Source organism: Amycolatopsis sp. MEPSY49 (genome assembly GCF_051337345.1).
Classification (GTDB): domain Bacteria; phylum Actinomycetota; class Actinomycetes; order Mycobacteriales; family Pseudonocardiaceae; genus Amycolatopsis.
Genome location: NZ_JBDLYJ010000002.1, coordinates 144,730 through 365,172, shown reverse-complemented (window position 1 = coordinate 365,172; position 220,443 = coordinate 144,730). Strand labels below are relative to the sequence as shown.

Below are 220,443 nucleotides of genomic sequence, written 5' to 3'. Positions count from 1 at the left end.
CTTCATACTCCACGGCCGCGCCTACCGCTTCCGGCCGAGGGTGGCCAGCGCCGCACGCAGCACGCTCGCCGTCGTGTGGCCGTCACCGTCGGCGAGGACCTTGTCCACCGCCTGTTCGGCCTGCTTGGCCGGGAACCCGAGGCCGGCCAGCGCCTCGACGACCTCCGAGCGCACCGCGCCGGGCGCGGTGACCGCCGGCGCGTCGCCGGAGCCGAGCGCGGTGACCTTGTCGCGCAGTTCGAGGGTGAGCCGCTCGGCGCCCTTGCGGCCGATGCCGGGCACCGAGGTCAGCACGGTGATGTTGCCTTCGACCAGCGCGGCGCGCAGCTTGTCGGGGTCCAGCACGGCGAGGGTGGCCAGCGCGAGCCGCGGCCCGATCCCGGACACCGTCTGCAGCAGCCCGAACAGCTCGCGCGCGTCGGCGTCGGCGAAGCCGAACAGCGTCAGCGAGTCCTCGCGCACGACCAGGGCGGTGTGCAGGCGGGCCTCTTCGCCGCGGCGGAGGGTGGCCAGCGTCGCCGGGGTGGCCTGCACGGCGAAGCCGACCCCGCCGACCTCGACCACGACGTGGTCGAGACCGACCGACAGGACTTCTCCGCGTACCGACGAGATCATCGCGCTGCTCCAGGGTTCTTGGCTTGTTTCGCGGCCGCGGCGAGGCGGGCTTTGTGCGTGCGGGCCATTTCGGCCGCCCGGGCTTCGGCTTCGGCGAGCCGGGCCCGCATCGGCTCGCGCCAGAGGTGGCAGATGGCCAGGGCGAGGGCGTCCGCGGCGTCGGCGGGCTTCGGCGCGACTTCGAGGTTCAGCAGGCGCATCACCATGGCGGTGACCTGCGCCTTGTCCGCCCGGCCGGAGCCGCTGACCGCGGCCTTCACCTCGCTCGGCGTGTGGAAGACGACCGGCAGGCCCCGGCGCGCGGCGGCCAGGGCGACGACGCCGCCGGCCTGCGCGGTGCCCATCGCGGTCCGGACGTTGTGCTGGGCGAAGACGCGCTCGACGGCGACCGCGGCCGGCTTGTACTTGTCCATCCACCGCTCGACCTCGTCCGAGATGCCGAGCAGGCGGTGGGCCAGGTCGGCGTCGGCCGGCGTCCGCACGACGTCGACGGCGACGCACCGGACGGCCCGGCCCTTGCCGCCGTCGACCACCCCCAGGCCGCACCTGGTCAGACCGGGGTCGACCCCGAGCACCCGCACCCGTTTCTTCCTTCCCGCCGCGAACACCAGTTCGAGCTACGAGGCTACTGGGCGCGCCTGCGGCAGGATGGCAGACATGCCGGAGCCGTCGGATTTCGTCACCCACCTGGGGCTGACGCCCTTGCCGGTCGAGGGCGGGCGGTGGGCGCAGAGCTGGCGCTCGGCCGCCGGGTCCGCGATCTACTACCTGCTCGCCGCGCCGGAGCGCTCGGCCCCGCACCGGCTGGACCGCACCGAGGTCTGGGTGCACCACGCGGGGGCGCCGGCCGCGATGCTGCTGCTGCACCCGGACGGTTCGGTCGAGCGGCCGGTGCTGGGCACCGACGTCGCCGCCGGCGAGCGGCCGCAGGTCGTCGTGCCGGCCGGGACGTGGCAGGCCGCGGTCTCGCGCGGTCCGTGGAGCTTGCTGGGCACGGTCGTGGTGCCGCCGTATACGGACGACTGCGTGGAGTTCGCGCTGCCTTCCGAGCTTGCCGAGCGGTACCCGGACGCGGCCGCCGACCTGCGGGAGTTCTAGGGGCCGTCGACGCCGGGGGTCCAGCTCTCGGGGTCGCCGCTCTCGGTCAGCACCGGCTGCCAATGCGCGAAGCCCTCGGGGGCGTCCGGGTGCCAGGGGAACTTGCCCTCCGGCGTCGCGACGATCAGCTGCAGCGCCGGGAAGTCGCCGTCCGGGTAGATCAGGAAGGCCGTGCCGAAGTACTCGGGGTAGTGGCCCTTGTTGACGCGCTCGAGGACGACCGGGACGCCTTCGAAGAAGTCGTCGTAGCGGCGGCCGACCTCGAAGATCTCGCCGTTGGCCGCGCGGTCGACGTAGGCGTCGAGCAGCACCTGGCCCATCTGGTCGGGCAGCCCGACGACGACGGCTTCCGGCACGTGGTGCAGGGCCCACGCGCAGGCGGTGAAGCAGTAGCCGGCGCCCTCGTCGTCCCCGGCGACCGTGATGACCGCGTTGCCGCGTTCCTTCGCCTGCGTCTCGATCCATTCGATGAGGCGCAGGTCTTCGGCGGACAGTTCGGCGGTGATGTCGGCGGAGGCGGGGGTCGTCGAGGTCACGGCGCACATTCTGCCTGACGAGCCGGAAAGAGCACAGGGCCCGGGCCGGAAAGTTTCCGGCCCGGGCCCTGATTCCTTGCGGTGAAAGGGAAAACTCAGCCGACTTCGGCGAGCACCTCGTCCGAAACGTCGAAGTTCGCGTAGACGTTCTGGACGTCGTCGCAGTCTTCGAGCGCGTCGATCAGCTTGAAAACCTTCTTCGCGCCGTCGGCGTCCAGCGGGACGCTGACGGTCGGGAGGAACGTCAGCTCCGCCGACTCGTACTCGAAGCCGGCCTCCTGCAGGGCCTTGCGCACCGGCACCAGGTCGCCGCCCTCGGAGACGATTTCGAAGCTCTCGTCCAGGTCGTTGACCTCTTCGGCGCCCGCGTCGAGGACCGCCATGAGGACGTCGTCCTCGGTGGCACCGGCCTTCGGCATGAGCACGACGCCCTTGCGGTTGAACATGTAGGCGACCGAGCCCGGGTCGGCGAGGGAGCCGCCGTTGCGGGTGAGCGCGGTGCGGACCTCCATCGCGGCGCGGTTCTTGTTGTCGGTGAGGCACTCGATCAGCACGGCCACGCCGTTGGGGCCGTAGCCCTCGTACGTGATGTTCTGCCAGTCGGCGCCGCCGGCCTCTTCACCGGCGCCGCGCTTGCGGGCGCGCTCGATGTTGTCCTGCGGGACCGAGTTCTTCTTGGCCTTCTGGATGGCGTCGTAGAGCGTCGGGTTGCCATCCGGGTCGCCACCACCGGTGCCCGTGCGGGCGGCCACCTCGATGTTCTTGATCAACCGCGCGAAGAGCTTGCCGCGCTTCGCGTCGAGGTTGGCCTTCTTGTGCTTCGTGGTGGCCCACTTGGAGTGGCCGCTCATCTCTCCTCCATCTGTTCCGTACCCCGGCCGGGCACCGCGTCTCAGGCTGCCTTCCGCGCGAGGTCGACGAACAGCCGGTGCACCCGCACGTCGGGCGTCAGCTCCGGGTGGAACGCGGTCGCCAGCACCGCCCCCTGCCGGACCGCGACGATCCTAGCGGTGTCGCCGTCCACGCCGGGCACGCCGGGCACGCCGCTGACGGTGGCCAGCACCTCGACGCCGTCACCGGCCTTCTCGACCCACGGGGCCCGGATGAAGACGGCGTGCACGTCGCCGTCGACCCCGGCGAAGTCGAGGTCCGCCTCGAAGGAGTCGACCTGCCTGCCGAAGGCGTTCCGCCGCACGACGACGTCGAGGCCGCCGAGCTGCTGCTGGTCGGGCCGCCCGTCGAGGGTCTGCCGGGCCAGCAGGATCATCCCGGCGCACGAGCCGAAGGCGGGCATGCCCTCGGCGATCCGCGCTTTGAGCGGTTCCAGCAGCTCGAAGCTCTCCAGCAGCCGCGACATGGTGGTCGACTCGCCACCGGGCAGCACCAGACCGTCCACTTCGGACAGCTCCCCGGCCCGCCGCACCGGCACGGCGCGCGCACCGGCTTCTTCCAGCATGGCGACGTGCTCCCGCACGGCGCCTTGCATGGCGAGCACACCGATGACCGGTTCCGACGACACCCGACCTCCCGAAAGACCTTCCCACCAGCCTAGACGCTCTCACGTGACCAGTCCCCGGCAGGTCAGCCCCGGTCCCGCCGGGCAGCCGGCCGGCCCGCACCCGCCGCCGCAGACGTCATGAAAGAGTCGTTCACCGCGCCCAACGCCAGGGCTCCGGCAAAGTCAGGTCAGCGCGGCCGATCCGGTCGCCCGCACGCCATGAACGGGTCGTTCACCTCGTCAGACGACATGAACGACCCTTTCATGACATTCGCCGCGACGCCGGGCAGACCGCGCGGCCACGACTTTGCCGGAGCCCTGTCGCCCAACGCCCTGAAAGAGTCGTTCATGACAGCCGGCTCCACCCCGCCGCCAATGGCTCAGGGCACGCCCGCCAACCGCAACAGCGCCGCCGTCGCCGCCGCGGCCACCACCACCAGTACGAACGGCGCCTTCCGCCACGCCAGCACCCCCGCCACCAGCACCCCCACCGGCCGGGCGAAGCCGGCGAACCCGTGCCCCTCCGTCAACGCGCTCACCGCGACCAGCGCCGCCAGCAGCACCACCGCCGCCAGCGCCATCAACCTCTCCGCCCGCGGCGACAGCTTCACGCGGCTGCGCAGCACCGGCCCGGCGAACCGGAACGCGAACGTCCCCAGCGCCAGCACCGCCGTGCCGACCAGCAGCTCCACCCCGTCCATCAGCCCACCTCCTGCAGTTCCGGCTCCTTCGCCAAGGCCCCCACGACGACGCCCGCCAGCGCGAGCAGCACCGGCAGCCCGGCCGGCAGGAACGGCGTCGCGGCCAGCGCCACCACCACCCCGACCAGCACCGGCAACCGCGCCGCCCGGTCGCGCAGGGACGGCAGCACCAGGGCCAGCAGCACCGCCGGGAACGCCGCGTCCAGGCCGAACACGTCCGTGTCGCTGATCGCCGTCCCCGCGAACGCGCCGGCGACCACGCCGAGGTTCCAGCAGACGAACAGGCCGGTCCCGCACGCCCAGTACGCCGCCCGCCGCCGGCCGGCCTCGCGCTGGGCCAGGGCGAACGCCACCGACTCGTCGATCATCAGGTGGCTGCCCGCCAGCCGGGCGGCCCACCGCTCGCCCAGCACGTCGCCGATCGCGAAACCGAACGGCAGGTGCCGCGCGTTCGCCAGCAGTCCCGCGAGCACCGCGGCGAACGGGTTGCCGCCCGCGGCCACGATCCCGATGAACATGAACTGCGACGCGCCGGCGAAGACCAGCAGCGACATCAGCATCGGCAGCCACAGCGGGAAGCCCGAACTCACCGCGATGGCCCCGTAGGACACCCCCACGAGACAATCGGCCAAGCAGACCAAGCCGATGTCGCGGGCCAGGCCCCGGTCGAGTGTTCGCCAGATCGAACGCATGTGTTCTATGGTGAACACAGGGACCCGTGTTCGTCAAGGCGAACAGAACGACCGATGGAGCGAACAGCAATGTCGCAGGAAACGACGGGCGCGCCGCTGGAGATCATCGCGGCGTCCCTGCGTCGCGAACGGACCCGCGCGGGCTTGTCCCTGACGGAGGTCGCGCGCCGCGCCGGGCTGGCCAAGTCGACGCTGTCCCAGCTCGAGTCCGGCACCGGCAACCCCAGCGTCGAGACGCTCTGGGCGCTCGGCGTCGCCCTCGACGTCCCGTTCTCGCGGCTGGTCGAACCCGAACGGCCGAAGGTCCGCGTCATCCGGGCGGGCAAGGGCCCGACGGTGTTCGCCGAACACGCCGACTACGCGTGCACGCTGCTGTCGGCCTGTCCCCCGTCCGCGCGGCGGGACATGTACCTCATCCGGGCCGAACCCGGGACGCCGCGGCGGTCCGACCCGCACATGACCGGCGTGATGGAGCACATCGTGCTGTGCGCGGGCCGCGCCCGGGTGGGCGTGCTGGAGGCGCCGGAGGAGCTGAACCCCGGCGACTACATCTCCTACCCGGGCGACGTCCCGCACATCTTCGAAGCCCTCGAGCCGGGCACTTACGGCGTCGAGATCTCCGAGTACGTCTGAACCGTCACCAGCCGCGCTCGGCGAGGCGGTGCGGCTCCGGGAGCTCCTCGACGTTGATGCCGACCATGGCCTCGCCCAGGCCGCGCGAGACCTTGGCGAGCACGTCCGGGTCGTCGTAGAACGTCGTCGCCTTGACGATCGCCTCGGCGCGCTGGGCCGGGTTGCCGGACTTGAAGATGCCCGAGCCGACGAACACGCCCTCCGCGCCGAGCTGCATCATCATCGCCGCGTCGGCCGGGGTGGCGATGCCGCCCGCGGTGAACAGCACGACCGGCAGCTTGCCGGCCTGCGCGACCTCGCGAACCAGCTCGTACGGCGCCTGCAGCTCCTTGGCCGCGACGAACAGCTCGTCCTCGGGCAGGTTCTGAAGGCGGCGGATCTCCTGGCGGATCTTGCGCATGTGCGTGGTCGCGTTGGAGACGTCGCCGGTGCCGGCCTCGCCCTTGGAGCGGATCATCGCCGCGCCTTCGGTGATCCGGCGCAGGGCCTCGCCCAGGTTGGTCGCACCGCAGACGAAGGGGACGGTGAACGCCCACTTGTCGATGTGGTTGGCGTAGTCGGCCGGGGTGAGCACCTCGGACTCGTCGATGTAGTCGACGCCGAGGGACTGCAGCACCTGCGCCTCGACGAAGTGGCCGATGCGGGCCTTCGCCATCACCGGGATCGAGACGGTCTCGATGATGCCGTCGATCAGGTCGGGGTCGCTCATCCGCGCGACGCCGCCTTGGGCGCGGATGTCGGCGGGGACGCGCTCCAGCGCCATGACCGCGACCGCGCCGGCGTCTTCGGCGATCTTGGCCTGCTCGGCGGTGACCACGTCCATGATCACGCCGCCCTTGAGCATCTCGGCCATGCCGCGCTTCACCTTGGCGGTGCCGGTGACGGACTGGACGGTGCCACTGGTGGCGGTGGTCTGCTGCTCGGACACGACGAGGCCTTTCGACGCGAAATCGGGGGGTACGCGTCCGAGGGTAGGTCCGTGGTGGCCCCTTCAAGCAGGCCAGTACGCGGGTATCTCAGGAGTCCACTTCCAGCACCCCCGCCACCAGGACTTCCGCGGCCCGCGTGCGTGCGTAGAGCACGTGACGTCCGGCACGGTGCCCGCTGACCAGGCCCGCGGCCTTCAGGACGCCCAGGTGCTGCGACACCGCCCCGGCGCTGAGCCGGGTCCGGCGGGCGAGCTCGGCGGTGGACGCCGGCGCGGTCAGCTCGGTCAGCAGCATGGCCCGGCCGCGCCCGATCACCGCGGCCAGCGCGCCGGGCGCGGCGGCGGTGCCGGTCTCCCACAGCGTGGCGATCCCGCGCGGCGGGTAGCGCAGCACCGGCTGCCACCGCGGGTCGGTCTTCGAGAACACCCGCGGCCAGACGAACGCCGAGGGCACGAGCACCAGGCCGCGCCCGTCGAGCGGCACGGCCGCGTGCAGGTGGCGGTGGGCGACCGTGAGCGTCCCGGCCTGCCAGCGGACCAGCGGCGTCAGGTCGTTGAACAGCTCCGCGGCCCCGCCCTGGGCCAGCATCCGCGACCGGTGCAGCACGTCGGCCTCGAGCAGCGCGCGGATCCGCGGCCAGTCGGGGGCGAGCACGAGGTCCCAGTACCGCTCCATCAGCGTCGCGAGCCGGTCGAGCCCCGCCTCGGGCTCGCGGTGGAAGCGGTTCAGCGCGGGCGTGCGCGGCCCGGCCATCGCGTCCAGCTCGCGCCGGACGACGCGGGGCGGCACGTCGCGCAGGTCCGCGAGCTCGTCGGCGAGCTCGGGCAGCGGCGTCGACGGCGTGGCGGCCAGGAAACCGGGCAGGTGCCGCAGCGGGACGAGGTCGCGCAGCAGCCCGATGTCCAGCCCGGCCCCGGCGAGCGCGGCGGTGGCGCGCTTGACCCACGGCAGGTGCAGCGCGTGCTCCCCCGGCTGGTTCAGGACGCGGACGCTCGCCACGACCTCCCACGCCGGGGAGAACGCGAACCGGGTGTGCGCCAGGTCCTCTGTGGAGAATGCCAGGTCGAGCACGCGCTGCCTCTCTGCCGGAAAGTTCGCGCAGTCTAAGTCTCTCCGATGTGGACAGTCGAGCGGGGCGCCGAAAGCCCTTGCGGGAAAGCGAAAATTCCTCGCGGGTCATACTTCCGGGCGACCGCGAGCAGCCGCGGCAGGTTGACCCCGTAGTACGCCTCCGCCCAGTGCGGCATCTCCGGATCGAGGTAGTTGACGTAGCCGGTGCGGCCGAACTCCGGCCCGAGCCCGTCGCGCACGGCGGCGAGCGACCGCCGCGCGCCGGCCTCGCCGCCTTCCCCGGGCGCCGCGCCGTGCAGGAACTGGAGACTGGCGAGCGCGCTCCGGTACGGAAACGCCGTTTCCCGGGCGCCGACGCGCGCGATGGCGCCGCCCGCCGAGTCCACGATCGTGCGGACACCCGGGTCGCGCGTCAGCACGCCGACGACCGCGCCCGGGTCGGCGAGCGGCCGGGTCAGCATCCGCGAGGTGCCGATGTACGTCCCCCGGTCCGCGGCCGCCGACGGCCGGGACTCCTGGTCGTCGAACGACCGCATGGCCGTCAGGTGGTCCTCGACGGTCTCGTCCCACTTGGTCGGCGCCGTGCCGACGCGGCGGACGAGGTCTTCCAGCAGCGCGTGCATCCGGGCCCGGGGCCCGAGGAACGTGCCGCCGAGCGAAGCTTCGTTCCAGGCCAGCCCCATCCCCGACCACAGCTCGTCCGGCGCCGCCGGCTGCCACTCCTGCCAGGCCGCGAGCAGCGCGGCCCCGGCGGCGGGCGGGAACTGGAGGGCGAAGGTGGCGACGTCGGCGACCGGCACCGTCCGGAAGGTGAAGCCGGTGACGATCCCGAAGTTCCCGCCACCGCCACCGCGCAGCGCCCAGAACAGGTCCGGTTCGGCGGTCGCCGACACCGTCCGCACCCGCCCGTCGGCCGTGACGATCCGCACCGCTTCGAGGTGGTCGCACGTCAGCCCGTACTTGCGGTCGAGCACGCCGACCCCGCCGCCGAGGGCGAGCCCGGCGATGCCGACCGTGCCGCAGCTGCCCGCCGGCAGGACCCGGCCGGCCGCGGCGAGCGTCGTCGAAATCGGGCCCAGCCGGGCCCCGGCGCCGATCACCGCGCGGCCGTCCGCGCGCACCTCGATCCCGGAAAACCGGCTCAGGTCCACGACGATCCCGCCGTCCACTGTGGAATAGCCCGGGTAGCTGTGCCCGCCGCTGCGGGCGGCCACCGGCAGCCGGTGCCGCGCGGCGAAGCCGACGGCCTCCTGGACGTCCTCGACGCGCGCGGCGCCGACGACGGCGGCCGGCATCCGGTCGTCGTACATCGTGAAGAAACCCTGCTTGGCCTCGGGGTAGCCGGGGTCGCCCGGCCGGAAGAGCGGCCCCGAGAGCCGCCTCCGGAGCCGCTCCCAGTCGTCGGGCGGCGGCCACCCCGCCAGGCCCGCCACCGGCACCGCTCCGGAAACCCGCAAAAAGGTCCGCCTGTCCACGTCACTCCCCCTGCCCCGTGTCCCCCGGGCATTCGGCTGGTCCCGGGGGCCCTGCCTTGCCGTGACCAGGGTAGCGGGTGTGTGATCGAGGACACATCCCGTACACCAGCCGTTCGCCGAGGAGTCGTCATGGCAGACAAACAAGCCAAGAACGCCGACACCGGGGCCGCCGTCGCTGTGGACGACCCCGCCAAGGTCCGCAACGTCGTGCTCGTCGGCCCGTCCGGCTCGGGGAAGACGACCCTCACGGAGGCCTTGCTCGCGGCGTCCGGCACCGTCCCGCGCGCGGGCTCGGTGGTCGAGGGGACGACGGTGTGCGACCACGACCCGGCGGCGGTGCGCCAGCAGCGGTCGGTCGGCCTCTCGGTCGCGCCGGTGCTGCACCAGGGCCACAAGATCAACCTGATCGACACGCCCGGGTACGCCGATTTCGTCGGGGAACTGCGGGCCGGGCTGCGCGCGGCCGACGCGGCGCTGTTCGTCGTCTGCGCCGCCGAAGGCGTCGACGCGGCGACGGTCGCGGTGTGGGAAGAGTGCGCGGCGGTCGGGATGCCGCGCGCGGTCGTCGTCTCCCGGCTCGACCACCACCGGGCCGACGCGATGGCCGAGATCGCCGCCTGCCGGGCCGCGTTCGGCGACGGCGTGCTGCCGCTGTACCTGCCCGCCGGCGACGGCCTGGTCGGGCTGATCACCCAGCGGTACTTCGACTACTCCGGCGGGCACCCGCCGAAGCTCGGCGAGCCGGACCCGGCCGACCTCGAGCGGATGGCCGAGGCCCGCAACGAGCTGATCGAAGGGATCATCGCCGAGAGCGAGGACGAGTCCCTGATGGACCGCTACCTCGCCGGCGAGGAGATCGCCGAGGAGACCCTCATCGCCGACCTCGAAACCGCCGTCGCGCGCGGGTCGTTCCACCCGGTGATCCCGGTGTGCGCGACCAGCGGGATCGGCCTGGCCGAGGTGCTCGACGGGATCGTCCGCGCGTTCCCCTCGCCCCTGGAGCACAAGCCGCCCGACGTCACCACGCCGGACGGCGCGGAGCACGCCGCCATCACCGCCGACCCCGCGGGCCCCCTCGCCGCGGAGGTCGTCCGGACGGCCGTGGACTCCTACGTCGGCCGGGTGTCCCTCGTCCGGGTGTTCTCCGGGACGCTGCGGCCCGAGCGGCCGGTGCACGTGTCCGGGCACGGCCTCGCCGAACGCGGCCACGAGGACCACGACGCCGACGAGCGCGTCGCGCACCTCTACTCCCCGCTCGGCGCGAACCTGCGCGAAGTGCCCTACTGCGTCGCGGGCGACCTCTGCGCGCTGACGAAGGTCGGCTCGGCCGAGACCGGTGACACCGTCTCCTCGCCCGACGAGCCGCTGCTGATGGAACCGTGGGCCATGCCGGAGCCGCTGCTGCCGGTCGCGGTGGTCGCGAAGACCCGCAGCGACGAGGACACCTTGGCGCGCAACCTTTCCCGTCTGGTCGCCGGCGACCCGACGCTGCGGCTGGACCGCAACGCCGAGACCGGCCAGCTGGTGCTGTGGTGCATGGGCGAGGCCCACGCCGACGTCGTCCTCTCGCGGCTGCGGGCCGGCGGCGCGGACGTCGAGACCGAACCGGTGAAGGTCAGCCTGCGCTCGACGTTCACCAAGCCGGCCAAGGGACACGGGCGGCACGTGAAGCAGTCCGGCGGGCACGGCCAGTTCGCCGTCTGCGACATCGAGGTCGAGCCGCTGCCGCGCGGCGGCGGGTTCCAGTTCGTCGACAAGGTCGTCGGCGGCTCGGTGCCCCACCAGTTCATCCCGAGCGTCGAGAAGGGCGTGCGGGCCCAGCTGCAGAAGGGACTGGCCGACGGCCACCCGGTGGTCGACGTGAAGGTGACGCTGGTCGACGGGAAGGCCCACAGCGTCGACTCCTCCGACGCGGCGTTCCAGACCGCGGGTGCGCTCGCGCTGCGCGAAGCCGCGGCGACCGGGCACATCACGATGCTGGAGCCCCTGGAGGAAGTGGCGATCCGGTTGCCGGACGAGCACCTCGGCACGGTGCTGGGCGACCTGTCCTCGCGCCGGGGCCGGGTGCTGGGCACCGAGGCGGGCGACGGCGGCCGGACGGTGATCCGGGCGGAGGTCCCGGCGACGGAACTGGTGCGCTACCTGATCGACCTGCGCTCGATGACGTCGGGCACGGCGACGTTCACCCGCCGCCACGCGCGCTTCGAGCCGATGCCGGAAGGGATGGCGGTCCGCTGAACGTCAGAAGTCGAAGCCGCCCGGGCGGCCGTTGCGGTCGGCCAGGAGGCCGGCCAAGGTCGCGATCGCGATCTCCGCCGGCGTGCGCGAGCCGATGTTGAGGCCGACCGGCCGGTGTACGCGGGCGATGTCGTCGTCGGTCACCCCCAGGCCCCGCAGCGCGGCCACGTGCGGGCCGGGGTGACGCGGGTTGCCGAGCACGCCGATCCAGCGCGGGTTGCCGCCGAGCGCCGCCTTCAGCACCTCGCCGAGCTCGGGGCGGTGGTGGTCGGTGACGACGACGTCCGCCGACGCGTCCAGCGGCGGCAGCGTCGTGGCCGCCTCGATGCCGTCGGGGACGTCGGTGGCGCGCGCGGCGTCCGGCTCGAACAGCGCCACGTGGTAGCCGAGGTCGCGGGCGAACTTCAGCAGGTACCGCGAAACCGGCGACGCGAACACCGCCACCAGGGTCCGCACACCGGGGTCCGCCTCGGCCGTGCCGTGGGCGACGTCGCAGGTCTCGCTCATGCCGCCCAGTCTGTCAGCCGCCGCCCTGTTCGCCCACCGTCACGCGGAACTGCCACAGGTCCGTCTTGCCCTTCACCAGCACCAGGTACCCGTCGCTGACGCGCAGCACGACCCGGCTCTGCGGCGACGACGGCCGCGGCGGCCGGTGCTGCTTGGCGAGCAGGTACGCCTCCCCGAACGCGGTGTCGCGGTCCGCGTACGCCGCCGCGTCGGCGACGCCCCAGCCCCGGCCGTCACCCAGGCCGCCCTGCTCTTCGATGACCACCCACCACGTACTCATGCCGCTCCGACGCGGGCGGGCCGTCGCGGGTTTCAGATCTCTTCGAGCACGCTCAGCCGGAAGTGGAACGTCGAGGTCCGGCCCTCGACGATCACCAGGTACCCGCCGGGACCGCGCAGGACCTTCCGCGACTTCGGCGACCACGGGTAGGCCGGCTCGTACTCGCGGGCCAGCCGCAGCGCCTCGGTCTCGGCGGTCTCCCGGTCGGCGAACGAAAACTGCTCGGACAGCGACCAGTTCCGCTCGGAGCCGCGCTGCTCCTCGACGACCACCCACCAGCTCATTCCGGTGCCGTCACGGTCTCGCCGAGCGTCACGCGGAAGTGGAACGTCTGGGTGCGCCCGGTCGCGATCACCAGGTAACCGTCACCGACGCGCAGGACCTTGCGCTCCTTGACCCCCGACGGGTGGACGGGTTCGTGCTCGAACGCGAGCCGCCGCGCCACCTCGTCGGCGTGGGCGCGGTCGCCGCCCGCCGGCTTCGTCTTCGTGACGTTCCAGGCGCGCGCGTCCCCGCCGCCGCGCTGCTCTTCGACGACCACCCACCACATGTCAGACCTCCGGTTCCGCGAACTCGAAGTACTCCGGCAGCGGCGCCGTCCCCGCCAGCCGGAAGTACCGCACCTTCCGCCGTCGCCGCAGGCGCAGCGTGTCGCGGACGGCGTCGTTGTGGACGCGGCGGGCGATCACCACCCGGTGCTCGGCGTCGGTCAGCTCCTCGGCCAGCTCGGCGGGCAGGCCGGTCCGGTCGACGCGGCTCAGCTGCAGCGTCAGGTCGCCCTCTTCGGCCTCGCGGTCCGCGCGCGGCGCGGCTTCCGCGCGTTCGGCCGACGTCCGCAGCTCGGTGTCGCCCAGCACCACCGCGACCGCGCGGGCGACCACCGCCCGGCGGGCCAGCGCCGCGTCGAGCGCGGCCCAGCCCGCGTCCATCCGGACGTGCAGCCGGTCGAGCCGGTTCGCCGTCGCCACCAGGAAGAGCCCGCCCAGCACGACGACCAGCGCCAGCACGGGAAGCAGCCAGCCGAGCACGCTCACCGGGCCGGCTCCCGCTCCGGCGCCGCGACGCGACGCGGGTCGGCGGCCACGGCCGTCTCGTAGACCCGCAGCACCTGCGTCGCCACCACCGACCAGTCGAACATCGTCACCCGCTCCCCCGCCGCCGCGGCCAGCGACGCCCGGCGCGCCGGGTCGCCGAGCAGCTCGCGCAGCCCGTCCGCGAGGGCCGCGGGGTCACCGGTTTCGACGAGCATCCCGGCGTGGCCGTCGTCGAGGACGCGGCGGAAGGAGTCGAGGCCGCTGGCCAGCACCGGGGTCCCGGCCGCCATCGCCTCGGTGAGGATCATCCCGAAGCTCTCGCCGCCGGTGTTGGGTGCGCAGTAGACGTCGACGCTGCGCAGCGCCTGGGCCTTCACGACGTCGTCGGCCTGCCCGAGCAGTTCCAGGTGCGGCGCCAGCTCGGGGCCGGCGTCGCGGCGCAGCTGGTCTTCGTCGCCGCGGCCGACCACCACGAGCCGCAGGTCCTCGAACTCCGGCAGGATCCGCCGCAGCGCCTCCAGCAGCACGCCCATGCCCTTGCGCGGTTCCCCGAACCGGCCGACGAACCCGACCGTGCCGCCGGCCCGGGGATAGCCCGGCAGCGGCGTCGCCGAGGAGAAGAACTCGACGTCGACGCCGTTGGGGATCTCCACGGCGTCACCGCCCGCGTGCTCCACCTGGACCCGGCGGGCCAGCGCCGACACCGCTATCCGCGCCGTGATCTTCTCCAGCAGGGGCCGCAGCACCGGCTGGAACGCCGACAGCGTGCGCGAGCGCGTGGTCGCGGTGTGGAACGTCGCCACGATCGGGCCGTCGGCGATGAGCAGCGCCAGCAGCGAAAGGCTCGGCGCGGCGGGCTCGTGCAGGTGCAGGACGTCGAAGTCGCCGTCGCGGATCCAGCGCCGCACGCGCGCGTAGGACACCGGGCCGAACTGCAGCCGCGCGACCGAGCCGTTGTACGGGATGCCGAGCGCCTTCCCGGCCGGGTGCACGAACTCCGGGAGCTCGGCGTCTTCGTCGGCGGGCGCCAGCACGGACACCCGGTGGCCGCGGGCGAGCAGCGCCTTCGTCAGGTCGATCACGTGCCCCTGGACCCCGCCGGGCACGTCGAACGAGTAGGGGCAGACGATCCCGATCCGCATCGGGCGCGCGGCCACGCCTCAGCTCGCTTCTTCGAGGCTGACCCGCTCGCCGGCCTCGAGGTCGGCGGGCCAGAACTTCTGCAGCATGTGCCAGTCGGCCGGGTGCGCGGCGATGTCGCCGGCGAAGATGTCGGCCAGCGCCTGGGTGGCGGCCGCGACCTCGGCGCGCGCGGTGACGCGGATGCGCGGGTGCAGCCGGATCTGCCAGCCGTCCTCGGTGAACCAGCAGCCGGCCGGGATCAGCGCGGCGCCGGTCGTGGCGGCCAGCCGGGCCGGGCCGCCGGGGAAGCGGGCCGGTTCGCCGAAGAACTTCACCGGGATCCCGCTGTTGGTCAGGTCGCGGTCGCCGACCAGGCAGACGGCCTTGTTCTCGCGCAGCCGCTTCAGCAGCACGCGCATCGCCGAGCTGTCGCCGGTCAGCGGCACGATCTCGAAGCCGAGCGACTCGCGGTACTCGACGAACCGGCGGTAGAGCGACTCGGGCTTCAACCGCTCGGCGACCGTCGTGAACCCGCCGAGGTAGTCGGCCAGCCACACGCCGGCGATGTCCCAGTTCCCGCTGTGCGGCAGCGCCATCACCGCGCCGTTGCCCTCGGCGAGCGCGGCGTCGAGGTTCTCCACGCCGGTGATCGACCCCGCGACCTTGGCGCTGACCTCCTTGTGGTCCATCGACGGCAGCCGGAACGTCTCGTGCCAGTAGCGGGCGTACGAGCGCATCGCGCGGCGGGTCAGCTCGTCCATCTCGACCGGGTCGGCCTGCGGCACGACGCGGGCGAGGTTGGCCCGCAGCTGCCGCACGCCGCCGCCGTCCCGCCGGACGGCGAGGTCGGCGCCGAGCGAGAACACCGTGCCGCCGAACCCGGGCGGCAGCCAGCCGGCGAGCCGCCACCCGGCCGCGTAGCCGAAGGCGCTCAACCGCTCGGACAGCGCACTCATGCGGGCTGCTCCCCCGCGGCGGCCTCACGGGCCGCCTTGGCCACGGCGGCGAAGCGCTGCAGCAGGGTGATGACGGACAGCACGGCGAGCAGCCAGAGCGTCACGTCCACGGTGTACGGGACGCCGAAGCCGTGCAGGCCGGTGCCGACGAGGGCGATGATCAGCCGCTCGGCGCGTTCGACGAGCCCGCCGTCCACCGGCAGGCCGGAGGCGTCGGCGCGGGCCTTGACGTAGGAGATGACCTGGGCGAGCACCAGGCACAGCAGCGCCGCGGCGGCGGCCGGGTGGTTGTCGTCGACGACGAAGCACCACCAGGCGATCGCCGCGAACAGCGCACCGTCGACCAGCCGGTCGCACGTCGCGTCGAGCACCGCGCCGAACGGGGTGCCGTAGCCGCGGGCGCGGGCCATCGCGCCGTCGAGGAGGTCGAGCATGGCGAAGCCCCACACCGTGAAGGTGCCCCAGAGCAGGTAGCCGTTCGGGAAGAAGGCCAGGGCGCAGGCGACGGCGCCGGCGGTGCCGAGCACGGTCATCGCGTTCGGGGTCAGCCCGGCGCGGACCAGCGCCTGGCCGATCGGGTCGGTGACGCGGGAAACGGAGGCACGCGCGAAGATATTGAGCATCGGTTCGTCTGAGGCACCTGGCTACGAGGGTCGGGTGGGCGAATGCAGCCTATCCACCCGCTCCGGTGAACCCGACGCGCCGCCCCGGCTCAGCCCGATTTCGTGAGCTGGCCCTCGTGCTCGCGCGCCTCTTCGGCGGCCTGCGCGGCGGCGCACTTCGGCGACAGGCGCTGCCGGATCGCGGCGCTGATTTCCCCGAGCGCGGTGACCTGCTCGGGCGTCAAGGGGTCGAAGAGGCTCTCGCGGACGGCCTCGACGTGCCCGGGCGCGGCCGCTTCGAGCGCGGCGAAGCCTTCGTTGGTGAGGACAGCCCAGGCCCCGCGCTTGTCGGTCGGACAGGCTTCACGACGCACCCAGCCGTTGGCTTCCAGCCGCGCGACGGCGTGCGAGAGCCGGCTTCGGGACGCCTGGCGGGCGTCGGCGAGCTCGCTCATCCGCAGCCGGCGGCCTTCGGCCTCGGAGAGCGCGACGAGGACTTCGTAGTAGGTGTGCGGCATGCCCGAGTCGTGCTGCAGCTGGCCTTCGAGGTGCGCGCTGAGCATGCGGGTGGCCGCGTTGAACTCACGCCAGACGCGCTGCTCGTCGTCGCTGAGCCATCGGGTTTCGGACATACCCCCATCATACCCTCGGTTGAACACTCAATAAGGGTTTTCCGGGTGCGCCGAATTGGTGCTCACCAGGCGTCGGCCAGCAGGTCCCGCGTTTCGCCCAGCAATTGCGGCAGCACCTTCGTCTGCCCGATGATCGGCATGAAGTTCGCGTCGCCGCCCCACCGCGGCACCAGGTGCTGGTGCAGGTGCGCCGCGATGCCCGCGCCCGCGATCACGCCCTGGTTCAGGCCGATGTTGAACCCGTGCGCGCCCGACACCGCGCGGATCACCTTCATCGCGTGCTGGGTGAACTCCGCGACCTCGCGCGTCTCCTCGACCGTCAGCTCGGTGTAGTCCGCGACGTGCCGGTACGGGACCACCATCAGGTGCCCCGGGTTGTACGGGTACAGGTTCAGCACCGCGTACACCGTTTCGCCGCGCGCGACGATCAGGCCCGTCTTGTCGTCCAGCGACGGGATGCGGCAGAACGGGCAGCCGGTGTCCTCGTCGTTCTCCGGCTTGTCCTGGCCCTTGATGTAGGCCATCCGGTGCGGGGTCCAGAGGCGCTGGAACGCGTCCTGGACCCCGACTCCCTGCTGCTCGACGAGCTCGGGACCCCCACCGCTTTCGGGGGGTCCAGGGGGGCTTGCCCCCCGGCCGGGGTCTGGGGCTTGGCCCCGGATAACACCGCTCACCGAACGACCGTCTCCAGCGCGTCGGCCGACGGCGACGCGTTTTCGCGGCGCTCGACCCACTCCGCGATCGCCTCGACCGCCTTCGCCACCGGCACGCCGTTGATCTGGCCGCCNGCCCCCCCCCCCCGGGGTCTGGGGCTTGGCCCCGGATAACACCGCTCACCGAACGACCGTCTCCAGCGCGTCGGCCGACGGCGACGCGTTTTCGCGGCGCTCGACCCACTCCGCGATCGCCTCGACCGCCTTCGCCACCGGCACGCCGTTGATCTGGCCGCCGTCGCGGAAGCGGAACGACACCGCGCCCGCCTCGACGTCCTTCGCGCCGGCCAGCAGCATGAACGGCACCTTCTGCGTGGTGTGCGTCCGGATCTTCTTCTGCATCCGGTCGTCGCTCGCGTCGACCTCGGCGCGGATCCCCTTGGCGCGCAACGCCTTCTCGACGTCCTGCAGGTACTCGACCTGGTCGGCGGTGATCGGGATGCCGACCACCTGCACCGGCGAGAGCCACGCCGGGAACGCACCCGCGTAGTGCTCGGTCAGCACGCCGAAGAACCGTTCGATCGAGCCGAACAGCGCGCGGTGGATCATCACCGGGCGCTGGCGCGAGCCGTCCGGCGCGGTGTACTCGAGCTCGAACCGCTTGTTCTGGTTGAAGTCCAGCTGGATGGTCGACATCTGCCAGGTGCGGCCGATCGCGTCCTTGGCCTGCACCGAGATCTTCGGGCCGTAGAAGGCCGCGCCGCCCGGGTCCGGGACCAGCTCGAGCCCGGAGTCGACGGCGGCCTGCCGCAGCGTTTCGGTGGCCTCCTCCCACTCCCAGTCCTCGCCGATGAACTTGTCGGAGTCGCCGCGGGTGGACAGCTCGAGGTAGAAGTCGGAGAGGCCGTAGTCCGCCAGCAGGTCGAGGACGAACTTGAGCAGCGACCGCAGCTCGCCCGGCATCTGCTCCTTGGTGCAGTAGATGTGCGAGTCGTCCATCGTCAGCCCGCGCACGCGGGTGAGGCCGTGCACCACACCCGACTTCTCGTAGCGGTAGACGGTGCCGAACTCGAACAGCCGCAGCGGCAGCTCGCGGTAGGACCGCCCGCGCGAGCGGAAGATCAGGTTGTGCATCGGGCAGTTCATGGCCTTGAGGTAGTAGTTCTCCTCGTCGAACTGCACCGGCGGGAACATGGTGTCCGCGTAGTACGGCAGGTGGCCGGACGTGTGGAACAGCTCGCCCTTGCTGATGTGCGGCGTGTTCACGAACTCGTAGCCGGCCTCTTCGTGGCGGCGGCGCGAGTAGTTCTCCAGCTCGCGGCGGATGATGCCGCCCTTGGGGTGGAACACCGGCAGGCCGGAGCCGATCTCCTCGGGGAAGGAGAACAGGTCGAGCTCGGCGCCGAGCTTGCGGTGGTCGCGGCGCTCGGCCTCGGCGATGCGCTCGAGGTGGGCGTCCTGCGCCTCGGCGGATTCCCACGCCGTGCCGTAGATGCGCTGCAGCTGCGGGTTCTTCTCGCTCCCCCGCCAGTACGCGGCGGCGACGCGGGTCAGCTTGAACGCCGGGATGAACTTCGTGGTCGGCACGTGCGGGCCGCGGCAGAGGTCGCTCCAGACCCGTTCCTTGGTGCGCGGGTCGAGGTTGTCGTAGATGGTGAGCTCGCCCTCGCCCACCTCCATCACCTCGGCGGTGTCCACTTCGGACTTGAGGTCGACGAGCTCGAGCTTGAACGGCTCGTCCGCCAGTTCCTTCTTCGCCTCGTCCACGGAGTCGAAAACGCGCCGCGAGAACTGCTGGGCGCCCTTCACGATCTGCTTCATGCGCTTTTCGAGCGCCTGCAGGTCTTCCGGGGTGAACGGCTTGTCGACGGCGAAGTCGTAGTAGAAACCGTCCTTCACCGGCGGGCCGATGCCGAGCTTGGCGTCCGGGAACTGCTGCTGCACGGCCTGGGCGAGCACGTGCGCCGCCGAATGCCGAATGACGCTGCGGCCGTCCTCGGTGTTCGCGGCGACCGGCTCGACCTCGGCGTCGGCCTCGGGAGCCCAGGCGAGGTCGCGCAGCTTCCCGTCGGCGTCGCGCACGACGACGATCGTGTCCGCGCCCTTGGTCGGCAGGCCGGCTTCGCGGACCGCCGCGCCCGCCGTAGTGCCCGCCGGTACCACCACACGGGAGGCGGCCACGGGGGAAACGGGGGGCGACTGGGACACGATCGGCTCCTCAAGCTGGAGTGACAAAGACGACGCCGTCGATGCTAGTCGGCGGCGTCTTCGCGCCTCACGCGCGTGGCGCGAACGCCGGACGGGCCGCCTCCGGCTCCGGAGACGGCCCGTCCGATCGCGGTCAGAGGGTCTCGACGACCTGGTCGAAGTCGAGCCGCGGCAGGCGGTCGAACCAGGGGTTCTCGCCCGGCTTGCCGACGTTGACGACGACGAGCGAGCGCCACTTCTTGTCCGCGAAGAACTCGTCGTCGACGCCCTGGGCGTCGAAGCCGGTCATCGGGCCGGCGGCCAGCCCGGCGGCGCGGACGCCGATGATGAAGTAGCCGACCTGCAGCAGCGAGTTCAGCTTGGCGAACTCGACGCGGCCCTGTTCGTCGGAGAAGTTGTCCTTCACCTGCGGGGCGTGCGGGAACACCTGCGGGATGTTCTCGTGGAAGTCGACGTCCGCGGCGAGCACGACGGTCAGCGGCGCGGTTTCGGTCTTGTCCCGGTTGCCCGGAGCCATGTGCGGGAGCAGGCGGGCCTTCGCCTCGGCGGTCCGGAGCACCAGCGCCCGCAGGGGCTGGGTGTTCATCGACGTCGGGGCCCACTTGACGAGGTCGTAGATCGCGCGGACCTGCTCCTCGGTCACCGGCTCGGAGCTGAAACTGTTGGCCGTGCGGGCCTCGCGGAACAGCAGGTTCTGGACGTCCGCGGGGACCTGGAGGGCTTCGGTCTGCTCGGCAAAGGCGGTCATGGGGCTGTGCTTCCTTCCGTTGGGTCGGTACCCCGTGCAACCAGGTTGAGCGTTGAACTATTTCGGGTTCAACCAAGCCGGACCGGTGAAGTGGATCACAACGGTGACGTGGCGATCACAGCCTGCGAGCAGCGCCAGCCGATGGGGGCGGACAACCGCAGCGAACGGCGTACCGCCGGCGGCGCGGCGGGCCCAGGGGCCACGCGGCGAACAGCGGCGCCCAGGCGGCCGGGCGGGGACCGCGGTGGCGAACCCTCGGGACAGCCGGTCGCGCTTCGCACCCGTTCGGACGCGCTCCCGGGCGGCCGGGAACACGAACACGGCCGCCGACCCCCTCGGCGGGGATCGGCGGCCGTGGTGCGCGATGCGCGGCCGTGACGGGTCAGTAGGCGCCCTGCCCGCCCATCACCGCGCGGAACGTCTTCCACAGGATCACCAGGTCGAGCGCCAGCGACCAGTCCTCCACGTACCGCAGGTCGAGCCGGATGCTTTCGGCCCACGTCAGGTCGCTGCGGCCGCTCACCTGCCAGAGCCCGGTCAGGCCCGGCTTGACCAGCAGCCGGCGGCGGGCGTCGGGGGCGTACTGCGCCGTTTCCTCCGGGAGCGGGGGCCGCGGGCCGACGAGCGACATCCTCCCGGACACCACGTTGAACAGCTGGGGCACCTCGTCGAGCGAATACCGACGCAGGAAACCACCCACACGGGTGATCCGCGGGTCGCGCTTCATCTTGAACAGCGGGCCCGCGCCCTCGTTGTCCGCCTCGAGGGTTTTCCGGATTTCGTCGGCGTTCGTGACCATCGTGCGGAACTTGAGCATGGTGAACGTCGCGCCGTCGCGGCCGACGCGGCGCTGGCGGTAGATCACCGGGCCGCGGTCGTCGAGCTTGATCGCCAGCGCGATCACGAGCAGCAGCGGGGAAAGCAGCGTCAGCAGGAACGCCGATCCGGCGCGGTCCACGATCTCCTTCACCACGCGGCGGCCGCCGGTGAACATCGGGGCCGTGACGCGCAGCAGGGGCATCCCGAGCACGCCGGTGACGTTGAGGCGGGGCCCCGCGACCTCCATCAGCACGGGGGCCACGACCATCTCCGCGCCGGTGCCCTCCATGTCCCAGGCCAGGCGCTGCAGGCGTTTCGGCGTCCAGTACTGGTCCGCGGTGATCGCGACGACGCGGTAGCCACCGCGCCGCACGTAGCGGGACAGTTCCTCGAGCCGGCCGACGACCGGGACGCCGTCGATTTCGCCGCTGTCGCGGTCGGCGCCGTGGCCCGTGAACGTGCACGCCGCCTCGACGCGCCAGCCGACGTGGACCTCGGACTTGGTGCGCGCGATGAGGTCGGCGACGGTTTCCGGGCTGCCCGCGGCCATCACCGGCAGCAGGCAGAGTCCCTTGGCGCGCTTGCGGTGCAGCACCTGGCGCAGCAGGTACCGCTGTGGGAAGGCGACAAGCGCGATCGCCGGGACGACGACGAAGACCCAGACCTGGACCTCGAGCGCGCCGAACAGCAGGCCGCCGAGGGCGACCAGGACGGCCGCGGTGATGAAGCCGCGGCCCAGCGTGCGGTATTCCTCGGCGCCTTCGCCGAGCACGCGGGAGCTCCAGGCCCGGCTGGCGGGCAGGGAGACGAAGACGGCGAGGATGGTTCCGAAGGCGTGCATGTCGTGCGGGGCAAGGCGATCGATGACGAACGCGCTGATCGCGATCACCAGCAGCGTGATGAAGACGTCGCTGCCGATGACCCAGGCTCTGTATCTCGCCTCCCAGGCCGCCGGGAGTGCTTTGGGGGACGGCGTGGCGGCCGGTTCGGCCGGCCGGTCGTCCCGCTGGGCGGGGCGGGGAATGGCCTGGAGGTCGATGTGCGGCGGTGGCTGGCTCACCGTGTACGACGGCCGCACCGACTCTTCCATCTGACCTCCCGGGACCAGGGATCGGGTTGGGTCCGCACGCACGCTGCGTCACCGGAAGTGATTTCGTACAGTCACCACTACTGGATCTCGCGCTGTGCCCACGGAGGGCTTCACACGGCAAGGTATCGGCGACCCTCTCAGCATCGTTACAAGGATTTCCAGCCACATGCAGCGCGTCTTTCCCGCCAGAAAATGGCCGCATGATAACAAGATGATGACGATGCGTAATAGAGCGTATCCCCGCAAAAACTACGGAACGTAGTCAAGGAGACGATGCCCGCACCCGGGTGGACCCACGCTCTTCCAAACGGCCGAACGAGCCCCGCGGCTCTACTGTGGACACTGCGCTCGCCCACCCGTCCACAGTGGACCACTCGGCCACCGCGTGACGATTGCCGCCGAACCGTCACACGCGCGATTCGTTCGACAGAAGACCGCCGCGGCGACAGTTCTTGGAGGTAGTTCCACAGAGCCCGCGCGGCCGCCTCGAAACCCCTCTCGTGAACAGATACGGAGGATCCGAACGGATCGTTCACTCCGCTTGAGGGTGGCAGACACCACGGCCGTGGCGAACCTCACAGACGCAACCACGGCGGGGTCCGGGGGCGTGCCCCCGCCGGGGGCGTGGGGCTCGGCCCCCACAAAGCAGAGAGCCCCTGTTCGCGATATCTGCGAATAGGGGCTCTCTCTGCGAACTCGTGGGCGATACTGGGATCGAACCAGTGACCTCTTCGGTGTGAACGAAGCGCTCTCCCGCTGAGCTAATCGCCCGCTCGCGGTGTTGAAGGAAACACTAGCGTACGACTTACGGGCGCCTGCAAACGGGTGGTCCTGGACGACCACACTCCGCTTACCGGCGAGTACGGAACGAACAACCCCGAGCTAGCCGGGGTTGTGGCCGGTGGGGGCCGCCCGACACGACGTTCGACATCCGTGCGACGGTGCTATCGCCCGGCGACTAAACCGCGCAGTATGGAGGAGTGGGCTCACACGGGGCGCGCCGGTCGATCGCGCGCCGTGGGGTGAACACGGGCGCGAACGGGGGCTGATGGGCCCGTACGGGTGATGTGCTGCGCACCTGCGACGGAATCGGCCTCCCGATGCGTCCCAGTGGTGACGCCCTCGGCCGGGCCGGGCCGGGAAGGGAGACGAAGGGGAGGACGATGCGCAACGATCACGTGACGCTCCGCTCGACGGCGGTCTTCGACCTGCTGGCGCCGCGGACGCCCGCGGTTCCGGTGAAGGTGGAGCTGCGCTACGACACACGCGACCCGTACGCGGTCGTCGCCGCCTTCCGCACCGGCCGCGCCGGCTGGGTCGAGTGGGTGTACGCGCGCGACCTCCTCGCGGACGGCCTGCTGGCCGACGCGGGTGACGGGGACGTCCGCATCCGCCCTTCGGTCGAAGACCCCGAGTCCGTGCTGATCGAGCTGAACTCGCCGTCCGGGCACGCCATGTTCGAGGCGTCCGCCCAGGAGCTGGCCGACTTCCTCGACCGGACGTACGACGTGGTGCTGCCGGGCAACGAGCACCTGTGGGTCGACGTCGACGACGCGCTCACGCACCTGATCCCGCACGATCTGGCCTGATGACGGGCTTGCAACGGCTCAGTGACACCCCGGTGTCGGAGCCGTTTCCGGGGTCCGATATGGTTTTCCCACACCACGGCGACGGGGTGAGCGACAGGGCCACGGCCCCGGAGCTCCCGAACCGCAGCCGGGAAGTGCGGATGTAGCGCAGCTGGTAGCGCATCACCTTGCCAAGGTGAGGGTCGCGGGTTCGAATCCCGTCATCCGCTCGGAAGGGCTCTCGGGCCTGTCACGGTGGAGTGGCCGAGAGGCGAGGCAACGGCCTGCAAAGCCGTGTACACGGGTTCGAATCCCGTCTCCACCTCGCGCGATTAGCTCAGCGGGAGAGCGCTTCCCTGACACGGAAGAGGTCACTGGTTCAATCCCAGTATCGCGCACCACCTGAAACCGCAGGCAAGAAGCCCTGTCCCTCCCCGGAGGGGCAGGGCTTCAGCCGTCAGATGGCGATGAAATGGCGATGGGCCCCGACCCGGGTTCCAGACCGCGTCGGCCGCTACGGAGCACGTTGGCCACCGCTTCCCGGACGACGGCGCCGAACACCCTCGCGCCACGCAAGGCCTGCCGGGCACCGGAAAGCTCGGTGGCCGGTGACATCTCCCGGTAGCCCGTGCCCTTCAGACCCCGGTGGACCGCCACCGAGAAATCGGTCCATTCCTCCGGTCGCTCAGGAGCCGGTGAGACCGACGTGGTCGTCCAGGAAGTCGAAGAACCGCTGGGCGGCGAGCGACCGGGCCATCGGCTCGCAGTGCCCGGGGCCCTCGGCTTCGGTGAAGCGGAGGTGCACCTTCTCGCCGGGGATCAGGTCGTACAAGCGCTGGGGCTGGCCGGCGAAATACCCTTCTTGGTCGGGATCGGCGCTGAGGACCGGCGTCGTGATCCGCGCCGCCGGCTCCGGCGTGATCTCGTAGCGAGCGGCAGCCGGCCGCTAGGGCAGGAACCCGCAGATCAGCAGCCCGATCACGAGCAGGTCCGGGCCGCGCGCCAACTGCCGCACGAGGCCGGTCGGGACGAGGACGCCCTCGTACAGCACGAGGTTCATCGCGCCGAAGTCGACTGGGCCGCGGGTCACGGAACGGACCACCGCGTACGCGGCCACCGGCACCGCGACCAGCGACCCGAGCGACACCGGCACGCCCAGCAGAACCACCGCCGAAGTCCAGAAGACCGCGATGACCACCAGCACCAACGCCGTCGTCAGCCGCAGCCGGGGTTCGGACGTCGTCAGCCAGCGGCGCAGCGCCGGCACGCGGTGGAGCTGCGCGATCGGCGCCGCGAAGGGCAGCAGGGCCAGGTAGCCGCCGAGTCCGAGCAGCCAGACGGACGACAGCGCGGGGAACGTCGCGTGCGCGGCGGTCACGGCGAGGGCCAGGAACACCGGCAACCCCAGCGCATGGCGGCGCGCGAGGGTCCCCGCCACGACATAACGCACCGCGGGGAAACGGCCCGACAGGCGGACCCACGGGACGGGCCGGCCGGCGGGCAGCAGGGCCCAGACGTCGAGGAACGCCGTGGCGGTGCGCTCAGCCATCCGCTCGCCAAAAGCCCGGACCAGCTCCGGCCGTGACACCGTCACAGCGGCAGACGGTGCGAACGCGGCCACCACCGCGGCAGCAAGAGCCACCACCGCCAAAATCCACAGTGGACCGATCGGGAACGTCCCCAGCACCGCCGGCACGAGCGGGAGCGCGGCCTCACCGCGGATCGCGGGCCGCCGAGCCATCACCAGCGCCAGGGCCGCGACGGCGGCGTACAGGAAAACCGCCTGACCCGGCGGAAACCCGATGAGCACCCCGGCGACCACGAAGAGGTACCCCACCGCGGCGAACCGCACGGCCCAGGCGCCCAGCAGGCGCCGCGTCAGCACCCGTGGCCGGCGGCCGTCGAAGTCCGCCCAGGTCAGTGTGGCCGGGTCGGCACGCAGGTGGCCGCGTCGCAGCGTCGCGCGCCACGCGAGGGCCAGCCCGGCGCACAGCACGGCCACGCTGCCGGACGGCCCCACCGGCGCGTCGCCGATGAGCTGCGAACGCACCAGAGCCGTGTTGTACACCGGCGACAGAACTACGCCCGCCACGATGAACCAGCAGAGCACCAAATCAGGGCGCTTCACGAACCGACGCCCCAGCACGCCTCCCCCACAAAGGGTGACGATAACTCAACTCGGCGGCGAAGCGAGCCCATTCTTGTGAGTTCGATCGTCCGGGCCGCGAACCTCAGCGGTGGCGCGTAGCGTCGTTGATCAGGTCGTCGCAGAAGGCGGCGACGTCGGGGCCGATCAGCTCCAACACCCCCTTACCCGTAGCGGCTCCCTCCGCGAAGAATTCGACGATCCCCATGAGCAACCGGCCGTCGGACAAGTCGAGCGGGCTTACCTTGAACAAGTACTTCTGCATTTCCTGGTACACGATCCGGTAGTCCGGTGGGAGCGCCTTGACGCGAGCCGTGTGCGCCCGCCACTGCTTCTTGCCCTCGATGATCTCCTGGATGCCCACGTCAGCCTCCCAGCCGGGACAGTTTCCTCGCGACCGTCCGGTTCAGCTGCTCTCGCCACCGGTCGCGATGACTTCGAGCCCCTTCCCCGCCGGCCAGCGCCGCGCAAAAGCCCGCGATGTCGTCGCCCAGTACCGCTTCGACGCGCTGCCCGTCCGCCGCCGTCTCTTCGAGCAGGCCCAAGGCTCCGTCGAGGATCGGCATCAGGTTGCGGCCCGTGAAGCTCCCGTAGGCGAACAGGTGGCTGGTGACCTGGCCCCACGCCTCCCGGAAGTCGGGCGGCAACGCCTCCGCCCGGGCCTCGAACGCCTTCCACTCCCGGGTCAGATCGCTGCCGGTCAGGGTCTCCCAGGGGTTCATCTCCCGCCCTCCTTGAGCTTCTCGATGCGCGACGACAGGTAGTCCCACTTCGCCCAAAACCGCCCGAGCTCGTTACGGCCCGCGTCGTTGAGCGCGTAGAACTTGCGCGGCGGCCCCAGCCCGGACGGCCGCTTCGTCACCTGGACGAGCCCGTTCTTCTCCAGGCGCAGCAGGATCGTGTAGACCGTGCCCTCGACGACGTCGGCGAAGCCGAGGTCGTTCAGCCGGTGCGTGATCGCGTACCCGTAGGTCTCCTCGCCGCCGATGATCTCCAGCACGCAGCCCTCGAGCGTGCCCTTCAGCATCTCGGTCAGGTCCTCCATCGATCCTCCGGGTCGCCCTGGCTCCACTACTCAGTACTACTGTATACCAGTACTCAGCACTACTTAGTAGTCCGACGAGGGGAGACCCGATGACAGCGATTCACGTTCGCGGCCTCGAAAAGTCGTACCGGGACCTGCACGTCCTGCGCGGAGTGGACTTCGACGTCGCCCGCGGCAGCATCTTCGCCCTGCTCGGCTCGAACGGCGCGGGCAAGACCACCGCCGTGCGGATCCTGTGCACGCTGCTCAAGCCGGACGCGGGAACGGCCCGCGTCAACGGCTTCGACGTCGGCACCCAAGCCGACGACGTGCGGGCGGTCATCAGCCTCACCGGGCAATTCGCCGCCGTCGACGAAATCCTCAGCGGGCGGGAGAACCTCGTGCTCGTCGCCCGCCTGCGACACCTGAAGCAGCCGGGCAAGATCGCCGACGAGCTGCTGGCGCGCTTCTCGCTGACCGACGCGGCCGCGCGGAAGGTGTCGACGTACTCCGGCGGCATGCGCCGCCGCCTGGACATCGCCATGAGCCTCATCGGCGATCCGCCGGTGATCTTCCTGGACGAGCCCACCACCGGCCTCGACCCCGAAGCCCGCATCGAGGTGTGGGACGCGGTCAAGGGCCTCGCCGCGCGCGGCACGACTGTGTTGCTGACGACGCAGTACCTGGACGAGGCCGAGCAGCTCGCCGACCGGATCGCGATCCTGCACGAGGGCCGCATCATCGTCGACGGCACCCTCGCCGAACTCAAGCAGCTGCTCCCGCCCGCCAAGGTCGAGTACGTCGAGAAGCAGCCGACCCTCGAGGACGTCTTCTTCGCCGTCGTCGGCTCCCGCACGGAAAGGTGAGAACGATGGCCACCCACGTCCTCGGCGACACGACCGTCCTGTTGGGACGGTCCCTCAAGCACGTCACCCGCAGCCTGGACACCATCATCACGACGGCGATCATGCCGATCGCCATGATGCTGATGTTCGTCTACGTCTTCGGCGGCGCGATCGACACCGGCACGGACTCCTACGTCGGCTACCTGCTGCCCGGCATCCTGCTCATCACGGTCGCGTCGGGCATCGCCTACACCGCGCTGCGGCTCTTCACCGACCTGAAGAGCGGGATCTTCGAACGCTTCCACTCCATGCCGATCGCCCGCTCGGCGGTGCTGTGGGCGCACGTGCTGACCTCGCTGGTCGCCACCCTGATCTCGCTCGTGATCGTCGTGGGCGTCGCCCTCCTCATGGGATTCCGCTCCACAGCGGGGTTTCCGGCCTGGCTCGCCGTCACCGGCATCCTGCTCCTGTTCACCCTGGCGCTGACGTGGATCGCGGTGGTCGCCGGGCTCTCCGCCAAGACCGCGGAAGGCGGCGGCGCGTTCTCCTACCCGCTGATCTTCCTGCCGTTCCTCAGTTCGGCCTTCGTCCCGACCGGCACGATGCCCGGCCCGGTGCGGTGGTTCGCCGAGCACCAGCCGGTGACGTCCATCGTCAACACGATCCGCGGCCTGCTCACGCAAGCGCCGATCGGCGGCGACATCTGGATCGCCCTTGCTTGGTGCGCCGGCATCCTCGTCGTCGCGTACCTCTTCGCGACGGCCGTCTACCGCCGCAAGATCTCCTAGCGTCGCGCGTCTGAGGTTCGTTGACAGTCGCCCGGCGATGCTTACCCTGGTGACGGCCGGTCGGACGACATGAACGAGTCGTTCATGTCGTCGGGCGAGGTGAACGAGTCGTTCACTGCATCGCCGCGGCCCGGGTTGCGGGCTGCAGCCAACCTCGAACGTCAAACGACTTGCGACGCGTGACACCAGCCGTGTCAGTGCGGTGGCTGCCCCGTGTCAGAGCGGCCCGGGATCGTGGGCACATCTTCGAATCCCGGAAAGGACCACATCATGGCTGACACCCCCGCCGAGGGCGGCTACGTCGAGCAGGGCTGGGAGAAGGTCGCCGACGCGTTCCGCGCGAACTTCGCGGACCACCCCGGCGAGATCGGCGCGGCGTGCAGCGTCTACGTGGCCGGCCGGCCCGTCGTCAACCTGTGGGGCGGCCTCGCCGACCGCGAGGCGAACCGGCCTTGGGGTGAAGACACCATCGCTCAGGTCGCCTCCACGACGAAGGGCGCCACGGCGATCTGCGCCCACCTGCTGGCCCAGCGCGGCCGCCTGGACCTGGACGCCCCGGTCGTCGAGTACTGGCCGGAGTTCGGCGCGGCGGGCAAGGAGGAGATCCCGGTGCGCTGGCTGCTGTCGCACCAGGCCGGCCTCCCGGTCGTCGACGGGCCGCTGACGTTCGAGCAGGCGTGCGCCTGGGACCCGGTCATCCACGCGCTCGAAGCGCAGAAGCCGTTGTGGGAGCCGGGCACCCAGCACGTCTACCACGCCGTCACCTACGGGTTCCTGGTCGGCGAGGTCGTGCGCCGGATCACCGGCAAGTCGCTGGGCACGTTCTTCGCCGAGGAGGTCGCCGCCCCGCTCGGGCTGAGCGCGTGGATCGGGCTGCCCGAGGAGCACGAGCCGCGGGTGGCGCGGTTCGAGGACGCCGCGCCCTTCACCGTCGAGGAGCTGCTCGCCGGGATGATCGCGACGACCGGGCTGGACGCGGACACGGTCACGCGGTGGGTCGAGTCGATGTGGACGCCGGACGCGATCCAGATGCACGCGGGTGTCCTGGGCGGCGCCCTGGACCCCACGACGGGCTACTTCCGCACGCGGGCCTGGCGGGCGGCGGAGTTCCCGGCCGCGAACATGGTCGCGGACGCGCACTCGCTGGCGCGGATGTACGCCGCCACGGTCAGCGAGGTCGACGGGCTGCGGCTGCTCGACCCGGCGACCGTCGAGACGATGACCGCCGTCCAGACGGACAAGACGACGATGTACGGCGTGCCGGCGGGCCTGGACCTCCCGGCCGACCGCTCCTTCAACGTGTCCCTCGGCTTCTGGCGGGCCTGCCCGCCGCTGCCGATGGCCGGGCCTGGCTCCTTCGGCCACCCGGGTTCCGGGGGTTCGATCGCCTTCGGCGACCCCGACGCCGGTGTCGGCTTCGGCTACGTCACGAACCTCTGGAACTACCGGCCCGACGACCCGCGGGCGGCGAACCTCGCCAAGGCCGTCCGGGCCTGCCTCGGCTGAGGAGTCACCGGAGGGCCACAAGGGCGGCGGCGACGCGGGCGACAGCCTGGTCGTCGTCGTGGGCCAGCTGCCGCAGGGCGTCGTGCGCGAGGGGCGGCGGCAGCTCGGCCAGTGCCTGGGTCAGGCGGATCCGCGCCGCCGAGTCCGCGGTGCCCGCCAGCTCGCCGGCGATCGCGCTCATGACCTCGTCCGCGCGGCCGTGGTCGGTGGCCAGCGAGCTCAGGACCTCGGCGGCCTCGACGTCGTTCGTGCCCTCGACGACCATGCCGGCGAGGATCGGCACCGCCGCGCTCCCGCCCCGGCCGCCCGCGGCCAGCGCGGCCCGCCGGCGCACCGCCGGGTCCGGGTCGCCGAGCGCGCCCACGAGCGCCGACGTCGCTTCGTCGCCGGGCAGCTCGGCGATCGCCAGGACCGCGCGCCGCCGGACGCCGGCGTCGGGCGAACGCAGGCCGGCGGCCAGGCTCGCCACGCCGTCGCCGCCGGCCCGCGCGAGCGCCCACCGGAGCGCGCCGGCCACGTTCGGGTCGGACTCGGCGAGGACGGCCTTGGCCAGCACGTCGGCGGGCACCGGGCCGTCCTCGGCCGGGGCGAGGACGGCCTGCTGCCGGCGCGCGGCGTGGGGCGAGTCGAGCCCGTGCAGCAGCTCGACGACGCGCAGGACGTCCGGCCAGCCGTCGGGCGCCGAGGCGTCGATCGCCCGGAGCCGTTCGAGCAGCTCCTGTTCGCGCTTCAGCCGGTCCTCCGTGCGCCGGATGAGGTCTCCGACCAGCACGGACGGCGGGAAGTCCTGGTCCGCCAGCGCGGTCCCGATCTGCCGCAGCGACAACCCGAGGGACCGCAGGCCTTCCACGTGGAAGATCCGGCGGATGTCCGCTTCGGAGTACTCGCGGTAGCCGCCCACGGTGCGGCCGGTCGGCCGCACCAGCCCGAGGGAGTCGTAGTGCCGCAGCATCCGCGTGCTCACCCCGGACCGGCGGGCCACCTCGCCGATCAGCACGCCGCTCCCCCGGCGCGCTCCGGACCGAGCGCGACGACCCGCTTCGCCTCGTCGACGGCCAGGTCGAACCCGGCATCCGGGTCGTGCAGGAGCCGCTCGGTCGCCCGGGCGTGGGCGCGCACGGCCGGGTCGGCCGCGGCCACCGCCGTCCGCAGGACCGGCTCGATCACGTCCCCGAGCGCGACGAGGGCCCGGCTGAGGCTCAGCCGCGTGTCCCGGTCGCCGCGCCCGAACTGGGCGGCCAGCTGTCGTGCCAGGGCTTCCCGGCCGTCGTCGGGCACGAGGACGACGGCGGCCCGCCACGCGCTGCGTTTGACGTCGTCGTCGGCGTCGTCGAGCAGCACGGGTGTGATCGCGGGCCACGCGGTCCGGTCGCCGATCTTGGACAGCGTGTGCAGCGCCTGGCTCCTGGCCTGCGCACGCTCCGAACGGAGCTCGGCCAGGAGCCGGGGAACGGTCTCCTCGGCCGGCAGCCGGGTCAAGGCCCAGGTGAGCATGTCGCGCACGAAGAAGTCGGGCTCGACCGCGCACCGGGCGACGAGGGTGCCGACGAGGCCGGGGTCGGCGTGCGTGCCGGCCGCGAGCGCCGCTTCCAGGCGGGTGGACGAGTTGCCGGCCGCCAGCGCGGCGAGCAGGCGTGGGTCCTGATTGTGGTTGATGGGGATCACCTCCTGCCGCCAGTGAAGACCTTGTCACAGTGTCAAGGTCAAGCGACGGCAGGCGCCTCAGCCGAGACCGTTCAGGTGAATGTCGGCGAGGCCGGTGCGGACGAGCGTCGTCCGGCCGGCCGGGAAGGCGTACGCCTCCGCCTCGCCCCGGTACACCGCCACGAGCTCGCCGTCGCCGCGCCACCGCGTGTCCGCCAGGCCCGCGACCTCCGGGATTTCGCTGTACCCGGTGAGGTCGAACTCGCCCGCCGCGTCGCCCGTCAGCCGGGTCGTGCGCGTTGCCCGCTCCGACGCGTGGCCGGACAGTGCCAGCGACTCCACCCAGCCCTCGATGCTCGCGTGCAGCGGGGCCCAGTGGTCACCGTCCAAGCCGAACTCGCCGGCCGGGCCGATGACGAACCCGTAAGGCACTGCCGCGCGGGCGGCACCCGCGTCGAAGAGCCAGCCGGTTCCCGGTCGCCGGTAGGGGAAATCGGCGCCGAAGAACCGCGGGCCACCGTCGTAGCAGGGCGCCGGCGGGAGGGAGATCCCGCCCCAGCGGTCGTGGAACGCCATCGCCCGGCCGATCTGCTCGGCCGGGAACCCCGCGCGCAGCCAAGGTTCCCGGACCGGCTCGAGCGAGCCCGTGTCGAGCCGCACGCCGTGCCTGGCCACGAAGTCCCGCGCGCGGGCACTCAGCTCGGCTCCCGGCACGGAAAGGTCCACGCGCCCACGCTGGCGCGGAACCGTCCACCCGGGAGCCGCGCGCTCCCGGGTGGACGGTGGTCTCAGCTCACCTGTACGTCGATGCAGCTGTAGAACGCGTTCGTCGTGTCCGCGATGTTCCACACCGCCAGTACCGTCTGGCGGCCCGTGTGGTTGCCCAGGTTCACCTGGTGCGACACGGTTTGCGGCGGCTGCTGGTTGTTGCCGCTGATGTCGGCGACCTTGTCGTTGCCGATCCAGTACTCGTAGTTCGCCGTGCTGTGGCGGGCCGTGAAGGTCCACGTGAACGTCGCCGTGCGGCCGACCGGGGAGGCCTGCCAGCCCTTGCTGTTGTCGTTCAGCTCGGCGAACTGGGAATTGCCGCCGTTGCAGGACTTCAGCCCTTTCGGGCCTTCGACGCTCTGGGGCTCGTACTTGATGTTGCCGCAGGCCACCGTGCCCTGTGCGCACTGGGCTTGACGGCTCGCCGGGGCGTTGACGTAGCCGTGCGCGCTCGCGATGCCGGCGGGGTTCAGCACCACCAGGACCGGCGCCAGGAGTGCGCCCGCCGCGGCCGCGACCAGTTTGCGGTTCATACCAGCTCCTTCGGGGACAGGCTCGCTTCCCGGGTACGACGAACTCGCGGCAGGGGGTGCCCGCCGCGCCGGGAAGGGGGTTCGAGCGAAGGAAAATTGTGGTCTAGACCATACGGCGAATCGGACACGAGGTCAACAGATGGCAAAGTCTGGGTTCATGTTGGTAAGACGCCAACTGTCACTCGATGTTCCGGCCAGCGGGACCCGCCGGGGCGACCAGGCCGCACCGCGCGCCGCGCCTGCCTCTAGGATTCCGCCGGTGACCACCTACGACGACACGTTCGAGCACCTCGACGCCTCGGCCCTGCCGGAGCGGCAGCAGAAGATCCTGGTCGTGATCCGCGACTGGGTGGTCCGCCACGGCTACTCCCCCAGCACCCGGGAGATCGGCGAGGCCGTCGGCCTGCAGTCGACGTCGTCGGTGTCGAAGCACCTGGCGAGCCTGGAGGACAAGGGGTTCCTGCGCCGCGGGGCCACGGTGTCGCGCCCGATGGACGTCCGCGCGTTCCTGCACGGCAGCGCGCCCGCCGGGGACGCCGACTCCGTGCCCGTGCCCGTCGTCGGCGACATCGCCGCCGGCACGCCGATCTCCGCCGTGGAGCACGTCGACGACGTCCTCAAGCTGCCGCGCGACCTCACCGGCCGCGGCACCGTCTTCGGCCTGCGCGTACGCGGCGACTCGATGATCGACGCGGCCATCTGCGACGGCGACATCGTCGTGGTCAAGCAGCAGACCGAGGCCCACTCCGGCCAGATCGTCGCGGCGATGATCGACGAGGAGGCGACGGTCAAGGTGTACCGCCGCCGCGACGGCCACGTCTACCTCGAGCCCCGCAACCCGGCCTACGCCGTCATCGACGGCGACCGGGCGGCGATCCTGGGCGTGGTCGTTTCGGTGCTGCGGAGCGTCTGACCCGCTTCACCAGGTGACCGGCAGCTCGTAGACGCCGTACACGGACCCGTCGTGCTTGAACGGGATCCGCTCGACCCCGGTGGCCAACGCCAGCGTCGGGATCCGGCGGTACAGCGTGCTGTAGACGACCTGCAGCTCAAGCCGGGCCAGTGGCTGGCCGAGGCACTGGTGGACGCCGAACCCGAACGCGACGTGCCGGCGCGAGTCGCGGGTGACGTCCAGCCGGTCGCCATCCGGGAAGACCGCCGGGTCGCGGTTGGCGACGTCGTTCGCCATGATCAGGCCCTCGCCCGCGCGGATGGTCTCGCCGGCGACTTCGATGTCTTCGAGCGCGACGCGGCGGCGGCCGTTGTGCGTGATGTTCAAGTACCGCAACAGTTCCTCGACCGCCGACGCGACCAGCGCCGGGTCGGCGGACTCCCGCAGCAGAGCCAGCTGGTCCGGGTGCTCCAGCAGGGCCAGCGTGCCGAGCGCGATCATGTTCGCCGTCGTCTCGTGCCCGGCGATCAGCAGCAGCACGCCCATCTGCGCCGCCTCGGTCCGGGACAGCTCGCCCGCGTGAACGCGGGTGGCGAGCCCGGACAGCAGGTCGTCGGCCGGGGCCGCCAGCTTTTCCCCCAGCAACCGGTCGAGGTAGCCGACGAGCGCCTGGTGACCGGCCGCCCGCTCCTCGGGCTTCGCGTCGCGCCGGATGATGACCTTGCTGTTCTCCTGGAAGAAGTCGTGGTCGGCGTACGGCACGCCGAGCAGCTCGCAGATCACCAGTGACGGCACCGGCAGCGCGAACGCCTCGACGAGATCGACCGGCTTCGGGCCGGCCAGCAGCCGGTCGATCTGCTCGTCGACGATCCGCTGCACCGCCGGGCGCAGCGCGGCCGTGCGGCGGATCGTGAACGGCGCGGTCACCATCTTGCGCAGCCGCGCGTGTTCCGGGTTGTCCATCAGGATGAAGCTGATGCCGGTGCCACCCTTCGGCAGCGGGGCCGGGCTCGGGTAGCCGGGCCGGGTGATGTCCGCGCTGACGCGGGGATCGGCCAGCAGCGCCCGCTGCTCGGCGTAGCGCGTCACCAGCCACGGCGTGCTGCCGTCCCACAGCCGGACCCGTGCGAGCGGCGCCTTCGCCTGCAGCGCGCGGGCCGCGGGCGGCGGGTCGAACGGGCAGCCGGCGGCGCGCGTCATCGGGAACTCGGGGATCTCGGCGGTGCTCGTCATCGTTCCTCCGCGGTGGCCGTCAGTTCGTGATCAGTCAACCGAAGACTGCTACGCTAAGTCAAGCGACTGATTTAATTCGGACATCCCCACGGAGGACTCCTCGTGCCCGACCCGTCCACGCCCGCCGGAGAGGCGTCGCCGCGCGCGAACCTCGTCGTCGGGGTCCTCGCGCTCGCGGGCATCACCGTCTCGCTGATGCAGACGCTGGTCATCCCGCTGATCCCCGCCCTGCCCGGGCTGCTGCACGCCTCCGCGGCCGACGCCACCTGGGCGATCACCGCCACCCTGCTCGCGGGCGCGGTCGCGACGCCGACCATGGGCCGGCTCGGCGACATGTACGGCAAGCGGCGGATGCTGCTCGTCAGCCTCGGCGCGCTCGTCGCGGGCTCGGCGATCGGCGCGCTGTCGGACACCCTCGTGCCCATGGTCATCGGCCGGACGCTGCAGGGGCTGGCCGCCGGCGTCATCCCGCTCGGGATCAGCATCATGCGCGACGAGCTGCCCGCGGAACGGCTCGGCTCGGCCACGGCCCTGATGAGCGCGTCGCTCGGCGTCGGCGGCGCGCTCGGCCTGCCCGCGGCGGCGCTGCTGGCCGAGAACGCCGACTGGCACGTGCTGTTCTGGACGGCGGCCGGCCTCGGCCTGGTCGTCACCGCACTGGTCGTCGCGCTTGTGCCGGAGTCGCCGGTACGCACCGGCGGCCGGTTCGACGTCCTCGGCGCGGCCGGGCTCTCGGTCGCCCTGGTGTGCCTGCTGCTGGCCATCTCGAAGGGCGCCGACTGGGGCTGGGGCAGCGCGGCCACGCTCGGCCTCTTCGGCGCGGCGGTGGTCGTCCTGCTGCTGTGGGGCCGGTGGGAGCTGCGCACGCCGCGGCCGCTGGTCGACCTGCGGACCAGCGCGCGGCGCCAGGTCCTGCTGACGAACATCGCGTCGGCCGTCTTCGGCTTCGCGATGTTCGCGATGTCGCTGGTGCTCCCCCAGCTGCTGCAGCTGCCGGCCGCCACCGGGTACGGCCTCGGGAAGTCGATGCTGGTGGTGGGCCTGGTGATGGCGCCGTCGGGGCTGGTGATGATGGCGCTGGCGCCGGTGTCCGCGCGCATCACGGCCACGCGCGGCCCGAAGACGACGCTCATGCTCGGCGCGGTGGTCGTCGCCGCCGGGTACGCGCTCGGCATCGTGCTGATGAGCGCGACCTGGCACCTGGTGCTGGTTTCGTGCGTCATCGGCGCCGGCATCGGGCTCGCCTACGGCGCGATGCCCTCGCTCGTGATGGGTGCCGTTCCGGTGTCGGAGACCGCGGCCGCGAACAGCCTGAACACGCTGATGCGCTCGATCGGGACGTCGGTCTCCAGCGCGACGGCCGGACTGGTCCTCGCGCGGCTGACCGTCCGGTTCGGACCGGTGGAACTGCCTTCGCAGAACGGGTTCCGGCTCGTGCTGGGCATGGGCTCGGCCGCGGCGCTCATCGCGCTGGGCGTCGCCGCCTTCCTGCCCAAGCGCTCGCCGGTGCCGGTGCCGTCGAATCCGGAACCCGCCGCCGTGGGCCGCTGACCGCGGGCCCGGCGGTCGATTCGCTCGAGGCGGCGGCCGAGCGGCCCGGTCAGGACCGGGCGGCCACGCCGTCGAGGTGCAGCACCCCGTCCGTGTGGTGCGCGGCGACGAACTCGGGCCCCTTGGTCACGAGCCGCGCGATCGCCGTCGCGTGGCCGTGACCGAGGCCGTGCTCGGTCTTGAGCCACGCGACGACATCGCCGTGCTTGGTGAGGCTCTTCTCCGCGGCGAGGCCGAGGAAGGCGCGCGGGGTGATGCCGGTCTGTCGCTCGGCGTTGTCGAGGTAGGCCTGAAAAGACATAGGTGGCTCCCAGTCCGGACCGAAGGTTCATCGGTCTCTCGTGCTTGCCACCAAGGTCTCACCGACAACTTTTCTTGTCAAGCCTTCTTCGCGGCCACCGCCAAGGTCGTGTACTCGAGGGTGAAGCCACCGCCGAGCGCGTCGATGGCCGCGCCGACGCCGCCGAGGACGTCGGCCAGCGCGTCCGGCGCGAGCCGCGTCAGGCCGCCGGTAGTAGGCAGGAAGTCGAGCCATTCGTCGCGGGTGTAGGTCCGTTCCCACGCGAAGGACCACCGCTCGGGCTCACCGAAGCAACCGGATTCGCGAACGCCGTCGGCGAACTTGGCGAACATGACTTCGTAGAGTTCGGCGGCGGTTCTGGACTCCCCCGCGAACGGCGAATCGGGCAGCACCCGCCGGATGCCGGCGGCAAGAGCTTCCGCCACCGCGACGGGCGGCTGGAACACATGCGCGAACAGGGCAAGCAGGCCACCAGGCCGCAGGACACCAGCCGCCTTGACGGCACCGGCCACGGGATCGACCCAGTGCCAGGCCTGACCGGCGACGACGGCATCGAAGGTCCGCCCCGCACTGTCCCAGTCCTCGAACGTCGCGACCTCGACATCGACGCCGGTCCCGCGAGCGAAGTCGGCCATCCGCGAATCGGGGTCGACGCCGAGCACCCGGCAGCCGGCGGCCCGGAACTGCCGGGCCTCGATGCCGGTGCCACAACCGACGTCGAGGAAGTCACGACCAGGACTTTCATCGACAACCCGAGCGACGAGTTCGGCGGGATACTCGGGACGGGCGCGGTCGTAGCGTTCGGCGTCGATCCCGAAGGATTCAGCGAGGGCACGAGCTTCGTGAGACTGAGTGGGCATGCGCCCACTCTAATGGGCAAGCGCCCACTACGGCAACCGCGCGGGCGTTCGCGGAGGGCGTACCGCAGAATGAGGGCATGCCGACCGGTGTCCACTTGCGCGACGTTCGCAAGCAGCTGTTCGAGGCGGCGGAGCGGGTCTTGCTCCGCGAGGGCCCGAACGCCCTGACGAGCCGGGCGGTGACGGCCGAGGCGGACGTGGCGAAGGGCGTACTCCACCGGCACTTCACGGACTTCGACGAGTTCCTGGCGGAGCTGGTGAAGGAGCGGATCGCCCGCCTGAAGGACCAGTCGGCCCTCCTGCAGGCTTCAGCGGGAACACGCACGGTCGCCGAGAACGTGATCGACGCCCTGGCGGAGCTGTTCGACCCGGTGTCCCTGGGCTTGATGAGCTTGACGTTCTTCCGCGACGAGCTGCGCAAGCGCCTACGGCACCAAGGAAACGGCCTCCCCCTCTTGGTGGAGGCAAGAGAGATGCTGTCGGCCTACCTGACGGCAGAGCGCGCCCAGGGCCGCATAGCGGCGGACGCGGAGGTGGAGTCCCTGGCCCTGTCTCTGATCGGAGGAGGCCACCTACTGTTCGCAGGCCGCAAGAAGCACACGCTCCCAGACCCAACAGAGCTGCAAAAACTGGTGAACACAGTCATCGCAGACGCACTACAACGAAGGCTCTTGTAAGAAAGTCCACTAAGGACAAACCGCCGCCCGACAACGAAACGAGACCACACGCAGGGGTCCGGGGGCGTGCCCCCGGCGGGGTGTGGGGGCTCGGCCCCCACAAGACACAACGAGAGGGTCATGTTCGCGCATTCCGCGAACACGACCCTCCCAACCATCTCGTGGGCGATACTGGGATCGAACCAGTGACCTCTTCGGTGTGAACGAAGCGCTCTCCCCCTGAGCTAATCGCCCGCGGTACGGACTTCCACGAGTTCCCGGGGGTGGGCTCGTGGTGCGCGATACTGGGATTGAACCAGTGACCTCTTCCGTGTCAGGGAAGCGCTCTCCCGCTGAGCTAATCGCGCGCTGCGGAACTCCGTACTTGCTGAAGCATATCGGACGGTTTCGGAGCGTCAGCGGGGGGTCCCCTGTGACGGCGGGCACTGCGGAAACCGCCGTGACACGAAGGCGACGGAACGGGCAGACTGCAAGGAGACCGCCTGCCTTCGCCGGCGGCCGCGCCCGATCAGGAGAGCTTTCGCCCCGATGACCGACACCGTGTCCACTCCGCCCGCCGACCTGGATCGCGCTCCGGCGCGGCCGGGGCTCCTCATCGGGGTCCTGGTGCTGTCCGCGTTCGTGATGATCCTGAACGAGACGATCCTGAGTGTCGCGTTGCGTGACCTGACCGTCGACCTGCGGGTGCCGACGACGACCGTGCAGTGGCTGACCAGCGGGTTCCTGCTGACGATGGCGGTGGTGATCCCGACGACGGGGTTCCTGCTGGAGCGGTTCTCGCCGCGGCAGGTGTTCTTGTTCTCGCTGTCGGCGTTCAGTCTCGGGACGTTGCTGTGCGCGCTCGCGCCGGGGTTCGGGATGTTGATGGCGGGGCGGGTGGTGCAGGCGTGCGGGACGGCGGTGATGCTGCCGCTGCTGATGACGACCGTGATGCGGCTGGTGCCGCCGGAGCGGCGGGGCGCGACGATGGGGACGATCACGATCGTCATCGCGGTGGCGCCGGCGATCGGGCCGACCATCGGTGGCGCGGTGCTGTCCTCGCTGGGCTGGCGCTGGATGTTCTGGATCGTGCTGCCGCTGTCGGTGGCGGCGCTGGTGACCGGTGCGCTGCAGCTGCGGCTGGACAGCGAGACGCGGCGGGTGCCGTTGGACGTGCCGTCGGTGCTGCTGTCGGCGATCGGGTTCGGCGGGGTGTTGTACGGGTTGTCGTCGAGCGGGGAGCAGGCCGGGGCGGAGCCGCTGGTGCCGGCGTGGGTGCCGATCGTCGTGGGCGTGGTCGCGCTGGTGGTGTTCACGTGGCGGCAGCTGCGGTTGCAGCGCCGGGACCGCGCTCTGCTGGACCTGCGGCCGTTCACGCACCGGAGTTTCGTGGTGGCGCTGGTGCTGACGGCGCTGCTGTTCGTGTGCCTGATCGGCGCTGCGGCGATCCTGCTGCCGCTGTACCTGCAGACGGTGCTGCACACGAGCACGTTCGTGAGCGGGTTGGCGGTGCTGCCGGGTGGGCTGGTGCTGGGACTGCTGGGCCGACCGGTGGGGGCGCTGTTCGACAAGGTCGGCGCGCGCCCGCTGGTGATCCCGGGCGCGGCGGCGATGGCGGTGTCGCTGTGGCTGTTCACGACGCTGGGGGCGGGTTCCCCGCTGATCGCGGTGATCGGGATCCACGTGCTGCTGATGGCCGGGCTGGGGCTGATGATGACGCCGCTGTTCACGGAGTCGCTGGGCGTGCTGCCGGACCACCTGTACTCGCACGGGAGCGCGATCCTGTCGACGCTGCAGCAGGTGGCGGGCGCGCTGGGGACGGCGGTGTTCGTGAGCGTGGCGACGCTGTGGAGTTCCGATGCCGCCGCCACGGGTCCGGACGCGTCGGGGCTGCGGGCGGCGTTCGTGGTGGCCGGGGTGATCGGCTTGCTGGCCTTCGCGGGGACTTGGTTCATCCGGAAGTCGACGCCGGGGGCGACGGCCGCGCCGCACCACTGACGGCGAGCGAGGCGGCCGGGAGGGCTCGCACCCACTGCGGAATGTAGTGAATGACTCATTCATGTCACCTGGCGACATGAATGAGTCATTCACGTCGGCCGCGGGACCGTCCACTGAGGACAAAAGTCCCGCTTCCGCTCGGCGAAGGCTGGGGGGAACCTGCGAGCGGAAACGGGAGTTCGGGGCCGGTACGGGGGTCGCCTCGCGGCGAAAGGCACTACACGGCTCCGGACGAACCAGTGTTCCGTGAAGGCGAGGGGTGAGGCCCGGGGACTCCTCCGTACCGACACCCTGTACAACGCCACGAAGACGCCGGTGTTCCCGACGTGACGGGGCTCATGCCAGCATCCGCCCCAGCAGGACGCCCAGCCGGTTGCGGTCGGCGGTTCCCAGCCCCGACGTCAGCGGGGCCATCCCCCGCCCCACCTCCGCCGTCAGTTCGCGAGCCAGCGCGACGCCCGCCGGGGTCAGGCTGACGCGCACCGAACGGCCGTCGTCGCGACTCGCCTCGCGCGCGACCAACCCGCGGCGGACCGCCCGGTCGACCAGGCCGCTCACCGACGACCGGTCCAGGCCCAGGTGCGTCGCCAGCTCCGCCATCTTCGGCGTGCGGTCGCGCAGGATGCCCAGCACGCGCAGCTGCGTCAGGGAAAGCTCGTGCGCCGCCGCCACCTGGCTCAGCACCGCCATCACCGCGAAGGACACCTGGGCGAGGTTGTCCAGCACGTCGTCGGGTTCGGTCATGGCGTCGAGACTACCTTGAACTAGTTGGTATTGCCATCTAAAGTAGTGGGCAATCCCAACTAACAGGAGCCGTCATGCGCGCAGCTGTCGTCACCGAGTTCGGTACTCCGCCCACCTGCCGGGACGTCGCCGATCCCCAGCCCCGCACCGATGACGAGGTCGTCGTCGACGTCCTCGCCGCCGGGCTGCACCCGCGGGTCCGCTCGCAAGCCGGCGGCACGCACTACACCGGAGAGGGTGAACTTCCGCTCGTCCCCGGCATCGACGGCGTCGGCCGAGACGAAGACGGCACGCTGCGGTACTTCGTCCTGCCCGACACGTCGCTGGGCTCGATGGCCGAGCGGACCGTGGTCGACGTCAGACGCAGCGTCGTCCTGCCCGAGGACGCCGACTCTGTCACCGTCGCCGCCGGGATGAACCCCGCGATGTCCGCGTGGATCGCCCTGCGCCGGCGGATCGAGTTCACCGCCGGGCAGGACGTCCTGGTCCTCGGCGCCACCGGGAACGCGGGCCGCCTCGCCGTCCAGGTCGCGAAGCACCTCGGCGCGGGCCGCGTGATCGCCGCCGGCCGGGATCCGGAGCGGCTCGCCGCGGTCGAGGCGGACGAAACCCGAGCTTTCGGCGAACTGGGCAAGGCCGCCGACGTCGACGTCGTCCTCGACTACGTCTGGGGCCCGCCGACCACCGAAGCCCTGCGCACGATCGTCACCGAACGCGCCGACCGGGGCCGCCCGCTGACGTGGGTGGAGATCGGTTCGGTGGCGGGGCCGGCGATCGAACTCCCGTCGGCCGCGCTCCGGGCGGCACGCCTGCAGCTCGTCGGCAGCGGCCAGGGTTCGGTGCCGACCCGGGACATCGTCGCCGAGCTGCGGGCGCTCGTGCCCGAAATCGAGAGCTTCCGCATCGACGCGCGTCCGGTGCCCCTCCAGGACGTCGAAAGCGCCTGGCGGGACACCGGAAGCACTCAGCGCGTCGTCGTCACTCCTTGACCTTCGGCGTCGCCCGCACGCCGGAGTGCAGGTACCGCTCCCCCGTCGGCAGCTCGTAGAACGTCACCGACACCCAGCCGCGCATGCCCGCCGGGCTGTACGCGAAGTGCGCCGGGCCGACCGGCACCAGTTCGTCTTCGGTCGTCGGCTCCGGCACCAGCTCGGCGAGCGGGCCGGTGACGGTCTGCCGGATCCACAGCTTCCCCTCGCGGATGAGGACTTCGGTGCGGACCGACTCCCGCTCGTAGACGCCGAGGAACTCCGAGGCGTCGACGTCGGGAGCCGGCACGGCCGGTTCGAGCGGCTGCGGCATGGCGACGCCGGCCAGCTCGGCGAAGATCTCGCGGTAGAGCTCCTCGTACAGGTCGTGGGTGCTGCCGCCGTTGGTGAGCAGCGTGACCGCCAGCCCGTGCCCGGGCAGGATCCGCAGGAACGCCGCCTGCCCGATCGTGTTGCCGTCGTGGCCGTACACGCGGTGGCCGTCCCAGCCGAAGCGGATCCAGCCGAGGCCCCACGAATCGCCGAGGGTGTCCTTGTCCGGCATTTCGAACTGCTCTTCGGTCATCGCCTGCGCGGACTCGGCCGAGAGCAGGCGCGAGCCGTCCGGGCCGAGGCCGCCGGTCAGGTGCAGGCGGGCGAACGCCAGGACGTCGTCGGTCGACGCCGTGATGAGCCCGGCCGGACCCGCCGAACGCTGCAAGCCCCACACCGGCGCCGGCTCGGGCTCGGCGTCCCCGGCCGCGACGTGGCCCATCGCGGCGCGCTGCAGGAGCGCCTCCTCCGGCAGGGTGCTCGTGCGCTTGAGGCCCAGCGGGGTGAACAGCCGCTCGCGCAGGGCCGCGTCCCAGGTCTTGCCGGTCAGCTTCTCGATCACCCGGCCGACGAGCACGAACCCCGAGTTGCAGTAGGACAGCGTCGCGCCGAGGGGGTGGGTCTGCGCGGCCTGGTCGAGGATCGCGACGTACTTCTCGAGGCAATCGTCGCCGCGGCCGGTGTCGGTGAAGACGTCGCCGTCGATGCCGCTGGTGTGGGTCAGCAGGTGCCGCAGCGTCACCTTCTTCGTGACGTCGGGGTCGGCCAGCCGCAGCTCGGGCAGGACGTCGACGATCGGCGCGTCCAGCTTCAGCAGCCCTTCGTCGACCAGCTGCATCGCGACGGTCGCCGTCCACACCTTGGTGATCGAGCCGATCTGGAACACCGAGTCGTCGGTGACCTCGACACCGGTCGCCTTGTTCAGCACGCCGTGGCTCACCTGGACGACCTCGTCGCCGTCGAGCCGCAAGATACCCAGCGCCGCGCCGGGGACGCGGTGCTTGCGCGCGAGCTCGGCCAGTCGCCGTCGCCAGTGCGCGGCGTCGAGCGGCACCCGCGCCGGCTTGCCCGGCTCGCCCGCGTACTGCTCGACCCAGTCGACGACGCGACGGTTGAAGTCGACGCGGTGCGACGGTTTGCCTTCGAGGATGAACAGGTGCGACGCGCCCGGGTAGAGCACCAGCCGGGTGGGCACGCCCTGCTCGCGCAGCGCGGTGAACCACTGCTCGGCCTGTCCGACCGGGCACCGGTCGTCTTCGGCGCCGTGCACGACCAGCGTCGGCGTGCGCACCTTTTCCACCTGCGCCAGCGGGGAAAGCGCCGCGTAGTGCGCGCGGTTCTCCGACGGGACGGCACCGAGTTCGGCGACGCCGAGGTAGTGCCCGCTGTCGGACGTGCCCGCCATGCTCACCGGATCGCTGACCACCCCGCCCGCGACCGCGGCGGCGAACCGGTCGTCGCGGCTGGTGAGGTAGCAGGTCATGAAGCCGCCGTAGCTGTAGCCGGTCACCGCGAGCCGCCGCGGGTCCGCCACCCCTTCGGCGACCAGGTCGTCGAGCGGCTCGAGGAAGTCCTTGGCGTCGGCCACGCCCCAGGCGCCGACGGCGGCGGTCAAGAACGCTTCGCCGTAGCCGTCGCTGCCGCGCGGGTTGAGCAGCAGCACCGCCCAGCCGCGAGCGGCGAGCTCCTGGTGGTGGACGTGCACGGCGTCGGCGGTGCCGTTCCACGCGTTGTGCGGGCCGCCGTGGATGTCGAGCAGCAGCGGGAGCGGGCCCGTGCGGGCGGGGTCACGCAGCAGCCAGCCGTGCACGACCGTGCCGTCGGAGACGGTGAATTCCCGCTCCTCGCGGGTGAACAGCTCGATCTCGGCCGGGCCGTGGGCGGTGTGCACCCGCGCCGCTCCCCCGGTGACGTCGACGGTCGCGACCTCGCCGAACGACGTCGGCGTCGTCAGCACGACCGCCGCGGTGGTCCCGGCGACGCTCAGCCCGTCCACGGCGGTCCCGGCCTCGCCGAGGACGCGCCGCGGCTCGCCCCCGGTGACGTCGACGGCGTACAGGTGCGTGCAGCCGCGGTCCCGGACGCAGAACAGGACCGTCGAGCCGTCGCCGGCGAGCTGCGGGACCGCGCCGGGGTAGCCCGGGCCACCCGGCATGACGTTGCGGTCGAGCGACGCGGCGAGGTCGACGGTCTCGCCGCCGTCCAGCGGCACGCGCAGCAGCCCGAGGTGGCCCGGCGCGGTGTCGGAGCGGCCGATGACGAGCAGGGCTTCGCCGTCCGCGGTCCAGGTGACGGTCCCGGCCATGCCCTCGGCCGAGCCGGCCAACCGCGGTTCGGCGGTGCGGTCGCCGGGGTCGAGAACGTAGACGCCGGACCGGAACGTGAGGTCGGCGTCGGCGTCGCGCGCCGCCGGGAAGGCCAGCCGGCCGCCGTCCGGCGACCAGGCCGGGTCGCCCGCGTGCCAGTCCCCCGCCGTGACCCGCCGGACCTCGCCGGTGGCGACGTCGAGGACGTGGACGTGCTTGCGCAGCGTGCGCAGGAGCCCGGCGCCGTCGGCCTTGAAGTCGAGGCGGTCGGCGACCACCGGGGCGCTGGCGCGGCGGCCCTGCGCGCCGTCGTCTTCGCCCTCTTCGGCGGCGAGGTCGATCGGGGCGCTGAAGGCGATCTCGGCGCCGTCGGGCCGCCACACCGGGGTGCCGGCGCCGAGCGGCAGCGTGGTGACCTGCTCGGGCTCGCCGCCGTCGGCGGGCAGCAGCCACAGCTGCGCCGGGCCGTCCTGGGCGCGCAGGAACGCGATCCGCGTGCCGTCCGGCGACCACACCGGGGCCGCGTCGGCCCGGCCGCGGGTCAGCCGGCGAGCCTCACCGCCGTCGGTGGCGACCTGCCAGAGCGAGCGGGTGTCGGTGTCCTTCTCGCGGTCCGCGGTGCGCACGGCGTAGACGATCCGGGCGCCGTCGGGCGAGATCGCCGGTTGTTCGGGGAACTCCAGGGCGTACAGGTCGTCGGTGCCCAGACGTCGGGTCATGCGGGATCTCCTTGTGGGAAACGGGTTCACGCGGCGAAGTGGCAGGCCGCGCGGTGCGGCCGGTGGGCGGCGTCGTCGGCCGGGTCGGCTTGGGTGCACAGCGAGCGGTCGGTGTGCACGAGCGGGCCGATCGGGCAGCGCGGGTGGTAGCGGCACCCGGCGGGCGGGTGGTGCGGGTCGGCGGGTTCGGTGTCGGCGAGCGGGTCGTCGGTGTCGGCCAGCAGACTGCGGTGCGCCGACGGCGCCGAGGCGAGCAGATCCCGCGTGTACGGGTGCCGCGGGTCGGTCAGCACCTGCTCGGCCGGCCCGGCCTCGACGATCCGCCCGAGGTACATCACCGCGACGACGTCGCTGACGTACCGCACCACGGCGAGGTTGTGCGAGATGAACAGCATCGACAGCGCGAGCCGCCGCTGGACGTCGCGGACCAGGTTGAGCACGGCGCCCTGCACCGAAACGTCGAGCGCCGAGGTGATCTCGTCGGCGATCAGCACCTGCGGCTGCCCGGCCAGGGCCCTGGCGAGGGCGACGCGCTGGCGTTGCCCGCCCGACAGCTGCCCGGGCAGCATCGCGGCGCGTTCCGGGTCGAGCTGGACGAGCTCGAGCAGCCGGGCCACTTCGGCGCGGCGGGCACCGCGGGAAGTGCCGCGCGGCATGGCCTCGGTGATCGACTCGCCGATCGCCATCCGCGGGTCCAGCGACGAGTACGGGTCCTGGAACACCATCTGCAGCGGGCGGCGCCGCGGCAGCCGCCGCACGTCGACGCCGTCCAAGCGCACTTGGCCCGCGCTGACCGGCGAAAGCCCCACCGCGGCCCGGGCGAGGGTCGACTTGCCCGAGCCGGACTCGCCGACCAGGCCGACGACCTGTCCGGAAGGGACGGTCAGGCTCACGCCGTCGACGGCGGTCAGCTTGCCGTACCGGACGCTCACGGCGTCGAACTCCAAGGCACTCATGCGGCCCCCTCCTCGTGCGACTGTCCGGAAAGGACATTCACCTGTGGGTGCCAGCAGGCGACCCGGTGACCGTCGCCGGCCGGTGCCAGCACCGGGTCTTCGGCCCGGCACCGCTCCGATGCCAGCGGGCACCGGGCGGCGAACGCGCAGCCGGCCGGGACCTGGTCCGGCTCCGGCGGGCGACCGGGGATCACGGCCAACGGCTCGTCGCGGTCCGTGTCGAGGTCCACCGTCGTGGCCAGCAGCGCCCGCGTGTACGGGTGCTGGGCCGGGCTGCCGGTCGGCAGGTCTTCGACCACGCGTCCGGCGTACATCACCAGCATCCGTTCGCACGTCTGGGAAACGACGGCGATGTCGTGGCTGATGAGCAGGATCGCCGCGCCTTCGGCTTCGCGGGTGCGGGCGAGCAGGCGCAGGACCTGCCGCTGGACCGTCACGTCGAGCGCGGTCGTCGGCTCGTCGGCGATGACGAGCTTCGGCTGCCCCATCAGGCCCATCCCGATCATCGCCCGCTGCCGCATGCCGCCGGAGAACTCGTGCGGGTACTGCCGGGCGCGCCGGGCCGCGGCCGGGACGCGCACCGCGGCGAGCCGGTCGACCGCGCGGGCGAACGCCGCCCGCCGCGACAGGCCGTGGTGCTGTTCGGAGACCTCCGCGAGCTGCCGTCCGACCCGGCGGGCCGGGTTGAACGACGTCATCGGGTCCTGGAACACCATGGCGAGCGATGTGCCGAGCTCCCGGTCCGGCGCCTTGTCCACGGGCTTGCCGTCGAACTCGAGCCGGTCCGCGGTGACCACCCCGGGTGCTTCGATGAGGCGCGACACCGCCAGCGCGGTCAGGCTCTTGCCGGAGCCGGACTCGCCGACGACGCCGATCGCCTCGCCCGGGCGGACGCTGAAGCTCACCCCGCGCACCGGCACGGTCCAGCCGCCCGGGCCGGGGAACGCGACCCGGAGGTTCTCGACGACCAGCACCGCGTCGGCGGCGGGTTCGGCCGCGACCGACGAGGGCACGGCCGGCAGCGGTCCGGCCGCGCGCCGCGACGCGCGGGTGCGGACCCCGACCACGCCGGCCACCGTCTCGCCGACCAGGTTGAACGCCAGCCCGGCGACCACCACCGCCGCGGCGGGCGCGAGCGCGGCCACCGGGCTGACGTAGATGCCGTCCAGGCCTTCGCGCAGCAGCCGGCCCCAGTCGTAGTCCGGCGCCTGCACGCCGATCCCGAGGAACGACAGCCCGGCGAACGCGAGCAGCGACGAGCCGGCCCCGATCGTCGCGTTGACGACGAGGGGCTCGCCGATGTTCGGCAGCACGTGCCGGACCAGCAGGCGGACCCGGCCGACACCGGAAACCTTGGCCGCGGCGATGAAGTCGCGGCCGCTCACCGACGCCGACAGGGTCTGCACGAGCCGGGCGAACCCCGGCGCCATCGCGAACGCGATCGCGAGCACCGCGCCCTGGGTGCCGACGCCGAAGATCACCGCGAAGAACAGCGCCAGCAGCAGCCCGGGGAACGCGACCGCGATGTCGACGGCCGCGACGAGCAGCCGGCCCGCCCACCGGGGCAGCACCGACGGCAGCGTGCCCAGCACGACCCCGACGCCGACGCCGATCGCCGTCGCCAGGATCGCGAGCCCGATCGACAGCCGGGTCGCGACCAGCGTGCGGAGCAGCAGGTCGCGGCCGAGGGAGTCGGTGCCGAACGGGTGCGCGCCGGACGGGCCCTGGCCGATGGCGTCGGTGTCGATCGCCGCGGCGCCGTCGCCCCACACGAGCGGGGCGATCACCGCCAGCAGGACCACGACGGCCAGCAGCACGGCCGAGCACGCGCCCACCGGGGTGCGCACGGCCGCCGCCCACGCCGATCCACGTCGTCGCATCTTCTCAGGCCTCCCGAATCGCCGAGCGGGGGTCGAGCAGCCCGAGCACGACGTCGACCAGCAGGTTGACCAGCAGCACGCCGACGCCGTAGACCAGCACGATCCCCTGCACCAGCGGGTAGTCCTTCGTGACGATCGACTGCACGATCGTCGAGCCGAGGCCGGGCCAGGCGAACACGTTCTCCACCAGGACCGTGCCCGCGACCATCGCGGTCAGCATCAGCCCGCCCAGGGTGAGCGTCGCGGTGAGGGCGTTCGGCAGCGCGTGCCGGACGTAGACCAGCCGCGCGGGCAGCCGCTTCGCCCGCGCGGTGCGGACGAAGTCGGCGCCCAGCACGGAAAGCAGCTCGACGCGGATGATCCGGGACAGCACCGCCGCCGGCCCGATCGCCAGTGCCGCGACCGGCAGGACGTACGAACTCGCGTCGTCGGTGCCCGCCACCGGGAACCAGCCGAGGCCGACGGCGAGCAGCGCGACCAGCCCGACCCCGATCAGGAACTCCGGGATGGCGGCCAGGAACACGCTCACCGACGTGAAGCCCAGTTCCGCGCCCCGGCGCCGGCCGCCGCGGGTGAGCACCGCGAAGCAGACGCCGAGCGGGACCGCCACGGCCACCACGACCGCGAAGGCGAGCACCGCCAGCTGCAACGTCGAGGGCAGCCGGTCGCCGATCACCTGCGCCACCGGCTGGCCGCTCGCCATCGACGTCCCGAAATCACCGGTGAACAGGCCGCGCACGTAGTGCCCGTACTGCACCCACAACGGGTCGTCCAGGCCGAGCTCGGCCCGTTTCGCCGCCACCAGCTCGGCGGGCGCGGTCATGCCGAGCGAAGCGCGCACCGGGTCGCCGGGGACCAGGTGGATCATCAGGAACGCCGCGGTGAGCAACGCCCACAGCGAGACGGCGAACCGGGCCAGCCGCCGCGCGGCGAACGCCGGCCACGGGTTGCCCCGCAGGCCGGCGGGCGCCGCCGCCGTGGTCATTTCGCGAACATCCGGATCGAGGTCGGCGTCAGGCTGCCCTGGCTGAGGGCGAACTTCGCGCCACTGGCGTAGAACGGGACGACGGAGTCGAAGTACGGCACCGCGTCCACCCGCTTGACCAGCGCGGTCTCCGCCGCGTTCCAGTCCGCGCAGCTGGCGTCGCCGGGCTTCGAAGCGGCCTGCTGCGCCGCCTGGTCGTACCCGGGATTGCTGATGTGGGCGAAGTTCGTCCCGTCGGGCGCGGCCGGGCCGGAGACGAACGGCACCAGCTGGCTCGGCAGCGAGAACCCGACCGGGCCGAGGGAGACCTCCCACTCGCCGGTGCCGAACAGGACCTGGCTGAGGCCGGGGCTGTCGACCGCCTTGAGGGTGACTTCGGCGCCGAGGGACTTCCACTGCTGCTGCACCAGTTCCGCGGTCGGCGCCATCGTCGGGCCGAGCTGGGTGCCGTAGAGGACGGTCAGGGAAAGCTTCTTGCCGTCCTTGGCGCGGACGCCGTCGGCCCCCTTCGCCCAGCCCGCGGCGTCCAGCGCGGACGCCGCCGCGGCCGGGTCGTGGGCCGGCAGGTTCCCGGTGACGGTGTCGCCGGGGCACACCGCGGGCTCGTTGGTGATCATGCCCTTCGACGGCCGGCCGGCGTCGCTGGTCAGGACCTTGCCGAGCTGCGGGAGATCGAGGGCCTGGGTGAGCGCGCGGCGGACGGCTTCGTCCTGGCCGGGCCGGCCCGCGGCCTGGTTGTAGAAGATTTCCCCCATCGGGGCCGTGAAGTCGGTGTGGAAGAGCTTGCGCGCCTCCAGCCGCTGCCGGTCCGGCCCGTTGATCTGGGCCGCGTTCAGCTCGCCGGACAGCAGCAGGTTCGTGGCGGTCGTCGTGTTCGGGATGACCCGGACGACAACCTTCTCCGGCAGGCCGGTTTCGGCCTTCCAGTCGCCCGGGCCCCACGTGTAGTCCTTGCGGCGGGTGAACGTGTAGTGGTCGTTGGGCACGGCCTCGCTGACGGTGAACATCCCGGTGCCGGCTTCGCCCTTGGCGAGCAGCTTCCGGTCGGCGAGCCCCTTGGCGCAGACGATCGGCACTCCCCCGACGTTGCGGGCCAGGAACGCGTCCGGCTTCCCGCTGGTGACGCTGATCGTGCCGGCCGCGTCCGCGGTCGCCTTGGTGCCGGGCGCGATGTACAGCCCGGCGATGGGCGACTTGTTCGCCGGGTCGCCGATGAAGTTGATGTTGGCCGCGACGTCGGCGGCGGTCAGCGGGCTGCCGTCCGCGCAGGTGAGGCCCGGGCGCAGCGTGAAGGACGCGGTCGTCGTCGACGCCTCCCACTTCGCGGCCAGCCCGGCGACCGGCTTGCCGGCGTCGTCGAGGTTCAGCAGCGTGTCGTAGAGGAACCGGTCGACCTGGAGGGCCACCGAAAGCACCGTCATGTGCGGGTCGAGGCTGCCGGGGTCGGAACCGACGCCGAGGCTGAACGTCTTGCCGTCCACGGGAGTCCCGTCCCCGGCCGCGGTGCCGCCGCCCGATCCCCCGCAGGCGGTCGCGGTGAGCGCGAGCACCCCGAGCACGACCCCCGCCGTCCGAGTCCTGGTCATGGTGTTTCCTTCCGGAGGTGGTCCACGGCGAGGCGGGCGGCCTTGCCGATCGCGGCGTCGACGGCGGGCTGGCGCTCGGCGAGGGAGTCCGCGCGGGTGAAGACGGCGACGGCGAACCGGCGGCCGTCGGGGTAGGACACGACGCCCGCTTCGTTGCGGACCGCCGGGAGCGTCCCGGTCTTGGCCGCGATGGTGACGTCGGAGCCGAAGCCGGACGAGATCCGGTGCGGCCAGATCTGCTGCGCCATGATCGTGCGCACCCGCTCGCACGCGGCCGGGTCGCCGGCGCGGTCGGTCCAGATCGCTTCGAGCAGCGTCGTGACCTCGCGGGGCGTCGACGCCGTCGTCCGCTCCGGGTCGAGCACCGCGAGCTTCCACGTCTGCTCGGGCGTCGCCCCGGCGAACACGGCGTCGAGGTCGGCGTCCTCGCCCGCGCCGAGATCCGCCAGCACCGACGCGAAGAGGTCCTCGCAGCAGCCGATCAGCCGGGTGCGGCGCAGGTCCAGGTCGGCGAGGACGCGGTCGACGGCTTCCTGGCCGACGCGGTGGTAGATGACGTCGGTGGCCGCGTTGTCGCTCATGGTCAGCATGAACAGCGCGAGGTCGCGCCAGCTCATTTCGACGTCGTCCGCGCAGCCCGCGGTGCCGATCCCGCCGATGCGGTAACGCTTTCCGACGCGGGTGCGCTCGGTCTCGTCCAGCCGGCCGGCGACGACCTCGCGGGCGTAGGCGACGGCGACCGGGATCTTGAACACCGACGCGAGCACCACCGGGTCGTCGGCGCCGACCGCCACCTCGCCTCCGCCGCCGATCTCCCGCGCGTGCAGGAAACCCCGCGCGCCGGCCGCCAGGAAGGCGTCCGCGATCCGCCGTTCGACCTTGCTCACGCGCTCACCCGCCGGTCGGCGCGGCCGGTGTGCAGGTACAGCGCGCGGCCGGTGCCGTCGTCGCCGACGAAGGCGTGCGGCAGGTACATCCCCTGCATCGGCTCGGCCAGGATCAGCGTGTCGCCGTTCATCGCGACCAGCTCGGTCTTCTCCGGCTTGGCCAGCTCCGCGAAGATCCCCTTCGGGACGCGCTCGACCCAGACGCGGCCGTCGTCGTCCTGGCTGACCGTGATGTCCGCGACGGACGACGAGTACTCGCCGACGTACCGGGTGGCGTCGATCCGCGGCGCGGCCGGGTCGGGCACCGGCGGCGCGGTGAGCTGGATGCCGGTCAGCTCCTTCAGCAGGTGGCCGACGACTTCGTGGTAGACGGCGATCGGGTTGCCGCCGTTGGTCAGCAGCGCGACGGCGACACCGTGCTCGGGCGCGAGGCGCAGGAAGGCCGACTGGCCGATCGTGCCGCCGTCGTGGCCGACGACCGCGCCGCCCTCGGACAGCGACCAGCCGAGGCCCCACGCGTCGCCCATCAGGCCGAGGTCGGGCAGCTCCACGACGCGTTCCCGCATCGCGCGGGCACTTTCCGCGCTGAGCACGCGGGTGTCCTCCGGGCCTTCGCCGTCGCGCAGGTGCATGCCCGCGAACGTCACGAGGTCACGCGCGCGCATGGCGAGCATCGAGCCGGCCGGGGCGTTGGACGCCGCCAGCGCCCAGACGCCGGCGGGCTGCGGGTCGGCACCGGGCTCGGGCGTGAGGTGGCCGAGCGCGGCCCGGAAGCGGATCGCCTCGTACGGGCTGGCCGCGGCGTGCGTCAGTCCCAAGGGGACGAACAGGTGGTCGGCCAGGCAGTCGTTGTAGGACTTGCCGCGCAGCACTTCCACGACCCGGCCGAGCACGCAGAAGGCGGCGTTGTTGTAGGAGAACATCTCGCCGGGCGCGAACAGCTGCGGGACGTCGCCGAGGGTGGCGACGTACTTCTCGACGCAGTCGGCGCCGCGGCCGGTGTCGGTGAAGATGTCGCCCTCGAAGCCGGAGGTGTGGCACATCAGCTGCCGGACGGTGATATTGGCGGCTGCAACATTGTCGGCGATCTTGAACTCCGGCAGGTACTTGCGCACCGGCTGGCCGAGGTCGAGCAGGCCCTCGTCGGCGAGCTGCAGGGCCAGCGTGGTCGTCCAGATCTTGGTGATCGACCCGATCTGGAACAGCGAGTCGGCGTCGGCCTCGACGCCGGTGCCCTTGTTGAGCACCCCGGCCGCGTGGTCGATGATCTCACCACCGGCGTACACGGCCACGGCCGCGCCGGGCACGTCGTGCTCGGCCAGGACGGCGGGGAACCGGCTTTCGAGCCAGGCGGCGAGTTCGGTCAGTTTCGACATGGTTGCCTCTCGTCCGACGGTGGGGAACCGGCGTTGCGGGGATGCTAGGGCGGGGACCGGGGCGGCCGATTCGTCGAATTCGACGAGACCCGGCGGAACTTTCATCGCGGGGGACGAATCATCGCGGATCGCGCGGCCGGAACCGCCGGAACGGCGCGGCGCGCACCGCCGCGTACGCCACCGCGACCCGGACCCGCGCCTTCGACGTGACGACCGCCGCCTTGAGCGCGTACTCCCGGACCCGCGCGGCCACCGCGTCCACTGTGGTCACGACGCCAGCCAGGACTTGGCGGTGGTGACCTCGGCCAGCCGCTCCGGGATCGGCGTGACCCCGAGACCGGGCCCGGACGGCACCGGCAGCCGGCCGCCTTCGAGGACGAACGGCTCGGTGATGTCGCTCGTGTAGAACCGGTCCGACGCCGAGGTGTCGCCCGGCAGGGTGAAGCCGGGCAACGACGCCAAAGCGACGTTGGCCGCCCGGCCGAGGCCGGTCTCGATCATCCCGCCGCACCACACCGGGACGCCGTGCGCGGCGCAGACGTCGTGCACCCGCCGCGCCTCCAGGTACCCGCCGACGCGGCTCGGCTTGATGTTGACGATCCGGCAGGCGCCGAGCTTGATCGCGTCGGCGGCCGAGCGCGCGGAGACGACGGACTCGTCCAGGCAGATCGGCGTCCGGATGTGCTTGGCGAGCTCGGCGTGGCCGAGCACGTCCTCCTCTTCGAGGGGCTGCTCGATCAGCAGCAGTTCGAAGGGGTCGAGCCGCTGCAGCTGCGGCACGTCCGAGAGCGTGTACGCGGTGTTCGCGTCGACCTGCAGCAGGATGTCGTCGCCGAAGCGCTCGCGGACCGCGCGCACCGGCTCGACGTCCCAGCCCGGCTCGATCTTCAGCTTGATCCGCACGTACCCGGCGTCCAGGTAGCCGCCGACGACGTCCAGCAGGTGCGGGATCGTCTCCATGATGCCGACCGACACCCCGCACGGCACCGAGTCCTTTGTGGACCCCAGCGCGGTCGCGAAGGACACGCCGTGCGCGCGCAGCTCGGCGTCGAGCACCGCCATCTCCAGCGCGGCCTTGGCCATCCGGTGGCCCTTGAACTTCGCCAGCAGCGGCGCGACCTTGTTCGCGGTGAGGTCGTCGGCGGCGAGCAGCGCGGGCACGAGGAAGGTCCGCAGGACGTGCTCGACGCCATCGACGTACTCCGACGAGTAGAGCGGGTCGACCATCGCGCCGCACTCGCCCCAGCCCTCGCCTTCGGACGTCACCGCGCGCAGGAGCAGGAGTTCGCGCTGCGCCTGCGTGCCGAACGACGTCCGGAACGGTGCCACCAAGGGCATCCGGACGCGCAGCAGTTCCACCCCGGTGAGTTTCACGACGACTGCTCCTTCGCGACGACGTACCAGCCGGCCCGATCGAATCCGATGACCGAGGCGCCGTCGGCGAGCAGGCCGCCGAGCACCTCCCGCAGCGCCACCCGCCACGCCCGGCCCCGCCCCGGATCGGTGCGCCGCAGCGCCTCGATGTCCGCCGGCACGGCGACGAGCACGAGCGGCGCGTCGGCGGGTCCGGTGACCGGTCCGCCGCCGGAGTCCGGCGCCAGCGCGACCGCGGCGCCCTGGCTTCTCAGCGCCGCCGCGTCGAAGGGCGCGGGTGCGCCCTCGGCGGCCGACCGCACGGCCGGGCTCGCCAGGTCCCAGACGGCCATGATCCGGTCGGTGTCGCCGGCGCCGTTGATGCCGTCGTTCATGGGGCCGTAGAAGTCGGGCAGGTACTGCTCCGGGCGGGCGGCGAGCTTGGTCAGGTTGAAGTGGGCGTTGCGGCGCACCAGCGGGTCGAACGTCCACGAGATCACCGGGACGTCCTGGCGCAGCGCCCACGCGCGCTGGTGCAGCTTGAGCGCGAAGCCGATGCCACGGCCGTGCCCGGCGGTGGCGACACCGGCGATGTGGCTGTGCAGTCCCCCCTTCGCCGGCCCGCCGAAGAACCCGAAGCAGGCGCCGAGCAGTTCGGGCCCGTCGAAGGCGCCGGCGACGTAATTGCCCGCCGAGACCATGGCCCGCAGCAGCTCGGACGTCACGGGCTGGTTTCCCGGTGCCGGGCGCCAGATCGACTCGAAGAGCCGGGTCACGGCGGTCAGGTCGGCGACCTCGGCCAGGGTCCGGACTTCGACCCCCGAGGCCGTGGCGGCGGCGGTCGCCGCGGCGGCCGCCTCGTCCCGCAGCGGCGGGGCTGTGTTCGTCACGACTTCTGTCACGTCTCCGATCCTCGCCGGAGAGCGGCCGCCGGTCACCGTTGCCCCGCACCGGTTTCACCCCGCGCGTTCGTCGGCGCGGACGAACTCCGTTGCGCCAGCACGGTTTCGGTGAGCGCGGTCAGCAGCGCGGTGCGGCGGGGCAGCTCGGCGACGACGACGTGCTCGTCGTCGGCGTGGGCGCCGCCGCCGACCGCGCCCAGGCCGTCGAGGGTCGGAATGCCCAGTCCCGCGGTGAAATTGCCGTCCGACGCGCCGCCGACCGCGGCCTCGGTGAGCGTCCCGGCCGCGAGTTCGTTCGCGAGCGCGAACAGCTCCGACGACGCTCCGGCGTCCAGCGGCGCGCGGTTGATGCCGCCGGCGATGTGGATCCGGGCGTCTTCGTGCACCGGTGCGAGGCTTCTGATGGCGCGGTCGACGCGTTCTTGTTCGGCGGCGTCCCACACCCGCACGTCGACGGCGACGCTTGCCTTGGCCGGGACGGTGTTCGTCGTCGTCCCGGCCGTCAGCGCGGTCGGCACGACGGTGGTGCCCAGGCCGGGGTCGGCGAGCGCGGCGATCGCGAGGATCTGGTGGGCGACCTCGATGCCCGCGTTGACGCCCTTTTCCGGCTCGAGCCCGGCGTGCGCGGCGCGGCCTTCGACCTCGACGCGGTACAGGGAAACGCCTTTGCGGCGCGTCTTCAGCGCGCCGCCGTCGGCCGAGGCTTCGAGCACGAAGACCGCGTGGCAGCTCTTGGCTTCCTCCTCGATCAGGGTGCGGGAGCGCGGCGAGCCGATTTCCTCGTCGCCGGTGACGAGGATCGAAAGGCCGTCGCGGTCGGGCAGCGCGGCGGCGGCGTGCAGGGCCATCACGACCCCGGCCTTCATGTCGAAGCAGCCGGGTCCGCGCAGGATCCCGTCGCGGACTTCGAAGGGGTGCGTGCGCAGGGTCCCCAGCGGCCACACGGTGTCGTGGTGGCCGAGCAGCAGGACGCGCGGGTCACCGTCGCCGAACCGCCAGCGCAGGTGCGTGCAGCCGTCGGTGACGATCCGTTCGGGCTCGACGCCGAGCAGGCGGCGGCCGATCCCGGCGACGACCTCGGCACTGCGCGCGACGGCTTCGTGGTCGGCCGAAGGCGATTCGCACCGGACGAGCGCCTCGATGTCGTCGATCACCGCGGCTCACCCCGCAACGGCTTGCCGGGCAGCGCGTCGGTGTTCAGGGTTCCGTCGCGGACCACGGGGACCCCGGCGACGTAGAGGTGCCGGACGCCGGCCGACGGACGGGTCGGGTCGGTGTAGGTCGCGGTGTCGGTGATCGCGGCGGGGTCGAGGACGACCAGGTCGGCGTCGGCGCCGGTACCGAGGTGGCCCTTGCGGCGCGCGGCGGGCGCGACGTCGTCGAGGAGCCGCGAGGGCAGGTAGGAGCACCGGCGGAACGCTTCGAGCCAGCTCCACGCGCCGGTTTCGCGGACCATCAGGCGCAGGGTCTTCGCGAAGGTGCCCGCGGTCCGCGGGTGCGTCGTGCCGCCCGGGGGCAGCGGCCACTCGGTGCTCTCGGTGCGGCCGTCCTTCCAGTAGACCGGCATCGCGTCGCTGGCCACCACGGCGTCGGGGAAGGCGAGCGCCTGGTGGAGCAGTCCGCGGTCGCGGGGGTCGGCCTCGTCGAGGAACTCGAGCAGGCAGGGCGCGCCAGGGTCTTCTTTTCGCAGCTGCCGTAAGCGGGCTTCGTCGCGCACCCGCTCCCCCGTCTCCAGGATGACGACGCTCGACGGCTTCAACCCCTTGAGCCGCAGGCGGTCCGGCTCGATGAAGGCGGCGCCGACGGCCGTGCTGCCCGCGCCGTAGGGGTAGGCCTCGACGGTGACACGCGAACCCTCGCTCCGGGCGGTTTCGAGCGTGGCGAGCACGCGGTCGATGTGGTGGCCGGAGGTGCTGTTGACGTGGCAGTGGTGCATCGCGGCCCCGGTCTCCCCCGCGGCGGCGACGATTTCCACGGAGCCGTCGACCGGGATGGCGGGATCGACCTCGACCAGCTCGCGGACGTGGGTGTAGGTCGGCACGCCGGCCTTCGCGGCGAGGTGCGCGACGGCCAGGAACTCGCCGGGATCCGTGGCGGGCGCGTAGCCCATGAGGATGCCGATGCCGAGGGCTCCTTGTGCCAGTTCGCCTTCGAGCAGCGCGAGCCAGGCTGCGAGTTCCTTCTTCGAGGAACTCCGTTGCCACTGCGGGTTCCCGAGGATCGCGAGGCCGCTGTCGATGCTCGCGTCGGGCGCGATGTTCGCGAGGACCTGCGCCCGGGCGGCGCCCCAGGACGCCGAAAAGCCGTAGTGCAGCGGACGTCCGGCTTTCGCGGCTTCGGCGTAGGCACGCTCGATCGGCATCAGGCCGGCTTCGAGGTCGAGGGCGGTGGTGACGCCGTCCATGGCCTGCAGCCGCTGCCCGGCGACGGAGTGCACGTGGCTGTGCAGGTCGACGAACCCGGGCCCGACGACGAGCCCTTCCACGTCTACTTCGATGGCCTCGGGCGCCCGAAGGCCGGGGCCGACGGCTTCGACCGTGCCGTCGTTCAGCAGGACGTCGGCGACGCCGTCGAACCCGCTCCCGGGGTCCACGACCCGGCCGCCCCGCAGAAGTGTGTGCACCCGTCCGCCTCCTCGTGGTCGCTTCCCGGCGACGTTAGGAGGATTTCCGGCGGGGCCGTTCGTCCGCGGCGACGAATCGGGGCGGCGGGGTTCAGCCGGGCGGACGAACGGGGTCACTGAGGCAGGCGTGGTCACCGGCCGAGAAGTGAACGGCTCCGGAAGCCGGCCGGAGTGGGAGGGGCAGCCGCGGGCTCCCACCGGCACCGGTGCAAGCCGGCCCGGGGAGATCACCGCGCGGCGCGGTTCAGCCGGGCGGACGAACCGGGGTCACCGGGGCCAGGAGGAGGCCGGTGATCGCGTCGATCAGCCCCGTCCCCGCGTCGTCCCACGTCGCGCGCGGGGTCGGCGTGCCCTCCGCCAGCGCCCGCTCGCGCTCGGCCACCATGTGGATCATCAGCTGGCGGGCCATGTCACTGCGCTCCGCGCGGACGTCCGGCGCCAGGCCGTCGAGGCAGCGGTTCAGCCCCTCGACCGCGCGGGCCAGCGCCGGGGACGACAGCGACTCCTCGGCGATGATCTCCCGCAGCGCCGGGTCGGTCATCACCTGGGCGCTGAACCGGGCGAACCACGTCGGGGCGCCCAGCTCGCGCAGGTACATCGTGCTCGGGAGGACCAGGCAGGCCACCCAGGCGCGCAGGTCGCCGTCGCCGTCGATCGCCTCGACGAGCTCCGCCCGCAGCCGCTCCATGCGCTCGGCGTGCCGGCGGACGATCGCGCGCACTAGATCGACCTTCGTGCCGAAGTGGTAGTTGACCGCGGCGTTGTTGCCCTGCCCGGCAGCCTCGCTGATGTGCCGGTTGGACACCACCTGCACCCCGTGCTCGGCGAACAGCCGCTCCGCCGTCACCAGGATGCTTTCCCGCGTCGCACTCGCGCGGGCCGCCTTCACGTTCATTTCGGAACCACCTGATCATCCACTGGCCCCCCACCTTACGGAGCCGCCGCGCTGGCGAGAAATCGGCGGACCGTGGCAGAACAGCCACTGGCCGTCCGGGTGCCGCGTTCCTAGCGTGGTCGATCATGATCGCAGTGCTCGCGCCGATCCTGATCGGCCTTCTCTACGTCGTGCTCAACTCCCTCATCGCCGAGCCGCACCGGCGGAAGTTCAACGCCGTCATGGTCGGCGGCGCGGGCGCGGCCTACCTCTCCGGCGGCGCGCTCGGGCCGTGGGAACTGCTGTTCTGCGCGGTCATGACGTACGTCGCCTTCCGCGGGCTCGACTCCTGGACGTTCATCGGCATCGGCTGGCTGCTGCACACCGGCTGGGACGTCGTCCACCACCTCAAGGGCCAGCCGATCCTGCCGTTCGCGCACGACTCGTCGTTCGGCTGCGCCTTCTGCGACCCGGTCATCGCGATCTGGTGCTTCACCGGCGGCCGGTCGGTGTGGCACCGGGCCCGGCGGGTTGGCGCGCCGGAGCCGCGGGTACTCGGGTGAGCATGAGCACCGACGTCGAACGCGCCGCGCACGCCTTCTGCCCGCGGTGCCACCCCGACCCGCAACCGGGCGAAGTGCTCGTCGCGCTGTGCGGTGCCCGGCACCCGTACTACGGCCGCCGCGACCGGCCGGTGAACACCTGCCCGGCGTGCGTCCGGCTGGCGTCGGAGCCGGTCTACGCGTGCGGTCACCCCGGGGGCTGAGGGGCGGTTGTGTGAGCGCGAACAAGCGGCTAACGTGAGAATCCTTCACGATCCTGCCGGCTGTTCCCGCTCCCCCGCCACGGAAGGAACACCGCCTTGCGCAGAGTGTTCACCGCCTTCGCGACGGCCCTGCTGGCCGCGTCCGGGCTCGCCGCCACCACGCTCCCCGCCGCCGCCGGCGGCACCTTCAGCGTGCTGACCTACAACGTCGCCGGGCTGCCCGAAGGCATCTCGAGCGCGCCCACCCCGCGCGCGCCGAGCACGACCGCGATCGGGCAGCGCCTCGGCCCGTACGACGTGGTGCACGTCCAGGAGGACTTCAACTACCACGCCAACCTCTACGCGGCCGACGCCCACCCGTACCGGACGCCGACGAGCGGCGGCGCCGGGTTCGGCAGCGGCCTGAACAGCCTGTCGTCCGTGCCGTTCGACGAGCTGGAACGCGTCCGCTGGGAGTCGTGCCAGTTCGACTCCGGCGACTGCCTGACGCCGAAGGGCTTCACGTTCACGCGGCTGCGGCTCGCCGAGGGCGTCTACGTCGACGCGTACAACATCCACACGAACGCGGGCACCAGCGACGGCGACCTCGCGTCCCGCGCGGCGAACCTGCGCCAGCTCACGGCGTACATCGCCACGCATTCGGCCGGCAACGCAGTGGTCGTCATGGGCGACACCAACACGCGCTACACGCGGGCCGCCGACACGATCCGGGCGTTCGCCGCCGACAACGGCCTGACGGACGCGTGGGTCCGGCTCGAACGCGGCGGCGTCCCGCCCGCGGCGGGCAGCGATCCCCTGGTGTGCGACGAAAGCGCGGTCACCAACGCCTGCGAGATCGTCGACAAGGTGCTCTACCGCGGCAGCAAGCAGTTCTCCCTGGACGCGACGTACTACAACAACGAGCACAACGCGTTCCTCGACGCGTCGGGGGCGATGCTGTCGGACCACGACCCGGTGACCGTCCGGTTCAGCTGGTCGGCCGACCCCGCGTTCCGGCTGAGCGACCGCTTCGGCGGCCCGCACGGCACGCCGTTCACCGACCTGGACCGTGTCCCGCCGGCCGCCCGCGCCACGACGCTGACGGTGAGCGCGGGCAGCCGGGTCGACCGGATCGGCTTGACGCTCGCCGACGGCAGCTCCTTCGGCCACGGTGGAAGCGGCGGTACGGCACGGAGTTACCAGCTGGCCGACGGCGAGTACGCGGTGTCCGCCGAGTTGTGCCGCGGTAGTTACAACGGGCACACGCGGATCTTTTCCGTCCGCTTCACGACGAACCGCGGCGGCACGCTGGCGGGCGGCACGAGGACATCGGACTGCACCACGGCGACCGCTCCGGACGGGTGGCAGATCGCGGGCTTCCACGGCCGGGCGGGCGACGAGGTCGACCAGCTGGGCCTGATCTACACGCGCCGCTGACCGGCGTACGTCCACAACGGACTACTCAGCGACCGCACCAGGATCGGCAGCACCGCCAGCAGGGCGATCCCGCGCACGGCGGCCGCCACGAGGTACGGCGCCCGCAGCCCCAGCTGATGGGCGACCAGCCCGCCGGCCAGGGTGCCCACCGGGATCAGGCCCCAGCCGAGCAGCCGGTACGCGCTCGTGACCCGGCCCAGCAGCGCGGCCGGCACGAGCTGCTGGCGAAGGCCCACCGTGACGATGTTCCACAGCGTCGTCACGAAGCCGGTCACGGCGAGGAAACCGCCGAGCACGACGGGTTCGCGGCTCAGGCCGGCGCCCGCGAACGCGCCGACGTTGGCCGCGAGCGCGGTGAGGAGCGCCGCCCGGGCCCCGATCCGGGCCACGACACGCGCGTTGACCAGGCCGCCGAGGACGCTGCCGAGCGCCGCCCCGGCGAGCAGCAGGCCGTAGCCGCCCGCGTCGAGGTGCACGACTTCGGTGGCGAGCAGCACCAGCGTCGCGGCGGCGAGCTGCCCGCAGAAGGTGTTGACGCCCACCAGGATCGCCAGCGTACGCAGCAGCCGGTGCCGCCAGAGCCACGACAAACCCTCGCGGACGGCGGAGCGCGTCCGGACGACGTGGGTCCGCCGGGGCAGCGTCGCCACCAGCACGGCGGAGAACGCGAACGAAAGGGCGTCGAGCGCGAACGGCAGCGCCGCCGCGACGCCGAACAGCAGGCTGCCCAGCGGCGGGCCGGCGAACTGCTCGGTGATCGTCGTGACGGCTTGCTGACGGCCGTTGGCGCGCGGCAGCAGGGGCGGCGCGACCAGGTCCGGCAGGATCGCCTGGGCCGCCATCGTGAAGACGACCTCCCCCGCGCCCAGCCCGAACGCCGTGACGACGAGGATCGGCACCCAGGCCGCGCCGCACGCGGCCAGGACGGCGGTCACGGCGACCAGTGCGGCCTGCACCGCCTGCGCGCGCCACATCAGGCCGGCGCGCTCGTGGCGGTCGGCCAGTGCCCCGGCGGGCAGGGACAGCAGCAGCCACGGCAGGTAGGCCGCGGCCGAGACGAGCGACACGAGCCTCGGGTCGCGGGTCACCGTGACGGTCAGGAGCGGCACCGCCGCGGTGAACGCGCCGGTGCCGAGGTTGTCGATGCCGGTCGCCCACCACAGCCGCCGAAACGCTTTCGGCAAGGTCATGGCCGGAAACCCTGCGGGCCGCACCGGAACCGGGACACCCTTTAGCGCGGTGCTACATACTCGGGGTCATGGTCCTGACGATCGAACTCGACGTCGCGGAGCTGGCGGCGACCCGCGTCGCGATTTCCCCGCTGTCGGAGACGGTCGCGTGCCTGCAGCAGCTGGGCGGCCGCGAGCGGCAGGCGAGCGCACTGCCGTGGCTGCGGTGGGCGGCGGACGAACTCGCCCGCGTACCACTGGACCTGCCGTGGACGTGGCCGCTGATCGTGAGCGACCGGCCCAACTGGCCGGAGTTCCTGGTCCCCGCGCCGCGCGGCTCCGGTCCGTCCATAGAGGACGATCTGGCCGCGCTGCGGCGGACCACCGCGCGGCAGGTCCGGCGCAGTCTCGCCCGGGTTTTCGGCACGGAACTGTCCGGGACGACCGCCGAACTCGCCGAGCGGCCGGCGGCGGGGCTGGAGGCGATCGCCGACGAACTGCGCGAGGCGCACGACCGCCTGATCGCCCCGCACTGGCCGCGGCTGCGGGCCGTCCTCGACGCCGACGTCGCCCACCGCGCCCGGGCACTCGCCACGGGCGGCGCCGCGAAGCTGTTCGACGGCCTGCACCCGGAACTGGAGTGGCGCGCCGGCCGGCTGCTGCTGACCGGCGACCGCGGCCCGGTGCACCTCGGCCCCGGCGGGCTCGTCCTCGTCCCCGTGGCGCTCGGCTGCCCCCACGTCCTGGTCAAGCGGAGCACGTCCACCCAGACGACGGTCCGCTACCCGGCCCGCGGCCGCGGCGCCCTGTGGACGGCGGGAACGCGCTCCCTGTCGAGCGGCACCGTCCGGCTGCTCGGCCGGGCGCGGGCCGGGCTCCTCGAAGCCCTCCGCTCCCCCGCCACCACGACCGAGCTGGCCCGCGCGCTCGGCGTGACGCCCAGCGCGGTGTCGCAGCACCTGAACGTGTTGCGCGAGAACGGCTTGGTGGAACGGGAACGTTCCGGGCGCCAGGTGCTGTACCTGATCACGGCGCTCGGAACGTCCCTCCTCGGCGGCTAGCCCAGCGAAGTCAGCGGCACCGCGAACACCGAGCGGCCGCAGACCTGGTCCTTCGCCGCGCAGTCCGCGGTCGACCACTCCGACTGCGACCACACCAGGCCCGTCGACCAGTCGTACGTCAGCGCCTCCGGGTGGATCGCCCAGCACGCGGTCGTGGAGCCGCAGGTCGCGGACGTGCTCGCCGCCGTCGTCTGGGCCCAGAGCTGACCGTTGATCGTCGCCGAGCTGTGGGCCACGTACCACTTGCCGTCGTGGGACAGCACGCCCTGCATGTTGCCCACGTAGCTGCGGAACGCCTCGGACGCGGTGCCGGTCAGCAGGTAGTCCGCGCCCATCGGGAAGCGGTAAAGACGGCCGTGCAGGCTCTGGTCGGAGAAGTACTCCGTCGTCACGATCGACGCCGGGGTCGTGCTGCGGTCCAGCGACAGGGAGGAGAAGCACGGCACCCCGGTGTCGGACGCCATGCTGCACGTGCCGCCGGCGTAGGTGTAGTAGCCGACCTGCATCATCGCGTACTTGTACGTGTACGCCGCATACCCGCCCGAGGTCTTGCCGATCGCGTTGGACGTCGTGTCGGTCAGCTGCAGGATGTGCTTCGTGCTGAACACCCGGATCGCGGTGGAGGTGTTGCCCTCCGCGGTGACGTAGATCTTGTCGCCGTACCAGGCCATCCCGCCCATGTGCGCCTGCGCGGCGGAGAAGCTGCTGCCGGTGCTGTTCGGCACGGCCAGGTACATCATCCGGTGCGCGGCCGACGCGGGGTCGTTGTAGTTGACGGCCTGGATCCGCGCGTCGTTGTAGCGGCCGAGCGCGTCGGTGCCGTGCCAGCCCGACAGGATGATCTTGTCCGCGCCCCACAGGCCGTCGTCGTCGGCGTCGCCGGAGGTCGTGATGCCCTGCGGAACCCAGGTCGTGCTGCCCGCGCGTTCGGAGTCCCAGCACAGCGACTTCGTGGCCACCGGTGCCTTGGGCAGCGCGGCCTTCTCGGCGGTGGTGCAGCCGGTCATCGCGTAGCTGGGGTCGTTGACGACGGTGTTGAGGCTGACGTTCGGCAGCGCGTTGTCGAGCGCCGTCAGCGCGGCGGCCGGCGTGGCGTGCCAGACGAGGTTCTGCTTGGTCGTCGTGGTGAGCGGGTCGCTGTAGGCGGCGCTGGCCGTCCCGGGCAGCGCCAGCGCGCCGGCCGCCACGGCCAGCGCGAGGAGGAGGGCTTTTCGGATTCGCATGGGCGACAGTGCGCCAGACGCGGATCCAAATTTCGTACAACGCCCGTACTAGTCGGCCAGCGACAGCACCGTCCGCGCCTGCTCGACCATGGCGACGTCGAGGAAGGTGCCGTCCGGCAACGCGATCGCGCCGACCCCGGCGGCCGTCGCGCCGGCGACCCGCGCGATGACCTCGCGGGCCCGCGAGACCTCTTCACGCGTCGGCAGGAACGCCGCCCGGATCGTCTCCAGCTGGACCGGGTGGATCGCGGTGCGGCCGCGGAAGCCGAGCGCGCGGCCCGCCCGGCACGACGCCGCGAGCCCGTCGAGGTCACGGACGTTCGCGTAAGCGGACATCGCCGGCGGCGCGAGCCGGGCCGCCCGGGCCGCGACGATCACGCGGCTGCGCGTCCACGTCAGGCCGGCGTCGTCGGCCACGCCGAGGTCCGACCGCAGGTCGGCCTCGCCGAGCCCGATCGAGGCGATTCGCGGCGACGCCGTCGCTATCGCCAGGGCCCGTTCGACGCCGAGCGCCGACTCGATCAGCGGGTGCAGCGCCCGGCCCGGCAGCACCGCCTCGACCGCCAGGACCTCCTCCGGTGTCTCGACCTTCGGCAGCCGCACGCCGACCGGGAGCGGCAGGCGCGCGACCGCCGCGAGATCGGCGTCGTGCCACGGCGTGCTCGGGTGGTTGACGCGCACCTGCACCGGCCTCGCCACGTCGGCCAGCAGCCGCACGGCGTTGTCCCGGGCTTCGTCCTTGCGGGCCGGAGCGACCGCGTCCTCGAGGTCGACGAGCACGACGTCGGCGGCCGAGTTCAGGGCCTTGGCCACCCGGTCCGGGCGGTCGGCCGGCGTGTAGAGGAACGTCAGCGGCGGGGTCACACCGCACCCCGCTCGCGCAGTTCGGCGATCCGTTCGGGCGAAAACCCCAGCTCGGCCAGGACGGCGTCGGTGTCGGCACCGTGCGGACGGCCGGTGAAGCCGATGACGCCCTCGTGCCCGGACAGCCGGAACAGCGGCCCCTGCATCAGCATCGGACCGAGCTCGGCGTCGTCGATCTCGTGGATCGTGCCCAGCGCGCGGAACTGCGGGTCCGCGACGATGTCGGCGGCGTCGTAGATCGGCGCGACCGCCGCCTGGGCCTGCTCGAACGCGGCCACGACTTCGTCGCGCGTCCGCTGCCCGATCCACTTGCCGACGGCTTCGTCGAGCTCGTCGGCGTGCCGGGCCCGCTCGGCTCCGCTCGCGAACCACGGCTCGTCCACCAGGTCCGGCCGGCCGACCATCCGGACCACGCGCTCGGCGATCGACTGGGCCGACGTGGACACCGCGACCCACTGGCCGTCGGCGGTCCGGTAGGTGTTGCGCGGCGCGTTGTTCGTCGACCGGTTGCCGGTGCGCGGCTGGACGGTGCGCAGCTGGTCCCAGCGCGTGATCTGCGGGCCGAGCATGGCCAGCATCGGCTCGATGATCGCGGTGTCGACGACCTGGCCGCGGCCGGTGTTCGCCCGCGCGGCCAGCGCGACCATGATCGCGTACGCCGTGGCCAGCGAGGCGACGCCGTCGGCGAGCCCGAACGGCGGCAGCGTCGGCGGCCCGTCCGGCTCCCCGGTGGTCGCCGCGAACCCGCTCATCGCCTCGGCGAGCGTGCCGAAGCCGGGCCGCGACCGGTACGGGCCGACCTGTCCGAACCCGGTGACGCGGGCGAGCACGAGCTCCGGGTTCCAGCTCGCCAGCTCGTCGTAGCCGAGCCCCCAGCGTTCGAGGGTGCCCGGGCGGAAGTTCTCGATCACGACGTCGGCGGTGGTGGCCAGCGCGAGGAACACCTCGCGGCCGCCTTCGCTGCCGAGGTCGGCGGTCACCGTGCGCTTGTTGCGGCCCAGGGTCTTCCACCACAGGTTGACGCCGTCCTTCGCGGCGCCGTGGGTCCGCGACGGGTCGGGCTTGCGCGGGTGCTCGACCTTGATGACGTCGGCGCCCATGTCGCCCAGGTGCATCGCGGCCATCGGGCCGGCGAAGAGCGTGGACGCGTCGACGACGCGCAGCCCGGCCAGCGCCCCGGCCGAGGGGTCACGCGAGACCGTCATGCCGGCACCTCCCACGCGCAGCGGAAGCCGACCGTCGAGCTCCGGGCGAGCCCCAGGCCGGGCAAGAGGAGCTTCACGGTGTAGTCCGGGTCCTTGACGCCGCCTTCGACGTACCACTCGGAGCCTTCGGCGCGGTAGTCGCTGCCGCCCTTGAGCATCACGAACCGCGTGCGGCCGTCGGAGTGTTCGCTCTCGGTCCAGTTCCAGACGGCAGGGGTGCCGCGGCGGAGCCTGTCCCCCGCCAGCTGCCATTCGTCTTCCGTGGGGAGGCGGCCGCCGCGCCACGCGCAGTACGCACGGGCGTCGTCGAGGTCGACGTGGGTGACGGGCTCGTCCGGGGCGCCCTTCGGAGTCCAGTCGTGGCCGGTGGCGGCCACGAACTCCGCGAACTGCGCGTTGGTCACTTCGGCGGCCGCTACCGCGACCGCCGAGGTCAGTTCGCCTTCGCGCTGCAGGGTACGGGCGTCGTGCAGGCGCGGCGGCAGGGGCTTCCATTCGTCCACATAGGGCGCTCCCTGGTACATGCCGGTCTCGCGCGCGCGGTAGCGGACGGTCAGCACGTACGGTCCTCTGGGGACTGTGACGACGTCGTCGTCGGGCTTTCCGGTAGTCCTCGGTGGACTTACTCGCTTCGCGATCCGGTGCGGGAACCGGGCATCCGGGTCGTGGGGCAACGGCGGGAGGTCCGGCAGCCATCCCTCGACGGCGGCGCCGATCCCGCGAGCCGGTACTCCGTCGAAGAGGTCCGTGCCGGGCAGCGGGCCGTGGTAGTCGGTGTCGCCGCGGTTGACGAGTGTCCACAGTGTCCGGCCGTCCAGCTCCCACTTGGACGCGTACACACCCACGGCTTCGGCCTCGGCCGGGAGTTCGGCCAGCGGTGTCCATTCGCCGTCCAGGAGCAGATCCTTGGCCGCGCGCTGGAGCGTGACCATGCGGCGGACGGTCGCGGCGTCGCGCGGCGACCAGCCGACCCACACGCCGAAGACGACTTCCCAGACCATGACGCCGACGCCGTTGAGCCAGGCGGACTGGAGCTCTTCGCTGTGGTCGCGGTGCCAGCGGCGGACGTGGTGCTGCATGTGCCGGCGCTCGTACCAGTGGGCGCGCAGCACGCCGGGAACGGGCGAGTCGGCGAAGAACTGGGCCCACGACGCCGTGTGGTCTTCGATCCGCTCGACCGGCAGCTTGGACTCGCCTTCGAGGACGATGCCGGGCCGGGCGGCTTCCAGGCGGTCGACGAAGTCCGGCTCGGCCTTCTTGAGCGTGTCGAGGAAGACGCCGTCCGCCTTCAGGCCCTTGACGAGGGCGGCCAGCTCGGTCAGGTCGTCGTCGCCCCGGCGGGTGCCGACGTCCCAGGGGTTGTAGTCGACGAAGACGTGGAGTCCTTCGGCGTGCAGGGTTTCGATGAGGTCGGTGAGCCCGGGGACGTCGCGGTAGAAGTCCCACTGGTTGCGGTCGTCGAGGCCGATGACCGGGTAGGCGTGCCAGAGCACGACGGCGTCGAGGCCGCCGAAGCGCTCGCGGGCGTCGGTGAGGAAGCGGTCCGGGGTGAAGCGGCGCTCGGCGAAGTCGTAGAGCAGTTCGTCCCAGAGCCAGACCTGGGCGACGGTGTAGCAGGTCGCGGCCCAAGTCGATTGTGGACGGTCGTAGGCCGCGCCCGTGTAGCCGTGCCGGCTCCGGGCGTCTTCGCGCCACTCACGGAGTTTCGCGCGCCACGCCGGGCGATCCGCGGGGTCGGCGGGGGCGGCGAAGATCTTGGCGTCGTCGAGGCCGGCCAGCGGGCCGCGGACCTCGGTGGGCTCGTCGATCGGCCGCGGGACGAGCGGGTCGAACTGGTAGGTCATGATGTCTTTCCTGCGACCTCGTCGGCGGTGGGGACGGCGGCTTGGGCGCCGGGTTTGGTGACGGCGAGCGCGCCGGCGACGGTGGCCCGTCTTGCGGCCACGGGAAGTTCTTCGCCCTGCGCGAGCGCGGCCGCGAGCACGCCGCAGAAGGTGTCACCGGCGCCGGTGGTGTCGACCACGTCGACGCGGAGGCCGGGGATCCGCACGGGCGCGCGGTCCTTCTGCAGGACAACGCATCCTTCGCCGCCGAGGGTGACGACCACGGCGGACACGCGCTCGAGCAGTTTCTCGGGTTCGCCGGCGAGGTCGGCGGCCTCGTGTTCGTTGACGACGAGGAGGTCGAGCACCTCCCAGAGCGAGTCCGGGAGTTCCCGCGACGGCGCGGCGTTGAGGATCATCAGGGCCTGCGGTCTCCTGGCCGCGGCTGCCGCCGCCACCACGTCGAGCGGGATCTCCAGCTGGGCGAGCACGACATCGGCCTCGCCGATCCGGCCGGCCTGGGCCGCGCCGATCTTGACGCGGTCGTTCGCACCGGGGGCGACGACGATGGCGTTCTCGCCGTCGGGGGCGACGGTGATGAAGGCGGTGCCGGTGGGTGCGTCGGCGCGTTCGACGAGATCCGTCCGGACGCCGGCGCCGCCGAGGGAGACGAGGAGCAGGTCTGCGCCTTCGTCCTCGCCGAGGGCGCCGACGAAGGTGGTGTCGGCGCCGCCGGCGAGCGCGGCGGCGACGGCTTGGTTCGCGCCTTTGCCGCCGGGGCTGCGGCGGAGCCGGTCGCCGAGGACGGTTTCCCCGGCTTTGGGCGGCCTGGGGACATCGACGGCAAGGTCCACATTGGCCGACCCGACGACGACCACGCGGCCGGCAGCGGGAGCCGGGTCGGCGGGCACGGCGCGGCCTTCGCCAACGGGCGAGCCGCCGGCCTGCCGATCGTCGGGTGCCGCACGGTCGGCGGCGGGAGCCGGGCCACCGGGAGCAGGGTCGTCTGCCGGGTCTTCGCGCACTGGGCGGTCGGTCATCGCTCCACCGCCGCCAGCGCCGCCGTGCGGGCCGCCAAGTCCGCGATCCGCCGCTCGCCTCCCGGCAGCGACGTCGCGATCCGCCCGTCCAGAGGCTTGCTCCAGTACTCGTCCACTCCGCTCACCGCGCCGACCACTCCCCCGACCGTCGCGGCCGCGGAGTCCGTGTCCCAGCCCGCCGTCACCGCGATCGACACACTCCGTCCGAAGTCCCCGCCACCCGCCGCCAGCGCGTAGGCGATCACCGCCGCGTTGTTGAGCACGTGCACCCAATGCAGGTGCCCGTATGCCTCGTGCAACCGGTCGAGTCCACTCGCGACATCCCCCGACGAGGCCGCCGAGCGTCCGAAGTGGACCGCCGTCGCCAGTTCACAGCCGACCGGGAGCACCGTCGAGGCCGCGTCGAGCACCTCGTCCACCGTGTCGCACACCATCGCCGCCGATGCCAGCGCCGCCGCCCACATCGCGCCGTACACCCCGTTGCGCGTGTGGCTCAGGCGTGCGTCCGTCCAGGCCAGCCGGGCCGCCGAAAGGACGTCGCCCGGGGAAACCCAGCCGAACACGTCCGCGCGGATCAGCGCGCCGATCCACTCGCGGAACGGGTTGTGGTGAGTCGCCGTCTCGGGGACAACCCGGGCGTCCAGGAGGTTCCGGTACGCCGCGCGCTCCGCCGTGAACACCCGCCCGGCCGGCAGGTTGTCCAGCCACAGCTGCGCCACGTCCTCCGTCGTGAACGAACGGCCGTGCTCCTCCAGCAACGACAACGCGAGCATCGGGTAGTTGAGGTCGTCGTCCTCGGGCATCCCGTCGATGTTCTCCTCCAGCGACGTCGGCGCCGACCGGCGGTTCCACGGCCACCGCGAAGCGACATCAGAAGGCAAGCCGACCGCGGTGAACCACCCGGTCAACGGCCAGCGGCCGGTCGCCCGCAGGATCTCCTCGATACCCTCCCGCGGGATCTTCTCCACCGGCTTGCCGAGCAGGCAGCCCGCGGCCCGGCCGGTCCACGCGGCCAGTTCGCGCCCCCGCGACCCACGCGGCAGCGACGCCACCGCAGGCAGGTCCAGCGCCTCCCAAGACGGATCGGCGAGAGGCGCGCCCAGCGAGTCCAGCAGTTCCCGCGCCAAGGGCCGCAACTCGGCGGCCGCCGGGCCCGCGCCGCTCACGGCCGGCACCGGCGAACCGCCCGCCGCGATCCACCGCTCCCGCACGGCCGTGACGTCCTTGCCTTCGGCGGCCGACTGCACCAGCTCGTGCGGGAGCAGGTCCTCCGGCTGGGCCCAGGTGAGCCTCACGCCGTCGCCTCCAGGAACTCGGCCCGGGCCGCGGCCCGCTCGCGATCGGCCTTCAGGATGTCCGCGGCCGCCGAGGCCAGCAGCCGCCCGGTCTCCCGCAGGTCCATCCGGCTCGCGTCGCCGATCGCGTCGACCCACTCGGCGGGCACGACCGCCGTCCCGCCGAGGGCGGCGCACAAGGCGCCCGCCATCACCGCGATCGAGTCGGCGTCCCGGCCGTAGTTGACGGCGGCGAGCACCGCGCCCCGGAAGTCACCCCGGTGCGCGAGCACGAACGCCAGCGCGGCCGGCAGCTCCTCGATCGACTTGGTCCGCGACGGGCGCCGCGCGTCCATCGACATCTCCCGGTAGTGCGGCCCGACCGAGTCGAACGGCGCGACGGTCTCGCGGACGAGAGCCGCCAGCGCGCGTTCTTCCCCGTCGGTGGCCGGGGGAACGGACCGGCCACCGAAGGTCTCCACGACCGCGCGCAACGCCGCCGCGGTCCCGTCGTGGGCCACGTCCAACGCGGCCTTGACGACGTCGTCGAGCGACGCGCCGGGAGCGACGCCGGCCGCCACCATCGCGGCCAGCACGCCCGCCGCTTCCCGGCCGTAGCTGGACTGGTGCGCGCCGGTGAGGTCGATCGCCTCGGCGTAGGCCGCCCGCGGATCACCCGCGTTGACGACGCCCACCGGAGCCACGTACATCGCCGCGCCGCAGTTGACGACGTTGCCCACGCCGGCCTCCCGCGGGTCGACGTGGCCGTAGTGGAGTCTCGCGACGATCCACTTCTCCGCCAGGAAGACCCGCTGCAGCAGCAACGCGGTCGACTCCAGCTCCGGCACCCAGCGCGGCTCGCCGATCATGAGCGGCACCAGGTCCTCGGCCATCGCGTACGCGTCGAGGTGCGCGCGGCGCTTCGCGTACACCTCGACGAGCGCCCGCGTCATGAGGGTGTCGTCGGTGATGTGCCCGTCGCCCTTGTGGTACGGCGCGATGGGCCGCGCGGTCCGCCAGTCCGGGTACCACGGTCCGACGACGCCGGTCACCCGGCCGCCGTGCCGTTCTTCGATCTGCTCGGGCGTCCACCCTTCGGTGGCGCCGCCGAGGGCGTCCCCGACGGCCGCACCGGTGATCACCGCGACGGCCCGGTCTTCAAGCCAGGTCACCAATTCGCTCCTGTCACTTGCTGACGCTCTTCCAGCCGTCCTCGAGCTGCTTCGCGAGGCCGGCGGCGTCGATTTTCTGCCCGAGGAACTGCTGGTACGCCGGGGTCGCGACGGTGTCCTTCCACTGCGCGTACTTGCCGGCGAACAGGTAGGGGGCCGAGGTCAGGTACTCGCCCGAGGCGAGGATTTCCTTCCAGCCGTTCTTCCCGCCGAGCTTGGTGGTCAGCGTCTGCCGCGCGGACGTCGTCGGCGGGATCAGCGCGTCGGCCTCGTTGATGGCGGCGAGGTTTTCGGTGCTGGTGAAGAAGTCGACGAACTCCGCGGCTTCCTTGACGTGGCCGGAGTCCTTGTTGACCGACAGCGTCTGCGGGTTGGCCGCCTGCGCGGGCCCGGCCGAGCCGGCCAGCGGCGGCAGCACGACCCAGTCGAAGCCCTTCGGCGCGTCCTTCGCGATGTTGGCCGCCTGGTAGGACCCCTGCACGGTCATCGCGACCTGGCCCGCGTAGAACGGCGCGAGCGCCTTGGTGCCCGACTGCGTCAGCGTGACCGGGAGGATCGAGTGGTCCTGGTGCGCCATCGCGTCGACGAGCTGCGGCAGCGCCTGCTCGCCTTGGCCGACGGTCAGCTTCGCGCTGTCACCGGTGCCTTCGAAGTACTTGCCGCCGAAGCCGGGAGCGAGGGCGACGAACGCCGCCGTCGGGCTCGACAGGCCCCAGCCGAGACCGAACTTGCCGTCCTTCGTGGTCGCCTTCGCGATGTCGCGCAGCTGGTCCCAGGACATCGTGGCGCCTGTCGGGATCGTGACGCCCGCCTGCTGCAGCTGGGTCTTGTTCGCGAAGACCACATAGGACTGCAGCTCGGTCGGGACGGCGATCACCTTGCCGTCGACGGTCACCGAGTCCAGAACGCCCTTGGGGATGTCCGCGCGCTTGGCCTCCGGCAGGTACTGCGACAGGTCCGCGAGGTAGCCGTCGGTGGCGAAGGGCGCGATGCCGGCCGCCTCGTAGTGCACGATGTCCGGCGCGGTGCCCGCGTTGAACTGGGTGATCAGCTTGTCGTAGACGCCGTCCCAGCCCGCCTGGACGATCTTGACCTGCACGTCCGGGTGCGCCTTGTTCCAGTCGCCGACGATCTTCTGCGTCGCGGCGATGGCGGCGGGCTGGTCCGACAGGGACTGGAAGGTGAGGGTGACGGGCCCGTTCCCGCCCTCCCCGCTTCCGCCGCTCCCGCACGCGGTGAGCAGCAGGCCGGCGACCGTCAGTGCGGCGGCGGCGATCATGCGTCGTGTCTTCATCGACCGACCTTTCGAGGGTTCCTTGGTGGGGTTCATCCCTTCACCGCCCCGGCCATCAGGCCGCTGGTGAGCTTCCGGCGCAGGATGCCGAAGAAGACGATGCTGGGAATCGCGGCGAGCACGGCGCCCGCGGCGAGCGGGCCGAGGGCGACCTTGCCCTCCCCGCCGACGAACATGTTGAGCGTGATGGGCAGGGTGTAGTTCTCCGGCGACTGCAGCAGCACCAGCGCGAAGAAGAATTCGTTCCACGACGAGACGAAGCTGAACATCGCGGTCGCGACGACACCCGGGGCGAGCAGCGGGAAGACGATCGTGCGCAGCACGGTCAGCCGGCTCGCGCCGTCCATCGCCCCCGCTTCCTCGAGTTCCACCGGGATCGCGGAGACGTAGCCCTGCAGCATCCAGAGCGCGAACGGCAGCATGTACGTCGTGTGCACCAGCGTCAGGCCGGCGAGGTTGTCGGCGAGGCCGAGCGTCCGCAGGATGAGGAACAGCGGCAGGATGATCAGCACGACCGGGAACACCTGGCTCACCAGGATCCAGCCGACGCCCGCCGCCCTGATCCTGCCCTTGAGCCGCGCGAGCACGTAGGCGGCGGGCACGGCGATCACGACCGACAGCGCGGTGGAGGCGAGCGCGACGACCAGGCTGTTGGCCGCGGACCGGACCAGGCCCTGCTTGTTCAGCGCCTCGGTGTAGTTGTCCCAGTGCCACTCGCTCGGCAGCAGGCTGACCGTCAGCGAGTTCAGCTCGCCCGACGACTTGACCGACGCGGAAATCAGCCACAGCAACGGGAAACCGAGGAACAGGATGTAGAGCGCGAGGGCCGCGTACTGGGCCGGGCGCACGAGAACCCGCATCAGCGCCCCTTCCCGGCGGTGCGGTCGTCGCGGAACTGCGACCGCAGGTAGACGGCGAGGATGAGCACGACCACGACGACGAGCACCAGGCCCATCGCGGCGGCGTAGCCGATCTCGCGGTTCTTGAAGGCTTCGAGGTAGATGAACAGCACCGGCACCATCGTCTTGCCGCCGGGTCCGCCCGCGGTGAGGACGTAGACCAGCGAGAACGAGTTGAAGTTCCAGATGAAGTTCAGCGACGTGATCGACGTGACGATCGGGCGCAGGCTCGGCCAGGTGACCGCGGTGAACCGCCGCCAGGCGCCCGCGCCGTCGACCGACGCGGCTTCGTGCAGCTCGGCCGGGATCTGCTGCAGGCCGGCCAGGAGCGTCACCGTCGTCTGCGGCATGCCGACCCAGACGCCGACGACGATCACCGCGGGCAGGGCGACCGAGAAGTCGCCGAGCCAGTTGATGTCGTCCGGCAGGCCGACGCTGCCGAGGAAGGCGTTGAGCGGGCCGCCGTTGGCCGAGTAGATCATCTGCCACATGATCGCGACGACGACCGGCGGCATCGCCCACGGCACGAGCGCGAGCACCCGCGTCAGGCCTTGCAGCCGGAGCCCGGAGTTGAGCAGCAGGGCGAGGCCCATCGCGGCGGCGAGCTGGAGCAGCGTCACGCCGACGGTCCAGATCATGCCGATCCGCAGCGAGTCCCAGAACAGGGTGTTGCCGGCCAGCTTCGTGAAGTTGTCGACACCGGCGAAGCCGTAGTCCGGGTGGCGGACGAGCCGCGCGTCGGTGAAGGCGAGGAAGATCCCGACGACGAGCGGGGCGACGCTGAGCACGAGGATGGGGATCAGCGACGGCAGCACCAGCGCGATCGCCTCGCGCCGCCGCGTGCGGGCCAGCGCGGGCTTCTTCTTCCCGGCCGGGGGTGCCGGGCGGGTCAGGGTCGCGGTCACTGCTCACCTCCGGTCGACTCGCGCACCCGCAGCTCCGGGCCGACGGCGATCTGCTGCGTGGCGTGGTCCGGGTCGTCGGCGAGCCGGAGCATGATCCGCGCGGCCGCGCGCCCGCGTTCGGTCGAGCCGAGGGACACGCTGGTCAGGCTGGGCTGGAAGACCCGGCCGAGCTCGGTGTCGTCCATGCCGGTGATCGCGACGTCGCCGGGGACCGACAGGCCGGTTTCCCGCACCGCCCGGATCGCGCCGATGGCGAGCAGGTCGTTCGCGGCGACGACGGCGTCGAGCCGTTCGCGAGCGAGCAGCTTCCGCGCGGCTTCGAGCCCGGCGGTGACGGTGAAGTCGGCGGCGACCTCCTGCTCCACGCGCTCGAAGGCGGTTTCCGCGGTGGCGGCGTCGAACCCCCGCTGGCGGGCCGCGCCGGGCGTGGTGTCGAGCGGGCCGTTGAGGAACCCGACGCGCCGACGGCCGAGGGCGTGCAGGTGGCGGACGGCGGCGCCGATCCCGCCCGCGGAGTCCGTGGAGACGGAGCTGATGCCGCGGTCGTCCAGGGCCCGCCCGATCACCACGACCGGGACGGGGGCCCGCTGGATCTCCTCGATCAGCCGGTCGTCGGTGCGCAGCGGGCTGACGATCATGCCGTCGACGAACCCGCTGTTGAGGCTGCGCACGAGCTCGGTGGTCGACGACGCGGTGTCCCCGGTGGACATGACGACGACCCGGTACCCGTGCGGCGCGAGGACTTCGTGGATGGCCCGCATCATCTCGACGTAGACGGGGTTCCCGATGTCGGCGACGGCGAAGGCGACCTGGAAGGTCTTCTTCAGCCGCAGCGACCGCCCGATGGCGTCCGCGCTGTAGCCGAGCTCGGCGGCGGCGGCGCGGACGCGCTCGACCATGGCCGGGCTGGCACCGGTGCCGTGCAGGGCGCGCGAGGTCGAGGCCAGGGAGACCCCGGCCCGCTCGGCGACCTGGAGCAGCGTGGCCCGTGTTGACGTCATCGGCTACCTCGGTGTGCGGGTTTGGAAACGTTTCCAAGTGCGGATCACGGTGTTGGAAACGTTTCCAATCGGATTAATCCCGATACTGACACCAGCTCGGCGCGCGTGTCAACACGGCACGGAGAGCGCGCGGGTGGTTACGGGACGGCCGGCGCGGGAGTGTGGGATGGCCGGAGACGGGAGCGTGGCGTGACCGGCGCGGCCGCGTAGGCCGGCCGGAGCAGCGGCGCGGGATGGAGAGCCGGCCGGCGGGCGCGGTCGGCCGTTCCCCGGAGTCGATCGCGCGGTCGCGATCGGAGGCCGCTCCCGCATCCTGGTACGGCTGGCCGCGGTGACCGGTATGCCCCGATAGTGGTCGCGTGCTCACTTCCCGTGCCGCGCTCACCCTCCCCCGGGCCGACCGGACCGGGACGCGAGTGTCCTATCGGGACGCACTCGTGGCACCACTCGCCGGCTACCGGCCGCTGCTGCTGGACCTCGTCGTCCCGGCGGGCGGCGGCGGCCACCCGGTGGTCGTCTACCTCTACGGCGGCGCGCCGGCGGCCGGGTCGCACAAGCACAGCCGGCTGGGCGACCGCGTCACGGATCGGTTGGTGGCGGCCGGGTTCGCCGTCGCGCGGGCCCAGTACCGGCACGGGCGCGAAGCCCCGTTTCCCGCGCAGGTGCACGACGTCAAGGCCGCGGTCCGCTGGGTCCGCCACCACGCGGCCGAGCTGGAGCTCGACGCCGGGCGCGTCGCGGCGTGGGGACATTCGGCGGGCGGCTACCTGGCGGCCATGCTGGCGGTGACCGCGGACGACCCGGACTTCGAAGGCGACCTCGGGATCACGGGCCCGTCGAGCCGGCTCGGCGCGGCGATCGCGTGGAGCCCGCCGACGGATTTCACGCGCATTCCGCCGCCACCGGCGGATTCGGTGCTGCACAGCAGCGGTCACGACCCGCACGACTGGCTCCCCGGCCCGACGGCGAGCCCGCTGCTGCACGCCTCGGCGACCGCGGCGCCGCTGTTGCTGGTCCACGGCACCGACGACGCCGGGATCCCGATCGCCCACAGCGAAGCACTGGTTGCCGCCTACTGGCGCGCCGGCGCCGGCGCGGACCTGATCCGGCTGGACGGCGCGGGCCACTTCTACGGCGAGCGGAAGCTCGAGCAGGTCACCGACGCCGGGATCGCGTTCCTCCGCAACCACCTCGCGGCCGGCGGCTGACCTTCTCGGCGGGTGATCGGCACTGCGCCGAACAGGTGACGTTCCCGGCCGGGCCCCAACCGGGTGCGCGGCTCCGGAGTGACCGGACCGCACACCCGCCGGCCCCAGGAGGACCCGTGCCGAACCGAAAGCTGCCCACCCTCGCCGCCGCGGCGGCCCTCGCCGTCTGCGGCACCGTGCTCGCCGCGCCCGAAGCGTCGGCGCACGACGCCATCGCCGAGGTGTACGGCTGCCAGTACCAGGGCCAGTTCCGCTGCGGCTACGGCGGCGTGACCAACAGCCACACCCGCGTCCACGCCTGCGACACCGCCGGCGACGGGTACGGCTTCCGCACCCAGTTCCTGCTCCGCAGCGGCGGAGGCGGCTACGTCGACGACGCCAACGGGAGCAGTTCCGGCTGCAGCGCGAAGGTTCCGGGCACGGCGGCCAACCCGGTCAGCATCTTCCGCGCGTGCGAGAAGAAGCCGGTGTTCGTGTGCACCGACTGGCTGACCGCCTGAGCGGCGCTCAGCCGACGATGTCGATCTCGAACGCCTCCGCGGCGCTGTACTCGAGGTCGGCCCACACCGCGCCCGGCAGGGCGAAGCGGCGGTGCGACGTCAGCCGGTCGTCGTAGTTCGGGTCGGTCTTCGGGTTGTGGCCGACGCCGGTCTTGTCGGAGCCCCACGCGAAGATGTTGCCGACCCACATCGGCTTCGACACGCCGTCCCGGTTGATCCGGGGACGGACGACGATGGCGGCGCCGGCGCTGCCGGACAGGTTGAGCCGCACGGTGTTCTGCCCGGCGTTGGGCGGGGTGACGGTGATGCGTTCCATGAGCTCCACTTCCGGTTCGGTGGTCAGCGACGCCGGCGTGTCCACGCCGGGCCAGTAGTCCGCGACGACGGAGATGTCGATGCCGGGCGCGACGTCGAGCAGGTACTGCGCGGCGATCGCGCCGGCGGGGATTTCGGGTTTGCCGGTGGCCGTGGCGATCCAGTACAGCGGCGGCTCGACGCCCTGGTCCGCGAACGCCGCCTTCACCTTCGGCCACGTCGACCGGTTGCAGTAGATGACCGGGTGCGCGAACCCCGACCGCCGCCGCATCCGGGCCCAGCCCGGCGCCTCGGCGGGCGTGGCGTCGCCCGGCTCGACGTCGAGGACGTGCCCGGCGTTGGTCGAGGCCTTCTTGACGATCTCCACCTTCAGCGCGTCCGGGAAGAGCGCCCAGTCCGCGGCGGTCCAGGGCGCGAGCTTGATCCGGTCGATGTACCCGGCCACGAGCGCGGGCCGCCGGTCCTTCTTGATGATGTTTCGCGCGGTGACCGCGTCGTACATGATACGCATCGGATCGCCTCGGAATCGTGGATCGGCGAATATCGGCGTATTCAGGATGTCCGAAAACGGAAAACGGCGCCAGGGCGAATGGGGCGCCTTTTCGGGCAGGATCTGCTTGCCCGAAAAGGCTTTCCGGGCGGCGAACCGATCCGGAAACAACCGGACCGGCCGCCGCGCCCGCTCATTCCTCCCGCAGATTCTCCAGGCTCGCCGTCCGCCACAATGCGGGCAGTGTCAGCGCGGTGACGATCAGTACCGCCGCGATCGCCGTCGCCGTCAGGACCGCGATGGCCGGCGCGTCGACCACCATCGGCCGGTGCACCACGAGGGTCAGCACCAGCCAGTCGAGAGCGAGCCCGGCCGGCACGGCGACGGCCACCGCGACCGCCACCGGGATCGCCAGCTGCCACACCAGCGACCGCGCGAGCACCCCGCGTCCGACGCCGCCCGCCATCAGCGCGGCGAGGCTGCGCCGCCGTTCCCGCAGCTGCTCCCACGCGGCGACCAGCAGGCTGCCCGCGACGAACAGCAGCACCAGCACCGAGCCGACCGACAGCGCGCGGGTGATGAGCGCGTACGTGCCGTCGCTTCCGGTACCGAGCGAGTACACGGTTCCGTTCCACCCCACGGTGTTCCGGACGCGTTCGACCAGGTCCGCGTCGGCGGTGGGGACGTCCGCGTCCACGGTGAGCCCGACGCCGGACGCCGTCGCGAGCGCGGCCGGGGTGACGAGCAGGGCCGCCGTCTCGTCGCGGGCGCCGGGGAGGCGGTGGACCGCCGGAACCGTCCACTGTGGAACGGCGCGCGGGCCGGCGGCGGAGAACCACACGTGGTCACCCGCCGCCGGCAGGTAGCCCACGGCGCCGGTGGCGTAGACGTCGCCGTCGCGGCACTCCGCGAGCCCGGCCCGGGCCCGCAGTTCGGCGCACGTCCCGACGGTGATCGAGGCCCGCTCCCCCGCGGCGTTCTCGATCAGGCCGCGGGTCCGCAGCGGCGCGTCGCGCCGGCCGGGCAGCGCGCGGAAGGCGGCGGCGAACGCCTCGCCTTCGGCGTAGCTGGTGGCGTGGAAGCTCGCGAGGACCTTGACCTCTTGCGGCGCGGGCCGGTCGCTCTCGGTGCGCGAGTAGACCCCTTGCAGCGCAATGGATCCGGCCAGCACGACCGCGACGCCGCTGACCAGCCGCGCGGCGGTCGCGCTGTCCAACTGGAGGCGGCGGACGGCCAGCAGCCAGGCGGGCGACCCGCCGCGCAGCAGGCCGGCGACCCGCTCGACGACCCACGGCAACAGGAGGGGCACGGCGGTGAGGATGAGGACGATGCCGGCGATCACGCCGGGGCTTTCGGCGTCGTCGGTGCCCGTGAACAGCAGTGCCCAGCCGGCGGCCACAGGCAGGAGGCGCCACCACAGCCGGCGCCGGATCCGCGTCCCGCGCCGCACGACGCCCAGCGGCTCGATGACGACCGTCCGCAGCGCGAACACCGCCGCCGCGCACGCGAGCACCGGCAGCACCAGCAGGGCCGGGACACCGAGCCGCCAGTCCGGGACGACGTCGGCGCCGAAGAGGCCACCGCGGAAGGCGGTCACGGTGATCCGCGGGACGAGCGCGCGGACGAGCTGGAACAGCGCCAGCCCGGCGAGCAGGCCGCCGAACGAACCGAGCAGGGCCTCACCGGCCGCGATCCGGCGCACCTGCCCGCGATCGGCGCCGATCAGCCGCAGCGAGGCGAGCCGCCGGTCCCGCGCCGCCGCCGCGAGCCGGGTGCTGGTGACGACGAAGACGAACACGGGGACGAGGCAGGTCGTCGCGCCGACCACGACGAGCAGCAGTTCGAGCGAGCTGAGGGCACGCCGGTGGGTTTCGGCACCGAACCGGCTCACCGGCGCGGCGTCGGGCAGCTGCGCGACGGTGGCGGAGCCGACGTAGAAGAAGAGCTCGTGCGGGCCGGTGAGCCCGGCGTCGCCGATGGTGCCGACGACGCGCTGCGGGAACCGCGGGCGCAGCAGCTCGCCTTCGGGCGACCGCAGCAGGTCGGCGAGCGCCGGGGACAGGACGGCCTCCCCGGGGCCGGGCAGCCGATCGACCCCCGGAGCGGCGGGCGGGTGCGGCCCGGTGGGTTGGACGAGGTAGCCGCCGAGGCCGCGGCCGCGGTACTCGTCGACGCGGGCGAGAGCGTAGACGGGATCGACGCCGGGAGCGGCGGCGGCGAAGTCGGGCACGCGGCCGCCGGCCCGGTCGTCCCGGGCGCCGATGAGGTGGGGGACGGAGGTGGCGGTGAGCAGGACGACCACGCCGAGCCCGACCCCGGTGGCGGTGAGGGCGAGCCGCACCAGGGCGGTGCGGGCGCCACCGCCGCCCAAGGCGAGTCGCATGCCGAGGAGGAGGTCGGCGATCCAGCGGCGGATCACCGGATCACCTCGGGGGTAAGGGAGTTGCCATCGCGCTGGGCAGCCGTGAGGCCACGGGAATGCGCGGTCGCGCGGGGTTCGAACGGGGCCACCGCGGCTGCCGGACCTCGTCCCGAGGACCGATCGCCGCCCCTGGTGGACTTCCGCGAGACCACCGCCCCACTCCGCGACCTCGTCACCGGATCACCTCCAGCTCCCGGGTCCGGCCGTCCCGCACCACGACCTCGCGGTCCGAATACGCCGCCACCCGGGGTTCGTGCGTCACCAGCACCACCGCCGCCTCGCGCTCGCGGGCCGCGCTTGTCAGCAGTTGCATCACCTGCTCGCCGTTCAACGAATCCAACGCTCCCGTCGGCTCGTCCGCGAACACCACCCGGGGCCCCGTCACCAGTGCCCGAGCCACTGCCACCCGTTGCCCCTGCCCGCCCGACACCTCGCCCGGGCGGCGGCCGGCGATGTCGGCCAGCCCGAGCTCCGCCAGCGTCTCCCGCGCCCGCCGGGCCGACACCCGGCCGCGCTCCCCGTTCAAGCGCAGCGGCAGCGCCACGTTCTCCAGGCACGTGAGCTCGGGAACCAGCCTGCCGAACTGGAACACGAACCCGAAGTCGGTGCGGCGCAAAGCCGAAAGCGCGCGGTCCGGCAACTCCGCGAGGTCCTGCCCCTGGTAGCGGACCGCGCCCTCGTCCGGCCGGACGATCCCGGCCAGGCAGTGCAGCAGCGTCGACTTGCCCGCCCCGGACGGGCCCATCAGCGCCACGACCTCCCCCGCGCACACCCGCAGGCTCGCCGCCGTCAACGCGTCCGTGGCGCCGTACGCCTTCCGGACGCCGGCCGCCTCCAGCAGCACCGCGCTCACGCGATCTCCTCCGCCAGCTGGTCGAGCCGGGCCGTGGTCAGCTCCAGCCAGCGGAGGTCGGCCTCCAGGTGGAACAGCGCGTGGTCGCAGACCAGCTGGTCGACCAGGTCGCCCCCGGTCTTGCGGCGGGTCAGCTCGCGCATCGCGTCGAGGTGGGCCGTGCGCTGGACGTCGAGGACGTCGGCGGCCGGACGCCCGGACAGCAGCGCCAGCACCACCTTCGTGTACAGCGTGTTCTGCAGGTACGCCTCGGGTTTCTCCGGGGTCGCCAGCCACGTGCCGACGTCGGCGACCCCGGCCTCGGTGATCGCGTACCTCTTGCGCTCCGGACCGCCGCCCGCCTCGGTGCCGTCGGCCTCGACGAGCCCCTGCTTCAGCAGCCGGGCCAGCGTCGAATACACCTGCCCGTAGTGGACGCGCCGGTCGTGCCCGAACCGGTCGTCGTAGGCGCGCTTCAGGTCGTAGCCGTGCCGCGGCCCGTTTTCCAGCAACCCGAGCAGGGTGTGTCCGATCGACATGCCACCCACTCTACACGCTGTGTATAGCCGGAGTGCATAGTGCTCACCCGAGCAACGTCCGCAACGGCGTGGCCTGCCGCCCGAGCAGGTCTTCGAGGTCCGGGCCCGTCGTCGCGAACTCGCCCCGGCGGGCCGCGTGGAACATGCCGAGCAGCAGCGTGGCCCGGTCCGCCGGGACGCCGTGGCCGACCAGGCCGGCCACCCATTCGTCGTCGTCGGCGACCACCCGGCGGATCGTCCGCCCGGTGCGGTCGCTCAGCATGTTCGCGACGTCGGACAGGTCGTACGCGACCGGCGCGGTCAACGGCGGCGTCGCACCGTCGAACCGCCCCTCGTCGGCCAGGATGACCGCCGCGGCCTCGGCGAGATCGGCGTGCGCGGTCCAGGACACGGGTCCGTCGGCGGGCGCGACCAGCTCCCCGGTTTCCCGCGCCCGACCGACCAGCAGCGGCACGGTGCTCGCGTAGAAACCGTTGCGCAGCGCGGTGAACACCCCGGCCGCCAGATGCCGCTCGGTCGCCGCGTGGTCGGGCATCGGCGCGAAGAGCGAATCGGCGGCCGCGCCCTGGTGGCTCGTGTAGAGCACGCGCTTGGCGCCGGCGTCCCGCGCGGCGTCGATCGCCGCGGCATGACGGCGAACGGCCGTCTCCCCCGTTTCATCCGTCGAGACGACGAGAACCTGCGAAGCGCCCTCGAAGGCATGAGCAAGCGACTCCGGATCGGCGAAGTCGCCGCGCCGAACCCGCACTCCCCGTTCGGCGAGGCCATCGGCCCGGCCAGGCTCTCGCACGCTGACCCCGACCTGCTCGGCCGGCACGCGCCGAAGCAGTTCCTCGACGATCCGCGAGCCCAGCTTGCCGGTCCCCCCGGTGATCACGATCATGGTCGATCCCTTCAGTTGGTTACCACTGATACTAACCACGTTATCACCATCGATAGCAAGTGCGAGTTATCATCGGAACCATGACGAAGGACCGGAGCGAGACGCGGGCGCACATCCTCGAGACCGCCGCGCGGCTCCTGCACGACGAAGGCGCGGCCGCGCTGACCATCCGCGCGGTCGCCCAGGCCGCCGGCCTGCAGGCGCCCGCGCTCTACCGGTTCTTCGAGGACAAGGACGCGCTGCTCGACGCGGTCGCCGAGCACGTCTTCGCCGCCTACGTCAGCGAAAAGGCCGCCGACGGGGACAGCGACCCGGTCGACGACCTCCGCGCCGGCTGGGCCGCGCACATCGGCTTCGGCCTGGCCAACCCGGCCCTGTTCGGCCTGCTCGTGACGCCGGGCCGGACGTCCGCGGCGGCCGAAGCCGGCCTCGCCGTCCTGCGAGCCCGCGTGCACCGCGTCGCCGGGACCGGCCGGCTCCGCGTCCCCGAACCCCTCGCGGTCGAGCTGATCCACGCGGCCGGCACCGGCGCGGTGCTCGCGCTGCTGAGCCGGCCCACCGAAGGTCTCGCCGACGCGATGTACGAAGCCGTGGCCGCCCGGATCCTGACCGACGCGCCGGCCCCGCCCGCCGTGCCGCCGGACCTGCCGACGCTCACCGGCGCCGAGCGCGCCCTCTTGCGGGAGTGGCTCGACCGCGACTGAGCGGTTCGTGTGCATTTTCCGTCCGGATGTAACAAATATCGGACTTCCGGCGCCATAGGGACGGTCCGGTCCCCGCGCACCAGGAGTCCGAATGAAGCCTTTCCCGTCCCCCCGAAGATCGCGCCGCGCGCTGGCCGCGGCGGTCGTCGTCCCGGTCGCCGCCGCACTCGCGGTGGCCGTCGCCGCGCCCGCTGCCGCCGTTCCCGCCGGCTTCGCCGACACCGTCGCCATCGGCGGCCTGACCTCGCCGACCGCCGCGGCGTTCGCGCCCGACGGCCGCGTGTTCGTCGCCGAGAAGAGCGGCCTGGTCAAGGTCTTCGACTCCCTGGCCGACCCGACGGCGACGGTGTTCGCCGACCTGCGGACGCCGACCCAGGACTTCTGGGACCGCGGCCTGCTCGGGCTGGCCGTCGACCCGGCGTTCCCCGCCCGGCCGTACGTCTACGTGTCCTACACGCTCGACGCCGTGCCCGGCGGCACCGCGCCGCGGTGGGGCGACACCTGCCCGACGCCGCCGGGCGCGACCGACCAGGGCTGCGTGGTCACCGGCCGGGTCTCCCGGCTCACCATGGGCCCGGACGGCACCGCCGTCGGCGAAAAGCCCCTCGTCACCGGCTGGTGCCAGCAGTTCCCCAGCCACTCGGTGGGCTCGCTCGCCTTCGGCCCGGACGGCGCCCTGTACGCGGGCGGCGGCGACGGCGCCAGCTTCAACTACGCCGACTACGGCCAGACCGGCAACCCCTGCGCCGACCCGCCGTCCCCCGCCGGGACGAACCTCGCCCCGCCCACCGCCGAAGGCGGCGCGCTGCGGTCGCAGTCCCCGCGCCGCGCGGCCGGGCAGCCCGTGCTGCTCAACGGCACGCTGCTGCGCATCGACCCCGACACCGGCGACGGCTTGCCCGGCAACCCCTTCGCCGGCAGCGCCGACGCCAACGCCCGCCGCGTGATCGCCTACGGCGCGCGCAACCAGTTCCGGTTCGGGTTCCGGCCGGGGTCCGGCGAGCTGTGGGCCGGCGACGTCGGCTGGAACACGTGGGAGGAAATCAACCGCGTGGCGAACGCCGGCGACGCGGTAGCGGAGAACTTCGGCTGGCCGTGCTTCGAGGGCACCGCCCGCCAAGCCGGCTACGACGGCGCCAACCTCGACCGCTGCGAATCGCTGTACGCCGCCGGCGGCCAGACCGCGCCGTTCTACGCCTACAACCACAACGCCAAGGTCGTCGCGGGCGACCCGTGTCCGACCGGCGGCTCGTCGATCAGCGGGATCGCCTTCGAGTCGGGCAGCAACTACCCCGCCGCGTACGCCGGCGCGCTGTTCTTCGCCGACTCCTCACGTGGGTGCATCTGGGCGATGCAGACGGCGAACGGCCAGCCCAGCCCGAGCCTCCTGGTACCGTTCGTGACCGGCGCGAGCACGCCGGTGCAGGTGCTCACCGGCCCCGGCGGCGACCTCTTCTACGTCGCGCTCGGCAGCGGCGAACTGCGTCGCGTGAGCTACCCGGGCGGCACCAACCGGCCGCCGGTCGCATCGGCCACGGCGACGCCGTCGAGCGGGCCCGCCCCGCTGACCGTGCAGTTCGACGGCACCGCGTCCACCGATCCGGACGCCGGTGACACCTTGGGCTACGCCTGGGACCTCGACGGCGACGGCGCGTACGACGACTCGGCGGCCGCCCGGCCCACGTGGACCTACACCACGGCGGCCGCGGTCGACGCCGGGCTGCGCGTGACCGACTCCCACGGCGCGACGGCGACCACGACGGTCCGCGTGACGGTCGGAACCCCGGCCGGGCTCGACCCCGTCCCGGTCATCGACGCGCCCGCCGCGTCGCTGACCTGGTCGGTGGGCCAGACCGTCGCCTTCTCCGGCCGCGCGATCGACGCCCAGGACGGCGAGCTGCCGCCTTCGGCGCTGTCGTGGCGGCTCGCGATCCGGCACTGCGCGGCCAACGGGACCTGTCACACGCACAACGTCCAGGACTTCCCGGGCGTCGCGGCGGGCACGTTCGTCGCGCCGGACCACGAATACCCGTCGTACCTGCAGCTCACGTTGACGGCGACGGACTCGAGCGGGCGCACCGGGTCCAAGACGATCGACCTGCAGCCGAAGACGGTGACGCTGAACTTCACGTCGAGCCCCGACCAGGCCCTGCTCACGGTCGGCGGAACGCAGCAGCGGACGCCGTTCTCCCGGACGGTGATCGCCGGTTCGACGAACTCGATCAGCGCGGACAGCCCGCAGAACCTGCCGCCGCTCAACCTCAAGTACGCCTTCGCCGGCTGGGCGCACGGCGGGCCGCGGACGCAGAACATCGTCGCCCCGGCGACTTCCGCCACCTACCAGGCGAAGTACCGGCTCTGCTGGCTGCTGCAGCCCTGCTGAGCGGGTGATCCGGCCCCCGGGTGAAGGGAGGGTTCCGGCAAAGTCAGGTCAGCGCGGCCGATCCGGTCGCCCGCACGTCATGAACGGGTCGTTCACCTCGTCAGACGACATGAACGACCCTTTCATGACATCGCCGCGACGCCGGGCAGACCGCGCGGCCACGACTTTGCCGGGACCCTGCCGGGTGAAGGGGGCCGGATCAGCCCTGGGGTTCCTTCGTCTTGTCCGCCTTCTTCGATGCCTTGGCGGACTCCTTCGCGGCTTTCGTGGATTCCTTGGCCGCTTGCTTCGACTCCTTGGCGGCCTGCCTCGACTCTTGGGCCGCTTCCTTGTCCTTCGTCGCGTTTTCGTTCGCTTGCCCGGCGTTTCCGTGCTGCTGCGCCTCGGACTCGTCGGCGGCCCCGTCCCCGGCGGCAGCCGGTTCGCCGGACGCGGTGGCCGGAACCGAGGTGAGCCGCGGGTCGGCGGCCGCGGTCCCCCCGTCGCCGCCGGTCACCCCGGGCCGCGCGGGTCGCGTGCCCACCGGCTGCGTGGTCGAGCCGTCCGCGCCGGTCGCCGGGGGCGGCGCCAGATCGGACGTGCTGGCGCCGATGGTCACCGTCGTCACCAGGGCCGCGCTCGCGGCGGCCACCTTCGCCGCGGTGGCCCACGACAGGGCGGACGCGCCCCCGCCGGCGGCGACGCCGGACGAGGCGACGGTTCCGCCGGTGGTCAGCCAGTGCGTCACGACCGGGATGCCGAGGATCAGCGGCGCGACGGTGGCGGGCAGCTCCGCGTTCAGCTCCTTGAGCCCCATGGCCAGCTTCCGGCAGTCCGGGCAGCGGTCCAGGTGGCTCGCGATCCGGTTGCCCTTGTGGTCACCGACGCTGTCGCGCACCCACCGGGCCAGCTGGCCGGAGACGATCTTGCAGTTGCGGCGCCGGGCCTCGGGAACGTGCTGGTCCAGGTAGGCCTGCCGCAGCCCTTCGCGGGCGCGGTAGGCCAGCGCGGCGACGCTGTTCGGCGTCATGCCGAGGTCCTGGGCGATCCGGGCGGGCGACTCGCCCTCGATCTCGGTGCGCCACAGCACGGTCCGCCACCGCTCCGGCAGGCTCGCGAACGCGTCCGCGGCGACGGTGGCGTGCAGCCGGCTGCCGACCGGCTCGTCGCTGCCCTCGCCCGGCAGGACGTCCGGGACCTCGGCGACCAGCGAGACCGCGGAGTCGCGGCGGCGCCAGCTGATCATCGTGTTCCGGATCGTCGTCAGCAGATAGGGCCGGAATTCTTCGTCCGGGCCCTCGCCGGCGCGCAGGATCCGCAGTACGCGGGTGAACCCTTCGGCGATGAGGTCGTCGCGTTCCGCTTCGCCGGACGCGATCGCGGCCGCCACCCGGCGGGCCGCGACCAGGTGCCGGTCGTAGAGCCGGCCGTACGCGGCGAGGTCCCCGCTGCGCACCGCCTGGATCAAGACCGCGTCGCTCGGGACGTCCGTCGTCCCGGCCACCGCCGGTGCCACCTCGGTCACCCACACCCCCTCGCCCGTGCGCTTGCACGTGCAGAACGTCCCGCGATAGTCGTCCAACGAGAGGCCCGGCGCAAGGTTTCGGCGCCGAAAGCCCCTTTTCTTCTGCGGTGAGTGTCCCGCACCCCCGTCTTGTCAGGTGACTGAGCACTCCGGCGCCGTTTCGTCCCGGCCCCTCGGCCCACCGTTGCCCGGGCGCCGCCGCCCGGGTAGAGACGAAGGGCGGTGGCCGCCGCATCCTTGTCCACTGTGGACGGTCCACGTCCACCACCAGGAGGGTCTCCGAAATGCGCAGAGCCGTCTGCCTGCTGCTGACCTTGCTCCTCCCCGCCGTCGTGGCCACCGGCGTGGCCGCCGCGGCCGCCCTCGCGCCCACCGTGACGCCGGTACCCGCGAACGCCGGCAAGGGCTGGCCGGTCAGCGGCGCCGAAGGCGTCCTCGACCTCGCCGCCCGCGGGTATGTCGAACGGGAGTACCTGCTGTCCGGGCAGGCCGACACCTACGCCCAGGACGGCCTCTGGACCGACGACGGCCGCTGGGCCACGCGCGTCGCCACCACCGGGAACCCGTACACCACGCGGATGGTCGTGGTGCGGCCGGACGACCCGGCGCGGTTCAACGGCACGGTCGTGGTCGAGTGGCTCAACGTCAGCTTCGGCGTCGACATCCCGGTCGACTTCTCCCAGTCGTACGAGCACTTCGTCCGCGAGGGCTACGCCTACGTCGGCGTGACGACGCAGAAAGCCGGGGCGGACAAGCTGAAGAACCTCGACCCGGCCCGCTACGGCGCCGTGGACCTCAGCTCCGACACGCTCTCCTACGACGTGTTTTCGCAGGCCGCACAGGCGGTCCGGACACACCCGGAGCTGCTGGGCGGCCGCGCGCCGGCAGTCGTCCTGGGCACCGGGCACTCGCAGTCCGCGTTGCGGCTGACCACCTATGCGAACGCTGTTCAACCGGTCCGCGGGGTCTATGACGGCCTGATGATCCACGGCCGGGCGGCGCTCGCGGCCCCGATCGGCGACGGCATCGTCGGCCCGCTGTCCGCGCGCATCCGCGCCGACCTGACCGTGCCGGTGTTCGTGCTGCAGTCGGAAACCGACGTCATCGCCTCGAACTCGGTCCGGCAGGACACCGCGCGGGTCCGCACCTGGGAAGTCGCCGGCACGGCCCACGCCGACCGGTACGGGCTGGACCTCTACAACGCCGCCAACGCCCGTGACCGGTCGATCAACGACGGCGCGCCCACGACCTGCGACAAACCGGTGAACAGCATGACCTTCCGGTACGCGGAGAACGCGGCGTTCGCGCACCTGGACCGCTGGGCCCGCGGCGGCGCGGCCCCGCCGACGGCACCGCCGATCTCCCTGCTGCTGGGCCTGCTCATCCGCCGCGACGCCGACCAGAACGCCCTGGGCGGCATCCGCCTGCCCGACTTCGACGCCCCGGTGGCCGCCTACGCCCCGAACAACAGCGGCGGCAACGTGCCGGGCGCGTGCCTGCTGCTGGGCACGACGACCCCGTTGACCGCGGCGCGGATCCGCGCGCTGTACCCGGACCACGCCACGTACGTCGCGAAGTTCACCGCCGCGGCGGACCGGGCGCTGCGCGGCGGGTACCTGCTCCCCGCCGACCGTGACGAAGCCGTCGCCCGGGCCCAGGCCGCGCCGATCCCGTGACCGGCTCCCATCGGTGAAACCTGTTCCCTTCCCCGCCGTCGCGCGCAAGCACTTGCGTCAGGACGGTTCAACGAATAGAACTATAACGTGTTCTAGTAATTCGGCGGGGAAGGGACCGGGATGGACGAGCAGGCGATGCGGTATCCGAACCACCTCGGGCATCTGGTCGTCTCCGCCCTGAAGCGCCACCGGGACGCGCCGGTGATGGTGCTGGGCGAGACCACGATGACCGGGGCCGGGACCGCCGAGCAGGTCAGCCAGTACGCCCAGGCCTTCGAAGAGCTCGGCGCCGGCACGGGCGCGGCGGTGGCGCTGCTGTCGCTGAACCGCCCCGAGGTCCTGCTGATCATCGCGGCCGGCCAGCTGCAGGGCTCGCGGCGGACGGCACTGCACCCACTGGGCTCGCTCGACGACCACGCCTACATCCTCGGCGACGCCGGCATCACCACGCTGATCATCGACCCGGTGCCGATGTTCGTCGAGCGCGCGCTCGGCCTGCTCGAGAAGGTCCCCGGCCTGACGCAGGTGCTCACCATCGGGCCGGTGCCCGAGCCCCTGGCCCACGTCGGGCACGACCTCACGGCGGCCGCCGCGAAGTTCACCCCCGGCCCGCTCGAGCCCGCCGCGCTGCCGCCGGACCAGGTCGTCTCGATCACCTACACCGGCGGCACGACCGGCAAGCCCAAGGGCGTCATGGGCACGGCGCAGGCGATGGCCACGATGACCCAGATCCAGCTCGCCGAGTGGGAGTGGCCGGAGGCCCCGAAGTTCCTCATCTGCACGCCGCTTTCCCACGCGGGCGCGGCGTTCTTCGCGCCGACGCTGCTGAAGGGCGGCTCGCTCGTCGTCGTGCCGAAGTTCGACCCCGCCGACGTCCTGCGGATCATCGAGGAGGAGCGGATCACGGCCACCATGCTGGTGCCGACGATGCTCTACGCCCTGATGGACCACCCCGACTCGCGCACGCGCGACCTGTCGTCGCTGCAGACGGTGTACTACGGCGCCGCGTCGATCAACCCGGTGCGCCTGCGCGAGGCGATCGACCGGTTCGGGCCGATCTTCGCGCAGTACTACGGTCAGTCCGAGGCCCCGATGGCGATCAGCTACCTCGCGAAGGGCGACCACGACGACGCGCGGCTGTCCTCCTGCGGGCGCCCGTCGGCGTTCCTGCGCACGGCGTTGCTCGACGCCGAGGGCAACCCGGTGGCACCCGGCGAACCCGGCGAGATCTGCGTGGCCGGCCCGCTGCTGGCGGCCGGGTACTGGAACCTGCCGGAGGTGACGGCGGAGACGTTCCGCGACGGCTGGCTGCACACCGGCGACGTCGCCCGCGAGGACGAGGACGGCTTCTGGTTCATCGTCGACCGCGTCAAGGACATGATCGTGACCGGCGGGTTCAACGTGTTCCCCCGCGAGGTGGAGGACGTCGTCGCCGAGCACCCGGCGATCGCGCAGGTGGGCGTGATCGGCACCCCGGACGAGAAGTGGGGCGAAGCGGTGACGGCGGTGGTGGTGCTGCGCCCGGACGCGGCCACCGACGACGCCGCGATCGAGAAGCTGACGGGCGAGATCCAGGCGTCGGTGCGGGAGCGGAAGGGACCCGTGCACGTGCCGAAGCAGGTGATCATCGCCGAGTCGCTGCCGATGACCGGGCTCGGGAAGCCGGACAAGAAGGCGCTGCGGGCGCAGTACGAGCCCCGGCGCGCGAGCGTGTAGGGCGTTATACGGCGGCGCCTGCCAGTGTCGACAAGTCGCCTTCCCGGTGTTCCCCCATGCGCTTCTTCCGCACCTCGACCGGCGGCCTTTGCACGCACCTGCACCTGCAGGACGACCGTCTCACCGGTGGACGTCGCGACCGGGCTCTTGCCCGCGCACGCGGTGACGAGCGCGCCCAAGGTGGCGCCCGCGGCTGCGGTGAGGCTGTGGGTCGCCGAGCGGTCACGGACGGGGGTACGCTGCTACTAAACTTTTTGACTAGGTGAGGTGCTGCATGACCAGCTTCCGGAAGGCCGTCGAGGCCCGTGACCCCGACGCCATGGCCGCGACACTCGCGGAGAACGTCGTGTTCCGGAGCCCGGTGGCGTTCAAGCCCTACCCGGGCAAGGCGATCACGGCCGCGATCCTGCGCGGTGTGCTGCGGGTGTTCGAGGACTTCCGGTACGTGCGTGAGCTCAGCGGCGGCGAAGGCCGGGACCACGCGCTCGTCTTCGAGGCGCGGATCGGGGACGCGCGAGTCGAGGGCTGCGACTTCCTGCACTTCGACGACGACGGCCTGATCGACGAGTTCACGGTGATGGTCCGGCCGCTGTCGGCCGCGCAGGCGTTGTCGGAAGCGATGGCCGCGCAGTTCGACCAGATCCAGCGCGAGGCACTCAACTAGGTGAGTAGGTCGCTGCGCAACGCGCTGATGGCGGCGCTGCTGGAGGGCGAAGCGTCGGGCTACGACCTGGCGAAGGTGTTCGACGCGTCGGTGGCGAACTTCTGGCCGGCGACGCCCCAGCAGCTCTACCGCGAGCTGGACGCGATGGCGGCGGCCGGCCTGGTCCGCGCCCGCGTGGTCCACCAGGAGAAGCGCCCGGACAAGCGGCTGTTCTCCTTGACGGACGCGGGGTTCGCCGCCCTGCGCGAGTTCACGGCCCGCGCCCCGCGCCCGGGCGTCGTCCGCGACGAGCTGCTGGTCCAGGTCCAGGCGGTCGACGACGGCGACGCGGAAGCGGTCCGCCGGGCGCTGGCGGACCGCATGACCCGCGCGGAGGCGAAGATCGCCCGCTACGAGCGCCTGCGCGCGGGTCTGCTGGACGGCCGCTTCGAGGACGACTACCTGGCGGAAGCCGAGCGCGTGGGCCCCTACTTGACGCTCATGCGGGGGCTGGCGTTCGAACGGGAGAACCTCCGCTGGTGCGAACAGTGCCTGAAGGTCCTCGACCGCCGGACCGGTCGTGCGTGAGAACACTGTCTCACCCACGACCGGGTCAGGTCAGGCCGGCGTCGTGGACCACCAGCGCCACCTGGGTGCGGTTCGCCGCTTCCAGCTTGGCCATGATGTGTCCGATGTGGACCTTCACCGTCGACTCGCTCACGACCAGCGCGCGGGCGATCTCCGCGTTGCTCAGCCCGCGTCCGATGTGGACAGCGACGTCGTGCTCCCGCGGCGTCAGCTCCGCCAGCCGCGCCCGGGCCCGCGCACTTCCGCCCCCGGAAGCGAAATCCGTCAACAACCGCTTCGTGATCTTCGGCGACAGCATCGCCTCGCCACGGGCCGCGACGCGCACCGCGTTGACCAGCTCGCGCGGCGGGGTGTCCTTCAACAGGAAGCCGGCCGCGCCGTGGCGCAACGCCGCGTAGACGTACTCGTCCACGTCGAACGTCGTCAGCACCACCACCGCCGGCGCCGCCGGGTGCGCGGCCAGCCGCTTGACCACCTCGATGCCGTCCACCTTCGGCATCTGGACGTCGGTCAGCACCACGTCCGGCCGGAACCGGTCGGTCAGCTCGACCGCCCGCGCGCCGTTCGTGTCCTCGGCGACCACCTCGACGTCGCCGGCCGACTCGAGGATCATCCGGATGCCGCTGCGGACCAGCTCCTCGTCCTCCAGCAGCACGACCTTGACCGTCACTCGCCCTCCCCGACCGGGAACTCCGCCAAGACCTGGAACCGGCCGTCGCCCGTCGGGCCGGTGCGCAGGTCGCCCCCGGCCAGCTCGACGCGTTCGCGCATGCCCACCAGCCCGTAGCCGGCCCCGGGGACGGCGCTGCCGTGCGGAGTCAGCCGGTTGGTCACCTCGACCGCCAGCCGCTCCCCGGTGACGGCGAGCCGGACGTCGACGGCCGCGTGCGGCGCGTGCTTCCCCGCGTTGGTCAACGACTCCTGCACCACCCGGTAGACGGCCCGGCCGACCTGGTCGGGCACCGCGGGCAGCGGGTCGGGCAGCGTCAGCTCGACCCGTGCCCCGGTCGCCGCGACCTCTGCCACGAGGTCCTCCAGCGACGCCAGCACGCCCGGTCCCGCGTCCGAGGACGGGGCGTCGTCGCGCAGCACGCGCAGGATGCCGCGCAGCTCGTCGAGCGCCGTCGCGCTGGTGGCCCGGATCGTCTCGGCGGCCTGTTCGGTCTGCTCGTCCGGCGCCCGCAGCGACAGCGCGCCCGCCTGCAGCGCGACGGCCGTCACGCGGTGCGCGACGACGTCGTGCATCTCGCGCGCGATCCGCCGCCGTTCGGCGAAGACGGCCTGGTCGGCCAGCAGCGTCCGGGTCCGCTCGGCCTCCTCCGCGCGGTCGCGCAGCACGGCCAGCAGCGCCGCGCGCTGGTGCATCCACAACCCGGCCAGCACCGGCCCGAGCACGAAGAACCCCAGCACGATCACGACCTGGGTGAAGCTTTCCGGCGCGCTCAGCGCCGGCACCACTTTCCCGGCGAGCACCGCGACGACGACACCGAGCCCGGTCAGCCAGCCGACGCCGTGCCGGGCCGCGACCGAGTACTGCGCCACCATCAGCGGCAGCAGCGTCACCCCGGCCGGCAGGCACGCCACGGCGACCAGCAGCACCAGGAACGGCCACCGGCGCCGCGCCAGCAGCGCGACCCCGGAGACGAACACCGCGGGCACGTAGAACGCCGGGTGCGGGTCCCGCGGATCGCCGCCGGTCAGCGTCACCACGATCACCGCCGCGGCCACCGCGACGTCGAGCGCGAGCAGGACGACGCGGCCGTCCCACCAGCTCAGCCATCGCTTCATCGCGTACAGGCTAGGGCGCGCCGAGTCAGCCGTCACGGCGAGCCAGGGTGAACGTCGTCGCGACCAGGGCGAGGGCGACCAGGACGGCGAACACCACCGTCCCCGGCAGCGCGAACAAGGCCGTGCCGCTGAAGGGCAGCGCGGTCACCGGCACGCGGCCGAGCGCGGCCAGCGTCGTCTCCGCCACGAACGTCCACCCCGCGAACGCGCCGACGGCGAGGCCGGTGTGCCGCAGCAGCCCGCCGAGCGCGACGCCGGCGAGTCCGGAAAGGACGGTCAGCGGCAGCACCGCGGCCCCCGCCCTGCCTGCCGCCCCCGCGCCGGCAGGCAGGGCGCCTCCGCCGGTGAGCACCCCGGCGGCGGTCAGCACCACCATCAGCAGCCCGCCCAGCAGCGCGAGCCCGGCGGTGACCAGGGCCCGCGCGGCGACGATCCGGGCCGGCGAGCGCAGCACCAGCCGGGTGGTCGCGAGCGTGCCGTGCTGGTGGTCGAGCCCGAACGCGGCGATCCCGACGGCCGCGACCAGCAGGGCGCCGAGCCGGTCGACCAGCCCGAACGCCGAGGTGAACGCGTCGAGCGTGCCGAGGTCGCGCTTGAGGCCCCAGTACAGCCCCGACGCGAACTGCAGCACCCCCGCGCCCGCCAGCAGCAGCCAGGTCGAACGCAGCGAGCGGGCCCGCACCCATTCGTAGGCCAGCGCGTGCTTCACGGCAGCTCCCCCCGGTGCCGGACGGCGGCCGCGGTCGCGGCGAGGAAGGCGTCCTCCAGCCCGCTGCGCCGCACGAACAGCTCCCGCACCGCGATCCCCGCCCGGCCGGCGACCGCCGCCACCCGCTCGGGGTCGGCGGTCTCGACGACCAGTTCGGCGGCTTCCTGCCGCACGCGCAACCCGTCGCGGGCCAGCGCGACCATCAGCGCGCTGGGCTGGTCGGCGCGCACCACGACGTCGGTCCGCGCGTGCTGCCGGACGAACTCTTCCAGGGGCCCGGCCGAGACGAGCCGGCCGGCGCCGATCACGATGAGGTCGTCGGAAAGCAGCGACATCTCGGCCAGCAGGTGCGACGACGCGAGGATCGTGCGCCCCTCCCCCGCCAGCCGCCGCAGGAGGTCGCGGATCCACCGCACGCCTTCCGGGTCGAGCCCGGTGGCCGGCTCGTCGAGGATCAGGTACTCCGGGTCGCCGAGCAGCGCCGTGGCCAGGCCGAGGCGCTGCTTCATGCCGAGGCTGAACCGGCCGGCGGGCCGGCGCGCGACGGACTCGAGGCCGACGGTGGCCAGGACCTCCCGGACGCGCCGGGCGCCCACGCCGCCGCCCGCGGCGACCATCCGCAGGTGCGCGGCGGCCGGCCGGGCGGGGTGCACGGCGGCGGCGTCGGTGAGCACGCCGACCGTCCGCAGTGGACCGGGGACGTCCGCGTACACCCGGCCGCCGAACGTGGTGCGGCCGCGGCCGCGGGTCAGGCCGAGCATCAGCCGGATGGTCGTCGACTTGCCGGCGCCGTTGGGCCCCAGGAAGCCGGTCACCACGCCGGGCCGGACGGTGAAGGACAGGTCCTCGACGCCGGCGCCGCCGCGGTAGGTCTTCGCGAGCCCGTCCGCGACGATCACCGGCGCGCCGGGAGGTAGGCGTCGCGACGGCCGACCGCGAACCACAGCAGGCTGCCCAGGAACGGCGCGCAGAAGGCGAAGATCACCCAGACGAGCTTCATGCCGCCGGTGAGCCGCGAGCCGAGAATGCTGACCAGCGCGGCCAGGAACAGCACGGCGAAGGCGAGCAGGACGGCGCCGGTCAGGCCGAGCACCAGCCACGACCAGGTCTGTTCGTGGCCTTCGATCAGGGCGGCCGGATGCATGGGTTCTCTCCTCACGTCGGTGTTTCCGCATCCAAGATCGCCGATCGCGCGCGCCCGCACATCCGATCTTCGGGGAGTCCGGGATAGGCGGAAAGTACTAGGCCGCCCAGCGGGCTTGTACGGCTCTTGTACGGCGGCCGCCGACGATCGCACCGGACATCCGATGGAGGAAACGTGAAAACCACACTCAAGGCGGCGGTGGCCACGATCGGCCTGGGCGTCGCGCTGACCGGATTGGCCGCGCCCCCGGCCCAGGCCGCGTCGACCTACCCCGTCACGACCACAGTGGACGGTCGGACCGTCAAGGACCCGGACGTCGCGGTGGGCAAGCAGCGCATCGCGAACATGTACCCGGCGGGCACCTCGGTGGCGCTGGCGTGCCAGGACACCGGCCCGGAGTACGGCGGCAGCAGCATCTGGGACCTGACCACCGACGGCCTGTGGGTGCCGGACGCCTACGTCAAGACCGGCTCGACGTCGATGGTCGCCCCGCAGTGCACCACCCCGCACGCGTACCCGGCCAAGGCCGACCTCAACGGCCGCGCGCACAAGGGCGACGCGGCGGACGCGGCCGGCAGCGTGGCGGACAAGTACCTGACCGGCGCGTCGGTGCCGGTGGTCTGCCAGGCCACCGCGTCGGACGAGATCTGGGACTTCACCAGCGACAACCTGTGGGTGCCGGACGAGTTCGTCAAGACCGGGACCGAAGGCTTCGTCAGCGGTGTCCCGCACTGCGACACCGACGGCCTCAAGGCGGGCGGCACCGCGTACCCGGCGGACCCGCGCGCCGACAGCGCGATCGCGTTCGCCAAGGCGCGCCTGGGCCACACGGACTGGAACAACCAGTGCGAGCTGTTCGTCGAACGCTCCTTCGGCACCAGCGGCCGGTTCGCTTCGGCCACCACGCACTACCAGTGGCAGAAGAACAACGGCCGCATCCACACCGGTTCGGTCGCCCCGGCCGGCACGGCCGTGTTCTTCACCAGCACGACCAGCAACGGGCACATCATGCTCGCGCTCGGCGGCGGCGTCGCGATCAGCACCGGCCCGTCGGTGTACCAGACGAGCACGTACGCGCAGCGCTCCGACTACCTCGGCTGGGCCTACGTGCCGTCGAGCTGGTAGTCCCGCCGGCGTCCTCGAAATCGATCTGCCACCCGGCGGGCACCAGGGCGCGCTCGAAGCACACCCGGTGCTCGTCGGGGTCGGGTTCGGACTCCATGGCTGTGATCACAGCACGTCACCCCGCTCCCGCAGGTCTCAATGTGAGACGTCGCGAAAAGATCTTCCCTTTTTCACCGAGAAGCTGTTGCCCATTCACCTCGCCCGGTTCTAGCGTGTACCGGGCATTGATCGGACTACTGGGGGTCTCATGTCATTGCGCCACCGATTACTGAACGCCGCCGTCGGGGCGGGCGTCCTCGCGAGCCTGGTCGCCGCGCCTTCGGCGGCCCTCGCCGCGGCCGGGCCGACCACCCTGCCCGCCTCGCAGTACACCCTGACCGCGAACTACAACCAGTTCGACACCGTCAACTCGGCTTTGGTGTCCACGCTCGGCACAGCCGCCGTGCACACGGTCATGGACAACGCGAACCACGACCGCACGGCGCTGCCGTCGTCGTTCTCCGTCGCCGGGCTGTCCACCGGGTTCCGGTTCGACAGCGGCGACAACTCCGACTGCGCGAACTACCCGCAGGGCATCACGACCAGCCGCGACGCGGTCGGCACGGCCAACAGCGGCAACTACGACGGGCACCAGCTCGTCGTGGTCAGCTGGTACACGAAGGACGGTTGCGACGGCGCCCAGGCGCGCAGCCGGATCACCCTGGTCGACTGGGACGCGACGTACCCGAACAAGTACCGCAAGGTGCTGCTGGTCGAGCCGACCGGCACGGCGGCGGACCCGGACTTCAAGGACATCCCGATCCACGCCGGCGGCGTGTCCTGGTACGGCGACTACCTGTACGTCGCCGACACCGGCAAGGGCATGCGGGTCTTCGACATGCGGAAGATCCTCAAGACCGACACCGGCGGCACGGCCGACCAGATCGGGCACCAGAGCGGCAGCACGTACTACGCCCACAACTACGCGTACGTCCTGCCGCAGGTGGGCTCGATCACGTCGAAGACGACGTCCGGCACGAACCTCGCGTGGTCGTCGATCTCCCTCGACCGGGTGAGCAAGTCGATCGTGATGACGGAGTACACCTGCTCGTCCGGCTGCACGGACTACCCGAACCGCGCCCCGCGGGCGATCCGCTACCCGTTCGATGCGTCGGGGGTGTTCGCCGCGACGACGACGGCGAGCCAGGCGCTGCAGCTGCCGTGGTACAAGCTGAACGGCGTGGCGTCGCACAACGGGCGCTGGTGGTTCAACTCGTCGGGCTCGAAGCAGCTGTACTACTGGACGCCCACGGCGGGCGCGTCGACGTTCGCGTGGGTGGGCAGCGGCGAGAGCCTGTCCTATTGGGAGGACGACACCGCCGCCGACCTGCTGTGGTCCCTGCAGGAGGGCGCGGGCAACCGCAACGTCTTCGCGGTCACCCAGGCCACGTACGGCGGTGGCTGAGGTAGCCTGACCACATCGGACGATTCGGACAACCCGGCAACCCGAGGCGGCGGCACCGCCTCGGGTTGCTGCTTGCCGTCCTGCTGTTCTTCGGCGGGGCACCGGCTGTTCAGCCGTGGTCGTCGTCTTTCGACGGCCCCGCGGTGGCTACCGCGCAGCCGCACGAGGTCGTTTCGTCCCGGCAGGTGGCGTCGGTTCCTTGGGCTGAAGTTCCTTCTTCGCTCGAGCTTCCTCCGCCGTCGCGGTGGATGGGGGTCTCCTCGGCCGGTTCGGCTCCGCGGGCTTTCCCGGTGCCGACGTCCCGGTCCACCCGTGCTCCGCCGTCCTTCGTGAGCTGAATCTCGTTCTCCGGCGCCGGGTTCTTCCGGTGTCGTGCTCACTGCTGCCCGAAGGACGTTGGTCTGTGTCTGTTGCCGTGTTGGCTCTTCTTGTTGTGGCCGTTGTCGTTTCTGTTGGTTTGATGGTCAAGATGTTCCTCGATGACTCGCCTTTGCTTGGCGGGGTGGGGATTTGCGTGCTCGTCGGGCCTGGTTCCGTGTTGGCCTTCTTGTATGTGGGGTTGGCTTGATGGCCACCCTTTCGAGTGGTGAACTGGCGTTCGGACGCCGGTAATCTTGGTGTGTGGACAGCGAAACGGTGTGGCGAGCGGATGCGGTGGCCTTGGGCGATCGTGTCCGTTCGCTGCTCGCTGTTGTGCGGTCCGCTGAGGCTTCGATCGGTGCGTTGCTGGTGGAGATCGAGTCCCGTGGCGTGATGGAGTTGTTCGGCTATCGGTCTGTCGCGCGGTTGCTCGAGCACCTGGCCGACATTCCGAAGTCCGCGGCGGAGACGATGGTCAAACGAGCCCGCGCCCTCCATCCCGGCCATCACCTGGACAGCGCTCCCGCGGTCGCCCCTTCGACTGCCGCTGCCGCCGCGGAAGGTCGCCTGAGCAACCCGATGATCGACACGATCGTCGGAGCGTTGACTCAGATCCCGCCCGAGCATCGCGAGGATGCCGAGCAGCACCTGCTGGGGTTGGCCGAGGATGCGGGTCACAAGCAGGTCGCCGCCCTGGGCGCCCGCATCATCGCCCACCTCGACCCCGACGGCCCCGAACCCGACACCACCGAACCCGCGATCCCCGACCGCGAACTGTCCCTCCGCCGCAAAAGAACCGGAGTCTGGGAACTTCACGGCCGCTTCGACGATGAGACCGGAACCCGGGCCAGCGCCCTGCTCGACGCGTTGGCCGAACGCCGCACCAGCACCGGCGAAGGCGCCGACCTGCGATCGCCGCAGGAACGCTACGGCGATGCCTTCTCCGACGCGATCGATCTGGCCCTCAACTCGCCAAGCCTGCCGATGCAGGCGGGCGAGCGGGCCCACGTGATGGTCGCAGTGCATTTGAAGGACTTGAAGTCCGGTCTTGGTGAGGCAACGCTGGGCGACACCGGCACGATGTCGGCGGCGGAAGCTCGAATCCACGCGTGTGACAGCATGATCATCCCCGCGGTGCTGGGCGAGAAAAGCGAACCACTGAACTTGGGTCGCCTCCGCCGCCTGATCTCCGCAGGCCTGCGCCGAGCGCTTTACCTGCGTGACCGAGGCTGCGCCTTCCCCGGCTGTCACCGCCCGCCCCGGCATTGCCAGGGGCATCACATTCAGCACTGGTCCGAGGGCGGCCGGACAGACCTGACCAACCTGGTGTTGATGTGCGCCCACCACCACCGGATACTACACCGCTCAGGCTGGGAAGTCCGCATCGCCGCCGACGGCCTCCCCGAGTTCCTCCCACCAGCATACCTGGACAAGGAACGAAAACCCAGGCGCAACAACCTGCATGACCCGCTGCCCTTCGCAGCGTGACAACCGAACACGGGAAAGGCCCGCAGCCAGACGGCTACGGGCCCACACCCACGTGATCACCGCTCTTTCGCATGGTCGACCGCCCGCCACCGCCTCAACACCGGCAGTCTCGGCTCAAGCTCAGCGGATCACCCGCCCTGGCGACGCAAGCTCGAACGCGCGATTTTCTCAACCGTTCCCCGAACATCGCGTCTGCGATTGCCAACATTCCGCCCCGACGGGCGACCGCCCCTCGACCACTGTTCCGGCGCCACCGCGGCCAGACCCCGCGCTCCTGCGGTTGCCAATACCCCGCGCACAGCAGCAGTCGCACGCCCGAACCTGCGGCCTCCCCGCTGCTTTCTCACCCTCGTCCCGCGGTTGGCGATACTCAGGCACGTACTGCCGAGCCCGCGCCCGACATGCAGCCTCGCAGCCCGCGTTCCCACCTCGCGACTACAGCAGTCGACTCTCCCAACCCACCGGCCACCCAAGCACGAACCCGCAACCCGATCGTCACCCCAAGTCGGCCTCCGGGCGGATCTCGATCGCCGTCCCCGGCTCGTGCAACTCCAACACCACGATCGAATTCGCCCCCTTCCGCCACAGCGGCTCAGGCGCATACAACGTCCGCTGCGGCCCGATCGTCCAATACCGGCCCAAGTTGAACCCGTTGAGCCACACAACCCCCTTCTCCCACCCAGGCAACGCGATGAACCCATCCGCCGGCTCGGTCACCACCGCCGTAGCCCGATGGAACGTCGGTCCGTCCGCCTCAATCCCCGTGAACCGCAACCCCGACAAGTCGTCCAGCGGCAGGGGATGGATCTCCCACCCGAACAGCTTCTGCTGCGTGCTCATCGCCACCCAGCCGTCGATCCCCTTGCGGTCCGCCAGGTACGGGCCGTAGTTCACCCGGCCCATCGCGTCCACCAGGATGTCCAGCCGCGTAGTCGGCCGCGTCAACCGGAGGTCCAACGTCCCCGATGGCTGGTTGCGGTCCAGCACCCCCAGGAACGCTCCGTCCACGAACACCGATGCCCGGTCGGCCAAGCCGTGGATGCTCAACGGTCCCGCGTGCGGGCCCTGGACCGTCGTGCGGTAGTGGATCAGACCCGTCGACTGGCCCACCCGCTCCATCGGGACCGGTTGGGCCGAACGGACCGGCGAGGACAGCGCCGGCAACGAGTCCAGCAACGACACCGCCCCCGACACCGGTACCGTCTGGGCCGGCAAGCGCGCCGGCCGGCCCGGGATCGGCGCGGCAGGGACGCCCGAGTACTTCGTGAGCACCGGGCGCAACGCCGTGAACTTCGCGCCCAGGTCGCCCGCCTCGCCGACCGGGGCGTCGTAGTCGTAGCTCGTCACCGTCGGCTGGTACGTCGTTCCCGACGTGTTCGCGCCCGATGTGAAGCCGAAGTTCGTTCCGCCGCACGCCATGTACAGGTTCACCGACGCTCCCGTGGCCAACAACGCGTCCACATAGGACGCCATCTGGGCCGGGTCGCGCGTGTTGTGGCGCTCGCCCCAGTGGTCGAACCAGCCGTCCCAGTACTCCGCCATCATGACCGGCTTGCCCGGCTGGAACTCCTTCATCGCCGCCACGCTGGGCGCCGGGTCGCCGTCGCCCGTCCCCACCTCCAGCGTGCCCGGCAGGGAGCCGAAGCGCATGAAGAACTCCGACGCGCCGTCCGCCGCGAACAGCAGGCTCGTCATTCCGCGGCCGCGCAACCCGTCGCGCAGGTGAGCCAGGTAGCTCGTGTCGTTTCCGTAGCTGCCGTACTCGTTCTCGATCTGCGCCGCCACGATCGGGCCGCCGTGCTGGGCCTCCAAGGGCACCAGACGCGGGATCAGCTGGTCGTACCAGGCGTCGACGGCCTTCAGGTACGCCGGGTCCGCGCAGCGCAGCTCCAGGTTCCGGTCCGCCAGCAGCCACGCCGGCAGGCCGCCGAACTCCCACTCCGCGCAGATGTACGGACTGGGCCGGACGATCACCTGGAACCCCAGGTCACCCGCGATCCGGATGAACGCCGGCAGGTCGCGCCACCCGCTGAAGTCCGCTCGGCCCGGCCGAGGCTGGTGGAAGTTCCACGGCACGTACGTCTCGACGGTGTTCAGCCCCAGTGCCTTCAGCCGGGACAAGCGGTCGCGCCACTGGTCCGGGTGGATGCGGAAGTAGTGGATCGCGCCCGAAACGATCCGGAACGGCTTGCCGTCCAGCAGGAACTGCTCGCCGGACACGCTCAGGCCGCGCCGGCCCGCCGCTCCCGCCGGGCCGGCGAGCACCGCGCCCGCGGTGATCGCCGCCGCTCCGCCGAGGAAGCTCCGCCTGCTCACCGAGGTCATACCCGCTCCCGCAACTGGACGAGAAGGGTGTCGAGGACGCCGTCGCCGACGAGGGCCTGCCGGACGCCCCACCGGTTCGTGTTGCCGGTCTTGACCGCCTGTGCGCGCGTGACCAGGTCATCGGCACGGGCGGTGAGCCGGGAAGCGCGAGCGTGGTCACCTCGGGACGACGCGGCGAGGGCGTCGAGCCGGGTCACCAATGCCTCGCCCCACAGCGCTGTCGCGTCCAGCCACGGCCCGGCCTCGGTGACGAACGCGCTCTGCACCCGGCCGCCGCGGATCACGCCGGCCGCGTCGCGGATCCTGACCGCGTACCCGCGCAAGTCGGAGATGGCGTGCCGATCCCCCGCGGTCCACCGCTGCCAGAACTCGGCCGCGCGAGCGGCCAGCACCGGCGCCTGCGGCTGCCACGGCGTCGGGCCGAACGTCGGCGCGAGGTGTTCGAGGTCGGCGAACACCGTCAAAGCGGCGGATGCCCGCGCGTCACCACCGGCCAGCCGCGCCAGCGCCCGCGGCCACGACCGCGCGGGCGAGTAGCCCGCGTCGTTCCAGGCGAAGTCCGCCGCACCGAACTCGGCGACCTCGCTGGCCGCCTCCTGGTTCATCGGGTTCGCGACGATCCCGTTGAGGTACTGCGACAGCCCCGCCTCACGCCCCGCGTACGGTGCGAGCAGGAGCCGCCCGGCCGACTGCTCGTAGTCGTTCACCGGGTAGTTGTCCCACAGGAACACCTTGCGTCCGTACACAGTGGACACCTGCGCGGCTTCGTCCGTGGTGACGCTCGGCGGGACGACGTCGGTCCCGGTCCACTGCACCACCACCGACGGGTCGAGGTGCTCGCGCAGCTCGGTCTTGTACGGCGAATCCTTCAGGTCGCTGTACTCGGTCGGCACCGTCTGCAACGGACGGACGCCGTCGTGGGTCTTCACGAACTTCTCCGTGATCGCGTTGAGCAGCGACACCTGCGCCGTGCCCGCGGCGGCCTGGCCGGGCGCGCCGAAGGCGGCCTGGTCGGCGTCGCAGTTCCACTTCGTGTACGAGATGTCGTCGAACGGCAGCGAGAACGACCGCACCCCGAGGTCGTACACCGACTGGAACTTCGCCTCGACCGCCGCGACGTCGGATGGCGACGAGAAGCAGATCGAGACGCCCGGCGACAGCGCGTAGGTGAACTCGACGTGGTGCGCCGCGGCCGACCGGACGAGCTGGCCGAGCGTGCCCAGTTCGCCGGCCGGGTACGGGTCGCGCCACCGCGCGCGCAGGTAGGTGTCGTCCTTGGCGCTGTAGATGTAGGTGTTCGCCTTGACCTCGCCGAGGAACGCGAGCTGCCGCAGCCGGTCGGCGGTCGTCCACGGTGGACCGTAGAAGCCCTCGATCGACCCGCGCAGCGCCATGTCGGGCCAGTCGCGCACGGCCGCGCCGGCCACCGCCCAGCCGTGTCCCGAACGGACGAACAGCTGCCGCAGCGTCTGCACGCCGTAGTACTGGCCGGCGCCGTCGCGCCCGGCGATGGTGATGCCCGCGCGCGACACGCTCAGCGCGTAGCCCTCGGCCTGTTCCGGAACGTCACGACCGGTACTGCCGAGACGGATCGTGAGCCCGTGGCGGCCGGTGGTGACGCCGTGGTCGTGCAGCAACGACGTCAGCAGATCCGCCGCCGCCGGGTCGGTGGTGGAGTCCGTGACGAGCGCGATCGACGACGGCAGCGGCACGTCCGCGGACGTCCGGCTGATCTGTTGCGGCGTCGGGGAAACCACCGGAAGCGCGCCGCCGGCGGCAGCGGGTCCGGCAGCGGTGAGGGTGGCGGCCACCGTGACGACGGCGGCGAACAGGGCTCGGTGGCGGGTCATGGCTCCCTTTCAGACAGCGGTGCGGTACAACGCGAAGGTGGCCAAGTACGGCGTGGCGCGGGACTGCGTGACGACGACGCGAAGCCGGCGGGCGGTCACCGGTGCGGGCAGCGTGACCAGGCGGGTGTAGCCGATCGTGGTCACCGTGGCCAGGGTCTGCCAGCTGCCGCCGAGCTCGGCCTGCACGAGTGCGCCTTCCACGTGCTGGCCGCGGGTGATGTCCTCGCCGAGCCGGATCTGGTCGAACGTGACCGGCTTGGGCAGCCGGACGTCGAGTGGGCGGTCCAGCGGTACCGCCGTGGTCAGCGACGAGTCCGTGACGGCGCCGGGCGCACCGGCCGCGAGGTTGCGGCTCTGCGTCCGGGCGATCGCCCCGCCGAAGCCGGCCAGCGCGGCGGTGTCGGCGGACGCGATCCGGCCGTCCGGGCCGGGCGGGACGTTGAGCAGCAGCGACGAGTTCCGCCCGACCGTGCGGCGGTAGATCTCGACCAGCTGCGCCGGTGACTTCGGCTGTTCGGCAGGGTGGAAGAACCAGCCCGGCCGGATCGAGACGTCGGATTCGGCGGGCGCCCACTGCAGGTACCGCACCGACGGATCGGCCAGCTTCTGCCGCGATCCGAGGTCGTCGGCGGTCGCGCCGCCGAGGAACAGCTCTTCGTTGTGCGCGGTGTCCGGGTCGTCGGTCGTCGGCAGCGGGCTCCACTCGGTCTCGCGCGCCTGCCCGGCCTCGTTGCCGACCCAGCGCACGCCGGCGGGCCCGGCGAAGGTGACGGTGTCCGGCGACAGCGCGTGGATCAGCTTGAACCACGTGGTGAAGTCGTAGGTTTCGCTGATCCCGTGGTCGCGCCACGGGTTCGCGCCGTCGAGCCACAGCTCGTCGATGGGGCCGTACTGGGTGAACAGTTCGTAGAGCTGGTTGAGGTAGTAGGTGTTGTAGTCGTCCTCGTCGACGGTGAACCGCGGCAGCTTCCCGGCGGCGAGCGCGGCCGCGCGGTCGTCGTGCGGCACCAGCGTCGGGATGGTCCGGCGGGTCACCGCGCTGTCCGTGCCGTAACGGCCCTGACCCTGCGGTGCGCTCGCGCGGTCGTCGTAGGTGGCTTGTTCTTCGATGCTCAACGGCTGCCCGGCCGCGACCTTGGCTTCGATCCGCCGCACCTCGTCGGCGAAGAACGTCTCGGGCAGTTCGGCGCCGTCGGCGGGCGACAGGTAGACGCCGACTTTGAGCCCGGCCGCGCGCGCCGATTCGACGTAGTCGCGCAGGACGTCCCCGCGCGGGTTGGCGCAGTCGGCCCGCGTCTGCCAGAACGCCGACGGGTCCTGCGCGCGGTGCGCCTCCGCCTCTTCCCTGGCCGGAGCCGTGCAGCCGGGGGCGAGCCACCACGGGCTCGCGACGACGGAGTGGTTGGTGTAGCGCGTCGGGTAGAGGACGAAACCGTCGTGGTGCTTGGCGGTGAGCATCACCTGCGTGACGCCGGCGGCCTTCAGCGACCGCATCCACTGGGCGGTGTCGACGACCGGTGGGTCGAACACCGACTCCTTCTCCGCGCCGGAACCCCATTCACGGTCGGTGAAGGTGTTCATCCCGAAGTGCGTGAACGCGGTGACCGGCCGCTGCTGCCAGGCGAGCTGACCTTTTCGCGGAATGACGGCCGCGGCCTTGGCGACGATCCGGGCCGGGCTGTCGCAGGCCTGCACGGTCATGATGGTCGCGGGCCGAATCGGCCCGGTGCACGCTTCGGCCGCGGCAGCTGGGGAAACCGCTGGTAGAGCCATTGAAACAGCGGCGACGGCAGCGAAGACGAGAGCGCGGATCGGCATGGTGCTCCCTCGTGGCGGACCGCGGCCACGAACCCGGCGGCGGCAAGACGGGGTGGACGATCGCCAGACTAGGTCGGCCAGCCATCGGATGTCTAGACCTGACGAAGTGACAACGAATGTCGTGGACCGGCAACCCGATGGGAGTCCGGTAGCCTGTGTTCACTATTCGAACAGCGGTACCAGACTTTCGGCGGAGGCCCTCGTGACCAAACCGACGCGGTCCCCGGACGCCCGCGCCGACCAGGCGGACATCCAGGCGGTGAGCCGGGTCAGCCAGATCCTGTCGCTGTTCGACCCCGCGACGCCCGAAGTCACCGCCACCCAGGTCGCCGAGCGGCTCGGCCTCAACCGCACGACGGCGTACCGGTACTGCACGTCGCTGGTCGCGGCCGGCTTGCTCGAGCGCAGCAACGAAGGCGGGTACGTGCCCGGCGGCCTGCTGCTGCAGCTCGGCGCGTTCGCCATCGGGCACCGCCGCGTCGTGAACCTCGCGCCGCGGCACATGCAGGCGCTCTCGCGCGCGACGCAGACGAGCGTTGTGCTCAGCCTGTGGGGCCTCACCGGCCCGGTGGTCTCGCGGGTCGAGGAGAACGCCTCGACGATCGTCATCGTGTCCGTGCGGGTGGGCAGCCACCTGCCGCTGGACACCGCGCAGAGCAAGGTCTTCCTCGCCTACCACGCCGACCAGCTGTCGATGGAACGGCTGATCGGCAACCTCTCCGGCACCGCGCGCGACGAGCTGCGCGCCGACGTCGACCGGGTCCGCGCGGTCGGGCACTGCTCGGCGATGAGCACGCCGGGGATAGTGGCCGTGGCGGCGCCGGTCTTCGACGAGTACGGCATCTGCGCGACGATCGCGATCGTGGGCCCGGACAACACGCTCTCGATGGGCGACGACACGCCCGAGCTGCGGGTCGTGGTCGACACCGCGCGCGAGCTCACCCTCGAACTGGGCGGGCACTACCGGCCCGACGACCTCCAGCGCGCGGTGTAGGGCAGCCACGCCGGCGACGGCAGCGGCGGGACGTCCGCGTACTCGCGCGTCCCGGCCAGCGCGCTGCCGACGAAGCCGTCGGGGACTTCGGAAACTCCGTCGACCAGCTCCCGGAGCACGTTGGGACCGCCCGTCCACAACGCCGTCACGACTTCGACGGCCCGGGCGCCGGCCGCCAGGAACCGCCGGACATCGGCCGGAGTGCGGGCGCCGTTCGTCCCGATCAGGGGCACGTCGAGCTGCTGGAAAGCCCTGCCCACCCAGTAAAGGCTCATCGGCAGGCACCCCGGTGAGCTCCACGCGCCCCACGAGCCCAGGACCGAACCGCCGTCGAGATCCGGCAGGAAACCCGGGTACCGGCCGACCAGGCCGACGGCGTCCGCGCCGGCCGAGCGGGCCGCGCGGGCCAGCGCGACGACGTCCGACGCCTGGCCCGGCAGCTTCACGAACAGCGGGACGTCGACGGCGGCCCGCACGGTCCGCACCGCGTCGGCCACACCGTCCACTTCGGTCAGTTGCCGTACCGCGCGGGCCTCGCGGCCGTGCGGGGCGCCGATGTTCAGCTCGACCGCCGGGACCACCGAAGCCAGCGCACGCCCGATCCGCGCGGCCGCCGCCGGCTCGCCCAGGGTGATGCTGCCGAGCACCGGGCAGCCCCTGGCCGTGCCGTGGGCGACGGCGGAGGCCAGCATCGCCAGCCAGTCGTCGAGGTCCACGGCCGCGAGCCCGGACCGGTTGAGCAGCCCGTCACCCGGCCGGCCCGCACCCGGCGGCCGCACCTCGCCGCCGGGCGAAACGAAGGCGTAGTCCGCGATGGCCAGCTGCTCCCGCGCGGCGGCGCTTTCGTTCACCGACTTGGCCACCACCGCCCCGGCGCCCGCGTCGACGCACGCGGTGATCCCCTCCAGGGTCATGGTCAGCTCCGAGGAGCCGACCCACACCGGGTTGGCGGTGGCAAGGCCCGCGACGTCCATTCAGGACAGTTTGGGGATCGTGCTGTCGTCGGCCATGTCGACGTCCTTCGTCTCCGGGCCGAGGAAACCGCCCAGGCTGATCAGCAGCCCGGCGAGCACGATCAGGACGCCCGGGGCGAGGTGCGCCGGCATGAACCCGTCGAACTGCTGCAGGTAGAACTGGTAGAACGCCGGCGCGATGAGCGCGAGGCTGTAGCCGACGCCGTAACCGGTCGACCGGATGCTCGCCGGGAACCGCTCGGTCAGGTAGGCCGCGATCGGGCCGAACGTGCCGACCGTGAACACACCGATGAGCACGCCGAAGCCGAGTGCCGCGCCGAAGCCGCCGTCCGACGCCATCAGCAGCGTGTACGAACCCGCGCCGAGGACGACCATCGAGAAGCCGTAGCCGATGTAGAACCGCCGTCGCCCGATGCGCTGGGACAGCATGCCGAACAGCGGGTACGACAGCGCCGCGGACGCGTTGATCACCAGCATCGTCAGCGTGACCTCTTTGCTGGACAGTTCCAGGTGCGCCTTCAGCTGCGCCGGCGTCACGGCGGCTTCCATGTTGGTCGCGAGCCACGTGCCGGTCATCAGGATGAACACCTGGCCCAGCGCCCGCGGGTACTTCCTCAGCAGCCGGACGAACGGGAGCTTGTGCTTCTCGCCGGTCAGCTGGGCCGGCGGCTCGTGGACCTGCTTGAGGTAGTAGCGGAACAGCACCGCGGCCAGCAACGCGCCGACGAAGAACGGGATCCGCCAGCCCCACTGCACGTACGCGCTGTGCAGGCCCGCGGCGGGCAGCAGCTGCAGCATCAGCAGCGTGATCGCGGCGATCACCGCGTACGCGGCGGGCGAGGTCGACGTGATGATCGAGGCGTAGAGGCCGCGTTTGTGCTTCGGGCTCCACTCCATCGCCAACGGAACCGCCGTCGTGTACTCGCCGCCGAGGAAGATGCCGTCGACGAACCGCAACGCGATGAGGGTGCCGACCGACCACATCCCGATCGTCTCGTGGCCGGGCAGGCACGCGGTCAAAAGCGTGATGGTGCCGAAGCCGCCGACCGCGACCAGCGTCGTGCGCTTGCGGCCGACCGTGTCGGCGAAGTGGCCGAAGATGATCGCGCCGAGCGGCCGGCCGATCAGCGTCGAGGCGAACACCAGGGACGCCAGCAGGGCCGTCGTGCTCGCGCTGAGGTTCGCGGCCTGGAAGTACGCGGTCGCCGGCGCCAGCACGACGATCGGCAGGTAGATGTCGAACTGGTCGACGAAGTAGGCGAGCGTTCCGCCGCGGACCGCGGCGCGCACCTTCGCGGGGTCCGGGCCGTGCGGGGTGCCGGGGCGAACGGCCGCCTCCGCGGCGTCGGGCGGTGTGGACATCAGTGTCCTCCGTTTTCGAACCTAGTGTTCACGAAGCGAACGTCAGACACTCTAAATACCGCCAACCGTGAACACAAGAGCGGTCACAGGGTTGACAGCCGGTCTTATAGTGAACTTTGACTTCATAATGCGAACGAGAGGCACGCTGATGAGCCCCGCCATCGCCGCCGTCCTGGACGGCCTGGTCGACATGCACGTCCACTCCGGCCCGAGCCCGTTCCCCCGGCGCTTCGACCACGTCGAGGCCGCGCAGGACGGCGCGCGCATCGGGATGCGCGCCATGGTCGCGAAGTCCCACCACCACAACACGCAGATGGACATCCTCGCGATGAAGGGCCGTCTCGCCGACGTCAAGGCGCAGGCCTTCGGCGGGATCGCGCTGAACAGCACCGTCGGCGGGCTCAACGTGCACGCCGTGCGGATGACCCTGCGGATGGGCGGCAAGGTCGTCTGGTTCCCGACCATCTCCTCCGGCCGGCACATCGACTGCCACCCCGAGGACGGCGCCTTCCCGACCACGACCGTCCCGCTGACGCTGGAGCGCATCGACATCGTCGACGGCGAGGGCGCGCTCAAGCCCGAGGCGCTCGAGATCCTCGACGAGATCAAGGAGCAGCAGGCCGTCCTCAACGGCGGCCACATGTACCCCGAGTACATCAAGACGCTGTTCCAGGAGGCGCACGAGCGCGGGATGAAGCGGATGGTCGTCAGCCACCCCGACTTCGTCATCGGCGCCGACCCGGCGCTGTGCCGCGAGCTGATCGAGCTCGGCGCGTTCATCGAGCACGAGGTCGGCATGTACGACCCCGAGGGCACGCAGAAGTGGGACCCGAAGAACCTGCTGACCTGGATCGAGGCGCTCGGTCCCGAGCACACGGTGCTGGCGTCGGACTTCGGCCAGAAGGCCAACCCGAAGCCGGTCGACGCGTGGCTGCGCGTCGGCGAAGCACTGCTCGACCTCGGCCTGCCGGAGAAGGACCTGCGGCGGATGGTCCGCGACAACCCGACGTACCTGCTGAACCTCGACGCCTGAAAGGACCCGCTCGTGTACGAAAAGGACGATCCCCGCTCGGCCCTGGCCACCGCGGCCCGGCCCGACAGCGGCGACGCGATCGCGGCAGCGCAGTACCTCGACCTGCGGGAGACCCCGGTCGTGCGGGCGCAGAACGTCATCCTGATCCACACCGACGCTCGCGACGGCGACGACCTCGACAACGGCACCCTCGAAGGCGAGCTGGCGATCGTCGTCACCGGCGCCTCCCCCGCGTTCACCGTGCTGACCGGCGACGGCGCGTCCAAAGTGGACTCTCCCGGGCTCGTCGTGGTCCCGCCCGGGCCGTCGCGGATCAGCGTGCACGGCGACGGGCCGCTGGTCCGGCTGGTCGAGGCCACCGAGCCTGCCTGGCGGGATCGGGTCGCCAACGCCGCCGCTTACGCCCAGAACCACCCGCGCGTCACGCTGCTGGAGCGGTGGCCGGCGCCCGCCGAAGAGCGCGTCCGCTTCTACCCGCTGTCGGACGTGCCGGACGACCCGAAGCGGTTCGGGCGGATCTTCCGGACGCGGTCGTTCATGGTGAACTTCCTGCCCCTGCAGGACGGCCCGCGCGACCCACGCAAGCTCTCGCCGCATCACCACGACGACTTCGAGCAGCTTTCCTTGGCCGTGCAAGGCGAATACGTCCACCACATCCGCACCCCGTGGCTGCCCGACAGCACGACGTGGCGCGAGGACGAGCACGTGCGGATCGGCAGCCCGTCGGTGACGATCATCCCGCCGCCGACCGTGCACACCTCCGCGGCGAGCGACCCGGGCGTGAACCAGCTGATCGACATCTTCAGCCCGCCGCGGGTGGACTTCTCCGAGAAACCGGGCTGGGTCCTGAACGCCGACGACTACCCGATGCCGTGAGCGCGCGCACCGGCGGCGGGCTCTTCACCCGCTCGCACACCCCCGTGGGAACCTGGCTGAAGATCGCCTCGACCGAGCCGGCCGAGATCATGGCGTTCGCCGGGTTCGACTTCGTCGTCATCGACCTCGAACACGCGCCCCTCGACCTGGTGACCGCGTACCAGCTGATCAACACCGCGGCGGCGCTCGGCGTGACACCGCTGGTGCGGGTGCCGGACAAGACGCCGTCGACGATCCAGAAGATCCTCGACGCGGGCGCGAGGGGCATCCTCGTGCCGCACGTCGACACCGTCGAAGAGGCGGCGGCCGTCGGGCGGGCGTGCCGGTTCCCGCCGCACGGCGTCCGCGGCGCCGGCGGCACCAGCCGGGCGGGCGCGTGGGGCCTGCGCCCGAACGCGGAGTACCTCGCGGAGGGCAACGACGACGTCCTGTGCATCCCGCAGCTGGAAAGCGTCGAAGCGATCAAGGCCGCGCCGGAGATGCTCGCACTGGACACAGTGGACGCGGTGTTCGTCGGCGCGGCGGACCTGTCGATTTCGATGGGGTCGACGCCCGCGTCGCCGGACGTGCTCGACCTGATCGCCTCGGCGATCGCGGCCGCGCACGACGCCGGGAAGAAGTGCGGGCTCGCGTTCGGCGGCGTTCCGGAGAAGGCCGCGCGGGCGGTCCGGGACGGCTGCGACTTCGTGCTGCTCAGCAACGACACGACGATGCTCGCCGAGGCCGCCCGCGGGCTGGTCCGGGCGTTCCGGGACGCGACGGCATGACGCTCTCGCTGCCGCGCGCCGCGTTGTCGATCGCCGAACTGGACGGCCTCGACCACGACGGGGCCGTCCGGTTCGTGCGGGCGCTCGAGGAGTACGGCCACCGGATGGTGTGGATCCCCGAGGTGAACGGCCGCGAGGCGTTCACGACGGCTTCCTTGGTACTGGCCTCGACTTCGGTTTTGGTCGTCGGCAACGGCGTCGCCCGGGCCCTCGAGCGCGTGCCGAAGTCGGCGGGCTCGGCGGCCCGGGACCTCGCCGCCGGCCACCCCGGGCGGTACGTGCTGGGGCTCGGGGTCAGCGGAGCGGTCCGTGAACGCGGGGTCGGACCGCTCCCCTTCCTGCGGGAGTACCTGGACGGCGTCGACAAGGTGGCGTCCGGGGTGCCGAAGGTGCTGGGCGCGTACTCGGAGGGGATCACGCGGCTGGCCGCCGAACGCGCCGACGGGCTGATCACGTTCCTCGTCACGCCGGAGCACACCCGCTGGGCGCGCGAGACGGTCGGGGACCTCTTCCTGTCGGTCGTCCAGTGGGCGGTGGTGGGGCGGTCGCGCGCCGCCGCTCGCGAGGTCGCGCGGGATCGGCTCGCCTACTACCTGACGCTCCCCCACCAGCTCGCGAAGCTGAAACGGCTCGGCTTCACCGACGCCGACCTCGCGCCACCGGGGTCCGACCGGCTCGTCGACGCGCTCGTCGCCTGCGGCACGCCTTCGCAAGTCCGCGAAGCGGTGCAGGCCCAGTACGACGCGGGCGCGACCCAGGTCGCGTTGACGCTGGTGGGCCCGCTCGACGACGCGAAACTCGACGCCTACCGGGCGCTCTCACCACAGGAGGATTGATGCGCACGGCCGAGAAAGTCATCATCACCACCGCGATCACGGGCTCGGTGAACATCCCGTCGCAGAGCCCGTACCTGCCGCTGTCCGCCGACGAGGTCGCCGACGCCGCGCTGGAGGCGATCGAAGCGGGGTCGGCGATCGTCCACCTGCACGCCCGCGAGCCCGATGGGCGGCCGACGCCCGATCCGGACGTGTTCGAGAAGATCGTCGGGCGGATCACCGCGGAATCCGACGCCGTCATCAACATCACCACCGGCGGCGCGTCGTCGATGACGATGGACGAACGGCTCGCGGCCGCCTACCGGCTGCGGCCCGAGCTCGCGTCGATGAACATGGGGTCGATGAACTTCGTCTACTCGGGCATCGCCGACAAGGTGACGGAGTGGAAGCACGACTGGGAAAAGCCGTACGTGCTCAACACGTATTCGAAGCCGTTCGTGAACACGTTCGACAAGATCGAGCACACGCTGCGCACGCTCGGGGAGACCGGGACGCGGTTCGAGTACGAGTGCTACGACATCGGGCACCTGTACTCGCTGGCGTACTTCGTCGAGCTGGGCCTGGCGAAACCGCCGTTGCTGATCCAGGGCGTGTTCGGCGTCCTCGGCGGGATCGGCGCCGACCACGCGAACCTGGAGCACATGGTGCGGATCGCGGACAAGCTCTTCGGCGACGACTACTGCCTTTCGGCGTTCGCGGCCGGCCGCGACCAGCTGAGCTTCGGCACGCACAGCGCGTGGCTCGGCGGGCACGTGCGCGTCGGCCTGGAGGACAGCCTGTGGATCGGCAAGGGGCGGCTCGCGGAGAGCAACGCCCAGCAGGTCCGGAAGATCCGGGCGGTGGTGGAGGATCTGGGCAAACCGATCGCCACGCCGGCCGACGCGCGCGCGATGCTGGCACTGCGAGGAGGAGCGGCATGAGCTTGCTGACGGGCAAGGTGGTCCTGGTCGTCGGGGCCAGTTCGGGCATCGGCGCGGACGCGGCGCGGGTGTTCGCATCGGACGGTGCCTCGGTGATGCTGGTGGCCCGGAACGAAGAGCCGCTCGCCAAATTGGCGGCGGAGCTTTCGGACCACGACGTCGCGTACACGACGGGCGATGTCTCGTCGGCGTCCGATGTGGACGGTTTCGTTTCGGCGACGGTGTCCCGCTTCGGCCGGCTCGACGGCGCGTTCAACAACGCGGCGATGGGCGGCGGCGGCCGGCTCGACCAGGTGTCCGAAGCGGACTTCGACCGGATCATGGCGGTGAACGTCAAGGGCACGTGGCTGTGCCTGCGGGCGGAGGTCGCGGTGATGGAGCGCCAGGGGTCGGGGTCGATCGTGAACGTGAGCAGCATCGGCGGCCTGCGCGGCAGCCCCGGCATGGGCGCGTATCAGGCGACGAAGCACGCGGTGATCGGCTTGACCCGCACGGCCGCCCACGACTTCGGACCGCTGGGCATCCGGGTCAACGTGCTGGCCCCGGGCCCGACGGAGACCCCGATGCTGGACGAGCTGCGCCGCACGATCCCGGGCGGCGTGGAAGCCCGGATCGCGGCGACGCCGTTGCGGAAGGCGGGCACGGGCACGGAAGTCGGCTCGACGGCGGCGTTCCTGTTGAGCGACCGGGCGAGCCACTTGAGCGGAGTGGTCGTCCCGGTCGACGGCGGCTTCACGGCCTGAGCGGTGGGGCGGCCGCGGCCGCCCCACCGAACGTCAGGCCAGGTCCGGGATCAGCTCGCCGATCAGCCGGATGCTCTTCAGCACCTTGTCGTGCGGGATGCCGCCGATCTGCTGGAGGCACATCATCCGGTCGATGCCCAGCTCGGCGTACGCGCGCAGCTTCTTGCGGCACGTCTCCGGGCTGCCCACGATCAGCGAGTCCTGCGCGCTCAGCACCTCGAACACCTCGTCGTCCGGGACCTGCTCGCCCTGCAGGATCCGGGCGATCAGGAGGTTCGCCTCCGACGGCGCGTTCGATGCCTCGCCGCGCAGGAAGTCGCCCGTCAGGCCCGGGGACTTCACCAGCTCCTCGTTGCGGGCGTTGGCGCGCACGAACTCCGTCGCCGCTTCGAAGAACGTCAGCGCCGTCACCGTGTACCACGCCGCCGCGGCCGCCGCGCCGCCCCGCATGGCCTCCTCGTCCGTGTCCGCGCAGTGGACGAACGTGAAGAAGCCGACCTGGTCGTTGACGAACGCCCCGACCGGTTCCGTGCACTGCGCGGCCGCGGCCCGGTACAGGCCGACCAGCCGGCCCGCGCGTTCCAGGGACTCCCACATCGTCGTCCCCAGCACGCCCACCCCGCGCCGGCCGGCCTCCTCGAACGACGCCGGGCTCGCCGCCGCCTGCCAGAGCGGCGGGTGCGGCCGCTGCAGCGGCTTCGGCCCGATCCCGACGCCGTCGACGCGGTAGGCGTCGCTCTCGTAGGAGAACCGGTCCGAAGTCCACATTCTCGGCACCATCTCGAACGCCTGCTGCGTCTGCGCGCGGGCGTCGTCCGGTTCGATGCCGAAGAGGCGCCATTCGGGGATGGTCGACCGGGTCAGGCCCAGTTCGACGCGCCCGCCGCTGAGGTGGTCGAGCGTCGCCGCGCGCTCGGCGACGCGGATCGGATGGTTGAACCGCCCGGGCGCGAGCACCGCGGAGTGCCCGAGCCGGATCCGGCTGGTGCGCTGCGAAAGCGCGGCGAGCATCAGCTCGGGCGCGGACGAGAGGCTGAACTCCCCCGCGCCGTGGTGCTCGACCTGCCACCAGCACCCGTAGCCGAGCTCGTCGGCGAGGACGGCCTGTTCGATCGCTTGCCGGAACCGCAGCTGTTCGTGCCCTTCCGGCCACGGTCGCGGGTTCTGGATCTCGTTGAACAGGTCGATCTTCATCCACGGCCTCTGCTTCCTCGGGGTCACCGCAGAGTCAGTCTCCGAGCGCTACCGGGCCGTTACGGATGGCACCCGGACGGAGCAGCACCGGCTTAGCCACCACCCACCCGGATCGCCACGGCGCCCAGCGCGACGGTCCCGCACACGACGAGCCCGGTGTACCCCACCACGAAGGAGAGCTTGGCGAGCGACCGCGCGGGCCGGGGCCACACGCGGTCCAGCTGGTAGGCGGCGCCGGCGAGGACGTCCTGGCGCGTCTTTCCCTCGGCGACGAGCGAACGGGCTTTCGCGGTCAGCCAGAACCCGCCGATGATCTTGACCTGCTTGGTCGCGGCTCCGGCCATGCGCTGCACTTCGTAGGTCTGATTGCTGACCAGGAAGCCGTAGAGCAGCAAGAACCCGAAGGTGAGGCCGCCGAGCACGATGGGGAGGCGCCAGCCGATGCCCTGGGGCTGGTCCCGGTAGGTCACCCACAACAGCGCCACGGCGAGCGCGGCCAGCAGGCCGCTGACCTTCTGCGCACCACGGGGGACGTCCTCTTCGCTGGGCTCCCAGCGCGACCGGCCCCGAAAAGCCAGCGCGAGCGCCGAACCCATCGCCATGATGGTGCCGGCGACGTTGACTATGCCGGCGAAGGAACCGTAGTCGGGTTGCATCTCCGCCTCACAGGTACAGTTTCGCGCTGGTCGCCGCCGGCACGTCGTATTCGGCGTCCTCGAAGGTCAAGGGGAGGAATTGGCCGGTGGCGCCGAAGCAGTACCTGCCGGGCCGGAGACATCCTCGGACCGGAGTACTGGGCGCTCCGAAGACCAACGCCTCGTCACGCCAGTACGCCGGGTGGTAGTGCACGCGCAGGTCCGGTGAATTCGTGTGCACCTCGAAATCGAGACCGAACGACGGGGATTCCGCGGACCGCCGTCCTTCGCCGGACAGGCGCACCGACAAGAACCGCCCCATCCGCGCGACGAATCCCCGGCGAGCCTCGCCCGGATCGACGAGGTCACGGAACTCCCGCCTCCGTCGCCCTCGCCGGTCGCGCCCGGCCACCCGGCGCAGCAGGGTGAAAACCGTCCGCGGGTCGCTCTCGACGCCGTCGGCGGGAAAGAGCGCCGCGTGGAGGTTGACGGGCAGCGCCACCCCGTCGCCGGCGAAGATCGCCACCATCGGCAGGTTGTTCTCTTCGAGGTAGCGGTACTGCCGCGCGAACCGCTCGGCGTCGACGGCGACGTCCGTGATCACACCGGTGCGGTAAAGCCGCCTGGTCTCGACCGATCCGCGGCCGACCAAAGCGGTGGCGAGCTCTTCGTACTGCGACGGCGGTTCCGGCGACGACATCGGGCATCCCTCTCCCGAGGGCGGCCGGCGAAGTCCCGGGTCTGGTCTGCCGGCACCTGCCGCCATCGATGTTTACGAGTCGGCTTGCGGCCACGGAGCGTTACAGGCGCCAGTCAGAGCAGTTTGGTCATCGGGTCGTCCGGGTGGCACGCTTCTTCCGGACGAAGGGCGGTGCCCATGGCGATCCGGCCGGACGGGCCGCGGCGGGCCGAGGTGCTCGCCGCGCTTTCGCTCGCCATCGATCTCGGGCTCGGACAGCCCATGGAGCACATGCTGCGCTCCGCTCTCATCGCCACCCGGCTCGCCGACCGGCTCGGGCTCGACGATGACCAGCGCGGCACCACCTTCTACGCCACCCTCGTCGCCTGGATCGGCTGCCACGCCGACTCGCACGAACTCGCCGCGTGGTTCGGCGACGACATCGCCTTCCGCTCCGCCACCTACCGCGTCGACTGGGCCGGCCTGCCCTTCCTGCGCCTGCTCGCCACGCACGCCGGCCGCGAGCGGACGCCGGTCGCGCGGGGCGTCGTCGCGGCCGCCTTCCTCCTGCGCGCCCGCGGTCGGCTCGCCGAGCTCATCCACTCCCACTGCTCCTCCGCCGGGCGGCTCGCGGACCGGCTGGGGCTCGACGAGACCGTCGCCCGGGCGCTGGCCGGCACCTTCGAACGCTGGGACGGCAGCGGCCTGCCCGTCGGCGCCCGCGGCGACCAGCTGCCGATCGAGGTGCGCGTCGTGCACCTCGCCGAGGTCGCCGAGGTTCACCTGCGCCGCGGTGGCGTTGCCGCCGCACAAGCCATGGCCGAAGCCCGCAGCGGCCGCCAGTTCGACCCCGCCGTCGTCGCGGCTTTCACCGGCGCCGCAGGCGAAATCCTCGACGGCCTGCTCGACGCCGACGTCTGGACGGCCGCCCTCGAGCAGGCTCCCGACCGCGACCGGACGCTGACCGACGACGAACTCGACGACCTGCTCACCGCGATCGGCGACTTCGCCGATCTCAAGTGCCCCTTCGCCATCGGCCACTCACGGGGAGTCGCCGACCTCGCCGCCGAAGCCGCGCGGCACAGTGGACTGTCCGAACCGGACATCCGGCTCGTCCGGCGGGCCGGGCTGGTGCACGACCTCGGCCGGATGGGCGTGCCCAACAGCATCTGGGAGAAGCCCGGTCCGCTGTCGGAAGCCGAGCGGGAACGCGTCCGGCTGCACCCGTACCTGACCGGCCGGATCCTGCGCCGGGTCACGGGTTTGGAGCAGGTCGCCGCCATCGCGGCGGCGCACCACGAACGGCTCGACGGCTCCGGCTACCCGCTCGGCGCGGCCGGCGCGGCGCTCGGCCCGCACGCGCGGCTGCTCGCCGCCGCCGACGTCTACCACGCGCTGCGCGAACCGCGGCCGCACCGCCCGGCGCGCGACGCCGTGGACGCGGCCGAGATCCTGCGGCAGCAGGCGCGGGAGTCCCGGTTGGACGCTCACGCCGTCGACGCCGTGCTGCTCGCGGCCGGGCACGCGCGCCGCCGGACGGCGCACCCCGCGGGGCTGACCGGGCGCGAGGTCGAGGTGCTGCGGCTGCTCGCCGGCGGGGGCTCGAACCGGGTGATCGCGCGGGAGCTGTCGATCAGCGAGAAGACGGTCCGCAACCACGTCGAGCACATCTACACCAAGGCCGGCGTGTCCAACCGGACCGGCGCCGGGCTGTTCGCGCTCGAACACGGCATCGCCGGCCTGCCCGGAAGATGAGGCATCCGCCCCATGCGCGGGCGGCCGGGCGAGCACGAGGCTGAGGGACACCGAAAGGAGCCCGCCATGCCCACCCGTGCCGTCATCAGCCTCACCACCGGACTCGAAGACCCCGAAAAGGTCACCGTCGCGTTCCTCGTCGCGGTCGGCGCCGCCGAACAGCACCGCCCGACCCTGATGTTCCTCACCAAGGAGGCGGTCCGCCTGGCCCTCGACGGCTTCGCCCAGGCGACGGCCTGCGAAGGCTGCCCGCCGCTGGCCGACCTGGTCAAGCGCTACGAAGCCGCCGGCGGCCGGTTCCTGGTCTGCCCGATCTGCTTCACCGCCCGCCACCTCACCGACGAAGGCATGGTCGCCAACGCGTCCCTCGGCGGCACCGTGCCGATGTGGGAGTGGATCGGCGACGAGCCCGTCACGACGTTCAGCTACTGACGCCATGACCACCGCAGGCGAGAAGTTCGCCCACGCTCTCGCGGCCCGTGATTCGGCCGGGCTGCGCGCACTGCTGGCCGGCGAAGTCGACTTCGCCGCGCTCACCCCGGGCCGCCACTGGACCGCGACCGATCCCGCGGAGATCGTCGACAACGTCATCCTCGGCCGCTGGTTCGGTCCCGGCCGGACGATCCACGAGCTGTGCTCGGTCACCACCGGCCGGGTCGCGGACTGCGAGCACGTCACCTACCGGCTGCGGGTCGAACGCGACGGCGTCGACCACCTCGTCGAGCAGCAGGCCTACTACACGGCGCGAAACGGCGAAATCGGCTGGTTGCGCGTCCTCTGCTCCGGCTACCGGCCACTCGCCGGCTGAGAATCCGATCACGTCGGCGTGGCTCACCGCGCCGCGGGGCCGTCCGCCTGCCATCCTCTGGCGACCAGGAAGACAGGCGGACGGAGGCACCCGTGGGCGTCATCAGCTGGATCGTGCTCGGGCTCATCGCGGGCTTGCTCGCGAAGGCCCTCATGCCGGGCAAGGACCCCGGCGGCTGCATCATCACGATCCTGCTCGGCATCGGCGGGGCGTTCGTCGGCGGCTGGGTCGGCAAGACCCTGTTCCACACGGATCTCGGCACGTTCTTCGATCTCCGCACGTGGGGCTTGGCCGTCCTCGGCGCGCTGATCATCCTCGTCCTTTACCGGATGGTCTTCGGCCGCAGCCGCCGCGACTAGCCTCAGTTCAGGCTGACGCCGTAGGCGCTCATCGCCTCGCCGACCGGCTGGAAGAACGACGTCCCCGAGCCCTTGCCGGACGTGATGCCGAGGCCGACGCTGCCGGCGAACAGGCAGCCGCCCGAGTCGCCCGGGTTGACCAGCGCGTTGGTCTGGATCAGCTGGGACACCGAGCCCTCGGCGTAGTTCACGGTCACGTTCGTCCGCGTGACCGAGCCCGACGTCAGGTGCGTGGTGCTGCCGCTCTTGCTGATCCGCTGGCCGACCGTCGCGGTGCCGGCGGAGCTGATCCGCTGCGTGGAGCCGTTCCACAGGGTGACCGCGCCCGGCGCGCTGCCGGTGGTGTTGCGGATCAGGCCGTAGTCGTTGCCCGGGAAGCTCGACCCCTGCGACGGGCCGACGTTCCACTGCGACACCGCGCGCGTGCAGTGGCCGGCGTCGAGGATGTAGTTCTGGCCGCCGCGGTTGGTGTTGAAGCCGACCGAGCAGCGGGTGCCGCCGCCGGTGATGGCCTCGCCGTTGTAGATCGCCGTGTGCATCTCGCCGGCGACCCGTTCGACCCGGACGCGGTCGCCGAGCGACGCCGCGGCGTTCAGCAGGGCGTCGGTGCCCTTGGCCGCGTCCGCGACCGTCAGCACGACCTGGTTGGTCTTCGGGTCGAGCCCGATCGAGGTGTGCGCGACCGCGGGCAATGCCTGCAGGGCGTGCTGCGCGCCCGCAAGCGCCGCGCTCGAGTGCTTGACGAGCCGGGCCTGCGCGCCGGCCGCGGTGACCCGGTCGGCGGCCGCCTGGTCGAGCACGTTCACCACGGGTTTCGCGGCGGCGTCGAGGTAGCCGTCGGCAGCACGGGCGCCGAGCGCGGCGGTGACCTGGTGCAGCGTCTCGACGCTCGCCGCCTGCGTCCGCAGGAGCGCGACCGCGGCGGACTCGCTGACGCCGGTTTCCGCGGCGAGGGACGCGACGGCGTCGCGCTGGACGTCGGGTGAATAGCCGTCGATGGTGACCGCGCCGGCCGGGCTGGTCAGGAAGCCGGCGACCGCGGCGGTGGCCACCAGCGCGGTGGCGGTGCGGGCGAGCAGGTGTCTTGTGCGCATGCCGGTACTCGCTTTCACGGGGGAACCGGCACGAGGGATGTCCGCGCCGGTCGGTGGGGTGACCGGTGATCCGGTGCGCCCGAGGGTGTTCCCGTGGCAGGGCCCGCGGTACCGACTTTCGTCGTACAGGACAAAAGATAGGTACCGGGCATTTCGGACTCCCGTCCGAGCCCGCACAGTAACCGGGCAGCGAAGGCGGACCAGTCCCCCGCCGCGGTCCACCCGACCGTCCACTTGCGACGGACCGGGCGGCTCAGCTCCTTGGCGGCGAAGGCCAGGCGACGTCGTCGATCGTCAGGAAGGGCTCGCCCGCCACCAGCGCCGGCGTGGTCTCCGTGAACGCCCGGACCTCCCGGTGCAGGTGGGACTGGTCGGCGTAGCCGGCGTCGGCGGCGACGCGGGCCGCGTCCTGGCCCGCGACCAGGCGGTGGACGGCGTGGTCGAAGCGGACGAGCCGCGCCGCGCGCTTGGGCGGCAGCCCGGCCTGCGCCTGGAACCGGGACCACAGGCGCTTGCGGCTCCAGCCGACCTCGGCGGCCAGCCGGTCGACGCGCACCCGGCCGCGGGTGCGGACCATCCGGTGCCAGGCCCACGCGACCTCCGGGTCCGCCGCCGGTCCGGTCTCGCCGCGGCGGGCGAGCAGCGCGTCGGTCAGCGCGAACCGCTCGTCCCACGAGGACGTCTCGCTCAGCCGCTCGCCGAGCCGGGCCGCCTCCCGGCCCCACAGGTCCTCCAGGGCCACGAAGCCGTCGAGTTCGCCGGGGCGGACGCCGAGGACCGTGCCGGCGAGCACCGGAGGCAGGCGGACCTGCACGCAGGCGAAGTCCGTCGCGTGGGTGATACGCGTCGAGCCGAAGCCGAGGCCGAGGCCGGCGACGACGCTCCCCCACTGCCGTCGTCCGGCGGCGTCGGCCACGGCGACGGTCCCGGTACCGAAGATCACGGCCAGGGTGACGGCCGGGGGCGGGATCAGCCGGAGGCCGGCCGGGGTGCGGCCGCGGTCGCGGAAGCCGGCCATCGCCACCCCGGCGACGCGGCCGGGGCGGGACGGACGAGCGACGTCCCACAGCGCCTCGGCCACGTCTCCAAGCTACGCGGAACATTCGTCCAAGCCACCCGGGTTGGCGCGCGGCCAGGCTTGGCGCATGACGAACCTGCACGTGACCGACGACGGCCCCCGCGACGCCCCGGTCCTCCTCCTCGTCCACGGATCCGCCTCTTCGGTCCGGTCCTGGGACGCCCTGCTGCCCTTGCTCGCCGAGCGCCACCGCGTGGTCCGGATCGACCTGCTCGGGCACGGCCGGTCGGCCAAGCCGGCCGACGCCGGCTACGGCGTTCCCGAGCAGGCCCGCCGGGCCGGGGCCGAGCTGGACCGGCTCGGCATCGGGCGCGCCGTCGTCGTCGGCCACTCGACCGGCGGGCTGGTCGCGACCGCCCTCGCCGAGGAGCGGCCCGGCCTGGTCACCGCGGTCGTGCTCGTCGACACCGGGCCGAGCATGGACACCTACATCGGGCCGCGGACCGCCTTCGGCCCGGAACAGTGGGCGGGGCTGACCGACGAGCAGGTCCGCGAGGCGATGAGTTCCGCGTTCGGCCGTCCCGATCACGAAGCTCCGGCGTCGCTCGTGGCGGACGTGCGTGGGATGACCTTCGCGGGGTTCACCGCGGCGCAGCGCGGAGCCGTCGAATACCTTGCGCGGCAACCGGTCCCGGACCGTCTGACGGCGCTGGGCACGCCGGTGCTGGTGCTCTTCGGCGAGGACGACCGGCGCTGGCGGCCTTCGACGTCCCTCGCGGCTTACCGGGCCGTGCCGGGCGCGCGGGTCGTGTCCCTGCCCGGTGCCGGCCATTCGCCGATCCTCGAAGACCCGGCGGCGACCGCCGAAGCGCTGCTGGCGTTCACAGCAAACTGCCGGTAATACCCACTTCGGTCCGGACTCAAACACCGCACGGCTCGGCCCACGCCGCCGCGGCACGGGTGGCAGGATGTGGCCGGTGAGCATGCGGACCAGGAACAACGTCGTCGAGACCGGGCGCGAAGACGGGCCGGTCGTGCTGCTGGCCCACGGCTTCGGCTGCGACCAGAACCTGTGGCGCCTCGTCGTCCCCGCCCTCGCCGAGCGGTACCGCGTCGTGCTGTTCGACCACACCGGCGCCGGGCGCTCGGACCTGTCCGCCTGGACCCCGGAGCGCTACGGCACCCTCGACGGCTACGCCGACGACATCCTCGCCCTGTGCCGCGAACTCGGCCTGACCGACGTCGTGCTCGTCGGGCACTCGGTCAGCGCGATGATCGCCGTGCTGGCCGCCAACCGCGAGCCGAAGCGGTTCGCCAAGCTCGTGCTGCTCACGCCGTCGCCCTGCTACATCGACGACGACGGCTACCGCGGCGGCTTCAGCCGCGAGGACATCGACGAGCTGCTGGAAGCGCTGGAGTCGAACTACCTCGGCTGGTCGGCGGCGATGGCGCCGGTGATCATGGGCAACCCGGACCGCCCGGAGCTGGGCGAGGAGCTCACGAACAGCTTCTGCCGCACCGATCCCGCGATCGCGCGGGTCTTCGCGCGCGCCACCTTCCTTTCCGACAACCGCGACGACCTGGCGAAGGTCTCCGTGCCGACGCTGGTCGTGCAGTGCGCGCAGGACGCCATCGCGCCGCCCGAGGTCGGGCAGTTCACCCACGACCGGATCGCCGGCAGCCGGCTGGTGACGCTCGACGCGATCGGGCACTGCCCGCAGCTGTCCGCGCCCGAAGCCACCGCAGCCGCGATCACGGCGTTCGCGAGCGGCCCGTGATGTGCGAGGCCGGCGCGGGCGGCCGGGAGGACGCGGACCCGGCGTTTTCCGCGCTGCTGGAGGACAGCGCGGAGGACCTCTACGAGAACGCCCCCTGCGGCTACCTCTCGACGCTGCTGGACGGCACCATCGCGAAGATCAACGCGACCCTGCTGGGCTGGCTCGGCTACGAGCGCGGAGAGATCGTCGGCCGACGGCGGTTCTCCGACCTGCTGACCGTCGGCGGCCGGCTGTACCACGAGACGCACTTCGCGCCGTTGCTGCGCATGCAGGGCGAGCTCGGCGGCGTCGCCTTCGAGCTGAAGACCGCGACCGGCGACCGCCTGCCGGTGCTGGTGACCTCGACGGTCAAGACCGGCCTCGACGGGGAGGCCCAGCTCATCCGCACGACGGTGTTCGACGCGCGCGACCGGCGCGCCTACGAGCAGGAACTGCTGCGGGCGCGCGACGAAGCCGAGCGGGAACGCGACCGCGTCGAGCGGCTGGCGCGGACGCTGCAGCAGACGCTGCTGCCGCCGGCGCCGGCCGAGGTGCCCGGCATGCAGGTCGCGGCCTACTACCACCCGGCGTCGGCCGACCAGGTCGGCGGCGACTTCTACGACCTGTTCCCGGTGACCGGCGACACCTGGGGGTTCTTCCTCGGCGACGTCTCGGGCAAGGGTGCGCCGGCCGCGGTGGTGACGTCGCTGGCGCGCTACACGCTCCGGGCGGCCGCGGTCCACGACCCGGACCCGGTCGTCGCGCTCGGCACCCTCAACACCGTGCTCAACCAGCAGTTCCACGGCACCGACCCGCGCTACTGCACGGTGGTCAACGGCCGCATCCGGCCGGACGGCGACCACGCCGCGGTCACCCTGGCCGGCGGCGGCCACCCGCCGGCGTTGCTGATCCCGGCCGCCGGGACCGCGCGGTTCCTGCCGCTGCCGGGCGGTCAGCTGGTCGGCGCCCTGCCCGCCGCGCGGTTCGTCTCGGCCGACGTCCGCCTGGCGCCCGGTGACACGCTGCTGCTCTACACCGACGGGCTGACCGAAGCCCGCGCGAACGGCCGCGCCCGCTACAGCGAAGAACGGCTTCGCGACGACCTGACCGGCCTGGCCCCGACGACCGCCCCGGCGGTGGTCGAGGCGGTCACCGCCCTGCTGGCCGGCTTCGGCGACGGCGTCGAGGACGACACCGCCCTGCTGGCGTTCAGCATCCCCCTGCCCGGAGGCGATCAGCCATGACGAGCCCGTTCTCGACCTCGACCGAATCCGCGGACACGGGCCCGATCCTGACCGTCCGCGGCGAGCTCGACGTCGCCACCGCGCCCCGGCTGCGCGCCCGGATCGGGGAACTGGTGCTGGCCGCCGGGCAGCTGCTGGTCGTCGACCTGGCCGAGGTGACGTTCTGCGACTCCAGCGGGATCTCGGCGTTGATCGCGGCGCGCAACGCCGCCGAGGCGGCCGCGGCGTCGATCGCCCTGGTCGCCGTGCCGGCCCGGCTCGCGAGGACGTTCGCGCTGACCGGGTTGTCGGACTTCTTCCCGACCTACCCGACCGCCGAGGAGGCCGTCCGTCAGAGGCAGGGCGGCCGGTAGCCGTCGATGCGCAGGCCGCGGAACTCGAGCCGGTTCGGCGTCTTGCCCACGAAGACCAGGCCGCGGGCTTCGGTGAGCGCCGACGCGAACGAGTAGGCCGGCGTCCCCAGTTCCGGCAGTGACGTCCACGCGCGCGGCTGGAAGCCGAAGAACTTCGTGACGAGCTTGCCGTGCGTCGAGGGCACCAGCGTGAGCCACTTGTCCCCGCCGCTCCAGTGCGACGCCGGCCGCAGCTGGACGTACAGGTCGTCGGTCGCGCGGTAGGTCAGCCAGAACCCGGCCGACTGGGCGAGGTCGGCCTGCGCCTCGAACTGGTTCCCCAGCCACACGACGGCCACGTGCCATTCGGCGTTCAGGAAGTCGATCTTCGCCGAGTACCGGTGGCCGTCGCGGACAAGAAGGCTCCCGGTGGCCGGGACGGTGGTGCCCTCACCGCTGGCGAGCCACTGCTGCAGCCGGTCGATCGACGGCGTCGCGCACTCGCACGGTGCCGCCGGCGACGCGTTCGCGGCCGGGGTGACCAGGGAAAGCAGGAGGAGGGATGCGATGACCGCGAGCGTCCGGGCGAAGGCGAGGCGCATGCCGGGAAGCTAGCACACCGGATGTGCGCCGCGTCACGGAATGCGCGTCGATCTTGGGCGCTACACAGGAGTAGGAACCGATCGAACCCCCAAGGAGGGCCATGTCCGCCACGACCACGCCGGCCGACGCCTCGACCACCCCGGTGGTCCCGGTGCTCGACGACTTCGACTTCGACCTCACAGACGGCGCGGCCTGCCGCATCGACGACCCGGACTGCGAAGCCTGCCAGTGAGCCGGTGTCCCCGGTGCGGACCGCTGCCGCACCGGGGACCCGCGGGCGTCGTCCGCCACTCCGGAGCAGTCCGAAGTGGACACTCAGACCGTGCCCATGTCCAGCGACAGCCAGTGCTCCGGCCTCAGGAACACCACGATGTGCTCGCCGACCTGGTCCCGCTCGAACTCCAGGTACTCGTCCACCTTCTCCGGCGGCAGGTACCGGCTCGCCATCTCCCGGGCCCGCGCGGGGGTGTCCGGCTCGATCCGCGGTACCGGTCCCTCCACCGAGACGTACCGGACCGTCGGCGAGCTCCGCTGCGCCAGCAGGCTGAACCGCCCCGCCGCCTCGATCGCCTTCAGCTTCCGCGACCGCGGCGAGGTCCGGACCCACAGCTCGCCACCCGGGGTGTACTGGTACCACAGCGGTACCGTCAGCGGGGCCCGGTCCGGGCGCTCCACCACCGACAACGCCCCGATGTGGGGCTCGGCCAAAAACTTCTCGCGCTCTTCCGCCGAAAGTGCCATATCCGGGAAGCTACCCGGCAGCACCGACAGAAAACTCACGTCTCCGGCAGCGCGAAGACCTCGTCCACCGAATACCGGCGTGGGGACAGGCCTTGTTCGTGGTGGTACCGCAGGTACGTCTCCAAAACGACACGATTGGCTGAAATCCCGTACGGCCACCACTCCGGGCCGAACTGGGCCTCGTTGCGCTCGACCAGCGCGTTCAGCCACGGCACCATCGTCGGCACCTGGTACAGCCGGCGGTCACGCCGGTAGCGGTCCGCGGCCGACTCCGCCGCCGCCGAGAACAGCCGGTAGACCTCGCCCGCCGAATCCAGCAGCTCGCGGCGGATCACCACCGCGTGCATGATCGGGAAGATCCCCGTGCGCCGGTGGTAGTCGCGCTCGAGCGGCTCGTAGTCCGGGAACAGGCGGGCCACGTCCGGGGCGCCGTCGAGCACGCACTGTGGGACGTTCGCCGAGAACAGCGCGTCGATCCCGCCCGTCGCCAGCAGGTCTCCGAGCGCCCGGTCGGTCGTCGTCACCGAAACGTCGTGCGGGCGCGGGTGCGGGACGAACCCGAACGGCTCGGCCGGGCGCTCCAGCCCGCCGATCACCCACCGGTTGCGCGCCGGCTCGAAGCCGTGCTCGTCCATCAGGATTCCCTTGGCCCACACGCCGGAGTCCTGCCCGTACGTGCCGAACTCGCCGATCGTCCGGTCCACGAGATCACCCGGCCCGGTGATCCCGGAGCGCTTGTTCACGAAGACGCACGAGTGCCGGAACACCCGGTTGGGGAAGATCGGCAGCGCCACGTACGGAAGACCGGACTCGAGCAGCCGCAAGTAGAACGTCAGGCCCAGCTCGGCGACGTCGAACTCGTGGTCGCGGACCGTCCGCTCGAAGATCTCCGGCAGCGTGCCGGCCGTTTTCACCGTGACGTCCGTCCGGTCGAACAGCGGCCGCGTCGTGTCGTACCGGTAGCACCCGATCGTCAGTGTCATACCGGGAATCGTTCGCCACCGGCACCCCGCGCGTCCAAGTCCGGCTCGGTCCACCCGATACCGCGAAGGTATCGTGTCGCGGTGGACCTGCGCGCGCTCCGGTACTTCGTCGCGGTCGCCGACGAGCGGCACGTCGGCCGGGCCGCGAGCCGGTTGCACATGACGCAGCCGCCGCTCAGCCGGGCCATCCGGCAGCTGGAGGACGAGCTCGGCGCCGCCCTGTTCGAGCGCACCCCCAAGGGCGTCACCCTCACGCCCGCCGGCACCGCGCTCTACGACGAAGCCGACGCGCTCCTCAAGCAGGCCGACCGGATCCGCGGCCGGGTCACCGCCGCGGCGGGCGCGGCGAGCCTGACCGTCGGCACCCTGGCCGACGCGGCCGAGCACGTCGGCACCCGGCTGGTCCCGCTGTTCCGGGAGCGCCACCCGCACGTCGACGTCCGCGTCCACGAAGCCGGCCTCGGCGATCCGTCGGCGGGCCTGCGCGGCGGCCTCGTCGACGTCGCGCTGACGCGAACTCCCTTCGACACCACGGGAATCGGCACGTACGTGCTGCGCTCGGTGCCGGTCGGGGTGGTGGTGCGCGACGACGACCCGCTCGCCCGCCGGCCCTCGATCCCGGCCGCCGAGCTGACCGGCCGCCGGTGGGTCCGGCTGCCCGACGGGACCGATCCACTGTGGACCGGGTACTGGACCGGCGGCGCGCCCGGCGAGGGCGCGCCGGTGCTGCGGACCGTCCAGGAATGCCTGCAGGCGGTGCTGTGGAACGGAACCGCGGCGCTCGCCCCGGTCGACCAGCCGCTGCCGGCCGGCCTCGTCGTCGTGCCACTGGCGGACCGGCCGCCGAGCGACCTCGTGGTGGCGTGGCCGAAGACCGGCCGCAGCCCGCTGGTCCGCAGCTTCGTCCAGGTGGCCGTCACCGGCCACCGAGGGTGATCGCCGGATTCAAGGCTCCGCGCGCAGGCGGGCGCCCGCTCGACGTCCCGGCGTCCCGGCGGCAGTCGGTGCCGCTCAGCGGTAAGGCGCTCCACCCGGCGCCTGCGCCCGCGGCGCCTGCGGCCGCGGCACCTGCCCACGCGGCGGTTGCGCCCGCGGCGCCTGTCCCCGCGGTACCTGGCCACGCGGTGCCGGTGTCCGCGCTGCCTGCGTCCGCGGCGCCGGTGGTGGCCCCGCCCGCCGCGGCTGAGGCCGCGCCTCCGCCGGGCGTGGCGCCCGCGAGCGCTCCTCTTCCGGGACCCGCGACGGCCGGTTCGCCCACGAATCGAACAGCACGATCAAGCCCGCGAACACCGCGCAGCCCAGCCCCAGTGCCACGTTGACCAGCGACCCGATGATGCCGGCCACCAGCAGCACCGGCAGCACCGCCATCAGGCAGTACGGGTCGATCCTGCCGAACTTCGGGCGGGCCGGCCCCTCCCGGGGACTCACCGCGCGACCTCCGCTTTCCCTCGCGCCATGGTCGCAGTATGCAACCCGCGGGGCGGCGCGGCCACCTTCCGGGCCCAAAAAACCGGACAAAGCGACCGATCACGCAGGATCGCGCAGTGCGATCTCCACCTCAGTGCCCGTCAAGCGGCGGGGGCCGACGTAGTACAGCACCGCCCCGGCCGCCAGCTCCGCGTCCCACGGCGGGTTCACCACCAGGCCTTCGCCGGTGCGGGCCGCCAGCACCGTCGCCCCGTACGCGCGCCCCAGGGCCAGGTGGCAGCGGGAGGCTCGCAGCCGGCCGAGGGACTCCGGGAGCGTCACCGAGAACGTGTCGGCGCCGCCCGCCGTCATCAGCTCCGCGTACACCTCCGCGATCCCCGGGGACGTCAGCTCCTCCGTCACCATCCGCGGCGTGTGCCACTGGACACAGCGGATGCGGCGGTCCACGTACCGCACCAGCTCGGCCCGCTCGAGGTCGCGCAGCGTGACGACCACGTGCGCCGCGGGGCTGGCGTGGTCGACCGTTACCGCGACCGCCAGCGCCTCGTTGTCGTCGGCCACGTCGACCAGGACCGCGGCCGCGCGCGCGACGCCCGCGCGGGCCAGGACGTCCGCGGCCGTCGGCTCGCCGCGGACGAACTCCACCGGCTGCCCCGGCATCGGGTGCACCGGCACCTCCGCGCAGAGCACCAGCCCGCTCACGCCGTCGGCCAGCAGCTGCGCCACGATCCGCTCGGTCCGCCCCACCGCGTACCCGATCAGCACCGTGTGCCCGCTCAGCCGCACCGCCTCCGTCCCCTGCATCCGCCGTCCCTTCGCCTGCTCCAGCAGCCCCGCGAGCTTCGTGAACACCGTCGTCAGCGTGGCGAGGCCGCCGATGATGACGTACGCGCCCACGACGTGGCCGGTGGCGGTCTCGGGCGAGTAGTCGCCGTAACCGACCGTGGTCGTCGTGACGACGAAGTACCACCAGTAGTTGCCGGGCCGGACCAGCTCGCTGCCGGCCGGCTCGGCGAGCGCCATCAGCGGCCAGCTCGTCGCGAACACGACCACCACGACCACGACCGGCAGGAGCCAGCCCCGGGTCAGCACCCAGCGCGCGAGCAGCCGCGAGAGGAAGAACGACACCGATCCTCCTCACCGGACTCGGGTCACCGGTCCCGAAACCTGATCACACGGCGCTACCAGGCACAACGGTGTTTACCGGACCGTGACGGCCGGACAAGAACGGACAGATTCCCGCGGCCGGCGGGGAAGAACGCGCATCCCGTGGTGGACTGTCAGCGGTCCCCCGCCGCCGGAAGAGGTACGCGCATGAGGAAACGGGTCCGTTCGGCACTCTTCGCGACGGTGCTCGCGTGCGGCTTGCTCGCCACCCCGGCGGCCGCCGCCGCGGCGCCACCGAGCCTCGAGTTCGCGAACCCCGGCAGCCAGGCACTGTTCGGCACCGCTTATCAAGAAGCGCTCGACAACCTGCTCCGCACCAACACCATCGGCTACGACGCGAAGTACGACAAGAGCGGCCTGCTCGACCCGGCCACCGGCATCGTCCGCGCGGGCGGCGGCTACGACCAGCCGTGGACGCGCGACGCGTCGATCAACAGCTGGAACGCCACGAGCCTGCTCTCCCCCGCGCTCGCCCGGAACACGCTGTGGGCGGTCGTCGACAAGGACGCCGGCGGCGCCCTGCGCGTGCAGCAGGACGACCAGCAGTGGGACCAGGTCGTCTGGGCGACGGCGGCGTGGCACCACTACCTGGTCACCGGCGACACCGCCTTCCTCGGCAACGCCTACCGCGCGACGGCGAACACGCTGGCCATCCGCGAACACGCCACCACGGCGGGCTTCGACGCGAAGTACGGGCTGTTCACCGGCGCGTCGTTCTTCAACGACGGCATCGCCGGTTACCCCGCGCCGCCCGCCGACGCGACGGAGTCGGTCAGCACCGGCAGCATGCCGTGGCCGGGCGTCGCGAGCGGGATGTACCTCAGCACCAACGAGGTCTACTACGCCGCCTACGTCAACGCCGCGAACATGGCGGAAAAGCTCCGGCGCCCGGGCGCGGAGATCGCCGGCTACCGGACGAAGGCGAACGCGCTGAAGGCCGCGATCAACGACCACTTCTGGAACGCGAAGACCGGCCTCTACGACTACCAGCTCCTCGCCGACGGCTCCCGCGGCGCCTACCAGGAAGGCACCGGGCTGGCCTTCGCCCTGCTCTTCGGCGTCGCGAACCCGGCGCAGGCGCGGTCGATCGTCGCCAACGCGCGGGAAATGACGTGGGGGATGCCCGACACGTTCCCGAACTGGGCGCGCTATTCGGACGCGCAACCGGGACGGCACAACGCGATCGTCTGGCCGCTGGTCCAGGGCCTGTGGGCGAAAGCCTTGGCCGGACAAGGGAACCAGAGCGCTTTCGCGTCGGAAGTGGCGCGGCTGGCCAAGCTGGCGGGCGGCAACAGCGGGTACTGGGAGATCTACAACGGCGGCACCGGTGTCGTCGACGGCGGCTACCAGCGGCTCGGCGACACCGTGAAGTTCCACTGGGGCTCCGAACCCGACCAGACCTGGTCGGCCACGGCGTTCCTCGACATGATCCACACCGGCCTGTTCGGCCTGACGTTCACCGACCGCGGCCTGGTGTTCTCACCCGACCTCCCGGCGGGCTGGGGTGACGTCACCCTCCGGAACCTCCACTACCGCACCGCCACCCTGACGATCGCGCTGCGCGGCGCGGGCACCAAGGTCGGCTCGTTCACGATCGACGGCCGGCCCGCGCCCGGCAACGCCGTCCCGGCCACGCTGACCGGCGAGCACACCATCGCGATCACGCTCACCGGCGCGGCCGCCGGCGACCGGGACGGCGACGGCGTGTCCGACGCTGCCGACCGCTGCGCCGACACCGCGGGCACCGTCGGCGGGTGCCCGGCCCCGGGCCACCTCGAGGCGGAGGACGCGCTCAACACCGGCGGCGTGAAGACGAACGTCAACCACACCGGCTACTCCGGCCGGGCGTTCCTCGACGGGCTGTGGGCGCAGGGCGCGGCTTCGTCGTTCACCCTGCACCGCGCGTCGGGCGACCCGGCGACGACCGCGCTCACCGTGCGCTACGCCAATGCCAACAGCGACACCCGCACGATGACGCTGTCCGTCGACGGGCAGCGGCTGCGGCAGGTGAGCTTCCCGAAGGTCTCCGACAGCTGGGACGCCTGGGGCACGGTGACCTTCGGCGACGTCCCGATCGGCGGCCGCGACCCGGTGGTCACGCTGTCCTACGCATCCGGGGACACCGGCTCGATCAACCTCGACTGGCTGGCCGCCGGCTGACGCGTCACCCGAACCGGTGAACTCCCGGCCCGGCCGTCACAGCCGGGCCGGGGAGCCCCTCTCGTTGTTCGTCGCGGTGGCCGGGCGGCACGCCCCCCGACCGGCCGGCCACCGCGCACACGTCGCCGGGCGCCGCATACTGGACCGGTGAGCGAACCCATCCCGCTGTTCCCGGTCACGCGCGTCGACCCCGCGCGGTTCGCGGCCGCGCAGCACCGCCTCTTCACCGGGATGCGGCTGCGGATCGGCCGGTCCGGCGTCGCGCACCGCGTCGCCTGGGTGCCGTGGCTCGACGAGCTGACCCTGCCCGCGCCCGCCTGCCACCAAGGGTGGTCCGGGCTCGGCGCGGCGGGCGAGATCACCCCGACCGACGGGCCGGTGACCTGCCGCAAGTGCCTGCGCCTCGGCGGCGAACCGGACGATCCCGCCCAGCACCCGCTCTTCGCGCTGCCGGAGCCGCACTGACCGGTTAGGACCGGACCGGCCGGGTACCTGGCCGGGATGACGGAGAACCGAGACGCCGGCGCGCCGGTCCGGCAGTTCACCGCCGAGCTCGTCGGCGCGGCCATGGCAGGGGCATACGACGACGTCGCCGACGCACTGGGGGTGCTCACCCGCGCCGGCTCCTCCCGGTTCCCCGGCGAGATCGTCGCGGAGCTGGTCGGCCGCTGCGCGGCGGTGATCCACACCCGCCACCCGGCCGACCCCGGGTCGGTCTTCACCGTGGCCGTGACCGACGAGCAGGCCCGGCCGGTCGAGGTGGACCGGCTGCCGCCGGGGCCGCTGGCCGCCCTGCGCGCCCTGCTCGCGGCCCTCGGCGAGGACGACGAGAGCCGCGACATCCAGCTGGAGCTGGCGGCCCGCGGAGAGCCGGACGACGTCGTCGGCGTCGTGATCCACCTGCTGGTGTGGCTCGTCGAACTGTCCGGCAGCCCGGCGGCCACCCTGCCCTCGCTGAGTTGCTTCACCCGATGAGCGCGATCGAGGTCACGGGACCGGCCGACGGGACGGCGACCGTCCGCGCGCAGGGCGCGCCGGAGGCGGCGGACCTCGCGGCAGCCCTGGCCGGCGCGACGGCCGGGACGTCGACGGTGCTGCTCGACTTGACCGCGGTCGACCACTTCACCACCGAAGCGGTCGCGGCGCTCATCCCGCACCTGCACGGGGCGGGGTGCCGGGTGATCGTCACCGCGTCGGCGGCGGTGGAGGGCAAGTTCACGCGGCTCGGCTTGGGCGGGCTCGTCACGCCGGCGGCGGAGTTCCGGACCTGAACCGGCGAAAGGACCAGCCGATGTCCCCGTTCGGCCCTCCCGGCGGCGATTCCCTGATGTTCGTCGGGACCGCGACCACCGTGCTGCGGCTGGGCCCGTTCACGGTGCTGACCGACCCCAACTTCCTGCACCGCGGCCAGTGGTCGTACTTCGGCCAGGGCCTGTTTTCCCGGCGCCGCACCGAACCCGCGCTGCAGCCCGCCGAGCTGCCGCCGCTGACCGCGGTGGTCCTGTCCCACCTGCACGGCGACCACTTCGACCGGGTCGCCGCCCGCGAACTGCCGCGCGACACCCCGATCCTGACGACCGAGCACGCCGCCACCCGCCTGCTCCGCCGCGGCTTCCACGCTCCGCTCCCGCTGCCGACGTGGACGACGGAAACCTTCACCGACGGCGAAGCGCGGCTGGTCGTGACGGCCGTGCCCGCGCGGCACGCTCCCGGGCCGCTGCAGCGCGTCTTGCCGCCGGTCAACGGCACCGTGCTGGAGTACCGCGCCACGGAGGGAGCCGATCCCCTGCGAATCTACCTCAGCGGCGACACGGTGCTGCACGACGAGCTGAAGACCATCCGCGACCGGTTCCCCGGCCTCGACCTCGCGGTCGTGCACCTCGGTGGCACCCGGGCCTTCGGCGTCCTCGTGACGCTCGACCACCGCGGCGGCGTCGACCTGCTGAACCTGCTGGAGCCGCGGCGCGCGGTGCCGGTGCACTTCGACGACTACGGCCTGTTCCACTCCCCCGTGTCGAACTTCCTCGAGGAAGTCCGGGTGCGGAAGCCGGCGACCCGGGTCCACCTGCTGCAGCGCGGGGAGTACCTCCCGCTGTGAGTCCCCCGGATTGAGCCGCGACGCAGCGGGTAATCGTCCCCCATGGGACCGGACGCCCTTCTCCAGAGCCTGACGCGCGTGGTGACCGCCCTGGACGGGACCGGTATCCGGTTCGCCGTCGCGGGCGGGCTGGCCGTGTACGCCCGCGGTGGGCCGCCCTCGGACCACGACGTCGACCTCTTCCTCAAGCCCGGGGACACCGAGCGGGCGGCCGACGTGCTCACCGCGGCCGGGCTGCGGCGGGAGCACCCGCCGGAAGACTGGCTCACCAAGGTCTACGACGGCGACGTCCTCGTCGACCTGATCCACCGGCCCAACCACCGGCCGGTGACCGACGAGCTGCTCGACCGCGCCGCGCTGATGCGGGTGGGGCCGACCGCCGCGCCGGTCCTGTCCGGCACCGACCTGCTCGTGGACAAGCTGCTCGTGCTCGACCCGCACCGCTGCGACTTCGAGCCGCTGCTGCGGATCGCGCGCGACCTGCGCGAGCAGGTGAACTGGACCGAGGTCGCCGTCCAGGTGTCGGCTTCGCCGTACGCGCGGGCGTTCCTCGGCCTGCTCGGCGACCTGTCCGTGATCGACCCGAAGGAGGCTCTCGTGCCCGAACCGCCGCAGTACCTCGTCGCCCGCCTGAGCCGGGCCTTGGCCGAAGACGCCCGCACCGCCGAACTCGGCGTGCACGTGACCGTGCGCGGCGAGCACGTCCACCTGACCGGGGAGGTCACCTGCCCGTCCCGGAAGGCGGAGGTGGACGCCGTCGTCGCCGAGTACCTGACCGGGGAGCTGGTGCACAACGACGTCCGGGTCGCCGACGTCCGGGAACCGGCGAGCGCGGAGGAGATCAGCCGATGAGGATCGCCGCCGTCGGGGACGTGCACCTCGGAGAGGATTCGCGGGGCCTGTTGCGCCCCGCGCTCGAACACCTGGCCGGCACCGCGGACGTCCTGCTGCTGGCCGGCGACCTGACCCGGCACGGCACGTGCGCGGAAGCCCGCGTGGTGGCCGACGAGCTCACCGGGCTGGGCGTGCCGATCGCCGCCGTCCTCGGCAACCACGACCACCACAGCGACGAGGCCGAGGGGATCGCGGAGCTGCTCGGCGAGGCGGGCGTGGTGATGCTGGAAGGCACCGCCGCGCGGTTCGACCTGCCGGACGGGTCCCTGGGCGTCGCCGGCGTGAAGGGGTTCGGCGGCGGGTTCGCCGGCAAGTGCGCCAGCCGGTTCGGCGAGCGCGAGATGAAGGCGTTCGTCGAGACGACGATCGCGTCGGCGGATTCGCTGCGGTCGGCGCTGGCGTCGCTGGAGACGGACGTGGTCGTGGCGCTGACGCACTACGCGCCGATCCCCGGGACGCTGCACGGCGAGCCGCCGGAGATCCACCCGTTCCTGGGGTCGTACCTGCTGTGCGAACCGATCGACGAGGCCGGGGTGGACTTGGCGCTGCACGGGCACGCCCACTTCGGCTGCGAGCAAGGGGTGACGCCGGGCGGGGTGCGCGTGCGGAACGTGGCCCAGCCGGTGATCCGCAAGGCTTACGCGCTGTACGAACTGAATCCCGCGAAGCAGCCGGCCCGCCGCTGAGCCGTCGGGATTACTCCGCGCGGCGGGCGCGGTCGGTCCGGCGCCGGTTCTCCTTCTCCAGCGCCGTCACCAAGTCCTCTTTGGACATTCGCGACCGGCCGGGGATGCCGAGCTGCTTGGCCCGCTCGTACAGGTGCTGCCGGCCGGCCGTCGCGTTCACGCCGCCGCGCGTCGGCTTGGCCGGCCGGCCCGCGCCGCGGGCGGCCTGCTCGTCCGACGGGCCGCGCTCGGGCTTCGGCTCCCAGTGGTCGCCGACCTTCTCGAACGAGTGCTTCAACGCCGAGTACGCCGTCTGCTGCGCGCGGCGGCCGGGGCCGTAGGTGCGCAACGCCGAGTCGTGCGCCGCCACCCACGTGTCCTGCGCCTTGCGGGGCGAGCGCAACAGCGTGCTGGGCAGGTCTTCGCGTCCGGGCATGCCGGCTCGGCTACCCCCGCCCGCCCGGCGCCAAACCGGTGATCTCCTCGTCGATCAACGGATCCGTGTCGAACAGCATCCCGGCGAAGTGGCCGGCCAGCTCCAGTGAGAGCACGCCGTGCAGGCGCGTCCAGAACGACAACGCCCGGTGCAGCACCGCGGGCGGCGCGGGATGGCCGTACGCCCACGCCCGGTGGTCTTCGAGGTGGGCGTCGAACGGCGTCTCCGGCCCGCTCTCCCCCAGCGCCCCGCACGCTTCGATGAGCACGGCCATCACCTCGAACGAGATCGCCGTCGTGTCTTCGGGCGCGTGGTAGCCGGGCACCGGCGTGCCGTAGATCAGGAAGTACCGCTGCGGGTCGCTGCGGGCCCAGTCCCGGATGACGCGTGCCAGCCCGGCCAGGTCCGCACCCTCGTCGTAGGCCGCGCGGACCGTGTCGGCGATGCTCCGGTACGCGTCCCGGATGAGCGCGGTGATCAGCTCGTCCCGGCTCGCGAAGTACCGGTAGAGCGCCGGTCCGCTCATGCCCAGCTGCTTGGCGATCGCGTTCAGCGACAACGCCGGCACGCCCGCCGTCGCGATCTGCTCCCACGCGTGCTGCTTGATCTCCGCGCGCACCTGCGCCCGGTACCGCTCGCGCGAAGTCGGTCCTGCGTCCGTCATGACGGCTCCCTCCTGGCGAGTTAGAGGCTATCACTTTTCTTATTGACACTAAGCGGCCGTTGGTTATAGCTTCTAACTATAGCAATAGCCACTAACCCTGCGAGGGGAAGCGTCATGCTCAACGCCTTGCTCGCCGTCCCCCTGGCCGCCGCGGCCCTCTTCACCGCCGCACCGGCCGACGCGGCCGCCGCGAGCCCGCTGACCTGCCGCGGCCAGGGCGTCGACCCCGCCGCGCAGCTGCGCTACGGCGCCGAAAAGTTCGTCAAAGCGCCGCTGAGCACCGTCTGGGAGGTGCAGACGGGCATCGAAGGGTGGCCGGCCTGGCAGCCCGCGGTCACCAGCGCGAAGCGGCTCGATCCGGGCCCCCTGCACCCCGGCTCGCGGTTCCGCTGGACGACGCCCGTCCCGGCGACACCGTCGTCCCCCGCGACCACGCTCGTCATCACGTCCACGGTCCACCAGGTCCAGCACGACCACTGCGTCCGCTGGAGCGGCCCCGCGATCGGCGACGGCCTGCGCATCGACCGGGGCGTCCACGTCTGGACGTTCACGCCGGTCCGGGGCGGCGTCGTCGTCCGCACCGAGGAGAGCTGGACCGGCGAGCAGATCGAAGCCGATCCCGCGACGGCCATCCGGTACCTCGCCCCGGGCCTCGACCGCTGGCTGGCCGACCTCGAGACCGCCGCCGAAGCCGCGTGCTGACGCACTGAAAAGGAGAAGAAGATGACTGCGATCACTCGCGGCGTTCTCGTCGCCGCGTGGGCGTTCCCCGTCATGGTGCTCGGCCAGTTCGCGTTGCTCGCCGGCATCCCGGTCGCCATCGTGCTGGCGCGCACCGCGCGTTCGCCGGTGGCCCGCCGGTGGAGCGCGCTGATGACGACGGCCTACGTCGTCCCGCTGGCCGGCTGGCTGCTCGGGCCGGGTACGGCGCCGAGCCTGTCGAAGTCCTTGAGTCCCGTGGCGACCGGCGTCGTCGCCGCGGCCGGGGCCGTGGCGGCCGCCGGGCTGCACGTCGCCCGGCGGCGCGCCACGGCGGCGCCGGCTACTTCGTGAAGGTGAGGCAGTTGGCGGAGTGACCGCCTTCGCCCGGGCCGACGCGCACGCTCGACGCCGTGCACTCCAGCGACGAGTTGTGCCGGCAGTCGGCCCGGGAGCAGGCGCCGACTTGGGCCACGACGCGGTCGAGGCCACCCTTGGTGTTCAGCGGGACGAACGTGCCGCAGTCGGCGGACCCGTTGTCGCCGCCGACGGTGATCGCGAAGGCGTGGCAGCCGTCGTGGTTGTAGGAACAGCCGCTGACGGTGCATTCGTGCACGGCGGGCATTTCGGTGGTGGTCATGCGCGACTCCGGAATCCGTGGTGGGAAAACAGTTCGGTGCTCCGACGCTCCCACCGGGTCCAGGGCCGCGCAATTCGCGGCAACTCGGCCGGGTGACCCACTCCGCACGCCCGGGTGACGCGTCAGCGCAACGGCTCGAGCGCCTTCGCCAGCGGCTCCAGCACGGCCGGGGTGTGCGGCGGCGGCAGGTACACGATCGCGAGGTCGAGACCGGCTTCGCCGAGCGCCTCCGCTTCGGCGGCGACCTTGGCGTAGTCGCCGTCCGGGCTCAGCCGGACGTGCGAGGACAGCGTGATCTCCGCCGGGTCGCGGCCGATGTCCGCGCAGTGGCGGTGCAGGACTTCGCGCTTGTGGGCGAACTCCTCCGGCGTGCCGCCGACGAAGTTCCAGTGCTGGGCGTACTTCGCGGCGGTGCGCAGGGTGCGCTTCTCGCCGCTGCCGCCGATGCAGATCGGCGGGTGCGGTGTCTGCACGGCCTTCGGTTCGCAGCGGGCGTCGGTGAGCTGGTAGTGCACGCCCCGGAACGTCGTCGTCTCCTGCGTCAGCAGGCCGACGAGCACCTCGCAGGCTTCCTCGAAGCGGTCGCTGCGCTCCTTGACCGGGCCGAGCCGCATGCCGTACGCGCCGGACTCCTCCTCGTTCCAGCCGGCGCCGATGCCGATCTCCAGCCGGCCGCCGGAAACGATGTCGAGGGTCGCGGCCATGTTCGCGAGCAGCGCCGGGTGGCGGTAGTGGATCCCGCTGACGAGCGTGCCGACCCGGAGCCGCTTCGTGGCCTGCGCGAGCGCGGTGAGGGTGACCCAGCCTTCGAGGCACGGACCGGTCGGGTCGGAGAAGATCGGGTAGAAGTGGTCGAAGGTCCAGCCGGACTCGAACAGCTCGATCTCGTCGGCGGCCTGCCACACGGCGAGCATGTCCGCCCAGGCGGTGTCCTGGGGCGAGGTCTTGATGGCGAATCGCATGATCGTGATCGTAGACCCGGAGTTCCTCCAGGTGGCGGTGCGCGAGCCCGTCGCTCGATCCGGTGAAGCACCCCGTCGTCCCGCCGTCCCCGGGTACCCCACCGGAAAGGAGGAGGAGACGATGCCCGACAACGAACTCCCGGGGTTCCTGATCATCGGCCTGATCTTCGTGGTGGCCGACGGCCAGATCCTCTACCGCGGCGGCCGCCGCTATCTCAGCGGCCCGGACGGCGGCGAAGGCACCGGATCGATGGCCTGGATGGTGGTGACGGTCTTCCACCTGGTCGCGTTCGGCGTGCTGGCGCTGCTGTCGGTGGTGGGCCCGGGCTGGTCGGGCACGACGGCGGCGCTGGTCGGCCGGCTGGGCGTGTTCCTCCTGCTGCTCGCGGTCGCCCACGCGCTGACATTGGCGGTGCTGGGCCGCCGCCGCCAGGACACGATCGTGGAGACGCACTTCCAGGAGAGCGAACGGCCGGCCGAGGTGTACGTCCAGCCGGTGAGCGAGCGGCCTGCCGAGGCGTACGTCCAGCCGGTGCCGGAGCCGGCGCTCGAGCAGACGACCGTCACGCCGGTTCCAGGGCAGCGCGGGCCGGCTCCGCGGGTCAGCCCGGACATCGGGAACCACGGGCCCTACCGCGCTTGAGCGGCACCGAAACGCCGTGGTGGTCACATGACACTGCGTGTTCGCCGCCGCCCGTCCAGGTAATCACTCGTCCGTGTGCGATCGGGCGTCGGATCGCCTCGAATGCCGCAACCCGCGCTACTCCCCGTCCACCCATCGGGGAATCCTTCGCCGAAGCGTGACCGCTTCGAGTTGCCCGCGGCGCCGGTGATCACTTTTCGCGTTCCGCCGGAAACGTCGGCGCCGCAACGAATCCTTGCCCCCGGTAGCGATTTTGATAGCGTTCGCTCGCCGCCGGGGCACGACCCCGCCCGCGGCTTCTCCCCGTTTTCCGTTCCGGCGAAAGGACTTTCCCCATGCGCACGACCCTGCTCCGAGCCGGGAGCCTGGCCGGGGTGACCGTCGCCGTGCTCGCCGGCTCTTCCGGTGTCGCCACCGCGGACGACGCCGTCACCGGGTCCGCCTTTGGCGCCTCCGCGAGCGTTTCCCTGCTGCCCGGGGTTCTCACCGACGGCAAGGGCAGCACGGTCGAAACCGGTCAGCTGGCCCGGTCGAGCAGTGCCGGCCCCACCGAGGCGAGCGTCGCCGACGTTCCGCTCAAGGGACTCGTCACCGCCAAGGCCGTCAGCAGCTCCGTCGTCGGCGGTGCCGGTTCCGTGGCCGCCAAGGCGAGCGTCGCCGAGGTGACGCTGCCGCTGCTCGCCGCGGCCGCCGGCCGCGTGCCGTCGATCCGGCTGATCAGCGCGCGCTGCGGGTCCGCCGACGGGCACGTCACCGGCAGCAGCGACCTCGCCGGCGTCAACCTCGGCCGGCTCGGCACGCTCCCCGCCGCGACTTCGCCCAACCAGAAGCTGGGGATTCCCGGTGTCGCCGAAGTGACCGTCAACGAGCAGCTCCAGCGCTACGACGGCGCTCTCGAAGTGACGGCCCTGCACATCAAGCTGCTCGGCGGCAAGACCGCCGGCGCGCTCGGCAGCGGCGACGTCAAGCTCGCGTCCGTCACCTGCGGCCCGTCGAAGGAACGCGCGCCCGAAGCGCCGCCGCGCGGGCCGGGGCAGGTCGTCGTCATCCCCGCCGGCGCGCCGCAGACCGGCGACGGCAGCCTGGCCGAGGGCTGAGCCGATGCTGCGTCGCGCACTCCTCGTCGCCGTCTCCGCGCTGCTGCTCGCCGGCTGCGGCGCGACGACGACCCCGGCCGCCGCCCCACCTCCGGCGCCGACCGCCGCGAACCTCACGCGGTCCCTGCCGACCGCGCTCGACGTCCCCGCGATCGACGCGAAGTCGACGCTGGTGTCCCTCGGGTTGAACGCCGACCGCACGGTCGAGGTCCCGCCGGTCGACCAGCCGCTGCAGGCCGGCTGGTACGAGTACGGCCCGACGCCCGGCGAGATCGGGCCGGCGGTGATCCTCGGCCACATCGACGGCGACCACCGCAAAGGCATCTTCTGGCGGCTGCACGAGCTCAAGCCCGGCGACCCGGTGCACGTCGACCGCGCCGACGGCGGCAAGCTGACGTTCGAGGTGACGAAGGTCGACCAGATCGCCAAGAAGGAGTTCCCGACCGAAGCCGTCTACGGCAACACCACCGACCCCGAGCTGCGCCTGATCACCTGCGGCGGCAAGTACGACGCGGCGAACCGGAACTACCTCGACAACGTCATCGTGTACGCCAAGCTGAAGCGTTAGCGGCGACCCGACCGGCTCGCCTTCCGGAACTCCCGGTTGAGACTGGCGATGCTGGCGAACGGGATCCCCTTCGGGCAGGCCGCGACGCACTCGCCGGTGTTGGTGCAGCCGCCGAAACCCTCGGCGTCCATCGTGTCGACCATGTCCAGCACGCGCTGCGCCCGTTCCGGTTGTCCTTGCGGGAGCAGGGAAAGGTGCGTCACCTTCGCGGCGGTGAACAGCGTCGCCGAGCCGTTCGGGCACGCCGCCACGCAGGCGCCGCAGCCGATGCACGTCGCGTTGTCGAAGGCCAGGTCCGCGTCCGGCTTCGGGACGGGGGTCGCGTGGGCGTCCGGAGCGCTGCCCGTCGGGGCGCTGACGTAGCCGCCGGCCTGGACGATCCGGTCCAGCGCCGAGCGGTCGACGACCAGGTCCTTGATCACCGGGAAACCCTTGGCGCGCCACGGTTCGACGTCGATCACCTCGCCGTCGCGGAACGAGCGCAGGTGCAGCTGGCACGACGTCGTGCGCTCCGGGCCGTGCGCCTGCCCGTTGATCACGACGCCGCAGGAGCCGCAGATGCCTTCGCGGCAGTCGTGGTCGAAGGCGACCGGTTCCTCGCCGTTCGCGATGAGCTCCTGGTTGAGCACGTCCAGCAGTTCGAGGAAGGACATGTCCGGGCTGACGTCGGCGACGGGGTAGGACACCAGCCTGCCCTCGGTCGCCGGGCCGGCCTGCCGCCAGATGCGGACGGTGAGGTTCATGTGTAGCTCCGCTGGGTGGGGTGGACGTGCTCGAAGGCGAGGTCTTCGCGGTGCAGTACCGGCGGGCCGCCCGGCCCGCCGTACTCCCACGCCGCGACGTACGAGAACCGCTCGTCGTCGCGCTCGGCTTCGCCTTCGGGGGTCTGGTGTTCCTCGCGGAAGTGGCCGCCGCAGGACTCCTCCCGTGCGAGCGCGTCGATGAGCAGCAACTCGGCCAGCTCCAGGAAGTCCGCCACCCGGTTGGCCTTCTCCAGCTCCTGGTTCAGCTCCGCCGCGCCGCCGGGGATGCGGACGTCCCGCCAGAACTCCGCGCGCAGCTCCGGCACGCGGTCCAGGGCTTTCCGCAGGCCTTCGCGGCTGCGGGACATGCCGCAGTGGTCCCACATCAGCAGGCCCAGCTCGCGGTGGAACGAGTCGACCGACCGCGTCCCCTTGACCGCGAGCAGCCGGGTGATCCGGTCGCGCACCTCGGTCTCCACCCGCGCGACCTCGTCCGGCGGGACGTCGCCGAAACGGTTCCCGCCGAGGTAGTCGTTCAAGGTGGCCGGAAGCACGAAGTAGCCGTCCGCGAGGCCCTGCATCAACGCCGAAGCGCCGAGCCGGTTCGCGCCGTGGTCGGAGAAGTTGGCCTCGCCGATGACGAACAATCCGGGGATCGTGCTCTGCAGGTCGTAGTCCACCCACAGCCCGCCCATCGTGTAGTGGATGGCCGGGTAGATCCGCATCGGCACCCGGTACGGGTCCTCCGCCGTGATGCGCTGGTACATGTCGAAGAGGTTGCCGTAGCGGGCTTCGATCGCCGGGCGGCCCATGCGCTCGATCGCGTCGGCGAAGTCGAGGTAGACACCCAGCCCGCCGGGCCCGACGCCCAGCCCGGCGTCGCAGACGTTCTTCGCCGCCCGCGACGCGATGTCCCGCGGCACCAGGTTGCCGAAGCTCGGGTACAGCCGTTCGAGGTAGTAGTCGCGGTCGGCCTCGGGGATCTCCGCCGGCGGCCGGGTGTCGCCCTGGCGCTTCGGCACCCAGATCCGGCCGTCGTTGCGCAGCGACTCGCTCATCAGCGTCAGCTTCGACTGGTGCTCCCCCGACCGCGGGATGCACGTCGGGTGGATCTGGGTGAAGCACGGGTTCGCGAAGTAGGCACCGCGCTTGTGCGCCCGCCAGATCGCGGTCGCGTTGGAGCCCTTGGCGTTGGTGGACAGGTAGAAGACGTTGCCGTAGCCACCCGTGGCGAGGACGACGGCGTCGGCCAGGTGCGTCTCGATCTCGCCGGTGACCAGGTCGCGGGCCACGATGCCGCGGGCCCGGCCGTCGACCACGACCAGGTCGAGCATCTCCGTGCGCGGGTGCAGTTCCACGTTCCCGGCGTCGATCTGCCGCGACAGCGCCTGGTAGGCGCCGATCAGCAGCTGCTGGCCGGTCTGGCCGCGCGCGTAGAACGTCCGCTGCACCTGCACCCCGCCGAACGAGCGGGTGTCGAGCAGGCCGCCGTACTCCCGGGCGAACGGCACGCCCTGCGCGACGGCCTGGTCGATGATCTGCGCCGACACCTGGGCCAGCCGGTACACATTGGACTCCCGGGACCGGAAGTCGCCGCCCTTCACCGTGTCGTAGAACAGGCGGTACACGGAGTCGCCGTCGTTGCGGTAGTTCTTCGCCGCGTTGATCCCGCCCTGTGCGGCGACCGAGTGCGCCCGCCGGGGCGAGTCCTGGAAGCAGAACTGGACGACGTGGTAGCCCTGTTCGGCCAGCGTCGCCCCGGCCGAGCCGCCGGCCAGCCCGGTGCCCACCACGATCACGCGGTGCTTGCGCCGGTTGGCCGGGTTCACCAGCTTGGCGGCGAACTTCCGTTCGTCCCAGCGGTTCTCCAGCGGGACGGCCGGTGCCTTCGTGTCGGCGATCGGGTCGCCGGTCAGGTAGTCGCCCATCAGTCCACCAGTCCCGTCATGATCGCGACCGGGACGAGCGCGTAGCCGCCCGCGATCACGATCGCCGTCGCGTTGCCGAAGAGCTTGATCGCCCGTTCCCGCCTCCCGCTGGTGACGCCCAGCGTGCGCGCGGCACTGGCGAAGCCGTGCTGGATGTGCAGGCCGAGCATGACCAGGGCGGCCAGGTAGATCAGGTTGACCCACCAGACCTGGAAGTCCGCCACGAGGTTGTGGTACGGGTCGCCCGGCACGAAGTCCCGGTTCACCGTGCCGACGGTGAAGTCGAGGATGTGCCAGACGACGAACAGCGCCAGCGTCGCCCCGCCCCAGCGCATCGTGCGCACGGCGAAGGTGGCGCGCACCGGCCGCCGGTGGACGTACGGGACCGGCCGGGCCCGGCGGTCGCGCTTCACCAGCTGGACCGCCGCCGTGACGTGCAGGACCAGCGCGACGAGCAGGACCACCCGCTGGATCCAGAGGAACCACGCGTAGTGCAGGACCGGCTCGCCGATCGTCCGCAGCCAGTGGGCGTAGTGGTTGAGGTCGTCGGCACCGAGGAACGTCTTCAGGTTGCCGACCATGTGCGCGAAGACGAAGGCGAGCAGCAGCGCGCCGGTCACCGCCATGACGATCTTCTTGCCGATCGTCGAGGCCCAGAACTGCCGGACGGGGCGCCGGGTCGCGAGGTCGTTCACCACCCGACCGACGTTAGGAGTGCGGCCAGCAGAGGTCAAAGACATGATAACTCTACTATCGATAGTCTGTGGCTATGCAGTTCCACCAGCTCGCGTACTTCGTCGCCGTCGCCGAAGACCGCCACTTCACCCGCGCCGCCGAGCGAATGCGCGTCGCCCAGCCCTCGCTGTCCCAGCAGATCCGGGCGCTGGAGCACGACCTGGGTGCGCCGCTGTTCCACCGGATCCGCGGCAACGTCTCCCTCACCGAGGCCGGCGAAACCCTGCTGCCGATCGCGCGGCGGATCCTGGCCGAGACCGAAAGCGCGCGGCTCGCGATCCGGGAGCTGGACGAGCTCGACCGCGGCCGCGTGCGGCTCGGCGCGCCGCCCAGCCTGTGCACGGGCCTGCTGCCCGCGATGCTGTCGGCGTTCCGCCGCCGCTACCCGGGCATCCAGCTGGAACTGCAGGAAAGCGGCTCGCGCGACCTGCGTCAGCGGCTGTCCGAGGGCGCGCTCGACCTGGCTTTGCTGGCGGCCGCGCCGACCGACCCGCACCTGGCGGCGACGCCGTTGCTGCTGGAGGAGCTGGTCGTCATCTCCCCCGCCGACGCGCCGGTGCGGAAGACCCGGCTCGAGGTCCGCGAGCTGGCCGACGTCCCGCTGGTGATGTTCCGCCGCGGCTACGACGTCCGGGAAGCGACGGTCAACGCCTGCCGCGCGGCCGGGTTCGAGCCGTCGTTCGCCATCGAAGGCGGCGAGATGGACGCCGTGCTGGAGCTGGTGCGCGCCGGCGTCGGGTCCGCGGTGGTGCCGAGCACCGTGGCGGGCGACCGGTTCCGGATGACGCGGTTCGTGCCGGAGGCGGGCATGACGCGGATCGTCCAGCTGGCCCACCGCAAGGAGGTGGAGCCGACCCGGGCGGTCCGCGCGCTGCGCACCGCGCTCGTCGGGTTCGTGGCCGACCGGGCGAGCCTCCCGCCCGGCATCGAGTCCCTTGTGGACAGAGGCGCCGCCGCCCGACCATCGGGGGGTTGACCGGCGGCCGGTTCGGAGAGTGACATGGACGCCGTGAATCGTCCGCGCTCGGCCGCCGTGCTCGCCGCCCTCGCCGGTTCCCTCCTGGTCCCGGCCCCCGCCACCGCCGCGCCCGCGCTGGGTTTCGACCTCGACGCGGCCACCATCCCCGAGCTGCAGCAGCGGATGGACCACGGCGGCCTCACCGCCGTGCGGCTGACCACCGCCTACCTCCGCCGCATCGACGCCCTCGACGGCAAGGTCCACTCGGTGGTCGCCGTCGACCCGGGCGCGCTCCGGGCGGCCGCCGCCAGCGACGCCCGCCGCCGCGCGGGCCGCACCCTCGGGCAGCTGGACGGGATTCCGGTGCTGCTCAAGGACAACATCGACACGCGTGCGCAGCCGGCGACCGCGGGGTCGCGGGCGTTGCCGCGCAGCCGGCCGGCCGCCGACGCGGCGCTGGTGGACCGGCTGCGGCGCGGTGGCGCCGTGATCCTCGGCAAGACGAACCTGTCGGAGTGGGCCAACTTCCGGTCGACGCATTCGACGTCGGGCTGGTCCGCGGTCGGCGGCCAGACGAACAACCCGTACGTCCTCGACCGCAACCCGTGCGGCTCGTCGTCGGGCTCCGGCGCCGCCGTCGCGGCGACGCTGGCGCAGGTCGCGATCGGCACCGAGACCGACGGCTCGATCGTCTGCCCGGCCGGCGCGAACGACGTCGTCGGCGAGAAGCCGACGCTCGGGCTGGTCAGCCGGACCGGCGTCGTGCCGATCTCCGCGGAGCAGGACACCGCCGGGCCGATGGCGCGCCACGTCGTCGACGCGGCCGTCACGCTGTCGGTGCTGCAGGGCCGCGACCCGGCCGACCCCGCGACCGCGGCGATCCCCGCGGGGCAGCCGCGGGACTACGCGGCGCTCCTGCGTCCGGACGCCCTGCGCGGGGCGCGGATCGGCGTCTGGCGGCTGGCCGGGCTGGACGCCGACGTCGACCGGGTCGTCGGCGACGCCGTGCGGACGCTGACGGCTCGTGGCGCCACGGTCGTCGACGTCGATCTGCCGTACCAGGACCAGATCGGGGCGGCGGAGACCCCGGCGCTGCTGACCGAGTTCAAGCGGGACCTCAACGCCTACCTGAAGCACCGGCCCGGGCACCCCGCGACGCTCGACGAGCTGATCGCCTTCAACCGGCGGGACCCGGTGGAGCTGTCGAAGTTCGGGCAGGAGCTGTTCGAGCAGGCCGCGGCCGCGCCGGCGCCGAGCGACCCGGCGTACCGGCAGCAGCGGGCGACGGCCACTTCGCTGGCGCAGCGGTCGATCGACGAAACGCTGTCGCGGCTGCACCTGGACGCGATCGTGGCGCCGACCAACAGCCCGGCGTGGAAGACGGACTACGCGGCGGGCGACGCGTTCGTCCTCGGCTCGTCGACCCCGGCGGCCGTCGCGGGCTACCCGAACGTGTCGGTGCCGGCCGGGTTCGCGGGCCCGCTGCCGATCGGCGTCTCGTTCTTCGCCGGCCGCTGGGCCGACGCGCGGGTACTGGCGTTCGCCGCGGCGTTCGAGCGCGCCGCCCCGGCGCGCCGGGCCCCCGCGTACCTGCCCACCTCTCGTTAAGGTGGGGGGCCGACGGTGAGGAGGGCAGCCGATGGTCACCCGCGCGGAGCGGAACGCGACGGACCCCGACCTGGGTGTCCTTTCGGGACGGCTCCTGTTCGCGGTGCAGCGTGAATTGTTCGCGACGTTGGCCGAGCAGGGGTTCGACGACCTGAAGCACCGGCACGGCGCGGTGCTGGCGTATCTGGATCCGGACGGCGTGCGGGCGACCGAGCTGTCCCGGCTTTCGGGGCAGTACAAGCAGATCATCGGCACGCTGATCGACGAACTGGCCGCGCTGGGCTACGTCGAGCGGCGGCCGGACCCGAGTGACCGCCGCGCGAAGCTGATCTGCCCGACCGAGCGGGGCCTGGCGCAGATGCGCGCGGCGGACGCGATCATGGCGGCCATCCAGCGCCGCCACGCGGACCGCCTCGGGCGCGAGGACTACGAGCGGTTCAAGCGCACGCTCGCCGACATCACCGAGCACCAGCGCAAGCAAGCGGGCTCGGCCGGCGAGGACTGACCGCCGGCGCTCATACCCGGCCCGCGAGCCACTCGACCACTTGTTGCCAACTGGCGTGCGCTGGGTCCATCACCTGGAAGTGGTCCGCGCCCGGCACTTCGAGGTACTCCGCCTCCGCCATCCGCGAGGCGTACGTCCGGCTGTACGACGCCGGGACCACGTCGTCGGCGTCGCCGTGCAGCGCCAGCACCGGCACGCCCGTCCCGGCCAGCTCGCTCGGCGAGGTCGTCGCGTACCGGTCGGGCAAGTCGGCCACATGACCGCCCAGCAGCAGGTTCACCACGCCCTCCCCGACACCCTGCGCGACCGTCGGCCAGAACTCCGGGTACGCGGGTGCCGGCGCTCCGGCCGGCCGCGCCGCCTCGCCGTCGGCCAGCACCGTGCCGAACCCCGTCCGGTCGGCCTCCACCAGGTCCAGCACCCCCGCCAGCGAAACCGCCGCGACCGGCACCACCTTCGGGGCCGCGCCCACCGCGCCGGCGGGCAGGGCCGGCCGGTGCGCGGACCAGGCCGCGAGGTGGCCGCCGGCGGAGTGGCCGACCACCGCGACGCGGGCCGGGTCGAGCGCCGGGTCCAGGTCCGCGACCACGTCGACCGCCGTCGCGACGTCCTCGAACGTCGCCGGCCAGCCACCACCGTCGCCGAGGCGGCGGTAGTCCGCGTTCCATACCGCGTAGCCGCGGGCGAGGAGGTCGTCGGCCAGCGGGGTCGCCGTGCGGCGGTCGAACATCGCCGTCCAGTACCCGCCGTGCAGCAGCACCACCACCGGGAACGGCCCGTCGCCCGCCGGCCGGTACAGCTCCCCCACCTGCGCCGGGTGCGGACCGTAGGCCACGGTGCGCACCGGCCTTCGCGGGTCGTCGTAGCGGGCGCCGCGGCGCGAGCTCACCAGCGCGTCGATCGTGCCGAAGAACTCCGCGATCCGCGGGTCGTCGCCGCCCTTGGCCTTCGACTCGTCCCACGCCGTGTCGTCGATCCACTCGACGACGTCCAGCCACGTCTCGGCGTCCAGCCGCACCAGCTTCGCGGAGACGAACCCGCGCCGTCCTTCGCGGAAGGCGGCCAGCATCCCGGGCCGCGCCGCGAGCATCGCCGAGGTCCGCTCGGGCCGGACGGTGAACGTGGTCAGCTCGATGACGGCCATGCGCTCCCCTTCATTTGGTCCATATTCATGACTATCATGACTTTGGACTACTTGTCACCCGGACGTGCGCCCGCTCGCCCTGCCGCCCGACGAGGCTGAGGAACTCGACCGGTCCCGCGCTCGTGGCCCCGAACCAGTGCGGCGTGCGCGTGTCGAACTCCGCCACCTCCCCCGGCCCGAGGACCAGGTCGTGCTCGCCGAGCACCAGCCGGAGCGTCCCGTTCAGCACGTAGGCCCAGTCGTGACCCTCGTGGGTGCGCAGCTCGGGCTCCCGGTCCCCGGCGGGCAGGACGAACTTGTACGCCTGGATCCCGCCCGGCCGCCGCGTCAGCGGGATGATCGTCGAGCCGTCCTGACAGGCGAGCGGCCGCAGGGTGACGCGCGGGTCTCCCGTCGGCGGCGCGTCGACCAGCTCGTCGAGCGTCACGCCGTAAGCCCGCGCGAGCGGCAGGAGCTGCTCCAGCGTGGGGCGGCGCAGGCCGGCCTCGAGCCGGGACAGGGTGCTGGCCGAGATCCCCGTCTGCTCGGCCAGCGCGGTGAGCGTGGTTTCCCGTTGCTGCCGAAGGCGCTTGAGCCGCGGTCCGACGGCGTCGAGGGCCCGGTCGATCGAATCGTCCATCCCCCCATTTTGCCGATCGGCAAGAAACTTTGCCAGTCTGTGGAGGACACCGGCACCTTGGGCGATGTGAACGACTTCGACCGGCCCTACTGGGACCAGCACTGGCGGCACGCCCGCCACCACGGCACCGAACCGAACCCCCACCTCGTCCGGGAGGTCGCCGGCCTTCCGCCCGGCACCGCACTGGACGCCGGCTGCGGCCGGGGCGCCGAAGCCGGCTGGCTCGCCGCCCGCGGCTGGGCCGTCACGGCGGTGGACATCTCGATCGAAGCCCTCAACCAGGCGGCCGCGAACACGGTGGCCTGGGTACGGGCGGACCTGACGACCTGGACGCCCGGCACGCGCTTCGACCTGGTCACGACCCACTACGCCCACCCGGCGATGCCGCAGCTCGCTTTCTACGAGCGCATTTCGGACTGGGTCGCCCCCGGCGGAACGCTGCTCGTCGTCGGCCACGCGCGAGGGCACCACGTCGCCGAAGCGTCGGCCACCGCGGCCGACATCACCGCGTTCCTCGACGGCTGGGAGATCGGCACCGCCGGCGACCACGGCCACGACGTCGTCGTGCGGGCCAGGAGGAAGGCATGAACGCGGTCGTCGAAGACCCGCGCCGGCGCCGCGCGATCCTGATCGGCGTCTGCCTCGCCCTGATGGCGGTGGTCGCGTCCGTCTCCGGCCTCAACGTCGCCCAGCCGCAGCTCGCGGTCGAGCTCGGCGCGTCACAGGCCACCGTCCTGTGGATCGTCAACGGCTACGCCGTCACCCTGGCCGCACTGCTCCTCCCCTTGGGCGCCGCGGGCGATCGCCTCGGCCGGAAACCGGTGCTGCTCACCGGATTGGCGCTCTTCGGGATCGCGAACCTCGCGGCGGCCCTCGCGCCGTCCGCCGGCACCCTGCTGGCGGCGCGGCTCCTGGCCGGGGCGAGCGCGGCGATGATCATGCCGGTCACCCTTGCCGTCATCACGTCGACGTTCCCGGACGCGGAGCGGTCCCGGGCGATCGGCGTCTGGACCGGCGTCGCCGGCGGGGGCGGGATCCTCGGCATGTTCCTGTCGGCGGCGCTCGTCGACCTGGCGAGCTGGCGGTGGCTGTTCGCGCTGCCGATCGCGCTCGCCGGAGCGGCCGCCGCCGTGACCCTGCGGTCCGTGCCGGACTCCCGCTCGGAAAACCGGCACCGGTTCGACGTCGTCGGCGCCGGACTGTCGTCGGTCGCCGTCGTCGCGCTGGTCTTCGTCCTCCACGAAGCAACGGCCCGCGGGTGGACCACGCCGGTGACCCTGCTGAGCCTGGCCGCCGGGGTCCTCGGCGTCGCCGGGTTCGCCGCGTGGGAACTGCGCCACCCGGCTCCGCTGCTCGACGTCCGGCTCTTCCGCGAGCACGGCCTGACCGGCGGTTCCGGGATCCTGCTGGCCGTCTTCGGCGTCCAGGCGGGGATCTTCGTGGTCCTCTTCCCCTACCTGCAGGCGGTCCTCGGCTGGTCCGGCTTCCGCGCCACCCTCGCGCTGATGCCGACGGCGCTGCTGATGATGGCCGCGTCCGGCCTCGCCCCGCGGGTCGCCGCCCGGATCGGCGGCCGCCCGGCGATGGCGGCGGGGCTCGTCGTGAGCGCGACGGGGCTGGCGCTGATGGCCGCCTTCGTCTCCGTCGACGGCGGCTACCTGTCGATCCTGCCCGGGATGCTGCTCATGGGGCTGGGAATGGGCCTGACGATGACCCCGGCCACCGAAGCCATCACCGGCTCGCTGCCGCGGGACCAGCAGGGCGTGGCGTCCGCGCTCAACGACGTCACGCGGGAGCTGGGCACGGCGCTCGGTGTCGCGCTGCTCGGCACGATCCTGACCGCCGGCTACCGCGCGGCCGTCGAGTCCCGGCTGTCCGGGGCGCCGGCCGAGCTCGCGCGCCGGGGCGTCGCGAACGCCGTCGCGGCCGGTCCGGTGGTGGCCGGCGCGGCCCGGGAGTCCTTTGTGGACGGTTGGCGGCAGTCGATGTGGGCCGGCGCCGGCGTCCTGGCACTCGTCCTCGTGCTCACCCTGGTGAAGAGCCCCTTATCGATTCAGAGATCCTCTGCTAGCCTGCGTCGCGGGACGGCTCCGGCCGGTGCCCTGGGGACCGACTCCGAGGAGATGGAATGACGGCAATCGCCCGTGTCCGTGGCCGTGAGGTGCTCGACAGCCGGGGCAACCCGACCGTCGAGGTCGACGTCGTGCTGGAGGACGGCTCGCTGGGCCGCGCCGCGGTCCCCTCGGGTGCCTCGACCGGCACGCGGGAGGCCGTCGAGCTCCGCGACGGCGACAAGGCGCGCTACCACGGCAAGGGCGTCCGCAAGGCCGTCACCGCGGTCAACACCGAACTGGCCGAAGCGGTCGTCGGGCTGAACGCCGAAGCCCAGGCCGAGGTGGACGCCGCGCTGATCGCCGCGGACGGGACGCCGAACAAGGCCCGCGTCGGCGCGAACGCGACGCTCGGGATCTCGCTGGCCGTCGCGAAGGCGGCCGCGGCGGCGAACACGCTGCCGCTGTACCGGTACGTCGGCGGGGTCTTCGCCCACCAGCTGCCGATGCCGATGATGAACATCGTCAACGGTGGCGCGCACGCCGACAACCCGATCGACTTCCAGGAGTTCATGATCGGCCCGGTCGGAGCCGAAACCTTCGCCGAGGCCGTGCGGATGGGCTCGGAGGTCTTCCACACGCTGCGCGCGTCGCTGAAGAAGGCCGGGCACGGCACCAACGTCGGTGACGAAGGCGGCTTCGCGCCGAACCTCGCCTCGGCCGACGAAGCCCTGGAGTTCGTCGTCCGCGCGATCGAGGAGAGCGGCTACACCCCCGGCGAGGACATCGCGCTGCTGCTCGACCCGGCCGCGTCGGAGTTCTACGACAACGGCGTGTACGACTACCGCGGCGAAGGCATCAAGCGCAGCGTCGAGGAGCACGTCGCCTACCTCGACGAGCTGACCACGCGGTTCCCGATCGTCTCGATCGAGGACGGCCTCGCCCAGGACGACTACGACGGCTGGAAGCAGCTCACCGACGCCATCGGCGACCGCGTGCAGCTCGTCGGCGACGACGTCTTCTGCACCAACGTCAAGCTGCTCCAGGACGGCATCGACCGCGGGATCGGGAACTCGATCCTGATCAAGGTCAACCAGATCGGCACGCTGACCGAAACGCTGCTCACCGTCGACACCGCGCACAAGGCCGGCTACTCCGCGGTGATGTCGCACCGCTCCGGCGAGACCGAGGACACCACGATCGCCGACCTCGCCGTCGCCACCGGGTGCGGCCAGATCAAGACGGGTTCGCTCTCCCGGTCCGACCGGACCGCCAAGTACAACCAGCTGATCCGCATCGAGGAGGAGCTGGGCTCGGAGGCGCGCTACGCGGGGCGGGCCACCCTGCGCGGCAGCCGCTGATCGGCGAACCGGGCCGATCTGTAGTCACATAGGACGGGTGAGCTCTTTTCACTCTTTCGTGGACAAGGTGGACGACCGGCTCGGCGACGGGCTCGAGCACGTCCTGTGCGCCCACCACCGGCGGCGGCTGCGCCGGCTCGGGTGGCGGGACGTGCTCGAACCGGCTGGCGCGGCGGACCGCCTCGGCGGCCGGGCCGCGGTCCGCGACGGCAACCGCGTCGAGGTGCTGATCGACGGCGAGGAGACGCTGCCATCGGTCGAAGAGGCCATCCGGCGGGCGAAGTCCCACGTGCACATCGCCAACTGGCACGCGAGCGCGGACTTCCGGCTGACGCGGGAGCCCGGCGCCCTCACCCTGCGGGAGCTGCTGGCCGAGACGGCCGACCGGGGTGTCGAGGTGCGGGTCCTGCTGTGGGCCGGGCCGCCGGTCCCCGCGTTCCAGCCGTCGCGGAAGCTCGCCCGGAGCGAGCGGCGCAAGTTCACCGACGGCTCGGCCGTGCGGTGCGTGCTGGACTCCCGTGAGCGGACCATGCACTGCCACCACGAGAAGCTGGTGGTGGTCGACGACGAGGTCGCGTTCGTCGGCGGCGTGGACTTCACGGCGCTCGAGGGCGACCGCCACGACAGCCCGGACCACCCGCCGCGGCCGATCGGCTGGCACGACCTCGCGTCCCGGCTCGAGGGGCCGGTCGTCGCCGACGTCGCGGACCACTTCCGGCGGCGCTGGACGGAGGTCGCGGGCGAGGACCTGCCGGCGCCGAAGGTGCCGGGGCCGGCGGGGGAAAGCCGCGTCCAGCTGCTGCGCACGATCCCGAACTCGACCTACGACTTCGCGCCGAAGGGCGAGTTCACGATCCTCGACGGCTACCTGCGGGCCCTGCGGTCCGCGCGGCGGCTGGTCTACCTGGAGAACCAGTTCCTGTGGTCGCCGGAGATCGCCGAAGTGCTGCTCGACAAGCTGAGAAACCCGCCCGACGACCGTTTCCGCGTGGTCCTGCTGCTGCCGCGCAAGCCGAGCAACGGCTCCGACACCACCCGCGGCCAGCTGGGCCGGCTCCTCGACGCCGACGACGGCAACGGCCGCCTGCTCGCGACGACGATCAGCGCGCACGACGGGGAATCCGCCGCGCCGGTCTACGTGCACGCGAAGCTGGGCATCGTCGACGACGAGTGGCTGACCGTCGGGTCCGCCAACCTCAACGAGCATTCGCTGTTCAACGACACCGAGGTCAACATCGCGACCGACGACCACGAACTGGCGCGCTCGACGAGACTGCGCCTGTGGGCCGAGCACCTCGGCCGGGACGTGGCGGAGGTGGACGGCGACCCGGCGGACGTCGTCGACCACCTCTGGCGGCCGCTCGCGGAGGAGCAGGCGGAACGGGAGCGCCGGGGCGAGCACCGCACGCACCGGCTGGTGCTGCTCCCCGGCGTCTCGCGGCGGGCGGGCCGGCTGCAGGGACCACTGCGTGGACTCCTCGTCGACGGCTGAAGCGAAGATCGCCCGCCCGCTCTAGATTGGGCGGCATGACTTCCACCGCCGAGAAGGCCACCCGGCTGCAGGAGCTGCACGCCGCGCCCGAGCTGCTGCTCGTCGTCAACGTCTGGGACGCCATCACCGCCAAGGTCGTCGCCGAGACGCCCGGCACGCAGGCCCTCGCGACCCCCAGCCACGGCATCGCCGCCTCGCGCGGCTACCCGGACGGCGAGAAGATCCCGCGCGACGAGATGATCGCCGAGGTCGCGCTGATCGTGCGGACGGCGGGCGACCTGCCCGTCACCGCCGACCTCGAAGCCGGCTACGGCGACCCCGGCGGCACCATCGCCCGCGCGATCGACGTCGGCGCGGTCGGGGCCAACCTCGAAGACCAGATGAAGCCGCTGGGTGACGCCGTGAAGGCGGTCGAAGCCGCCGTCGCGGCCGCGCAGAAGGCCGGCGTCGACTTCGTGCTCAACGCCCGCACCGACGCGTTCCTCAAGACCGACCCCGAGACCGCGTTGGAAGAGGCGATCACCCGCGGCCGCGCGTACCTCGACGCCGGCGCGTCGAACTTCTTCGTGCCCGGCAAGCTCGACGAGGCCCAGGTCTCGCGGCTCGTCGGAGAACTGGGCGAGCGCAAGGTCAACCTCATCGGCATCCCCGGCTCGATCCCGCTGAAGCGCGCGCAGGAGCTCGGGGTCTCGCGGGTGTCCTACGGGCCGTGGAGCCAGAACGTCGCCCTGACCGCGCTGGCCAAGCTCGCCGAAGACGTCTACGCCGGCGGCGGCCTGCCCGCCGACACCCGCAAGCTCAACTGATCAGCGGATCCGCAGCTTCCGCATGAGCTTGAGCCCGGACAGCATGCTTTCGACGTACTTCTCGTAGCCCTGTCCGGGCCGCGGGCCCATGACCTGCTTCTTCAGCACGGCCAGGTTCTGCCCGTCGGTGTACTTGAGCAGGCCCTGGTCGCCGTGGCGGGCGCCGACCCCGGAGCTCTTCACGCCGCCGGACGGCGTCCCCTTGGCGGCGAACGCCGTCGCGAGAATGTCGTTGATGTTGACGTTCCCGGATTCCAGGCGGGCGGCCACGGCGCGCGCGGCGCCGACGTCCCGGCTCCAGACCGAGGCGTTGAGGCCGTAGTCGGTGTCGTTGGCCAGCTCGACGGCTTCGTCGACCGTCCGGTAGCGGTGCAGCGCGACCACGGGCCCGAAGGTTTCCGTGACGCCGCAGAGCATGTCCTTCGTGACGCCTTCGAGGATCGTCGGCTCGAAGAACGCCGGGCCGAGGTCGGGGCGCGGCTTGCCGCCGCACAGCACGGTCGCACCCTTCGCGACGGCGTCGTCGACGTGCTCCTTGACCCGGCGCAGGTGGTCGGGCGAGACGAGCGAGCCCATGTCGGGCCCGAAGTCGTAGGCCGCGCGGACGTCCAGCGCGGTCGTGGCCGCCACGAAGGCGTTCTTGAACTCGTCGTAGCGGGACTCCGGCAGGTAGATCCGCTCGATGTGCATGCAGATCTGGCCGGTGTTGCCGAACGCGCCGAAGATCGCGCCCCGCACGGCTTCGGCGATGTCGGCGTCGTCGAGCACGATCATCGGGTTCTTGCCGCCGAGCTCCAGGCAGCAGCCGATGAGGTTGCGGCCGGCCCGTTCGCCGATCACCCGGCCGGTCGCCGTCGAGCCGGTGAACATCACGTAGTCGGCCTGGTCGATGAGCGTCGGGCCGACGTCCGGGCCTTCGCCGCAGACGACCTGGAACAACCCTTCGGGCAGGCCGGCTTCTTCCAGCATCCGGATGCCGTACAGCGGCGAAAGCGCGGTCTTGTTGTCCGGCTTCAGGACCACCGCGTTGCCGGCCATCAACGCCGGGATCGCGTCGGAAATGCCGGTGGCGAACGGGAAGTTCCACGGCGCGATGATCCCGACGACGCCCTTGGGCTGCCGGACCTCCGTCGACGTCGTCAGCAGCGGCACCGGGCCGCCGCGCTTCACCGGCGCGAGCAGCTTGGCCGCCCGCCGCAGGTAGTGGCTCATCACCATCGCGGGGTCGCAGGTCTCTTCGATCGCCATCCGCCGGTTCTTGCCGCTCTCGACCTGGATGAGGTCGGCGACGGCCCGCGCGCGGCCGACGAACAGCGCGTGCGCCCGCTTGAACACGGCCAGCCGCTGCTTGAGCGGGGTGGCGGCCCACTTCCGTTGCGCCGCGCGGGCGGTGGCGAACGCCTGCTCGATGTCGGCCGGCGTCGACTGCGGCAGGTCGACGAGCGCCTCGCCGGTGTAGACCTCGGTCAGTTTCCAGGTTTCGCCGGCCGAACCCGGCACGCGGGCGACGAGCTGCTCGAGAAATTCGCCGGTCACCGACGCCGGGCGGGTGAGCTGCAGCGGGGTCACCGTCACGATCCGCTCCCGAGAACGAGTTGCGCGCCCATTTCGCCGATCATGATGGCGGGCGCGTTGGTGTTGCCGCCGGTGATGGACGGCATGATCGAGGCGTCGCAGACCCGCAGGCCCTCGACGCCGCGCACCTTCAGGTCGGGGCCGACGACCGCGAGCTCGTCGACACCCATCCGGCAGGTGCCGACGCCGTGGTAGACCGACGTCGCACGGTTGAGGATCGCGTCGCGCAGCTCTTGGCCGCGCAGGTCCTTGCCCGGGTGGATCTCTTCCTTCACCGCGCCCTTGAACGCCTTCGACGCGAAGATCTCGCGGACCATTTCCGAGCCTTCGGCGAGCACTTCGAGGTCGGCCGGGTCGGAGAGGTACTGGAAGTCGATCAGCGGCGCGGCCGTGGGATCGGCCGAGGCGAGCCGCAGCGTGCCGCGGCTCTTCGGGTAGATGAGCGTCGACAGGACCGTGAGCGCCGGGCGCTTGTCGACGTCGTGCCGGATCGGCGCGTCCTGGTTGGGCGAGACGTACGCCCACGGCAGGAGGTGCAGCTGGAGGTCCGGGACGGCGTCGGCCTGGGAGGTCTTGAGGAACGCGACCGCCTCGAAGACCGAGTTGGCCAGGAACGTGCTGCCGGGCTTCAGCAGCTCGCGGGCCAGGCCGCGGGCGAAGTACGGCGCGGACCCCTTGTTCTTGCTGGAGGACACGTGGAACGTCAGCGCGTGGAACATGTGGTCGTGCATGTTGTCCCCGACCGGCAGGTCGGCGAGCACGTCGATGCCGTGCTCCTTGAGGTGCTCGGCGTGGCCGATCCCGGAGAGCATGAGCAGCTGCGCGGAGCCGGCGAACCCGGCCGAGAGGATGACCTCCTTGCCGGCGCGAACTGTTCGTTGCCGGCCGTGGTCGACGACCTCGACGCCGACCGCGCGGCCGTTGTCGAAGAGGACCTTCTTGACGAGCACCCCGGACTGGAGCTGCAGCGACGGCGGGGCGAGGTGGTGGAGGTAACCGCGGGAGGCGCTGTAGCGGAGGCCGTCGGCAGCGTTCTGCTGCATCCGGCTGACGCCCTCCTGGGACTCGGCGTTGTAGTCGTCGAGGATCTTGCAGCCGAGCGCGTCGGCGGTGGCGTCGACGAACTGCAGCGAGCCCTCTTGGGGGTTCTTGGCGCGGGTGACCCGGATCGGCCCGCCCGCGCCGCGGAACGCGTTCTCGCCGTCCTCGAAGTCCTCCATGCGCTTGTAGGCGGCGTTGACGCGGTCGGCGTCCCAGCCGGCGTTGCCCTCGGCGGCCCAGGAGTCGAAGTTGGCGCGGTTGCCGCGGACGTAGACCATGCCGTTGATGGAGCTGGAACCGCCGACGACCTTGCCGCGCGGCACCGGCATCCGGCGATCGAGAACGTGTTTCTGCGGGATGCCGTAGAAGCCCCAGTCGAAGGGCTTCTTGAGCTGCGGCACGGCGTGCATCGGGCCGACCAGGCCCGGCTTCTTGATCAGCAGCCGCTCGTCGGTCTTGCCGGCTTCGAGGACGATCACGCTGGCCCCGGCCTGTGCCAGCCGCCCCGCGATCGCCGCCCCCGAGCTCCCCGACCCGACGACGACGTAGTCGGCCTCGTCGCCGCGCGGCGCCCTGTTCGCCATGTCCGCTCCTCGGTCCCGCCCGCCACAAACTATAACCTGTTCTAGTTTGCTCACGGTATAGCGTCGCCGCCTCGGAGCGCAACGGGTACTACCGGGACCCGCCCATGGCCTTCTTGATCTCCGCGACCAGCTTCCGCACCTGGCCGGTGTCCCAGCTGTTGTAACAGAACGTGTTCATGTCCACCTGGTCACCGCCGCTCGCGGGGTTCTTCACGACCTCGGTGGAGGCGCCTTCGACGGTGAACGTCAGCCGGCCGGGGTTGGCGAACCCGGGCTCGGAGTTGCTGATGCTCTTGATCTTGGTGACGCTGAAGGTGTGCTTGCGGTCGTTGCCGAAGAAGCCGTCCTTGACCGCCGCGCTGATCGTGACTTCCGTGCCGCTGAACCGGATGGACCGCCGTCTCGCGCGCATGCCGCCTCCCAGCGGAAGACTGTAGGCAGTCACCCCATCGAGCGACAAGCGGCCAAGTGTGACATCGGGTCACGATCCGCCACTATGCTCAGGCCGGGCGTCCATCCGGCGGCGTCCGGACGAGGGGGGCCGATGTCCGAGCAGCACCCGCTGAACCCACCGCAGTGGATGGTGGTGGCCCCGGGGTCGCCCAGGCCGCAGGGGCGCAACACGTTCGCGGTCGTGTCGCTGATCATGGGGATCCTCGGCATCTGCGGATTTTCGCTCGTGCTGGGGTTGATCTTCGGCATCGTCGCGCTGGTCCAGATCAGCCGCACCGACCAGCGCGGCCGCGGGATGGCGATCGCCGGGATCGTGTTCAGCCTGCTGTGGGTGGGCGGGTTGACGATCGGCGTGATCGCGGTGGTCAAGCGCGCGGAGCTGCTCGGCTCGACGCCGACGATCGTGGCGTTGAAACCGGGCGAGTGTTATACGACCCCGCCGGCGTACAGCTTGGACGCGACGAAGGTGTCGTGTACCGCGGCGCACGACGGGGAGGCTTTCGCGACGGTGCCGTTGAAGGGGTACCTCGAGGGCGAGTACCCGGGCGAGGACACGTTGGAGACGCAGGCGAAGGCGGGCTGCGACGCCAAGCGGGCGGAGGTGTTCGGGCCGGGGTACACGCCTCCGGTCGAGGCATCGGTGGGGGTGTTCTACCCGGACAGCAAGGCCTGGGCGGCGGGGAAGAAGGCCGCGGTGTGCACTTGGCAGGCGACTTCGGAGCAGCAGTTCACGGGGCCGCTCCCCCGCTGAGCGCGGCCGGCTTCCGGCGGTGGCCGGGTGCGACGTGGGCGCGGATGCCGGAGTGAATCAGGCTGCCGCAGGTCAGCCACCGCGGTTTTCGGCGCGGTAGGGCCACCGGAGCCGGAGTCGGTCAGGCGCCGGCCTCCCGCGCGGCATTGCCACCGGAAGGGCCGGCGTCGGTCAGCTCCCCCGGCCGATCAACCTTCGCGATCTCCCGTGGGAGACCGCCACCGTAGGACCGCCACCGATCAGCCGCCGCGACCGCCGGCCGGCGAGTGGTGCCGGGCGACGTAGTCGTTGACGAGGCCCGCGGCCGTCCGCGCCCCGTCGACGGTGACGACGAACGTTCTCCCGGAACGCAGGCGCAGCACCAGTCCGTCCCCGGCCCGGACCACGACCGCGGACCGGCCGGGGCGCCGCCGCCAGCCCCAGCCGCCGTAGGCCAGCGGCACGATCCGGTCGGCGCGCGCTTCGGCGATCTCGTCGTAGGCCAGATTCCGGCGCAGCGGCCCGATCCGCACGCGCACCCCGGCCGGTCCGACGAGCACCCGCACCGAGGAGAACATCAGCGTCGCCACCGCGACCAGCAGTCCGGCGAGCCACACGTGCGTGCTCCCCAGCACCGCGGCGAGGGCGGCCGCGAGCGGCGCGACGGCGATCAGGGCGAAGTTGTGCGCGGTCCCCGACCAGACCGCTTGTTCGCTCTCACCGAGACCAGCCGTCGGCGCCAGCCCCGACGCCGTCTCGGCCGGTTTCGCGGGCGCGAGGAGCCAGCCGGCTGCCGCGCCCGCCAAGCCCACCGCGACGATGCCGAGCGCGAGCGCCCAGCCGACGTGCCGGGCGCGTTCCCACGACGGCGCGTCGAGGTTGGCCCACAGCCCCACCGAGTGCGCGGTCAGGAGGACGCCGCCGAGGCCGTAGACGCCGCTCGCCGCCGACGCGGTGCGGGCCAGCGCCGCCCACGCCACCACCCAGAACACCGCGGCACCCGCGGTCACCAGCCACCAGGGCGCGTGACCGTTGGGCACACCGCCCCACGCCCAGTGCACGGCGATGGGGTCGGGCAGCCGCGGCGCGAGGACGAGCGCGGGCCCGACGATGGCGACCAGCACCACGGCCGGAACCCCGTACCGCAGGATCATCGGGCCTCCTTGATCATGGCGACCAGCTCCTCGTGCTCGATGCCGAGCCGTCGCGCCTCGTCGACGAGCGCCCGGAGCCGGTGGTGCAGCTCGGCCCGGTCCGGCCCCGCGGCCAGCACGGTCACCCCGCGCCCGCGCCGCATGGCGACCAGGCCTTCGTCGGCGAGCTGGGCGTAGGCGCGCAGCACGGTGTGCATGTTGACGCCGAGCGAGGCGCCGAGTTCGCGCGCGGCGGGCAGCCGCTCACCGACGGCCACCTCCCCCGCCGCGAGGGCACGCCGCAGCCCCGCGGCGATCTTCTCGTGCAGCGGCGCGGTGTCCCGGTCATCCAGTCGAACCAGCATTGTTCTACAGATACTAGAACAAGCCAGCGCGCACCGCCAGGTCACTTCACTCCGGCACCGGGTCCGGCTCCACCCCCAGCACGTCGTCGGCGAGCCCCGCCGCCAACGCGCGCAACGCCGCGTCCAGGTACACCGTCAAGTCCGCGTCCGCGCGGGCCGACCAGCGGTCGTACGCCGCCCGGCACGCCGCCAGCACCGCTCGGCCCACCACCAGCGGGTACAGCGATTCCTCCGGCTGGCCCGAGCGGCGGGCGACGAACGCGCTGATCGCCCGCTCCCACGCGTCGTAGTGGACCGCCGCGCTCGCGGCCAGGTCCGGGACCGTGCTCAGCAGCGTCATCCGCCGGCGCAGCTCCGGCACGTCCGCCGCGCTGTAGTGGTTGGCCGCGAGGACCGCCCGGCGCACCGCTTCCAGCACCGGCAGGTCCGGCGGCATCCCGGCGAGCAGCGTCCGGATCGTCTCGACCTCGGTGTCGAACTCGTTCCAGAGGACGTCGGCCTTCGCGTCGTAGTAGCGGAAGAACGTCCGCCTGCTGACGCCGGCCGCCGCGGCGATCTGGTCGACGGTCGTCTCGTGGAAGCCCTGTTCGCCGAACAGCCGCAGCGCGGCAACCTCGAGTTCGCGGGCGCTCGTGCCCGGCGGACGGCCCCGGCGGTTCGCGGGGCGGGCGAGCACGTCATCGGTCATTCGGGTGCCGTTCCCTCGTGAGCCTTGATTATCGACACGCGGTGACATTACTCTCCCTGCTATTCGTCACTGAGTGCCGAAAATCATCACTGCCGAAGGAGCCAGGATGAGCGAGAACCAGACCACGCCCGAGACCGACGAGGCCTTGACCGAGGAACTGCTGGTCGAAGAGGTCTCCATCGACGGCATGTGCGGTGTCTACTGAGGACGTGCCGGCGGGTTTCGACCTCGACGCCGCGTGGCGCCTGGACGACCGCGTGTCGATCCGGCCCGAGCGGTTCGGCGCCCTGCTGTACCACTTCGGCACCCGCCGGCTTTCCTTCCTGAAGAGCCCGACGCTGCTGGCCGTCGTCCGTGGCCTCGCCACGCACCCGGACGCCCGGGCCGCGTGCGCCGATGCCGGCGTCGGCCCCGGCGAGCTGCCGCGGTACCGCGCGGCGCTGGCCGCCCTCGCCGAGTCGCGCATGATCCAGCCGAGGAGTCTCTGATGTCCCTTGTGGACGAATTCCAGTACGGGCTCGACGCCCCGATCTGCCTCACCTGGGAACTGACCTACGCCTGCAACTTGTCCTGCGTGCACTGCCTTTCCTCCTCGGGACGGCGGGACCCGCGCGAACTGTCCACAGCGGAATGCAAGGCGCTGATCGACGAGTTCGAACGCATGCAGGTCTTCTACGTCAACATCGGCGGCGGCGAACCGACCGTCCGCCCGGACTTCTGGGAACTCGTCGACTACGCCACCGAGCACCACGTCGGCGTCAAGTTCTCCACCAACGGCGTCAAGATCACCCCCGAGGTGGCGCGCCGGCTGGCCGCGAGCGACTACGTCGACGTCCAGATTTCGCTGGATGGCGCCACCGCCGAGGTCAACGACCACGTCCGCGGCCCCGGCTCGTACGCCACCGCGATCCGCGCCATGCAGCACCTGGCCGACGCGGGCTTCGAGAACTTCAAGATCTCGGTCGTGATGACCCGCCACAACGTCGGGCAGCTCGACGCGTTCAAGGCCATCGCCGACCGCTACCGCGCCCAGCTGCGGATCACCCGGCTGCGCCCGTCCGGTCGCGGCGCCGACACCTGGGACGAGCTGCACCCGACCGCCGACCAGCAACGGCAGCTGTACGACTGGCTGGTGGCCCACGGCGAGAACGTCCTCACCGGCGACTCGTTCTTCCACCTCGCCGGCTACGGCGACGGCGGCCTACCGGGGTTGAACCTGTGCGGCGCCGGGCGGGTGGTGTGCCTGGTCGACCCGGTCGGCGACGTCTACGCGTGCCCGTTCGCCATCCACGACACGTTCCTCGCGGGCAACGTCCGCGGTGACGGCGGGTTCACGTCGGTGTGGCGGGAGTCGGAGCTGTTCACGTCGCTGCGGTCGCCGCAGAGCGGTGGGGCGTGCGAGTCGTGTTCGGCGTTCGACGCCTGCCGCGGCGGGTGCATGGCGGCGAAGTTCTTCACCGGCCTGCCACTGGACGGCCCGGACCCCGAATGCGTCCGCGGCCACGGCGAACTCGCGCTGGCGGGCGTCACGAGCGTCCCGAAGCCCTCGCTGGACCACTCCCACCGGCGGCGTCCGGTCCCGGTGACGATCGGGACGCGCCGACCGCCGGAGCGAGCGTGCGACGAGAGCCCGCTCGCCGGGTTCAGGGGCTGACCGTGCGGCTGGCGGACCTGTCCTGGCCGGACGTCGCCGCACGCGCGGCGGCCGGCGCGATCCTGGCCGTGCCGGTCGGGGCGACCGAGCAGCACGGACCGCACCTGCCGCTGTCGACCGACACCGACATCGCGCTGGCGTTGTGCGACCGGCTGTCGGAGAAGCGGCCGGACGTTCTGGTGGCGCCCGCCGTGGCCTTCGGGTCCAGCGGCGAGCACGCCGGGTTCGCCGGGACGCTCTCGATCGGCCAAGAAGCGACCGAACTCCTGCTGGTTGAGCTGGGCCGGTCGGCGTCGGAGACGTTCACGCGGCTGCTGTTCGTCTCCGCGCACGGCGGCAACACCGGACCGGTATCCCGCGCCGTCGCACGCTTGCGGGCTGAGTCTCGTGACGTCGGGGTTTTCACGCCTCGTTGGGACGGTGATCCGCACGCCGGGCGCCCGGAAACCGCGCTGCAGCTGGCTTTACGGCCTGGTGGGGTCCGGATGGACCAGGCGGTGGTGGGCGATTTGCGGCCCCTGGGCGAGGTCCTGCCGCTGTTGCGGGAGGGCGGGGTGCGCGCGGTGACCCCGACCGGGGTGCTCGGCGACCCGACCACCGCGACGGAGGCCTACGGCCGGACGTTGCTCGACGACCTGACCGCGCAGCTGGTGTCCTTTGTGGATAGTTGGGCATGAGGACCGCGCTCGTCACCGGCGCGGCCCGCGGGATCGGGGCCGCGACCGTGCTCCGGCTGGCGCAGCAGGGTTACGCCGTGCTCGCGGTCGACGTCGCCGGTGATGATCCGGCGTTGCCGTACGCGCTGGGGAGCGAGACGGAACTGGCGGCCGTCGCCTCGAAGGCGGGCGCCGAGGTCTTCGTGGCCGACGTCCGGGACCCGGCGGCACTGGCTGCGGCGGTGGCGGTCGTCGAGCGGCGGTGGGGCGGCCTCGACGTCGCGATCGCGGCCGCCGGAGTGATCGCGGGGGGCGTGCCGCAGTGGGAGGTGCCGCCGGAGCAGGAGGCGGCGGTGCTCGACGTGGACCTGCGCGGGGTGCTGAACCTGGCGCGGGTGGCGATCCCGGCGTTGCTGCGCCGTCCGGCGCCGAGGTCGGGCCGGTTCCTCGCGGTCGCCTCCGCCGCGGCGACGCGGGGGTTGCCGATGCTGGCGGCCTACTGCGCGGCAAAGGCGGGGGTGGCCGGGCTGGTCCGCGCGCTGGGTGCCGAGCTGGGCGGGACGGGCGTGACGGCCAACGCGGTCAGCCCCGGTTCGACCGACACGCCGATCCTCGCCGAGAGCGCCCGGCTGTACGGGCTGCCGGGGGCGGCGGATTTCGCCGCGCAGCAACCGGTCGCGAGGTTGCTGGAGCCGGCGGAGATCGCGCGGGTGCTGGCGTTCCTGGCCGCCCCGGACAGCGGCGCGACAACCGGTGCGGTGGTGCCGGTGGACGGAGGCCTGGCGTTGTGACCGCATTGACGACCACCGGCTTCCGGGTCGCCCGCATGCGACCACCCCTCGCCGAACTGGACAGCGGCGCGACACCCCGGCGCGGTCGTGCCGGTCGTTGGCGGGCCGGCGTTGTAGCCGCACTGACGATCACGACCGCCGCATTCCCGAACGGTGGGCTGGCCCCATGACCACTCCCCTGCCCACCGGTTTCCGCATCGTCCTCGACCCGGACACCAAACAGCTCCGCGAAGACCTCTGGTTCGGCGGCTCACCCACCCGCGTCCTCCGCCTCACCCCCGCCGGGCGCAGGGCGTGGCGAGAACTCGCCGATGGTCCCGTCACCTCCCCAGCCGGGGGCGCCCTCGCGCGGCGGCTGACCGATGCCGGCTTCGCCCACCCCGTCCCGCCCGAACCCACCGAACCCCCGGACCTCACCTTCGTCGTCCCGGTCCTCGACCGGCCCGGCCCCCTCGCCCGCTGCCTGGCGTCGCTGAGCCGCCGCCACCCCGCCCTCGTCGTCGACGATGGCTCCGAAGACCCTCGAGCAATCGCCGAAGTAGCCGCCGCGCACGGAGCCGAACTCATCCGCCGCGACGAAAACGGCGGTCCCGGCGCCGCCCGGAACACCGCCCTCCACCACGTCGACACCGAACTGGTGGCCTTCGTGGACAGTGACTGCACCGCCCCCGGCGACTGGGCGACCCGCCTCGCCGCCCACTTCGCCGACCCCCTCCTCGCCGCGATCGCGCCCCGCGTCCGCGCGCGAGCGAAAGACACCGCGGCCGGCCGGTACACGCAAGCCGCCGGAAGTCTCGACCTCGGTGACCGGCCCGCGCGAGTTGCTCCCCGGACCCGGACCTCGTACGTCCCCACTGCCGCGCTCGTTGCCCGGAGGACCGCTCTCCAAGAGATCGGCGGGTTCGACCCCGGACTCCGCGTCGGCGAGGACGTCGACCTCTGCTGGCGGCTGCACGCCGCCGGCCACCGGATCCGGTACGCCCCGGATGTCCACATCGGACACCACGAACCCGGGACCTGGCGCGAACTCCTCGGCCGCCGCGCGCGGTACGGCACGTCCGCCGCTCCGCTCGCCCGGCGCCACCCCGGGTACCTCGCCCCGCTGGTGCTGCACCCGTGGCCGGCCTTGACCGTCGCCGCGCTGCTCGCCCGGCGGCCCCTGCTCGCCGCCGGCGGCTTCGGCGGCGCCGTCCTGAGCATGCTCAAAACGCTCCGGAGCAACGACATTCCCACCGAAGGCGTCGTCCGCGCGATGGGGACCGCTGTCCACCAGACCTGGCTCGGCGCCGGCCGCTACGGGACGCAGTTCGCCGCGCCCGTCCTCGCCGCGCTGCTGGTTCCCCGCGGGTGGGGACGGCGCGCCGCCGTCGCGTCGCTGCTGCTCGGTCCGCCGCTGACCGCGTGGGCCGAGCGCGGACCCGGCCTGGACCCTGCCCGCTACACCGCCGGCGCCCTGGCCGACGACATCGCCTACGGCGCCGGCGTCTGGGCCGGCTGCCTGCTCCACCGGACCGCTGCGCCGGTGCTGCCCGAGATCGCCTGGCGCCCGTTGCGCGTCGACAGCAAGGAAAAGCGAGGCCCCGCATGAGCAACGCCTGGTTCGAATCGATCGCCGAAGCCCAGCGGCGCGCGAAGAAACGGCTGCCCGCGTCCGTCTACTCGGCACTGATCGCCGGCTCCGAAAAAGGGCTTACGCTCAAGGACAACCTCGACGCCTTCGACGAGCTGACCTTCGCCCCGCGCACCGCCGGGCAGTCCGGCGAGCGCGCGCTCGCCACCACCGTCCTCGGCCGCGAGATCGCGCTGCCGGTCGTCATCTCCCCCACCGGTGTGCAGGCGGTACACCCCGACGGTGAGGTCGCCGTCGCCCGCGCGGCTGCCGCCCGCGGCACCGCGATGGGCCTGAGTTCCTTCGCCGGCAAGCCGATCGAGGAGGTCGTCGCCGCCAACCCGAACACGTTCTTCCAGGTCTACTGGACCGGCAGCCGCGACGAAATCCTCGGCCGGCTCGACCGCGCCCGCCGCGCCGGCGCCGTCGGGCTCATCCTGACGCTCGACTGGTCGTTCTCCCACAGCCGCGACTGGGGCAGCCCGCACATCCCCGAAAAAGTCACCTTCCGCGAGCTGCTGCGCTTCGCGCCCGAGGGTCTGGCCCGCCCGCGCTGGCTGCTCGACTACGCGAAAACCCGCCGGCTGCCCGACCTCAGCGTCCCGAACATGGCCGAACCCGGCACCCCGGTCCCCACGTTCTTCGGCGCCTACGGCCAGTGGATGCAGACGCCTCCGCCGTCGTGGGACGACGTGGCCTGGCTGCGCTCGCAGTGGGACGGGCCGTTCCTGCTCAAGGGCGTCATCCGCGTCGACGAGGCCCGGCGCGCGGTCGACGCCGGCGTCAGCGCGATCTCCGTGTCCAACCACGGCGGCAACAACCTCGACGGCACCCCGGCGACGATCCGGGCGCTCCCGGCGATCGCCGACGCCGTCGGCGACCAGGTGGAAGTCCTGCTGGACGGCGGGATCCGCCGCGGCAGCGACGTCGTGAAGGCGCTCGCACTCGGCGCCACGGCGGTCCTCATCGGCCGCGCGTACCTGTGGGGCCTGGCGGCGAACGGCCAAGCCGGCGTCGAGAACGTCCTCGATGTGCTGCGCAACGGCATCGACTCGACGCTGCTGGCGCTCGGCCACCGCAGCGTCCACGACCTGACCCGCGACGACGTCCGGATCCCGGAGACGTTCCCCCGCGCACTGGGCGCCGAAAGCAAAAGCTCAGTGTGAGTGGGCTTCTTCCAGCGTCGCGCCGGCCAGCCGCGCGGCGACGCCGCGGCGGAAGTTCGGGCAGTCGTGGACGTCCTCGTGCGGGCAGTCCAGGCCGTGCGCGATCGCCGTGCGGGCGGCCTGGGCGCGGGCGATCCGGGCGTCCAGCTCGGCGAGCTTGCGCTGCTGCAGTTCGCGCCAGGCCGGCGCGGCCGACGTGCGCAGGGCGATCAGCGTCTTGAGTTCGCGGACGGTGAACCCGACGTCGCGCAGGATCAGGATCTCCCCCACCAGCGTGACGGCCGAAGGCGAATATCGGCGCTGGCCGGCGACCCGCTCGGGCGCGGGCAGCAGGCCCTGGTCCTCCCAGTAGCGCAGCGCCGAAGTGGCCACGCCGGTGCGGCGGGCCAGCTCGCCGATCGTCAGCTGCTCCTCGGGCATTTGACTTCGAGCGTACTTGAAGCCGTTCACTCGCGGCATGGCCAAGACAACTCTCAAGCAGCGGATGATCGGGCAGTTCCACCACCCGCGCGGGCTCGGCGGGCGGGTGGCCGGGTGGGTGATGGCCCACCGCGGCTCCAACCGGCGGCGCAACGTCTGGGTGGTCTCCCTCCTGGACGTCCAGCCGCACGAGCGCGTGCTCGAAGTCGGTTTCGGCCCCGGGATCGCGCTAGGCGAGCTGGCCGCCCGCGCCACCCGGGGCCGCGTCTACGGCGTCGACCACTCCGCGGTCATGGTGGCGCGGGCGGGCCGGCGCAACCGGGCCGCGGCCGACCGGATCGAGCTGGTCCACGCCTCGGTGGACCGGCTGCCGGCGTTCGGCCAACCGCTCGACGCCGTCCTCGCCGTCAACAACGCGGGCTTCTGGCCCGATCCGCCGGAACGGCTCCGCGAGCTGCGCGGCCTGTTGCGGCCGGGCGGGCGCGTCGCGCTCGCGTCCCAGCCCCGGTGTCCCGGCGCCGACCGCGGCACCACCGCCCGGGCCGCCCGCGAGCTGCAGGACCTGCTCACCGAGGCGGGGTTCACCGAACTGCGGGTCGAGACGCTCGACCTCGACCCGCCGGTCGCCTGCATCCTCGGCGTCAACCCACGCTGACCAGGCGCTGCCGCAGGCGGTCCGCGGCCGCCAGGTGCGGGCCGACGTCGGCGAGCAGCCGCCCGTGGCGCTTCACGACCCGGCCCGCGACCAGCACCGTGTCGACGTGCGCGCGGTCCATCTGCAGCGTCACCGTGCTGTCCGGGTCGAACACCGGCGCGACACCGATCCCGTCGGCCCGCAGCAGCACGACGTCCGCCGGCCGGCCCGGCGCCAGCGTCCCGCCGGCGGTGGCCGCATGCAGCACGTCCCGCACGCTCGTCACCGGCTTCCCCGCGGCCAGTTCGTCGTACCGGGCCACCTGGTAGGCGGCCCGCATCTGGGTGAACATGTCCGCGGCCACGGTCACCTCGACGTCGGTGCTGAGGCTCACCGGCACCCCGGCGCGCGCGGCGGCGGTGAACGGCGGGTACCCGTGCCCCATCACCAGTTCGACCGCCGGCGCGATCGACAGCGAGCCACCGCTGTCGGCGATCAGGCGCAGCTCGCCGTCGTCGAGGCCGGTGCCGTGGATGAACGTGGTGCCCGGCCGCAGCACGCCGAGCGCGCGCAGCCGGGAGATCGGCGCTTCGCCGTGGCGGCGGTGGACGACGTGCCGGGCGGTGCGGACGCCGAGGTCGTCGGCCAGGCGGGCGTTGTGGCGTTCGGCGTCCTCGTCACCGGGTTCGGTGACCAGTGCGAGCGTGACCAAGGCGTCGTCGTCCGGGAGGAGCTCCGCCCGGACGCGGCGGACGTCGTCGCCGAGCGCGGCGCCGTGACTCTTCGCGCGGGGGAAGCTGTTGCCGTAGGCGAAGACCGCGCGGATGCCACTGTCCTTGAGCGCCTGGACGAGTGCGTCGGTCGCGGCCGGGCTGTCCTGGATGTTCGAGATGTCCTGCACCGTCGTGACGCCCGCGTCCAGCGCCGCGTAGGCGGAGAGCAGGTTCCCGAGGTACAGGTCGGCGGGGGTCAGGGCCGGGCCGACGCGGCCGAGGACGGTGGTGAAGTACTCCGCGAGCGTGTGCTGCGGCGCGCTGCCGCGCAGGGCCGCCTGCCACATGTGCCGGTGGGTGTCGACGAAGCCGGGCACCGCGAGGCAGCCCGACCCATCGATCTCCGGCGCGGTGGTCACGAGGCCCGGGCCGACCGCGGCGATCCGGCCGGTTTCGACCAGGACGTCCGCGCGCTCGGTGGCGTCGCGCCCCGGTGCCATGGTGAGGACCCGCGCCCCGCGGATGATCAGTGAACCAGTCATGGCCCCACGATCGGCGGGGCCCTGCCTCGCTGACCACTCCTCGCTCCGGAATGGGAAGATCCTCCAGTGAAGGCCACCCGATGACCGATTCCGATGACTTCGACCTGCTGGACCGGAAGATCCTCCACGCGCTGATGGTCGACGGCCGGGCGCCGTTCCAGCGCGTCGCCGAAGTCCTCGGCGTCTCCCCGCAGACGGTGCACCGCCGCTACAGCCGGCTGCGCGTCGAGGCCGGGCTGCGGGTCGTCGGCCAGGTCCGGCCCGAAGCCGTCGGCGACGAGGAGTGGCTCGTGCGCGTCCGGTGCGCCCCGGACCGCACCGGGTCGCTCGCGCGGGCGCTCGCCCGGCACGCCGAGACGTCGTGGGTCCACGTCGCGTCCGGCGGCACGGAGATCATGTGCGTCGCCCGTGCCGGTGCCGCCACCGGGCCGAGCCTGCTGCGGGCACTGCCGAACACGCCGCGGGTGACCGGGATCAGCGCGCACTGCCTCCTGCACACCTTCTACGGCGGCGAGTTCAGCGTCGTCACCAAGACCGGCCCGCTGGACGACGCCCAGGTCGCGGCGCTGCGGTTTCCCGCCGGAACCGACGGCTGCCCGCTCACCGGGACCGACCGCGCGCTGACGGCCGTGCTCGCCCGGGACGGCCGGGCCGGGTACCCGGACCTGGCCCGGGCGGCCGGGTGCTCGGTCTCGACCGCCCAGCGGCGGCTGACCGAGCTGCGCCGCCACGGCGTGCTCTACTTCGACGTCGACCACGACCCCCGGCTCCTCGGCCGGACCAAGCTCGCGATGCTGTGGCTCAGCGTCGGCCCGGCCGGCCTGACCGAGGCCGGCCGGGCGCTGGCCGGACACCCCGAGGTGTCGTTCGCGGCCGCCACCACCGGCCCGACGAACCTCTACGCTGCGGTGAACTGCACGGGAAACCGCGACCTGCACCGGTACCTGACCGGGCCGGTCGCGAGCCTGCCCGGGCTGACCGCGGTGGAGACGGCACCGATCACGGAAACGGTGAAGCGCGCGGGAGTGGCGGTCACCCCACGGTGAAGCTCGCGGTGAGCGTGGCCGCCGAACTCGTGCCGACGTAGACCTCGATCTTGCCCGGCTCGACCCGGAACTTCGCGGCGTTGTCGTAGAAGCCGACGTCGTCCGGGGTGAGCGTGAACGAGACCTGCCGCGACGCGCCCGCGGCGAGGGTCACCCGCTCGAACCCGCGCAGCCGCCGGACCGGCTGGACGATGCTCGCGACGGGGTCGCGCAGGTAGAGCTGGACGACCTCGTCGCCCGCGCGGGAGCCGGTGTTGGTGACGGTCGCGGTCACCTGGACCCGGCCGCCGCGAAGGGACATCCGGGTGCTCGACAGGCGCAGGCCGTCGACGCGGAACGTCGTGTACGAGAGGCCGAAGCCGAACTCGTAGAGCGGACCGGTCTCCAGGTCGAGGTACTTCGACGTGTACTTGTTGTCCGGATCGGCCGGGCGGCCGGTGTTCTCGTGGTTGTAGTAGATCGGGATCTGCCCGACCGCGCGCGGGAAGCTGACCGGCAGCTTGCCGCCCGGGTTGACCGTGCCGAACAGGACGTCCGCGACCGCGTGCCCGCCCTGGACGCCCGGCGCCCACGCCTCGACGATCGCCGGCGCGTTGTCGTGCAGGTACGGGATCGTCAGCGGCCGGCCGTTGACCAGCACCACGACGAACGGCTTGCCGGTCTCCTTGATCGCGGCGACGAGCTGCTGCTGCACGCCGGGCAGATCGATGTTGCTGCGCGCGGCCGCTTCACCGCTCATCGCGGCGGTTTCGCCGACCACGACGACGGTCACGTCGGCCGCGCGGGCGGCCTGCTGGGCGGCGGCGAACCCGCTGGTGTCGGTCCCGTCGACCGGGCAGCCCGCGGTGTAGGTGACGGTCGCGCCCGGCGCCGCGGCCTTGATCCCGTCCACGACGGTCACCGGCGGGGTCGTGCCCGCGCCGGTGCCCAGGCCGGCCCAGGTGCCGTTGAGGTCGTAAGTCGCCGCGCCGAGCGGGCCGACGACGGCCACCGAGCCCACGGACTTCGCCAGCGGCAGCACGGGCCCGTCGTTCTTGAGCAGCACCATGCACCGCCCGGCGGCCTGCCTCGACGCGGCCAGCGCGGCCGGCGACGGCGCCGTCACCTCGCCGGCTTCGTCGACGTACGGCCGTTCGAAGAGCCCCAGCTTGACCTTGACCAGCAGGATCCGGCGGACGGCGTCGTCGAGCTGGTCGCGGGTGATCCGGCGTTGGGCCAGCAGTTGCTGGCCGTAGGTGACGTAGTTGGTGCTGACCATTTCCATGTCGACGCCGGCGGGCAGCGCGGCCGCCGCGGCGTCCGCGCCGTCGCCCGCGAGGCCGTGGTTGATCAGCTCTTCGATGCCGGTGTAGTCGCTGACGACGAAGCCCCGGAACCCGTACGCGCCCTTGAGGACGTCGTGCAGGACGTAGCCGTTGCCGTGCGCGGGGACCCCGCTGATGGTGTTGAAGCCGGCCATCACGGTCGCCACCCCGGCCTCGACGCTCGCCTTGAACGGCGGCAGGTAGAGGTTGTGCAGCCGCTGGAGCGAGACGTCGACCGTGTTGTAGTCGCGGCCGCCTTCCGCGCCGCCGTAGGCGACGAAGTGCTTGGCGCACGCGGCGAGCCGGTCCGGGGACGAGTAGTCCTCGCCCTGGAAACCGCGGACCTTCGCCACGGCCATCCGAGACGTCAGGTAAGGGTCTTCGCCGTTCCCCTCGGCAATGCGCCCCCAGCGCGGCTCGTGGGTGACGTCCATCATCGGCGCGTACGTCCAGTGGATACCGCTGCGCCGGGCCTCCTTCGCCGACACCGTCGCGTCGGCGGCCGGCACGCCGGGGTCGAAGCTCGCGCCCTGGGCCAGCGGGATCGGGAAGTTCGTGGTGTAGCCGTGGATCACGTCCAGGCCGAAGATGAGCGGGATCCGCAGCCGGGTCTGCTCGACGGCGATCTTCTGCAGCGCGTTGAGCTTCGCGGCGCCCACGACGGAGAACACCCCGCCCAGCTGCCCGGTCGCGAGGGCCGCCCGCGCGAGGTCTTCGGTGCCGACCAGCTGCAGCTGCCCGAGCTTCTCGGCGAGGGTCATCCTCCCGAGCAGGTCCTCGACCCGCGGGTTCCGTTCGGGCCGGGCGGCGGGGTCGGCGGCGGCGGGCGGCGCGAGCGCCGACGCGACTCCCCCGGCGGCGAGGAGACCGCCGACGCCGGCGAGCAGGCTGCGCCGGTTGACGCCGTCGGCGGTCGCGGTGGCTGCGTGGCTCTCGGGTTGTTCCATGGCGGGGACCCTTTCGCGAGAGGACGAAGGCCGCCAGCATAAGCACGGACCCCGGATTCCACCGCGCGTGCGGGCAAGCGCTTTCCGGCTCCCGGCGGGCGGGCCGCCGGGAGCCGGCCGGTCAGCCGAGGTGCGAGCTGATCACCGAATAGTCGTTGCCGACGTTGGTGTACACACCCGGGAAGTCCTTGCGGGCACAGCCTTTGCCCCACGAGACGATCCCGGCGAGCTTGCCGTCGACGTAGGCCGGACCGCCCGAATCGCCCTGGCAGGAGTCCTTGCCGCCTTCGGGCACGCCTGCGCAGAACATCGAGGCCTTGTCGTACTTCGCCCCGCCGGTGCTGTACTTCTCGGCGCAGGTGTCGTTGTCCACCACCGGCACCGATACCTTGAGCAGCGTGTCGGAGACGGCGCCGCCCTCGGACGTCGTGCCCCAGCCGACCACCGTGACGTCCTTGCCGGCCTGGTAGGCCGCGTCATCGCCCGCCTGCACCAGCGTGGCCGGCTCGTACGGCAGGTCCTTGTCCAGCGTCAGCACGGCGTTGTCGTGCTGCATCCCGCTCATGTCGAAGTCCGGGTTCTGCCAGACGTCGCTCACGCCCGCCTTCGTGCCGGAGGTGTCGCTGAACTTCGTCTGCCCGCCGATGATCTCCATCTGCGCCGCTTCGACGCCGTCGGTGCAGTGCGCGGCGGTCAGCACTTTGTTCTTCGCGACCAGGGTGCCGGCGCAGTGCTGCGCGCCGTTGACGTTGAAGATCACGGTGGCCGGGAACTCCTCGATCGTGGTCGGTGTGCCGCCCACGATCCGCGGGTCACCGGCCGACGCACCGGGGGCGGCGACCACGACGACAGCGGCGGCCACGGCGAGGGCCGTCGCGGCCCGCCGGACCACGGAACGTCCGTCTACCTGCATGAACATCTCCCTTCGGGGACCTGAGTGGTACCCGGGAGCAGACCAGACGGGCCGCGGCCGCGGTTAGCTACGAAAGTCGCTTCCTGACGCATTGACGACGATGGTTGGTTTTTGTCCGACTTGAGTGGCGGAGAATCACGGGACGCGGTAGCTCGCGCGTCAATCCTTGACATGACGCCAACAGGGACTTACCGTTTTCCCACGCCGCCGGGTTGTCCAGACCATTTACATCGTGAAGGGACACCTCGATGCGCTTGCGTTCCCTGCTCGTCCTGCTGGCGGTGCCGGCCCTGGTCGCCACCGCGGCGCCTGCCCGGGCCGCCGACCCGACCGTGGCCCCGGGCGGCAACTTCGACCTGGGGATCTGGCAGCTGCAGGAGCCGGTCGGCTCCCCCGGCTCGCCGACCACCATCTCCTCGTCCCGCCTGAAGGGCCCGAACGGCTTCCAGGACAGCTACTTCTACACCGACACCCGTGACGGCGCGATGACGTTCTGGGCGCCGGAAAAGGGCGTCACCACCCCGAACTCGAAGTACGCGCGGTCCGAGCTGCGCGAGATGAACCGCGACGGGTCGGCGGCGAACTGGTCGCTGAGCGGGTCCCACAAGCTGAGCGCGACCCTGCGCGTGGTCTCGGTGACGTCGAACGTCTGCGTGGGCCAGGTCCACCTCGGCACCGGCGGCTCGTCGACGAAACCGTTGCTGGAGCTGTACTACCGCTCGAGCGGCGACATCGTCCTCGGCACCGAGAACTCCCCCGACGGCGGCCAGACACCGCACACCGTCGGGCACGTCTCGATCGGCAAGACCTGGACCTACACGATCGGCATCTCCGGCGGGAACACCATCGACCTGACGGTCAACGGCAGCACGACGCACTACTCGATCCCGTCGTCGTTCAAGGCGTACAAGCAGTACTTCAAGGCGGGCTCGTACAACCAGTCCTCTTCGGACAGCACGACCAGGGGCGCGCGGGTCGCGTTCTACGGCCTGACCGTCTCGCACGGCTGACGCGGTCCGGCCCGGTGGCCGCCACCACCGGACCGGTTCGCCGTCAGCGCCAGCCGAGCTCCGGGGCCACGTGGGTGAGGATGCTCTCCAGGACGTGCGCGTTGTAGTCGACACCCAGCTGGTTCGGGATCGTGAGCAGCAGGGTGTCCGCGGCCTGGATCGCCTCGTCCTCCTTGAGCTCCCGGACCAGCTCGTCCGGCTCGGCGGCGTACGACCGGCCGAAGATCGCCCGGGTGTTCTCGTCGATCATGCCGACCTGGTCGCGCGAGTTCCGGTCGCGGCCGAAGTACGCGCGGTCGGTGTCGTTGGTCAGCGCGAAGATGCTCCGGCTGACCGACACGCGCGGCTCGCGCTCGTGGCCGGCTTCCTTCCACGCCTCGCGGTAGGCCTCGATCTGCTTGCGCTGCTGGACGTGCAGCGGCTCGCCCGTCTCGTCGTCCTTGAGCGTGGAGCTCTGCAGGTTCATGCCCAGCTTGGCGGCCCAGACGCTCGTCGCGTTCGAGCTCGACCCCCACCAGATGCGCTCGCGCAGACCTTCGGAGTGCGGTTCGAGCCGCAGCAACCCGGGCGGGTTGGCGAACATCGGCCGCGGGTTCGGCTGCGCGAAGCCCTCGCCGTCGAGCAGCTTGAGGAAGACCTCGGTGTGCTGCCGGGCCATGTCGGCGTCGGTCTCGCCGTCGGCCGGGGCGTACCCGAAGTAGCGCCAGCCCTCGATGACCTGCTCGGGGGATCCCCGGCTGATGCCGAGCTGCAACCGGCCCCCGGAGATCAGGTCGGCCGCCCCCGCGTCCTCGATCATGTACAGCGGGTTCTCGTAGCGCATGTCGATCACGCCCGTGCCGATCTCGATCTTCGACGTGCGCGCGCCGATCGCCGAGAGCAGCGGGAACGGGCTCGCCGCCTGCCGCGCGAAGTGGTGCACGCGGAAGTAGGCGCCGTCGACGCCGAGCTCCTCGGCCGCGACCGCCAGGTCGATCGACTGGTGCAGGAAGTCGGCGGCGGACCGCGTCTCGGAGTGCGGGCTCGGCGACCAGTGGCCGAACGAGAGGAAGCCGATCTTTTTCACGCCGGGTTCAGCGTCCGGCGGCCGGGTTTGATTCCCCGGTGTGAGCGGGCCGACCGCCGCCGCGCCCCGAGCGCGGCGGCGGCCGGGGCGCTCAGCCGCAGTGCTCGGCCTTCTCCTGGTCGGTCATCGGCGCGGTGTGCTGCGTGATGTCCCCGGTCGATCCGGGCACGGGACCGTCCGCGTCGAAGTCCTGGTACCAGATGTAGTGGTCGTAGAACCGGTCCGGGAAATGCATTTCGTAGGTGCCGTGCACCTTCTGCATCTTCGGCGCGCGTTCCACCCAGCCCTTTTCGCCGGGCCGGACGTCGACGTTGGTCGCCTGCCCTTCGGTGTGCGAAGACTCCCACGTGTGCTGGTAGGACGTTTCGATCGACACCTTGAACACTTCCGAAAACCCGTATTCGGCCGAAAGGGAAACGCCGAAGCTGTTCGACTCCCCCGTCGTGTCCGACCAGTTCACCGTGCTGCGCTGCAGATCACCGGTGCAGTTGTAGGCCGCTTCCCCGACCTGGTGCCCGGCCCCGGTGTGCTCTTCCGGCGGACCGGCGGGGTGGAAGACGCACGAATCGGTGCCGTTGTCGCACTTGTCGAGCAGCTCCCGGGCGGTCGGGCCGCCCTCGGCCGACGCGCCGGGCGCCGTGAGCACGAGTCCGGCCGCGGTCAGCAGGCCGAGGCCCGCCGCCGTCCACGCGGTGCGCTTGCTGGTCATGGTCTCTCCTTCGCTCAGCTGAACCCGATGGACTGGGTGCGGTTGTCCATGAAGGACCCCACGTTGCCGGTGTTCTCCTTGAACGGGCCGTCCCGGTCCCCGCCGAGGTTCGGCTCCGGGTAGAGCCAGACCCAGCAGTCGCCCCACGGCTGCACGGACGAGATCTTGTTCTTCCAGTCGTCGCCGAGGTCGAACTGCCAGTTGACCCAGCCGTCCTTCTTGCACAGTTCGGGTCCGGTGATGGTCAGCGAGTTCCCGGTGTAGTCGGGGCCGTCGAAGAACGTGCCCTGGACGACCTGACCGGCTTCCTGCGCGACGAGCGCAGAACGCTCGGTGCCGGTGCTGCATTTCTGAACTCCGGTTTCGGAGTTCAGCACGCAGTGCCGGGTCGTCGTCGCGGCCACCGCCGGAACCGCGCCGAGAAGGCTCACGCCCGCCGCCGCGGCCGCCGTCGTGATGGCTGTTCTGGTCCAATTGCGCGCCATTGTTTTCCCCTTTCCAGGGAATCGGAAAAGATCTTCCCTTCCGAAAGTACGACGGTCCCGGCGGAGAAGCGCGCGCGTTGCCCATCGGGGCATCGGGGTCTGCCCCATTCCCTCGCGGGACCCGGAGCCGCCGTGCGGACCACTCGAGCCCGCGGTACAGTACGCCGTCCCGGTGACAGTCAACGTCGATCACGTCACCCTCGGTGACACGATCATGAAAATTCATCCCGTCATAACTTGACTCATTCCAGAGAAGGCCCCTAGGGTGGCCGACGTGATGACCGACTTCGAGGCGCAGCTGCGAGCGGTCTCGTTGCGGGTGACGCGGCCGAGGCTGGCCGTGCTCACCGCGTTGCGGGACCACCCGCACGTGGACACCGAGACGGTGATCGAGCTGGTGCGGGCCGAGCACCCGACGGTGTCGCACCAGACGATCTACGACGTCCTGCGGGCGCTCACCGACACCGGCCTGGTGCGGCGCATCCAACCCGCGGGCGCGACCGCCCGGTACGAGTCCCGGGTCGGGGACAACCACCACCACGTCGTGTGCCGCACCTGCGGCGCGATCGCGGACGTCGACTGCGCCGTCGGCCACACCCCGTGCCTGACCGCCTCGGACGACCACGGTTTCGTGATCGACCAGGCGGAGGTCGTGTACTGGGGCACCTGCCCCGACTGCGCGGCCGCCCGAACTCCCGAATGAACGCCGGCTCCGGAAGGAAGTAGATGAGCAACACCCAGGACAACACCCCCTCGAGCGCACAGGGTGTGGACCAGAAGGCGGCGGCCGGCTGCCCGGTCGCGCACGACTCGGTGACCTCGCACGGCAGTGAGAGCGAGAACCCGGCGATCGATTCGCCGCAGCCGAAGACGGGTGGCCGTCCGCGCACCAACAAGGACTGGTGGCCGAACCAGCTCGACCTGACGGTGCTGCACGCCCACTCGTCGAAGAGCAACCCGCTCGGCGAGAACTTCGCCTACGCCAAGGAGTTCGCGAAGCTCGACGTCGAGGCCCTCAAGCGGGACATCACCGAGGTGCTCACCACCTCGCAGGACTGGTGGCCGGCGGACTTCGGCCACTACGGCGGCCTGATGATCCGGATGAGCTGGCACGCCGCGGGCACCTACCGCATCCACGACGGCCGCGGCGGCGCCGGTGACGGCAGCCAGCGCTTCGCGCCGCTGAACAGCTGGCCGGACAACGCCAACCTCGACAAGGCGCGCCGCCTGCTGTGGCCGGTCAAGCAGAAGTACGGCCAGAAGATCTCGTGGGCGGACCTGCTGGTGCTGGCCGGCAACGTGGCCCTGGAGTCGATGGGCTTCAAGACCTTCGGCTTCGGCTTCGGCCGCGTCGACACCTGGGAGCCCGAGGAGATCTTCTGGGGTCCCGAGGACGACTGGCTGGGCGACGAGCGCTACGTCAGCGACTCGGAGATGGCGCCCGAGGTCGGCGCGACCGAGATGGGCCTCATCTACGTCAACCCGGAGGGTCCCCGCGGCAGCGCGGACTTCGAGGCGGCGGCCCACTTCATCCGCGAGACCTTCGCCCGGATGGCGATGAACGACGAGGAGACCGTCGCCCTCATCGCCGGCGGCCACACCTTCGGCAAGACCCACGGCGCCGGTGTCGCCGACGACCACGTGGGCCCGGAGCCGGAGGGCGCTCCGCTCGAGGCGCAGGGTCTCGGCTGGCTGAGCACCCACGGCAGCGGCAAGGGCGCGGACGCGATCACCAGTGGCCTCGAGGTGACGTGGACGGACAAGCCGACCGAGTGGAGCAACCGCTTCTTCGAGATCCTCTTCGGCTACGAGTGGGAGCTGACGACGAGCCCGGGCGGCGGCAAGCAGTACGTCGCCAAGGACGCGCCGGAGATCATCCCGGACCCGTACGACCCGAACAAGAAGCACAAGCCGACGATGCTCACGACGGACCTGTCGCTGCGCTTCGACCCGGTGTACGGCCCGATCTCGCGCCGCTTCCTGGAGAACCCGGACGAGTTCGCGCTGGCGTTCGCCAAGGCCTGGTACAAGCTGCTGCACCGTGACATGGGCCCGGTCAGCCGCTTCCTGGGCCCGTGGGTGGCCGAGCCGCAGCTGTGGCAGGACCCGGTGCCGGCCGTCGAGGGCGAGCTCGTCTCCGACGCCGACATCACCGCCCTCAAGGCGAAGGTGCTGGAGTCCGGTCTTTCGGTGTCCCAGCTGGTGTCGACGGCGTGGGCGTCGGCCGCGAGCTTCCGCTCCACCGACAAGCGCGGTGGCGCGAACGGCGCCCGGATCCGCCTGGAGCCGCAGCGCAACTGGGAGGTCAACCAGCCGGAGCAGCTCGCGACGGTGCTGTCGAAGCTGGAAGACATCCAGCGCGAGTTCAACGAGGCGGGCGGCGCGCGGATCTCGCTGGCGGACCTGATCGTGCTGGCGGGCTCGGCGGCGGTCGAGAAGGCGGCGCGCGACGCCGGCGTCGAGACCACGGTGCCGTTCCACCCGGGCCGCACGGACGCTTCGCAGGAGCAGACGGACGTCGACTCGTTCAAGGTGCTCGAGCCGCGCGCCGACGGGTTCCGCAACTACCTGCGGGCGGGCGAGAAGCTCCAGCCGGAGACGCTCCTGGTCGAGCGCGCGTACATGCTGAACCTGACGGCCCCGGAGATGACGGTCCTGGTGGGCGGCCTGCGCGCGCTCGGCGCGAACACGACCCAGCACGGTGTCCTGACCGACCAGCCGGGCGTGCTGACGAACGACTTCTTCGCCAACCTGCTCGCCCCGGGCACGAAGTGGAAGGCGTCCGAGTCCGAGGAGAACGTGTACGAGATCCTCGACGTGAGCACGGAGAAGCTGAAGTGGACGGCCACGGCGGTCGACCTGGTCTTCGGCGCGAACTCCCAGCTGCGGGCCTTGGCCGAGGTGTACGCGAGCGACGACGCGCGCGAGAAGTTCGTGTCGGACTTCGTGGCGGCGTGGACGAAGGTCATGGAGCTGGACCGGTTCGACCTGGTCTGATCCTGCTTTGACGAACGGGCCCGGCCGATCTTCGGCCGGGCCCGTTCGTTTCGGCGCCGAGGTTTTCGTGGTACGCCTGAGGAAGGTCGCGTCACCAGGAGGCTGCCGGTGGGATTCGACGTCTTCATCAACTACCGCACGGCCGACACCGCTTTCGGTGCGGCCGCCACCTACGAGTTTCTCGCCGAACGGCTGGGGAAGGACCGGGTCTTCCTCGACAACCAGTCTCTCGCCCCCGGCGCCGACTACCCGAGTTCGTTGCGCACCGCCCTGGAGTCGGCACAGCTGCTGCTCGTGCTGATCGGCCCGGCCTGGCTGACCGCCGGTCCGGCGGCTTCGGAGCCGCCGATAGCGCGTGAACGTGACTGGGTGCGCTACGAAATCCGCCGGTCTCTGGCCCGGGGTATACCGATCGTGCCCGTGCTGCTCGACGGCACCGCTCTGCCGGATGCCGCGATGCTGCCGACCGACGTCCGCCGCCTGGTCCACCACCAGACCATTCAGGTCCGGCACCAGCACTTCGCGGCGGACCTCCGGCTGCTCGCAGAGCGGGTGACGGACCTGGTACCCGGCGCCCGGAGGACCGACGGCCAGCTCGTGCCGCGTCAGGTACCCGCCGGCTGCGGCTCGCTCATCGGCCGAGAACCGGAGTTGATCCGTCTCGGCGCGCTGGTCGGCGAAGCCCGACCGGGGCGAGCCAAGGTCGCGGTCATCTCCGGTACCGCCGGGGTGGGCAAGACCGCTCTCGCCGTGCATTGGAGCCACCAAGCCGCGGAGCACTTCCCGGACGGCGCGCTCTACCTCGACTTGCACGGGTACGGGACCGAGTCTCCGCTTTCGCCGGCCGAGGCCCTCGCCCACCTCCTCCGGTCGCTGGGGGTCGAACGCCCCGAACTGATCGGGCCCGTCGAAGAACGCGCCGCCCGGTACCGCAGTGTGCTGAGCCGGAAGAAAGTGCTCGTGCTGCTGGACAACGCGCGTAGCGTCGCGCAGGTGCGGCTCCTGGTGCCCGGTGGAGGAGAATCGGCCGTCCTGATCACCAGCCGGCACCGGCTCGGCGGACTCGCCGTCCACCACGCCGTCGAACGGGTTTCCCTTTCGCCGCTGGACCCCGAAACCGCGGTGGTCCTCCTGCGCACGATCATCGGCGACCGGGTGGGGGCCGATCCCGACGCGGCAAGGTCGCTGGCGACATTGTGTTCGAACCTGCCGCTGGCCCTTCGGATCGCGGCCGAACCGGCCGCGAACCGGCCGGGATTGCCCCTGCGGGAGCTCGTCGAGAACCTGACGGACGAACGGACCCGGCTCAGCGTGCTGGACTCCGGCGACCCGTATTCGGCGGTGCGGTCCGTGTTCGCCTGGTCGTACCAGGAGCTCGACGAGTCCAGTGCCACCACGTTCCGGACGCTCGGGGTGCATCCCGGCCACACTTTCGACATCCGCGCCGTACTCGCCGCGACGGGGCGAACAAGCCGCGAAGTGCGCGATGCGATGAAGACCCTGACGGACGCGTACCTGGTCACCGATCTCGGTTCGGGCCGGTACTCGATGCACGACCTGCTGCGCGTGTACGCCGCGGAAATCGCCGGGGAGCGCCCGGACGAACGTCATGGCACCCTGGAGCGCCTGTTCGACCACTACCTGCACACGGCCGAGCACGCCGACCGGGTGCTGACCCCCCACCGGTTCCGCATCCCCTTGGACGGAAACCCGGGTTCGGCTCTCCCCATCGGCGACGCGGCCGGCGCCCGGGAGTGGTTCGACCGTGAACGGGAGAATCTGGTCGCTCTGTGCCGGATCGACGACTCCGCGCTCGACGGGCGGCGCTGGCAGCTCGCGTTCGTCCTGCGCGGTTACTTCTACCTCAGCAAACACCTCGACGCCTGGGTGGATACGCACACCCATGCCCTGGCCGCCGGCCTGCGTGCCGGCGACCGCCGCGGCCAAGCCGTGACGCGCAACAACCTGGGCATGGCTCTCGTCGCCGATGGCCGGCTGGACGAAGCACTGAGCCACTACCAGGAGGCGGAAAGTCTCTTCGCCGCCGAGGGCGACGAGCACGGCGTCAGCAATGCCTTGGCCAACCAGGCCGCGGTGTTCCGGCGCCAGGGACGGTACGAAGAGGCGATCGGCAACCAGCGGCGCGCGCTCGCGCACTACGAGCTGAGCGGCGCGAAGCGGAACGCGGGAATCACCCTTCGCAGCATGGCCAGGGTCCACGTCGACGCCGGCCGGTTCGAAGACGCCGTGCGCTGCGCCGACGAGGCTGTGAGCACAGCGCTCGGGCTCGGCCAGGACCTCGACATCGCGCAGGCGTTCACCGTGCTCGCGCTGGCCCACCATCGCGCCGGTCAGGCCGCGCTGGCCGCGATCGCCGCCCACCAGGCCATCGACTCCAGCCGGCGGTGCGGCAGCCGGCACGAGGAAGCCCGCGCCGCCTACCAGCTCGGCAGCCTCGCCGCCGAGGCCGGCGAGATCGAGGACGCCCGCCATTGGTGGCGTATCGCCCGGGACCGCTACCGGGAACTCGGTTCCGCGGAAGCCGAGCGGGTGGTTGCCGAGCTGACCGCCATCCCGGACCCCTAGCTTCCGGCGTGCCGATCGGAGGGGGCGCCGTGACGTAGTGTGCTCCCGGTGTTCGATGTCTTCCTCTGCTACAACTGGACCGACGACAAGACCGCCTGGGCAGATGCCTTGTACGTCGAACTGCGCCGGCTCGGGGTGTCCGTGTTCAAGGACGACGCGGACATCCCGTTCGGTGACACGCTGGCTCCCCACCTTCACGACGCGTTGCTCGGCTCCCGAATGCTGGTGCCCCTCATCGGGCCGAGCTTCCACCAAAGCGCCACCTGCCGGCTCGAGCTGCTCACGGCTCTGGACCACGCCTACCGGCTCGGTGCTGGCACCACGGAACGGGTGATGCCGGTGACCTGGCGCGTCCGGCCCAGTGCCCTGCGCCCGGCCCAGCTGAAGAGCGCACGGCTGGTTTCGCGCGAGCAACACGATGTCGAATCGCAGGCCGCGCTCATCGCGGCAAAGGCGGCCCGGATCACGACCGCGGACGACCGGCGGTTCGGGGACGTTCCGGCCCTGCCGAGACCGGAGTGGTTTCCGCGCCCCTTGCCGGCCAACAAGCGGTTCCACGGGCGCGGCGAAACCCTGTGGGACTTGCACGACGCGTTCCTCGTGCGGGACAGACCCGGCAACCTCGGCCATCCGGTCGTGTCGGTGACCGGCGTCGGCGGTCAGGGCAAGTCGGTCCTGTGCGAGCAGTACGCCCGGTTGTTCGCCCAAGACCACCCCGGGGGTGTGTTCCTCATCCGCCTGGGCGGGAGCGACCACCGAGTTCACGCGGATCACCGCGTCCTGCTCAGCCAGTTCCAGCTCGGCCTGCGCGCGATCGGAGAACGCCTCGGCCTCTCCGGTACCGACACCGCCGATGCCGCGGCCATCGCCGGCGAGCTGGCCGGCCGCGCCCCCTACCTGTGGATCGTCGACGACGTGCCGCCCACCTTGGACGAACGATGGCTGGAACGGCTGGTCGCCCCGACCGGCAACGGCCGGACACTCATCAGCACCCGCGGCCGGCTCGCCAAGTGGGCTTCGGTGGAGATCACCCTGACTCCCCTCGACCGGCCCGCGGGCATCCGCGTGCTGACCGACGAGCGGTCGTTGCCCGACGACGATCCGCGGGCGAAGGAGGCAGCAGCCGGAATTGTCGACGACCTCAACGCACATCCACTCGGGTTGACCATCGCCGCCGGGCTTACCTCGCTCCCCTCCTTTTCGGGCTACCCGGCTTTGCGGCAGGAGTTGCGCCGGACGACGCAGGACTCGTTGGAGCTGGCGGCGCACCTGGCGGACGAACTCCCGGCGGGGTACGCGAAACCGTTCAGCGCAACGCTCACCCGAAGCTTCGACCAGCTCACCGACGCCGGTCGCGACCTCCTTGCGGTGACCAGTGTCCTGGGCCCGGCACCGATCCCCCTCGACCTCGCCGGCGGGGTGCTCGCCCGGCTCGGGCGCACCAGCGTCGATCAGGGCCTCCCCACGATGAGTGCCCACGGCCTGGCCGACGACCTGGGAAACGATTCCTACCTGACCCACGCGCTCGTAGCGCGCGCGGCACGCTTCAGATTCCCCGCGGCTCACCTGAATCGGCTAAGGGAGAACGCCTGCGACCTGATCGGTGACTCGCTCGAAGGCAACCGCGGCCGGTTCGACCTGGTCCGGTCGACCGAGCCCTACCTGCCTCATGTCCTTCCCTTGATCACGAACGCCGAATGGCCGTCCGGCGAGAAGCAGTGGCACATGCTCAACGAAGCGGGCCGGACGCGGTACGAGCTAGGTGACACCGCGGGCGCCCTGCGGTCACTGGAGATCTTGAACGACCGGTGCGCAAACTCGGCGGAGGTCGACGAGCAGACGCGGGTGGCCGCGCTCGTCAGCCTCGGCGCCGCCCAGTTCGGTCAGGGGAACCTGACCGAAGCGCTCCGCCTCCAGCGGGAGACCGTGCGCCGTTTCGAGGAGTTGAGCGGGCCCGACCACAGTGACACCCTGCAGGCGAAGGAAAACCTCGCCAACACCCTTTCGGCGCTCGGCGACCACGGCACCGCGAGGGAACTGCTCACCGGTGTGTACCGGGCGCGGCGGGCCAAGGGCGCGCTCACCGGCAGAGCGACCCTGATCACGATGAACAACCTCGTCATCGCGATCGGCCGGTGCGGGGACCGTGCCTTGGCCCTGCGGATCGCGCTGGGAGCGGCCGCCCTGTGGTACCGCGCGGCGGGGCCGGACGCTCCGGAAACGCTGGAATGCGTCGAGAACGCCGCGAACAACCTCCTCTTTCTGGGACGACGGGACGAGGCCGCCGACACCTACGGGTACCTGGCAGAACGACGGCGCGTCGTGCTCGGTCCCGACCACCCGGACACGATCGACGCGGAGGAGAACCTCGCGACCGCTCTCGGGACGTCCTACTGGCCGCTGTACGCGAAACGCCTCCGGGTTCAAGGACCGCTCCACCCGGACGTGCTGAACACGCTGGAACGCCTTTTGCGCGCGAACCTCGACGGCGACGGCGGCAGGGAGGCCTTCGACCCGGTGCACGAAGAACCGGCGCCGGTTCCGGTGCGGAATGTCCGGCTGGACGGCGAGCACGCGGAATGGCTGGCGGACATCGTCGCGCTCGCCGTGCGGTTCGAAGGCCAGGCGGCCGCCCACGGCCCAGCCGACCCACTGGCTCTGCGCGCGAAGATCGTCCTCGCTCACGCACTGGCGGCGGCGGACCAGTACGACGGTCAGATCGAAATCGCTCTCACCATTGCCGAAGACTCCCGGGACGGTCTCGAGGAGGCAGCCTCACGCATCCCTGACGGGGTCGGCCCCGATGATCTGAGGATCGCCGAAATGATCCACCACTGGATCCTGGCTCTTCAGGGCGAAGAACCGTCCTACCAAGGGCGGTGACAAACGGTTCACCGGCCGGCTTCTCCGCTGCCGTGTCCCGCGGCCAGGATGTACTCGGCGAGCCGGTCGAAATCACCGTCTCTCTCCAGGTGCTGTCGTTTGATGCCCCGGAGGACCTCAGGAATGGCGTCGTCGTTGCTTTCGTGTTCGTACAACTTGAGCACGAGCACCTTGGCCGCACCGCCGCGTCGCTTCACGTCGAGGTGCAGCACCGAATCGATCTCACGGTTCGCCCACGCCGAGGCCTTGAGGTTCGCGCTCGCGCAGAGCAGCAGGAAGCGGCTGGCGCGCAACCCTTTTTCGATCGTCCTGCGAGTCAGGTCCCCCGGCTTCAGCTCGACGTCGTCATACCAGGACCGGATGCCGTAGTCCCGCCAGAGCCGGTCCTTGATCCCGACGACGACGTTCTTGTCTTCGCTCGCATGACACAGGTAGACATCGTATTCGTACTCGGAAGGGACGCCGCCCACGGTGTTTCGCAGAGAACGCTGCAGTTCCGCTCGCTGTTCGGGGGACAGCTTCCCGATTCCACTCGCGCCGATCCACATCACCATGACCGGCTCTTTGATCCGGGTGTAGGTTTGCGGCTCTTCGAAGAAGAGCTTGGGCAAGTTCACCCAGAGCAGGGGACACTGCGTCTCGGAAAGGACCGCTCCCGACGACGACCGCACCCGGCCGGACACGAGGACGAACAGACCCTCTTCCGCGTTCGCCCGGCTCACCTTGCGCGTCGCGTGCTCGAGTTCGAGTTCGAGCTCCAGGTCGACCTCCCCGCCGTCCACGGTGACCAGCTCGGCGTGCTTGACCAGCTCGCGCACCGTCAGCTCCCAGGCTTCTCCGGCGCCGGCGCGAGCGCGGCGCCGCGCGTCGGCAAGACTGAGCGGGCCCTTCCGGCTCGGCCCCAGCAGGTACGGCGCCACCTGGACCGTGTGCTCCAGAGCCCGGCTCCGGAGGAACAACTCCCACTGCAGAGCCGCCTCCCGGCCGGCCGGGGTGTCGACGCTCTTGAGCTTCTCGCTCACCTCCTCCCCGATGAACGAGAGCAGCGCGACATCCGTCAGCGCGACGAGATCCGCGGTGCGGTTGCGCTTCAAAGCCGTCGCCAGTTCACCGACGACCTCACCCGCGTGGTGGGTGTGCTTGGGTTCGGCGCTGCCCCCGAACCCCTTGCCCTCCAGGTTGTAGACTCCGACGTCACCGTGCAGGATCACGAAGAGGGAATCACCGGGCTCGTCGACCCGGCAGATGATCTCCCCGGGCGCGCGTTCGACCAGATGGCCCAGCTTCAGCATCTCGGTCAGTTCGCCGGATCGCAGCGATTCCAGAAAGCTTCCGTTGCCCGTCGTCCCCGAATCCAGGATGAGCGAGACCCGCTTGAGCGCGCTGTCGATGTCCGGGTCCGTGGGGTTGATCTGGGAAATGCGCTTGGCGTAGTACAGGGCCTCCCACGCGTTTCCCGCGTCGAGACTGGCGCTCAGCGATCCGTAGTCGGCCGGCTCCGGATCGGCCCACTCCGAAGGAACACCGTTCATCGACATCAAATGCAGGATCTGCCGGGTTGAACGGCGATCCACCTGCAGCCGTTCACCGTGGAAGGTGACTTCGGCCGCGATCGGGGAAGAACCGATGCCGCGGCGGAACGCATCGGACACGACGATGCCCGTCCCCGGGGCCACCCGGATCAGCCACCCGGCGAAGTTGATCCCGGGGCCGACGGCCTGGGTCCGGCCGTCGGCCCCGGGAAGGGTGGTGACGTCGCCGACGTGGCCCGTGACGCGAAGCACCGCGCCTTCGGCACACGCCCAGCGGTACAGGCGCCGCATCAGCCTGACGGCGTCCGGTTGCCAATCCTCACCGAAGAACATGACGTGGCCCCCGTCGCCGCCCGACGACCAGATGATCCGATCCGGGGCTCGCCGGCACATCGCCGCAGCCACGATCGCGTTGATGGCGGCCACATGGCGGATCTGGTCGGCCCCGTTCGCGGCCGAATGACCGAGAATGTCGCAGGAGACCACCGCGACCTCTCTGAACCTCGCCGCGTGCCCCGTCACGCCAATGCCCTTCCGCACGTCCACTCGAACTGTCTTCGGCCACCCCGTCGAAACCGACCGTCGTGACGCGTTCGTTGCACCCTACCCGTCGTCGGACGACGCCGGTGAACGATGCCGAATCGTCGTCGAATGCGCAGCGAGGACGAGAGTCCGCCGTGGCCACGGCCGTATGACATCATCGCCGCTCATGAGCCTCGAACGGCGGATCTTCGTGATCCACGGACGCGACCGGAATGCCCGGCGACAGTTCTACTCGTTCCTCCGCTCGATCGGGCTGCACCCGATCGAGTGGTCGGAGGCGCTGGCGGAGGCCACCGGGGGCGCTCCGCTGATCAGCGACGCACTCGACCAGGCGATCGGCCCCCGCCGTGCCATCATCGTGCTGCTGACTCCGGACGACATCACGTACCTGAAGAGCGAACACGCAGATGACGTGGACGACCCCGATTCCCGGCCGTCCGGACAGGCACGCCCCAATGTTCTCTTCGAGGCCGGCATGGCGTTCGGCCGATTTCCGGAACACACGATCGTGGTCGAATTCGGGAAAGTGCGCCGGTTCACCGACCTGGACGGGCGATACCGCGTCCGGCTCGACAATTCCCCCGAGAGCCGCAACAAGCTCGCGCAGCGGCTGAAGTCGATCGGGTGCGAGGTCGACCTGAGCGGTTCGGACTGGATCACGGCCGGCGACCTCACGCCACCCGTCTCCGCTCTGCCATCGGCTTTGCCACCGAAGGCCGCCGCTGCGGTGTCCCGTCCCGAAGGATCCGGTACACCGGTCTTCACCGGCGACCCCGGCAAATGGAAGATCAAGTTCAGTGGGTTCGAGGTGAACCCCGAGAAACGTTCGCCACTCACCGTCCACGGAGAGGTGACGAACCATCACGGGGCGGTGCTGACCCTGATTCTCAGGGCCACCTTCTACGCCACGGACCGGATCATCGGTTCGGCTCGCGGCGCCGTCGATGACCTCGCTCAGGAGGAATGCCGCCCCTTCGAGCTCACCACCTGGGACGATCTGGACGAGTTCACCCGCATACACGTCCAGGTCGACATGGGGTTCTCGCCTCAGTCTTGACCGAGGCTCGTCGCCCCCGTCACGGAGAGGCAAAACCCGGGCCTTCCCGGCGGCCCGCGATAGGCCGTCCGGTTGAGATAGCACCTCAGCGGTTGTCCAAGTGGGTCATGCTGGGATATCCCCTTAACTCCGGAGGGCGAGGGAGGGGCGGGGTGACGTCGTGGAACGGCTCTGACTACCCGAGCTCCCTGGGGTTCCTCATCGACTGCCTGGAGCAGATCCCGTCCCTGCGCGACCCCGGCAGCCGGCGCCTCTGCCTGGAGCTGCTGGCCGACCACCTCGGCATGCCGCTGGTCGTCGAAGACCTGCCGACCACGCGGGCCAGCCTGATCGGCATCGTGCAGGCCTGCCGGCGGCAGCACCCGCGGGCTCTCGCCGCCTTCGTCGACGCCGTCGAACAGATGGAGCCCGGATCGATTCCCGTGCAGCGGGCTCGGTCCGCCGTCGAGGACATGGCCGCCCTCGACCTGGTCACCGAATACGACCGCCAGGAACTGCTGAACCTGCTGGGCGAAAACCCGAGCAGCCGGCTGGCCGAACTCGTGCGTGCGGCCGCCGGGCCCGCGGCCGAGCTGACCTCGGCCGACCACCGGCCGGCGGACGCGCTCGCCACGCTGGAACGGATGAACGCGCAGCCCGACGGGGTTCCGCCCTTGCTGCTGTTCGTCGAGTACCTCGCGGCCGCCGCCGACAGCGAACGCGCCGAAGGGTTGCGCGGCTGGAACGACCGCCAGGCCGCACGGCTGGGGGTGACCGAGCAGATCAATGCCGTCCGTCTGGCGCGGGCCACCGAGCCCGCCACGCCCGAGGAGGTCGTCGCCTACCTCGTCGTCCGCATCGAGCCGGACCTGCTCGATGCCGGGCTGTTCGTCGTCGTGCACTGGCGGCACAACGATCCGACCGGGTGGCGGCCGCGGCGGAGCGAGCCGTTCACCGGCGATCTCGACGCCGTCCGCGCGCACGTGGCCGCGCTGGTCGCCGAGGGCGAAACCGGCTGGGCGCAGAACGCCACGGCGATCCGGATCGAGTTCCTGCTTCCCTATTCACTGCTGAACCTGCCCGTCGACCAGTGGGACCTCGAGGCGGGCAGCTCGCTGCCGCGCCCGCTCGGCCTGCACTACCAGGTGGTCGTGCGCAGCCTCGACCGCGCGCGAGCGCCGCGCTGGCACCGGGAATGGCGACGACGCTGGGACCTGCTCAAGAAGGTGCCCGCCGGGCTGACCACGCCGGAAGAGCACTGGCTGTGGAGCGACGGCTCGAAACGACGGCACCTGACCGCACTCGACGCGAAACTGGCCGCGCAGAAGAAAGTCCTGTCGCTGGTCCTGCGTTCGGTGCCGGACAGCACGGACCCCGGCGAGGTGCTCGTCGGAGTCCGGAGCGGCATCCCGGTGATGATCTGGCACCGCACCGAGGCCGCCCGCTCGGCGTTCGAAGCGGAGATCAAGTCCCTGCGCGACTTCCTGCCCGAGCTCGTCGAGCACCTACGCCTCCTGCGCAGCCGGGCCCGCCAGGCCGCCCGGCCCGACTCCCACGTCGGAAGCCGGGTTTCGCTGTTGTGGGACGACCCGGACAGGCCCGTCGAGCCGCAGGATCCCCCCGCGGCACCGATCGAGGAGGTGCCCGCACGATGAGCGGTGCCGAGATCCCGCCCTGGTGCGTCTACCGCGGTCACGGGCTGCCGCCGCCCGCCGGCGAGGACGCGCCCGAACTGCCCGCACCGCCCAGCTGGCGCACGTTCGACGGCGGGCCGGCGCTGCCGGTCCCGACGGCGTCCGACGCCGAGTTCGTCCGCCGGCTCGGCGTGCCGGCCGTGGCCTCCGCGCGGGACGCGACGCTCGAAGAGGTGCTGACCGTGAATGCGGCGCTGTACCTGCGGCGGCCGCTGCTGGTCACCGGCAACCCCGGCACCGGAAAGTCCAGTCTGGCCTACAAGATCGCGCGCGAACTGGGTCTGGGCCCGGTGCTGCGCTGGCCGATCAGCAGCCGCACGATCTCCCGCGACGGGATGTACACCTACGACGCCATCGGCCGGGTCCAGGCCGCCGCGACCGAGGAGGGCGCCGACATCGGCGGGTTCGTCCGCCTCGGCCCGCTCGGCACCGCGCTGCTGCCCTACGACCGGCCGCGGGTGCTCCTGATCGACGAGCTGGACAAGTCGGACATCGACCTGCCCAACGACCTGCTGTCGGTGTTCGAGGACGGCGACTTCGAGATCCAGCCGCTGGCCCGGATCGCCGCCACCCGGCCCGAGGTCACCGTCTTCACGCACGACCGCGGCGGCCGGGCAGTCGTGCGCGACGGACACGTGCGGTGCCGCGCGTTCCCCATCGTCGTGGTGACGAGCAACGGCGAACGGGACTTCCCGCCCGCGTTCCTGCGCCGCTGCCTGCGGCTCGACATGCCGCAGCCCGGCTTCGAACAGCTCGTGAGCATGGTCGCGGCGCACTTCCGCGACGTGCCGCCGCGCAGTGACGACCTGATCCACGAATTCCTCGCCAACAGCGGGCAGGAAGGCGGTCTCGCCAACGACCAGCTGCTCAACGCCCTGCACCTGACGACGTCGGGCGCCCACCAGCACGACGCGAACTGGGAGGTGCTGCGCGGCACTTTGTGGCGGCGGCTCAACGTCCTGGGAACGGACTGAGCCGATGGCCGACCCGGTCGACCGCCTCGCCACCGAGGCGCTCAGCGCGGACGAGATCGCCGACGCGGTCTGGCTCGCCGCCCGCATCGCGGCGAGCGAATCGCCGCGCGCGGCGCCGCGGCCCGAGCCCCCGCCGCCACCACCTCCGCCCCCGCCCCCGCCGGACCCGGAGCCCGAACCGACATCGCCGACAGAACCCCGCGTCGACCGTCTGCCGCCGGGCCGGCCGGACCCGGGCCGGCCGGGCGACCACCCGGAACCGGTGCCCGTTCCCCCCGAACCGGTCCCGGTGCGGCCGCGAACGCTCCGGCCCGCCGCCGCACGGCCGGTCCGCACGATTCCGCCAAGCCTGCCCCGAGGCCTGGCGAAAGCGCTGCGGCCGTTGAATCGCCTCGTCCGGCTGAAGCACAAGAGCGAACTGGACGAGGAAGAAACGGCGGTCGCGGCGGCGGAGACCAGGGTGTGGCTGCCGGTGCACCGGGCCTCGCGAGGTCACCCATTCGAGGTCGTGCTGGTCGTCGACCGCGGTTCTTCGATGGTGTTCTGGGAACGCACTTCCCGCGCCTTTCGCGCCCTGCTGGAAAGGCAGGGCGCGTTTTCCGACGTCAAGACGGTTTCGGTGGACACCGACGAACCGGTCGTCCGATTCGTGGAAACCGCACCGGGCACCGGCTGCGAACCGGCTCAGCTGGCCGACCCGACCGGGCGACGCGTCATCGTCGTGCTCAGCGACGGCGTCGGCCCCGCGTGGCGCAGCGGGTCGATGTTCGGGCTCCTGTCGTTGTGGGCCAAGACTTGTCAGGTCAGCCTGTTCCACCTCCTGCCCGCCGAACGCTGGAGCTGGACCGGCATCCGCGTGGTGTCACGGACGTTGCGAGGTGTCCGCCCCGGCACCGCGAACCCGATCCCGGTGCTGGAAATGGAACCCCGGCACGTACACCGCTGGGCGGAACTGATCTCCGGTACTCCCGCCGTGCGGCTCCCGGTACTGGTCCCCCCTACGGACGAAGATCTCGCCGGCGACGTGGGACAGACCGGAGAACCGCCATCGCCCACCGAAAGACTCGACCAGTTCCTCGCCACCGGCACGTCGCCCGCCATCCGGCTGGCCGGGTTGCTCGCGGCGGCACCGCTCACCCTGCGCGTGATGCAGGCGGTGCACGGCACCCTGATGCCGCAGGCACGGCCGGGGCACCTGGCCGAAATCCAGCTGGGCCGATTGCTGCACCGCGTACCGGCGGACGGGGAAAGCCCGGTCGAGTACGATTTCGCGCCGGGACTGCGCCGTCGGTTGCTGGCCCTGGTTTCGCGCGCGGACACCGCGCGAGTCCAGCGGGTGGTCCAAGACGTCCTGGGTCCCCAGGAGCCGGCCGTCGCGAATCTGCGCAATGCTCTGGCGGCTCCCGATGACGCCACTCTACCGGTGGTTACGTCACGCTCTGAACCGTTGTTGACTGTCCAACGTGACGTTCTAAGAGCACTGTCGGGGCCTTACACACGCCGAGCTAACCGATTGGGTGATGCCTTGGAACGGTTTAGGGGGTCCCGTAACGATGGCGGCGCACGCGCGACTAGGACGTCGGAAGGCCTAGGGGCACCTCCAGGCCAACATCCGGTAGGGTCCGACCCGCAAGCTGAACCGATCAACCACCCTCGAGGGATCTCAGTGACTACCACGAGATCGGAGCCGGGCACCGAGGTCCGCCACTCCGGCCAGCAGCCCGCCGTCTGGGGCGGCGTTCCGCTGCGCAATGTCAACTTCATCGGGCGCGGGGACATCCTGCGGGCATTGCACGGTGAACTTTCCAAATCGACCCGTACGGCCGTACTGCCCGGCGCGCTGCACGGGATGGGCGGTATCGGCAAATCGCAGATCGCGGTCGAGTACGTCTACCGCCACGCCGAAGAATACGATCTGATCTGGTGGATTCCCTCGGAGAACCAGTCGGAAATCCAGGCGTCGCTGGTGAAACTGGCGAAGCGCCTCGATCTTCCGGTGGAGCAGTCCGTCGACACCGCGGTGCCCGCCGTGCTCGAGGCACTGGGCAGCGGCGAGCCGTATCGCCGCTGGCTGCTGGTGTTCGACAACGCCGACCGGCCCGAGGACGTCCGCAAGTTCTGGCCGCGGCGAGGTGAGGGCCACATCCTCGTGACCTCCCGGAATCCGCAGTGGTCCGAGGTTTCCCAGGCGGTCGAGGTCGACGTCTTCCGGCGGTCGGAAAGCCGCGAACTGCTCCAGCGCCGCAACCACGACCTCGCCGACGAGGACGCCGACCGGCTGGCCACCGTGCTGGGCGACCTGCCGCTGGCGGTCGAGCAGGCCGCGGCCTGGCGCGCCGAAACCGGCATGGCGACCGACGAGTACCTGGAACTGTTCGAGAACAAGCGAACAGAACTGCTCCAGTCGCGCCCGCCCGCGGACTACGACGTCGCGGTGGAAGCGGCGTGGAACGTTTCGCTGGACCGGCTGCGCGACGAGAACCCGGGCGCGCTCGAATTGCTCGAAGTGTGCGCGTTCTTCTCCCCGGAGCCGATTCCCCGGGCGATGTTCAGCGGCGTCCGCAACGTCCCGACGTCGGAAGCCCTCGAGCAGACTCTCGGCGACCCCATCCAGCTGAGCCGCGCGATCCGCGAGATCAACCGCTACAGCCTCGCCAAGATCGACCACCGCAGCGACACGCTCCAGCTGCACCGGCTCGTGCAGCTGGTGCTGCGCAACAAACTCGGGCCGGAGGACCAGGAGCGCGTGCGCCACACCGCGCACCTGCTGCTCGCCAACCGCGACCCCAAGCAACCCGACTCGGTCGACTACTGGTCGCGCTACGCGGAAATGCTGCCGCACATCCGCGCCGTCGACGCCCGCAACTGCACCGACCGCTGGGTGCGCCGGATGGCGATCAACGCGGTCAACTACCTCTTCGCCTTCGGCGACCCCGCGGGCGCGCTCGAAATGGCCGAGGACTACGCGAAGTTCTGGAACGAGAAGCTCGGGGAAAAACACGCCGACACCCTCGTCGTTTCACGTTGGTGGGGCCGCATGCTCCGGGCTCTCGGCCGCTTCGAGGAAGGCCGGTCCGTCGCGGAGCGGACCCTGGCGCTGATGCAGGAAACGCTGGGCGAAACGCACGAAGAAACGCTGCTCACGATGCACGGCGTCGCTTCGGACCTGCGGGCCAAGGGCGATTTCGAGCGCGCTCGCCAGATGAACGAGTTCGCCTATTTGAGTGCACTGGACCGGTTCGGCGACGAAGATCCGGACACCCTCGCCGCGGCCAACAACTACGCACTAAGCCTGCGGCTGGTCGGCGATTTCGCCGGCGCGCGCGACCTGGACGAGCGGACGGCGCAGCGCAAGCAGACCGTCCTGGGCCCGGATCACCGGCACACTCTGCTGACGCTGGACAACTGGTCGGTCGACCTGCGCGAAACGGGCGATTACCTACGGGCCCGAGCCGAGCAGGAGGACACCGTCCGCCGCATGCGGGCGCAGCTGGGCGGCCGGCACCCGATGACTCTGTCGGCCATCAAGAACCTCGCGATCGCGTACCGCAAAGCAGGCCTGCACCGCGACAAGAAGGCGCTCACGCTGGCCATGGAGGCCACCGACGGGCTGGTCACCAAGTACGGGGAATCCCACCCCGACGCGATGTCCGCGACCATGGACCTGTCGATCGAGCACCGCCAGGACGGCAATCTCGCCGAAGCCCGGCGCCTGGGCGAGCACGTCAAGCACCTTTACGAAGGGAGCTGGGGCGAGAAGCACCCGTTCAGCGTGGCCGCCGCGACGAACCTCTCGGTCACGCTGCGCCTGCTCGGTTCGGTCGAGCAGGCGCGGGCGCTGGGCGAACGCGCCTTGGCCGACATGACCGAAGCGCTGGGCGACGACCACCCGTTCACTCTGGTCTGCGCGACGAACCATGCGAGTGACCTGGCCGAATCGGGTGACTACGAAGCCGCGTACGCGCTCGACGTGGCAACGCTCGAACGCTCCCAGCGCGTGCTGGGCGCGGATCACCCGTCGACGCTGGCACTCCTGGTGAACCAAGCGCTCGACCTGCGGGGGCTCGGCCGTGGTGAAGAAGCGGACAGCCTCCAGCTGAACGCCGTCCAGCGGCTGCGCCAGGTCCTCGGTTCGGAGCACCCGGCAACCGCGGACGCTCAGTTCAACCACCGCGCCAGCTGCGACATCGACCCGATGCAGATCTGATCACACGGGTCACCGCACGAAGCCTCCGGCCGGGAAACCGTCGGAGGCTTCGTGCGTTCGTCGTCAGCCGAGCCAGCGCGCCAGCCGATCCGGGTTCGGCGCCACCCCACGCTGCCGCCGGACTTCGCGGTGCACCGCCGACACCAGTTCCGGACGGCTCAGCAGCACCGGGTGCCGGGTGGCCAGCGCGAACCCGGCCCACGCGGCCGGCGAATCGGGCGTGGTCGTGAGCTGACGCCGGTAGTGCTCGGCCGCGGTCGTCGTGTCACCGTCAACGAGCGCCAAGTCCGCGGCGCACATGCCGGCGATCTCGGCCATCGCCAGTTCCGGCTCGGCGCGGTAGACGTCGTACAGGTCCGGGTCGGTCAGCCAGGTTCGGGCGAGGGTGAGCCGCGCGCGCCCCGCGGGGCCTGTCGCCGGTACCAGGCTCGGCGGCGCGACCGGGACGACCGGGCAGGGCCGGTTTCGCAGCCAGGCCTCGGTCAGCTCCGCCACGACCCGGTCCGCGACCCGCAGGTGCCGCAGCCGCCAGCACAGGCGGTGGTCGAGGTTCGCCCGCCCGGCCGCTTGCGCGATGTCGGTCGGCAGTGGCTCGGTCCCCCATTCGCACAGCCTCTCCTTTGCTGTGGCGAGGAACCGGCGTCCCAACGCCGACGGCACCGCATCGGCGAGTAACGTGTTGACGGCGTGCGCCGTCTGCTCGCGCCGGTAGGCGAACTCGAACTGCGCGGCTCGGGCCGCCAGTCCCTCCGCCACCGGGTACTGACCGCGGTAGAACGCGGTCACCCCGAGGAACGAATAGGCGCCGTGCAGGAGCCCGACCGCCGGGCGCGGGTCGTCGCGCCACGGCGCGTACAGCCGTGCGGATTCGTTGTCCCCGGCTGGGTCGAGCAGATCGACCAGCCCCAGCAGCACACCGAGCTTGCTGTGCTGGAACTCGTGCACCAGGGTGGCAGCGAACGTCGTCGCGTCCGGCGGCCGGGACAGCACCAAGGAGCCGAAGACGTCGTTGTGCGACGCACTGTAGGGGGTGAAGCGGTCGATCGCCGCCCTCGGCACCAGCGTGGTGAGCCCCGCGGCGAGCTCCGCCGCGATCGCGGGGTGGTGCTCGGTCAGCAGGCGCCAGGTGGCCTCCAGGATTTCCGACCACTGCGCCACTTCCGCCGCCTCGAGCCGCTGCGGCGGAAGCGGTCCGTCGAACTCGCGGTACGGATCGATGTCGTCGAGGAACACCTCACCGTCGCCGATGGGCAGTGAGCGCAGGGGAAACCAGCCCGGGCCTTCGGCCGAGCTGTCGTCGGGCAGCTGCACGCTGCCGAAGGGCCCCCGCACGAGGACGTGCCCGCGTTCGGCGTGCACCTGGGCGAAATCCCAGTCCCGGCGGCTGCGGACGTCGGCGAGCCCGAGGGTCGGCAGCATCAGCCGGCCGCGCCACACCGGGACCCGGGACCGGAAGTCGTGCCCGGCGCGGATCGCCGCGGCGGTGGCCAGCCGGTGGAGACCACCGAGATCCGCCCACAGCGGCGGGTCGCCGCCCCCGCCTTTCGCCAGCCGCTGCAGGACGTTCGCCGCCCACAGGCCCGTGTGCGGGTGCGCGAGGACGCGATCGGTCGCGGCCGGATCGCGTTGCTGCGCCTCGATCAGCAACGTCCACGCCTCGTCGAGCGGCGGCAACGGAGACATCGCGGGCTTCAGTTCCCCGGCGGCGTCGAGGACCGCCCGCAGCAATGTCAGCCGCCGGCTGCGGTCGGCCTGACGGAGCTGCCCCACGACGGCCGCGTCGCTCCGCCCCGCGGCCATCGCGTCGAGGTTGGTCAGTGACACCCGATGGGTGTCCAGCATCGGGTCGTGAGTTCCCTAACCCCCGCTCAACGCGCGTCCGGCGCTTCGTTCTGGAGAACGCCGGTGCGGCTGCACTCGGCCCGCCCGGCGACCAGCCGGAGCGAGTGGCGGAGCGCCGGGTCGTCGCTCAACCGCAAATCGGCCAACGAAACGGTGGACAGATCGACCATCCTGGTGGTGACTTCGCCCCGCGCCTGTCCCATGTCAGGTCCTCCCTCACGACGAGCCCCGCGATCAGGGGGAGTAATCATCATGCAACAACAAAACGGTTTTGTGACCGTCCGCTTGGCGGATCAATCCCGCCGGTCCGGATACTGTGCGTTTCCGGAAGACGGCCGGTCCCGCTTGTCCGTCAGCTTCAGATGGGACTGCGGTGCGCTCACCGGCGGGCGGTGATTCCCACCGCCACCGCGAAAACCGCCAGGGCCGCCGCCAACCCGCCCAACCCGAGACCGAGCGAACCGGCCGTTGCCAAAGCTCCGACGAACAGCGGGCCTCCCGCGTCGCCCAGTTCGCGGCCCACCTCGGCCGCTCCCATCGTCTGGCCCAGCCTCTCCTTCGGGGTTGCCGCCGCCAGGTGGGCGAACGCGATCGGCGTTGCCAAGCCCGTTCCGGCGCCGATCGTCACCGCCGCCACCAGCAGGCCCGCGATTCCCGGTAGCACCGTTGCCGCCGCCGAGCCCAGGGCTGCGGCCGCGAGTCCCGCCGCCATGCCCGTCGCGTCGCCGATGCGGCCCGCGTCGTGGGCGCGGCCCGCCCAGGGCTGGACCAGCGCTTCCGTCGCCGCCAGCAGGGACACCACCGCTCCCGTCACCAGCGCGCCCAGACCCGCGCCGGCCACCGGGAGGAAGCCCACGCCGACCGCCACCGCCGCCGTTGCCGCCGCCAGGGTTGCCGTCGGGCGCAGGAACCCGCGGCCGGTCAGGCGACGCACGAGGTCCAAGACCGTCTGGCGCGTGCGGGGCAACGGCGGCGTCACCGGGACCGCGATCGCCGCCCAGCCGGCGACCGCCAGCGCCAGCCCGCCGAGCGTCGCGAACAACAGGCCGTAGCCCCCGAAAGTGATCAAGACTCCGCCCAGGACCGGGCCGAGCGTGTAGCCGAGACCCTTCCACGCGCCGTAGCCGCCGAACGCCCGGCCGTGGCCATTTTCCGGGGTCAGCCGGGCCACCAGCGCTCCCGCGGCCGGGGAAAACGCGGCCGCCGCGGCGCCCTGGCCGAACCGTGCCAGGCCGACCAGAGCCGGGTCGCCCGCCACCACGAACGCCGCCGACGCGACGGCGAACGCCACCAGCCCGCCCAGCAGCACCGGGCGCGGCCCGACGCGGTCGGCCAGCGCGCCGAACACCGGCTTCAGCACGACCTCGGCGCCGTCGTACACCGCCAGCAGCAGCCCCAACGTCAGCAGCGAGGCGTGTTCGGCCTCGGCGTAACCACCGAGCCCGGCGGCGATGCTGTGAGCACCGAACGCCGTGACGAATCCCGCCGCGTACACGGGAAAGAGCCGGTTGGTCACCGCGGCCGCAGTGCGTCGACGATGAGGTCGAGCAGCCGGCCGATCCGCTTCGCGTCCTGGTCGGCCGACGTCGAGAGGAACACGCCGAGCACCATCAGCGTGACGTCTTCGGGGTCGGTGTCGGCGCGGAACACCCCGTCCCGCGCCCCCGCGGCGAGGATCGCGCCGATCGCCTCGGTGATGCGCCGCCGCGTCACCGGGGTCGTGATGCGGCCCGACGCCATGCTCGCGCGCAGGACGTCGCCCATCCCGCGCTTGGTCTCGATGAACGCCGCGTACCGGTCCATCCACGCGCGCAGCGCGGGTTCGGGCGGCAGCTCGGCCAGCAGCGCCGGGGCGCTCGCGGTGACGTCGTCGAGTTCGGCCGCGTAGACGGCTTCCACGAGCGCCTCGCGGGTGGGGAAATGGCGGTAGAGCGTGCCGATCCCGACGCCGGCCTCGCGGGCGATCGCTTCCAGCGCGACGGTCCCGTCGGCGGCGGCGAAAGCGGCCCGCGCGACCGAGACGAGTTTTTCCCGGTTGCGGCGCGCGTCGGAGCGCACCGGCCGGTCAGGTTCCGGCGAAGGCAAAGCGGAGGCACCTCCGGTTGTGCTACGGTCGAATTAGCGGAGGCTCCTCCGCTTCACCATCATCGCACGAGGACGGGACCACGCATGCCCTTCACCAAAAGTGCCCAGCTCGCCGGCCGCGCCGTCTCCCGCGTCGGCTACGGGGCGATGCAGCTCGAACGCCTCCACACCGACCGCGACCAGGCCGTCGCGCTCCTGCGCCGGGCGTTCGACCTGGGCGTCGACCACGTCGACACCGCCCAGTTCTACGGCAACGGCTTCGTCAACGACGTCATCCGCGAGGCCGTCCGGCCCGGAGACGACGTTCTGATCGTCAGCAAGGTCGGCGCCGACCCCGACCCCGGCGGCCCGATCCCGCTGCGTCTCGCGCAACGCCCCGAGGAGCTGCGCGCGAGTGTCGAGGACAACCTGCGGGCGCTCGGGCTCGACCGGATCCCGCTGGTGAACCTGCGCCGCGCCGACCGGCGGCCCGGCGTGCTCGCCGAGGGCGACCAGGTGGTCGGCCTCGACGACCAGCTCGCCGTCATGACGGCCCTGCGTGACGAGGGCAAGATCGGCGCGATCGGGCTCAGCAGCGTCACCCTCGACACCCTGCGCCGGGCGCTCCCGGCCGGCATCGCGTGCGTCCAGAACGCCTACAGCCTGGTCGGCCGCGACGACGAGGACATGGTCGAGCTCTGCGTTGCCGAGAACATCGCGTGGGTGCCGTTCTTCCCGCTCGGCGGCGCCTTCCCCGGCCTGCCGAAGGTGACCGACGAGCCGGCCGTCCAGGCGGTCGCGCGCGACCTCGGCCGCACGCCGGCCCAGATCGGCCTCGCGTGGCTGCTGCACCACGCGCCGAACGTCCACCTCATCCCCGGCACCGCCAGCGCCGACCACCTGGAGGCCAACCTCGCCGTCGGCGACATCGAGCTGGACGCGGACACGCTGGCCGCCCTGGACGCCGTCCCGACGCGCTCCCTGGACGCCTCGCTCGGCTGAGCGTCACCGCCAGGGCAGGACGGCTCCGTCGCGGACCAGCTCGCCGTACTGCGCCGGGTCGACCGGCCGGAACACGAGCTCCAGCAAGGCATCCGCCGCTTCGGCGGGGCTCGGCGCGGTGCTGACGTCCCACCACAGCGCGGACGTCGGCGTGTTCATCATCCCGGGGCAGACGGCGGCGAGCAGGATCCCCCGCGCCAGATCGTCGTCGCGGCGCTCGGCGGCGAGCGTGCGCACGGCCGCGACCTGGCCGATCTTGGACGGGATGTTGACGAAGCCCGGCCAGTCGCCCGCGCGGGCGCTGCCGTCCTCGACCGCGTCCCGCCAGGCGGCCACCTGCTTGTCCACCTCGTCCAAAGAGGACAGACCGGCGAACCGGTCGTGCAGGGCGGGCGCCAGGTGCCGCAGCGTGCCGAACGAGCTGGCGACGACGAGGAACCGGCCGCCGTCCCGCAGCCGCGGCGCGAAGGCGCGGAGCAGGCGGGTGGTGCCGAAGTTGTTGACCTCGGCGTAGTCGCGGACGATCGCGCGGGGGTCGTCGTCGGGGCCGACGCGCATGACGGCGTTGCCGATGACGACGTCGATGCCGCCGTGGCGCTCGGCCAGCTTCGCGGCAAGGCGGCCGGGCGCCGCGGGCTCGGCGACGTCGAGGACTTCGCCGCGGACTTCGGCACCACCGGCGGGCAGGGCTTCGACGGCTTGGCCGACGCGGCCGGCGTCGCGGCCGGTCAGGTACACGGTGTCCGCAGTGGACAGCCGCTGGGCGAGCCCTTCGGCCAGGGCGAGGCCGAGGCCCTGGGTGGCACCGGTGACGAGAGCGACTTTCGGGGTCATGCGATTCCTTTGGCGAGCAGGGTTTCCGACAAGGTCCAGAGGCGGTCGGCGCCCTCGGGGTCGAGGGCGTAGCGGGCCACGCCCTCCAACCGCGGGGCTTCGCCGCGGCGGTCGATGGTCATGGTTTCGTTGCAGTTCACGAAGTAGCGACCGCCGATCCCGTCGAGCAGCGGCGACGTCGCGAGCAGGACCGACGTCGCCGCGCCCTGCTCCGGCGTCTTGATCAGCTCGGGCGGGACCTGGCCGCTGCCGCGGCCGCCGGTGTGGCGCTGCAGATTCGTGTAGATCGCGCCCGGCATCAGCGCGTTCGCGGTGATGCCGTCGCCGGCCCAGCGGCGCGTCGCCTCGACGGCGAAGAGCACGTTGGCGGTCTTGGACTGGCCGTAGGCGAGCCACGGGTCGTACGGCCGGAAGGCGAAGTCGACGTCGTCGAAGACGACCGGGGACAGCTGGTGGCCGCTGGAGCTGACCACGACGATCCGGGCGGCGCCGTCGGCGGCCAGCGCGTCGTGCAACCCGGTGGCGAGGGCGAAGTGCCCGAGGTGGTTGGTGGCGAACTGCAGTTCCCGGCCCCGCGGCGTGTGCTGCTCGGGCGTGGCCATGACACCCGCGTTGGCGACCAGGAGGTGCAGCGGTCCGTCCCACGCCGCGACGAAGGCGTCGATCGAAGCGGGGTCGGTCAGGTCCAACGGCGCGACGCGCACCGCTCCGGCGATGTCCCCGGCGACGCGTTCGCCCGCGGCGACGTCGCGGACGGCCAGGGTGACCTCGGCGCCGGTGGCGGCCAGGGCGCGCGCGGTCTCGACGCCGAGGCCGGAGGACGCGCCGGTCACCACGGCCTGGCGGCCGGCCAGGTCGATGCCCGCGGCGACCTCGGCCGCGGTGCTGCTGAAACCGAAGGGGGTTTGGATCAGGTTCATGACTCCAAGCTAGGACGGCCCGGACCATGCGGAAAGCGAAAGAACCGCAGACCTGGTATGCGTAGATGTCATGACCTTCTCCGATGCGTCCCTGACCGCACTGCGGGTCTTCCGCGAGGTGGCCGAGCGGGGCACGCTCACCGCCGCGGCCGCCGCGCTCGGCTACACGCAGTCGGCGGTCTCGCGGCAGATCGCGTCGCTGGAACGCGCCGCGGGGACGCCGTTGCTGGAACGGCGTCACGACGGCGTGCGGCTCACCTCGGCCGGGCAGATCGTCGTGCGCCGGGCCGCCGGGGTGATCGACGCGCTCGACGCCACCGCGCGCGAGCTGGCCGGGCTCCCCGGCGAACAGGGCACGGTCCGGCTGGGCTGGTTCCCGACCGCCGGCGCCGACCTGCTCCCCCGCGCGCTGGCGGCGTTGCGGCGGACGCACCCGGCCATCACCGTGCTCAGCCGGGAGGGCGGGACGCCGGCGCTGGTCCGCGCCCTGCGGGCCGGCACCCTCGACCTCGCGCTGGTCGCGTCGGCGCCGCCGTTCCGCCCGCCGGACACCGAGACCCCGGCGCTGGCCGTGCGGGTGCTGACCGAACGCAGCCTGCGCGTGGCCGTGCCCGCGACCCACCCGCTCGCGCGCCGGGACTACATCGACGTCGCCGACCTGCGGGGACAGCGTTGGATCGCCGGTTCGGGCGACGACCGGGTGATGGGCGTGTGGCCGGGCCTGGACGAACGGCCCGAGATCGCCCACACGGCCCGCGACTGGCTGGCGAAGCTGCGGCTCGTCGCGGCCGGCTGCGGGATCACGACCGTGCCGGGCTCGCTCGACGCCGTGGTGCCGCCGGAGGTGCGCGTGCTGGCCGTGCGCGGCGGGCCCGGGGAGCAACGCCGCGTTCTGCTCGCGCACCTGCCGCGGCCGCTGTCCGACGCGGCTGAGCGTGTCGCCTCGGCGCTGCGCGACGCCGCCGTCAGCGAATGACGGCTTCCCAGGCGATCGTCGTCGAGCTGTCGGCCGTGGCAGGCCGCCGCTACGGCAGCCCCACCACGGTCCGCGGGGTCAGCCGTCCCTTCTCCGGGTCCCGCGTGATCTCCCCCGCCGCGATCGCGGAACCCAGCGCACCGATCGCGTCCTCGGGGCGGTAGATCGTCTCCAACAGCGTGAAGCGCTGCAGCTCCGCCACCGGGCACCTCCCCCGCCGCCCCAGCTCCGCCGACAACGCCCGGCGCAACGGCAGCAGCTGCGGCGTCAGCGAGATGTCGACCAGCGTCCGCTCCGGGTCGTGCGGGTCGCGGTAGCGGATGCCCGCGAACTCGTCCACCGCCCACAGCTCGCTCTTGAACGTCGCGAGGTGCTTCTCATCCGGCGTAAGGAACATCAGCAGCCGCGCTTCGCCGTCCTCGGCGACCAGTTCCACCGCGCACCCTCGCGAGACCCGGTGGTCCCCCGCCGGTGCGGTGACCACCACCTCGCGTCCCTTGCCGCGGGCCATCGGGGCGACCAGCGGCCACGCCCCGGGACCGTCCAAATGGGTCAGCACCGGGCCGCTCAGCGCCAGCTCCGCCACATCGGCGACCACCCGCACCGAAAGCCCTTCGGGCACACCGGACGGCGCGGCCGAACCGACGATCACCAGCTCCAGGTGGTGCCCGTCCAGCCGGTCGGCGAACTCGCCGAACACCCGGAGCGCGTCGGCCGCGAAGCCGCCGCACTCGACGTACGTGCCGCCGCGCTGGGACCGCAGTGCCTTCGCCGTCCACGCGTCGAGGTACCGCACCAGCACGTCCCGCTCCACCGCGGCATGCCCTGCCACGTCTCCGGTTGTACCTCAGTGAACCGTTCGGCACCAGGGTCGGCACCCGATGGGCTCGGCCTCGAGCGGTCAGCCCTCCGGGTAGAACAGGAACAACGTGCAGCCGGTGGCGCTCGCGGGGACGTGCCACGAACCGGCCGGCGCGTGCAGGAAAGTGCCCGCCGGGTAGTCGCGCGCGCCGTCGTTGAACGTGCCCGCGACGACGAACACCTCCTCCGGCCCGGGTTCGTGGACGTCCCGGCGCGGCCACGACGTGCCGGCGTCCATCTCGAGGACTCCCGCGTGCGCGCCGCCCGGCCCGGTCCACAGTGGACGGAAACGGATGCCGGGGAACAGCTCGCGGACGGGTGCTTCCCGGACAGCGGCGGAGGTGTAGCCCGGTTGGTCGAGGATCTCGGGGTGCATGACCGTCACGATGCCGCCGTCGACGGGGCTCGGCCAGTGTCCGGGAAGACACCTTGGGGTACTTTCCTGCCATGCATCGCGTGGTGGCCCTGGTGCGGCCGGTGCAGTCGACGTTCGAGCTCGGCTGCGCCGCCGAGGTCTTCGGCACGCCGCGCGACGGCGTGCCCGGGTACTACGAGTTCGAGGTGTGCGCGGAGACGCCCGGCCCGGTGCCGACGACCGCCGGGTACGCGATGGCCGTCCCGCGCGGCCTGTCGGCGCTGGACACCGCGGACACCGTGATCATCCCGGGCTGGGCCCCGGTCGAAGCGCCGCTGCCCCCGCGCGTCCGCCGCGCGCTGCTGCGGGCCCACGCCCGGGGCGCGCGGCTGGTCACCATCTGCTCCGGGGTGTTCGCGCTCGCCCGCACCGGCCTGCTGGACGGCCGCTCGGCCACGACCCACTGGGGCCGCGCCGAGCAGCTGCGGCGCGAGTTCCCGCGGGTGCGCGTCGAGCCGGACGTGCTGTACGTCGACCACGGCGACGTCGCCACGAGCGCCGGGGCGGGCGCGGGGATCGACCTGTGCCTGCACCTCGTCCGCAAGGACCACGGCGCCGCGCACGCCGCCCTGGTCGCCCGGCACATGGTGATGCCACCCCACCGCGAAGGCGGCCAGGTGCAGTTCGCGCCCCCGCCCCCGCCGCCGGACGCGCTGGACGGGCTCCTCGGCTGGGCGGGCGACCGGCTCGGGACGCTGTCCGTGGCCGACCTGGCCGCGCACGCCGGCGTCTCCCCGCGGACGCTCGCCCGGCGCTTCGCCGCCCAGCTCGGCACCAGCCCCGGCGCGTGGCTGCTGGCCCGCCGGGTGACGGAGGCCCGCGCCCTGCTGGAGGACACGGACCTCCCGGTCGAAGCGATCGCGGCCCGGGTCGGCCTGACCTCGGCGGTCAACCTGCGCCGCCGTTTTCGCGCCCAGGTCGGCACGACGCCGGGCGCCTACCGGCGGGCGTTCCGGACGCCGTAGCCGTGCTCAGCGCTCCAGCGCGGAGGCCGCCGAGCTCTGGTCCCGGCGGCTGACCGCGGCCGCCGCGGCCAGCGCGACCGCGAACACCGCGTAGGCGGCGAACAACCCGCCCGCGGAGCTCAAAGCGCCGCCGACCGCGCGGCCGAGCAGCTGCCCGACGCACTCGGCGGTGATCACGGCGGTGGCCAGCTCCGTCGCGGTGAGCCCGCTCGACCCGGCGGTGCTCGCGCGGATGTAGAGGGCGGGATAGGCGAGCCCGACGCCGATCCCGGCCACCGTCCACGCGGCGAGCGCCACCGGGAACGGGCCGCCGAGCGCCAGCGCGGCCGTGCCGAGCGCGGTGAGCGCCAAGCCCGTCGCCGGGAAGTGCCTGCGGGCCACCAGGCTCGTCACGGCCCAGGCGAGCGGGGCGGCGCTCAGGACGATCGCCGCCTGGCCGAGGCTCTCCCCGTAACCGGTCGTGAGCAGCACGGTGATCAGGCTGTCGGCACCGAAGTAGCCGACCGCGAACAGCACCATCGCGGCGAGCGCGGCGGGCGTCCCCCGGCGCAGGCGGGCGGTGCCCGCCGGGAGGATCGCGACCATCCCGGCGACGGCGACGGCCGCGCCGGCGAGCGCGAGCGGCCACCAGCCCTCGCTCAGCACGACGCCGGCCGCGCCGAGGGGCACCAGCAGCGTCCGGCCGAGCGGCCGCGGCGACGTCTCCGGCTCGTCCCGGGCGGCCCGCACGACGAGCAACCGTCCGAAGAGGACGAACGGCACGGGCAGCAGCAGCGTCCAGCGCCAGCCGACGAGGTGCGCGAGGCCGAGCGTCGCGGCCGGCCCGACGAGGGCGGGCAGGATCCACATCGCCGACGACGCCGCGACCACCTTGACGCGCAGCCGGTCGTCGAGGTGGCGGATCGCGGAACTGACGCCGAACACCGCGAGCAGGCCACTGGCGAGCCCGGTGGCGAGCTGGCCCAGGGCGAAGGTGGCGGCGTTCCGCGCGGTGGTCGCGACGACGAGCCCGCCGACGTAGGCGAGCATCCCGGCGGCGAGGGTCCCGCGCGTCCCGAGCTTCGCCAGCACCCGGCTCGCGAGCGGCAGGGCGACGAACAACCCGAGGGTCGAACCGGCGATGAGCAGCCCGAGCCGGTTCTCGGCGTTCAGGTCGCGGGCGACAAGGGGCAGCAGGGTGGAGGCGACGAAACTGGTGACGGCGGCGGCGAACTCGAGCGCGACGATCCCGGCGGCGAGGGACAGCGGCCCGGCCCGGGTCACGTGTAGAGGTCTCGGTCGTAGGCGTTGATCTGAACCGGGACGCCGTCGGGGTCGTCCACGCGGAGCGACTGGCCGAAGCCTTCGTCGATCACGGGGCCTGGCCGGTATCCGGCTTCTTGTAGGCGGTTCATCACGTCTTCGAGCGGTTCGTCGGTCTCGAAGGCGAGTTCGCACCGGCCGGCGCTTTGTTCTTTGTGGACGGCGAGCGTGCCGCCGTCGGCGGGGAGTTCGACCCAGCCGCCGGGCCTGGATGCGGGACCTTCGTGCAGGCCGAGGGCGGTGTAGAAGCGCGTCAGGGCTTCGACGTCCGAGGTGTAGCGGATGGGCAGCAGTCGCATCACGGGCGCTCCTCAGTGCGTCGCAGGTGGTCTTCGAGAACGCGTTCGACGTAGGCGGAGAGGGACTCGTCGGCATCGACGGAGGCGTGCTTCACCCGCCGGATGAGGTCGACCGGCAGGTAGACGCTGAACTGCCGCTTGACGGGCTGGGTCATGCCCACATGCTAGCAAATGAGTATGCCCACATCACTCAGGTTGAATCCGAGCCGGACTCAAGCGGCCGACATCGCTCCCGAAATCAACAACGTCAACCCGTGCGCCAGCGCCGGCGCCAAGTCAAGATGCAGCGCCGTCAACGCCGGATCCACTTCGTACGCCGCCAAAGCGCTCGGCGACGGGCGGCAATGCGTCCACAGGCCGCCGGTCAGGATCATCGCCAGCATGCAGATCGAGGCCGCCTGCTCCCCCACCTCCGGGACGTACTCGCGCATCAGCTCGGCCATCGCGTCCAGGCCGGCGAGGGCGGACCGCTTGAAGCGCACCACCGCGTCGGTCGACACGTTGTGCTCCAGGACGCCGGCCTGTGCGCCGATGAGGTCGCACAGCACCGTGCGCCGGGCCAGCGAGTGGGCGACCACGGCCGAAAACCGCTCGGCCCGCTTCCCCGCCGGCAGCTTCCGGTCGACGCCCTCGGCCAGTTCGTCCGCCACTTCGGCCAGCCACTCCCGCAGCGCCCGGTCGAGCAGTTCGAGCAGGACGGCTTCGCGGGATTCGAAGTAGCGCAGCACGTTCGACTTCGCCAGCCCGACCCGCCGGCTGAGCTCGTTGAGGCTCACGTCGGCCACCGGCATCTCGTCGAGCATCGCCAGCGCCGTGTCGAGGATCGTGCGGCGCCGCTCCTCCCGCTGCTCGGCACTGCGGGCTCGCTGGAACGTCATGCCACCAGCGTAACGCCCAGCGCGCGAAATTGGAGACCGGCAGTCTCTTGACAACAGACCGACGGTTCCTTAACGTCGGAGGCATAACAGACCGCCGGTCCGAAAGGGCCGCCACGGAGGGAACCGTCATGGGCGAGAACTGGACCGAACGCGACGTGCCGAGTCAGCAGGGCCGCGTCGCCGTCATCACCGGGGCCAACACCGGGCTCGGGTTCGACACCGCGAAGACGCTGGCCGAGCGGGGCGCGACGGTGGTGCTGGCCGTCCGCGACGTCGAGAAGGGCAAGCAGGCCGCCGCCAAGCTCGGCTCGACCGCCGACGTCACCGTGCAGGAGCTGGACCTGTCGTCGCTGGAGTCCGTCCGCGCCGCCGCGGCCGACCTGCACGGCGCGCTGCCGAAGATCGACCTGCTGGTCAACAACGCCGGCGTGATGTACCCGCCGCGGCAGACCACGCGGGACGGCTTCGAGCTGCAGTTCGGCACCAACCACCTCGGGCACTTCGCGTTCACCGGCCTGCTGCTGGACCTGCTGCTGCCGGTCGAGGGCTCGCGCGTCGTGACGGTCGCCAGCATCGCCCACCGCATCCGCGCGGCGATCCACTTCGACGACCTGCAGTGGGAGAACTCCTACGACCGCGTCGCGGCCTACGGGCAGGCCAAGCTGGCCAACCTGATGTTCGCCTACGAGCTGCAGCGCCGGCTCGCGCCGCACGGCACGACGGCGTCGCTCGCCGCCCACCCGGGCGTGGCCCGCACAGAGCTGATGCGCAACTCCCCCGCCATCGCCCGCGCGCTCTTCCCGGTGGTCGCCCCGCTCTTCACCCAGAGCTCGGAGCGCGGCGCGCTCCCGATCCTGCGCGCGGCGACGGACCCGGCGGCCCTCGGCGGCCAGTACTACGGCCCGGCCGGCCCCGGCGGCTACCGCGGGCGCCCGCAGGTGGTGGCGTCCACGCCGCAGTCGTACGACGCCGGGATCCAGCGGCGGCTGTGGGCGGTTTCGGAGGAGCTGACCGGGGTCAAGTTCCCGGTGGGGTGACGGCGAAGCCGCCACCGCGGCGCCTAAAGCCAGTCGTGTTCTCGGGCATAACGGGCCGCTTCGTGGCGGGTGCGAGTCTGGGTCTTCTGCATCGCGTTGGACAGGTAGTTGCGCACCGTGCCCTCGGCCAGGTGCAGCCGGCCCGCGATCTCCGCCACCGAAAAGCCTTCCCGCGTCGCGCGCAGGACGTCGACTTCGCGGTCGGTCAACGGGCAGTCGTCGACGACCGCCAGTGCCGAGACGTCCGGGTCGATCCAGCGCTTGCCCTCGTGCAGCGTCCGGATCACCGACGTGATGTGCGCCGGCTCCGCCGCCTTGCTCACGAACCCCTGGACGCCCAGCTTCAGCGCCTTCCGCAGCACCCCCGGCCGGGCGTGCCGGGTCAGCATCAGGATCACCTGCTCCGGCCGCGCCCGCCGGATCTCGGCCACCGCGCCGAGACCGTCCACAGTGGGCATTTCCAGGTCGATGACGAGCACGTCCGGCCGGTGCCGCAGCGTGGCCGCCACCGCCTGCTCGCCGTCCTCGGCTTCGGCGAGCACGATGATCTCGCCCTCGAGCGGCAGCAACGCCGCCAATGCCTTGCGGAGCAGGGCTTCGTCGTCGGCGAGCACCACGGTGGTCATCGGCCGTCCTCCCCCGCCGGGAACGCCGCCGCCGTCCGGAAGCGGCCGTCCGTGCGCGACACCTGCAGCTCGCCGCCGTGCTCGGCCAGGCGGTGGCGCAACGCCGAAAGCCCGCTCAGCTCGGGCTCGCCGTCCTCGGCCGCGCCGTCGTTGACGATCTCGATCCCCGACCGCGACAGCGTGATCCGCACCTGCCGCGCCTGGGCGTGGCGCAGGATGTTCGTCGTCGTCTCGCGCAGGACCTGGCCGAGCAGCTCGCCCGCGCGGGTGTCCACTTCGGACTCCCGCTCGACGCGCACGTGGATGCCCGCCGCTTCGAACAGGTTCTTCGCGTTCTCCAGCTCGGCCGGCAGGTTGAGCCGCCGCTGCGCGTGGGCGAGCTCCTTGGTCTGGACGATCGTGTCGCCGACCAGGCCGCGCACCTCCCCCAGCTCCGCACGCGCCCGCTCGAGGTCGCTGTCCAGCAGCTTCTCCGCCAGCGCGACCTTCAGCTTCACCACGTGCAGCGTGTGCCCCTGGATGTCGTGCAGGTCGCCGGCGAACCGCGCGCGCTCCCGGGTCACGGCCAGCTCCGCCTCCCGCTCGCGCGACTGCTCCAGCTCGGCGATCAGGTCGAAGAACCGCTGGCTGACGAACATGAACCCGGTCGAGACCAGCACCGCGACCGCCGGGATGGCGGCGTACTGGATCAGCCGGGCCCCGACGCGGTCTTCGTACACCAGCACGTTCGCCGCACCCAGGACGGCGACCAGCGCGGTGAACCCGGCCAGCGCCGCGAGCCGGCGGCGCGGCAGCGGCGGGATGAGGAACGACCCCACCACGGACACGCCGAAGAACGCGGACGGGTCGCCGGTCAGCGCCCCGGCCAGCCAGACCACCGCGGTGACGGCGAAGCTGGGCCGCGCGACGCGCAGGTAGTCCCCCGCCGTCCAGCGTTCGGCGGTCGCCAGCGCCGCGACCAGCCCGACGACCTGGATGACGACGTGCCACCAGGTCCGGGCGGTCAGCAGGAGCAGCAGCACGCCGACGATCGCGAGCGGCGGGACCGTGGTGATCAGGTTGAGCCGGCGCAGCCGCTCCTGGACCGCCCCACCGGTCCAGGAGCTCCTGCGCGCGATCGTCGGCACCTCCACGGGTTCGAGCGTATCGGGCCCGGCGGGCCGCACCAGTGACACTGCGTCATGGATCGCGGTGACACCGCCGCACTGCCGGCCGCGCGCCGATCCGGGCTGGAATCGGCGCATGTCCACGACACCCGTCATCGACGTCGACCGCCTCACCCTCACCTACGGCGGCTTCCCCGCCGTGAAGGACCTTTCGTTCCAAGTGGAACGCGGGGAGCTGTACGCGCTGCTCGGCACCAACGGCGCTGGCAAGACCTCGACGCTGGAGACCGTCGAAGGCCACCGCGCGCCGACCTCGGGCGCGGTGCGCGTGTTCGGGAAGGACCCCCGCGACCGCGCCGCCGTCCGGCCGCGGATGGGGATCATGCTGCAGGAAAGCGGGTTCTCGCCGGACCTGACCGTCCGGGAGACCGTCGGGCTGATCGGGCGGCTCACCGAACGGTCCGACGACGTCGGGCGCGTGCTCGGCGTCGTCGACCTGACTCGCAAGGCGACCACCAAGGTCGGGCAGCTCTCGGGCGGCGAAAAGCGGCGGTTGGACTTCGCCACCGCCGTGTTCGGCGCGCCCGAGCTGGTCTTCCTCGACGAGCCCACCACCGGCCTCGACATCCAGTCCCGCGACGCGCTCTGGGGCGCGGTCGACCGGCTGCGCGAAGACGGCGCCACCGTCGTGCTCACCACGCACTACCTCGAAGAGGCCCAGCAGCGCGCCGACCGCATCGGGCTGATGCACCAGGGCGCGTTCCACCGGGAAGGGACCGTCGCCGAGCTGACGCGGACCCTGCCCGCGACCATCCACTTCGGCCTGCCGCCACGCGCGCCCGCGCCGCCGCTGCACGCCACCCGCCAGGCGGACGGCCACTTCCTCGTCGAGACCTTCGGCCTGCAGAAGGACCTGCACACCCTGCTCGGCTGGGCGCAGGACCACGCCGTGGAACTGCGTGACCTGCGCGCCGGGCCGACCCGGCTCGACGACGTCTTCCGCGCCATCGAAAACTCCTGAGAAGAGGACATTCCCATGTGGACGATCGCTCGCGGCGAGCTGATCCAGATCTTCCGCAACCGTCTCGTGCTGGTCACCGCCCTGGTGCTGCCGGCCGCGTTCAGCGCGTTCTTCATCGCCAAGCACGACCTCTTCACCGAAGCCGGCAGTCTCGGCTACATCGCCACCCTCGCCCTGTTCTTCGTGACGGGCATCGGGCTGTACACAACGTCGGTGACGACACTGGCGTCACGCCGCCAGAACCTGTTCCTCAAGCGCCTGCGCTCCACCGCGGCGCCCGACGCCGGGATCCTGGGCGGGCTGCTGCTGCCCATCACCGTGCTGTCGGTGGTCCAGATCGCCGTCATCCTCGGCGCGCTGGCCGCGGTCACCGGGCCGCCGGCGGACCCGGTGCTGCTGGTGGCGGCCGTCGTCGCGACCGTGGCCATGATGCTGGCGCTCGGCCTGGCGACCGCCGGGCTGACGAACTCACCGGAGCACGCGCAGGTCACGACCCTGCCGGTCAGCCTCGGCGTCATCGGGGTGGCCGGCTGGGTCGGCGTGACCGGCACCGGCGACCTCACGCTGCTCAAGCGCCTGCTCCCCGGCGGGTCGGCGACCGAGCTGGTGCTCAACGGCTGGAACGGCGGCAAGCCGCTCACCGATTCGCTGGTCCTGTTCGGACCGACGCTGGCCTGGGTCGTCGTCGCCGTCGCACTGGCCACGCGGCTCTTCCGCTGGGAACCGCGCCGCTGAAGCGGCGGCGCGAACGAGAGAGGGGAAACACCGATGCGCAGGATACTGCTGGCCACGGCGGTTGCCGTGCTGGGCTCGACGGCTTTGGCGCCGCCGGCGTCCGCGAGCGAACCGAACTGGGGCCCGTGCCCGGCGGGGGCGTTCCCGACGCCGGACCTGGAGTGCACGACAGTGCGGGTCCCGCTGGACTACCGGAACCCGGACGGCCGCAAGCTCGACATCGCGGTGTCGCGGCTGCCGAGCAAGCACCCGGAGAAACGGCGTGGCGTGCTGCTGACGAATCCGGGCGGGCCCGGCGGCGAAGGCCTGAACTACCCGCAGCTGCTGAAACTCGTCAAGCTGCCGCAGGACGTGCTCGACTCGTACGACATCATCGGCTTCGACCCGCGCGGCGTCGGGCACAGCGCGCCGGTGACCTGCGACCTGACGCCGGAACAGCTGGCGATCGGCAACCTGCCGTACGCGAACGGGCCGGCCGACGTAGTGAAGCAGGCGGCGGTCGCGAAGGCGGAGGCGAAGCAGTGCGCGACCGCTTCGACGGCGTCGATGCTGCCGTACGTCACGACGGCGAACACCGCGCGGGACATGGACCGCATCCGCCAGGCGCTGGGCGAGTCCGCAGTGTCCTATCTGGGCGCGTCCTACGGGACGTACCTGGGCGCGGTGTACACGACGATGTTCCCGGAGCGCAGCGACCGGTTCGTCCTGGACAGCAACCTCGGGCCGGGCGGGTACGACATCGACGCGATGCGCGGCTTCGGCCGGGGCATGGAGGACCGCTTCCCGGACTTCGCGAAGTTCGCCGCGGCGCGCCCGCAGTACGGGCTCGGCACGACGCCGGCGCAGGTGACGGCGAAGTTCCACGAGCTGGCCGCGCGGCTGGACCGGGCGCCGATCGACTGGGTCACGGGATCGGCCTTCCGCGGCTTGACGTTCCAAGGGCTCTACGCCACGAACCTGACCCAGCTGGCCGAGGACTGGCGGGGGCTGAACGAAGGCCGGGCGCCGAAGCCGCCGGACGGCTCGGTGTCGACATCAGTGCAGAACCTCTTCGCCGCCCGGTTCGCGGTGCTCTGCGGGGACACGGCGTGGCCGCGGTCGGTGGCGAGCTACCAAGTGGACGTCGCGGTGGACCGCATCCGCTACCCGCTGATCGGCGCGGCGACGGCGAACATCGCGGCGTGCGCGTTCTGGCCGTCGCCGCCGGCGGAGCCGAAGGTGCGGATCACCGGCCGCGGGCCGTCGAACGTGCTGCTGGTGCAGAACGAGCGTGACCCGGGAACGCCGTTGTCGGGCGCGCGCAAGCTGCGGGCGGCGTTCGGCGACCGGGCGCGGATGGTGACGATCGACCAAGGCGGGCACGGGGCCTACCTGTTCGGGCCGAACCGGTGCGGGAACACCGCGGTGACGGAGTTCCTGACGACCGGGGCGCGCCCGGCGCACGATCTGGCCTGCGCGGCGGAGACCGCCTGACGAGGGGCGAGGGCTGTGCGGCGAGCCGGGGTGCTCGCCGCACAGCCCGCCGTCAGTCCGTCGCCACGCGGATGATCGTCTTGCCCGGCCCGCGCCGCCGCCGGGCGAACGCCTCGGCCGCTTCGGCGAGCGGGCGCACCTCGCCGACCAGGGGCTTCAACCGGCCGTCCCGCACCCGCTGGGCCAGCTCCGCGAGCCGCACCCGGTCCGGCTCCACCACGAAGAACACCGCGCGCCCGTGCTCCGGCCACACCACGGGCGGCTCGGCGATCGTCACGAGGGTGCCGCCGGGGCGGACCAGCGCCGCCGACTGCGCGAGGACGTCGCCGCCGAGGACGTCGAACACCACATCGACGGGCTCTTCCCACTTGTCGGCGGCCAGGTCCACGTAAGCGTCGGCGCCGAGGCCGAGCACGAGGTCGCGGTCGCGGGCCCGGCCGGTGCCGACCACCCGGGCGCCCGCTTCCTTCGCGAGCTGGACGGCGAGCGATCCCACGCCGCCGGCCGCGCCGTGGATCAGCACCGTCTGGCCGGTGGCGAGCCCGGCGTGGTCGAACAGTCCCTGCCACGCGGTCAGTCCCGAGATCGGCAGCGCCGCGGCCACGGTGTGGTCGAGGTCGGCCGGCAGCGGCGCGAGGTTGCGGGCCTCCACGGCCGTGTACTCGGCCAGCGAACCGTCGCGCGCCCAGTCGGCGAACCCGAACACGCGCTGGCCGACGGTCAGGCCGGTCGTCCCGTAGCCCAGCTCGGTGACGACGCCGGACAGCTCGTGCCCGGGCACGCTGTGCGCGCGGTCGTGGCCGGCGCGGTCGGTCCAGGTGGCCGGCCAGGTCAGCTCGCCGGGGGTGAACCCGGCGGCGTGGACCCGGACGACGACGTCGTTCTCGGCGGCGTGCGGGTGGGGCAGCTCGGTCAGGGTGAGCCCGTCGACGCCGGCGTCGCGGCCGCTCGCGGTGATGGCACGCATGTCAGCTCTCCCAAGCGGAGCCGAGGACGCGCTCGACGGTCGTCGTGCGCTTGAAGCCGGGGAGGAAGTGCTCGATGACGTCGGCGTTGACGGTGCCGTTGGTGGTCTCCGGGCGGTGCTTCTGCCCCTCGAAGTAGGCGGTCAGGAACTCGTTCTTGAAGTCGCCCCGCGGGTGCGCGGTGACGATCTCCGCCAGCCGGCCGGGGTCCAGCTCGCCGAGGCCGAACCCGACGACGTCGGTCAGCACGCCGAAGTGCGTAGCGGCGATCTCCGGACCCATGCGGCCGGGGATGCCGGGCGTGGTGTGCAGCGCGATCGCCGTCCACACGGTTTCCGCGGCCGCGGCGGAGAAGCCGTGCTCCAGCAGGAACCGGCGCCCGTGGTCGGCGCCGTCGACCTCGAAGCGCTGTTCGACGTCGGAGAACGGCGTCGCGAGGCCGGTGTCGTGGAACAGGGCGGCCAGGTAGAGCAGTTCGGGATCGGGGTCCGCGCCGAGCCGTTCGGCGTGCAGCCGGGCGAAGAAGTAGACCCGGCGGGAGTGGTGGTAGACGAGCGGGCTGGTGGTTTCCCGGACGAGCCGCGCCGCTTCCGCGACCGCCGCCGTCTCCGGGACTTCCACTCCCGCGATGACTTCCGTCATGACCTTTGCCTTTCCTCCTCGAGTACCGCGACGAAATCGTCGGGACGGGTCAGGAACGCTTCGTGATCACCCGGCACGGCGACCGGCGCGACCCCGAGCCGGTCGGGGAACCGCGGGCACCAAGCATATTCGCCGGGCGGCATGGCCAGATCGGCTTCACCGGCCAGGTAGCTCACCGGCACGCCGAGCGCCGGCGCTTCCATCGGCTGCTCGAAGTAGCTCATGGGCTGCGGGACGAGCAGGTCGTACAGCAGCTTCCGCGCGGGCTCCGGGGTCTCCTGGGCGAAGGCGTTCTGCCAGACCTCGTACGGCAGGACGACCGAGTGGTCGGCGGACTCCCGGGCGAGCTGCCGGAACAGGGCGGCGTGCCCGGGCGGCACGTCGTCCACGAGGGCGACGCCGTCCTCGGGCACGAAGGCGCTGTAGAAGACGAGCCGGCGCAGCCGGTGCGGGACGCGGTGGGCCGCGCCGAAGACCGGGTAACCACCCCAGCTGTGCCCCACGAGGGTGACGTCGGTCAGGTCGTTCCGGTCGAGGAAGCCCGCGACGAAGCCGATGGTGTCGGCGAGCCCGAACCGCCGGGGATCATCACCGTCCGCCAGCCCGGGCAGCGTGAGCGCGAAGACCCGGTGCCCGCGGGCACGCAGCCGCTGCGCGACGGGCCGCCAGGACCAGGCGCCGTGCCAGGCCCCCGGGACGAGCACGTACGTCTCCGCCATCGAGCGAACCACCTTTCCCGCGGCGCCGTCGCCGCCAGCTCGAAGGTAGGCGCCAGTTTCATTACAGTCAACCTTTGTAACGTAACCCACGCAGGTACGGCGCTTCCGAGTTCGGACGGCCACCCAGCGCAGTGCCCGGCCGACTTCCGGTCCCCCCAGGGTTCCGGCAAAGTCCCGGTGCCTGCGCGCGGGGTTGCCGCGCGCAGGCACCAAGCTCACCGGTTGGACGCGATGAAGTACACGACCACGCCGATCAACGCGAGCACTTCGCTCAGCACGAACGTCGAGTACCCGATCGTCTGCAGTTTCCCTCGCATTTCCGGCTGCCGGGCGGTACTGTTGATGACAGCGGCGAAAATCAGGCCGACACCGATTCCCGGGCCGATCGCGCCCAATCCGTAGCCGATGGCGGCGAGGCCGGGGTTGATGTTGGTGGTTTGAGTCAGAACAGCGTCGTTCATGGACATTCCCCTTCACATCGGTCCACGCGCACGCTCGCGTGGAGCAGCGGCTTCTGGTGTCACACCGAACAAGCGAAGGCGCCGGAAAACGGCGGCTGGGTCAGGTTGGGGGATCTCGCCGGGCAGGAGAATCGACGGGGCGGGAATTCACCGGAACCGATGGTTCGAACACGGCAAGGATATCAGAAAAACAGAGTCGTCGCAGGCGCGGGCACGGCCGGGAACTGCCGGTTTTCCCGCGCCCGGCCGCAATCGCGTACCCAGGGAAAGAACTAAGCGTCCCGCAGGGAACGAATCATGCTCTGCAGGCTCCGGAACGCGTTCGCCTGCTCGGCCTCGGTCATCCCGGCCAGCATCCGCACCTCGACGGACCGGACCGCCACCGTCGCCTTCTCCAGGCTCCGCCGGCCGCGGGGCGTGAGCCGCGCGGGAAGCGCCTTGCCGACCGGCGCCTCCGCGGGCCTGGTCACGTAGCCGTCCCGCTCCAGAGCCTGGAGCAGCACGTTCATCGTCTGCCGCGTCACGAACGCGCCCCGCGCGAGCTCGGAGTTCGACAACCCCGGCCGTTGCGCCAGCAGCTCGAGGCAGGAGTAGTGCGTCACGCTCATCCCGAGCGGCCGCAGCACCTCCTCCATCGCCGCGCGCAGGGCGCTCGATGCCTCCTTCAGCAGATAGCCCAGGGACGTCCGCAGGTCGACACCGTCTTGACTCATGTCAGCATTCTGACATAGGTTGATGCGTGTCAGAAGACTGACACGAACGAAGGAGCGCCACCATGCCCGCCACCGGACCCGACTTCATCTCGCTGCAAGCGCGCGACCTCGACGCCTCGCAGGCGTTCTACGAGCGGTACCTCGGCCTCGTCCGCTCGCCGGCCGGACCGCCGCACGCCGTCGTCTTCGAGACGAAGCCGATCGCGTTCGCACTCCGCGACGTCGTCCCCGGCACGGATCTCGCGTCCGCCGCCCGGCCCGGCATCGGTGCCGCGATCTGGCTCCACGCCACCGACGTCCAGGCCATCCACGACGCCCTCGCCGCCGACGGGCACACCATCGTCGCCGAGCCGATCGACGGCCCCTTCGGCCGGACGTTCACCTTCGCCGACCCCGACGGCTACCACGTCACGCTCCACGACCGCGGCTGAGCGCGTCCGCTCAGTCCTCTTCGGCCGTCGCGGACAGGAACGCCGCCAGGTCGTCGGTGAACCTCAGCAGCAAGTCGTAGAACGTCCGGCGGTCCTTCGCCGTCCACTCCGACAACGCCTCGCCGAACCAGCCGAGCAGCGTCGTGACGTACCGGTCGGCCAGCTCGGCGCCATCCGGGGTCAGCTCGACCAGCCGGGCGCGCCGGTCGTCCGGATCGGCCAGGCCGCGCACCAGGCGACGCCGCTCGAGCACGTGCAGGTGCCGCGTGACGTGCGGCCCGGCGACCTGCATCCGGTCCGCGATCTCGCCGACGCGCATCGCCTTACCGGTCATGTGCAGGGCGAGGATGATCGACAACCCGGGCCGGTCGAGGTCGGCACCGACCCGCTTCATCGCCCGCTCCCCCAAGCCGCTGCGGTTCATCAGTGTGCCCAGCTGCATGAGCCGGGGCAGCACGGAGCGCAGGTCGGGCCCCTCGCCGGCGTCGGTGTCGGCCATCACACTCCTTAGATAGCTAAGTTAGGTATATAGTTGCGTCATACCGCAGCGTCTCCGCGGCATTGTCGCACCTACAACATAGATACCTAACTTAGCTATCGGGGGTTTCCATGACCACCACACGATCGGTCCTGATCTCGGGCGCGAGCATCGCCGGTCCCGCACTGGCCTACTGGCTGCGCCGGTCCGGGTACGCAGTCACCGTCGTCGAGAAGGCACCCGTCCTCCGCGACGGCGGCTACCCCATCGACGTCCGCGGGACGGCCCTGGACGCCGCCCGGCGGATGGGAATCCTCCCCCGCCTGCGGGACCTGCACATCTCCACCCGCCGGCTGGTCTTCCTCGACACCGACGGCAGCGAGATCGCGGCGCTCGACCCCAACGCGGTCGCCGGCGGCACCGCCGGCGAAGACGTCGAAGTCCGCCGGGGCGACCTGACCCGCACGCTGTACGACCTGGTCCGCGACGACACCGACATCCGGTTCGCCGACAGTGTCGAAACCCTGGCGCAGCACGCCGGCGGCGTCGACGTCACCTTCCGGAGCGGCCGGCAGGAGACCTACGACCTCGTCTTCGGCGCCGACGGCCTGCACTCGCAGACCCGCGGGCTGGTCTTCGGCGACGAAAAGCAGTTCCACCACTACCTCGGCTACAGCTTCGCCGGGTTCACCATGCCCAACGTCTT

At 72.0% G+C, this 220,443-nt stretch carries 224 protein-coding genes and 6 tRNA genes (2 of these 230 cut by a window edge); 96 read left to right on the top strand and 134 right to left on the bottom strand.

Features of this window, described 5'->3' with window-relative positions:
- The 3 genes in view from ruvB to ruvC are tightly spaced (at most 8 nt apart) and all read right to left on the bottom strand, a layout consistent with a single transcriptional unit that may run on beyond the window.
- Window positions 1-13 carry the beginning of a Holliday junction branch migration DNA helicase RuvB gene (gene ruvB, locus ABFJ78_RS10810; protein WP_436385748.1) on the bottom strand. The gene continues 1,055 nt to the left of window position 1, outside the view, so 13 of the gene's 1,068 nt are visible here — the first part of the coding sequence; the start codon lies at window positions 11-13; the stop codon falls past the left edge of the window.
- A gap of 8 nt (window positions 14-21) precedes the next feature.
- Window positions 22-615, bottom strand: coding sequence for a Holliday junction branch migration protein RuvA (gene ruvA, locus ABFJ78_RS10805; protein ID WP_436385747.1), 594 nt, complete (start codon window positions 613-615; stop codon window positions 22-24).
- A complete protein-coding gene (gene ruvC / locus ABFJ78_RS10800) occupies window positions 612-1,196 on the bottom strand; it encodes a crossover junction endodeoxyribonuclease RuvC (RefSeq protein ID WP_072478481.1) in 585 nt (194 codons plus the stop codon). Before ruvC ends, ruvA begins: the two co-directional genes overlap by 4 nt.
- A gap of 76 nt (window positions 1,197-1,272) precedes the next feature.
- On the opposite strand from ruvC, the gene ABFJ78_RS10795 reads away from it, so the two are divergent.
- On the top strand, window positions 1,273-1,713 hold the full coding sequence (locus ABFJ78_RS10795) for a cupin domain-containing protein (protein ID WP_436385746.1): 441 nt from the start codon (window positions 1,273-1,275) through the stop codon (window positions 1,711-1,713).
- Here the strand turns inward: ABFJ78_RS10795 and ABFJ78_RS10790 are convergent.
- The 5 genes from ABFJ78_RS10790 to ABFJ78_RS10770 all read right to left on the bottom strand — a co-directional run bounded on the left by ABFJ78_RS10790 (window position 1,710) and on the right by ABFJ78_RS10770 (window position 5,140).
- Entirely contained in the window at window positions 1,710-2,258 is a 549-nt protein-coding gene (locus ABFJ78_RS10790) for a DUF4262 domain-containing protein (protein WP_436385745.1), read from the bottom strand. The genes ABFJ78_RS10795 and ABFJ78_RS10790 overlap by 4 nt on opposite strands.
- Window positions 2,259-2,344: 86 nt before the next feature.
- Complete coding sequence (locus ABFJ78_RS10785; protein ID WP_364465841.1) at window positions 2,345-3,100, bottom strand: YebC/PmpR family DNA-binding transcriptional regulator; 756 nt, start codon at window positions 3,098-3,100, stop codon at window positions 2,345-2,347.
- A 41-nt stretch (window positions 3,101-3,141) separates the two neighbouring features.
- Window positions 3,142-3,768, bottom strand: coding sequence for a pyridoxal 5'-phosphate synthase glutaminase subunit PdxT (gene pdxT, locus ABFJ78_RS10780; RefSeq protein ID WP_436385744.1), 627 nt, complete (start codon window positions 3,766-3,768; stop codon window positions 3,142-3,144).
- A gap of 359 nt (window positions 3,769-4,127) precedes the next feature.
- Window positions 4,128-4,448, bottom strand: a complete 321-nt coding sequence (locus tag ABFJ78_RS10775; RefSeq protein WP_436385743.1) for an AzlD domain-containing protein — start codon at window positions 4,446-4,448, stop codon at window positions 4,128-4,130.
- A complete protein-coding gene (locus ABFJ78_RS10770; RefSeq protein ID WP_436385742.1) occupies window positions 4,448-5,140 on the bottom strand; it encodes an AzlC family ABC transporter permease in 693 nt (230 codons plus the stop codon). Before ABFJ78_RS10770 ends, ABFJ78_RS10775 begins: the two co-directional genes overlap by 1 nt.
- Before the next feature lie 69 nt (window positions 5,141-5,209).
- On the opposite strand from ABFJ78_RS10770, the gene ABFJ78_RS10765 reads away from it, so the two are divergent.
- The gene (locus tag ABFJ78_RS10765) at window positions 5,210-5,773 is read left to right on the top strand and encodes a helix-turn-helix domain-containing protein (RefSeq protein WP_086675259.1); all 564 of its coding nucleotides are present in this window, start codon (window positions 5,210-5,212) and stop codon (window positions 5,771-5,773) included.
- Window positions 5,774-5,777: 4 nt separating this feature from the next.
- On the opposite strand, the gene pdxS is transcribed toward ABFJ78_RS10765, so the two are convergent.
- The 3 genes from pdxS to ABFJ78_RS10750 all read right to left on the bottom strand — a co-directional run bounded on the left by pdxS (window position 5,778) and on the right by ABFJ78_RS10750 (window position 9,248).
- Window positions 5,778-6,701 carry a pyridoxal 5'-phosphate synthase lyase subunit PdxS gene (gene pdxS / locus ABFJ78_RS10760; RefSeq protein ID WP_436385741.1) on the bottom strand — a complete coding sequence of 308 codons (924 nt, stop codon included), beginning with the start codon at window positions 6,699-6,701 and terminating at the stop codon, window positions 5,778-5,780.
- Between the two features lie 88 nt (window positions 6,702-6,789).
- Window positions 6,790-7,773, bottom strand: a complete 984-nt coding sequence (locus tag ABFJ78_RS10755) for a DUF5937 family protein (protein WP_436385740.1) — start codon at window positions 7,771-7,773, stop codon at window positions 6,790-6,792.
- 32 nt (window positions 7,774-7,805) lie between these two features.
- Window positions 7,806-9,248 carry an FAD-binding oxidoreductase gene (locus tag ABFJ78_RS10750; protein WP_436385739.1) on the bottom strand — a complete coding sequence of 481 codons (1,443 nt, stop codon included), beginning with the start codon at window positions 9,246-9,248 and terminating at the stop codon, window positions 7,806-7,808.
- A gap of 129 nt (window positions 9,249-9,377) precedes the next feature.
- On the opposite strand from ABFJ78_RS10750, the gene ABFJ78_RS10745 reads away from it, so the two are divergent.
- The gene (locus ABFJ78_RS10745) at window positions 9,378-11,486 is read left to right on the top strand and encodes an elongation factor G-like protein EF-G2 (protein WP_436385738.1); all 2,109 of its coding nucleotides are present in this window, start codon (window positions 9,378-9,380) and stop codon (window positions 11,484-11,486) included.
- 3 nt (window positions 11,487-11,489) lie between these two features.
- Here ABFJ78_RS10745 and ABFJ78_RS10740 read toward each other — a convergent pair whose 3' ends face one another.
- From ABFJ78_RS10740 to ABFJ78_RS10675, 14 genes are all read right to left on the bottom strand, one after another.
- Complete coding sequence (locus ABFJ78_RS10740) at window positions 11,490-11,993, bottom strand: XdhC family protein (RefSeq protein ID WP_436385737.1); 504 nt, start codon at window positions 11,991-11,993, stop codon at window positions 11,490-11,492.
- A gap of 13 nt (window positions 11,994-12,006) precedes the next feature.
- Window positions 12,007-12,273, bottom strand: a complete 267-nt coding sequence (locus tag ABFJ78_RS10735; protein WP_436385736.1) for a hypothetical protein — start codon at window positions 12,271-12,273, stop codon at window positions 12,007-12,009.
- Between the two features lie 32 nt (window positions 12,274-12,305).
- Complete coding sequence (locus tag ABFJ78_RS10730) at window positions 12,306-12,557, bottom strand: hypothetical protein (protein WP_436385735.1); 252 nt, start codon at window positions 12,555-12,557, stop codon at window positions 12,306-12,308.
- Entirely contained in the window at window positions 12,554-12,823 is a 270-nt protein-coding gene (locus ABFJ78_RS10725; RefSeq protein ID WP_125315201.1) for a hypothetical protein, read from the bottom strand. The genes ABFJ78_RS10730 and ABFJ78_RS10725 overlap by 4 nt, the downstream gene beginning before the upstream one ends.
- 1 nt (window position 12,824) lies before the next feature.
- The gene (locus ABFJ78_RS10720) at window positions 12,825-13,307 is read right to left on the bottom strand and encodes an NUDIX hydrolase (RefSeq protein ID WP_436385734.1); all 483 of its coding nucleotides are present in this window, start codon (window positions 13,305-13,307) and stop codon (window positions 12,825-12,827) included.
- Window positions 13,304-14,449 (bottom strand): glycosyltransferase family 4 protein, encoded by a 1,146-nt coding sequence (locus ABFJ78_RS10715; protein WP_436386752.1) that lies wholly within the window; start codon window positions 14,447-14,449, stop codon window positions 13,304-13,306. Before ABFJ78_RS10715 ends, ABFJ78_RS10720 begins: the two co-directional genes overlap by 4 nt.
- An 18-nt stretch (window positions 14,450-14,467) precedes the next feature.
- Complete coding sequence (locus tag ABFJ78_RS10710) at window positions 14,468-15,385, bottom strand: phosphatidylinositol mannoside acyltransferase (protein ID WP_436385733.1); 918 nt, start codon at window positions 15,383-15,385, stop codon at window positions 14,468-14,470.
- Entirely contained in the window at window positions 15,382-16,008 is a 627-nt protein-coding gene (pgsA, locus tag ABFJ78_RS10705; RefSeq protein ID WP_436385732.1) for a phosphatidylinositol phosphate synthase, read from the bottom strand. Before pgsA ends, ABFJ78_RS10710 begins: the two co-directional genes overlap by 4 nt.
- A gap of 89 nt (window positions 16,009-16,097) precedes the next feature.
- Entirely contained in the window at window positions 16,098-16,619 is a 522-nt protein-coding gene (locus tag ABFJ78_RS10700; RefSeq protein ID WP_436385731.1) for a MarR family winged helix-turn-helix transcriptional regulator, read from the bottom strand.
- A gap of 62 nt (window positions 16,620-16,681) precedes the next feature.
- Window positions 16,682-17,143: an HIT family protein gene (locus tag ABFJ78_RS10695; RefSeq protein ID WP_436385730.1), complete on the bottom strand. Its 462-nt coding sequence runs from the start codon at window positions 17,141-17,143 to the stop codon at window positions 16,682-16,684.
- Window positions 17,144-17,452: 309 nt separating this feature from the next.
- Window positions 17,453-19,480, bottom strand: coding sequence for a threonine--tRNA ligase (gene thrS, locus ABFJ78_RS10690; protein WP_436385729.1), 2,028 nt, complete (start codon window positions 19,478-19,480; stop codon window positions 17,453-17,455).
- Window positions 19,481-19,613: 133 nt separating this feature from the next.
- A complete protein-coding gene (locus ABFJ78_RS10685) occupies window positions 19,614-20,228 on the bottom strand; it encodes a malonic semialdehyde reductase (RefSeq protein ID WP_436385728.1) in 615 nt (204 codons plus the stop codon).
- A gap of 382 nt (window positions 20,229-20,610) precedes the next feature.
- Window positions 20,611-22,137, bottom strand: coding sequence for a sugar transferase (locus ABFJ78_RS10680; protein ID WP_436385727.1), 1,527 nt, complete (start codon window positions 22,135-22,137; stop codon window positions 20,611-20,613).
- A 699-nt stretch (window positions 22,138-22,836) separates the two neighbouring features.
- Window positions 22,837-22,908, bottom strand: a tRNA-Val gene (locus ABFJ78_RS10675).
- Window positions 22,909-23,300: 392 nt separating this feature from the next.
- Between ABFJ78_RS10675 and ABFJ78_RS10670 the strand changes: the two genes are divergently transcribed.
- From ABFJ78_RS10670 to ABFJ78_RS10655, 4 genes are all read left to right on the top strand, one after another.
- Entirely contained in the window at window positions 23,301-23,726 is a 426-nt protein-coding gene (locus ABFJ78_RS10670) for an SsgA family sporulation/cell division regulator (protein ID WP_033293569.1), read from the top strand.
- Between the two features lie 136 nt (window positions 23,727-23,862).
- A tRNA-Gly gene (locus ABFJ78_RS10665) sits at window positions 23,863-23,935 on the top strand.
- 24 nt (window positions 23,936-23,959) lie between these two features.
- A tRNA-Cys gene (locus ABFJ78_RS10660) sits at window positions 23,960-24,030 on the top strand.
- Between the two features lies 1 nt (window position 24,031).
- Window positions 24,032-24,106: transfer RNA gene (locus ABFJ78_RS10655), tRNA-Val, on the top strand.
- Window positions 24,107-24,390: 284 nt separating this feature from the next.
- On the opposite strand, the gene ABFJ78_RS10650 is transcribed toward ABFJ78_RS10655, so the two are convergent.
- The 5 genes from ABFJ78_RS10650 to ABFJ78_RS10630 form a co-directional block, all read right to left on the bottom strand.
- Complete coding sequence (locus ABFJ78_RS10650) at window positions 24,391-24,537, bottom strand: hypothetical protein (RefSeq protein ID WP_436385726.1); 147 nt, start codon at window positions 24,535-24,537, stop codon at window positions 24,391-24,393.
- Window positions 24,538-24,651: 114 nt separating this feature from the next.
- Window positions 24,652-25,797, bottom strand: a complete 1,146-nt coding sequence (locus tag ABFJ78_RS10645; RefSeq protein ID WP_436385725.1) for a hypothetical protein — start codon at window positions 25,795-25,797, stop codon at window positions 24,652-24,654.
- Between the two features lie 139 nt (window positions 25,798-25,936).
- A complete protein-coding gene (locus tag ABFJ78_RS10640) occupies window positions 25,937-26,215 on the bottom strand; it encodes a DUF1048 domain-containing protein (protein ID WP_436385724.1) in 279 nt (92 codons plus the stop codon).
- A 1-nt stretch (window position 26,216) separates the two neighbouring features.
- Window positions 26,217-26,573, bottom strand: a complete 357-nt coding sequence (locus ABFJ78_RS10635) for a DUF1048 domain-containing protein (protein WP_436385723.1) — start codon at window positions 26,571-26,573, stop codon at window positions 26,217-26,219.
- Window positions 26,570-26,896: a PadR family transcriptional regulator gene (locus ABFJ78_RS10630; RefSeq protein ID WP_436385722.1), complete on the bottom strand. Its 327-nt coding sequence runs from the start codon at window positions 26,894-26,896 to the stop codon at window positions 26,570-26,572. Before ABFJ78_RS10630 ends, ABFJ78_RS10635 begins: the two co-directional genes overlap by 4 nt.
- 89 nt (window positions 26,897-26,985) lie before the next feature.
- Here ABFJ78_RS10630 and ABFJ78_RS10625 point away from each other — a divergent pair, with 89 nt between their 5' ends.
- From ABFJ78_RS10625 to ABFJ78_RS10615, 3 genes are all read left to right on the top strand, one after another.
- On the top strand, window positions 26,986-27,741 hold the full coding sequence (locus ABFJ78_RS10625) for an ABC transporter ATP-binding protein (protein ID WP_436385721.1): 756 nt from the start codon (window positions 26,986-26,988) through the stop codon (window positions 27,739-27,741).
- A gap of 5 nt (window positions 27,742-27,746) precedes the next feature.
- Window positions 27,747-28,508, top strand: a complete 762-nt coding sequence (locus tag ABFJ78_RS10620; RefSeq protein WP_436385720.1) for an ABC transporter permease — start codon at window positions 27,747-27,749, stop codon at window positions 28,506-28,508.
- 270 nt (window positions 28,509-28,778) lie between these two features.
- Window positions 28,779-30,014, top strand: coding sequence for a serine hydrolase domain-containing protein (locus ABFJ78_RS10615; protein WP_436385719.1), 1,236 nt, complete (start codon window positions 28,779-28,781; stop codon window positions 30,012-30,014).
- A gap of 4 nt (window positions 30,015-30,018) precedes the next feature.
- On the opposite strand, the gene ABFJ78_RS10610 is transcribed toward ABFJ78_RS10615, so the two are convergent.
- From ABFJ78_RS10610 to ABFJ78_RS10595, 4 genes are all read right to left on the bottom strand, one after another.
- A complete protein-coding gene (locus ABFJ78_RS10610; RefSeq protein WP_436385718.1) occupies window positions 30,019-31,011 on the bottom strand; it encodes a HEAT repeat domain-containing protein in 993 nt (330 codons plus the stop codon).
- Entirely contained in the window at window positions 31,005-31,679 is a 675-nt protein-coding gene (locus ABFJ78_RS10605; RefSeq protein WP_436385717.1) for a HEAT repeat domain-containing protein, read from the bottom strand. The genes ABFJ78_RS10610 and ABFJ78_RS10605 overlap by 7 nt, the downstream gene beginning before the upstream one ends.
- A gap of 57 nt (window positions 31,680-31,736) precedes the next feature.
- Window positions 31,737-32,384: a hypothetical protein gene (locus tag ABFJ78_RS10600; protein ID WP_436385716.1), complete on the bottom strand. Its 648-nt coding sequence runs from the start codon at window positions 32,382-32,384 to the stop codon at window positions 31,737-31,739.
- A gap of 62 nt (window positions 32,385-32,446) precedes the next feature.
- Complete coding sequence (locus ABFJ78_RS10595; protein WP_436385715.1) at window positions 32,447-32,959, bottom strand: lytic polysaccharide monooxygenase auxiliary activity family 9 protein; 513 nt, start codon at window positions 32,957-32,959, stop codon at window positions 32,447-32,449.
- A 259-nt stretch (window positions 32,960-33,218) separates the two neighbouring features.
- Between ABFJ78_RS10595 and lexA the strand changes: the two genes are divergently transcribed.
- On the top strand, window positions 33,219-33,872 hold the full coding sequence (gene lexA / locus ABFJ78_RS10590; RefSeq protein ID WP_372666354.1) for a transcriptional repressor LexA: 654 nt from the start codon (window positions 33,219-33,221) through the stop codon (window positions 33,870-33,872).
- A 6-nt stretch (window positions 33,873-33,878) separates the two neighbouring features.
- On the opposite strand, the gene ABFJ78_RS10585 is transcribed toward lexA, so the two are convergent.
- Window positions 33,879-35,084, bottom strand: a complete 1,206-nt coding sequence (locus tag ABFJ78_RS10585; protein WP_436385714.1) for a cytochrome P450 — start codon at window positions 35,082-35,084, stop codon at window positions 33,879-33,881.
- 102 nt (window positions 35,085-35,186) lie between these two features.
- Here ABFJ78_RS10585 and ABFJ78_RS10580 point away from each other — a divergent pair, with 102 nt between their 5' ends.
- Window positions 35,187-36,635 (top strand): MFS transporter, encoded by a 1,449-nt coding sequence (locus ABFJ78_RS10580; protein ID WP_436385713.1) that lies wholly within the window; start codon window positions 35,187-35,189, stop codon window positions 36,633-36,635.
- 49 nt (window positions 36,636-36,684) lie between these two features.
- Here ABFJ78_RS10580 and ABFJ78_RS10575 read toward each other — a convergent pair whose 3' ends face one another.
- Both ABFJ78_RS10575 and ABFJ78_RS10570 read right to left on the bottom strand, forming a co-directional pair.
- Window positions 36,685-36,936, bottom strand: a complete 252-nt coding sequence (locus ABFJ78_RS10575; RefSeq protein WP_436385712.1) for a DUF4287 domain-containing protein — start codon at window positions 36,934-36,936, stop codon at window positions 36,685-36,687.
- 77 nt (window positions 36,937-37,013) lie between these two features.
- Window positions 37,014-37,796, bottom strand: coding sequence for a class I SAM-dependent methyltransferase (locus tag ABFJ78_RS10570; RefSeq protein ID WP_436385711.1), 783 nt, complete (start codon window positions 37,794-37,796; stop codon window positions 37,014-37,016).
- A 77-nt stretch (window positions 37,797-37,873) separates the two neighbouring features.
- Here ABFJ78_RS10570 and ABFJ78_RS10565 point away from each other — a divergent pair, with 77 nt between their 5' ends.
- Complete coding sequence (locus tag ABFJ78_RS10565; RefSeq protein ID WP_436385710.1) at window positions 37,874-38,473, top strand: TetR/AcrR family transcriptional regulator; 600 nt, start codon at window positions 37,874-37,876, stop codon at window positions 38,471-38,473.
- 162 nt (window positions 38,474-38,635) lie between these two features.
- Here ABFJ78_RS10565 and ABFJ78_RS10560 read toward each other — a convergent pair.
- Window positions 38,636-38,707, bottom strand: a tRNA-Val gene (locus ABFJ78_RS10560).
- 38 nt (window positions 38,708-38,745) lie between these two features.
- A tRNA-Val gene (locus ABFJ78_RS10555) sits at window positions 38,746-38,820 on the bottom strand.
- 181 nt (window positions 38,821-39,001) lie between these two features.
- Between ABFJ78_RS10555 and ABFJ78_RS10550 the strand changes: the two genes are divergently transcribed.
- Window positions 39,002-40,450 carry a DHA2 family efflux MFS transporter permease subunit gene (locus tag ABFJ78_RS10550; RefSeq protein ID WP_436385709.1) on the top strand — a complete coding sequence of 483 codons (1,449 nt, stop codon included), beginning with the start codon at window positions 39,002-39,004 and terminating at the stop codon, window positions 40,448-40,450.
- A gap of 336 nt (window positions 40,451-40,786) precedes the next feature.
- Here the strand turns inward: ABFJ78_RS10550 and ABFJ78_RS10545 are convergent, their stop codons facing one another.
- Window positions 40,787-41,194 carry a MarR family winged helix-turn-helix transcriptional regulator gene (locus ABFJ78_RS10545; RefSeq protein WP_436385708.1) on the bottom strand — a complete coding sequence of 136 codons (408 nt, stop codon included), beginning with the start codon at window positions 41,192-41,194 and terminating at the stop codon, window positions 40,787-40,789.
- A gap of 74 nt (window positions 41,195-41,268) precedes the next feature.
- Between ABFJ78_RS10545 and ABFJ78_RS10540 the strand changes: the two genes are divergently transcribed.
- On the top strand, window positions 41,269-42,183 hold the full coding sequence (locus ABFJ78_RS10540; protein ID WP_436385707.1) for a quinone oxidoreductase family protein: 915 nt from the start codon (window positions 41,269-41,271) through the stop codon (window positions 42,181-42,183).
- On the opposite strand, the gene ABFJ78_RS10535 is transcribed toward ABFJ78_RS10540, so the two are convergent.
- The 13 genes from ABFJ78_RS10535 to ABFJ78_RS10475 all read right to left on the bottom strand — a co-directional run bounded on the left by ABFJ78_RS10535 (window position 42,173) and on the right by ABFJ78_RS10475 (window position 58,963).
- On the bottom strand, window positions 42,173-45,520 hold the full coding sequence (locus ABFJ78_RS10535; protein WP_436385706.1) for a serine hydrolase: 3,348 nt from the start codon (window positions 45,518-45,520) through the stop codon (window positions 42,173-42,175). The two genes, ABFJ78_RS10540 and ABFJ78_RS10535, sit on opposite strands and share 11 nt — an antisense overlap.
- A gap of 26 nt (window positions 45,521-45,546) precedes the next feature.
- Complete coding sequence (locus ABFJ78_RS10530) at window positions 45,547-46,476, bottom strand: ABC transporter ATP-binding protein (protein ID WP_436385705.1); 930 nt, start codon at window positions 46,474-46,476, stop codon at window positions 45,547-45,549.
- Window positions 46,473-48,356 (bottom strand): dipeptide/oligopeptide/nickel ABC transporter permease/ATP-binding protein, encoded by a 1,884-nt coding sequence (locus ABFJ78_RS10525; protein ID WP_436385704.1) that lies wholly within the window; start codon window positions 48,354-48,356, stop codon window positions 46,473-46,475. Before ABFJ78_RS10525 ends, ABFJ78_RS10530 begins: the two co-directional genes overlap by 4 nt.
- A 4-nt stretch (window positions 48,357-48,360) precedes the next feature.
- Entirely contained in the window at window positions 48,361-49,341 is a 981-nt protein-coding gene (locus ABFJ78_RS10520; RefSeq protein ID WP_436385703.1) for an ABC transporter permease, read from the bottom strand.
- Window positions 49,338-50,927 carry an ABC transporter substrate-binding protein gene (locus ABFJ78_RS10515; protein WP_436385702.1) on the bottom strand — a complete coding sequence of 530 codons (1,590 nt, stop codon included), beginning with the start codon at window positions 50,925-50,927 and terminating at the stop codon, window positions 49,338-49,340. The genes ABFJ78_RS10520 and ABFJ78_RS10515 overlap by 4 nt, the downstream gene beginning before the upstream one ends.
- Window positions 50,924-51,814 carry a serine hydrolase gene (locus tag ABFJ78_RS10510; protein ID WP_436385701.1) on the bottom strand — a complete coding sequence of 297 codons (891 nt, stop codon included), beginning with the start codon at window positions 51,812-51,814 and terminating at the stop codon, window positions 50,924-50,926. The genes ABFJ78_RS10515 and ABFJ78_RS10510 overlap by 4 nt, the downstream gene beginning before the upstream one ends.
- Window positions 51,811-53,190: a serine hydrolase domain-containing protein gene (locus tag ABFJ78_RS10505; RefSeq protein ID WP_436385700.1), complete on the bottom strand. Its 1,380-nt coding sequence runs from the start codon at window positions 53,188-53,190 to the stop codon at window positions 51,811-51,813. The genes ABFJ78_RS10510 and ABFJ78_RS10505 overlap by 4 nt, the downstream gene beginning before the upstream one ends.
- 118 nt (window positions 53,191-53,308) lie before the next feature.
- On the bottom strand, window positions 53,309-53,461 hold the full coding sequence (locus ABFJ78_RS10500) for a hypothetical protein (RefSeq protein ID WP_436385699.1): 153 nt from the start codon (window positions 53,459-53,461) through the stop codon (window positions 53,309-53,311).
- Window positions 53,458-54,564: an o-succinylbenzoate synthase gene (menC, locus tag ABFJ78_RS10495; protein ID WP_436385698.1), complete on the bottom strand. Its 1,107-nt coding sequence runs from the start codon at window positions 54,562-54,564 to the stop codon at window positions 53,458-53,460. Before menC ends, ABFJ78_RS10500 begins: the two co-directional genes overlap by 4 nt.
- A complete protein-coding gene (locus ABFJ78_RS10490) occupies window positions 54,561-55,445 on the bottom strand; it encodes a GNAT family N-acetyltransferase (protein WP_436385697.1) in 885 nt (294 codons plus the stop codon). Before ABFJ78_RS10490 ends, menC begins: the two co-directional genes overlap by 4 nt.
- 32 nt (window positions 55,446-55,477) lie before the next feature.
- Window positions 55,478-56,599, bottom strand: a complete 1,122-nt coding sequence (locus ABFJ78_RS10485) for a M20 family metallopeptidase (protein ID WP_436385696.1) — start codon at window positions 56,597-56,599, stop codon at window positions 55,478-55,480.
- Window positions 56,596-58,068, bottom strand: a complete 1,473-nt coding sequence (locus ABFJ78_RS10480; RefSeq protein ID WP_436385695.1) for an amidohydrolase family protein — start codon at window positions 58,066-58,068, stop codon at window positions 56,596-56,598. Before ABFJ78_RS10480 ends, ABFJ78_RS10485 begins: the two co-directional genes overlap by 4 nt.
- Window positions 58,069-58,312: 244 nt before the next feature.
- A complete protein-coding gene (locus ABFJ78_RS10475) occupies window positions 58,313-58,963 on the bottom strand; it encodes a TetR/AcrR family transcriptional regulator (RefSeq protein WP_436385694.1) in 651 nt (216 codons plus the stop codon).
- A 125-nt stretch (window positions 58,964-59,088) separates the two neighbouring features.
- Between ABFJ78_RS10475 and ABFJ78_RS10470 the strand changes: the two genes are divergently transcribed.
- The 3 genes from ABFJ78_RS10470 (at window position 59,089) to ABFJ78_RS10460 (ending at window position 61,124) form a co-directional block, all read left to right on the top strand.
- Window positions 59,089-59,505, top strand: coding sequence for a DUF6010 family protein (locus ABFJ78_RS10470; RefSeq protein WP_436385693.1), 417 nt, complete (start codon window positions 59,089-59,091; stop codon window positions 59,503-59,505).
- A 2-nt stretch (window positions 59,506-59,507) separates the two neighbouring features.
- Entirely contained in the window at window positions 59,508-59,708 is a 201-nt protein-coding gene (locus tag ABFJ78_RS10465; protein WP_436385692.1) for a hypothetical protein, read from the top strand.
- Between the two features lie 105 nt (window positions 59,709-59,813).
- Window positions 59,814-61,124, top strand: coding sequence for a jacalin-like lectin (locus ABFJ78_RS10460; RefSeq protein ID WP_436386749.1), 1,311 nt, complete (start codon window positions 59,814-59,816; stop codon window positions 61,122-61,124).
- Here the strand turns inward: ABFJ78_RS10460 and ABFJ78_RS10455 are convergent.
- Complete coding sequence (locus tag ABFJ78_RS10455; RefSeq protein WP_436385691.1) at window positions 61,109-62,314, bottom strand: MFS transporter; 1,206 nt, start codon at window positions 62,312-62,314, stop codon at window positions 61,109-61,111. The genes ABFJ78_RS10460 and ABFJ78_RS10455 overlap by 16 nt on opposite strands.
- Before the next feature lie 68 nt (window positions 62,315-62,382).
- Between ABFJ78_RS10455 and ABFJ78_RS10450 the strand changes: the two genes are divergently transcribed.
- Complete coding sequence (locus ABFJ78_RS10450; protein ID WP_436385690.1) at window positions 62,383-63,354, top strand: DUF5937 family protein; 972 nt, start codon at window positions 62,383-62,385, stop codon at window positions 63,352-63,354.
- Here ABFJ78_RS10450 and ABFJ78_RS10445 read toward each other — a convergent pair.
- The 11 genes from ABFJ78_RS10445 to ABFJ78_RS10395 are packed head-to-tail and all read right to left on the bottom strand — an operon-like array spanning window position 63,351 to window position 76,054.
- Window positions 63,351-64,577, bottom strand: coding sequence for a hypothetical protein (locus ABFJ78_RS10445; protein WP_436385689.1), 1,227 nt, complete (start codon window positions 64,575-64,577; stop codon window positions 63,351-63,353). The genes ABFJ78_RS10450 and ABFJ78_RS10445 overlap by 4 nt on opposite strands.
- A 48-nt stretch (window positions 64,578-64,625) precedes the next feature.
- Window positions 64,626-65,441 (bottom strand): HpcH/HpaI aldolase/citrate lyase family protein, encoded by an 816-nt coding sequence (locus ABFJ78_RS10440; RefSeq protein ID WP_436385688.1) that lies wholly within the window; start codon window positions 65,439-65,441, stop codon window positions 64,626-64,628.
- On the bottom strand, window positions 65,438-66,646 hold the full coding sequence (locus ABFJ78_RS10435) for a CaiB/BaiF CoA transferase family protein (RefSeq protein ID WP_436385687.1): 1,209 nt from the start codon (window positions 66,644-66,646) through the stop codon (window positions 65,438-65,440). The genes ABFJ78_RS10440 and ABFJ78_RS10435 overlap by 4 nt, the downstream gene beginning before the upstream one ends.
- The gene (locus ABFJ78_RS10430; protein WP_436385686.1) at window positions 66,643-68,490 is read right to left on the bottom strand and encodes a formylglycine-generating enzyme family protein; all 1,848 of its coding nucleotides are present in this window, start codon (window positions 68,488-68,490) and stop codon (window positions 66,643-66,645) included. Before ABFJ78_RS10430 ends, ABFJ78_RS10435 begins: the two co-directional genes overlap by 4 nt.
- Window positions 68,487-69,509 (bottom strand): ribokinase, encoded by a 1,023-nt coding sequence (locus tag ABFJ78_RS10425; protein ID WP_436385685.1) that lies wholly within the window; start codon window positions 69,507-69,509, stop codon window positions 68,487-68,489. The genes ABFJ78_RS10430 and ABFJ78_RS10425 overlap by 4 nt, the downstream gene beginning before the upstream one ends.
- The gene (locus ABFJ78_RS10420; protein WP_436385684.1) at window positions 69,506-70,804 is read right to left on the bottom strand and encodes an ADP-ribosylglycohydrolase family protein; all 1,299 of its coding nucleotides are present in this window, start codon (window positions 70,802-70,804) and stop codon (window positions 69,506-69,508) included. Before ABFJ78_RS10420 ends, ABFJ78_RS10425 begins: the two co-directional genes overlap by 4 nt.
- Entirely contained in the window at window positions 70,801-71,955 is a 1,155-nt protein-coding gene (locus ABFJ78_RS10415; protein WP_436385683.1) for an ADP-ribosylglycohydrolase family protein, read from the bottom strand. The genes ABFJ78_RS10420 and ABFJ78_RS10415 overlap by 4 nt, the downstream gene beginning before the upstream one ends.
- A 13-nt stretch (window positions 71,956-71,968) precedes the next feature.
- Window positions 71,969-73,249 carry an ABC transporter substrate-binding protein gene (locus tag ABFJ78_RS10410; RefSeq protein ID WP_436385682.1) on the bottom strand — a complete coding sequence of 427 codons (1,281 nt, stop codon included), beginning with the start codon at window positions 73,247-73,249 and terminating at the stop codon, window positions 71,969-71,971.
- A 32-nt stretch (window positions 73,250-73,281) separates the two neighbouring features.
- Window positions 73,282-74,109, bottom strand: coding sequence for a carbohydrate ABC transporter permease (locus ABFJ78_RS10405; RefSeq protein WP_436385681.1), 828 nt, complete (start codon window positions 74,107-74,109; stop codon window positions 73,282-73,284).
- A complete protein-coding gene (locus ABFJ78_RS10400; RefSeq protein ID WP_436385680.1) occupies window positions 74,109-75,053 on the bottom strand; it encodes a carbohydrate ABC transporter permease in 945 nt (314 codons plus the stop codon). Before ABFJ78_RS10400 ends, ABFJ78_RS10405 begins: the two co-directional genes overlap by 1 nt.
- Window positions 75,050-76,054 (bottom strand): LacI family DNA-binding transcriptional regulator, encoded by a 1,005-nt coding sequence (locus ABFJ78_RS10395; protein ID WP_436385679.1) that lies wholly within the window; start codon window positions 76,052-76,054, stop codon window positions 75,050-75,052. The genes ABFJ78_RS10400 and ABFJ78_RS10395 overlap by 4 nt, the downstream gene beginning before the upstream one ends.
- 359 nt (window positions 76,055-76,413) lie before the next feature.
- On the opposite strand from ABFJ78_RS10395, the gene ABFJ78_RS10390 reads away from it, so the two are divergent.
- Window positions 76,414-77,262, top strand: a complete 849-nt coding sequence (locus ABFJ78_RS10390) for an alpha/beta hydrolase fold domain-containing protein (protein ID WP_436385678.1) — start codon at window positions 76,414-76,416, stop codon at window positions 77,260-77,262.
- A gap of 116 nt (window positions 77,263-77,378) precedes the next feature.
- The gene (locus tag ABFJ78_RS10385) at window positions 77,379-77,762 is read left to right on the top strand and encodes a hypothetical protein (RefSeq protein ID WP_436385677.1); all 384 of its coding nucleotides are present in this window, start codon (window positions 77,379-77,381) and stop codon (window positions 77,760-77,762) included.
- A gap of 7 nt (window positions 77,763-77,769) precedes the next feature.
- Here ABFJ78_RS10385 and ABFJ78_RS10380 read toward each other — a convergent pair whose 3' ends face one another.
- From ABFJ78_RS10380 to ABFJ78_RS10360, 5 genes are all read right to left on the bottom strand, one after another.
- A complete protein-coding gene (locus ABFJ78_RS10380; protein WP_436385676.1) occupies window positions 77,770-78,588 on the bottom strand; it encodes a hypothetical protein in 819 nt (272 codons plus the stop codon).
- Window positions 78,589-78,760: 172 nt separating this feature from the next.
- Window positions 78,761-80,986, bottom strand: a complete 2,226-nt coding sequence (locus tag ABFJ78_RS10375; RefSeq protein ID WP_436385675.1) for an FtsX-like permease family protein — start codon at window positions 80,984-80,986, stop codon at window positions 78,761-78,763.
- A 175-nt stretch (window positions 80,987-81,161) separates the two neighbouring features.
- A complete protein-coding gene (locus ABFJ78_RS10370) occupies window positions 81,162-81,842 on the bottom strand; it encodes an ABC transporter ATP-binding protein (RefSeq protein ID WP_436385674.1) in 681 nt (226 codons plus the stop codon).
- Window positions 81,839-82,360: a PadR family transcriptional regulator gene (locus tag ABFJ78_RS10365; RefSeq protein WP_436385673.1), complete on the bottom strand. Its 522-nt coding sequence runs from the start codon at window positions 82,358-82,360 to the stop codon at window positions 81,839-81,841. Before ABFJ78_RS10365 ends, ABFJ78_RS10370 begins: the two co-directional genes overlap by 4 nt.
- Window positions 82,361-82,403: 43 nt before the next feature.
- Window positions 82,404-83,243, bottom strand: coding sequence for an NmrA family NAD(P)-binding protein (locus ABFJ78_RS10360; RefSeq protein ID WP_436385672.1), 840 nt, complete (start codon window positions 83,241-83,243; stop codon window positions 82,404-82,406).
- Window positions 83,244-83,323: 80 nt separating this feature from the next.
- Here ABFJ78_RS10360 and ABFJ78_RS10355 point away from each other — a divergent pair, with 80 nt between their 5' ends.
- Both ABFJ78_RS10355 and ABFJ78_RS10350 read left to right on the top strand, forming a co-directional pair.
- Window positions 83,324-83,947: a TetR/AcrR family transcriptional regulator gene (locus ABFJ78_RS10355; protein ID WP_436385671.1), complete on the top strand. Its 624-nt coding sequence runs from the start codon at window positions 83,324-83,326 to the stop codon at window positions 83,945-83,947.
- Between the two features lie 91 nt (window positions 83,948-84,038).
- Complete coding sequence (locus ABFJ78_RS10350) at window positions 84,039-86,330, top strand: PQQ-dependent sugar dehydrogenase (protein ID WP_436385670.1); 2,292 nt, start codon at window positions 84,039-84,041, stop codon at window positions 86,328-86,330.
- 199 nt (window positions 86,331-86,529) lie between these two features.
- Here the strand turns inward: ABFJ78_RS10350 and ABFJ78_RS10345 are convergent, their stop codons facing one another.
- On the bottom strand, window positions 86,530-87,834 hold the full coding sequence (locus tag ABFJ78_RS10345) for a sigma-70 family RNA polymerase sigma factor (protein ID WP_436385669.1): 1,305 nt from the start codon (window positions 87,832-87,834) through the stop codon (window positions 86,530-86,532).
- A 284-nt stretch (window positions 87,835-88,118) separates the two neighbouring features.
- On the opposite strand from ABFJ78_RS10345, the gene ABFJ78_RS10340 reads away from it, so the two are divergent.
- From ABFJ78_RS10340 to ABFJ78_RS10325, 4 genes are all read left to right on the top strand, one after another.
- The gene (locus tag ABFJ78_RS10340; protein ID WP_436385668.1) at window positions 88,119-89,510 is read left to right on the top strand and encodes an alpha/beta hydrolase domain-containing protein; all 1,392 of its coding nucleotides are present in this window, start codon (window positions 88,119-88,121) and stop codon (window positions 89,508-89,510) included.
- A gap of 135 nt (window positions 89,511-89,645) precedes the next feature.
- A complete protein-coding gene (fadD8, locus tag ABFJ78_RS10335; RefSeq protein ID WP_436385667.1) occupies window positions 89,646-91,226 on the top strand; it encodes a fatty-acid--CoA ligase FadD8 in 1,581 nt (526 codons plus the stop codon).
- A gap of 274 nt (window positions 91,227-91,500) precedes the next feature.
- Window positions 91,501-91,890, top strand: a complete 390-nt coding sequence (locus tag ABFJ78_RS10330) for a nuclear transport factor 2 family protein (protein ID WP_155547168.1) — start codon at window positions 91,501-91,503, stop codon at window positions 91,888-91,890.
- 27 nt (window positions 91,891-91,917) lie between these two features.
- The gene (locus ABFJ78_RS10325; RefSeq protein WP_436386747.1) at window positions 91,918-92,457 is read left to right on the top strand and encodes a PadR family transcriptional regulator; all 540 of its coding nucleotides are present in this window, start codon (window positions 91,918-91,920) and stop codon (window positions 92,455-92,457) included.
- A 25-nt stretch (window positions 92,458-92,482) separates the two neighbouring features.
- Here ABFJ78_RS10325 and ABFJ78_RS10320 read toward each other — a convergent pair whose 3' ends face one another.
- The 5 genes from ABFJ78_RS10320 to ABFJ78_RS10300 are packed head-to-tail and all read right to left on the bottom strand — an operon-like array spanning window position 92,483 to window position 96,098.
- On the bottom strand, window positions 92,483-93,127 hold the full coding sequence (locus ABFJ78_RS10320) for a response regulator (RefSeq protein ID WP_436385666.1): 645 nt from the start codon (window positions 93,125-93,127) through the stop codon (window positions 92,483-92,485).
- A complete protein-coding gene (locus tag ABFJ78_RS10315) occupies window positions 93,124-94,245 on the bottom strand; it encodes a sensor histidine kinase (protein WP_436385665.1) in 1,122 nt (373 codons plus the stop codon). Before ABFJ78_RS10315 ends, ABFJ78_RS10320 begins: the two co-directional genes overlap by 4 nt.
- 25 nt (window positions 94,246-94,270) lie before the next feature.
- Window positions 94,271-94,954 carry a hypothetical protein gene (locus tag ABFJ78_RS10310; protein WP_436385664.1) on the bottom strand — a complete coding sequence of 228 codons (684 nt, stop codon included), beginning with the start codon at window positions 94,952-94,954 and terminating at the stop codon, window positions 94,271-94,273.
- Window positions 94,951-95,853 carry an ABC transporter ATP-binding protein gene (locus tag ABFJ78_RS10305; RefSeq protein ID WP_436385663.1) on the bottom strand — a complete coding sequence of 301 codons (903 nt, stop codon included), beginning with the start codon at window positions 95,851-95,853 and terminating at the stop codon, window positions 94,951-94,953. Before ABFJ78_RS10305 ends, ABFJ78_RS10310 begins: the two co-directional genes overlap by 4 nt.
- Window positions 95,850-96,098, bottom strand: coding sequence for a PLD nuclease N-terminal domain-containing protein (locus ABFJ78_RS10300; protein ID WP_372666296.1), 249 nt, complete (start codon window positions 96,096-96,098; stop codon window positions 95,850-95,852). Before ABFJ78_RS10300 ends, ABFJ78_RS10305 begins: the two co-directional genes overlap by 4 nt.
- Before the next feature lie 174 nt (window positions 96,099-96,272).
- Here ABFJ78_RS10300 and ABFJ78_RS10295 point away from each other — a divergent pair, with 174 nt between their 5' ends.
- From ABFJ78_RS10295 to ABFJ78_RS10280, 4 genes are all read left to right on the top strand, one after another.
- Entirely contained in the window at window positions 96,273-97,223 is a 951-nt protein-coding gene (locus ABFJ78_RS10295) for a hypothetical protein (protein WP_436385662.1), read from the top strand.
- Between the two features lie 247 nt (window positions 97,224-97,470).
- Entirely contained in the window at window positions 97,471-98,667 is a 1,197-nt protein-coding gene (locus ABFJ78_RS10290) for a hypothetical protein (protein WP_436385661.1), read from the top strand.
- A 403-nt stretch (window positions 98,668-99,070) separates the two neighbouring features.
- Window positions 99,071-99,235 carry a hypothetical protein gene (locus ABFJ78_RS10285; protein ID WP_436385660.1) on the top strand — a complete coding sequence of 55 codons (165 nt, stop codon included), beginning with the start codon at window positions 99,071-99,073 and terminating at the stop codon, window positions 99,233-99,235.
- 53 nt (window positions 99,236-99,288) lie between these two features.
- Window positions 99,289-100,515, top strand: coding sequence for a DUF222 domain-containing protein (locus ABFJ78_RS10280; protein ID WP_436385659.1), 1,227 nt, complete (start codon window positions 99,289-99,291; stop codon window positions 100,513-100,515).
- Between the two features lie 495 nt (window positions 100,516-101,010).
- On the opposite strand, the gene ABFJ78_RS10275 is transcribed toward ABFJ78_RS10280, so the two are convergent.
- Genes ABFJ78_RS10275 through ABFJ78_RS10265 form a run of 3 tightly spaced genes read right to left on the bottom strand, consistent with a single transcriptional unit; the run spans window position 101,011 to window position 106,391 of the window.
- The gene (locus tag ABFJ78_RS10275; protein WP_436385658.1) at window positions 101,011-102,840 is read right to left on the bottom strand and encodes a glycoside hydrolase family 35 protein; all 1,830 of its coding nucleotides are present in this window, start codon (window positions 102,838-102,840) and stop codon (window positions 101,011-101,013) included.
- A complete protein-coding gene (locus ABFJ78_RS10270; protein ID WP_436385657.1) occupies window positions 102,837-104,690 on the bottom strand; it encodes a beta-N-acetylglucosaminidase domain-containing protein in 1,854 nt (617 codons plus the stop codon). Before ABFJ78_RS10270 ends, ABFJ78_RS10275 begins: the two co-directional genes overlap by 4 nt.
- 9 nt (window positions 104,691-104,699) lie before the next feature.
- Window positions 104,700-106,391: an alpha-L-fucosidase gene (locus tag ABFJ78_RS10265; RefSeq protein ID WP_436385656.1), complete on the bottom strand. Its 1,692-nt coding sequence runs from the start codon at window positions 106,389-106,391 to the stop codon at window positions 104,700-104,702.
- Between the two features lie 319 nt (window positions 106,392-106,710).
- On the opposite strand from ABFJ78_RS10265, the gene ABFJ78_RS10260 reads away from it, so the two are divergent.
- Window positions 106,711-107,502, top strand: coding sequence for an IclR family transcriptional regulator (locus ABFJ78_RS10260; protein WP_436385655.1), 792 nt, complete (start codon window positions 106,711-106,713; stop codon window positions 107,500-107,502).
- Here the strand turns inward: ABFJ78_RS10260 and ABFJ78_RS10255 are convergent.
- Window positions 107,469-108,476, bottom strand: coding sequence for a dihydroorotate dehydrogenase (locus ABFJ78_RS10255; protein ID WP_436385654.1), 1,008 nt, complete (start codon window positions 108,474-108,476; stop codon window positions 107,469-107,471). The genes ABFJ78_RS10260 and ABFJ78_RS10255 overlap by 34 nt on opposite strands.
- Window positions 108,477-109,838: an MFS transporter gene (locus ABFJ78_RS10250; protein WP_436385653.1), complete on the bottom strand. Its 1,362-nt coding sequence runs from the start codon at window positions 109,836-109,838 to the stop codon at window positions 108,477-108,479.
- Between the two features lie 148 nt (window positions 109,839-109,986).
- Here ABFJ78_RS10250 and ABFJ78_RS10245 point away from each other — a divergent pair, with 148 nt between their 5' ends.
- From ABFJ78_RS10245 to ABFJ78_RS10220, 6 genes are read left to right on the top strand one after another with little or no spacing between them, the layout of a single operon-like run.
- Window positions 109,987-110,871: a DUF6282 family protein gene (locus ABFJ78_RS10245; RefSeq protein WP_372666289.1), complete on the top strand. Its 885-nt coding sequence runs from the start codon at window positions 109,987-109,989 to the stop codon at window positions 110,869-110,871.
- Between the two features lie 12 nt (window positions 110,872-110,883).
- Complete coding sequence (locus ABFJ78_RS10240) at window positions 110,884-111,747, top strand: hypothetical protein (RefSeq protein WP_436385652.1); 864 nt, start codon at window positions 110,884-110,886, stop codon at window positions 111,745-111,747.
- A complete protein-coding gene (locus ABFJ78_RS10235; protein ID WP_436385651.1) occupies window positions 111,744-112,514 on the top strand; it encodes an HpcH/HpaI aldolase family protein in 771 nt (256 codons plus the stop codon). The genes ABFJ78_RS10240 and ABFJ78_RS10235 overlap by 4 nt, the downstream gene beginning before the upstream one ends.
- Complete coding sequence (locus tag ABFJ78_RS10230; protein WP_436385650.1) at window positions 112,511-113,350, top strand: LLM class flavin-dependent oxidoreductase; 840 nt, start codon at window positions 112,511-112,513, stop codon at window positions 113,348-113,350. The genes ABFJ78_RS10235 and ABFJ78_RS10230 overlap by 4 nt, the downstream gene beginning before the upstream one ends.
- On the top strand, window positions 113,350-114,270 hold the full coding sequence (locus tag ABFJ78_RS10225) for a 3-keto-5-aminohexanoate cleavage protein (protein WP_436385649.1): 921 nt from the start codon (window positions 113,350-113,352) through the stop codon (window positions 114,268-114,270). The genes ABFJ78_RS10230 and ABFJ78_RS10225 overlap by 1 nt, the downstream gene beginning before the upstream one ends.
- On the top strand, window positions 114,267-115,013 hold the full coding sequence (locus ABFJ78_RS10220; protein WP_436385648.1) for an SDR family NAD(P)-dependent oxidoreductase: 747 nt from the start codon (window positions 114,267-114,269) through the stop codon (window positions 115,011-115,013). The genes ABFJ78_RS10225 and ABFJ78_RS10220 overlap by 4 nt, the downstream gene beginning before the upstream one ends.
- Before the next feature lie 33 nt (window positions 115,014-115,046).
- Here ABFJ78_RS10220 and ABFJ78_RS10215 read toward each other — a convergent pair whose 3' ends face one another.
- The 3 genes from ABFJ78_RS10215 to ABFJ78_RS10205 all read right to left on the bottom strand — a co-directional run bounded on the left by ABFJ78_RS10215 (window position 115,047) and on the right by ABFJ78_RS10205 (window position 117,542).
- Complete coding sequence (locus tag ABFJ78_RS10215; RefSeq protein ID WP_436385647.1) at window positions 115,047-116,207, bottom strand: LLM class flavin-dependent oxidoreductase; 1,161 nt, start codon at window positions 116,205-116,207, stop codon at window positions 115,047-115,049.
- 92 nt (window positions 116,208-116,299) lie between these two features.
- The gene (locus ABFJ78_RS10210; protein WP_436385646.1) at window positions 116,300-116,863 is read right to left on the bottom strand and encodes a hypothetical protein; all 564 of its coding nucleotides are present in this window, start codon (window positions 116,861-116,863) and stop codon (window positions 116,300-116,302) included.
- A 7-nt stretch (window positions 116,864-116,870) separates the two neighbouring features.
- Window positions 116,871-117,542, bottom strand: a complete 672-nt coding sequence (locus ABFJ78_RS10205) for a hypothetical protein (RefSeq protein WP_436385645.1) — start codon at window positions 117,540-117,542, stop codon at window positions 116,871-116,873.
- A gap of 177 nt (window positions 117,543-117,719) precedes the next feature.
- Here ABFJ78_RS10205 and ABFJ78_RS10200 point away from each other — a divergent pair, with 177 nt between their 5' ends.
- The 4 genes from ABFJ78_RS10200 (at window position 117,720) to ABFJ78_RS10185 (ending at window position 120,443) form a co-directional block, all read left to right on the top strand.
- Window positions 117,720-119,276, top strand: coding sequence for an HD domain-containing phosphohydrolase (locus ABFJ78_RS10200; protein ID WP_436385644.1), 1,557 nt, complete (start codon window positions 117,720-117,722; stop codon window positions 119,274-119,276).
- Window positions 119,277-119,342: 66 nt separating this feature from the next.
- Window positions 119,343-119,708 carry a DsrE family protein gene (locus tag ABFJ78_RS10195; protein WP_436385643.1) on the top strand — a complete coding sequence of 122 codons (366 nt, stop codon included), beginning with the start codon at window positions 119,343-119,345 and terminating at the stop codon, window positions 119,706-119,708.
- Between the two features lie 4 nt (window positions 119,709-119,712).
- Window positions 119,713-120,084 carry a hypothetical protein gene (locus ABFJ78_RS10190; protein WP_436385642.1) on the top strand — a complete coding sequence of 124 codons (372 nt, stop codon included), beginning with the start codon at window positions 119,713-119,715 and terminating at the stop codon, window positions 120,082-120,084.
- Window positions 120,085-120,176: 92 nt separating this feature from the next.
- Complete coding sequence (locus ABFJ78_RS10185; protein ID WP_436385641.1) at window positions 120,177-120,443, top strand: GlsB/YeaQ/YmgE family stress response membrane protein; 267 nt, start codon at window positions 120,177-120,179, stop codon at window positions 120,441-120,443.
- Between the two features lie 2 nt (window positions 120,444-120,445).
- On the opposite strand, the gene ABFJ78_RS10180 is transcribed toward ABFJ78_RS10185, so the two are convergent.
- Window positions 120,446-121,537, bottom strand: coding sequence for an alpha-lytic protease prodomain-containing protein (locus ABFJ78_RS10180; protein WP_436385640.1), 1,092 nt, complete (start codon window positions 121,535-121,537; stop codon window positions 120,446-120,448).
- Window positions 121,538-121,790: 253 nt separating this feature from the next.
- Window positions 121,791-122,618, bottom strand: a complete 828-nt coding sequence (locus tag ABFJ78_RS10175) for a helix-turn-helix domain-containing protein (protein WP_436385639.1) — start codon at window positions 122,616-122,618, stop codon at window positions 121,791-121,793.
- A gap of 64 nt (window positions 122,619-122,682) precedes the next feature.
- Between ABFJ78_RS10175 and ABFJ78_RS10170 the strand changes: the two genes are divergently transcribed.
- From ABFJ78_RS10170 to ABFJ78_RS10155, 4 genes are all read left to right on the top strand, one after another.
- Complete coding sequence (locus tag ABFJ78_RS10170) at window positions 122,683-123,456, top strand: alpha/beta fold hydrolase (protein WP_436385638.1); 774 nt, start codon at window positions 122,683-122,685, stop codon at window positions 123,454-123,456.
- A gap of 76 nt (window positions 123,457-123,532) precedes the next feature.
- Window positions 123,533-124,333: an alpha/beta fold hydrolase gene (locus tag ABFJ78_RS10165; RefSeq protein WP_436385637.1), complete on the top strand. Its 801-nt coding sequence runs from the start codon at window positions 123,533-123,535 to the stop codon at window positions 124,331-124,333.
- Complete coding sequence (locus tag ABFJ78_RS10160) at window positions 124,333-125,556, top strand: PP2C family protein-serine/threonine phosphatase (protein ID WP_436385636.1); 1,224 nt, start codon at window positions 124,333-124,335, stop codon at window positions 125,554-125,556. Before ABFJ78_RS10165 ends, ABFJ78_RS10160 begins: the two co-directional genes overlap by 1 nt.
- Window positions 125,553-125,909, top strand: coding sequence for an STAS domain-containing protein (locus ABFJ78_RS10155; RefSeq protein ID WP_436385635.1), 357 nt, complete (start codon window positions 125,553-125,555; stop codon window positions 125,907-125,909). The genes ABFJ78_RS10160 and ABFJ78_RS10155 overlap by 4 nt, the downstream gene beginning before the upstream one ends.
- On the opposite strand, the gene ABFJ78_RS10150 is transcribed toward ABFJ78_RS10155, so the two are convergent.
- Window positions 125,888-126,490 (bottom strand): hypothetical protein, encoded by a 603-nt coding sequence (locus tag ABFJ78_RS10150; RefSeq protein WP_436385634.1) that lies wholly within the window; start codon window positions 126,488-126,490, stop codon window positions 125,888-125,890. The genes ABFJ78_RS10155 and ABFJ78_RS10150 overlap by 22 nt on opposite strands.
- Before the next feature lie 101 nt (window positions 126,491-126,591).
- Here ABFJ78_RS10150 and ABFJ78_RS10145 point away from each other — a divergent pair, with 101 nt between their 5' ends.
- Window positions 126,592-126,723, top strand: a complete 132-nt coding sequence (locus ABFJ78_RS10145; protein ID WP_372666270.1) for a hypothetical protein — start codon at window positions 126,592-126,594, stop codon at window positions 126,721-126,723.
- 83 nt (window positions 126,724-126,806) lie between these two features.
- On the opposite strand, the gene ABFJ78_RS10140 is transcribed toward ABFJ78_RS10145, so the two are convergent.
- Both ABFJ78_RS10140 and ABFJ78_RS10135 read right to left on the bottom strand, forming a co-directional pair.
- Window positions 126,807-127,232, bottom strand: a complete 426-nt coding sequence (locus ABFJ78_RS10140; protein ID WP_436385633.1) for a pyridoxamine 5'-phosphate oxidase family protein — start codon at window positions 127,230-127,232, stop codon at window positions 126,807-126,809.
- Window positions 127,233-127,267: 35 nt separating this feature from the next.
- The gene (locus tag ABFJ78_RS10135) at window positions 127,268-128,215 is read right to left on the bottom strand and encodes a 4,5-dihydroxyphthalate decarboxylase (protein WP_436385632.1); all 948 of its coding nucleotides are present in this window, start codon (window positions 128,213-128,215) and stop codon (window positions 127,268-127,270) included.
- 81 nt (window positions 128,216-128,296) lie between these two features.
- Between ABFJ78_RS10135 and ABFJ78_RS10130 the strand changes: the two genes are divergently transcribed.
- Window positions 128,297-129,151: a LysR family transcriptional regulator gene (locus ABFJ78_RS10130; protein ID WP_436385631.1), complete on the top strand. Its 855-nt coding sequence runs from the start codon at window positions 128,297-128,299 to the stop codon at window positions 129,149-129,151.
- A 75-nt stretch (window positions 129,152-129,226) separates the two neighbouring features.
- Here the strand turns inward: ABFJ78_RS10130 and ABFJ78_RS10125 are convergent, their stop codons facing one another.
- Entirely contained in the window at window positions 129,227-129,643 is a 417-nt protein-coding gene (locus tag ABFJ78_RS10125; RefSeq protein ID WP_436385630.1) for a hypothetical protein, read from the bottom strand.
- Window positions 129,644-129,742: 99 nt separating this feature from the next.
- Window positions 129,743-130,771, bottom strand: coding sequence for a potassium channel family protein (locus ABFJ78_RS10120; protein ID WP_436385629.1), 1,029 nt, complete (start codon window positions 130,769-130,771; stop codon window positions 129,743-129,745).
- A gap of 186 nt (window positions 130,772-130,957) precedes the next feature.
- Between ABFJ78_RS10120 and ABFJ78_RS10115 the strand changes: the two genes are divergently transcribed.
- The 7 genes from ABFJ78_RS10115 (at window position 130,958) to ABFJ78_RS10085 (ending at window position 136,648) form a co-directional block, all read left to right on the top strand.
- Window positions 130,958-132,970, top strand: a complete 2,013-nt coding sequence (locus ABFJ78_RS10115; protein WP_436385628.1) for an MGH1-like glycoside hydrolase domain-containing protein — start codon at window positions 130,958-130,960, stop codon at window positions 132,968-132,970.
- A gap of 147 nt (window positions 132,971-133,117) precedes the next feature.
- Window positions 133,118-133,435 (top strand): hypothetical protein, encoded by a 318-nt coding sequence (locus tag ABFJ78_RS10110; RefSeq protein WP_436385627.1) that lies wholly within the window; start codon window positions 133,118-133,120, stop codon window positions 133,433-133,435.
- A 36-nt stretch (window positions 133,436-133,471) separates the two neighbouring features.
- A complete protein-coding gene (locus ABFJ78_RS10105; RefSeq protein ID WP_436385626.1) occupies window positions 133,472-133,945 on the top strand; it encodes a hypothetical protein in 474 nt (157 codons plus the stop codon).
- Window positions 133,942-134,241, top strand: a complete 300-nt coding sequence (locus ABFJ78_RS10100; protein WP_436385625.1) for a hypothetical protein — start codon at window positions 133,942-133,944, stop codon at window positions 134,239-134,241. Before ABFJ78_RS10105 ends, ABFJ78_RS10100 begins: the two co-directional genes overlap by 4 nt.
- A gap of 20 nt (window positions 134,242-134,261) precedes the next feature.
- Window positions 134,262-135,068 (top strand): MBL fold metallo-hydrolase, encoded by an 807-nt coding sequence (locus tag ABFJ78_RS10095; RefSeq protein WP_436385624.1) that lies wholly within the window; start codon window positions 134,262-134,264, stop codon window positions 135,066-135,068.
- 42 nt (window positions 135,069-135,110) lie between these two features.
- On the top strand, window positions 135,111-135,920 hold the full coding sequence (locus ABFJ78_RS10090) for a nucleotidyltransferase (protein WP_436385623.1): 810 nt from the start codon (window positions 135,111-135,113) through the stop codon (window positions 135,918-135,920).
- The gene (locus tag ABFJ78_RS10085; protein WP_436385622.1) at window positions 135,917-136,648 is read left to right on the top strand and encodes a metallophosphoesterase family protein; all 732 of its coding nucleotides are present in this window, start codon (window positions 135,917-135,919) and stop codon (window positions 136,646-136,648) included. Before ABFJ78_RS10090 ends, ABFJ78_RS10085 begins: the two co-directional genes overlap by 4 nt.
- Window positions 136,649-136,658: 10 nt before the next feature.
- On the opposite strand, the gene ABFJ78_RS10080 is transcribed toward ABFJ78_RS10085, so the two are convergent.
- Both ABFJ78_RS10080 and ABFJ78_RS10075 read right to left on the bottom strand, forming a co-directional pair.
- A complete protein-coding gene (locus ABFJ78_RS10080) occupies window positions 136,659-137,063 on the bottom strand; it encodes a ChaB family protein (protein ID WP_436385621.1) in 405 nt (134 codons plus the stop codon).
- Between the two features lie 10 nt (window positions 137,064-137,073).
- On the bottom strand, window positions 137,074-137,727 hold the full coding sequence (locus ABFJ78_RS10075; protein WP_436385620.1) for a TetR/AcrR family transcriptional regulator: 654 nt from the start codon (window positions 137,725-137,727) through the stop codon (window positions 137,074-137,076).
- 114 nt (window positions 137,728-137,841) lie between these two features.
- Here ABFJ78_RS10075 and ABFJ78_RS10070 point away from each other — a divergent pair, with 114 nt between their 5' ends.
- Both ABFJ78_RS10070 and ABFJ78_RS10065 read left to right on the top strand, forming a co-directional pair.
- Window positions 137,842-138,429, top strand: a complete 588-nt coding sequence (locus ABFJ78_RS10070; protein WP_436385619.1) for an SRPBCC family protein — start codon at window positions 137,842-137,844, stop codon at window positions 138,427-138,429.
- Between the two features lie 21 nt (window positions 138,430-138,450).
- The gene (locus ABFJ78_RS10065) at window positions 138,451-138,780 is read left to right on the top strand and encodes a hypothetical protein (RefSeq protein ID WP_436385618.1); all 330 of its coding nucleotides are present in this window, start codon (window positions 138,451-138,453) and stop codon (window positions 138,778-138,780) included.
- On the opposite strand, the gene ABFJ78_RS10060 is transcribed toward ABFJ78_RS10065, so the two are convergent.
- Together ABFJ78_RS10060 and ABFJ78_RS10055 are read right to left on the bottom strand one after the other, a co-directional pair.
- Complete coding sequence (locus ABFJ78_RS10060) at window positions 138,770-139,066, bottom strand: DUF1540 domain-containing protein (RefSeq protein ID WP_086673666.1); 297 nt, start codon at window positions 139,064-139,066, stop codon at window positions 138,770-138,772. The genes ABFJ78_RS10065 and ABFJ78_RS10060 overlap by 11 nt on opposite strands.
- A 122-nt stretch (window positions 139,067-139,188) precedes the next feature.
- Window positions 139,189-140,028 carry an LLM class F420-dependent oxidoreductase gene (locus ABFJ78_RS10055; protein WP_436385617.1) on the bottom strand — a complete coding sequence of 280 codons (840 nt, stop codon included), beginning with the start codon at window positions 140,026-140,028 and terminating at the stop codon, window positions 139,189-139,191.
- Between ABFJ78_RS10055 and ABFJ78_RS10050 the strand changes: the two genes are divergently transcribed.
- The 3 genes from ABFJ78_RS10050 (at window position 140,027) to ABFJ78_RS10040 (ending at window position 142,336) form a co-directional block, all read left to right on the top strand.
- The gene (locus ABFJ78_RS10050; RefSeq protein WP_436385616.1) at window positions 140,027-140,671 is read left to right on the top strand and encodes a hypothetical protein; all 645 of its coding nucleotides are present in this window, start codon (window positions 140,027-140,029) and stop codon (window positions 140,669-140,671) included. The two genes, ABFJ78_RS10055 and ABFJ78_RS10050, sit on opposite strands and share 2 nt — an antisense overlap.
- Window positions 140,672-141,006: 335 nt before the next feature.
- Complete coding sequence (locus ABFJ78_RS10045) at window positions 141,007-141,768, top strand: choice-of-anchor P family protein (RefSeq protein ID WP_436385615.1); 762 nt, start codon at window positions 141,007-141,009, stop codon at window positions 141,766-141,768.
- A 4-nt stretch (window positions 141,769-141,772) separates the two neighbouring features.
- Window positions 141,773-142,336, top strand: a complete 564-nt coding sequence (locus tag ABFJ78_RS10040) for a class F sortase (RefSeq protein ID WP_436385614.1) — start codon at window positions 141,773-141,775, stop codon at window positions 142,334-142,336.
- Here the strand turns inward: ABFJ78_RS10040 and ABFJ78_RS10035 are convergent.
- From ABFJ78_RS10035 to ABFJ78_RS10025, 3 genes are read right to left on the bottom strand one after another with little or no spacing between them, the layout of a single operon-like run.
- Window positions 142,333-143,079 carry a succinate dehydrogenase/fumarate reductase iron-sulfur subunit gene (locus ABFJ78_RS10035; RefSeq protein WP_436385613.1) on the bottom strand — a complete coding sequence of 249 codons (747 nt, stop codon included), beginning with the start codon at window positions 143,077-143,079 and terminating at the stop codon, window positions 142,333-142,335. The genes ABFJ78_RS10040 and ABFJ78_RS10035 overlap by 4 nt on opposite strands.
- Window positions 143,076-145,007 (bottom strand): fumarate reductase/succinate dehydrogenase flavoprotein subunit, encoded by a 1,932-nt coding sequence (locus ABFJ78_RS10030; RefSeq protein WP_436385612.1) that lies wholly within the window; start codon window positions 145,005-145,007, stop codon window positions 143,076-143,078. Before ABFJ78_RS10030 ends, ABFJ78_RS10035 begins: the two co-directional genes overlap by 4 nt.
- The gene (locus ABFJ78_RS10025; RefSeq protein WP_436385611.1) at window positions 145,007-145,705 is read right to left on the bottom strand and encodes a succinate dehydrogenase cytochrome b subunit; all 699 of its coding nucleotides are present in this window, start codon (window positions 145,703-145,705) and stop codon (window positions 145,007-145,009) included. The genes ABFJ78_RS10030 and ABFJ78_RS10025 overlap by 1 nt, the downstream gene beginning before the upstream one ends.
- A 71-nt stretch (window positions 145,706-145,776) precedes the next feature.
- Between ABFJ78_RS10025 and ABFJ78_RS10020 the strand changes: the two genes are divergently transcribed.
- Genes ABFJ78_RS10020 through ABFJ78_RS10010 form a run of 3 tightly spaced genes read left to right on the top strand, consistent with a single transcriptional unit; the run spans window position 145,777 to window position 148,813 of the window.
- Window positions 145,777-146,718, top strand: coding sequence for a LysR family transcriptional regulator (locus tag ABFJ78_RS10020; RefSeq protein ID WP_436385610.1), 942 nt, complete (start codon window positions 145,777-145,779; stop codon window positions 146,716-146,718).
- Between the two features lie 24 nt (window positions 146,719-146,742).
- The gene (locus ABFJ78_RS10015; protein ID WP_436385609.1) at window positions 146,743-148,308 is read left to right on the top strand and encodes an amidase; all 1,566 of its coding nucleotides are present in this window, start codon (window positions 146,743-146,745) and stop codon (window positions 148,306-148,308) included.
- Window positions 148,309-148,339: 31 nt separating this feature from the next.
- A complete protein-coding gene (locus tag ABFJ78_RS10010; RefSeq protein WP_436385608.1) occupies window positions 148,340-148,813 on the top strand; it encodes a MarR family winged helix-turn-helix transcriptional regulator in 474 nt (157 codons plus the stop codon).
- Between the two features lie 10 nt (window positions 148,814-148,823).
- On the opposite strand, the gene ABFJ78_RS10005 is transcribed toward ABFJ78_RS10010, so the two are convergent.
- Both ABFJ78_RS10005 and ABFJ78_RS10000 read right to left on the bottom strand, forming a co-directional pair.
- Window positions 148,824-149,957, bottom strand: coding sequence for an alpha/beta hydrolase family protein (locus ABFJ78_RS10005; RefSeq protein WP_436385607.1), 1,134 nt, complete (start codon window positions 149,955-149,957; stop codon window positions 148,824-148,826).
- Window positions 149,958-149,991: 34 nt separating this feature from the next.
- Window positions 149,992-150,576, bottom strand: coding sequence for a helix-turn-helix domain-containing protein (locus tag ABFJ78_RS10000; RefSeq protein WP_436385606.1), 585 nt, complete (start codon window positions 150,574-150,576; stop codon window positions 149,992-149,994).
- A gap of 66 nt (window positions 150,577-150,642) precedes the next feature.
- On the opposite strand from ABFJ78_RS10000, the gene ABFJ78_RS09995 reads away from it, so the two are divergent.
- The 5 genes from ABFJ78_RS09995 to ABFJ78_RS09975 are packed head-to-tail and all read left to right on the top strand — an operon-like array spanning window position 150,643 to window position 156,286.
- A complete protein-coding gene (locus ABFJ78_RS09995; protein ID WP_436385605.1) occupies window positions 150,643-151,164 on the top strand; it encodes a class I SAM-dependent methyltransferase in 522 nt (173 codons plus the stop codon).
- Window positions 151,161-152,708, top strand: coding sequence for an MFS transporter (locus ABFJ78_RS09990; protein WP_436385604.1), 1,548 nt, complete (start codon window positions 151,161-151,163; stop codon window positions 152,706-152,708). The genes ABFJ78_RS09995 and ABFJ78_RS09990 overlap by 4 nt, the downstream gene beginning before the upstream one ends.
- Entirely contained in the window at window positions 152,705-153,988 is a 1,284-nt protein-coding gene (eno, locus tag ABFJ78_RS09985; RefSeq protein WP_436385603.1) for a phosphopyruvate hydratase, read from the top strand. The genes ABFJ78_RS09990 and eno overlap by 4 nt, the downstream gene beginning before the upstream one ends.
- 37 nt (window positions 153,989-154,025) lie before the next feature.
- Complete coding sequence (locus ABFJ78_RS09980; protein ID WP_436385602.1) at window positions 154,026-155,480, top strand: phospholipase D-like domain-containing protein; 1,455 nt, start codon at window positions 154,026-154,028, stop codon at window positions 155,478-155,480.
- Window positions 155,481-155,515: 35 nt separating this feature from the next.
- Window positions 155,516-156,286: an isocitrate lyase/PEP mutase family protein gene (locus ABFJ78_RS09975; RefSeq protein WP_436385601.1), complete on the top strand. Its 771-nt coding sequence runs from the start codon at window positions 155,516-155,518 to the stop codon at window positions 156,284-156,286.
- On the opposite strand, the gene ABFJ78_RS09970 is transcribed toward ABFJ78_RS09975, so the two are convergent.
- From ABFJ78_RS09970 to ABFJ78_RS09960, 3 genes are all read right to left on the bottom strand, one after another.
- Entirely contained in the window at window positions 156,287-157,861 is a 1,575-nt protein-coding gene (locus ABFJ78_RS09970) for a succinic semialdehyde dehydrogenase (RefSeq protein ID WP_436385600.1), read from the bottom strand.
- Window positions 157,858-159,486 (bottom strand): GMC family oxidoreductase, encoded by a 1,629-nt coding sequence (locus ABFJ78_RS09965; protein ID WP_436385599.1) that lies wholly within the window; start codon window positions 159,484-159,486, stop codon window positions 157,858-157,860. The genes ABFJ78_RS09970 and ABFJ78_RS09965 overlap by 4 nt, the downstream gene beginning before the upstream one ends.
- A gap of 88 nt (window positions 159,487-159,574) precedes the next feature.
- Entirely contained in the window at window positions 159,575-159,898 is a 324-nt protein-coding gene (locus ABFJ78_RS09960; RefSeq protein WP_436385598.1) for a hypothetical protein, read from the bottom strand.
- A gap of 132 nt (window positions 159,899-160,030) precedes the next feature.
- On the opposite strand from ABFJ78_RS09960, the gene ABFJ78_RS09955 reads away from it, so the two are divergent.
- On the top strand, window positions 160,031-160,690 hold the full coding sequence (locus ABFJ78_RS09955; RefSeq protein WP_436385597.1) for a DUF4190 domain-containing protein: 660 nt from the start codon (window positions 160,031-160,033) through the stop codon (window positions 160,688-160,690).
- 239 nt (window positions 160,691-160,929) lie between these two features.
- Here ABFJ78_RS09955 and ABFJ78_RS09950 read toward each other — a convergent pair whose 3' ends face one another.
- Genes ABFJ78_RS09950 through mftR form a run of 3 tightly spaced genes read right to left on the bottom strand, consistent with a single transcriptional unit; the run spans window position 160,930 to window position 162,855 of the window.
- A complete protein-coding gene (locus tag ABFJ78_RS09950; RefSeq protein WP_436385596.1) occupies window positions 160,930-161,823 on the bottom strand; it encodes a hypothetical protein in 894 nt (297 codons plus the stop codon).
- Window positions 161,820-162,167, bottom strand: coding sequence for a GntR family transcriptional regulator (locus ABFJ78_RS09945; protein WP_436385595.1), 348 nt, complete (start codon window positions 162,165-162,167; stop codon window positions 161,820-161,822). Before ABFJ78_RS09945 ends, ABFJ78_RS09950 begins: the two co-directional genes overlap by 4 nt.
- A 46-nt stretch (window positions 162,168-162,213) precedes the next feature.
- A complete protein-coding gene (gene mftR / locus ABFJ78_RS09940) occupies window positions 162,214-162,855 on the bottom strand; it encodes a mycofactocin system transcriptional regulator (RefSeq protein WP_436385594.1) in 642 nt (213 codons plus the stop codon).
- Between the two features lie 106 nt (window positions 162,856-162,961).
- On the opposite strand from mftR, the gene mftA reads away from it, so the two are divergent.
- The 7 genes from mftA to mftD all read left to right on the top strand — a co-directional run bounded on the left by mftA (window position 162,962) and on the right by mftD (window position 168,731).
- A complete protein-coding gene (gene mftA / locus ABFJ78_RS09935; RefSeq protein WP_436385593.1) occupies window positions 162,962-163,060 on the top strand; it encodes a mycofactocin precursor MftA in 99 nt (32 codons plus the stop codon).
- A 4-nt stretch (window positions 163,061-163,064) separates the two neighbouring features.
- Window positions 163,065-163,343, top strand: coding sequence for a mycofactocin biosynthesis chaperone MftB (gene mftB, locus ABFJ78_RS09930; protein ID WP_436385592.1), 279 nt, complete (start codon window positions 163,065-163,067; stop codon window positions 163,341-163,343).
- The gene (mftC, locus tag ABFJ78_RS09925) at window positions 163,343-164,509 is read left to right on the top strand and encodes a mycofactocin radical SAM maturase (RefSeq protein WP_436385591.1); all 1,167 of its coding nucleotides are present in this window, start codon (window positions 163,343-163,345) and stop codon (window positions 164,507-164,509) included. The genes mftB and mftC overlap by 1 nt, the downstream gene beginning before the upstream one ends.
- Window positions 164,473-165,186: a mycofactocin biosynthesis peptidyl-dipeptidase MftE gene (gene mftE / locus ABFJ78_RS09920; protein ID WP_436385590.1), complete on the top strand. Its 714-nt coding sequence runs from the start codon at window positions 164,473-164,475 to the stop codon at window positions 165,184-165,186. The genes mftC and mftE overlap by 37 nt, the downstream gene beginning before the upstream one ends.
- Window positions 165,183-165,956, top strand: a complete 774-nt coding sequence (locus tag ABFJ78_RS09915; RefSeq protein ID WP_436385589.1) for a mycofactocin-coupled SDR family oxidoreductase — start codon at window positions 165,183-165,185, stop codon at window positions 165,954-165,956. The genes mftE and ABFJ78_RS09915 overlap by 4 nt, the downstream gene beginning before the upstream one ends.
- A 166-nt stretch (window positions 165,957-166,122) precedes the next feature.
- Window positions 166,123-167,544 carry a mycofactocin biosynthesis glycosyltransferase MftF gene (mftF, locus tag ABFJ78_RS09910; RefSeq protein ID WP_436385588.1) on the top strand — a complete coding sequence of 474 codons (1,422 nt, stop codon included), beginning with the start codon at window positions 166,123-166,125 and terminating at the stop codon, window positions 167,542-167,544.
- Window positions 167,541-168,731 carry a pre-mycofactocin synthase MftD gene (mftD, locus tag ABFJ78_RS09905; RefSeq protein ID WP_436385587.1) on the top strand — a complete coding sequence of 397 codons (1,191 nt, stop codon included), beginning with the start codon at window positions 167,541-167,543 and terminating at the stop codon, window positions 168,729-168,731. The genes mftF and mftD overlap by 4 nt, the downstream gene beginning before the upstream one ends.
- Here the strand turns inward: mftD and ABFJ78_RS09900 are convergent.
- The gene (locus ABFJ78_RS09900; RefSeq protein ID WP_436385586.1) at window positions 168,723-169,151 is read right to left on the bottom strand and encodes a MerR family transcriptional regulator; all 429 of its coding nucleotides are present in this window, start codon (window positions 169,149-169,151) and stop codon (window positions 168,723-168,725) included. The two genes, mftD and ABFJ78_RS09900, sit on opposite strands and share 9 nt — an antisense overlap.
- Before the next feature lie 37 nt (window positions 169,152-169,188).
- Here ABFJ78_RS09900 and ABFJ78_RS09895 point away from each other — a divergent pair, with 37 nt between their 5' ends.
- On the top strand, window positions 169,189-169,806 hold the full coding sequence (locus ABFJ78_RS09895) for a class I SAM-dependent methyltransferase (protein ID WP_436385585.1): 618 nt from the start codon (window positions 169,189-169,191) through the stop codon (window positions 169,804-169,806).
- On the opposite strand, the gene ABFJ78_RS09890 is transcribed toward ABFJ78_RS09895, so the two are convergent.
- Window positions 169,793-171,040 (bottom strand): amidohydrolase family protein, encoded by a 1,248-nt coding sequence (locus tag ABFJ78_RS09890; RefSeq protein ID WP_436385584.1) that lies wholly within the window; start codon window positions 171,038-171,040, stop codon window positions 169,793-169,795. The two genes, ABFJ78_RS09895 and ABFJ78_RS09890, sit on opposite strands and share 14 nt — an antisense overlap.
- Before the next feature lie 80 nt (window positions 171,041-171,120).
- Here ABFJ78_RS09890 and ABFJ78_RS09885 point away from each other — a divergent pair, with 80 nt between their 5' ends.
- Window positions 171,121-172,086 carry an Lrp/AsnC family transcriptional regulator gene (locus tag ABFJ78_RS09885; RefSeq protein ID WP_436385583.1) on the top strand — a complete coding sequence of 322 codons (966 nt, stop codon included), beginning with the start codon at window positions 171,121-171,123 and terminating at the stop codon, window positions 172,084-172,086.
- Here ABFJ78_RS09885 and ABFJ78_RS09880 read toward each other — a convergent pair.
- Together ABFJ78_RS09880 and ABFJ78_RS09875 are read right to left on the bottom strand one after the other, a co-directional pair.
- Window positions 172,073-174,337, bottom strand: coding sequence for a glycoside hydrolase family 3 N-terminal domain-containing protein (locus ABFJ78_RS09880; RefSeq protein WP_436385582.1), 2,265 nt, complete (start codon window positions 174,335-174,337; stop codon window positions 172,073-172,075). The two genes, ABFJ78_RS09885 and ABFJ78_RS09880, sit on opposite strands and share 14 nt — an antisense overlap.
- A 121-nt stretch (window positions 174,338-174,458) precedes the next feature.
- Window positions 174,459-175,250 carry a serine protease gene (locus tag ABFJ78_RS09875; protein ID WP_436385581.1) on the bottom strand — a complete coding sequence of 264 codons (792 nt, stop codon included), beginning with the start codon at window positions 175,248-175,250 and terminating at the stop codon, window positions 174,459-174,461.
- Window positions 175,251-175,498: 248 nt separating this feature from the next.
- Between ABFJ78_RS09875 and ABFJ78_RS09870 the strand changes: the two genes are divergently transcribed.
- Complete coding sequence (locus tag ABFJ78_RS09870; protein ID WP_436385580.1) at window positions 175,499-176,260, top strand: polysaccharide lyase family 7 protein; 762 nt, start codon at window positions 175,499-175,501, stop codon at window positions 176,258-176,260.
- Between the two features lie 43 nt (window positions 176,261-176,303).
- On the opposite strand, the gene ABFJ78_RS09865 is transcribed toward ABFJ78_RS09870, so the two are convergent.
- The 3 genes from ABFJ78_RS09865 to ABFJ78_RS09855 form a co-directional block, all read right to left on the bottom strand.
- Complete coding sequence (locus ABFJ78_RS09865) at window positions 176,304-177,326, bottom strand: LLM class flavin-dependent oxidoreductase (RefSeq protein ID WP_436385579.1); 1,023 nt, start codon at window positions 177,324-177,326, stop codon at window positions 176,304-176,306.
- Between the two features lie 91 nt (window positions 177,327-177,417).
- A complete protein-coding gene (locus ABFJ78_RS09860) occupies window positions 177,418-178,035 on the bottom strand; it encodes a hypothetical protein (protein ID WP_436385578.1) in 618 nt (205 codons plus the stop codon).
- Between the two features lie 14 nt (window positions 178,036-178,049).
- Complete coding sequence (locus ABFJ78_RS09855; RefSeq protein ID WP_436385577.1) at window positions 178,050-178,520, bottom strand: hypothetical protein; 471 nt, start codon at window positions 178,518-178,520, stop codon at window positions 178,050-178,052.
- 277 nt (window positions 178,521-178,797) lie between these two features.
- On the opposite strand from ABFJ78_RS09855, the gene ABFJ78_RS09850 reads away from it, so the two are divergent.
- The 4 genes from ABFJ78_RS09850 to ABFJ78_RS09835 all read left to right on the top strand — a co-directional run bounded on the left by ABFJ78_RS09850 (window position 178,798) and on the right by ABFJ78_RS09835 (window position 186,986).
- Complete coding sequence (locus ABFJ78_RS09850) at window positions 178,798-179,223, top strand: Fur family transcriptional regulator (RefSeq protein ID WP_364521905.1); 426 nt, start codon at window positions 178,798-178,800, stop codon at window positions 179,221-179,223.
- A 23-nt stretch (window positions 179,224-179,246) separates the two neighbouring features.
- Window positions 179,247-181,517 (top strand): catalase/peroxidase HPI, encoded by a 2,271-nt coding sequence (katG, locus tag ABFJ78_RS09845; protein ID WP_436385576.1) that lies wholly within the window; start codon window positions 179,247-179,249, stop codon window positions 181,515-181,517.
- A 108-nt stretch (window positions 181,518-181,625) separates the two neighbouring features.
- On the top strand, window positions 181,626-184,103 hold the full coding sequence (locus ABFJ78_RS09840) for an ATP-binding protein (protein ID WP_436385575.1): 2,478 nt from the start codon (window positions 181,626-181,628) through the stop codon (window positions 184,101-184,103).
- 48 nt (window positions 184,104-184,151) lie between these two features.
- Window positions 184,152-186,986 (top strand): tetratricopeptide repeat protein, encoded by a 2,835-nt coding sequence (locus tag ABFJ78_RS09835; protein ID WP_436385574.1) that lies wholly within the window; start codon window positions 184,152-184,154, stop codon window positions 186,984-186,986.
- An 8-nt stretch (window positions 186,987-186,994) separates the two neighbouring features.
- On the opposite strand, the gene ABFJ78_RS09830 is transcribed toward ABFJ78_RS09835, so the two are convergent.
- Window positions 186,995-189,064, bottom strand: a complete 2,070-nt coding sequence (locus ABFJ78_RS09830; protein ID WP_436385573.1) for a TIR domain-containing protein — start codon at window positions 189,062-189,064, stop codon at window positions 186,995-186,997.
- Between the two features lie 163 nt (window positions 189,065-189,227).
- Here ABFJ78_RS09830 and ABFJ78_RS09825 point away from each other — a divergent pair, with 163 nt between their 5' ends.
- The 4 genes from ABFJ78_RS09825 to fxsT all read left to right on the top strand — a co-directional run bounded on the left by ABFJ78_RS09825 (window position 189,228) and on the right by fxsT (window position 196,972).
- Window positions 189,228-190,118 (top strand): TIR domain-containing protein, encoded by an 891-nt coding sequence (locus tag ABFJ78_RS09825; protein ID WP_436385572.1) that lies wholly within the window; start codon window positions 189,228-189,230, stop codon window positions 190,116-190,118.
- 152 nt (window positions 190,119-190,270) lie between these two features.
- Window positions 190,271-191,752, top strand: coding sequence for an effector-associated domain 2-containing protein (locus ABFJ78_RS09820; protein ID WP_436385571.1), 1,482 nt, complete (start codon window positions 190,271-190,273; stop codon window positions 191,750-191,752).
- Complete coding sequence (locus ABFJ78_RS09815; protein ID WP_436385570.1) at window positions 191,749-192,765, top strand: AAA family ATPase; 1,017 nt, start codon at window positions 191,749-191,751, stop codon at window positions 192,763-192,765. The genes ABFJ78_RS09820 and ABFJ78_RS09815 overlap by 4 nt, the downstream gene beginning before the upstream one ends.
- A gap of 4 nt (window positions 192,766-192,769) precedes the next feature.
- Complete coding sequence (gene fxsT / locus ABFJ78_RS09810) at window positions 192,770-196,972, top strand: FxSxx-COOH system tetratricopeptide repeat protein (protein WP_436385569.1); 4,203 nt, start codon at window positions 192,770-192,772, stop codon at window positions 196,970-196,972.
- Window positions 196,973-197,035: 63 nt separating this feature from the next.
- On the opposite strand, the gene ABFJ78_RS09805 is transcribed toward fxsT, so the two are convergent.
- From ABFJ78_RS09805 to ABFJ78_RS09790, 4 genes are all read right to left on the bottom strand, one after another.
- Window positions 197,036-198,814 carry an HEXXH motif domain-containing protein gene (locus tag ABFJ78_RS09805; protein WP_436385568.1) on the bottom strand — a complete coding sequence of 593 codons (1,779 nt, stop codon included), beginning with the start codon at window positions 198,812-198,814 and terminating at the stop codon, window positions 197,036-197,038.
- A gap of 26 nt (window positions 198,815-198,840) precedes the next feature.
- Window positions 198,841-199,017 carry a hypothetical protein gene (locus ABFJ78_RS09800; RefSeq protein WP_436385567.1) on the bottom strand — a complete coding sequence of 59 codons (177 nt, stop codon included), beginning with the start codon at window positions 199,015-199,017 and terminating at the stop codon, window positions 198,841-198,843.
- Window positions 199,018-199,193: 176 nt separating this feature from the next.
- Window positions 199,194-200,330, bottom strand: a complete 1,137-nt coding sequence (locus ABFJ78_RS09795; RefSeq protein ID WP_436385566.1) for an MFS transporter — start codon at window positions 200,328-200,330, stop codon at window positions 199,194-199,196.
- Complete coding sequence (locus tag ABFJ78_RS09790) at window positions 200,327-200,899, bottom strand: TetR/AcrR family transcriptional regulator (protein ID WP_436385565.1); 573 nt, start codon at window positions 200,897-200,899, stop codon at window positions 200,327-200,329. Before ABFJ78_RS09790 ends, ABFJ78_RS09795 begins: the two co-directional genes overlap by 4 nt.
- 84 nt (window positions 200,900-200,983) lie before the next feature.
- Between ABFJ78_RS09790 and ABFJ78_RS09785 the strand changes: the two genes are divergently transcribed.
- Complete coding sequence (locus tag ABFJ78_RS09785; protein ID WP_436385564.1) at window positions 200,984-201,880, top strand: aldo/keto reductase; 897 nt, start codon at window positions 200,984-200,986, stop codon at window positions 201,878-201,880.
- Window positions 201,881-201,883: 3 nt separating this feature from the next.
- Here the strand turns inward: ABFJ78_RS09785 and ABFJ78_RS09780 are convergent, their stop codons facing one another.
- On the bottom strand, window positions 201,884-202,714 hold the full coding sequence (locus ABFJ78_RS09780) for an SDR family NAD(P)-dependent oxidoreductase (RefSeq protein ID WP_436385563.1): 831 nt from the start codon (window positions 202,712-202,714) through the stop codon (window positions 201,884-201,886).
- A complete protein-coding gene (locus ABFJ78_RS09775; protein WP_436385562.1) occupies window positions 202,711-203,634 on the bottom strand; it encodes an SDR family NAD(P)-dependent oxidoreductase in 924 nt (307 codons plus the stop codon). Before ABFJ78_RS09775 ends, ABFJ78_RS09780 begins: the two co-directional genes overlap by 4 nt.
- 70 nt (window positions 203,635-203,704) lie before the next feature.
- Between ABFJ78_RS09775 and ABFJ78_RS09770 the strand changes: the two genes are divergently transcribed.
- Window positions 203,705-204,610: a LysR family transcriptional regulator gene (locus ABFJ78_RS09770; RefSeq protein WP_436385561.1), complete on the top strand. Its 906-nt coding sequence runs from the start codon at window positions 203,705-203,707 to the stop codon at window positions 204,608-204,610.
- A gap of 49 nt (window positions 204,611-204,659) precedes the next feature.
- On the opposite strand, the gene ABFJ78_RS09765 is transcribed toward ABFJ78_RS09770, so the two are convergent.
- Window positions 204,660-205,442 (bottom strand): hypothetical protein, encoded by a 783-nt coding sequence (locus ABFJ78_RS09765; RefSeq protein WP_436385560.1) that lies wholly within the window; start codon window positions 205,440-205,442, stop codon window positions 204,660-204,662.
- A 69-nt stretch (window positions 205,443-205,511) separates the two neighbouring features.
- Window positions 205,512-205,847 (bottom strand): cupin domain-containing protein, encoded by a 336-nt coding sequence (locus ABFJ78_RS09760; protein WP_436385559.1) that lies wholly within the window; start codon window positions 205,845-205,847, stop codon window positions 205,512-205,514.
- Between the two features lie 71 nt (window positions 205,848-205,918).
- Here ABFJ78_RS09760 and ABFJ78_RS09755 point away from each other — a divergent pair, with 71 nt between their 5' ends.
- Window positions 205,919-206,851: a GlxA family transcriptional regulator gene (locus tag ABFJ78_RS09755; RefSeq protein WP_436385558.1), complete on the top strand. Its 933-nt coding sequence runs from the start codon at window positions 205,919-205,921 to the stop codon at window positions 206,849-206,851.
- A 6-nt stretch (window positions 206,852-206,857) separates the two neighbouring features.
- On the opposite strand, the gene ABFJ78_RS09750 is transcribed toward ABFJ78_RS09755, so the two are convergent.
- The 4 genes from ABFJ78_RS09750 to ABFJ78_RS09735 are packed head-to-tail and all read right to left on the bottom strand — an operon-like array spanning window position 206,858 to window position 209,330.
- The gene (locus ABFJ78_RS09750; RefSeq protein ID WP_436385557.1) at window positions 206,858-208,114 is read right to left on the bottom strand and encodes an MFS transporter; all 1,257 of its coding nucleotides are present in this window, start codon (window positions 208,112-208,114) and stop codon (window positions 206,858-206,860) included.
- A complete protein-coding gene (locus ABFJ78_RS09745) occupies window positions 208,111-208,452 on the bottom strand; it encodes a VOC family protein (protein WP_436385556.1) in 342 nt (113 codons plus the stop codon). The genes ABFJ78_RS09750 and ABFJ78_RS09745 overlap by 4 nt, the downstream gene beginning before the upstream one ends.
- Window positions 208,452-208,607 (bottom strand): CopG family transcriptional regulator, encoded by a 156-nt coding sequence (locus tag ABFJ78_RS09740; protein ID WP_436385555.1) that lies wholly within the window; start codon window positions 208,605-208,607, stop codon window positions 208,452-208,454. The genes ABFJ78_RS09745 and ABFJ78_RS09740 overlap by 1 nt, the downstream gene beginning before the upstream one ends.
- 57 nt (window positions 208,608-208,664) lie before the next feature.
- Window positions 208,665-209,330, bottom strand: coding sequence for a TetR family transcriptional regulator (locus ABFJ78_RS09735; protein ID WP_436385554.1), 666 nt, complete (start codon window positions 209,328-209,330; stop codon window positions 208,665-208,667).
- 128 nt (window positions 209,331-209,458) lie between these two features.
- Here ABFJ78_RS09735 and ABFJ78_RS09730 point away from each other — a divergent pair, with 128 nt between their 5' ends.
- Complete coding sequence (locus ABFJ78_RS09730; RefSeq protein ID WP_436385553.1) at window positions 209,459-210,367, top strand: SDR family NAD(P)-dependent oxidoreductase; 909 nt, start codon at window positions 209,459-209,461, stop codon at window positions 210,365-210,367.
- A 23-nt stretch (window positions 210,368-210,390) separates the two neighbouring features.
- On the opposite strand, the gene ABFJ78_RS09725 is transcribed toward ABFJ78_RS09730, so the two are convergent.
- Together ABFJ78_RS09725 and ABFJ78_RS09720 are read right to left on the bottom strand one after the other, a co-directional pair.
- A complete protein-coding gene (locus ABFJ78_RS09725; RefSeq protein WP_436385552.1) occupies window positions 210,391-210,993 on the bottom strand; it encodes a response regulator in 603 nt (200 codons plus the stop codon).
- On the bottom strand, window positions 210,990-212,126 hold the full coding sequence (locus ABFJ78_RS09720; RefSeq protein WP_436385551.1) for a sensor histidine kinase: 1,137 nt from the start codon (window positions 212,124-212,126) through the stop codon (window positions 210,990-210,992). Before ABFJ78_RS09720 ends, ABFJ78_RS09725 begins: the two co-directional genes overlap by 4 nt.
- A gap of 109 nt (window positions 212,127-212,235) precedes the next feature.
- On the opposite strand from ABFJ78_RS09720, the gene ABFJ78_RS09715 reads away from it, so the two are divergent.
- Genes ABFJ78_RS09715 through ABFJ78_RS09705 form a run of 3 tightly spaced genes read left to right on the top strand, consistent with a single transcriptional unit; the run spans window position 212,236 to window position 215,328 of the window.
- Window positions 212,236-213,120 (top strand): ABC transporter ATP-binding protein, encoded by an 885-nt coding sequence (locus ABFJ78_RS09715; protein WP_436385550.1) that lies wholly within the window; start codon window positions 212,236-212,238, stop codon window positions 213,118-213,120.
- Window positions 213,121-213,135: 15 nt separating this feature from the next.
- A complete protein-coding gene (locus ABFJ78_RS09710) occupies window positions 213,136-213,855 on the top strand; it encodes an ABC transporter permease (RefSeq protein ID WP_436385549.1) in 720 nt (239 codons plus the stop codon).
- Between the two features lie 33 nt (window positions 213,856-213,888).
- A complete protein-coding gene (locus ABFJ78_RS09705) occupies window positions 213,889-215,328 on the top strand; it encodes an alpha/beta hydrolase (protein ID WP_436385548.1) in 1,440 nt (479 codons plus the stop codon).
- 52 nt (window positions 215,329-215,380) lie between these two features.
- Here the strand turns inward: ABFJ78_RS09705 and ABFJ78_RS09700 are convergent, their stop codons facing one another.
- The 5 genes from ABFJ78_RS09700 to ABFJ78_RS09680 all read right to left on the bottom strand — a co-directional run bounded on the left by ABFJ78_RS09700 (window position 215,381) and on the right by ABFJ78_RS09680 (window position 218,828).
- On the bottom strand, window positions 215,381-216,295 hold the full coding sequence (locus tag ABFJ78_RS09700) for an NADP-dependent oxidoreductase (RefSeq protein WP_436385547.1): 915 nt from the start codon (window positions 216,293-216,295) through the stop codon (window positions 215,381-215,383).
- Between the two features lies 1 nt (window position 216,296).
- Entirely contained in the window at window positions 216,297-216,935 is a 639-nt protein-coding gene (locus tag ABFJ78_RS09695) for an HD domain-containing protein (protein WP_436385546.1), read from the bottom strand.
- On the bottom strand, window positions 216,932-217,654 hold the full coding sequence (locus ABFJ78_RS09690) for an alpha/beta fold hydrolase (protein WP_436385545.1): 723 nt from the start codon (window positions 217,652-217,654) through the stop codon (window positions 216,932-216,934). Before ABFJ78_RS09690 ends, ABFJ78_RS09695 begins: the two co-directional genes overlap by 4 nt.
- 215 nt (window positions 217,655-217,869) lie before the next feature.
- Complete coding sequence (locus tag ABFJ78_RS09685) at window positions 217,870-218,115, bottom strand: ATP F0F1 synthase subunit C (RefSeq protein WP_436386745.1); 246 nt, start codon at window positions 218,113-218,115, stop codon at window positions 217,870-217,872.
- A 272-nt stretch (window positions 218,116-218,387) separates the two neighbouring features.
- Complete coding sequence (locus ABFJ78_RS09680) at window positions 218,388-218,828, bottom strand: MarR family winged helix-turn-helix transcriptional regulator (protein WP_436385544.1); 441 nt, start codon at window positions 218,826-218,828, stop codon at window positions 218,388-218,390.
- A 62-nt stretch (window positions 218,829-218,890) separates the two neighbouring features.
- Here ABFJ78_RS09680 and ABFJ78_RS09675 point away from each other — a divergent pair, with 62 nt between their 5' ends.
- Window positions 218,891-219,259: a VOC family protein gene (locus ABFJ78_RS09675; protein WP_436385543.1), complete on the top strand. Its 369-nt coding sequence runs from the start codon at window positions 218,891-218,893 to the stop codon at window positions 219,257-219,259.
- A gap of 10 nt (window positions 219,260-219,269) precedes the next feature.
- Here ABFJ78_RS09675 and ABFJ78_RS09670 read toward each other — a convergent pair whose 3' ends face one another.
- Window positions 219,270-219,758, bottom strand: a complete 489-nt coding sequence (locus ABFJ78_RS09670; RefSeq protein ID WP_436385542.1) for a MarR family winged helix-turn-helix transcriptional regulator — start codon at window positions 219,756-219,758, stop codon at window positions 219,270-219,272.
- 110 nt (window positions 219,759-219,868) lie between these two features.
- Here ABFJ78_RS09670 and ABFJ78_RS09665 point away from each other — a divergent pair, with 110 nt between their 5' ends.
- Window positions 219,869-220,443: the 5' end (the start) of an FAD-dependent monooxygenase gene (locus tag ABFJ78_RS09665; RefSeq protein ID WP_436385541.1), read on the top strand. It continues 607 nt past the right edge of the window; 575 of the gene's 1,182 nt are visible here — the first part of the coding sequence; it begins with the start codon at window positions 219,869-219,871; the stop codon falls past the right edge of the window.

Coding starts and splice junctions, on each gene's coding strand:
- ABFJ78_RS10200 (WP_436385644.1), top strand. CDS start 117,720: ATGGCGATCCGGCCGGACGGGCCGCGGCGGGCCGAGGTGCTCGCCGCG.
- ABFJ78_RS10250 (WP_436385653.1), bottom strand. CDS start 109,838: ATGTCCACACCGCCCGACGCCGCGGAGGCGGCCGTTCGCCCCGGCACC.
- ABFJ78_RS10160 (WP_436385636.1), top strand. CDS start 124,333: ATGTGCGAGGCCGGCGCGGGCGGCCGGGAGGACGCGGACCCGGCGTTT.
- ABFJ78_RS10210 (WP_436385646.1), bottom strand. CDS start 116,863: ATGCAACCCGACTACGGTTCCTTCGCCGGCATAGTCAACGTCGCCGGC.
- ABFJ78_RS09880 (WP_436385582.1), bottom strand. CDS start 174,337: ATGGAACAACCCGAGAGCCACGCAGCCACCGCGACCGCCGACGGCGTC.
- ABFJ78_RS10425 (WP_436385685.1), bottom strand. CDS start 69,509: ATGACCGACCGCCCAGTGCGCGAAGACCCGGCAGACGACCCTGCTCCC.
- ABFJ78_RS10570 (WP_436385711.1), bottom strand. CDS start 37,796: ATGCCCACTCAGTCTCACGAAGCTCGTGCCCTCGCTGAATCCTTCGGG.
- ABFJ78_RS09975 (WP_436385601.1), top strand. CDS start 155,516: ATGACTTCCACCGCCGAGAAGGCCACCCGGCTGCAGGAGCTGCACGCC.
- ABFJ78_RS10340 (WP_436385668.1), top strand. CDS start 88,119: ATGCGCAGAGCCGTCTGCCTGCTGCTGACCTTGCTCCTCCCCGCCGTC.
- ABFJ78_RS09690 (WP_436385545.1), bottom strand. CDS start 217,654: ATGGCGGAGACGTACGTGCTCGTCCCGGGGGCCTGGCACGGCGCCTGG.
- ABFJ78_RS10105 (WP_436385626.1), top strand. CDS start 133,472: ATGACGGAGAACCGAGACGCCGGCGCGCCGGTCCGGCAGTTCACCGCC.
- ABFJ78_RS09895 (WP_436385585.1), top strand. CDS start 169,189: ATGGCCAAGACAACTCTCAAGCAGCGGATGATCGGGCAGTTCCACCAC.
- ABFJ78_RS09675 (WP_436385543.1), top strand. CDS start 218,891: ATGCCCGCCACCGGACCCGACTTCATCTCGCTGCAAGCGCGCGACCTC.
- ABFJ78_RS10575 (WP_436385712.1), bottom strand. CDS start 36,936: ATGTCTTTTCAGGCCTACCTCGACAACGCCGAGCGACAGACCGGCATC.
- ABFJ78_RS10180 (WP_436385640.1), bottom strand. CDS start 121,537: ATGCGCACAAGACACCTGCTCGCCCGCACCGCCACCGCGCTGGTGGCC.
- ABFJ78_RS10255 (WP_436385654.1), bottom strand. CDS start 108,476: ATGGACGTCGCGGGCCTTGCCACCGCCAACCCGGTGTGGGTCGGCTCC.
- ABFJ78_RS10030 (WP_436385612.1), bottom strand. CDS start 145,007: ATGGGCGACTACCTGACCGGCGACCCGATCGCCGACACGAAGGCACCG.
- ABFJ78_RS10410 (WP_436385682.1), bottom strand. CDS start 73,249: ATGAAGACACGACGCATGATCGCCGCCGCCGCACTGACGGTCGCCGGC.
- ABFJ78_RS10700 (WP_436385731.1), bottom strand. CDS start 16,619: ATGTCCGAAACCCGATGGCTCAGCGACGACGAGCAGCGCGTCTGGCGT.
- ABFJ78_RS10505 (WP_436385700.1), bottom strand. CDS start 53,190: ATGTCGAAACTGACCGAACTCGCCGCCTGGCTCGAAAGCCGGTTCCCC.
- ABFJ78_RS10245 (WP_372666289.1), top strand. CDS start 109,987: ATGAGCCCCGCCATCGCCGCCGTCCTGGACGGCCTGGTCGACATGCAC.
- ABFJ78_RS10290 (WP_436385661.1), top strand. CDS start 97,471: ATGTCATTGCGCCACCGATTACTGAACGCCGCCGTCGGGGCGGGCGTC.
- ABFJ78_RS10050 (WP_436385616.1), top strand. CDS start 140,027: ATGATCGTGATCGTAGACCCGGAGTTCCTCCAGGTGGCGGTGCGCGAG.
- ABFJ78_RS10040 (WP_436385614.1), top strand. CDS start 141,773: ATGCTGCGTCGCGCACTCCTCGTCGCCGTCTCCGCGCTGCTGCTCGCC.
- ABFJ78_RS10355 (WP_436385671.1), top strand. CDS start 83,324: ATGACGAAGGACCGGAGCGAGACGCGGGCGCACATCCTCGAGACCGCC.
- ABFJ78_RS09760 (WP_436385559.1), bottom strand. CDS start 205,847: ATGCACCCCGAGATCCTCGACCAACCGGGCTACACCTCCGCCGCTGTC.
- ABFJ78_RS09915 (WP_436385589.1), top strand. CDS start 165,183: ATGAGGACCGCGCTCGTCACCGGCGCGGCCCGCGGGATCGGGGCCGCG.
- ABFJ78_RS10445 (WP_436385689.1), bottom strand. CDS start 64,577: ATGCGAATCCGAAAAGCCCTCCTCCTCGCGCTGGCCGTGGCGGCCGGC.
- ABFJ78_RS10045 (WP_436385615.1), top strand. CDS start 141,007: ATGCGCACGACCCTGCTCCGAGCCGGGAGCCTGGCCGGGGTGACCGTC.
- ABFJ78_RS10330 (WP_155547168.1), top strand. CDS start 91,501: ATGACCAGCTTCCGGAAGGCCGTCGAGGCCCGTGACCCCGACGCCATG.
- ABFJ78_RS10515 (WP_436385702.1), bottom strand. CDS start 50,927: ATGACCAGGACTCGGACGGCGGGGGTCGTGCTCGGGGTGCTCGCGCTC.
- ABFJ78_RS10795 (WP_436385746.1), top strand. CDS start 1,273: ATGCCGGAGCCGTCGGATTTCGTCACCCACCTGGGGCTGACGCCCTTG.
- ABFJ78_RS10435 (WP_436385687.1), bottom strand. CDS start 66,646: ATGACGGTCTCGCGTGACCCCTCGGCCGGGGCGCTGGCCGGGCTGCGC.
- ABFJ78_RS10215 (WP_436385647.1), bottom strand. CDS start 116,207: ATGAAGATCGACCTGTTCAACGAGATCCAGAACCCGCGACCGTGGCCG.
- ABFJ78_RS10150 (WP_436385634.1), bottom strand. CDS start 126,490: ATGCGCCTCGCCTTCGCCCGGACGCTCGCGGTCATCGCATCCCTCCTC.
- ABFJ78_RS09685 (WP_436386745.1), bottom strand. CDS start 218,115: ATGAACGACGCTGTTCTGACTCAAACCACCAACATCAACCCCGGCCTC.
- ABFJ78_RS09955 (WP_436385597.1), top strand. CDS start 160,031: ATGTCCGAGCAGCACCCGCTGAACCCACCGCAGTGGATGGTGGTGGCC.
- ABFJ78_RS10300 (WP_372666296.1), bottom strand. CDS start 96,098: ATGCATCCGGCCGCCCTGATCGAAGGCCACGAACAGACCTGGTCGTGG.
- ABFJ78_RS09860 (WP_436385578.1), bottom strand. CDS start 178,035: ATGACCAGCAAGCGCACCGCGTGGACGGCGGCGGGCCTCGGCCTGCTG.
- ABFJ78_RS10195 (WP_436385643.1), top strand. CDS start 119,343: ATGCCCACCCGTGCCGTCATCAGCCTCACCACCGGACTCGAAGACCCC.
- ABFJ78_RS10470 (WP_436385693.1), top strand. CDS start 59,089: ATGATCGCAGTGCTCGCGCCGATCCTGATCGGCCTTCTCTACGTCGTG.
- ABFJ78_RS09885 (WP_436385583.1), top strand. CDS start 171,121: ATGACCGATTCCGATGACTTCGACCTGCTGGACCGGAAGATCCTCCAC.
- pgsA (WP_436385732.1), bottom strand. CDS start 16,008: ATGCTCAATATCTTCGCGCGTGCCTCCGTTTCCCGCGTCACCGACCCG.
- mftF (WP_436385588.1), top strand. CDS start 166,123: ATGACCACTCCCCTGCCCACCGGTTTCCGCATCGTCCTCGACCCGGAC.
- ABFJ78_RS10405 (WP_436385681.1), bottom strand. CDS start 74,109: ATGCGGGTTCTCGTGCGCCCGGCCCAGTACGCGGCCCTCGCGCTCTAC.
- ABFJ78_RS10735 (WP_436385736.1), bottom strand. CDS start 12,273: ATGAGTACGTGGTGGGTGGTCATCGAAGAGCAGGGCGGCCTGGGTGAC.
- ABFJ78_RS10365 (WP_436385673.1), bottom strand. CDS start 82,360: ATGTCGATCGGACACACCCTGCTCGGGTTGCTGGAAAACGGGCCGCGG.
- ABFJ78_RS10740 (WP_436385737.1), bottom strand. CDS start 11,993: ATGAGCGAGACCTGCGACGTCGCCCACGGCACGGCCGAGGCGGACCCC.
- ABFJ78_RS10725 (WP_125315201.1), bottom strand. CDS start 12,823: ATGTGGTGGGTGGTCGTCGAAGAGCAGCGCGGCGGCGGGGACGCGCGC.
- ABFJ78_RS09965 (WP_436385599.1), bottom strand. CDS start 159,486: ATGGCGAACAGGGCGCCGCGCGGCGACGAGGCCGACTACGTCGTCGTC.
- ABFJ78_RS09890 (WP_436385584.1), bottom strand. CDS start 171,040: ATGACTGGTTCACTGATCATCCGCGGGGCGCGGGTCCTCACCATGGCA.
- ABFJ78_RS10585 (WP_436385714.1), bottom strand. CDS start 35,084: ATGACGAGCACCGCCGAGATCCCCGAGTTCCCGATGACGCGCGCCGCC.
- ABFJ78_RS10745 (WP_436385738.1), top strand. CDS start 9,378: ATGGCAGACAAACAAGCCAAGAACGCCGACACCGGGGCCGCCGTCGCT.
- ABFJ78_RS09960 (WP_436385598.1), bottom strand. CDS start 159,898: ATGCGCGCGAGACGGCGGTCCATCCGGTTCAGCGGCACGGAAGTCACG.
- ABFJ78_RS10730 (WP_436385735.1), bottom strand. CDS start 12,557: ATGAGCTGGTGGGTGGTCGTCGAGGAGCAGCGCGGCTCCGAGCGGAAC.
- ABFJ78_RS10465 (WP_436385692.1), top strand. CDS start 59,508: ATGAGCACCGACGTCGAACGCGCCGCGCACGCCTTCTGCCCGCGGTGC.
- ABFJ78_RS09670 (WP_436385542.1), bottom strand. CDS start 219,758: ATGGCCGACACCGACGCCGGCGAGGGGCCCGACCTGCGCTCCGTGCTG.
- ABFJ78_RS10060 (WP_086673666.1), bottom strand. CDS start 139,066: ATGACCACCACCGAAATGCCCGCCGTGCACGAATGCACCGTCAGCGGC.
- ABFJ78_RS09680 (WP_436385544.1), bottom strand. CDS start 218,828: ATGAGTCAAGACGGTGTCGACCTGCGGACGTCCCTGGGCTATCTGCTG.
- ABFJ78_RS10620 (WP_436385720.1), top strand. CDS start 27,747: ATGGCCACCCACGTCCTCGGCGACACGACCGTCCTGTTGGGACGGTCC.
- ABFJ78_RS09950 (WP_436385596.1), bottom strand. CDS start 161,823: ATGATCCTGCGGTACGGGGTTCCGGCCGTGGTGCTGGTCGCCATCGTC.
- ABFJ78_RS10395 (WP_436385679.1), bottom strand. CDS start 76,054: ATGACGTCAACACGGGCCACGCTGCTCCAGGTCGCCGAGCGGGCCGGG.
- mftD (WP_436385587.1), top strand. CDS start 167,541: ATGAGCAACGCCTGGTTCGAATCGATCGCCGAAGCCCAGCGGCGCGCG.
- ABFJ78_RS09850 (WP_364521905.1), top strand. CDS start 178,798: ATGACCGACTTCGAGGCGCAGCTGCGAGCGGTCTCGTTGCGGGTGACG.
- katG (WP_436385576.1), top strand. CDS start 179,247: ATGAGCAACACCCAGGACAACACCCCCTCGAGCGCACAGGGTGTGGAC.
- ABFJ78_RS10630 (WP_436385722.1), bottom strand. CDS start 26,896: ATGGAGGACCTGACCGAGATGCTGAAGGGCACGCTCGAGGGCTGCGTG.
- ABFJ78_RS10085 (WP_436385622.1), top strand. CDS start 135,917: ATGAGGATCGCCGCCGTCGGGGACGTGCACCTCGGAGAGGATTCGCGG.
- ABFJ78_RS10680 (WP_436385727.1), bottom strand. CDS start 22,137: ATGGAAGAGTCGGTGCGGCCGTCGTACACGGTGAGCCAGCCACCGCCG.
- ABFJ78_RS10135 (WP_436385632.1), bottom strand. CDS start 128,215: ATGACACTGACGATCGGGTGCTACCGGTACGACACGACGCGGCCGCTG.
- ABFJ78_RS10360 (WP_436385672.1), bottom strand. CDS start 83,243: ATGATCGTGATCACCGGGGGGACCGGCAAGCTGGGCTCGCGGATCGTC.
- ABFJ78_RS10115 (WP_436385628.1), top strand. CDS start 130,958: ATGAGGAAACGGGTCCGTTCGGCACTCTTCGCGACGGTGCTCGCGTGC.
- ABFJ78_RS10520 (WP_436385703.1), bottom strand. CDS start 49,341: ATGACCACGGCGGCGGCGCCCGCCGGCCTGCGGGGCAACCCGTGGCCG.
- ABFJ78_RS10545 (WP_436385708.1), bottom strand. CDS start 41,194: ATGACCGAACCCGACGACGTGCTGGACAACCTCGCCCAGGTGTCCTTC.
- ABFJ78_RS10225 (WP_436385649.1), top strand. CDS start 113,350: ATGCGCACGGCCGAGAAAGTCATCATCACCACCGCGATCACGGGCTCG.
- ABFJ78_RS10065 (WP_436385618.1), top strand. CDS start 138,451: ATGACTGCGATCACTCGCGGCGTTCTCGTCGCCGCGTGGGCGTTCCCC.
- ABFJ78_RS10710 (WP_436385733.1), bottom strand. CDS start 15,385: ATGAGTGCGCTGTCCGAGCGGTTGAGCGCCTTCGGCTACGCGGCCGGG.
- ABFJ78_RS10430 (WP_436385686.1), bottom strand. CDS start 68,490: ATGACCTACCAGTTCGACCCGCTCGTCCCGCGGCCGATCGACGAGCCC.
- ABFJ78_RS09745 (WP_436385556.1), bottom strand. CDS start 208,452: ATGCGACTGCTGCCCATCCGCTACACCTCGGACGTCGAAGCCCTGACG.
- ABFJ78_RS09900 (WP_436385586.1), bottom strand. CDS start 169,151: ATGCCCGAGGAGCAGCTGACGATCGGCGAGCTGGCCCGCCGCACCGGC.
- ABFJ78_RS10145 (WP_372666270.1), top strand. CDS start 126,592: ATGTCCGCCACGACCACGCCGGCCGACGCCTCGACCACCCCGGTGGTC.
- ABFJ78_RS10380 (WP_436385676.1), bottom strand. CDS start 78,588: ATGCGTATCATGTACGACGCGGTCACCGCGCGAAACATCATCAAGAAG.
- ABFJ78_RS10625 (WP_436385721.1), top strand. CDS start 26,986: ATGACAGCGATTCACGTTCGCGGCCTCGAAAAGTCGTACCGGGACCTG.
- ABFJ78_RS10670 (WP_033293569.1), top strand. CDS start 23,301: ATGCGCAACGATCACGTGACGCTCCGCTCGACGGCGGTCTTCGACCTG.
- ABFJ78_RS10770 (WP_436385742.1), bottom strand. CDS start 5,140: ATGCGTTCGATCTGGCGAACACTCGACCGGGGCCTGGCCCGCGACATC.
- eno (WP_436385603.1), top strand. CDS start 152,705: ATGACGGCAATCGCCCGTGTCCGTGGCCGTGAGGTGCTCGACAGCCGG.
- ABFJ78_RS10695 (WP_436385730.1), bottom strand. CDS start 17,143: ATGGCCTACATCAAGGGCCAGGACAAGCCGGAGAACGACGAGGACACC.
- ruvA (WP_436385747.1), bottom strand. CDS start 615: ATGATCTCGTCGGTACGCGGAGAAGTCCTGTCGGTCGGTCTCGACCAC.
- ABFJ78_RS10170 (WP_436385638.1), top strand. CDS start 122,683: ATGACGAACCTGCACGTGACCGACGACGGCCCCCGCGACGCCCCGGTC.
- ABFJ78_RS10035 (WP_436385613.1), bottom strand. CDS start 143,079: ATGAACCTCACCGTCCGCATCTGGCGGCAGGCCGGCCCGGCGACCGAG.
- ABFJ78_RS10475 (WP_436385694.1), bottom strand. CDS start 58,963: ATGAACGTGAAGGCGGCCCGCGCGAGTGCGACGCGGGAAAGCATCCTG.
- ABFJ78_RS10775 (WP_436385743.1), bottom strand. CDS start 4,448: ATGGACGGGGTGGAGCTGCTGGTCGGCACGGCGGTGCTGGCGCTGGGG.
- ABFJ78_RS09735 (WP_436385554.1), bottom strand. CDS start 209,330: ATGACGTTCCAGCGAGCCCGCAGTGCCGAGCAGCGGGAGGAGCGGCGC.
- ABFJ78_RS09705 (WP_436385548.1), top strand. CDS start 213,889: ATGCGCAGGATACTGCTGGCCACGGCGGTTGCCGTGCTGGGCTCGACG.
- ABFJ78_RS09725 (WP_436385552.1), bottom strand. CDS start 210,993: ATGACCACCGTGGTGCTCGCCGACGACGAAGCCCTGCTCCGCAAGGCA.
- ABFJ78_RS10005 (WP_436385607.1), bottom strand. CDS start 149,957: ATGGCCGTCATCGAGCTGACCACGTTCACCGTCCGGCCCGAGCGGACC.
- ABFJ78_RS10315 (WP_436385665.1), bottom strand. CDS start 94,245: ATGAAGCGATGGCTGAGCTGGTGGGACGGCCGCGTCGTCCTGCTCGCG.
- ABFJ78_RS09805 (WP_436385568.1), bottom strand. CDS start 198,814: ATGCTGGACACCCATCGGGTGTCACTGACCAACCTCGACGCGATGGCC.
- ABFJ78_RS10270 (WP_436385657.1), bottom strand. CDS start 104,690: ATGACCCGCCACCGAGCCCTGTTCGCCGCCGTCGTCACGGTGGCCGCC.
- ABFJ78_RS10220 (WP_436385648.1), top strand. CDS start 114,267: ATGAGCTTGCTGACGGGCAAGGTGGTCCTGGTCGTCGGGGCCAGTTCG.
- ABFJ78_RS10790 (WP_436385745.1), bottom strand. CDS start 2,258: ATGTGCGCCGTGACCTCGACGACCCCCGCCTCCGCCGACATCACCGCC.
- ABFJ78_RS10785 (WP_364465841.1), bottom strand. CDS start 3,100: ATGAGCGGCCACTCCAAGTGGGCCACCACGAAGCACAAGAAGGCCAAC.
- ABFJ78_RS10615 (WP_436385719.1), top strand. CDS start 28,779: ATGGCTGACACCCCCGCCGAGGGCGGCTACGTCGAGCAGGGCTGGGAG.
- ABFJ78_RS09775 (WP_436385562.1), bottom strand. CDS start 203,634: ATGAACCTGATCCAAACCCCCTTCGGTTTCAGCAGCACCGCGGCCGAG.
- ABFJ78_RS09695 (WP_436385546.1), bottom strand. CDS start 216,935: ATGACGGAAGTCATCGCGGGAGTGGAAGTCCCGGAGACGGCGGCGGTC.
- ABFJ78_RS10010 (WP_436385608.1), top strand. CDS start 148,340: ATGGTCACCCGCGCGGAGCGGAACGCGACGGACCCCGACCTGGGTGTC.
- ABFJ78_RS10090 (WP_436385623.1), top strand. CDS start 135,111: ATGGGACCGGACGCCCTTCTCCAGAGCCTGACGCGCGTGGTGACCGCC.
- fxsT (WP_436385569.1), top strand. CDS start 192,770: ATGGCCGACCCGGTCGACCGCCTCGCCACCGAGGCGCTCAGCGCGGAC.
- ABFJ78_RS10565 (WP_436385710.1), top strand. CDS start 37,874: ATGCCGACCGGTGTCCACTTGCGCGACGTTCGCAAGCAGCTGTTCGAG.
- ABFJ78_RS10325 (WP_436386747.1), top strand. CDS start 91,918: ATGGCGGCGCTGCTGGAGGGCGAAGCGTCGGGCTACGACCTGGCGAAG.
- ABFJ78_RS09815 (WP_436385570.1), top strand. CDS start 191,749: ATGAGCGGTGCCGAGATCCCGCCCTGGTGCGTCTACCGCGGTCACGGG.
- ABFJ78_RS10715 (WP_436386752.1), bottom strand. CDS start 14,449: ATGCGGATCGGGATCGTCTGCCCCTACTCGTTCGACGTGCCCGGCGGG.
- ABFJ78_RS09755 (WP_436385558.1), top strand. CDS start 205,919: ATGCATCGCGTGGTGGCCCTGGTGCGGCCGGTGCAGTCGACGTTCGAG.
- ABFJ78_RS10155 (WP_436385635.1), top strand. CDS start 125,553: ATGACGAGCCCGTTCTCGACCTCGACCGAATCCGCGGACACGGGCCCG.
- ABFJ78_RS09825 (WP_436385572.1), top strand. CDS start 189,228: ATGAGCCTCGAACGGCGGATCTTCGTGATCCACGGACGCGACCGGAAT.
- ABFJ78_RS10275 (WP_436385658.1), bottom strand. CDS start 102,840: ATGACCTCGGTGAGCAGGCGGAGCTTCCTCGGCGGAGCGGCGGCGATC.
- ABFJ78_RS09855 (WP_436385577.1), bottom strand. CDS start 178,520: ATGGCGCGCAATTGGACCAGAACAGCCATCACGACGGCGGCCGCGGCG.
- ABFJ78_RS09945 (WP_436385595.1), bottom strand. CDS start 162,167: ATGCTGGTTCGACTGGATGACCGGGACACCGCGCCGCTGCACGAGAAG.
- ABFJ78_RS09730 (WP_436385553.1), top strand. CDS start 209,459: ATGGGCGAGAACTGGACCGAACGCGACGTGCCGAGTCAGCAGGGCCGC.
- ABFJ78_RS10450 (WP_436385690.1), top strand. CDS start 62,383: ATGGTCCTGACGATCGAACTCGACGTCGCGGAGCTGGCGGCGACCCGC.
- ABFJ78_RS10205 (WP_436385645.1), bottom strand. CDS start 117,542: ATGTCGTCGCCGGAACCGCCGTCGCAGTACGAAGAGCTCGCCACCGCT.
- ABFJ78_RS09770 (WP_436385561.1), top strand. CDS start 203,705: ATGACCTTCTCCGATGCGTCCCTGACCGCACTGCGGGTCTTCCGCGAG.
- ABFJ78_RS09715 (WP_436385550.1), top strand. CDS start 212,236: ATGTCCACGACACCCGTCATCGACGTCGACCGCCTCACCCTCACCTAC.
- ABFJ78_RS10595 (WP_436385715.1), bottom strand. CDS start 32,959: ATGAACCGCAAACTGGTCGCGGCCGCGGCGGGCGCACTCCTGGCGCCG.
- ABFJ78_RS10765 (WP_086675259.1), top strand. CDS start 5,210: ATGTCGCAGGAAACGACGGGCGCGCCGCTGGAGATCATCGCGGCGTCC.
- ABFJ78_RS10530 (WP_436385705.1), bottom strand. CDS start 46,476: ATGAGTGCCTTGGAGTTCGACGCCGTGAGCGTCCGGTACGGCAAGCTG.
- ABFJ78_RS10230 (WP_436385650.1), top strand. CDS start 112,511: ATGACGCTCTCGCTGCCGCGCGCCGCGTTGTCGATCGCCGAACTGGAC.
- ABFJ78_RS09990 (WP_436385604.1), top strand. CDS start 151,161: ATGAACGCGGTCGTCGAAGACCCGCGCCGGCGCCGCGCGATCCTGATC.
- ABFJ78_RS10020 (WP_436385610.1), top strand. CDS start 145,777: ATGCAGTTCCACCAGCTCGCGTACTTCGTCGCCGTCGCCGAAGACCGC.
- ABFJ78_RS09700 (WP_436385547.1), bottom strand. CDS start 216,295: ATGCGTGCCATCACCGCGAGCGGCCGCGACGCCGGCGTCGACGGGCTC.
- ABFJ78_RS10055 (WP_436385617.1), bottom strand. CDS start 140,028: ATGCGATTCGCCATCAAGACCTCGCCCCAGGACACCGCCTGGGCGGAC.
- ABFJ78_RS10540 (WP_436385707.1), top strand. CDS start 41,269: ATGCGCGCAGCTGTCGTCACCGAGTTCGGTACTCCGCCCACCTGCCGG.
- ABFJ78_RS09870 (WP_436385580.1), top strand. CDS start 175,499: ATGCGCTTGCGTTCCCTGCTCGTCCTGCTGGCGGTGCCGGCCCTGGTC.
- ABFJ78_RS10015 (WP_436385609.1), top strand. CDS start 146,743: ATGGACGCCGTGAATCGTCCGCGCTCGGCCGCCGTGCTCGCCGCCCTC.
- ABFJ78_RS10140 (WP_436385633.1), bottom strand. CDS start 127,232: ATGGCACTTTCGGCGGAAGAGCGCGAGAAGTTTTTGGCCGAGCCCCAC.
- ABFJ78_RS10685 (WP_436385728.1), bottom strand. CDS start 20,228: ATGACCGCCTTTGCCGAGCAGACCGAAGCCCTCCAGGTCCCCGCGGAC.
- fadD8 (WP_436385667.1), top strand. CDS start 89,646: ATGCGGTATCCGAACCACCTCGGGCATCTGGTCGTCTCCGCCCTGAAG.
- ABFJ78_RS10190 (WP_436385642.1), top strand. CDS start 119,713: ATGACCACCGCAGGCGAGAAGTTCGCCCACGCTCTCGCGGCCCGTGAT.
- ABFJ78_RS10635 (WP_436385723.1), bottom strand. CDS start 26,573: ATGAACCCCTGGGAGACCCTGACCGGCAGCGATCTGACCCGGGAGTGG.
- ABFJ78_RS09780 (WP_436385563.1), bottom strand. CDS start 202,714: ATGACCCCGAAAGTCGCTCTCGTCACCGGTGCCACCCAGGGCCTCGGC.
- ABFJ78_RS09740 (WP_436385555.1), bottom strand. CDS start 208,607: ATGACCCAGCCCGTCAAGCGGCAGTTCAGCGTCTACCTGCCGGTCGAC.
- mftC (WP_436385591.1), top strand. CDS start 163,343: ATGTCCCTTGTGGACGAATTCCAGTACGGGCTCGACGCCCCGATCTGC.
- ABFJ78_RS10000 (WP_436385606.1), bottom strand. CDS start 150,576: ATGGACGATTCGATCGACCGGGCCCTCGACGCCGTCGGACCGCGGCTC.
- ABFJ78_RS10070 (WP_436385619.1), top strand. CDS start 137,842: ATGCTCAACGCCTTGCTCGCCGTCCCCCTGGCCGCCGCGGCCCTCTTC.
- ABFJ78_RS10080 (WP_436385621.1), bottom strand. CDS start 137,063: ATGCCCGGACGCGAAGACCTGCCCAGCACGCTGTTGCGCTCGCCCCGC.
- ABFJ78_RS09710 (WP_436385549.1), top strand. CDS start 213,136: ATGTGGACGATCGCTCGCGGCGAGCTGATCCAGATCTTCCGCAACCGT.
- ABFJ78_RS10095 (WP_436385624.1), top strand. CDS start 134,262: ATGTCCCCGTTCGGCCCTCCCGGCGGCGATTCCCTGATGTTCGTCGGG.
- ABFJ78_RS10350 (WP_436385670.1), top strand. CDS start 84,039: ATGAAGCCTTTCCCGTCCCCCCGAAGATCGCGCCGCGCGCTGGCCGCG.
- ABFJ78_RS10525 (WP_436385704.1), bottom strand. CDS start 48,356: ATGCGACGACGTGGATCGGCGTGGGCGGCGGCCGTGCGCACCCCGGTG.
- ABFJ78_RS09800 (WP_436385567.1), bottom strand. CDS start 199,017: ATGGGACAGGCGCGGGGCGAAGTCACCACCAGGATGGTCGATCTGTCC.
- ABFJ78_RS10455 (WP_436385691.1), bottom strand. CDS start 62,314: ATGACCTTGCCGAAAGCGTTTCGGCGGCTGTGGTGGGCGACCGGCATC.
- mftR (WP_436385594.1), bottom strand. CDS start 162,855: ATGACCGATGACGTGCTCGCCCGCCCCGCGAACCGCCGGGGCCGTCCG.
- ABFJ78_RS10535 (WP_436385706.1), bottom strand. CDS start 45,520: ATGACCCGACGTCTGGGCACCGACGACCTGTACGCCCTGGAGTTCCCC.
- ABFJ78_RS10100 (WP_436385625.1), top strand. CDS start 133,942: ATGAGCGCGATCGAGGTCACGGGACCGGCCGACGGGACGGCGACCGTC.
- ABFJ78_RS09875 (WP_436385581.1), bottom strand. CDS start 175,250: ATGCAGGTAGACGGACGTTCCGTGGTCCGGCGGGCCGCGACGGCCCTC.
- ABFJ78_RS09785 (WP_436385564.1), top strand. CDS start 200,984: ATGCCCTTCACCAAAAGTGCCCAGCTCGCCGGCCGCGCCGTCTCCCGC.
- mftA (WP_436385593.1), top strand. CDS start 162,962: ATGAGCGAGAACCAGACCACGCCCGAGACCGACGAGGCCTTGACCGAG.
- ABFJ78_RS10550 (WP_436385709.1), top strand. CDS start 39,002: ATGACCGACACCGTGTCCACTCCGCCCGCCGACCTGGATCGCGCTCCG.
- ABFJ78_RS10075 (WP_436385620.1), bottom strand. CDS start 137,727: ATGACGGACGCAGGACCGACTTCGCGCGAGCGGTACCGGGCGCAGGTG.
- ABFJ78_RS10265 (WP_436385656.1), bottom strand. CDS start 106,391: ATGACCGTGCAGGCCTGCGACAGCCCGGCCCGGATCGTCGCCAAGGCC.